This is a genomic window from Nocardia sp. NPDC050406, assembly GCF_044459025.1.
Classification (GTDB): domain Bacteria; phylum Actinomycetota; class Actinomycetes; order Mycobacteriales; family Mycobacteriaceae; genus Nocardia.
Genome location: NZ_JBITIM010000001.1, coordinates 1,558,397 through 1,787,625, shown reverse-complemented (window position 1 = coordinate 1,787,625; position 229,229 = coordinate 1,558,397). Strand labels below are relative to the sequence as shown.

The 229,229-nt window shown below is 68.0% G+C and carries 207 protein-coding genes and 4 pseudogenes (2 of these 211 running past the window's edge); 113 read left to right on the top strand and 98 right to left on the bottom strand.

Annotated features, from left to right (window positions below; all coding sequences use genetic code 11):
* The 9 genes from ACIBH2_RS08545 to ACIBH2_RS08505 all read left to right on the top strand — a co-directional run.
* Nucleotides 1–863, top strand: the 3' portion of a protein-coding gene (locus tag ACIBH2_RS08545) for a FecCD family ABC transporter permease (protein ID WP_397114882.1). Its footprint begins 202 nt before the window's first position; only the last 863 of its 1,065 coding nucleotides appear in the window; its start codon lies beyond the left edge, outside the window; the stop codon is at nt 861–863.
* Between the two features lie 42 nt (nt 864–905).
* The gene (locus tag ACIBH2_RS08540; protein WP_397114880.1) at nt 906–1,853 is read left to right on the top strand and encodes an NADP-dependent oxidoreductase; all 948 of its coding nucleotides are present in this window, start codon (nt 906–908) and stop codon (nt 1,851–1,853) included.
* 108 nt (nt 1,854–1,961) lie between these two features.
* Nucleotides 1,962–3,116, top strand: a complete 1,155-nt coding sequence (locus ACIBH2_RS08535) for a sugar ABC transporter substrate-binding protein (protein ID WP_397114878.1) — start codon at nt 1,962–1,964, stop codon at nt 3,114–3,116.
* A gap of 5 nt (nt 3,117–3,121) precedes the next feature.
* Entirely contained in the window at nt 3,122–3,895 is a 774-nt protein-coding gene (locus tag ACIBH2_RS08530; RefSeq protein ID WP_397114876.1) for an ATP-binding cassette domain-containing protein, read from the top strand.
* A gap of 26 nt (nt 3,896–3,921) precedes the next feature.
* Complete coding sequence (locus ACIBH2_RS08525; RefSeq protein WP_397114874.1) at nt 3,922–5,343, top strand: sugar ABC transporter permease; 1,422 nt, start codon at nt 3,922–3,924, stop codon at nt 5,341–5,343.
* 11 nt (nt 5,344–5,354) lie between these two features.
* Nucleotides 5,355–6,524: an ROK family protein gene (locus ACIBH2_RS08520; RefSeq protein WP_397114872.1), complete on the top strand. Its 1,170-nt coding sequence runs from the start codon at nt 5,355–5,357 to the stop codon at nt 6,522–6,524.
* A 47-nt stretch (nt 6,525–6,571) separates the two neighbouring features.
* The gene (locus tag ACIBH2_RS08515) at nt 6,572–7,282 is read left to right on the top strand and encodes a PIG-L deacetylase family protein (RefSeq protein WP_397114870.1); all 711 of its coding nucleotides are present in this window, start codon (nt 6,572–6,574) and stop codon (nt 7,280–7,282) included.
* Nucleotides 7,283–7,390: 108 nt separating this feature from the next.
* Complete coding sequence (locus ACIBH2_RS08510) at nt 7,391–8,557, top strand: glycosyltransferase (protein WP_397114868.1); 1,167 nt, start codon at nt 7,391–7,393, stop codon at nt 8,555–8,557.
* A gap of 154 nt (nt 8,558–8,711) precedes the next feature.
* Nucleotides 8,712–8,903: a DUF3046 domain-containing protein gene (locus tag ACIBH2_RS08505; protein ID WP_397114866.1), complete on the top strand. Its 192-nt coding sequence runs from the start codon at nt 8,712–8,714 to the stop codon at nt 8,901–8,903.
* Nucleotides 8,904–8,922: 19 nt separating this feature from the next.
* Here the strand turns inward: ACIBH2_RS08505 and ACIBH2_RS08500 are convergent, their stop codons facing one another.
* The gene (locus ACIBH2_RS08500) at nt 8,923–9,456 is read right to left on the bottom strand and encodes a CGNR zinc finger domain-containing protein (protein WP_397114864.1); all 534 of its coding nucleotides are present in this window, start codon (nt 9,454–9,456) and stop codon (nt 8,923–8,925) included.
* 149 nt (nt 9,457–9,605) lie between these two features.
* Here ACIBH2_RS08500 and ACIBH2_RS08495 point away from each other — a divergent pair, with 149 nt between their 5' ends.
* The 7 genes from ACIBH2_RS08495 to ACIBH2_RS08465 all read left to right on the top strand — a co-directional run bounded on the left by ACIBH2_RS08495 (nt 9,606) and on the right by ACIBH2_RS08465 (nt 16,678).
* Nucleotides 9,606–10,067, top strand: coding sequence for a VOC family protein (locus ACIBH2_RS08495; protein WP_397116902.1), 462 nt, complete (start codon nt 9,606–9,608; stop codon nt 10,065–10,067).
* 70 nt (nt 10,068–10,137) lie between these two features.
* Entirely contained in the window at nt 10,138–11,025 is an 888-nt protein-coding gene (locus tag ACIBH2_RS08490) for a pyridoxamine 5'-phosphate oxidase family protein (RefSeq protein WP_397114862.1), read from the top strand.
* A gap of 12 nt (nt 11,026–11,037) precedes the next feature.
* Nucleotides 11,038–11,490, top strand: coding sequence for a nuclear transport factor 2 family protein (locus ACIBH2_RS08485; RefSeq protein WP_397114860.1), 453 nt, complete (start codon nt 11,038–11,040; stop codon nt 11,488–11,490).
* A 78-nt stretch (nt 11,491–11,568) separates the two neighbouring features.
* Nucleotides 11,569–12,591 (top strand): Lrp/AsnC family transcriptional regulator, encoded by a 1,023-nt coding sequence (locus tag ACIBH2_RS08480; protein ID WP_397114858.1) that lies wholly within the window; start codon nt 11,569–11,571, stop codon nt 12,589–12,591.
* A gap of 158 nt (nt 12,592–12,749) precedes the next feature.
* Entirely contained in the window at nt 12,750–13,787 is a 1,038-nt protein-coding gene (gene recA / locus ACIBH2_RS08475; RefSeq protein ID WP_397114856.1) for a recombinase RecA, read from the top strand.
* A gap of 424 nt (nt 13,788–14,211) precedes the next feature.
* Nucleotides 14,212–14,838, top strand: coding sequence for a recombination regulator RecX (gene recX, locus ACIBH2_RS08470; RefSeq protein WP_397114854.1), 627 nt, complete (start codon nt 14,212–14,214; stop codon nt 14,836–14,838).
* A 253-nt stretch (nt 14,839–15,091) separates the two neighbouring features.
* Nucleotides 15,092–16,678 carry a DUF222 domain-containing protein gene (locus ACIBH2_RS08465; RefSeq protein WP_397114852.1) on the top strand — a complete coding sequence of 529 codons (1,587 nt, stop codon included), beginning with the start codon at nt 15,092–15,094 and terminating at the stop codon, nt 16,676–16,678.
* A gap of 957 nt (nt 16,679–17,635) precedes the next feature.
* Here the strand turns inward: ACIBH2_RS08465 and ACIBH2_RS08460 are convergent.
* Nucleotides 17,636–18,352: a helix-turn-helix transcriptional regulator gene (locus ACIBH2_RS08460; RefSeq protein ID WP_397114850.1), complete on the bottom strand. Its 717-nt coding sequence runs from the start codon at nt 18,350–18,352 to the stop codon at nt 17,636–17,638.
* A 121-nt stretch (nt 18,353–18,473) separates the two neighbouring features.
* Between ACIBH2_RS08460 and ACIBH2_RS08455 the strand changes: the two genes are divergently transcribed.
* A complete protein-coding gene (locus ACIBH2_RS08455) occupies nt 18,474–19,691 on the top strand; it encodes a cytochrome P450 (protein ID WP_397114848.1) in 1,218 nt (405 codons plus the stop codon).
* 49 nt (nt 19,692–19,740) lie between these two features.
* Here ACIBH2_RS08455 and ACIBH2_RS08450 read toward each other — a convergent pair whose 3' ends face one another.
* The 4 genes from ACIBH2_RS08450 to ACIBH2_RS08435 form a co-directional block, all read right to left on the bottom strand.
* A complete protein-coding gene (locus ACIBH2_RS08450; protein ID WP_397114846.1) occupies nt 19,741–20,631 on the bottom strand; it encodes an amino acid ABC transporter permease in 891 nt (296 codons plus the stop codon).
* Nucleotides 20,628–21,308 (bottom strand): amino acid ABC transporter permease, encoded by a 681-nt coding sequence (locus ACIBH2_RS08445; protein ID WP_397114844.1) that lies wholly within the window; start codon nt 21,306–21,308, stop codon nt 20,628–20,630. The genes ACIBH2_RS08450 and ACIBH2_RS08445 overlap by 4 nt, the downstream gene beginning before the upstream one ends.
* A 78-nt stretch (nt 21,309–21,386) precedes the next feature.
* Complete coding sequence (locus ACIBH2_RS08440; RefSeq protein WP_397114842.1) at nt 21,387–22,220, bottom strand: glutamate ABC transporter substrate-binding protein; 834 nt, start codon at nt 22,218–22,220, stop codon at nt 21,387–21,389.
* A gap of 32 nt (nt 22,221–22,252) precedes the next feature.
* Entirely contained in the window at nt 22,253–22,981 is a 729-nt protein-coding gene (locus ACIBH2_RS08435) for an amino acid ABC transporter ATP-binding protein (RefSeq protein ID WP_397116900.1), read from the bottom strand.
* Between the two features lie 200 nt (nt 22,982–23,181).
* Here ACIBH2_RS08435 and miaB point away from each other — a divergent pair, with 200 nt between their 5' ends.
* Nucleotides 23,182–24,708: a tRNA (N6-isopentenyl adenosine(37)-C2)-methylthiotransferase MiaB gene (gene miaB / locus ACIBH2_RS08430; RefSeq protein ID WP_397116898.1), complete on the top strand. Its 1,527-nt coding sequence runs from the start codon at nt 23,182–23,184 to the stop codon at nt 24,706–24,708.
* Nucleotides 24,709–24,788: 80 nt separating this feature from the next.
* Nucleotides 24,789–25,376, top strand: a complete 588-nt coding sequence (locus ACIBH2_RS08425; RefSeq protein ID WP_397114840.1) for a hypothetical protein — start codon at nt 24,789–24,791, stop codon at nt 25,374–25,376.
* Nucleotides 25,377–25,383: 7 nt separating this feature from the next.
* Here ACIBH2_RS08425 and ACIBH2_RS08420 read toward each other — a convergent pair whose 3' ends face one another.
* Together ACIBH2_RS08420 and ACIBH2_RS08415 are read right to left on the bottom strand one after the other, a co-directional pair.
* Entirely contained in the window at nt 25,384–25,728 is a 345-nt protein-coding gene (locus ACIBH2_RS08420; protein WP_397114838.1) for a hypothetical protein, read from the bottom strand.
* A 5-nt stretch (nt 25,729–25,733) separates the two neighbouring features.
* A complete protein-coding gene (locus ACIBH2_RS08415) occupies nt 25,734–27,107 on the bottom strand; it encodes a DUF349 domain-containing protein (RefSeq protein ID WP_397114836.1) in 1,374 nt (457 codons plus the stop codon).
* 175 nt (nt 27,108–27,282) lie between these two features.
* Here ACIBH2_RS08415 and ACIBH2_RS08410 point away from each other — a divergent pair, with 175 nt between their 5' ends.
* The 7 genes from ACIBH2_RS08410 (at nt 27,283) to ACIBH2_RS08380 (ending at nt 34,483) form a co-directional block, all read left to right on the top strand.
* Nucleotides 27,283–28,032: a hypothetical protein gene (locus ACIBH2_RS08410; protein ID WP_397114834.1), complete on the top strand. Its 750-nt coding sequence runs from the start codon at nt 27,283–27,285 to the stop codon at nt 28,030–28,032.
* Entirely contained in the window at nt 28,029–28,949 is a 921-nt protein-coding gene (miaA, locus tag ACIBH2_RS08405; protein ID WP_397114832.1) for a tRNA (adenosine(37)-N6)-dimethylallyltransferase MiaA, read from the top strand. The genes ACIBH2_RS08410 and miaA overlap by 4 nt, the downstream gene beginning before the upstream one ends.
* The gene (locus ACIBH2_RS08400) at nt 28,946–29,755 is read left to right on the top strand and encodes a TrmH family RNA methyltransferase (protein ID WP_397114830.1); all 810 of its coding nucleotides are present in this window, start codon (nt 28,946–28,948) and stop codon (nt 29,753–29,755) included. Before miaA ends, ACIBH2_RS08400 begins: the two co-directional genes overlap by 4 nt.
* Nucleotides 29,756–29,760: 5 nt before the next feature.
* Nucleotides 29,761–30,663: a diaminopimelate epimerase gene (gene dapF / locus ACIBH2_RS08395; protein WP_397114828.1), complete on the top strand. Its 903-nt coding sequence runs from the start codon at nt 29,761–29,763 to the stop codon at nt 30,661–30,663.
* Nucleotides 30,664–30,726: 63 nt separating this feature from the next.
* On the top strand, nt 30,727–32,202 hold the full coding sequence (gene hflX, locus ACIBH2_RS08390; protein WP_397114826.1) for a GTPase HflX: 1,476 nt from the start codon (nt 30,727–30,729) through the stop codon (nt 32,200–32,202).
* Between the two features lie 119 nt (nt 32,203–32,321).
* Complete coding sequence (locus ACIBH2_RS08385) at nt 32,322–33,182, top strand: lysophospholipid acyltransferase family protein (protein ID WP_397114824.1); 861 nt, start codon at nt 32,322–32,324, stop codon at nt 33,180–33,182.
* A 155-nt stretch (nt 33,183–33,337) separates the two neighbouring features.
* A complete protein-coding gene (locus ACIBH2_RS08380) occupies nt 33,338–34,483 on the top strand; it encodes an acyl-CoA dehydrogenase family protein (protein ID WP_397114822.1) in 1,146 nt (381 codons plus the stop codon).
* Nucleotides 34,484–34,700: 217 nt separating this feature from the next.
* Here the strand turns inward: ACIBH2_RS08380 and ACIBH2_RS08375 are convergent, their stop codons facing one another.
* The 4 genes from ACIBH2_RS08375 to ACIBH2_RS08360 form a co-directional block, all read right to left on the bottom strand.
* Nucleotides 34,701–35,603: an aminoglycoside phosphotransferase family protein gene (locus ACIBH2_RS08375; protein WP_397114820.1), complete on the bottom strand. Its 903-nt coding sequence runs from the start codon at nt 35,601–35,603 to the stop codon at nt 34,701–34,703.
* 9 nt (nt 35,604–35,612) lie between these two features.
* Nucleotides 35,613–37,175 carry a flavin-containing monooxygenase gene (locus ACIBH2_RS08370; RefSeq protein WP_397114818.1) on the bottom strand — a complete coding sequence of 521 codons (1,563 nt, stop codon included), beginning with the start codon at nt 37,173–37,175 and terminating at the stop codon, nt 35,613–35,615.
* Between the two features lie 91 nt (nt 37,176–37,266).
* Nucleotides 37,267–37,893: a TetR/AcrR family transcriptional regulator gene (locus tag ACIBH2_RS08365; RefSeq protein WP_397114816.1), complete on the bottom strand. Its 627-nt coding sequence runs from the start codon at nt 37,891–37,893 to the stop codon at nt 37,267–37,269.
* A gap of 24 nt (nt 37,894–37,917) precedes the next feature.
* A complete protein-coding gene (locus ACIBH2_RS08360) occupies nt 37,918–38,571 on the bottom strand; it encodes a TetR/AcrR family transcriptional regulator (protein ID WP_397114814.1) in 654 nt (217 codons plus the stop codon).
* Between the two features lie 149 nt (nt 38,572–38,720).
* On the opposite strand from ACIBH2_RS08360, the gene ACIBH2_RS08355 reads away from it, so the two are divergent.
* Together ACIBH2_RS08355 and ACIBH2_RS08350 are read left to right on the top strand one after the other, a co-directional pair.
* A complete protein-coding gene (locus ACIBH2_RS08355) occupies nt 38,721–39,743 on the top strand; it encodes an alpha/beta hydrolase (RefSeq protein WP_397114812.1) in 1,023 nt (340 codons plus the stop codon).
* A complete protein-coding gene (locus ACIBH2_RS08350; protein ID WP_397114810.1) occupies nt 39,725–40,312 on the top strand; it encodes an SRPBCC family protein in 588 nt (195 codons plus the stop codon). Before ACIBH2_RS08355 ends, ACIBH2_RS08350 begins: the two co-directional genes overlap by 19 nt.
* A 1-nt stretch (nt 40,313) precedes the next feature.
* Here ACIBH2_RS08350 and ACIBH2_RS08345 read toward each other — a convergent pair whose 3' ends face one another.
* Nucleotides 40,314–42,020 carry an alkaline phosphatase D family protein gene (locus tag ACIBH2_RS08345; RefSeq protein ID WP_397114808.1) on the bottom strand — a complete coding sequence of 569 codons (1,707 nt, stop codon included), beginning with the start codon at nt 42,018–42,020 and terminating at the stop codon, nt 40,314–40,316.
* Nucleotides 42,021–42,190: 170 nt separating this feature from the next.
* The gene (locus ACIBH2_RS08340; protein WP_397114806.1) at nt 42,191–42,436 is read right to left on the bottom strand and encodes a CsbD family protein; all 246 of its coding nucleotides are present in this window, start codon (nt 42,434–42,436) and stop codon (nt 42,191–42,193) included.
* Nucleotides 42,437–42,548: 112 nt separating this feature from the next.
* Between ACIBH2_RS08340 and ACIBH2_RS08335 the strand changes: the two genes are divergently transcribed.
* The 3 genes from ACIBH2_RS08335 to ACIBH2_RS08325 all read left to right on the top strand — a co-directional run bounded on the left by ACIBH2_RS08335 (nt 42,549) and on the right by ACIBH2_RS08325 (nt 46,054).
* Nucleotides 42,549–43,244 (top strand): PAS and ANTAR domain-containing protein, encoded by a 696-nt coding sequence (locus ACIBH2_RS08335; RefSeq protein ID WP_397114804.1) that lies wholly within the window; start codon nt 42,549–42,551, stop codon nt 43,242–43,244.
* A gap of 96 nt (nt 43,245–43,340) precedes the next feature.
* Nucleotides 43,341–44,081, top strand: a complete 741-nt coding sequence (locus tag ACIBH2_RS08330; RefSeq protein WP_397114802.1) for a VOC family protein — start codon at nt 43,341–43,343, stop codon at nt 44,079–44,081.
* 173 nt (nt 44,082–44,254) lie between these two features.
* A complete protein-coding gene (locus ACIBH2_RS08325) occupies nt 44,255–46,054 on the top strand; it encodes an AMP-dependent synthetase/ligase (RefSeq protein ID WP_397114800.1) in 1,800 nt (599 codons plus the stop codon).
* On the opposite strand, the gene ACIBH2_RS08320 is transcribed toward ACIBH2_RS08325, so the two are convergent.
* Nucleotides 46,045–47,256 carry a PucR family transcriptional regulator gene (locus tag ACIBH2_RS08320; RefSeq protein WP_397114798.1) on the bottom strand — a complete coding sequence of 404 codons (1,212 nt, stop codon included), beginning with the start codon at nt 47,254–47,256 and terminating at the stop codon, nt 46,045–46,047. The two genes, ACIBH2_RS08325 and ACIBH2_RS08320, sit on opposite strands and share 10 nt — an antisense overlap.
* Before the next feature lie 245 nt (nt 47,257–47,501).
* Between ACIBH2_RS08320 and ACIBH2_RS08315 the strand changes: the two genes are divergently transcribed.
* Nucleotides 47,502–49,166: a PHA/PHB synthase family protein gene (locus ACIBH2_RS08315; protein WP_397116896.1), complete on the top strand. Its 1,665-nt coding sequence runs from the start codon at nt 47,502–47,504 to the stop codon at nt 49,164–49,166.
* A gap of 9 nt (nt 49,167–49,175) precedes the next feature.
* On the opposite strand, the gene ACIBH2_RS08310 is transcribed toward ACIBH2_RS08315, so the two are convergent.
* The gene (locus ACIBH2_RS08310) at nt 49,176–50,696 is read right to left on the bottom strand and encodes a hypothetical protein (protein WP_397114796.1); all 1,521 of its coding nucleotides are present in this window, start codon (nt 50,694–50,696) and stop codon (nt 49,176–49,178) included.
* 281 nt (nt 50,697–50,977) lie between these two features.
* On the opposite strand from ACIBH2_RS08310, the gene ACIBH2_RS08305 reads away from it, so the two are divergent.
* The 5 genes from ACIBH2_RS08305 (at nt 50,978) to ACIBH2_RS08285 (ending at nt 55,625) form a co-directional block, all read left to right on the top strand.
* The gene (locus tag ACIBH2_RS08305; RefSeq protein WP_397114794.1) at nt 50,978–52,741 is read left to right on the top strand and encodes a hypothetical protein; all 1,764 of its coding nucleotides are present in this window, start codon (nt 50,978–50,980) and stop codon (nt 52,739–52,741) included.
* Between the two features lie 8 nt (nt 52,742–52,749).
* Nucleotides 52,750–53,673: an alpha/beta fold hydrolase gene (locus ACIBH2_RS08300; protein WP_397114792.1), complete on the top strand. Its 924-nt coding sequence runs from the start codon at nt 52,750–52,752 to the stop codon at nt 53,671–53,673.
* Nucleotides 53,674–53,712: 39 nt separating this feature from the next.
* On the top strand, nt 53,713–54,528 hold the full coding sequence (locus ACIBH2_RS08295; protein WP_397114790.1) for an NAD(P)H-binding protein: 816 nt from the start codon (nt 53,713–53,715) through the stop codon (nt 54,526–54,528).
* A 130-nt stretch (nt 54,529–54,658) separates the two neighbouring features.
* Nucleotides 54,659–54,997 (top strand): nitroreductase/quinone reductase family protein, encoded by a 339-nt coding sequence (locus ACIBH2_RS08290; protein WP_397116894.1) that lies wholly within the window; start codon nt 54,659–54,661, stop codon nt 54,995–54,997.
* An 85-nt stretch (nt 54,998–55,082) separates the two neighbouring features.
* Nucleotides 55,083–55,625 carry a hypothetical protein gene (locus ACIBH2_RS08285; protein ID WP_397114788.1) on the top strand — a complete coding sequence of 181 codons (543 nt, stop codon included), beginning with the start codon at nt 55,083–55,085 and terminating at the stop codon, nt 55,623–55,625.
* 3 nt (nt 55,626–55,628) lie between these two features.
* Here ACIBH2_RS08285 and ACIBH2_RS08280 read toward each other — a convergent pair whose 3' ends face one another.
* Complete coding sequence (locus ACIBH2_RS08280) at nt 55,629–56,642, bottom strand: NADP-dependent oxidoreductase (RefSeq protein WP_397114786.1); 1,014 nt, start codon at nt 56,640–56,642, stop codon at nt 55,629–55,631.
* Nucleotides 56,643–56,664: 22 nt separating this feature from the next.
* A complete protein-coding gene (locus ACIBH2_RS08275) occupies nt 56,665–57,000 on the bottom strand; it encodes a cupin domain-containing protein (RefSeq protein WP_397114784.1) in 336 nt (111 codons plus the stop codon).
* A gap of 72 nt (nt 57,001–57,072) precedes the next feature.
* Here ACIBH2_RS08275 and ACIBH2_RS08270 point away from each other — a divergent pair, with 72 nt between their 5' ends.
* A complete protein-coding gene (locus tag ACIBH2_RS08270) occupies nt 57,073–58,005 on the top strand; it encodes a GlxA family transcriptional regulator (protein WP_397114782.1) in 933 nt (310 codons plus the stop codon).
* Here the strand turns inward: ACIBH2_RS08270 and ACIBH2_RS08265 are convergent.
* From ACIBH2_RS08265 to ACIBH2_RS08240, 6 genes are read right to left on the bottom strand one after another with little or no spacing between them, the layout of a single operon-like run.
* Nucleotides 58,002–59,222: a cytochrome P450 gene (locus ACIBH2_RS08265; protein WP_397114780.1), complete on the bottom strand. Its 1,221-nt coding sequence runs from the start codon at nt 59,220–59,222 to the stop codon at nt 58,002–58,004. The two genes, ACIBH2_RS08270 and ACIBH2_RS08265, sit on opposite strands and share 4 nt — an antisense overlap.
* A complete protein-coding gene (locus tag ACIBH2_RS08260; RefSeq protein ID WP_397114778.1) occupies nt 59,219–60,478 on the bottom strand; it encodes a cytochrome P450 in 1,260 nt (419 codons plus the stop codon). The genes ACIBH2_RS08265 and ACIBH2_RS08260 overlap by 4 nt, the downstream gene beginning before the upstream one ends.
* The gene (locus ACIBH2_RS08255) at nt 60,475–61,107 is read right to left on the bottom strand and encodes a GTP-binding protein (RefSeq protein ID WP_397114776.1); all 633 of its coding nucleotides are present in this window, start codon (nt 61,105–61,107) and stop codon (nt 60,475–60,477) included. Before ACIBH2_RS08255 ends, ACIBH2_RS08260 begins: the two co-directional genes overlap by 4 nt.
* Nucleotides 61,088–61,462: a DUF742 domain-containing protein gene (locus tag ACIBH2_RS08250; RefSeq protein ID WP_397114774.1), complete on the bottom strand. Its 375-nt coding sequence runs from the start codon at nt 61,460–61,462 to the stop codon at nt 61,088–61,090. Before ACIBH2_RS08250 ends, ACIBH2_RS08255 begins: the two co-directional genes overlap by 20 nt.
* Nucleotides 61,459–61,893 (bottom strand): roadblock/LC7 domain-containing protein, encoded by a 435-nt coding sequence (locus ACIBH2_RS08245; protein WP_397114772.1) that lies wholly within the window; start codon nt 61,891–61,893, stop codon nt 61,459–61,461. Before ACIBH2_RS08245 ends, ACIBH2_RS08250 begins: the two co-directional genes overlap by 4 nt.
* Nucleotides 61,890–63,245 carry an ATP-binding protein gene (locus ACIBH2_RS08240; protein ID WP_397114770.1) on the bottom strand — a complete coding sequence of 452 codons (1,356 nt, stop codon included), beginning with the start codon at nt 63,243–63,245 and terminating at the stop codon, nt 61,890–61,892. The genes ACIBH2_RS08245 and ACIBH2_RS08240 overlap by 4 nt, the downstream gene beginning before the upstream one ends.
* Before the next feature lie 246 nt (nt 63,246–63,491).
* On the opposite strand from ACIBH2_RS08240, the gene ACIBH2_RS08235 reads away from it, so the two are divergent.
* The gene (locus ACIBH2_RS08235) at nt 63,492–63,782 is read left to right on the top strand and encodes a WhiB family transcriptional regulator (RefSeq protein WP_397114768.1); all 291 of its coding nucleotides are present in this window, start codon (nt 63,492–63,494) and stop codon (nt 63,780–63,782) included.
* Nucleotides 63,783–63,790: 8 nt separating this feature from the next.
* On the opposite strand, the gene ACIBH2_RS08230 is transcribed toward ACIBH2_RS08235, so the two are convergent.
* Nucleotides 63,791–65,551: an alpha/beta hydrolase gene (locus tag ACIBH2_RS08230; protein WP_397114766.1), complete on the bottom strand. Its 1,761-nt coding sequence runs from the start codon at nt 65,549–65,551 to the stop codon at nt 63,791–63,793.
* A 350-nt stretch (nt 65,552–65,901) separates the two neighbouring features.
* Between ACIBH2_RS08230 and ACIBH2_RS08225 the strand changes: the two genes are divergently transcribed.
* Nucleotides 65,902–67,320, top strand: coding sequence for an ABC1 kinase family protein (locus ACIBH2_RS08225; RefSeq protein WP_397114764.1), 1,419 nt, complete (start codon nt 65,902–65,904; stop codon nt 67,318–67,320).
* Here ACIBH2_RS08225 and ACIBH2_RS08220 read toward each other — a convergent pair.
* Nucleotides 67,314–68,564 (bottom strand): KasA/KasB family beta-ketoacyl-ACP synthase, encoded by a 1,251-nt coding sequence (locus ACIBH2_RS08220; protein WP_397116892.1) that lies wholly within the window; start codon nt 68,562–68,564, stop codon nt 67,314–67,316. The two genes, ACIBH2_RS08225 and ACIBH2_RS08220, sit on opposite strands and share 7 nt — an antisense overlap.
* A 217-nt stretch (nt 68,565–68,781) precedes the next feature.
* On the opposite strand from ACIBH2_RS08220, the gene ACIBH2_RS08215 reads away from it, so the two are divergent.
* The gene (locus ACIBH2_RS08215) at nt 68,782–69,729 is read left to right on the top strand and encodes an oxidoreductase (protein ID WP_397116890.1); all 948 of its coding nucleotides are present in this window, start codon (nt 68,782–68,784) and stop codon (nt 69,727–69,729) included.
* On the opposite strand, the gene ACIBH2_RS08210 is transcribed toward ACIBH2_RS08215, so the two are convergent.
* The gene (locus ACIBH2_RS08210; protein ID WP_397114762.1) at nt 69,715–70,500 is read right to left on the bottom strand and encodes an SGNH/GDSL hydrolase family protein; all 786 of its coding nucleotides are present in this window, start codon (nt 70,498–70,500) and stop codon (nt 69,715–69,717) included. The genes ACIBH2_RS08215 and ACIBH2_RS08210 overlap by 15 nt on opposite strands.
* Before the next feature lie 124 nt (nt 70,501–70,624).
* Between ACIBH2_RS08210 and ACIBH2_RS08205 the strand changes: the two genes are divergently transcribed.
* From ACIBH2_RS08205 to ACIBH2_RS08175, 7 genes and pseudogenes are all read left to right on the top strand, one after another.
* A complete protein-coding gene (locus ACIBH2_RS08205) occupies nt 70,625–71,560 on the top strand; it encodes an acyl-ACP desaturase (protein ID WP_397116888.1) in 936 nt (311 codons plus the stop codon).
* Nucleotides 71,561–71,710: 150 nt separating this feature from the next.
* Nucleotides 71,711–72,406 (top strand): annotated as a pseudogene (locus tag ACIBH2_RS08200) (isopenicillin N synthase family dioxygenase); the annotation flags it as partial.
* Nucleotides 72,407–72,510: 104 nt separating this feature from the next.
* Nucleotides 72,511–72,819 carry a hypothetical protein gene (locus ACIBH2_RS08195; RefSeq protein WP_397114760.1) on the top strand — a complete coding sequence of 103 codons (309 nt, stop codon included), beginning with the start codon at nt 72,511–72,513 and terminating at the stop codon, nt 72,817–72,819.
* A gap of 99 nt (nt 72,820–72,918) precedes the next feature.
* Nucleotides 72,919–74,592, top strand: a complete 1,674-nt coding sequence (locus ACIBH2_RS08190) for an alpha/beta hydrolase (RefSeq protein WP_397114758.1) — start codon at nt 72,919–72,921, stop codon at nt 74,590–74,592.
* A 231-nt stretch (nt 74,593–74,823) separates the two neighbouring features.
* A complete protein-coding gene (locus tag ACIBH2_RS08185) occupies nt 74,824–75,393 on the top strand; it encodes a hypothetical protein (protein WP_397114756.1) in 570 nt (189 codons plus the stop codon).
* Between the two features lie 81 nt (nt 75,394–75,474).
* Nucleotides 75,475–75,942: a DUF2231 domain-containing protein gene (locus tag ACIBH2_RS08180; protein ID WP_397114754.1), complete on the top strand. Its 468-nt coding sequence runs from the start codon at nt 75,475–75,477 to the stop codon at nt 75,940–75,942.
* Nucleotides 75,943–76,037: 95 nt separating this feature from the next.
* Nucleotides 76,038–76,943: a zinc-binding alcohol dehydrogenase family protein gene (locus ACIBH2_RS08175; protein WP_397114752.1), complete on the top strand. Its 906-nt coding sequence runs from the start codon at nt 76,038–76,040 to the stop codon at nt 76,941–76,943.
* A 94-nt stretch (nt 76,944–77,037) separates the two neighbouring features.
* Here the strand turns inward: ACIBH2_RS08175 and lexA are convergent, their stop codons facing one another.
* Nucleotides 77,038–77,760, bottom strand: a complete 723-nt coding sequence (lexA, locus tag ACIBH2_RS08170) for a transcriptional repressor LexA (RefSeq protein ID WP_397116886.1) — start codon at nt 77,758–77,760, stop codon at nt 77,038–77,040.
* 249 nt (nt 77,761–78,009) lie between these two features.
* Between lexA and ACIBH2_RS08165 the strand changes: the two genes are divergently transcribed.
* The 3 genes from ACIBH2_RS08165 to nrdR all read left to right on the top strand — a co-directional run bounded on the left by ACIBH2_RS08165 (nt 78,010) and on the right by nrdR (nt 80,454).
* Entirely contained in the window at nt 78,010–78,420 is a 411-nt protein-coding gene (locus ACIBH2_RS08165) for a hypothetical protein (RefSeq protein WP_397114750.1), read from the top strand.
* Nucleotides 78,421–78,618: 198 nt separating this feature from the next.
* Complete coding sequence (locus ACIBH2_RS08160; RefSeq protein WP_397114748.1) at nt 78,619–79,893, top strand: hypothetical protein; 1,275 nt, start codon at nt 78,619–78,621, stop codon at nt 79,891–79,893.
* Nucleotides 79,894–79,977: 84 nt separating this feature from the next.
* Nucleotides 79,978–80,454 carry a transcriptional regulator NrdR gene (nrdR, locus tag ACIBH2_RS08155; protein ID WP_397114746.1) on the top strand — a complete coding sequence of 159 codons (477 nt, stop codon included), beginning with the start codon at nt 79,978–79,980 and terminating at the stop codon, nt 80,452–80,454.
* A 65-nt stretch (nt 80,455–80,519) separates the two neighbouring features.
* On the opposite strand, the gene hrpA is transcribed toward nrdR, so the two are convergent.
* Nucleotides 80,520–84,524 (bottom strand): ATP-dependent RNA helicase HrpA, encoded by a 4,005-nt coding sequence (hrpA, locus tag ACIBH2_RS08150; RefSeq protein WP_397114744.1) that lies wholly within the window; start codon nt 84,522–84,524, stop codon nt 80,520–80,522.
* Between the two features lie 138 nt (nt 84,525–84,662).
* Between hrpA and ACIBH2_RS08145 the strand changes: the two genes are divergently transcribed.
* Nucleotides 84,663–85,340: a Pr6Pr family membrane protein gene (locus ACIBH2_RS08145; protein WP_397114742.1), complete on the top strand. Its 678-nt coding sequence runs from the start codon at nt 84,663–84,665 to the stop codon at nt 85,338–85,340.
* A 50-nt stretch (nt 85,341–85,390) separates the two neighbouring features.
* Here the strand turns inward: ACIBH2_RS08145 and ACIBH2_RS08140 are convergent.
* Nucleotides 85,391–85,867 (bottom strand): annotated as a pseudogene (locus ACIBH2_RS08140) (HAD family hydrolase); the annotation flags it as partial.
* A gap of 8 nt (nt 85,868–85,875) precedes the next feature.
* Nucleotides 85,876–86,334: a GNAT family N-acetyltransferase gene (locus ACIBH2_RS08135; protein WP_397114740.1), complete on the bottom strand. Its 459-nt coding sequence runs from the start codon at nt 86,332–86,334 to the stop codon at nt 85,876–85,878.
* A 99-nt stretch (nt 86,335–86,433) separates the two neighbouring features.
* On the opposite strand from ACIBH2_RS08135, the gene ACIBH2_RS08130 reads away from it, so the two are divergent.
* On the top strand, nt 86,434–86,706 hold the full coding sequence (locus ACIBH2_RS08130; protein ID WP_397114738.1) for a hypothetical protein: 273 nt from the start codon (nt 86,434–86,436) through the stop codon (nt 86,704–86,706).
* Nucleotides 86,707–86,725: 19 nt separating this feature from the next.
* Nucleotides 86,726–88,552 carry a glutamine--fructose-6-phosphate transaminase (isomerizing) gene (glmS, locus tag ACIBH2_RS08125; RefSeq protein ID WP_397114736.1) on the top strand — a complete coding sequence of 609 codons (1,827 nt, stop codon included), beginning with the start codon at nt 86,726–86,728 and terminating at the stop codon, nt 88,550–88,552.
* Between the two features lie 21 nt (nt 88,553–88,573).
* Here glmS and ACIBH2_RS08120 read toward each other — a convergent pair whose 3' ends face one another.
* A complete protein-coding gene (locus ACIBH2_RS08120) occupies nt 88,574–90,085 on the bottom strand; it encodes a PucR family transcriptional regulator (RefSeq protein ID WP_397114734.1) in 1,512 nt (503 codons plus the stop codon).
* Between the two features lie 163 nt (nt 90,086–90,248).
* Here ACIBH2_RS08120 and uraD (ACIBH2_RS08115) point away from each other — a divergent pair, with 163 nt between their 5' ends.
* The 5 genes from uraD (ACIBH2_RS08115) (at nt 90,249) to ACIBH2_RS08095 (ending at nt 94,993) form a co-directional block, all read left to right on the top strand.
* Entirely contained in the window at nt 90,249–90,770 is a 522-nt protein-coding gene (gene uraD / locus ACIBH2_RS08115; protein WP_397114732.1) for a 2-oxo-4-hydroxy-4-carboxy-5-ureidoimidazoline decarboxylase, read from the top strand.
* The gene (gene uraH / locus ACIBH2_RS08110) at nt 90,767–91,066 is read left to right on the top strand and encodes a hydroxyisourate hydrolase (protein WP_397114730.1); all 300 of its coding nucleotides are present in this window, start codon (nt 90,767–90,769) and stop codon (nt 91,064–91,066) included. The genes uraD (ACIBH2_RS08115) and uraH (ACIBH2_RS08110) overlap by 4 nt, the downstream gene beginning before the upstream one ends.
* Nucleotides 91,067–91,070: 4 nt before the next feature.
* A complete protein-coding gene (gene pucL / locus ACIBH2_RS08105) occupies nt 91,071–91,946 on the top strand; it encodes a factor-independent urate hydroxylase (RefSeq protein ID WP_397114728.1) in 876 nt (291 codons plus the stop codon).
* Nucleotides 91,947–91,962: 16 nt separating this feature from the next.
* On the top strand, nt 91,963–93,321 hold the full coding sequence (locus ACIBH2_RS08100; RefSeq protein ID WP_397114726.1) for an 8-oxoguanine deaminase: 1,359 nt from the start codon (nt 91,963–91,965) through the stop codon (nt 93,319–93,321).
* 232 nt (nt 93,322–93,553) lie between these two features.
* Nucleotides 93,554–94,993, top strand: coding sequence for an NCS2 family permease (locus ACIBH2_RS08095; protein WP_397114724.1), 1,440 nt, complete (start codon nt 93,554–93,556; stop codon nt 94,991–94,993).
* 76 nt (nt 94,994–95,069) lie between these two features.
* On the opposite strand, the gene ACIBH2_RS08090 is transcribed toward ACIBH2_RS08095, so the two are convergent.
* Nucleotides 95,070–95,834 carry an IclR family transcriptional regulator gene (locus ACIBH2_RS08090; protein WP_397114722.1) on the bottom strand — a complete coding sequence of 255 codons (765 nt, stop codon included), beginning with the start codon at nt 95,832–95,834 and terminating at the stop codon, nt 95,070–95,072.
* Between the two features lie 79 nt (nt 95,835–95,913).
* Here ACIBH2_RS08090 and ACIBH2_RS08085 point away from each other — a divergent pair, with 79 nt between their 5' ends.
* The 12 genes from ACIBH2_RS08085 (at nt 95,914) to alc (ending at nt 106,092) form a co-directional block, all read left to right on the top strand.
* Nucleotides 95,914–96,156 (top strand): thiamine-binding protein, encoded by a 243-nt coding sequence (locus ACIBH2_RS08085; protein ID WP_397114720.1) that lies wholly within the window; start codon nt 95,914–95,916, stop codon nt 96,154–96,156.
* Nucleotides 96,149–96,538 (top strand): helix-turn-helix domain-containing protein, encoded by a 390-nt coding sequence (locus ACIBH2_RS08080; RefSeq protein ID WP_397114718.1) that lies wholly within the window; start codon nt 96,149–96,151, stop codon nt 96,536–96,538. The genes ACIBH2_RS08085 and ACIBH2_RS08080 overlap by 8 nt, the downstream gene beginning before the upstream one ends.
* 190 nt (nt 96,539–96,728) lie before the next feature.
* Nucleotides 96,729–97,229 (top strand): 2-oxo-4-hydroxy-4-carboxy-5-ureidoimidazoline decarboxylase, encoded by a 501-nt coding sequence (uraD, locus tag ACIBH2_RS08075; RefSeq protein WP_397114716.1) that lies wholly within the window; start codon nt 96,729–96,731, stop codon nt 97,227–97,229.
* The gene (uraH, locus tag ACIBH2_RS08070; protein ID WP_397114714.1) at nt 97,226–97,564 is read left to right on the top strand and encodes a hydroxyisourate hydrolase; all 339 of its coding nucleotides are present in this window, start codon (nt 97,226–97,228) and stop codon (nt 97,562–97,564) included. The genes uraD (ACIBH2_RS08075) and uraH (ACIBH2_RS08070) overlap by 4 nt, the downstream gene beginning before the upstream one ends.
* A gap of 5 nt (nt 97,565–97,569) precedes the next feature.
* A complete protein-coding gene (gene pucL / locus ACIBH2_RS08065) occupies nt 97,570–98,475 on the top strand; it encodes a factor-independent urate hydroxylase (RefSeq protein ID WP_397114712.1) in 906 nt (301 codons plus the stop codon).
* A gap of 10 nt (nt 98,476–98,485) precedes the next feature.
* Nucleotides 98,486–99,892, top strand: a complete 1,407-nt coding sequence (locus tag ACIBH2_RS08060) for a nucleobase:cation symporter-2 family protein (protein ID WP_397114710.1) — start codon at nt 98,486–98,488, stop codon at nt 99,890–99,892.
* 131 nt (nt 99,893–100,023) lie between these two features.
* Nucleotides 100,024–100,404, top strand: coding sequence for a gamma-glutamylcyclotransferase (locus tag ACIBH2_RS08055; RefSeq protein WP_397114708.1), 381 nt, complete (start codon nt 100,024–100,026; stop codon nt 100,402–100,404).
* Nucleotides 100,401–101,198 carry a hydroxypyruvate isomerase family protein gene (locus tag ACIBH2_RS08050; protein ID WP_397114706.1) on the top strand — a complete coding sequence of 266 codons (798 nt, stop codon included), beginning with the start codon at nt 100,401–100,403 and terminating at the stop codon, nt 101,196–101,198. The genes ACIBH2_RS08055 and ACIBH2_RS08050 overlap by 4 nt, the downstream gene beginning before the upstream one ends.
* The gene (locus tag ACIBH2_RS08045; protein WP_397114704.1) at nt 101,195–102,070 is read left to right on the top strand and encodes an NAD(P)-dependent oxidoreductase; all 876 of its coding nucleotides are present in this window, start codon (nt 101,195–101,197) and stop codon (nt 102,068–102,070) included. Before ACIBH2_RS08050 ends, ACIBH2_RS08045 begins: the two co-directional genes overlap by 4 nt.
* Nucleotide 102,071: 1 nt before the next feature.
* On the top strand, nt 102,072–103,871 hold the full coding sequence (gcl, locus tag ACIBH2_RS08040; RefSeq protein ID WP_397114702.1) for a glyoxylate carboligase: 1,800 nt from the start codon (nt 102,072–102,074) through the stop codon (nt 103,869–103,871).
* 17 nt (nt 103,872–103,888) lie between these two features.
* Nucleotides 103,889–105,046, top strand: a complete 1,158-nt coding sequence (locus ACIBH2_RS08035) for a glycerate kinase (protein ID WP_397114700.1) — start codon at nt 103,889–103,891, stop codon at nt 105,044–105,046.
* A gap of 8 nt (nt 105,047–105,054) precedes the next feature.
* A complete protein-coding gene (gene alc, locus ACIBH2_RS08030) occupies nt 105,055–106,092 on the top strand; it encodes an allantoicase (RefSeq protein WP_397114698.1) in 1,038 nt (345 codons plus the stop codon).
* Here alc and ACIBH2_RS08025 read toward each other — a convergent pair.
* Nucleotides 106,083–106,634, bottom strand: coding sequence for a hypothetical protein (locus ACIBH2_RS08025; protein WP_397114696.1), 552 nt, complete (start codon nt 106,632–106,634; stop codon nt 106,083–106,085). The two genes, alc and ACIBH2_RS08025, sit on opposite strands and share 10 nt — an antisense overlap.
* Before the next feature lie 102 nt (nt 106,635–106,736).
* On the opposite strand from ACIBH2_RS08025, the gene ACIBH2_RS08020 reads away from it, so the two are divergent.
* The 4 genes from ACIBH2_RS08020 to ACIBH2_RS08005 all read left to right on the top strand — a co-directional run bounded on the left by ACIBH2_RS08020 (nt 106,737) and on the right by ACIBH2_RS08005 (nt 112,150).
* Nucleotides 106,737–107,795: an AAA family ATPase gene (locus tag ACIBH2_RS08020; protein ID WP_397114694.1), complete on the top strand. Its 1,059-nt coding sequence runs from the start codon at nt 106,737–106,739 to the stop codon at nt 107,793–107,795.
* Nucleotides 107,796–107,905: 110 nt separating this feature from the next.
* Nucleotides 107,906–109,627: a hypothetical protein gene (locus ACIBH2_RS08015; protein WP_397114692.1), complete on the top strand. Its 1,722-nt coding sequence runs from the start codon at nt 107,906–107,908 to the stop codon at nt 109,625–109,627.
* A 208-nt stretch (nt 109,628–109,835) separates the two neighbouring features.
* The gene (locus ACIBH2_RS08010) at nt 109,836–111,260 is read left to right on the top strand and encodes a DUF222 domain-containing protein (RefSeq protein WP_397114690.1); all 1,425 of its coding nucleotides are present in this window, start codon (nt 109,836–109,838) and stop codon (nt 111,258–111,260) included.
* A 296-nt stretch (nt 111,261–111,556) separates the two neighbouring features.
* Entirely contained in the window at nt 111,557–112,150 is a 594-nt protein-coding gene (locus ACIBH2_RS08005; protein WP_397114688.1) for a DUF5134 domain-containing protein, read from the top strand.
* 36 nt (nt 112,151–112,186) lie between these two features.
* Here the strand turns inward: ACIBH2_RS08005 and ACIBH2_RS08000 are convergent, their stop codons facing one another.
* Nucleotides 112,187–113,197 (bottom strand): Gfo/Idh/MocA family oxidoreductase, encoded by a 1,011-nt coding sequence (locus ACIBH2_RS08000; protein WP_397114686.1) that lies wholly within the window; start codon nt 113,195–113,197, stop codon nt 112,187–112,189.
* A gap of 14 nt (nt 113,198–113,211) precedes the next feature.
* A complete protein-coding gene (locus ACIBH2_RS07995) occupies nt 113,212–114,216 on the bottom strand; it encodes a LacI family DNA-binding transcriptional regulator (RefSeq protein WP_397114684.1) in 1,005 nt (334 codons plus the stop codon).
* A 256-nt stretch (nt 114,217–114,472) separates the two neighbouring features.
* Between ACIBH2_RS07995 and ACIBH2_RS07990 the strand changes: the two genes are divergently transcribed.
* From ACIBH2_RS07990 to ACIBH2_RS07950, 9 genes are all read left to right on the top strand, one after another.
* The gene (locus tag ACIBH2_RS07990; protein WP_397114682.1) at nt 114,473–115,375 is read left to right on the top strand and encodes a TIM barrel protein; all 903 of its coding nucleotides are present in this window, start codon (nt 114,473–114,475) and stop codon (nt 115,373–115,375) included.
* 18 nt (nt 115,376–115,393) lie between these two features.
* Complete coding sequence (locus ACIBH2_RS07985; RefSeq protein WP_397114680.1) at nt 115,394–116,389, top strand: sugar ABC transporter substrate-binding protein; 996 nt, start codon at nt 115,394–115,396, stop codon at nt 116,387–116,389.
* A gap of 22 nt (nt 116,390–116,411) precedes the next feature.
* Nucleotides 116,412–117,464 (top strand): ABC transporter permease, encoded by a 1,053-nt coding sequence (locus tag ACIBH2_RS07980; RefSeq protein WP_397114678.1) that lies wholly within the window; start codon nt 116,412–116,414, stop codon nt 117,462–117,464.
* Nucleotides 117,461–118,246, top strand: coding sequence for an ATP-binding cassette domain-containing protein (locus ACIBH2_RS07975; RefSeq protein ID WP_397114675.1), 786 nt, complete (start codon nt 117,461–117,463; stop codon nt 118,244–118,246). The genes ACIBH2_RS07980 and ACIBH2_RS07975 overlap by 4 nt, the downstream gene beginning before the upstream one ends.
* Nucleotides 118,243–119,181, top strand: coding sequence for a 5-dehydro-2-deoxygluconokinase (gene iolC, locus ACIBH2_RS07970; protein WP_397114673.1), 939 nt, complete (start codon nt 118,243–118,245; stop codon nt 119,179–119,181). Before ACIBH2_RS07975 ends, iolC begins: the two co-directional genes overlap by 4 nt.
* Nucleotides 119,172–120,065 carry an aldolase gene (locus tag ACIBH2_RS07965; RefSeq protein WP_397114671.1) on the top strand — a complete coding sequence of 298 codons (894 nt, stop codon included), beginning with the start codon at nt 119,172–119,174 and terminating at the stop codon, nt 120,063–120,065. Before iolC ends, ACIBH2_RS07965 begins: the two co-directional genes overlap by 10 nt.
* A complete protein-coding gene (iolB, locus tag ACIBH2_RS07960; RefSeq protein ID WP_397114669.1) occupies nt 120,062–120,952 on the top strand; it encodes a 5-deoxy-glucuronate isomerase in 891 nt (296 codons plus the stop codon). The genes ACIBH2_RS07965 and iolB overlap by 4 nt, the downstream gene beginning before the upstream one ends.
* Before the next feature lie 10 nt (nt 120,953–120,962).
* Nucleotides 120,963–122,807, top strand: a complete 1,845-nt coding sequence (iolD, locus tag ACIBH2_RS07955; protein ID WP_397114667.1) for a 3D-(3,5/4)-trihydroxycyclohexane-1,2-dione acylhydrolase (decyclizing) — start codon at nt 120,963–120,965, stop codon at nt 122,805–122,807.
* A gap of 144 nt (nt 122,808–122,951) precedes the next feature.
* Nucleotides 122,952–124,148, top strand: coding sequence for an aspartate aminotransferase family protein (locus tag ACIBH2_RS07950; protein ID WP_397116884.1), 1,197 nt, complete (start codon nt 122,952–122,954; stop codon nt 124,146–124,148).
* A 48-nt stretch (nt 124,149–124,196) separates the two neighbouring features.
* On the opposite strand, the gene ACIBH2_RS07945 is transcribed toward ACIBH2_RS07950, so the two are convergent.
* The 4 genes from ACIBH2_RS07945 to ACIBH2_RS07930 form a co-directional block, all read right to left on the bottom strand.
* A complete protein-coding gene (locus tag ACIBH2_RS07945) occupies nt 124,197–125,717 on the bottom strand; it encodes an MFS transporter (RefSeq protein ID WP_397114665.1) in 1,521 nt (506 codons plus the stop codon).
* Between the two features lie 117 nt (nt 125,718–125,834).
* The gene (locus ACIBH2_RS07940; protein ID WP_397114662.1) at nt 125,835–126,527 is read right to left on the bottom strand and encodes a PhzF family phenazine biosynthesis protein; all 693 of its coding nucleotides are present in this window, start codon (nt 126,525–126,527) and stop codon (nt 125,835–125,837) included.
* Between the two features lie 122 nt (nt 126,528–126,649).
* Nucleotides 126,650–127,189, bottom strand: coding sequence for a carboxymuconolactone decarboxylase family protein (locus ACIBH2_RS07935; protein ID WP_397114660.1), 540 nt, complete (start codon nt 127,187–127,189; stop codon nt 126,650–126,652).
* A 46-nt stretch (nt 127,190–127,235) separates the two neighbouring features.
* The gene (locus ACIBH2_RS07930; RefSeq protein WP_369633971.1) at nt 127,236–127,823 is read right to left on the bottom strand and encodes a peroxiredoxin; all 588 of its coding nucleotides are present in this window, start codon (nt 127,821–127,823) and stop codon (nt 127,236–127,238) included.
* A 108-nt stretch (nt 127,824–127,931) separates the two neighbouring features.
* Here ACIBH2_RS07930 and ACIBH2_RS07925 point away from each other — a divergent pair, with 108 nt between their 5' ends.
* From ACIBH2_RS07925 to ACIBH2_RS07910, 4 genes are all read left to right on the top strand, one after another.
* Complete coding sequence (locus ACIBH2_RS07925; protein WP_397114657.1) at nt 127,932–128,840, top strand: hydrogen peroxide-inducible genes activator; 909 nt, start codon at nt 127,932–127,934, stop codon at nt 128,838–128,840.
* Between the two features lie 58 nt (nt 128,841–128,898).
* Entirely contained in the window at nt 128,899–129,690 is a 792-nt protein-coding gene (locus tag ACIBH2_RS07920) for an MBL fold metallo-hydrolase (RefSeq protein ID WP_397114655.1), read from the top strand.
* On the top strand, nt 129,687–130,130 hold the full coding sequence (locus ACIBH2_RS07915; protein WP_397114653.1) for a gamma-glutamylcyclotransferase family protein: 444 nt from the start codon (nt 129,687–129,689) through the stop codon (nt 130,128–130,130). Before ACIBH2_RS07920 ends, ACIBH2_RS07915 begins: the two co-directional genes overlap by 4 nt.
* Nucleotides 130,131–130,193: 63 nt before the next feature.
* Nucleotides 130,194–131,774 carry an acyl-CoA synthetase gene (locus tag ACIBH2_RS07910; RefSeq protein ID WP_397114650.1) on the top strand — a complete coding sequence of 527 codons (1,581 nt, stop codon included), beginning with the start codon at nt 130,194–130,196 and terminating at the stop codon, nt 131,772–131,774.
* Here ACIBH2_RS07910 and ACIBH2_RS07905 read toward each other — a convergent pair whose 3' ends face one another.
* The 20 genes from ACIBH2_RS07905 to ACIBH2_RS07810 form a co-directional block, all read right to left on the bottom strand.
* Nucleotides 131,775–132,212, bottom strand: coding sequence for an RpiB/LacA/LacB family sugar-phosphate isomerase (locus ACIBH2_RS07905; protein WP_397114648.1), 438 nt, complete (start codon nt 132,210–132,212; stop codon nt 131,775–131,777).
* A 29-nt stretch (nt 132,213–132,241) separates the two neighbouring features.
* Nucleotides 132,242–134,380, bottom strand: a complete 2,139-nt coding sequence (locus ACIBH2_RS07900; RefSeq protein WP_397114646.1) for a hypothetical protein — start codon at nt 134,378–134,380, stop codon at nt 132,242–132,244.
* A 2-nt stretch (nt 134,381–134,382) separates the two neighbouring features.
* Entirely contained in the window at nt 134,383–135,507 is a 1,125-nt protein-coding gene (locus tag ACIBH2_RS07895; RefSeq protein WP_397114644.1) for a VWA domain-containing protein, read from the bottom strand.
* Nucleotides 135,500–137,857, bottom strand: a complete 2,358-nt coding sequence (locus ACIBH2_RS07890; protein WP_397114642.1) for a DUF5682 family protein — start codon at nt 137,855–137,857, stop codon at nt 135,500–135,502. Before ACIBH2_RS07890 ends, ACIBH2_RS07895 begins: the two co-directional genes overlap by 8 nt.
* Before the next feature lie 5 nt (nt 137,858–137,862).
* A complete protein-coding gene (locus tag ACIBH2_RS07885; RefSeq protein ID WP_397116882.1) occupies nt 137,863–138,927 on the bottom strand; it encodes an AAA family ATPase in 1,065 nt (354 codons plus the stop codon).
* Between the two features lie 117 nt (nt 138,928–139,044).
* Nucleotides 139,045–140,988, bottom strand: coding sequence for an acetate--CoA ligase (acs, locus tag ACIBH2_RS07880; protein WP_397114640.1), 1,944 nt, complete (start codon nt 140,986–140,988; stop codon nt 139,045–139,047).
* A 48-nt stretch (nt 140,989–141,036) separates the two neighbouring features.
* Nucleotides 141,037–142,665 carry a cation acetate symporter gene (locus ACIBH2_RS07875; RefSeq protein WP_397114638.1) on the bottom strand — a complete coding sequence of 543 codons (1,629 nt, stop codon included), beginning with the start codon at nt 142,663–142,665 and terminating at the stop codon, nt 141,037–141,039.
* Nucleotides 142,662–143,021 carry a DUF485 domain-containing protein gene (locus ACIBH2_RS07870; RefSeq protein WP_397114636.1) on the bottom strand — a complete coding sequence of 120 codons (360 nt, stop codon included), beginning with the start codon at nt 143,019–143,021 and terminating at the stop codon, nt 142,662–142,664. Before ACIBH2_RS07870 ends, ACIBH2_RS07875 begins: the two co-directional genes overlap by 4 nt.
* 192 nt (nt 143,022–143,213) lie before the next feature.
* Nucleotides 143,214–144,974, bottom strand: a complete 1,761-nt coding sequence (locus ACIBH2_RS07865; protein WP_397114634.1) for a cation acetate symporter — start codon at nt 144,972–144,974, stop codon at nt 143,214–143,216.
* A complete protein-coding gene (locus tag ACIBH2_RS07860) occupies nt 144,974–145,339 on the bottom strand; it encodes a hypothetical protein (RefSeq protein WP_397114632.1) in 366 nt (121 codons plus the stop codon). Before ACIBH2_RS07860 ends, ACIBH2_RS07865 begins: the two co-directional genes overlap by 1 nt.
* Entirely contained in the window at nt 145,336–146,130 is a 795-nt protein-coding gene (locus ACIBH2_RS07855) for a LytR/AlgR family response regulator transcription factor (RefSeq protein WP_397114630.1), read from the bottom strand. The genes ACIBH2_RS07860 and ACIBH2_RS07855 overlap by 4 nt, the downstream gene beginning before the upstream one ends.
* A 61-nt stretch (nt 146,131–146,191) precedes the next feature.
* Nucleotides 146,192–147,382: a sensor histidine kinase gene (locus tag ACIBH2_RS07850; RefSeq protein WP_397114628.1), complete on the bottom strand. Its 1,191-nt coding sequence runs from the start codon at nt 147,380–147,382 to the stop codon at nt 146,192–146,194.
* Between the two features lie 57 nt (nt 147,383–147,439).
* On the bottom strand, nt 147,440–150,694 hold the full coding sequence (locus tag ACIBH2_RS07845) for a DUF4132 domain-containing protein (protein ID WP_397114626.1): 3,255 nt from the start codon (nt 150,692–150,694) through the stop codon (nt 147,440–147,442).
* 18 nt (nt 150,695–150,712) lie between these two features.
* Complete coding sequence (locus ACIBH2_RS07840; RefSeq protein ID WP_397114624.1) at nt 150,713–154,021, bottom strand: DUF4132 domain-containing protein; 3,309 nt, start codon at nt 154,019–154,021, stop codon at nt 150,713–150,715.
* A gap of 36 nt (nt 154,022–154,057) precedes the next feature.
* A complete protein-coding gene (locus tag ACIBH2_RS07835) occupies nt 154,058–157,258 on the bottom strand; it encodes a DUF4132 domain-containing protein (RefSeq protein ID WP_397114622.1) in 3,201 nt (1,066 codons plus the stop codon).
* 303 nt (nt 157,259–157,561) lie between these two features.
* Nucleotides 157,562–158,545: an aldo/keto reductase gene (locus ACIBH2_RS07830; RefSeq protein WP_397114620.1), complete on the bottom strand. Its 984-nt coding sequence runs from the start codon at nt 158,543–158,545 to the stop codon at nt 157,562–157,564.
* Between the two features lie 353 nt (nt 158,546–158,898).
* A complete protein-coding gene (gene speD, locus ACIBH2_RS07825; RefSeq protein WP_397114618.1) occupies nt 158,899–160,116 on the bottom strand; it encodes an adenosylmethionine decarboxylase in 1,218 nt (405 codons plus the stop codon).
* 8 nt (nt 160,117–160,124) lie between these two features.
* Nucleotides 160,125–161,237, bottom strand: coding sequence for a type III PLP-dependent enzyme (locus ACIBH2_RS07820; protein ID WP_397116880.1), 1,113 nt, complete (start codon nt 161,235–161,237; stop codon nt 160,125–160,127).
* A gap of 251 nt (nt 161,238–161,488) precedes the next feature.
* Entirely contained in the window at nt 161,489–163,996 is a 2,508-nt protein-coding gene (locus ACIBH2_RS07815; RefSeq protein WP_397114616.1) for a DEAD/DEAH box helicase, read from the bottom strand.
* Between the two features lie 26 nt (nt 163,997–164,022).
* Nucleotides 164,023–164,970 (bottom strand): proteasome assembly chaperone family protein, encoded by a 948-nt coding sequence (locus ACIBH2_RS07810; RefSeq protein ID WP_397114614.1) that lies wholly within the window; start codon nt 164,968–164,970, stop codon nt 164,023–164,025.
* A 259-nt stretch (nt 164,971–165,229) separates the two neighbouring features.
* Between ACIBH2_RS07810 and ACIBH2_RS07805 the strand changes: the two genes are divergently transcribed.
* Nucleotides 165,230–165,952, top strand: coding sequence for a sensor domain-containing protein (locus tag ACIBH2_RS07805; protein ID WP_397114612.1), 723 nt, complete (start codon nt 165,230–165,232; stop codon nt 165,950–165,952).
* 51 nt (nt 165,953–166,003) lie between these two features.
* Here ACIBH2_RS07805 and ACIBH2_RS07800 read toward each other — a convergent pair whose 3' ends face one another.
* A complete protein-coding gene (locus tag ACIBH2_RS07800) occupies nt 166,004–166,426 on the bottom strand; it encodes a hypothetical protein (RefSeq protein ID WP_397114610.1) in 423 nt (140 codons plus the stop codon).
* Between the two features lie 481 nt (nt 166,427–166,907).
* Here ACIBH2_RS07800 and ACIBH2_RS07795 point away from each other — a divergent pair, with 481 nt between their 5' ends.
* Nucleotides 166,908–168,134 (top strand): DUF4192 domain-containing protein, encoded by a 1,227-nt coding sequence (locus ACIBH2_RS07795; RefSeq protein WP_397114608.1) that lies wholly within the window; start codon nt 166,908–166,910, stop codon nt 168,132–168,134.
* Nucleotides 168,135–168,223: 89 nt separating this feature from the next.
* Here the strand turns inward: ACIBH2_RS07795 and galE are convergent, their stop codons facing one another.
* Both galE and ACIBH2_RS07785 read right to left on the bottom strand, forming a co-directional pair.
* Entirely contained in the window at nt 168,224–169,204 is a 981-nt protein-coding gene (gene galE / locus ACIBH2_RS07790; RefSeq protein WP_397114606.1) for a UDP-glucose 4-epimerase GalE, read from the bottom strand.
* 3 nt (nt 169,205–169,207) lie between these two features.
* Nucleotides 169,208–169,894 (bottom strand): iron dependent repressor, metal binding and dimerization domain protein, encoded by a 687-nt coding sequence (locus ACIBH2_RS07785; RefSeq protein WP_397114604.1) that lies wholly within the window; start codon nt 169,892–169,894, stop codon nt 169,208–169,210.
* 206 nt (nt 169,895–170,100) lie between these two features.
* On the opposite strand from ACIBH2_RS07785, the gene ACIBH2_RS07780 reads away from it, so the two are divergent.
* From ACIBH2_RS07780 to ppc, 3 genes are all read left to right on the top strand, one after another.
* Nucleotides 170,101–171,339 (top strand): acetoin utilization protein AcuC, encoded by a 1,239-nt coding sequence (locus ACIBH2_RS07780; RefSeq protein WP_397114602.1) that lies wholly within the window; start codon nt 170,101–170,103, stop codon nt 171,337–171,339.
* Nucleotides 171,332–174,106 (top strand): GNAT family N-acetyltransferase, encoded by a 2,775-nt coding sequence (locus ACIBH2_RS07775; RefSeq protein ID WP_397114600.1) that lies wholly within the window; start codon nt 171,332–171,334, stop codon nt 174,104–174,106. Before ACIBH2_RS07780 ends, ACIBH2_RS07775 begins: the two co-directional genes overlap by 8 nt.
* A 124-nt stretch (nt 174,107–174,230) precedes the next feature.
* Complete coding sequence (gene ppc / locus ACIBH2_RS07770; protein ID WP_397114598.1) at nt 174,231–176,993, top strand: phosphoenolpyruvate carboxylase; 2,763 nt, start codon at nt 174,231–174,233, stop codon at nt 176,991–176,993.
* 29 nt (nt 176,994–177,022) lie between these two features.
* Here the strand turns inward: ppc and ACIBH2_RS07765 are convergent, their stop codons facing one another.
* A complete protein-coding gene (locus ACIBH2_RS07765) occupies nt 177,023–179,932 on the bottom strand; it encodes a hypothetical protein (RefSeq protein ID WP_397114596.1) in 2,910 nt (969 codons plus the stop codon).
* Between the two features lie 160 nt (nt 179,933–180,092).
* Here ACIBH2_RS07765 and ACIBH2_RS07760 point away from each other — a divergent pair, with 160 nt between their 5' ends.
* On the top strand, nt 180,093–180,443 hold the full coding sequence (locus ACIBH2_RS07760) for an ArsR/SmtB family transcription factor (RefSeq protein ID WP_397116878.1): 351 nt from the start codon (nt 180,093–180,095) through the stop codon (nt 180,441–180,443).
* On the top strand, nt 180,440–180,883 hold the full coding sequence (locus ACIBH2_RS07755) for an SRPBCC domain-containing protein (protein ID WP_397114594.1): 444 nt from the start codon (nt 180,440–180,442) through the stop codon (nt 180,881–180,883). The genes ACIBH2_RS07760 and ACIBH2_RS07755 overlap by 4 nt, the downstream gene beginning before the upstream one ends.
* 17 nt (nt 180,884–180,900) lie before the next feature.
* On the opposite strand, the gene ACIBH2_RS07750 is transcribed toward ACIBH2_RS07755, so the two are convergent.
* From ACIBH2_RS07750 to ACIBH2_RS07735, 4 genes are all read right to left on the bottom strand, one after another.
* Nucleotides 180,901–181,554, bottom strand: coding sequence for a TetR/AcrR family transcriptional regulator (locus ACIBH2_RS07750; RefSeq protein WP_397114592.1), 654 nt, complete (start codon nt 181,552–181,554; stop codon nt 180,901–180,903).
* Nucleotides 181,555–181,591: 37 nt separating this feature from the next.
* A complete protein-coding gene (locus ACIBH2_RS07745) occupies nt 181,592–182,293 on the bottom strand; it encodes a hypothetical protein (protein WP_397114590.1) in 702 nt (233 codons plus the stop codon).
* A 301-nt stretch (nt 182,294–182,594) separates the two neighbouring features.
* The gene (locus ACIBH2_RS07740; RefSeq protein ID WP_397114588.1) at nt 182,595–183,563 is read right to left on the bottom strand and encodes a sigma-70 family RNA polymerase sigma factor; all 969 of its coding nucleotides are present in this window, start codon (nt 183,561–183,563) and stop codon (nt 182,595–182,597) included.
* A 384-nt stretch (nt 183,564–183,947) separates the two neighbouring features.
* Complete coding sequence (locus tag ACIBH2_RS07735; protein WP_397114586.1) at nt 183,948–185,465, bottom strand: methyltransferase; 1,518 nt, start codon at nt 185,463–185,465, stop codon at nt 183,948–183,950.
* A gap of 112 nt (nt 185,466–185,577) precedes the next feature.
* On the opposite strand from ACIBH2_RS07735, the gene ACIBH2_RS07730 reads away from it, so the two are divergent.
* Nucleotides 185,578–185,856, top strand: coding sequence for a hypothetical protein (locus ACIBH2_RS07730; protein ID WP_397114584.1), 279 nt, complete (start codon nt 185,578–185,580; stop codon nt 185,854–185,856).
* A 1-nt stretch (nt 185,857) separates the two neighbouring features.
* Here the strand turns inward: ACIBH2_RS07730 and ACIBH2_RS07725 are convergent, their stop codons facing one another.
* Nucleotides 185,858–186,583 carry a VOC family protein gene (locus tag ACIBH2_RS07725; RefSeq protein ID WP_397114582.1) on the bottom strand — a complete coding sequence of 242 codons (726 nt, stop codon included), beginning with the start codon at nt 186,581–186,583 and terminating at the stop codon, nt 185,858–185,860.
* A 14-nt stretch (nt 186,584–186,597) separates the two neighbouring features.
* A complete protein-coding gene (locus tag ACIBH2_RS07720) occupies nt 186,598–187,578 on the bottom strand; it encodes a GlxA family transcriptional regulator (protein WP_397114580.1) in 981 nt (326 codons plus the stop codon).
* Between the two features lie 99 nt (nt 187,579–187,677).
* Between ACIBH2_RS07720 and ACIBH2_RS07715 the strand changes: the two genes are divergently transcribed.
* Complete coding sequence (locus tag ACIBH2_RS07715; protein WP_397116876.1) at nt 187,678–188,985, top strand: MFS transporter; 1,308 nt, start codon at nt 187,678–187,680, stop codon at nt 188,983–188,985.
* Here ACIBH2_RS07715 and ACIBH2_RS07710 read toward each other — a convergent pair.
* On the bottom strand, nt 188,956–189,306 hold the full coding sequence (locus tag ACIBH2_RS07710) for a DUF3099 domain-containing protein (RefSeq protein ID WP_397114578.1): 351 nt from the start codon (nt 189,304–189,306) through the stop codon (nt 188,956–188,958). The genes ACIBH2_RS07715 and ACIBH2_RS07710 overlap by 30 nt on opposite strands.
* A 157-nt stretch (nt 189,307–189,463) precedes the next feature.
* Here ACIBH2_RS07710 and ACIBH2_RS07705 point away from each other — a divergent pair, with 157 nt between their 5' ends.
* The gene (locus ACIBH2_RS07705) at nt 189,464–189,706 is read left to right on the top strand and encodes a DUF3039 domain-containing protein (RefSeq protein WP_397116874.1); all 243 of its coding nucleotides are present in this window, start codon (nt 189,464–189,466) and stop codon (nt 189,704–189,706) included.
* Nucleotides 189,707–189,742: 36 nt separating this feature from the next.
* Here ACIBH2_RS07705 and ACIBH2_RS07700 read toward each other — a convergent pair whose 3' ends face one another.
* Nucleotides 189,743–191,059, bottom strand: a complete 1,317-nt coding sequence (locus ACIBH2_RS07700; RefSeq protein ID WP_397114576.1) for a hypothetical protein — start codon at nt 191,057–191,059, stop codon at nt 189,743–189,745.
* Nucleotides 191,060–191,092: 33 nt separating this feature from the next.
* A complete protein-coding gene (locus ACIBH2_RS07695) occupies nt 191,093–191,350 on the bottom strand; it encodes a helix-turn-helix domain-containing protein (protein ID WP_397114574.1) in 258 nt (85 codons plus the stop codon).
* A gap of 747 nt (nt 191,351–192,097) precedes the next feature.
* On the opposite strand from ACIBH2_RS07695, the gene ACIBH2_RS07690 reads away from it, so the two are divergent.
* Entirely contained in the window at nt 192,098–192,814 is a 717-nt protein-coding gene (locus ACIBH2_RS07690; RefSeq protein WP_397114572.1) for an alpha/beta fold hydrolase, read from the top strand.
* 150 nt (nt 192,815–192,964) lie between these two features.
* On the opposite strand, the pseudogene ACIBH2_RS07685 reads toward ACIBH2_RS07690, so the two are convergent.
* Together ACIBH2_RS07685 and ACIBH2_RS07680 are read right to left on the bottom strand one after the other, a co-directional pair.
* Nucleotides 192,965–193,303 (bottom strand): annotated as a pseudogene (locus ACIBH2_RS07685) (hypothetical protein); the annotation flags it as partial.
* 265 nt (nt 193,304–193,568) lie between these two features.
* Entirely contained in the window at nt 193,569–193,781 is a 213-nt protein-coding gene (locus ACIBH2_RS07680; protein WP_397114570.1) for a hypothetical protein, read from the bottom strand.
* A gap of 180 nt (nt 193,782–193,961) precedes the next feature.
* Here ACIBH2_RS07680 and ACIBH2_RS07675 point away from each other — a divergent pair, with 180 nt between their 5' ends.
* Complete coding sequence (locus tag ACIBH2_RS07675) at nt 193,962–194,609, top strand: FadR/GntR family transcriptional regulator (protein ID WP_397114568.1); 648 nt, start codon at nt 193,962–193,964, stop codon at nt 194,607–194,609.
* A 99-nt stretch (nt 194,610–194,708) separates the two neighbouring features.
* Nucleotides 194,709–195,341 carry a TetR/AcrR family transcriptional regulator gene (locus ACIBH2_RS07670; protein WP_397114566.1) on the top strand — a complete coding sequence of 211 codons (633 nt, stop codon included), beginning with the start codon at nt 194,709–194,711 and terminating at the stop codon, nt 195,339–195,341.
* Nucleotides 195,342–195,348: 7 nt separating this feature from the next.
* Here ACIBH2_RS07670 and ACIBH2_RS07665 read toward each other — a convergent pair whose 3' ends face one another.
* The 13 genes from ACIBH2_RS07665 to ACIBH2_RS07605 all read right to left on the bottom strand — a co-directional run bounded on the left by ACIBH2_RS07665 (nt 195,349) and on the right by ACIBH2_RS07605 (nt 206,963).
* Entirely contained in the window at nt 195,349–195,987 is a 639-nt protein-coding gene (locus ACIBH2_RS07665; protein WP_397114564.1) for a TetR/AcrR family transcriptional regulator, read from the bottom strand.
* An 89-nt stretch (nt 195,988–196,076) separates the two neighbouring features.
* The gene (locus ACIBH2_RS07660) at nt 196,077–196,955 is read right to left on the bottom strand and encodes a hypothetical protein (RefSeq protein WP_397114562.1); all 879 of its coding nucleotides are present in this window, start codon (nt 196,953–196,955) and stop codon (nt 196,077–196,079) included.
* Nucleotides 196,956–196,962: 7 nt separating this feature from the next.
* Complete coding sequence (locus tag ACIBH2_RS07655; protein ID WP_397114560.1) at nt 196,963–197,175, bottom strand: hypothetical protein; 213 nt, start codon at nt 197,173–197,175, stop codon at nt 196,963–196,965.
* A gap of 44 nt (nt 197,176–197,219) precedes the next feature.
* Nucleotides 197,220–197,813, bottom strand: a complete 594-nt coding sequence (locus ACIBH2_RS07650; RefSeq protein WP_397114558.1) for a hypothetical protein — start codon at nt 197,811–197,813, stop codon at nt 197,220–197,222.
* A gap of 24 nt (nt 197,814–197,837) precedes the next feature.
* Nucleotides 197,838–198,809: an MlaD family protein gene (locus ACIBH2_RS07645; protein WP_397114556.1), complete on the bottom strand. Its 972-nt coding sequence runs from the start codon at nt 198,807–198,809 to the stop codon at nt 197,838–197,840.
* On the bottom strand, nt 198,806–199,864 hold the full coding sequence (locus ACIBH2_RS07640; RefSeq protein ID WP_397114554.1) for an MlaD family protein: 1,059 nt from the start codon (nt 199,862–199,864) through the stop codon (nt 198,806–198,808). Before ACIBH2_RS07640 ends, ACIBH2_RS07645 begins: the two co-directional genes overlap by 4 nt.
* A complete protein-coding gene (locus tag ACIBH2_RS07635) occupies nt 199,861–200,961 on the bottom strand; it encodes an MlaD family protein (RefSeq protein ID WP_397114552.1) in 1,101 nt (366 codons plus the stop codon). Before ACIBH2_RS07635 ends, ACIBH2_RS07640 begins: the two co-directional genes overlap by 4 nt.
* Nucleotides 200,962–200,965: 4 nt before the next feature.
* Nucleotides 200,966–201,997 carry an MlaD family protein gene (locus ACIBH2_RS07630; RefSeq protein ID WP_397114550.1) on the bottom strand — a complete coding sequence of 344 codons (1,032 nt, stop codon included), beginning with the start codon at nt 201,995–201,997 and terminating at the stop codon, nt 200,966–200,968.
* Nucleotides 201,985–203,004: an MCE family protein gene (locus tag ACIBH2_RS07625; protein WP_397114548.1), complete on the bottom strand. Its 1,020-nt coding sequence runs from the start codon at nt 203,002–203,004 to the stop codon at nt 201,985–201,987. The genes ACIBH2_RS07630 and ACIBH2_RS07625 overlap by 13 nt, the downstream gene beginning before the upstream one ends.
* Nucleotides 203,001–204,026, bottom strand: coding sequence for an MlaD family protein (locus tag ACIBH2_RS07620; protein ID WP_397114546.1), 1,026 nt, complete (start codon nt 204,024–204,026; stop codon nt 203,001–203,003). Before ACIBH2_RS07620 ends, ACIBH2_RS07625 begins: the two co-directional genes overlap by 4 nt.
* A 29-nt stretch (nt 204,027–204,055) precedes the next feature.
* Nucleotides 204,056–204,922, bottom strand: a complete 867-nt coding sequence (locus ACIBH2_RS07615; protein WP_397114544.1) for an MlaE family ABC transporter permease — start codon at nt 204,920–204,922, stop codon at nt 204,056–204,058.
* Complete coding sequence (locus tag ACIBH2_RS07610; RefSeq protein WP_397114542.1) at nt 204,922–205,773, bottom strand: MlaE family ABC transporter permease; 852 nt, start codon at nt 205,771–205,773, stop codon at nt 204,922–204,924. The genes ACIBH2_RS07615 and ACIBH2_RS07610 overlap by 1 nt, the downstream gene beginning before the upstream one ends.
* Entirely contained in the window at nt 205,770–206,963 is a 1,194-nt protein-coding gene (locus tag ACIBH2_RS07605; protein ID WP_397114540.1) for a saccharopine dehydrogenase NADP-binding domain-containing protein, read from the bottom strand. The genes ACIBH2_RS07610 and ACIBH2_RS07605 overlap by 4 nt, the downstream gene beginning before the upstream one ends.
* A gap of 334 nt (nt 206,964–207,297) precedes the next feature.
* Here ACIBH2_RS07605 and ACIBH2_RS07600 point away from each other — a divergent pair, with 334 nt between their 5' ends.
* From ACIBH2_RS07600 to ACIBH2_RS07570, 7 genes are all read left to right on the top strand, one after another.
* The gene (locus ACIBH2_RS07600; RefSeq protein WP_397114538.1) at nt 207,298–207,927 is read left to right on the top strand and encodes a TetR/AcrR family transcriptional regulator; all 630 of its coding nucleotides are present in this window, start codon (nt 207,298–207,300) and stop codon (nt 207,925–207,927) included.
* A 174-nt stretch (nt 207,928–208,101) separates the two neighbouring features.
* Nucleotides 208,102–208,959, top strand: coding sequence for an SDR family NAD(P)-dependent oxidoreductase (locus ACIBH2_RS07595; protein WP_397114536.1), 858 nt, complete (start codon nt 208,102–208,104; stop codon nt 208,957–208,959).
* Nucleotides 208,956–209,819, top strand: coding sequence for an SDR family NAD(P)-dependent oxidoreductase (locus ACIBH2_RS07590; RefSeq protein WP_397114534.1), 864 nt, complete (start codon nt 208,956–208,958; stop codon nt 209,817–209,819). Before ACIBH2_RS07595 ends, ACIBH2_RS07590 begins: the two co-directional genes overlap by 4 nt.
* Nucleotides 209,820–209,830: 11 nt before the next feature.
* A complete protein-coding gene (locus ACIBH2_RS07585; RefSeq protein ID WP_397114532.1) occupies nt 209,831–211,360 on the top strand; it encodes a flavin-containing monooxygenase in 1,530 nt (509 codons plus the stop codon).
* Nucleotides 211,357–212,892 carry a flavin-containing monooxygenase gene (locus ACIBH2_RS07580; RefSeq protein ID WP_397114530.1) on the top strand — a complete coding sequence of 512 codons (1,536 nt, stop codon included), beginning with the start codon at nt 211,357–211,359 and terminating at the stop codon, nt 212,890–212,892. Before ACIBH2_RS07585 ends, ACIBH2_RS07580 begins: the two co-directional genes overlap by 4 nt.
* Nucleotides 212,889–213,947 (top strand): alpha/beta hydrolase, encoded by a 1,059-nt coding sequence (locus ACIBH2_RS07575; protein WP_397114528.1) that lies wholly within the window; start codon nt 212,889–212,891, stop codon nt 213,945–213,947. Before ACIBH2_RS07580 ends, ACIBH2_RS07575 begins: the two co-directional genes overlap by 4 nt.
* Before the next feature lie 41 nt (nt 213,948–213,988).
* Complete coding sequence (locus ACIBH2_RS07570) at nt 213,989–214,720, top strand: DJ-1/PfpI family protein (RefSeq protein ID WP_397114526.1); 732 nt, start codon at nt 213,989–213,991, stop codon at nt 214,718–214,720.
* Between the two features lie 44 nt (nt 214,721–214,764).
* Here the strand turns inward: ACIBH2_RS07570 and ACIBH2_RS07565 are convergent, their stop codons facing one another.
* Together ACIBH2_RS07565 and ACIBH2_RS07560 are read right to left on the bottom strand one after the other, a co-directional pair.
* Entirely contained in the window at nt 214,765–215,397 is a 633-nt protein-coding gene (locus tag ACIBH2_RS07565) for a maleylpyruvate isomerase family mycothiol-dependent enzyme (protein WP_397114524.1), read from the bottom strand.
* 10 nt (nt 215,398–215,407) lie between these two features.
* Nucleotides 215,408–216,148: a TetR/AcrR family transcriptional regulator gene (locus ACIBH2_RS07560; RefSeq protein ID WP_397114522.1), complete on the bottom strand. Its 741-nt coding sequence runs from the start codon at nt 216,146–216,148 to the stop codon at nt 215,408–215,410.
* A gap of 198 nt (nt 216,149–216,346) precedes the next feature.
* Here ACIBH2_RS07560 and ACIBH2_RS07555 point away from each other — a divergent pair, with 198 nt between their 5' ends.
* Entirely contained in the window at nt 216,347–217,192 is an 846-nt protein-coding gene (locus tag ACIBH2_RS07555) for an alkylmercury lyase family protein (protein ID WP_397114519.1), read from the top strand.
* A 222-nt stretch (nt 217,193–217,414) separates the two neighbouring features.
* On the opposite strand, the gene ACIBH2_RS07550 is transcribed toward ACIBH2_RS07555, so the two are convergent.
* From ACIBH2_RS07550 to ACIBH2_RS07535, 4 genes and pseudogenes are all read right to left on the bottom strand, one after another.
* Entirely contained in the window at nt 217,415–218,101 is a 687-nt protein-coding gene (locus tag ACIBH2_RS07550) for a TetR/AcrR family transcriptional regulator (RefSeq protein WP_397114517.1), read from the bottom strand.
* A gap of 141 nt (nt 218,102–218,242) precedes the next feature.
* Nucleotides 218,243–218,554: pseudogene (gene fdxA / locus ACIBH2_RS07545) on the bottom strand (ferredoxin); the annotation flags it as partial.
* A gap of 14 nt (nt 218,555–218,568) precedes the next feature.
* Nucleotides 218,569–219,663, bottom strand: a complete 1,095-nt coding sequence (locus ACIBH2_RS07540) for an oxygenase MpaB family protein (RefSeq protein WP_397114515.1) — start codon at nt 219,661–219,663, stop codon at nt 218,569–218,571.
* A 546-nt stretch (nt 219,664–220,209) separates the two neighbouring features.
* Entirely contained in the window at nt 220,210–220,530 is a 321-nt protein-coding gene (locus ACIBH2_RS07535) for a hypothetical protein (protein WP_397114513.1), read from the bottom strand.
* Between the two features lie 426 nt (nt 220,531–220,956).
* Here ACIBH2_RS07535 and ACIBH2_RS07530 point away from each other — a divergent pair, with 426 nt between their 5' ends.
* Both ACIBH2_RS07530 and ACIBH2_RS07525 read left to right on the top strand, forming a co-directional pair.
* On the top strand, nt 220,957–221,649 hold the full coding sequence (locus ACIBH2_RS07530; protein ID WP_397114511.1) for a class I SAM-dependent DNA methyltransferase: 693 nt from the start codon (nt 220,957–220,959) through the stop codon (nt 221,647–221,649).
* A gap of 36 nt (nt 221,650–221,685) precedes the next feature.
* Nucleotides 221,686–222,819 (top strand): FAD-binding protein, encoded by a 1,134-nt coding sequence (locus tag ACIBH2_RS07525; protein ID WP_397114509.1) that lies wholly within the window; start codon nt 221,686–221,688, stop codon nt 222,817–222,819.
* Nucleotides 222,820–222,936: 117 nt separating this feature from the next.
* Here the strand turns inward: ACIBH2_RS07525 and ACIBH2_RS07520 are convergent, their stop codons facing one another.
* Nucleotides 222,937–223,419, bottom strand: coding sequence for a hypothetical protein (locus ACIBH2_RS07520; protein ID WP_397114507.1), 483 nt, complete (start codon nt 223,417–223,419; stop codon nt 222,937–222,939).
* A gap of 346 nt (nt 223,420–223,765) precedes the next feature.
* Between ACIBH2_RS07520 and ACIBH2_RS07515 the strand changes: the two genes are divergently transcribed.
* Nucleotides 223,766–223,960 (top strand): lipopolysaccharide assembly LapA domain-containing protein, encoded by a 195-nt coding sequence (locus ACIBH2_RS07515; protein ID WP_397114505.1) that lies wholly within the window; start codon nt 223,766–223,768, stop codon nt 223,958–223,960.
* Nucleotides 223,961–223,975: 15 nt separating this feature from the next.
* Here ACIBH2_RS07515 and ACIBH2_RS07510 read toward each other — a convergent pair whose 3' ends face one another.
* The 3 genes from ACIBH2_RS07510 to rph form a co-directional block, all read right to left on the bottom strand.
* Nucleotides 223,976–224,698, bottom strand: coding sequence for an alpha-ketoglutarate-dependent dioxygenase AlkB (locus tag ACIBH2_RS07510; protein WP_397114503.1), 723 nt, complete (start codon nt 224,696–224,698; stop codon nt 223,976–223,978).
* A gap of 28 nt (nt 224,699–224,726) precedes the next feature.
* Nucleotides 224,727–225,341: a hypothetical protein gene (locus tag ACIBH2_RS07505; RefSeq protein WP_397114501.1), complete on the bottom strand. Its 615-nt coding sequence runs from the start codon at nt 225,339–225,341 to the stop codon at nt 224,727–224,729.
* 429 nt (nt 225,342–225,770) lie between these two features.
* Nucleotides 225,771–228,386 (bottom strand): rifamycin-inactivating phosphotransferase, encoded by a 2,616-nt coding sequence (gene rph, locus ACIBH2_RS07500; RefSeq protein WP_397114499.1) that lies wholly within the window; start codon nt 228,384–228,386, stop codon nt 225,771–225,773.
* Nucleotides 228,387–228,579: 193 nt separating this feature from the next.
* Here rph and ACIBH2_RS07495 point away from each other — a divergent pair, with 193 nt between their 5' ends.
* On the top strand, nt 228,580–229,229 hold the beginning of the coding sequence (locus ACIBH2_RS07495) for an alpha-L-fucosidase (RefSeq protein ID WP_397114497.1). The gene runs 880 nt beyond the window's last position; only the first 650 of its 1,530 coding nucleotides appear in the window; its start codon is at nt 228,580–228,582; its stop codon lies off the right edge, out of view.

Genomic DNA, 229,229 nt, shown 5'->3' with positions numbered 1-229,229 from the left:
GAACCCGCCTGGTGGTCATGGAATTTCGACTCCCGCGCGCGGTGCTCGGCATGGTCGTCGGCGCGGCGCTAGGCCTGTCCGGCGCGATCGTGCAGGCGGTATCCCGAAATCCGTTGGCCTCACCGGACATTCTCGGTATCACCGCCGGGGCGGGCGTCGTCGCCGTGGCCGCCGCGACCGGCGTCACCGGCATCGGCCTGCTCACCGGGCTGATCGGGACGAACGCCGCCGCCATCGCGGGCGGACTGCTCACCGGGTTGGGCGTCTACCTGCTGGCCTCGCGTCGCGGCGTGGACGGCTACCGCCTCATCCTGATCGGCATCGCCGTGACGATCTTCCTGCGCGCCATCAGCGAATGGCTCATCGCACACGCGGATGTGCGCCACGCCGCCGCGGCGCAGACCTGGTTGAGCGGTTCCCTGGACGGCCGCGACTGGACCGATGCCACGGCGGCCGCCGCGGGGCTGTTCGTCTGCGCCGCGGCGCTGTTCCCGGTCGTGCGCACCCTCGGCCCCCTGCAATTGGGCGACGACTGCGCGGTCGGCGTCGGCGCCCCGCTGGGCCGCGACCGCGCCGCGTTGTTGATCATCGCGGTCCTGCTGGCCGGGGTGGCCGTGGCCGCCGCCGGACCCATTCCCTTCATCGCCTTCGCCGGTCCCCAGATCGCCATGCGCCTGTGTCGCGCGCCCAGCCCGCCGCTGCTCGCCTCGGCGCTCACCGGATCGGCCCTGCTCCTGGGGTCGGATTGGGTGGCGCGCACCCTGTGGACCACGGAGTTGCCCGTCGGCGTCGTCACCGCGCTGTTCGGCGGCCCGCTGCTGATCGCGCTGGTGTTGCGTCGCGGTCGGCGCACCACCCGCTGACCCCGGGGGAATCCAATGCGCCACCGGTATGTTGACCGCGCTATGGCAACCGCAATTATCGCCACCGCATACGGTGGACCCGAGGTCCTGACCGCCGTCGAGGTCGAGGTGCCCGCACCAGGCCCCGGCGAAGTCACCATCGAGGTGCGTGCCGCGGCGGTGAACCCCTTCGACTACAAGCGCTACGACGGCACCTTCGGCACCGACCCGAAGCTGCTGCCGCTGCGCATGGGCGGCGAGCTCTCCGGCGTGGTGACGGCGGTGGGATCCGATGCGGTCGGACCCGCTGGCCCGATTCGCGTGGGTGACGAGGTGCTGACGCGGGTGGACGGCGGCGCGTACGCCACCGCGCTCAATGCCCGCGCCGCGCGGGTCATCCCCAAACCCGTCGAGGTCAGTTGGGAGATCGCGGCCAGCATTCAATCGGTCGGCGCCACCGCCGTGCACACGCTGGCGGCCACCGGTGTCGGCTCGGGGGATACCGTCCTGATTCACGGTGCGGCCGGAAGCGTCGGTTCGATCGCGGCACAACTGGCCGTGGCCCGAGGCGCGCGCGTCATCGGCACCGCCGCACCGTCGCGCCATGAGCGTTTGCGCTCCTACGGCGTCGAGCCGGTCGCCTACGGGCCGGGGTTGGTCGATCGCGTACGGGCCTTGGCTCCCAACGGAATCGACGCCGCCATCGACACGGTCGGCACCGACGAAGCCGTGGACGTCTCGCTCGAGCTGGTCGCCGACCGCCCGCGGATCGCCACCATCGTCGCCTTCGGCCGCAGTGCGCAGGCCGGTATCAAGGCGCTCGGCGGCGGGCCCGGCGCGGACCCCGGCACCGAAATCCGGGCCAACGCGTGGCGCGAGCTGCTGGAGCTGCTCAGCGCCCGCAAGCTCGATGTCGTCATCGCCGCGACCTACCCGCTCACCGAGGCCGCCGCCGCTCATCGCTTCGTCATGGAAGGCCACGCGGGCGGAAAGGTGATCCTGCTGCCCTGATTCGGGCAATTCCCCATCGGGCGTGACCTCGTTCGCATATGTTGTTGCCCACAACATTTGGTCGTGGGCGGCCACACCCCAGTGACCGCCGCTCGAAAGGTCACCCCGATGAGGACGAAAAACCGTCTCCTGCCAAGCAATTCCCGCCGTCGCCCGCTGTATGCCGCCTGCGCCCTAGCCATGTCGGGCCTGCTCGCCCTGACCGCGTGCGGCTCCAATACCACCGACCACGACGACCACACGACCTCGCCGGGCGGGGGTGGCGGCAATGGCACGGTCGGCGTGATCCTGCCCGAGACCGCCACCTCGGCCCGCTGGGAATCCTTCGACAAGCCCATGCTCGAAAAGGCCCTGCGCGCCGAGGGTTTCGACGCCGATGTGCAGAACGCCCAGGGCGATGTGCAGAAGTTCAGCACCCTCGCCGACGGCATGATCGCCCAGGGCGTGAAGGTGCTCGTCATCGCCGCCATCAACAGCGAGGTCGGCAGTGCGGTGGCCGCCAAGGCCAAGCGGGCGGGTATCCCGACCATCGACTACGACCGGCTCAGCCTCGGTGGATCCTCGGACTACTACGTCTCTTTCGACAATGTGCGAGTCGGTGAACTGCAAGGCCAGGCGCTCGCCGACGCCTTGAAGGACAAGCCGGGCGCGCAGGTGATCGAAATCGAGGGAGCCCCTACCGACAACAACGCGACGCTGTTCCACCAGGGCCAGACGAATATCCTGAAGCCCCTTTATGATTCGGGCGCGCTGAAGCTGGTGCACAGCCAGGCCATCGACGGCTGGGACAACCAGAAGGGCGGCACCGTCTTCGAACAGCTGCTCACCGGCAATGGCGGCAAGGTCGACGGCGTGGTCGCCGCCAACGACGGTCTCGCGGGCGCGGTCATCACCGTGCTCAAGAAGAACGGCCTCAATGGTCGCGTCCCGGTCACCGGCCAGGACGCCACCGCCGAAGGGCTCAAGTCGATTCTGCGCGGCGACCAGTACATGACGGTGTTCAAGCCCATCCAGGACGAGGCCACTGCCGCCGCGAAACTCGCTGCCGCCCTGGCGAAGGGCGACACCGCCGCCGCGGATGCGTTGGCGCAGGGCGTGAGTCAGGACCCCAAGGGCAAGCGGGACGTGAAATCCGTGCTGCTGACCCCGAACACGATTACCAAGGCACAGGTCAAACAGGTGATCGACGCGGGGTACATCAAGGCCGCCGACGTCTGTGGCGGTGACCTGAAGGCCGTCTGCACCGAACTCGGCCTCGGCTGATCTCCATGAGTGAGCAGTTGCTCGACATCACCGGGCTGAACAAGAGTTTCGGCCCGGTGCATGTACTGCACGATGTGGATCTCACCGTCCCGGCCGGATCGGTCACCGCCCTTGTCGGCGACAATGGCGCGGGAAAATCCACGCTGGTGAAATGCATTGCTGGAATCCATGCCGCCGACTCCGGCACGGTGCGGTTCAAGGGCGAACCGGTCCGGTTGCACGGACCGAAAGACGCTGCCGCCCTGGGCATCGAGGTGGTGTACCAGGATCTCGCCCTGGCCGACAACCTCGATATCGTCGCCAATATGTTCCTCGGCCGCGAACGCGGCCGCCCGTGGCTCATGGACGAGGCGAGTATGGAGGAGGCGGCGCGCCGCACCCTCGCCTCGCTGGGGGTGCGCACCGTGCAGTCGGTGCGCGCACCGGTCGCGGCGCTGTCGGGCGGGCAGCGCCAGACCGTCGCCATCGCGAAAGCCGTGCTGTGGAACAGCAATCTGGTGCTGCTCGACGAACCGACCGCCGCCCTCGGCGTGGCCCAGACCCGCCAGGTGCTCGACCTGGTGCGCAGGCTCGCCGAACAGGGGTTGGGTGTCGTGCTCATCAGCCACAACCTGGCCGACGTCTTCGAGGTGGCCGACCGTATCGCGGTGCTGTACCTGGGCCGGATGGCGGCGCAGGTGCGCACCGCCGATGTCACCCACAGCCAGGTGGTGGAGCTCATCACCGCGGGCCGCTCCGGTGACCTCGGCCTGGCGCGACCGGAAGCCGCCGTCCTGTGAAAGACCGTGCTGTGAAAGACCGTGCCGTGAAAGACACCGAGATGACCCACGCCGCCGAACCGGGCACCGCCGCGGACTTCGGGATAGACACCACCACCATGAGCACCCGGGAAGCGGTGCGCGACTATGTGATCCGCGTGCGCTCCGGCGAAATCGGTTCACTGCCAGCCATCTTGGGACTCATCGCGCTGGTGGTGCTGTTCTCGGTGCTGTCGGATGTATTCCTCTCGCTCAACAATATGGCCAATCTGCTGGCCCAGGGCGCGGGCCAGACCATCATCGCCATCGGCATCGTCTACGTGCTGCTCATCGGCGAGATCGACCTCTCGGCCGGTACCGCCTCCGGCGTCGCGGGCGCGGTGCTGGCCATGCACTACGTGGAGAACGGAAACCTGCTGTCGGGCATGGGATCCACCGTCTTCGTGGTCTTCGTGGCGCTGCTGCTGGTGGCGGCGCTGCTGGCCGCGCTGTTGCGGATCTGGCCCGGTGTGGCCATGTCGCTGCTCGGCGTCGCCATCGCCACCATCGGCTTCGAGGCGAATCCGTGGATCGAGATGCTGCTCGCGGTCTGTGTGGGCACCGCCATCGGGTGTATCACCGGATTCCTCATCGCCAAGATCGGTATGCCGTCCTTCGTGGTGACATTGGCGCTGTTCCTGGCCTGGCAGGGCGTGATCCTCCAACTCATCGGTGAGGGCGGGGTACTCGGCATCAGCTCCTCGCACGTGCTCGACCAGGTCGCCAACGGCAATCTGTCGACCGTGGGCAGCTGGGTATTGTTCGTGGTGGCCGCCGGAGGGTACGCCGCGGTCACCTTGGGCGGACATGTGCTGCGGCGCAGGCGTGGACTGGTGACCCGGCCGACACCGCTCGTGCTCGCGAAAGTCCTGGCGCTCATCGGATTCGCGGCCGTGGTGACGGTACTGCTCACCGTGAACCGGTCGCCGAGCGATCTCATCGAGATCTCCGGCGTGCCGTACGTGGTGCCGATCGTCTTGGCGCTGTTGGTCATCGGCACCTACGTCCTCAACCGCACCACCTACGGCCGCCACATCTACGCGGTCGGCGGCAACCGGGAGGCGGCGCGCCGCGCCGGTATCGACGTAACCCGTTTGCGGGCCAGCACTTTCGTCATCTGCTCGTCCTGTGCGGCCATCGGCGCGATCGTCTACTCGTCCAAGGTCGGCTCGGTCGATCCGCAGGCGGGCGGGCTCAATACGCTGCTGTTCGCGGTCGGCGCGGCGGTGATCGGCGGCACCTCCCTCTTCGGCGGCAAGGGCCGCGTCGCCGACGCGGTCGTGGGTGGCGCGGTACTGGCCGTGGTGTCCAATGGTCTCGGTCTGCTGCGGCAGCCCGCGGCCGTGGTCTCCATCGTCACCGGCCTGGTGCTGCTGCTCGCCGCCACCGTCGACGCCCTCTCGCGACGGCGTGGTGCGGTGGCCGAATAGGCTTTGCTGCCATGACCGTCGCCCGCCCGGACGAGGTGCGCCGCTACAACCGGTCCAGTCTGCTGCGGCTGCTGCATACCGGCGGACCGGCGACCCGGGCGGCCCTCGCCACCGATCTCGGACTCAACCGGTCCACCATCAAAATGCTGGTGGACGGACTCGCCGAGGCCGGACTGGTGGAGGAGCGGGTACCGCGCCAGGCCGTCGCGCCCGGGCGCGGTGCGGGCCGCCCGTCGCTGCTCGTACTGCCGCGCCCGCAGGCGGCGGTGGTGCTGGCGGTGGACGTGCAGGTCGAGCGCGCGGTCATCGCGCTGGTCGGACTGGGCGGCCAGATCCTCGGGCGCAACAGCTGGAATCTGTATGGACGACAACGGGATCCGGCCGAACTCATCACCCACGTCGCCGAATCGGCGCATCTGCTCGCCGAGGATCTCGGGGTGCGCGCCGTCGCCGCGGGCATCTCGGTGCCGGGGGTGGTGCGCCGCGGTGACGGACACGTGCACGCCGCCGCCAACCTGCACTGGACCGAGGTGGCGTTGGGGCGGCGCATGAGCGGCGTACTCGGTGTCCCCGTGGCGGTCGCCAACGACGCCGAACTCGGGGCGCTCGCCGAACACGTGCGCGGTGCGGGGCGCGATTCCGGCGACGCCGTGTTCGTCTCCGCGGATGTCGGTGTCGGCGGCGGACTCGTCGCGCAGGGCAGACTGCTGCGCGGAGCCGCCGGATACCTCGGTGAGATCGGGCATATGACGGTGCGCCCCGATGGCCGCGCCTGCCACTGCGGCAACGAGGGGTGCTGGGAGACCGAGGTGGGCCAGGCGGCGCTGTGCCGGGCGCTCGGCCTGCCCGAGCACAGCCAACGCGGCACCATTGTCGCGGAACTGCGTGCCTTGGAACGGGATTCGGATCCGCTCCAGCGGCTGGGGGAGTACTCCGACTGGCTGGCACTCGGTCTGGTGAACGTGGTCAATGTGCTCGGCCCGGAACTCGTCGTTCTCGGCGACCTGTTCACGGCGCTGCCCGACGCGGTGGTGGCGGAGCTGGGGGAGCGGGTGCGTCGCCGCAGTATCGTGAGCCGGGCGCTCGGCGGTGTTCGCATCGAGAAGTCCACGCTCGGAGCGGATTTGAAGCTGTTGGGCGCGGCGGAGGCGGCCTTCGAGGGCATTCTCGGGGCGCTGTGAGACGGCGAACGGGACTGCGTCCGGCGTGGATCCTGTTGAATGGCGCTATGGAGCAGCTACCCGAGGAATGGGAGCGCGGCATCGTCATCGTCGCGCACCCCGATGACATCGAATACGGCGCTGCCGCCGCCGTCGCCCGGTGGACCAGGCAGGGCAAGGACATTCGCTACGTGCTCGTCACCAGCGGCGAGGCCGGAATCGCCGGACTGCCGCCCGCGGAATCCGGGCCGCTGCGCGAAGCCGAGGAGATCGCCGCCGCCAAGGCCGTGGGCGTGAGCGAGGTGGAGTTCCTGGGCTATCCGGATGGACGCGTGGAGGAATCGCTCGCGCTGCGCCGTGATCTGGCCGCCGCCATTCGCCGTCACCGGCCGGAGATGGTGGTGCTGTTCAACTTCAGCGACACCTGGGGACCCGGGTACGCCAACAGCGCCGACCATCGCGCGGTCGGACGGGCCGGACTCGACGCCATCTCGGATGCGGGCAACGAGTGGATTCACCCCGAACTCGCCGATCTGCCCATCTGGTCGCCGAAGTGGGCGGCGGTCATGGGCCGCACCGCCACCCACACCGTGGATGTCACCGACACCATCGACCCGGCCATCGAATCGCTGGTCGCGCACCGCCGCTACCTGGAGGCGCTGAGCCCCGAACCGGTCATCGACCAGGCCCGGGCGATCGTCGACATGTCCACCGGACCGATCGAGGGCTTCCCGGCCGCGCGCGCCACGGGTTTCGAGCTGTACTACTTCAGCGCCTGACCCCACCCCGCGATACCGCCACGGCACTATGCGCATTCGAACATGTGAATCGTGTGTGCCCACCCCGGCGGGGATGTGGCGGTCTCGCGTGTGTGGCAGGCTGGGCGCGTGCGAGTAGCGGTGGTGGCCGGACCGGATCCGGGGCATGCGTTCCCGGCGATCGCATTGTGTCTGCGGTTCCTCGCGGCGGGGGACGAGCCGACCCTGTTCACCGGACCCCGGTGGTTCGACGCGGCCCTGGAGGCCGGGATCGGGGTGCGGCGGCTGCGCGGGCTCGCGCCGCGTGCTGAGGACGACGATGACGATGCCGGACGCCGGATTCACGAACGGGCGGCGCATATTTCGACCGAGATCCTGCCGGATCTGGGGGCGATGCTGCCCGAACTCGTGGTGTCGGATGTGCTCACCGCCGGTGGGGGTATGGCGGCGGAGCGGCTGAAGGTGCCGTGGGTGGAGCTGTCGCCGCATCCGCTGTACCTGCCGTCGAAAGGCTTGCCGCCCATCGGAAGTGGGCTCGCCCCGGGCGAGGGGCTCGGCGGGCGGGCGCGCGATGCGGTACTGCGCGGCCTGACCGCGCGGGCGATCCGCCAGGGCGAGGAGCAGCGGGAGCGGGCGCGCGCGGGTGTCGGTCTGCCGCCGCGCGATCCGGGACCGGCGGCGCGGCTCATCGCCACCCTGCCCGCGCTGGAGGTGCCGAGGCCGGACTGGCCCGACAATGCGCATCTGGTCGGCCCGCTGCTGTGGGAGCCCACGAAGCACGTGCTCGACCTGCCGCCCGGTGATGATCCGCTCGTCATGGTCGCGCCGTCGACCGCCCATACGGGTGTGACCGGTATGGCCGAGACGGTGCTGGAGGCGCTCGACGGCGCCGGTGTGCGCGTGGCCATTTCCATGCTCGACACCCCGCCCGCGAACCTGCCGCCCTGGGCCACCGCGGGTTTGGGCCGCCAGGATGAAATCCTGCGCCACGCTTCGGTTGTGGTCGGCGGTGGCGGCCACGGGCTGCTGGCCAAATCGCTGCTCGCCGGGGTGCCGATCGTCACGGTGCCCGGCGGCGGCGATCAGTGGGAGCTCGCCAATCGTGCCGCCCGCCAAGGCAGTTCGGTGCTGGTGCGTCCGCTGGCCGCCGAGGCCGTCCGCGCCGCGGTGCGGCAGGTTCTCGACGAACCGGCGTTCATCGACGCCGCCCGCAAGGCCGCGGCCGATGCGAGCGTGGTGTCGGACCCGGTGCGGGTGTGCCACGACGTTGTCGCCGCCGCCCGCGCGCACCCATGACGGTGGGAAAGCTCGTCTCCGCTTGGAGCGGAGGTCGGCCCGCAATACCGGACGACCCGAGCGCTCGGGAAGGCGCGGGTCCGAGCACGCGGTAGCGGTGCCCACCACAGGGCGCGGCCGCGTGGTCGATGACCGCAGGCGTACCCTCGTGGCCGTGCGGTTGACGGAGTTCCAGGAGCTGTTGTACACCGAGTTCGGTACGGCGCGCGGTGACGCGCTGTTGAACGATCACGTTCTGCCCGCCTATGGGCGCACGGGCGCGCAGGCGATCGAGGCGGGGGTCGATCCGCGCGAGGTGTGGCGGGCGCTGTGCGCCGAATTCGATGTGCCCAAGGCGCGTTGGTAGTCGCGCATGGCCGCAGGCGTCAGTCGCCCGCGGTGTCCCCGCTCTTCTTGGCGTAGTGCCGGGTGGCCTTGGCGCGGTTGCCGCAGGTCGCCATGGAGTGCCAGCGCCGTGCGCCGTTCTTCGAGGTGTCGTAGAACCACAGCACGCAGTGCGGGTGCGCGCACTGTTTGATGCGTTCGGGGGCGGCCAGGAGCCCGAGCAGATTGTCGGCGGCAAGCCAGCCCGGTAGCCATTCCCGGTGCGCCACCTCGACCTCGTCGGCCGGACCGTCGGTGGTGAGCGCGCGCCGGATGCGGCCGTGGTCGAGCACCGTGTTGAGATCGTCGACCGATTCCTCGCGCACCGCCCGCAGAATCGCCTCGCGCGCTTCGACCACGGCCCGGCGGGTCGCCTCGTCGGCGGCGCAGCGGGCGGTGAGGTCGTTGTCGGCCAGCCATTGCCGCAGACCCGGCACGTCGGTGAGCAGGTCCACCAGGCCGTCCGCACCCATCCAACGGGTGTTGAGCAGGTCCAATGCGAGCGGCTCGCCGAGGTGCGGGCGTGGATCGGGCATGTCTGAGGTTAACCAGCTCCCTGTGGGTATCGGCTGAAGCACCGTCATTCTAACCACTCAAATTTCTGTTGGGGGTTGACAGTGGGTTCGCACTGCTCTTATGTTCTAACCGTCAAAACAGACAAAGACAGTTAGATCTTCCCGGAGGAATCATGACGACGGCCGCACCCCAGCTCGCCACCGGCCACATCGGCCTGAACGTCACCGACCTGACCCGTTCGGTGGACTTCTATCGCCGTGCGTTCGGCTTCGAACAGCTGGGCGCCAGCACCGAGGGCGAGCAGCGCTTCGCCTTCCTCGGCGCGGAGGGCAAGCTCGTGCTCACGCTGTGGCAGCAGAGCGACGGCGAGTTCTCCGCCAAAACCCCCGGCCTGCATCACCTTTCGTTCCAGGTCGACTCCATCGACCAGGTGCGTTCGGTGGAGACGACACTGAAGGACCTGAACGTGACCTTCGCCCACGACGGTGTGGTGGCTCACGGCGAGGGCGCGTCCTCGGGCGGCATCTTCTTCGCCGATCCGGATGGGATTCGCCTCGAGGTGTACGCGCCCAGCGGCGCGGACTCCGCGCCCGCGCCGAGCGGTTCCGCACCGACCTGCGGATTCTTCTGAGCCGCAGCGCGTTTCACCGATAGACGGCCCGCGACCTGGAGCGCGGGCCGCGTGCCCCACGGAGGATCCGATGACCGTCAGCTACCACCCCGGTGAACTGGCCGTGCAGGAGCGCATGGGTCAGGCCGATATCGCCCAGCATGTCGGACGCATGATCCGCGCCGACATTCCGCACACCGCGGCCGCCTTCCTCGCCGAACAGCCGATGGTCGTCCTCGCCGCGGCCGACGACGCGGGGCGACTGTGGGCGAGCCAGCTGGTCGGCCCGGCCGGTTTCGCCCGCGCCACCGGCGAACGCGACATCGTGGTGGACGCGCTGCCGCCACCCGGTGATCCGCTCGCGGAGGCCCTGCGGTCGCCGCGACGCCTCGGGATGATCGCCCTACAGCCGCAGCGGCGACGCCGCATGCGCGTCAACGGCCTTGCCGAGCCGACGGATACGGGGCTTCGCATCACTACCGAGCAGGTGTACTCCAACTGCCCCAAGTACATCACCAAGCGCGGTATCGACGAGTGGCGCGGCGGCGCACCGGGTTCCGTGCGGCGCTCGACGGAACTCGACACCGCGCAACAGGAGTTCGTCTCGGCCGCGGACGCCTTCTTCATCGCCTCCGCCGACCGTGACGGCAATGCCGATGCCTCCCATCGCGGCGGCAATCCCGGTTTCCTCCAGGTGCTTTCCCCGACGCGCCTGCGGTGGCCAGACTATCGCGGCAACTCCATGTTCATGACCCTGGGCAATATCGCCGCCGAACCACGCTGCGGCCTGCTGATCCCGGACTGGCGCACCGGCTCCACGCTGCAACTGACCGGAACCGCCGAAATCACCTGGGACGACACCACATTCACGCCGGGAGCGCAGGCATCGATCGACTTCACCATCACCGAGGTGGTCGATATCGCCAACGCCAGCCCGCTGCGCTGGGGCGCGTCCGAACTATCCCCCGTCAATCCCTGAAAGGACCCTCTCATGCGTCCCCCACTACCCCCCTTCGACCTGGAATCGGCCAAGGCCAAGGTCCGCGCCGCCGAAAACGCCTGGAACACCCGCGATCCCGAGAAGGTCGCCCAGGCCTACACCGAGGACTCGGTGTGGCGCAATCGCGATGAGTTCATGACCGGCCGCGCCGAAATCGTGGACTTCCTGAAACGCAAGTGGGCCACCGAGAACGGGTACGCCCTGCGCAAGGAACTCTGGGATTTCCGCGAGAACCGCATAGCCGTCCGCTTCCAGTACGAATGGCACGACGAGAACAACCAGTGGTACCGCAGCTACGGCAACGAACTGTGGGAATTCTCCCCGGAGGGCCTGATGTCGCGCCGCGAGGCCAGCATCAACGACACCCCGATCGAGGAGGCCGAGCGCCGCATCTTCGGACCGCGTGGGCCGGAGGACGACTCGTGGGAGCTGCCGATCCGGTAGTGGCACGAGCGGCGGAATCCGATACGGAAAGCCGGATGGAGCCTCCAGATTCGAGGGGATTCGCGTTAGATTCCTCCTGTGCTGGATGCTCTACCGGAGGAATCCTCCATTCTCGATACGCTCGACAAGCAGATCGTGCACGCGCTCACCGTCGACGCTCGTATCCCGTTCGCCAAGCTCGGCGCGATACTCGATGTCTCCGAGCAGACCGTGGCTCGGCGCTATCGGTCGCTGCGTGAGCGTGGGATGGTGCACGTCTCCGGGCAGGTCAACAGTGTGCCGCTCGGGCATGCGCGGTTCGTGCTGCGCATTCGCTCCACGCCGGAGGGGGCGGTGCGGCTGGCGGAATCGCTTGCGCGGCAGCCCGATTTGAGTTGGGTGTCGTTGCTGTCGACGGGGTCGGAGGTGATGTGCATCAGCCGTCCTCGGACCGTCGAGCGGCGGGATGCGTTGCTGCTGCGGGTGATTCCGCGCGCCCGACAGGTCACCGGTCTGGTCGCGCACGAGGTGATGCATCGGTTCGAGCTCGACGAGGAGTGGCCGCGGTGGAGTCGGCTGTTCGACGAGGAGCAGTTGCGGGAGTTGGGGACTCGGCGGTCCTGGCAGGACATGGCGGGGCCGGATACGCCGCCCGAGCTCTCACCCGCCGATGAGACCATGCTGGCGATACTGGCGCGGGACGGGCGCGCGCCCTATGCCCAGATCGCCGCCGAAACCGGTTGGACGCCAACGCGTGTGGCACGACGGATGGCGGAACTGGTGGTGTCGGGGGTGCTGTACTTCGATCTCGACTTCGCGCTGTCGCGCATGGGATACACCACGCGGGCCGCGCTGTGGTTGCGCGTTCGGCCCGCCGATCTGGATGCGGTGGGGCGGGCCATCGCGACGCATTCGGAGGTCGCCTTCGTCGCGGCCACCACGGGGCCGACCAATCTGGTGGTCGCGCTGACCTGTCGCGATACCGCGCACCTGTACGCCTATCTCACCGAGCGGTTGGGGGCGCTGGAAGGGATCACCGATGTGGAGGTGACGACGGGGCTGCGGGTGTTCAAGCAGGCGCAGACGCTGTTGGGTGGTGATCGGATCACGCCGACGTGGTGAGCGGGGCGGTTGCCGGATCGATTCTGCGTGTCGGTGGGCGTGTCGATTGCATCGAACAGGTGTTCGTCTAAGCTGGCGGCGGAACTTGTCGGTGCCGCCCTCTAACGTGGGCGCCAACCACAGATTGAGACTCACCCATCGAGAAGGGGACCACGACGATGGCACCACAGGCTTTTGATCGCGACAAGGCGCTCGAACTGGCATTGGCTCAGGTCGAGAAGAGCTTCGGCAAGGGCGCGGTCATGCGTCTGGGCGAGGAGGCGCGCCAGCCCATTTCGGTGATTCCGACCGGGTCGATCGCGCTGGATGTCGCGCTCGGGCTCGGCGGTCTGCCGCGTGGCCGCATTGTCGAGATCTACGGTCCGGAATCCTCGGGTAAGACCACGGTGGCGCTGCACGCGGTGGCCAATGCGCAGGCCCTCGGTGGTGTGGCCGCGTTCATCGACGCCGAGCACGCACTGGATCCCGATTACGCGCGCAAGCTCGGTGTCGACACCGACGCGCTGCTGGTCTCGCAGCCCGATACCGGTGAGCAGGCGCTGGAGATCGCCGACATGCTGGTGCGTTCGGGCGCCATCGACATCGTCGTCATCGACTCGGTGGCCGCGCTGGTACCGCGCGCCGAGATCGAGGGCGAGATGGGTGACAGCCACGTCGGTCTGCAGGCCCGCCTCATGAGCCAGGCGCTGCGCAAGATGACCTCGGCGCTGAACAACTCCGGCACCACCGCCATCTTCATCAACCAGCTGCGCGAGAAGATCGGCGTCATGTTCGGCTCGCCCGAGACCACCACCGGCGGTAAGGCGCTCAAGTTCTACGCGTCGGTGCGCCTGGACGTGCGCCGCATCGAAACCCTCAAGGACGGCTCCGACGCGGTCGGCAACCGCACCCGCGTGAAGGTCGTCAAGAACAAGGTCAGCCCGCCGTTCAAGCAGGCCGAGTTCGACATCCTCTACGGCCACGGCATCTCCAAGGAGGGCTCGCTCATCGATATGGGTGTCGAGCACGGCTTCGTCCGCAAGTCCGGCTCCTGGTACACCTACGAGGGCGACCAGCTCGGCCAGGGCAAGGAGAACGCCCGCAAGTTCCTGCTGGAGAACACCGACGTGCGCGACGAGATCGAGAAGAAGATCAAGGAGAAGCTCGGCATCGGCGCCGACGTCACCGCCGGTGACGAGGCTCCGGCCGACTTCTGACCCGAATCGTTCGATGACAGAACGGGATTCCCCCGACCCCCGGCCTGCCCGGCCGGGGGTGGGTGACACCCGCCTGGAGGCGATCGAACGGCTGCGACGGCAGCTGGACAAGATGGCCGCGCAGGGGCGCGGCAGTGGCTCTGGGGCGTTCGACACCGCGCCGTACGGCGGGGCGGAGTTCGCGCGGGAGGCGTCGGCGGGGACCGGGCGTGCGGGGAGCACGGCGGGGAAGCGACGGTCGGGGCGGGGGCGGCGGCGGGAGGAAGCGCCGCTCGCCCCTGCCGGGGTGGACGCTTCCGAAGCGGGGGAAGATCTCGAGGCGGGGGAGCGGTTCGAGGCTGTGTTGGCTGATCGCCGTTTGCGGGCTGAGGCTCTTCGGGGGCAAGAGGATTCGGGCTCGGGGGAGCTCGGTGGGGCGGACGGCGTGGACGGTTCCGATGGTGTTGCTTCCGCTGATGTTGCTTCCGACGACGGCGGGACCCCTGCTGAAGTCGGTGAGTCGGGGCGGCGGGGGCGGCGGCGTTCTGGACGGGGTGGTGGAACGGCCGGGGAGGGGTTGCCCGGGGGAGGGACCGTGGCGCAGGCCAAAGATGTTTGCTTGCGACTATTGGGGGATCGTGCGCGCAGCCGGGCAGAGTTGGCGGATCGGCTTGCGGCCAAAGGGTTTTCGGCTGAGGTAGCCAATCGTGCTCTTGATCGGCTCACCGAGGTCGGGTTGATCGATGACGCGGCATTCGCGGAGGAGTGGGTGCGGTCGCGGCATACGTTCTCTGGGAAGGGGAAGAGGGCGCTGGCGCTGGAGCTTCGGCGCAAGGGGGTGTCGGAGGAGGATGCGGAACCGGCGCTGGAGGGGATCAGTGCTGAGGATGAGAGGGAGCGGGCGGCGGAGTTGGTGCGGAGGAAGTTGCGGACGTTGCCTCGGGGGTTGGAGCGGGAGAAGGTTGTTCGGAGGTTGGTGGGGATGTTGGCTCGGAGGGGGTATGGGCAGGGGGTTGCGTTTTCTGTGGTCAAGGGGGAGTTGGAGGGGTTTGAGTTCTTGGAGATGGATTAAATGTAGGAGGGGAGGGCTACCTTATGTTGGGGATGGGTTGTGGTTTGGGCGGTCGTTTGGTTGAACGATATTAAGTGGGGTTGCGTTGTGGGGCTTTCCTGACTTTAGCTGACGCGACATTGGGTGCCGTTGGCCTGCGATTCCAGCCTGCGGACTGCACTAATGCTGTTTTAGAGATTAGAAGAATTTGAAGATACCGATATCAGAAATAATTCCTGCACTGGGACAACGCATTTCGCGATAGAATCGATGCATGACTTCGGGTGGGGAAATCAACGAGAACGGCGCGGTCGCCACATTGGCGAACCTCGACGTCCTTCTCGATTCCCTGCTCGACAACTCTGTGACTTCTTTGTCCGATGACGAGTTCATCGACCACATGCGTGAATTCGAGTGCTTCGCGCGCAAAGTCGCTGTGATGCAACATCGCTTCGCGCAAGTGGTCGCCGACCGTGGGTTGGCGCAGCGCTATGGGTTCAGTCCCACCGCCGGAGTGCGCAGCTTTCTTGTGGAGACGTTGAACCTGTCCAAGGGCGACGCCGCCGCGCGCGCCAACGCCGCCGAGCACCTCGACGACCGCCGGTTCAGCCCCAACGGCTACCTGCCACCGGCACTGCCGCTCACCGCGGCCGCGCAAGCCGCGGGCGAGGTCTCAGCCGACCACGTTCGGGTGATCATCTCGGTCATGGACCGCATCCCCGCCAGCGTCGAACAGCAGTCGCGGACCGAGGCGGAAGAACGGCTGGTCGAGTCGGCACGCGTGTGCACTCCCGATGGGTTGAAGAAGGTCGGCGCGCGAATCCTGGCCTTCCTGGATCCGGACGGGAAGTTGACGTCGGACCGGGATCGGGCGCGGATGCGCTCGCTTGTGCGCAGCACCCAACGCATCGACGGCATGATCGAATTCAAGGGCCTGCTCAACCCCGAGGCCACCGCGTTCCTCGACACCATGCTCGCGAAGTGGGCGCGCCCAGGGATGTGCAATCCGGACGATCCCGAGAGCCCGATGGTCGCCGATCCCGATGGGGACGACCGCAGCCTCGTCGAGGCGGCTGCCGCGCGCGACACGCGCAGCCAAGCCCAGCGCAACCACGACGCGCTGTTGGCCTACTTGAAGCACGGTGGCCCGGAAACGCTTGGCAAGCACCGTGGTATCCCCGTGAGTGTCGTGCTGACCATGACCGTCGAGGACGTCGAGAAGGCATCCGGGTGCGCCACGACCGCCACCGGCGGGACGGTGCCGATGAAGACCGCCCTCGAAATGGCCGAAGGCTCGATCCCGACGCTGATGGTCTTCGACCACACCCAGAACAAGCCCCTGCACCTCGCACCCGGCGTTCGGTTGGCCAACAAGTGGCAGCGCCTCGCGCGCATCGCGACCGATCGCGGCTGCACCCGTCCCGGGTGTTCGGCCCCGGCGACGATGTGCCAGATGCACCATGTCCTCGGCTTCGCCCAAGGCGGGTTGACCCACATCGAAAACCTGACCTTGGCGTGCGATCAATGCCACGCCAGAATCACCGGCACCACCTCAGGATGGGAAACCGAAGTCCTCGACCAGAACTCGGACCATCCCGGCAGAGTCGGGTGGCGAGCCCCCGCCCACGTAGACCCGACCGGTCTACTCGAAGTCAACCACGTGCATCATCCCGACGAGGTCCTGTATCAGGCCGACGTCCGCATAGAAGCACGCCACCTCCGCGAAACCCGCGCCACCGCACATGGTTTTACCGCGCCCGCCCCTCGAGGCATCACCCAGAGCAGCGCACCCACCGCATCAGAACCACCACCGGGCACAACGTCGAGCAGCGAACCCGCCGCCTCCCAACCCCCGTGGTGAGCGTCCCCAAGGAGGGACAACCTCGCACCAGACCCCGGGAATCGCCCTGGGATAACCCCGTCGCCCCATAACCCCCGTGGGTTGTGTCGGAAGGCAACCCGCTGCGGCCGAGCCCCCGGGACGACCCATCGCCCCCCGAGCCCCCGGGCCTTGTGTCGGACAACCAATCCCACTGCTCCGACCCTCGGAACTTGTGCCGGGGGTAAAGCCACGACTCCTAAGCGCCCGGAAGTTCTGCCGGGACTAATCCCATCGCACCCAATACCCAAGTGTTGTGTGCCAGGTAATTCCACCGCGTTCGAGCCTTGAACTGTTGCTCGAGCGCCTAACCGGCACTGGATTGCCGTCCGGGACAACACACGGAGGTTCAGGCACTGGGCCTCGGGTGTTGTGCCGGGTGGCAAGTGGCCGCGCCCGAGCCCCTCGTGGATTGTGCCCGAAGGCAAGCCACCGCGCCCAAGCCTCCGGGAGTCGTCCCGGAAGACGACCCACCGCGCCCAAGTTTCCGGGAGTCGTCCCGGAAGGCGACCCACCGCGGCCGAGCCCTCTGGGTTGTGCAGGAGGGCAACCCGCCGTGCCCGAGCCCCCGGGTGTTGTGCCGGGAGGTAATCCCACTGCGCTCGCGCCTCGGGAGCTGTACCGGGAGGAAAACTTTCCTCACTTGAACCACCTGGGTGGCACATCCCGGCGGAGGCCCCGCCGCGCCACAACTCCGGGTGTATCTTTCAGTGAATTGTCTCTAAAACAGCATTAGTGCAGTCCGACGGCTGGAATCGCAGGTTAACGGCTCCCAGGTCGCGTCAGCTAAAGTCAGGAAAGGCAGGCGACGTAACCACATTAATGTCGTTCAAAGCATTTGTCGCCGAGGGCATTTGCCTGGTCCTGAGAGGTGGATGCACACACTCCTACAATTAATCCACTTCGAGTACTCAAACGCACAGGCCGTGCGAATTGGGGTCAGGAGCGGGGTGAGAGGGGGAGGTCGGTTATGGAGGAGACGTCGATGAGTTTTCCGTTGCTCATGGGGATGGCGGAGAGGTCGATGTCGCGGTGGGGTGCGGGGGTGGGGAGGACTTCGGGGGTGTGGATTCGGTCGAGGCGGAATCCTCGGACGCCGGAGCGCAATTGGCACCAGGCGTAGAGGTACCAGTGTTCTCCGGCGAGTAGGGCGAGGGGCTCGACGGTGCGGGCGGTGGTGTCGCCGTTGCGGTCTGTGTAGTCCATGCGTAGGAGGCGGTGCATTACCAGGGCCTCGAGGACTTCCGGGGGTACCGGTGGGACTTCCTGGCGGAGCAACCGCACTCGGTCGGTGAGTTCTGTTGCCGTTGTTCGATCGTTCTCGGGCAAGACCGCGAGCACCTTGTGTACCGCCGCGCGGGCCGAGCGTTCGAAAGGTGTGCCGCGCAGCATGGGGAGCGCCATGATCAGGGCTGTCGCCTCGGTTGGGGTCAGGGACACCGGGGCCAGGGTGCTGCCGCGCGCCAAGGCGTATCCGCCGTTCGGGCCTGTCATCGCCACGACCGGCAATCCGGACTGCTGCAACGCCGCGATATCGCGCACGATGGTCCGGGTGGTCACGTCCAGCCGCGCCGCCAGTTGGCGCGCGGTCCGGGGGCGCGGGCTGTACGCGCGGAGTTCCTCGGCGAGCGCGTAGAGCCGCTCGGTCTTCGTCACGCCCGGCATTCTCACCCAACCCACCGACAAGTTCGGCCGCCAACTGCGAAAACGGCGGTCCTCCAGCGCTTTCGGTAGCGTTGTCGCCACAGCGGGTCCCGGGGTGGTGGAGGAGGACGGCATGGGCGAGATCACGGAACCGATCAAGATGGTGGGGGAGGACTTCTATGCCGACCCACACGTCTATTACGACCGCTGGCGCGCCCACGGCCCGGTGCATCGCATTCGCTTCCCGGGCGGCGCGCCCTCCTGGGTGATCATCGGGCACGCGGAAGGCCGGGCGGCGTTGGCCGACCCGAGGCTGCGCAAGGGCTCCGACGCCCTCTACGACCTGTTCCGACAGAAGAACACTCGCACCCTGACCGACGCCAACGCCCAAGCGCTCGCCACCCACATGCTCAACACCGATCCACCCGCGCACACCCGCCTGCGCAAACTCGTCAACAAGGCCTTCCTGCCCCGCCGCGTCGCCACCCTGCGCCCCCGCATCGAGCAGATCACCGCCGCCCTGCTCGACGATATGGCCGCTCACGACGAGGTCGACCTCATGGCGGTCTTCGCAAACCCCTTGCCCGTCACCGTGATCTGCGAACTACTGGGCGTCCCGGTCGACGAGCGCGACGACTTCCAAGCCTGGACGCGAATCCTGGTGAGCTCCGGCGGCACCATGGACGAACGCGCGGCGGCGACGCGCGGCATGACCGAGTACCTGCGAAAGCTGATGGTGGACAAGCGGATCCACCCGGGCGAGGATCTGCTCTCCGAACTCGTCCAACCCGGCCCGGACGGCGACCGCCTCGACGAACAGGAACTCGTCGCCATGGCCTTCCTGCTCTTGGTCGCCGGGCACGAGACCACGGTCAATCTCATCGGCAACGGCACACACGCCCTGCTGCGCAACAGATCCCAATGGGACGCCCTGCGCGCCGACCCGGACGCCGTCCCAGCGGCGGTGGAGGAGTTCCTGCGCTACGACGGCCCGGTCGGCTGGGCCACCATCCGCTACACCCACGAACCCGTCACCATCGGCGGAACCGATATCCCCGCAGGCGAATTCGTCTATATCGCACTCGCCGCCGCCAACCGTGACCCGGCCCGCTACCACGGCGGCGACCGACTCGACGTCACCGCCAATTCCGCCGGACATCTGGCCTTCGGCCACGGCATCCACTTCTGCGTCGGCGCACCTCTCGCCCGCCTGGAGGCCGATATCGCCTTCCGGTCGCTGCTGCGACGCTTCCCGGATCTCGCACTGGCCGACGCCGCTTTCACCCCGCACTGGCAGCACAGCCTGCTCATTCGCGGGATGTCCGCGCTGCCGGTGCGCCCCCGAGGATGAACGAAGGGCGGCGGCGACCAGGAGTCGCCACCGCCCTTCGAAGCGCGAATTACGCCTTGCCGGAAGTGATATCCATGCCGGGCACATTGAGCGAGGTATCCGCGCCCACCACGGTCCGGCTGCCCCGCTTGCGCGTGCGCAGCCATCGCTCCAGCCGCGTCGCGACCCAGGTGAGCGTGTAGTTGAGCACGATCATGATGGCCGCGACCACCAGCAGCGACTGGAAGGTGTTCTGCTCGGCCGCACCCAACTGCGCACCGGAGCGAACCACTTCGAGGAAGGTGATCTGGTAGCCGAGCGCCGAATCCTTCAGCGCCACCACCATTTGCGATACCAGGGCGGGCAGCATGGCCGTCACCGCCTGCGGCAGCAGGATGAAGGTCATCACCTGCGTCTTGCGCATACCGAGCGCCACGGCGGCCTCGGTCTGCCCCTTCGGCAGCGACTTGATGCCCGACCGCACGATCTCGGCCACGACCGAGCCGTTGTAGACGGTCAGCGCGGTCACCACGGCCGCCAGCGCCAGCTGCTCATTGGGGAACAGGTTGTATTGGGAGTACACGGCGAACAGGAAGATCATCAGGATCAGCACCGGGATGGCGCGGGCGATCTCCACGATGGTGCCCGCCACGATCCGAATGGACCGGTGGTCGGAGAGCCGCAGGATGCCGAACAGCATGCCGAGCACCAAGGCGAACACGATCGACATCGCGGCCGCCGTGAGTGTGCCCTTCAGGCCCTCGAACAGATAGGTCGTCCAGATCTGCGATTCCAGGAAGGGCTTCCACTTCTCGGCCGCCCACTGTCCCTTCTCGTCCAGCGCCTTGAAGACGAGCCACCCGGCGACCAGGATCGCCGCGGCGACCACTACCGAGTAGATCCAGTTGCGCACCCGCGCCTTGGGGCCGGGCGCGTCGTAGAGAACGGAGATCGCGCTCATCGGGCCACCTCGAATCGCTTGGCCAGCCAGCCGAAGAACAGGCCGGTGGGCAGAGTCAGAATCACGAATCCGGCCGCGAAGATCGCACCGATGGCCAGCGTGGCGGCATTGGTCTCGATCATCTCCGCCATGAGCAGCGCGGCCTCACCGACACCGATCGCGGAGGCGATGGTCGTGTTCTTGGTCAAGGCGATGAGCACGCTGCCCAGCGGTGCGATGACCGCGCGGAAAGCCTGCGGCAGCACCACCATTCGCAGATTCTGCAAGAACGTGAACCCGAGCGAGCGCCCCGCCTCGGACTGCCCGAGCGGCACCGTATTGATGCCCGAGCGCAGCGACTCGCACACGAAAGCGGCGGTGTAGACGCTCAATGCGAGGACGGCGAAGCGGAAGTTGTTCTCCGCCAGGTCGTTCGGCCCCTCACCGGCGAGCTTGATGCCGAGCTGCGAGTACAGGCCCAGCGAGCAGAACACCATGATCAGTGTGAGCGGGGTGTTGCGGAAGATGGTCACGTACGCGGTGCCCACCCACCGTGCGATCGGCACGGGGGCCACCCGCATACCGGCGACGATGGTGCCCAGGATGAGGGCCCCGATTCCGGAGAGGACGGTCAGTTTGATGGTCACCCAGAACGCGTCGAGCAGTCGGTCCTGATAGTCCGAGATCAAATCGAACACGGCAGACGCAACCCTTTCGATCGAAGTGCGTTGCGCGCCGGGCGGAATCGCTTCCGCCCGGCGCGCACGTCAATCAGCTCAGTACCGGTCCACCTGCGGCGGAGCGGGCACCTTGTATCCGGTGCTGCCGAAGTTCTTCTCCAGTGCCGCAGCCCAGGCCCCGCTGGAGAGCATGGACTCGATCGCGTCGTTGATCTTGTTGCGCGATTCGGTGTCACCCTTCTTCACGCCGATGCCGTACTTCTCGATGGTGAACGGGTCGCCGACCACCTTCAGCGCGCCCGGGTTCTGCGCCGCGAAACCGCGCAGAATGATGTCGTCGGTGGTGAGCGCGTCCACCGCACCGGCCTTCAGCGCCTCCACGCACAGCGAGTAGGTGTCGTACTCCTGCAACTGCACTGACTGCGCGTACTTGTCCTTCACGTTCTGCGCGGGGGTCGAGCCCTTGACCGAGCACAGCTTCTTGCCGCCGTTGAGCGACTCCGCGCCGGTGATATCGGTGTTGTCCGAACGCACCAGCAGCGACTGGCCGGTCACGTAGTACGGCCCGGCGAAATCGACCTTCTCCTTGCGCTTGTCGGTAATCGAGTACGTGCCGACGATGTAGTCGACCTGCCCGTTCTCGATGAGCGTTTCGCGCTGACCGGACGGCGCTTCCTTGAACGTGATGTTCTCCGGCTTCACGCCCAGCTGCTCGGCCACGTAGGTGGCGACATCGACGTCGAAGCCGCTGAACGAGCCGTCCTTGTTGCGCAGGCTCAGACCCGGCTGGTCGTACTTGATGCCGATGGTGAGCTTGCCGTCGGCGGCGTTCTGGCTGGCGGTCTTGTCGCTGCCGCCGCCGCATCCGCTGGCGACGACCGCGAGCGCGATCACCCCGGCGGCGAGCCGGAGCGTCTTCTTGAGCCTCATCGAAACCTTCTCTCTGGTGAATACGGGTGGCGTCAGTGACTGAGGATCTTGCCGAGGAAGTCCTTGGCGCGTTCGGATTTCGGTGCCGTGAAGAACGAGTCGGGGTCGGTGTCCTCGACGATCTGGCCGCCGTCCATGAACAGCACGCGATTGCCCGCGCGGCGCGCGAAGCCCATCTCGTGGGTGACCACGACCATGGTCATCCCGTCCTTGGCGAGCTGGACCATGACCTCGAGCACCTCCGACACCATCTCCGGGTCGAGTGCGGAGGTGGGCTCGTCGAAGAGCATGACCTTCGGATCCATGGCCAGCGCGCGGGCGATGGCCACACGCTGCTGCTGGCCGCCGGAGAGCTGCGCCGGATACTTGTCGGCCTGATTGGCGATGCCGACGCGCTCGAGCAGCTCCATGGCGCGAGCGCGGGCCTTGGCCTTGTCGAGCCCGCGCACCTTCACCGGCGCGAGCATGACGTTGTCGAGGATGGTCTTGTGCGCGAACAGGTTGAAGCTCTGGAACACCATGCCCACATCGGCGCGGAGCCTGGCCAGGGCCTTGCCTTCGGCGGGCAGTTGCACGCCATCGATCGCGATGGTGCCGGAGTCGATGGTCTCGAGCCGATTGATGGTGCGGCACAGCGTCGACTTGCCGGAGCCCGAAGGCCCCACCACGATGACGACCTGCCCTTTCGGGACCTCGAGATTGATGTCCTGCAATACGTGCAGGGCACCGAAGTGCTTGTCCACCGAGCGCATCGAGATCATCGGCGCGTCTTTGGTGAGGGACGGGACGGCGTCGGTCATGACCAGTGACCTTAGAGGGCCAGTGCCCGAAATGCTCGTCTTTGGTCCTCGCAGCCCGACTGCGCCCCGACTCGACACCGGGCCGTAACCTCCGAAGCCGCAGCCTTTACCCTGGACAGGTGAATTCGTTGGCACAGGTTTCGGCACGTGACTCGGTGGAACTGGACGCCGCGCGCACCTACGAGGTGCGCACCTACGGCTGCCAGATGAATGTGCACGATTCCGAACGCCTCTCGGGCCTGCTCGAGGACGCGGGCTACCGCAAGGCCGCCCCGGGCGACACCGCTGACCTGGTGGTCTTCAATACCTGCGCGGTGCGCGAGAACGCCGATAACAAGCTCTACGGCACCCTCGGCCACCTCGCGCCCATCAAGGCCGAGCGGCCCGGCATGCAGATCGCCGTCGGCGGCTGCCTCGCCCAGAAGGACCGCGACACCGTCGTGAAGAAGGCCCCCTGGGTGGATGTGGTGTTCGGCACGCACAACATCGGCTCGCTGCCGGTGCTGTTGGAGCGCGCCCGCCACAACGAAGCGGCGCAGGTCGAGATCATCGAGTCGCTGGAGGCGTTCCCTTCCACGCTGCCCGCCAAGCGCGAATCGGCTTACGCGGGCTGGGTGTCGATCTCGGTGGGCTGCAACAACACCTGCACCTTCTGCATCGTGCCGTCGCTGCGCGGCAAGGAGGTGGACCGCCGACCCGGTGACGTGCTCGCCGAGGTGCAGGTGCTGGTCGACCAGGGTGTGCTCGAGGTGACACTGCTGGGCCAGAACGTGAACGCCTACGGCGTCTCCTTCGCCGACCCGACCGAACAGCGCGACCGCGGCGCGTTCGCGAAGCTGCTGCGCGCCTGCGGCTCCATCGAGGGCCTCGAGCGCGTGCGCTTCACTTCCCCGCATCCGGCCGAGTTCACCGATGACGTCATCGAGGCGATGGCGCAGACCCCGAATGTCTGCCCGCAGCTGCACATGCCGTTGCAGTCCGGCTCCGACCGGGTGCTCAAGGCCATGAAGCGCTCGTACCGCAAGACCAAGTTCCTGGGCATCATCGAGAAGGTCCGCGCCGCGATGCCGCACGCGGCCATCACCACCGACATCATCGTGGGCTTCCCCGGCGAGACCGAGGAGGACTTCCAGGAGACCCTGGATGTGGTGCGCCAGGCCCGGTTCACCAGCGCCTACACCTTCCAGTACTCCATCCGCCCCGGTACGCCCGCCGCGGAGATGCCCGATCAGCTGCCCAAGGAAGTGGTGCAGGAGCGCTACATGCGGCTCATCGCACTGCAGGAGCAGATCTCGCTCGAGGCGAATCAGGCGCTGATCGGCACCGAGGTGGAGTTGCTGGTCGCCGAGAGCAGCGCGGGCAAGAAGAACGCCGCCACCGCGCGCATGAGCGGGCGGGCGCGTGACGGTCGGCTGGTGCACTTCCGGCCCCCGGCCGACCCGGCCCCGGGTACCGAGATCCGTCCGGGCGATCTGATCACCGTCGACATCACCGGTGCCGCGCCGCATCACCTCATCGCCGACAGCGAGGTGCGCGATCATCGCCGCACCCGCGCGGGCGACGCCAGCGAGCGCGGCATCACGCCCAAGACCGCGCCCATCGGCGTGGGTCTGGGACTGCCGCGGATCGGCGCGCCCGCCCCGGAACCCGTTGTCTCCGGCTGCGACTCGGGCTGCGCGGTGTCATGACCGAGCGCCCCGGCGGGGACGAACACCCCGAAGACCAAGCGTCACAGGACAATTCAGCCCCGGAGCCGAACGAGGAGACGATGAAGTCAGCGCCGCAGGACCGCCAGGATTTCGAACAGTTCCGTTCCGAGCTCGAAGCGGTCGAACGCAAGATCGCCGGTGAGATCGATCCGGGCGTGCGCGCCATGGTCGTGGCCGGTGCCGTCTTCGTGCTGCTGCTCTCGCTGGTGCTCCCGCACGCCGGTGACGCCCGCGGCTTCGACGTGCTGCTCTACGACGCCGCCGCCCAGAACGAGCACATCGGCCTGCCGTCGCGGCTGTTCGAGTGGTTCGTGGTGGTCTTCGGCATCGGTTTCTCGCTGGCCGCGCTGGTGACCCGGCGCTGGGCGCTGGCGTGGATCGCGGTCGCGGGTACGGCCGTCTCGTGCGTATTCGGCGTGTTCTCCATCTGGCACCGCCAGACCCCGGGGCTGGGCAACTACCAGGGTGCGGGTCCGGGCATCGGCCTGATTCTGGCGACCATCGCCGCCATCGTGCTCACCTTCCACTGGGTGCGCGTGGTGTGGAGTCGCACCGTCCTGCACCTGGAGGCCGAGGAGCAGCGCCGTCAGGCCGCCGCGCAGGCCGAGGAGAAGGACCGCAAGTGGCTCACCGGCGACGACAAGTGAGCCGTCGCTAGCCGGTGAGCATCAGGACGGCGTAGAAGCAGGGAATGATGCCCCCTCCGGCCAGGAACCACAGTTTGGCCGGAGTCCAGCCCTCGCGGCGCATGCCGATCGTGGTGCTGGCGGCGACGAGTAGCCAGATCACCGCGGCGACAAACGGACCGATCACGACCGCGAAGAACGACACCACCTGTACCAAGGCGACGACGCACACGATCGTCAACACGATTCCGCTGAAGACTCCAAGGACCAACGCCCCGCTGTTTCTCAGCCAGGTCGGAGTCTTCGCCGATCCGCCTGCCGTCGGCCACCACCCGACTTCGAGGGTCTCGTCCTCGAAGTCGGTCTCGATCACGCCGCTCAGCGCTGGCTGACCGCACCTTCGGCCGCTTCGGCCCATTCCCGCCATTGTTTCGCCTGTTCCAGTGCTTTTTCCGCGTCGCGGGTCTTGCCCGCGGCCTGGGCCTTCGCGGCCTGTTCCTCGAATTGCGCCACCCGCTCGCGGAACTGGGCCGCCCGCGCCATGGCCTCCGGGTCGGTGCGCCGCCACTGCGCGTCCACCGCTTCGCGCACCCGCTTCTCGATGGCGCGCAGGCGGCCCTCGAGTTCGTGAATGCGTTCGCGCGGCACCTTGCCGATGGCGTCCCACTTCTCCTGGAGTTCCCGCAGCGCCGCGCGGGCCGCATCGAGTCCGTTCTCCGGATCGATGTGCTCGTAGTGTTTCAGCAGCTCTTCCTTGGCCGCCGCATTGTGCTCGAACTCCGCATCGCGTTCGGAGGCTGCCGAATTGCGTGCGGCGAAGAACACGTCCTGGGCGGCCTTGAACCGCCGCCACAACTGCTCATCGGCCTCGCGCGGCGCGCGTCCGGCGGCCTTCCACTCGGTGAGCAGATCGCGGAAGACCGCGGCCGTACCCGCCCAGTCGGTGGAGGTCGACAGCTCCTCGGCCCGCACGCACAGCTCTTCCTTGCGGGTCTTGGCGGCGGCGCGTTCCCGGTCGAGTTCGGCGAAGTGCGCGCCGCGGCGGCGGTTGAACGCCTCGCGGGCCTTGGAGAAGCGCCGCCACAGCGCGTCGTCGACCTTGCGGTCCACGCCGCGAATGGTCTTCCACTCGTCGAGGATCTCGCGCAGCCGATCGCCCGCGGCCTTCCACTGGGTGGATTCGGCGGCGATCTGCTCGGCCTCGGCGGCCAGGGCTTCCTTGCGCTCGGTGTGCTCGTGCCGGGTGCGTTCCTTCTCCTCCTTGGCGTGCGCGGCCGCCTCGTCGGAGTGTTCGATAATGGCCCGCAGGCGCTTGGCCAGACCCTCGATATCGCCGATGACCGACGCGGTCGGCAACGTTTCGGCAAGCGCGGCGGCATCGGCCTTGATCTTGCGGGCGTCGGCTCCGGCGGCGAGCCGCTCTTCCAGGAGCACCACGTCGGTGGCGAGGTTGTCGAAGCGGCGACCGAAGTGCGCCAGCCCCTCGGCGGCGTCACCGGCCTGCCAGGAGCCGACAATGCGTTCACCGCCCTCGGGGGTCTTCACCCAGGCGGTTCCGTCCTCGTCGACGCGCCCCCATTTGCTGGGATCGCTGACGGTGGGCACCACCACCGCGTGCGGGTGGGCGTGGGTCTGGCCGGGCGCGGGCTTGACGGCGTGGGGCTTGGGTCGCTTGGCAGCGGCCGCGCCAGGCTGAGGCGTCGGGGTCGACTCCGGGTGGGTAGCTTTCTCGTTTCCGCTGTTGTCGGTCATTGCTCCTCGTCCCTGCCGCGCGTCACGGCTGCCTGGTTACGCCCTGGTCATCCCACTAGCTTGACCCCATTCAACCAGGCCGGGTAGCGAAATGCTGCGTTTGCGGGCCGCGTCACCGCGCGGCGGTCCGGACGGGGTGGGGCTGGTGTGGCGGGTTAGCGCTACGGTTGACGGCGTGTTCCATGTTGCGGCCCTGGTCCCCTCGCCACCCGTGCTGGTGCCCGAATTGGGCGGTGCCGCGGGTGTGGCGGAGGGTGCCGAGGTGACGGCGCTGCGCGCGGCCGTCCTGGGGGTCGGTAGGGACCTCGCGCGGCGGGCGTCGCGGTGGGTCGTCGTCGGTGTTTCCGATACCGACCGGCATGTCGGCTCGGAGGCCGTGGGCACCTTCCGAGGCTTCGGAGTCGACGTGCGCGTTGGCCTCTCGGCCGCCGCCCTGGCCAACGACACCGCGGCCGATCCGAGTCTGCCGCTGCCGGTGCTGATCGGTGCCTGGCTCCGCGGACAGGTGGCGACCGAGACCGAGGCGCGGGCGCATCTGCTGGCGGCCGACACGCCCGCCGCGAGCGCCGCCGAATTCGGTGCGGCACTGCGCGAGAAGCTCGACGCGGAGGCCGAACCCTACGGCGTCCTGGTCGTGGGCGACGGTGCGGCAACCCTCACCACCGCCTCGCCGCGGTACTTCGACGAACGCGCCGAAGCGGTCCAGGCCGAGATCGACCGGGCGCTGACGGCGGGGGACCGGAAGGCCCTGGCGGCCTTGGATTCCGAGCTGTGCGCCGAACTCCACGTGGCGGGACGCCCGGCCTTCCAGGCGCTGGCCGGGCTGTTCACCGCCGATGCACCGCACATCGAAACCAGCTATGCCGCAGCTCCTTTCGGCGTCGGCTACCACGTCGGACTATGGCTGCCCGAGGACGCGCGGTGATCCGTCCGATCGCCGTGGTCGGCCCCACCGCCACCGGAAAGTCGGATCTGGCACTGGATCTGGCGCAGCGGCTGGACGGCGAGATCGTCAATATCGACGCCATGCAGCTGTACCGCGGCATGGATATCGGCACCGCGAAGCTGCCGCCCGACCAGCGGCGCGGCATCCCGCACCATCAACTCGACGTCCTCGAGGTCACCGAATACGCCACCGTCGCCGCCTACCAGACCGCCGCCCGCGCCGATGTGGAGGCGATCATGGCGCGCGGGCACACCCCGATCATCGTGGGCGGCTCCATGATGTATGTGCAAGCGCTGCTGGATGATTGGGATTTCCCGGCCACCGACCCGCAGGTGCGCGCGAAGTGGGAGGCCCTGCTCGCCGACGAAGGGCTGGTGGCCTTGCACGAGGCGCTGAAGGCGGCCGACCCGGTGGCGGCCGCGACCATTCTCCCCACCGACGGCCGTCGTATGGTGCGCGCCCTCGAGGTGGTGGAGCTGACCGGCCAGCCCTTCGCCGCCTCCCAGCCGACCATCGGTGAGCCGCGCTGGGGCGCCACCATTGTCGGCGTCGACCGCGACACCGCCGAACTCGACGCCCGCATCGAGCTGCGCACCGCGACCATGTTCGCCACCGGGCTGGTCGACGAGGTGGTCGGACTGCTCGATCGCGGTCTGCGCGAAGGGGTTACCGCCCGCCGCGCCATCGGCTACGCACAAGTCCTCGCGTACCTGGACAACGAATACGACCTGAACCATGCACAGGAGCGCACCCTCATCGGCACCCGGCGCTATGTTCGACGACAGCGCTCGTGGTTCCGCCGAGATCCCCGGGTGCACTGGGTGGACGGCGCGGATCCGCGGTTGGCGGTGACGACGCTGGCCCTCCTCGAGGAAGAGGAACGAATCCGCAAGTGACGCAGCGCAACGCCTCGGTACAGGTCTGGCAGGGCTACCTGAACAACCGCACCAAACGCACCCGCGACGGCCGATTCCTCGTCCACGGGAAACGCGCCATCGCCCGCGCCCTCGAATCCGCTTGGCCCCTGGAGACTCTCGTCTACCGGCTGGGTGCGCCGGAACCCTCCGAGTGGGCGCGCAAGGTGCTCGACACCAGCGGGGTGCCCAGCGTCGGGCTGGTGCCCGAGCTCATGGCCGAACTCGCCGAACCCTCCGAAGCGGTGCCGGAACTGGTCGCCATCGCGGTGTCGCGGCAGACCGAACTCGCGGACTTCGCCCCCGGCAGCCCCGAGGAACCGCCCGTGGTCGTGGTCATCGACCGTCCCTCCTCGGCGCTGCGCCTGGGCGCGCTGGTGCGTTCGGCCGCCGCCTTCGGTGCGGCCGGTGTCATCGTGACCGGTTCCGGCGCGGATCATTTCGACCCGCAGGCCGTGCGCGCCTCCGACGGCGCGCTGTTCGCCCTGCCGGTCTTCCGCGTCCCCGGCGCCAGCCAGGTGAGCGCGTTTCGGGACACCCTGGAGGCGCGCGGCTGCGACCCCCGTATCGTCGGCGGTGACGATCGCGGTGGGATGGCGCTCGACGAGCTGGATTTCGGCGGCGCGACCATCCTGGTGCTCGGTGACGAGACGGAGAGCCTCGGCGCGGGCTGGGCGTCGGTGTGCGACGAGCTGGTGCGGATTCCGACCGACGGCTCGCTCGGCGCACCGTCGGCCGCGGCGGTGGCCCTGTACGAAATTTCCCGGCAACGCCGGATGTTGCGGTGAGGACTATGACGAGCGAGAACGCTGATATCGAATTCAGCAAAGGCCATGGCACGCAGAACGATTTCGTCGTCCTGCCCGATCCGGACGCCTGGCTGGAGTTGACCGAGGCGCGGGTCGAGGCGCTGTGCGACCGTCAGCGCGGCCTCGGCGCGGACGGTGTGCTGCGGGTGGTGCGCGCGGGTGCGCTCGTCGACACCGGTGTCCTCGCCGACCTGCCCGAAGGCGTCGCCGCCGAGGACTGGTTCATGGACTACCGCAATGCCGACGGCTCCATCGCCGAGATGTGCGGAAATGGCGTGCGCGTGTTCGCCCACTACCTCGTCGCCACCGGCCTGGAGCAGCGCACGGAATTCGTGGTCGGCAGCCGCGCCGGTGCCCGTCCGGTCGTCGTCCACCACGCGGACGCCGTACACGGTGAGGTGACCGTGGCCATGGGTCGCGTGCGCCGCCTCGGGCAGTCCAGCGCCACGCTCGACGGCCGGGAATTCACCGGTCTCGGCATCGACGTCGGCAATCCGCATCTGGCGTGTGTCGATCCGACCCTGACCGTCGCCTCGCTCGCGGAGCTCGACCTGACCAGGCCCCCGACCTTCGACCGTGACTTCTTCCCGCACGGGGTGAATGTCGAGATCCTCACGCCGCTGCACGACGGTGCCGTAGATATGCGCGTGTACGAACGCGGCGTAGGCGAGACCCGGTCCTGCGGGACGGGGACCGTCGCGACCGCCGCCGCGGCGCTGATCCGTGACGGCGTGGACCTCGATACCGAGGTCGGCGAGGTGCGCGTGCGCATTCCGGGCGGCGAGGTCACCGTCGTCATCGACCACGGGTCCGCGACCCTGCGCGGCCCCTCGGTGCTGCTCGCGACCGGCCGGATCTCGGCCAAGTGGTGGCAGGACCTCGGCTGACGAATCGCGGCCGGGAAATAACCGAATGCGCCTTCTCGTTCCTTCGTGGGACCATGGAGGCGTATGAGTAAACAAGAAACCTACGAGTTCACTCCGGCCGAGGAGTTCGACGACAACCGCGACGGCGACAACGGTCGCAACGGTTGGACCGCCGATCCGACGGTCGGTGAATTGCAACTCGATGAACGCAGCGCCCTGCGCCGCGTCGCCGGTCTGTCGACCGAGCTCACCGATATCACCGAGGTCGAGTACCGCCAGCTGCGCCTCGAGCGCGTCGTGCTGGTCGGCGTCTGGACCGAGGGCACGGCCGCGCAGGCCGATTCCAGCATGACCGAGCTGGCCGCGCTGGCCGAGACCGCCGGTTCCGAGGTGCTCGAGGCGCTCATTCAGCGCCGCGACAAGCCGGACCCGGCCACCTACATCGGCTCCGGCAAGGCCGAGGAGCTGCGCTCGGTGGTGCTCGAGACCGGCGCGGACACGGTGATCTGCGACGGTGAGCTGACCCCCGCGCAGCTGACCGCGCTGGAGAAGGTCGTCAAGGTCAAGGTGATCGACCGAACCGCGCTGATTCTCGACATCTTCGCCCAGCACGCCACCTCGCGCGAGGGCAAGGCGCAGGTCTCGCTCGCGCAGATGGAGTACATGCTGCCGCGGCTGCGCGGTTGGGGTGAGTCCATGTCCCGGCAGGCCGGTGGTCGCGCGGGCAGCAATGGCGGTGTGGGTCTGCGTGGTCCCGGTGAGACCAAGATCGAAACCGACCGTCGCCGCATTCGCGAGCGAATGGCCAAGCTGCGCCGCGAGATTCGCGACATGAAGACCGCGCGCGATACCAAGCGGGCGCGTCGTACCGAGAGCGGGATTCCGCAGGTCGCCATTGTCGGCTACACCAATGCAGGCAAATCCAGTCTGATGAACGCGCTCACCGGCGCGGGACTGCTGGTGCAGGACGCGCTGTTCGCGACGTTGGATCCGACCACCCGTCGGGCCGCGCTCGAGGACGGCCGCGAGGTCGTGTTCACCGATACCGTCGGCTTCGTGCGCCATCTGCCGACGCAGCTGGTCGAGGCCTTCCGCTCCACCCTCGAAGAGGTGACCGGCGCGGATCTGCTGCTGCACGTGGTGGATGGCTCCGACCCGCTGCCCGATCAGCAGATCAAGGCGGTGCGCGAGGTCATCACCGAGGTGCTGCGCGAGACCGACAGCCCGGCTCCGGAAGAGCTGTTGGTGGTCAACAAGATCGACGCGCTCGATCCGATGGAGCTGACCCAGCTGCGCGGTGCGCTGCCCAAGGCGGTGTTCGTCTCCGCGCGCACGGGTGCGGGGCTCGAGGAGCTGCGCGACCGGCTCGGCGAGATTCTCGGCGGACTGGATGTGGAAGTCACTGTGCTGCTGCCGTATTCGCGTGGCGATCTGCTCTCGCGGATTCACGCCGACGGCCGCATTCTGACCTCCGAACACGTGGAAGCGGGTACGCAGGTGCGCGCCCGGGTGCCGCGTGCGCTGGCGGCGGTGCTCACCGAATACGCGCACGTCGGGTGAGCTGAGTCACGTTTCGGGGTAGGTACCCCACAGTCGGTGCCCTGCAGTGGTTTTCGTTACCATGGCGTAATCGAATTTCTTGCAGGGAGGGAACATTCGTGTCCGGAAACGTCACGTATTTGTCCGATAAGAACGATCGACCGGCGCTCACCGACGGCGCGCCGCTGCACGTCCGGCTCTCCGATACCGACCGGCGCATCCTGGATGTTCTCGGGGTGCCCGGTCGCACCTGGTTCAGTCCGCGATTCCACGGCCTCGAGAAGTTGCCGACCGAGGGGCCGGTACTGCTGGTCGGCAACCACACCCTGGCGGGTGGACTCGACGCGCCCATGTTGGCGCACGAGATCCTGCGCCGCACCGGACGGCTGGCGCGGGGGCTGGCCGAGAACGTCCTCATCGACGTGCCGGGGCTGCGGGATGCGTTGCAGCGCTTCGGCATCGTGCGCGGGAATCGACACAATTGCACGACGCTGCTGCGGCAGGGCGAGATCGTGGCCGTCTTTCCCGGCGGGGGCCGGGAAGCCATGAGCGGCAAACAGCGCAAGTACGTGCTGGATTGGCGGGGCCGCACCGGATTCGCGCGCATGGCCATCGAGACGGGCGCACCCATCGTGCCCATGGCCATGATCGGCGGCGACGATGTGTACGACGTGGTCTTCGACGGCGCGCATCCGGCCATGCGCCCGGTGCGGAATCTGGTGGAGGCGTTGGGGTTGCGCGCCAGCCTCACGCCGCCGCTGATTCGCGGGCTCGGCCCGACGCTGCTGCCCAAGCCGGAGCGGTTCTACTTCTCGCTCGGCGATCCCATCGACACCAGTGCGTGGGCCGAGGCCTCCGATCCCGAAGAGGCGGCCAGCGAATTGCGCGATGTGGTGCGCAAGGCCCTCGAAGAGGAGCTGAAATTCCTGCTCAGCCAGCGTGACCAGGACCGTGGGCGCAGCCTGTTCGGCCGCGCGATGCAGGCGCTCGAACGCGTATAGGTTTACCGGGGTTCCGATCGGTCCGAGCGCGCATTCTCCCCTGAGTATCGCAGTTCGGACCGGTTTTCCGGGGTCAGAAGTGAACCGCCATTCGACTTCCGTGTACCGTATGGGGCACAGGCATCGTTGCCGCTGTGGTCACTATGGAGGTTGGCGTGGAGCGCACCCTTTTCGAACCCGAACACGACTTGTTCCGGGAGTCCTTCCGCAAGTTTCTGGATCAGCACGTCGCCCCGTACCACGAGCAGTGGGAGGAGGCGGGCATCGTCGATCGCGCGGTCTGGCTGGAGGCCGGTAAGCAGGGCTTCCTCGGAATGGCCGTGCCCGAGGAGTTCGGCGGCGGCGGAGTGAAGGACTTCCGCTACAACTCCATCGTGACCGAGGAGGTCACCAAGGCCATGTACTCGGGCCTGGGCTTCTCGCTGCACAACGACGTCATCGCGCCGTACCTGCTGGAGCTGTCCAATGACGAGCAGAAGGCGCGCTGGCTGCCGGGCTTCTGCTCCGGCGAGATCATCACCGCCATCGCCATGACCGAGCCCGGCACCGGTTCGGATCTGCAGGGCATCAAGACCCGCGCGGTCAAGGACGGCGACGACTGGATCCTCAACGGCTCCAAGACCTTCATCACCAACGGCATCAACGCCGATATCGTGATCGTGGTCGCCCAGACCGATCCCGAGAAGGGCGCGATGGGCTTCTCGCTGCTGGTGGTCGAGCGCGATATGCCCGGCTTCAGCCGCGGCCGCAATCTCGACAAGATCGGCCTCAAGGCCCAGGACACCGCCGAACTGTCCTTCGACAACGTGCGCGTCCCCGGCAAGAACCTGCTCGGCACCGAGGGCATGGGCTTCATCCACCTCATGCAGAACCTCCCGCAGGAGCGCATGTCCATCGCCGTCATGGCCGCCGCCGCCATGGAAGGCTGCCTCGACCTCACCTGCCAGTACGTCCGCGACCGCAAGGCCTTCGGCAAACCCATTGGCGCCCAGCAGAACACCCGCTTCGTCCTCGCCGAACTGGCCACCAAGACCACCGCCGTCCGCGTCTTCGTCGACCACTGCATCACCCTGCTCAACCAGGAGAAGCTCTCGGTCGAAGACGCCGCCAAGGCCAAGTGGTGGAGCACCGAGGAACAGGTCGACCTCATCACCAAGTGCCTGCAACTCCACGGCGGCTACGGCTACATGCGCGAATACCCCATCGCCAAGGCCTACATGGACGCCCGCGTCCAAACCATCTACGGCGGCACCACCGAAATCATGAAGGAGATCATCGGCCGCAGCCTGAAACTGGCCTGAGCTCAGCCGGTTTCGCTATTCTCGAGGCGGCCACCGTGCCGCCTCGAGATCACCTGTGTGCCAGCCGTTTACAGGGCATGACAGCGAAGAACTCGAACAAGAGCGGGCGCTGCTCTGCTCGCCGCAGCGGGCGGGTTCATCGCTGGTTGTCTGCGAGCCTGGCGTCGCTGATCTCGCGAACCGAACAGCCGGGTGGCCTCGGGCGTGGTGAACCAGGTCAGAGGAGTGCTTCGGCAAGGTGATCGGTGGCGTGGATCAGCCATTCGGGATCGTTGTGGCGGCGTCCCCACATCGCTTCGCGGACTGCTCCGAACTGGAGCCAGCGGCGGGTTCGTTCGATGTCGAGTTGGGCTGCGTCGCAATAGATATCGAGCAGTCGACGTAGTCCTCGCCGCATGTCCGCGGATCGGAGCAGGTCCGCGAAGCGAGGACTGCGAATGACGTTGAGTGCCTCATGGGCTGGGTCGCCGACGTAGACCTTCGGGTCGACCGCGAGCCAGGGTTCCCTATCCGAGGCCAGGATGTTGGCATCGTGGAGGTCGCCGTGCACGAGAGTGTCGGGTTGCTCGGGTCCGAGTTCGCGCAGCGTGGCCAGGGCGGTATCCATCACCGCGGTGGGGAGAGGGTGCCCGAATATCGCTGCGGTGGAAAGAATCTTGCGCTCCCACTCCGCGGTTCGGTCGGACAGTTTGGGGAGTTCCGGGGGCGCGGCGACGGAGAGCCGGTGGGAGAGTCGGCCTTGGATCACCAGGGCTTGTTCTGGATTGGTGATGGTGGCGAGAGTGCGCTGGGACGTGCGTTCGAGCAGCATCGCGAAATGCTCGTCGGCGCGGGCGAACAGGTGCGTCGCGCCTTGGCCTTGCCAGGCTGTGTAGCCATCCGGTTCGTGGCTGTTGCCGGGGTGTGGGAACGATACCTTGATGACCGAGGGTGGCAGGTCGCGGTGGTGCACCGGCACCACGATTCCGACCTGTCCGTGCATCACTGGGCCGACCGGGGTGCAGGACCAGCGCTGTAGCAACTCGTCTATCAGCAGGGGAAGTTGCGCGATCCAGGCGCGTCCGCGCCGTCCTTCGTCTCGTGCCTTGGCTTCTGCGAAGGCCGCCGGGATCTCGATCATGAAGCCACCCTAGGAAGCGGCGAGGGGCTCGGCGTGTGGCGGTGCGGCGGTGCGGTAGGCGTAGTGGTCGAGGTCGAAATGCCTTGCTCGCCACCATGCTTCGAACATGGTCGAGGGGCGCAGTAGGGGTGCGTCGCCGTGGCGGTCGAAGTAGTAGCTGTGGGATGTCGTGCAGTTGTTGGCGAAGAAGACGGTGTCGCGCATTCGGCGCAGGACGTCGCGGAAGTACGCGTCGTGGTGTTCGCGGCGGATTTCGGCGCTGATCGCGCCGCGCCGCTGGGTCTCTGTGATGACCCGAATGGCGTGTGTGACTTGGTATTCGATCATGAAGAGCCAGGATGTGCCGATGACCGAGTATGGGCCGAAGGTGTGGAACAGGTTTGGGAAACCCGGCACCGTGGTTCCCTCGTAGGCCTGGAGGCGGTGTTGCTCCCAGAAGGTGCCCAGGTCCTTGCCGTCTCGTCCGACGGTCGGCACCCTCGGCATGTTCTCCGCCTCGGTCACCAGGAAGCCGGTGGCGCACACGATGAGGTCGACCTCGCGGTGTCGCCCGTCGGCGGTGCGGATTCCGGTGGTCGTCACCGACTCGATCGGCGCGGTCACCAGTTCGACGTCGCCGCGGCCGAACGCGCGTAGGTAGTCGTTGGACATGGTCGGTCGTTTGCAGCCGAAACCGTATGTGGGGGTGAGGCTGTCGCGCAGTTGGGGATCGGGTACCTGTCGTCGCAGATAGAGTCGGCCGAGCGTCTCCACCAGCCGGGTCAATGGCCGCAGTTGCCGGTTGTACACCGCTCCCAGCGTCATGAGCACCTCGGCGGCCGCCGAGATCAGCAGGTACATCGCGGTGTGCAGACCGGGGACGCGGTCCAGCGCCCAGCGCAGCGGCCGCGGGATCGCGAGATCGGCCTTGGGCATCACCCAGATCGGTGTGCGCTGGTACACCGACGTGCGCGCCGCGTGCTCGGCGAGCCAGGGCACGATCTGCACCGCGCTCGCGCCGGTGCCGATGATGGCGACGTGCTTCCCGGCCACCTCCAGATCACTGGGCCACCGCGCGGAGTGCACGACCGGGCCGCCGAAGGCGGCGAGCCCGGCGATATCGGGCAGTTTCGGTTCGGTGAGCCCGCCCAGCGCGGTGATCACGTATCGGGCGGTGAGGGTTCCGCGTGAGGTCCGCACCCGCCACCACTGCCTGTCCTCGTCGTAGTCGAGACCGAGGACGGTGGTGGCGAACCGGCAGCGTGGCCGGAGCCGGTACGTGTCGGCGATGTGGTCGACGTAGCGTCGAATCTCCTCGCCGGGGGCGAACACCCGCGTCCACTCGGGGTACATCTCGAACGAGAACTGGTACGCGAGCGACGGAACATCAACGGCGACATTGGGATAGACATTGTCGCGCCAGGTCCCGCCGAGACGCTGCGAGCCTTCGACAATGACGAAGTCGTCGATCCCCGCCCGGGTGAGCATGGCTCCCGCACCGAGCCCGCCGAGCCCTCCGCCCAGTACGGCGACCTCGTGATCGGGGTTGGTGGACGAGTGGTGGCGGTCGGCGAGCGGGACTGATGCGGTCATGAGCACTCCTACTTACGGCACTGTCATATTGAACCGTAAGGGCCGCGCTCGAGCCGGTCAATATCGGATTCGGCGTCGACGCGGCGAGCCGTCAGCGTGACCAGGAACGGGTCACGCGCGCGGCCAGCGAGGACACCGTCGCGGTCAGCCGCTCGGGTGGAAAGCGCGCCGGATCGTCGAGGACGAGGTGGGCGGCGGCCTCGGCACCGGCGATGAGCGACAGGGCCAGCATCTCCGAGTCGGTGTCGGGGCCACCGAACGGCGCGGGCAGCGAACGCACCGCGAAACGCACCTGCTCGAGCACCATTCGGCGGACCGCGTCGATATCGTCGCGCACCTGCGCGGGCGCGCCCAAGGACGGGGTGAGGATCAGCCGCCAGGTGCGCGGTGATCGCACCACGGATTCGAGGTATTCGCGCAGGAAGGCGCTGAGCAGGCGTTCCGGGTCGTCGGCGGCCGCGGCGGCCGCGACCCCGCGCACCACCAGTTCGACGGCCTTCTGGTGTTCGCGCGCCACCAGGTCGGCGAGCAGCTGTTCGTGATCGCGGTAGTACTCGTAGAGCGCCGGTCGCGTCACGCCCAGGGCGCGCGCGATGGATTGCATGGTGCAGCCGGGGTAGCCGTGCGCGACCACCAGGTCCAACGCGGTGTCGAGAATCTGCTCGCGCCGCTGCCGCGCCGTGGCGCGGGCGCGAATTCCCTTGTCGTTCGGGCGCATTCCCATCCTTTCCGGCTCCGGTACTCAGTCGCCGGGGTCGGCCAGCGTTGGCCCGGCGGAGCGGATGGTGGCCGTGTAGAAGTCCACGACACGCTGTGGCGGATAGCGGTCGGGATCGGCGAGGACCAGGCGACTGGCCATTTCGGCGAAACCGATCACCAGATGCGAGGCGACCTCGATATCGAGGTCCGCGGGTGCCCGGCCGGAGGCGGCGAGTTCGGTCTGCAGCGCCGCGAGCCGGGTGCGCACGATCTCGCGGCGGGCGGCGATCCAGTGCCGCACCGGCTCGGGCAGGCCGACGGCGGCGGAGAGGGCCAGCCGCCAGGTATCGGGGTGGCGCACCACCAGCGCGAGGAAGTCGCCGATAATGCGGTCGAGATCGTAATCGCCTGCGTTGTCGGCGATTCCGACCGGAAACACCGTATCGATCTGACTGGTGATGCGACCGTCCTCGCGCTCCAGCAGCGCCTCGACGAGACCGTCCACGCTGGGGAAACAGTCGTAGAAGACGGGGCGCGTGATGCCCGCTCGACGCGTGACGGCCGCGACGGTCACCGACTGGAATCCGCTGTCGGCGATCAGGCGCAACGCGACATCCATCAGCTGCTCCCGGCGCTGCGGAATGGACAGCCGCGGCGCGTACCGCCGTTTGGTCTGAGCGTTCCGCCCGGTCGTCACGGCCACCTCTCCGTCGGGTCCGTGCTCTCCGTTCGGACTGTTGGTTGCTGCCTCGGATGACCGTATCACCTGGGGGTTTCGCATCCGCGCGGCCGCACCCGGGGGAGCAGGGCCTTGTTATGCTTACGCCACTGTCATATTGTCGAGTCGTGACGTCGATCGAGCCGCTCAGGACATCGGATCGTCGCCCGCGCTTGGTGGTGGAGGAGTTCGGTCCGGCAAGTCGGCGGACCCGGGTCGTGACCGCCGTGGCCCGACCATTCATTCGCACCGGACTCGAGGTGGCCTCGATCGCGGCGCGTCCGTGGAATGTGCGCGCAGCGAGCTGGACCGACTACGTGGGTGGTCGATATCGGCCCACTCCCGGAGTACTGCGACGCCCGGTGCGGCTCGCCGATCTCGACCTCGAGTGGGTATGGCCGTCGTCGGTACCCGCGCCGGAGTCCGCGCCCGCCGCGGTGCTGTACTTCCATGGCGGTGCGTTCGTCGCGGGCGGCTTGCGTACCTTCCGCGGCGTCGGGGCGCGAATCTCGGCCGCGACCGGCTGGCCGGTGTGCACTGTCGGGTACCGGATGCTGCCGACACCGGTGACCGCCATCGTCGAGGACGGCGTTCGGGCCTACCGGTATCTGCTGTCGCGGGGCTTCGACCCGAGACATATCGTCTGCGTGGGGGATTCCAGCGGCGGCTATCTCGCGTTCGCGGTGCCCTTGGCGGCTCGGGAGGCGGGATTGCCGCTGCCGGGCGGCATTATCGCGGCCTCGCCGTGGACGGACTTCGACTGTGCGGCCAAATTCCGCTCACCCCACGGGCGCACGGATGTGTTCTTCTCCGCCGCGGCCATCGACCGCCTGGTGCGGCGGCTCCTCGTCGACGAAGACGGGGCCCGCCCGTTGTCGCCGGTCGACGCCGCGCTGACGGGTCTGCCGCCGGTGCTGATCCAGGCGAGTACCTCGGAGCTGTTGCGCTGCGACGCCGAACTCATGGCGCAGCGGCTCGCCGACGCGAAAGTCTCGTGCCGCCTGCAACTCTGGGACCGCCAGCCGCACGGGTTTCCCGTCTTCGGTGCGCTGCCGGAGTCGCGGGCGGCGATCGCCGAGATGGCCCGATTCCTCCACGATCTGACCGAACCCATGGAAACGCAGGAGAATTCATGTCCGGAAAGCTCATGACCGCCGCGGTGTCCGCGCTGGCGGGGGCGGCCGTGGCCGCGCTGTACACGTCCACACGGCGGGCACCGCGTGCGGCGTCTCGATTCGCGCTCGAGCCGGTACCCGGCGAGCGGTCCGGCGACTATCTCGCCAACGCCCCCGCCGCCATCACCGTGCACGCGGAAATCCCAGCCTCACCCGAGACGGTCTTCGCCGCGCTCGTGGACGAATCCTGCTTCTCCTGGCTGCCGGGCGTTTCCGGCTTCCACTACGAGTGCGCGCACCGCGGCGTGGGCACCACGCGCGTGCTGCTCAACCCGGCGATGACGGTACGGGAGGAGTTCACCGTCTACGAGGAGGGCGCACGCCTCGACTACACGTTCACGGGCAGCTCTCTCCCGATGTTGAAGTCCGCCGTCGAATCCTACGAACTCCAGCCCCTCGCGGCCGCGAGCACACTGCTCACGGTCCGGGTGGGCATGACGCCACGACTGGCGGCCCCCGGATTCGTTGCCCGACCGCTACTTCGGGCATTCACCGAGCAGGCGGTGCGCGGACTGTCCCGCTCGGTCTCGGCTCCGGTGCGGTGAATCAGCGAGCTTCGGCCCGTAACCCCGTGTCCGACAGGGACGCCGCGGGCAGTTCGAACGAGGCTCCCTGTCGGACAGCGGCTTTCGGGTCGGCGACGTCTGTGACGTAGAACCACTCCATCCGCGCCCGGTCGTGCACGAGGTCCAGAACGCCGTAGCCGTGCGAATCGAGTTCCACATGGCGCAGATGGGGATTGGCCGACTTCAGGGCCTCTTCCACGGCGACGGATACCGTGCGATACGGGGCGGGCAGCGTGTCGCCGACGCCTCTGGCGGTGATCGACGGCACCACGAACTCGACCCCGGCCCGGCCGCCGTCCGGGTACCGCGCGAGGTCCACGGGCAGCTCGGCCACCCAGGAACTGTGGATATCGCCGGTCAGAAAGAGAATATCGGTGATCGAATTGTCGTGAATGGTGTCGAGCAGGCGGCGGCGATCGGCCGCGTAACCGTCCCACTGGTCGGTCAGGGCGGGGACGCCCGCCTCCGGCATCCCGATGACCTCGTGCAGCGCGGCGGCCACGTCGGGATTCAGCGGCGGCAGCACCAGCGGCATGATCATGACGGGATTGCCCACGAGTTTCCACCGGGTCGGCGCGGATGCGAGACCCGCTGTGAGCCAGTCCATCTGGGCTTTGCCGGTAATGGACCGAGTGGGATCGTCGACGCCGCCCCATCCGATGGCGGGCGTCGCCTGTCGACTGCGGTAACTGCGCAGGTCGAGCATCGACAGTTCGGCCAGTGTCCCGAATCGCAGGCGGCGGTAGAGCCTCGCGTCGGGCCCGGATCCATTGGCGCGCACCGGCATCCACTCCAGGTACGCGCGCTGGGCGGCAGCACGGCGGGCCTGCCAGTCGCCGGACACGAACGGCAACCGCAATCCAGCCCCGCCGGACCAGGCATTGTCGGCGATCTCGTGATCGTCCCAGATGCAGATGAAGGGGTAGCGCCCGTGCAGCTCGACCAGGTCCGGATCGGTCTTGTACTGGGCGTGTCTGACGCGGTAGTCGGCCAGGGCGACGATCTCGTGCGCGGGTTCGTGCCAACGCACCGACCCGCCCCGGCCGCCGTAGAGGCCCCGCGCGTACTCGTAGAGGTAATCCCCGAGATGCACGATCGCGTCGAGATCGGCATGTGCCGCGAGGTGCCGGTACGCGCTGAAGAACCCCGCCTCCCAGTTCGCGCAGGACACGACTCCGAATCTCAGTCGGTCGACCTCGGCGGAATCGGCGGGCGCGGTGCGCGTTCGCCCGACGGCGGAAATCTGCCCGAGCGCACGGAAACGGTAGAAGTAGTCGCGATGGGGTTCCAGCCCACCGGCATCGACCTTCACGGTGTGATCGGCACCGGCGGAAGCGATTTCGGTCCCGCAGGCCCGCACCTGAGCGAAGTTCTCGTCGAGCGCGATCTCCCAGTCGACCGAGACCGGCTCACCGAGGCCGGATCCCGGCGCGGCTTGGTCCGAGGGCGTGACCCGGGTCCACAGGACGACCGCGGTCGGGAGCGGATCGCCGGAAGCCACGCCGTGCCGGAAAACCCTGGAGTCGGCGTAGGCCGGGCGAGCCAACCACCCCGTCGCGGCCCCCGCGGCGACAACCCCGCCCGCGAGCACCGCCCGCCGCCCACAGGCGACATCCACGGCCTGCGCCGTAGTCGACCGCCCGACCTTCGCGAGTGACAGAGCCTCATTGGACACCAGACGCGGCATGGATCTCCCCTATTCGAGAAGATCACGCTATTACGGACGCCCATCGGATGCCCAGGCGTGCAACAGATTTGGCGAGTCATGCGGTCCGGTCGATGCGGGGGTTCCGCAAGCCGGGCGGGCCCGCACCCCGAGGTGCGGGCCCGCCCGTATGTGGTGACGAGAAGCTCGGGTCAGGTGTCCTGTTGGTGGGCGCGCTGGCGCTGCTCGTCCAATGTGGCTTCGGCCCTGGCCTTCTCGGCTTCGGCTTCGTGTTGCGCGGCCTCCCGCTGGGCGGCGGCCTTGTCCTGCTGGGCGCGGCCCTCGTCGGCGAGATCGCGGTCACCGGCGAGGCTGCCGACCGCCTCCTTGACGCGGCCCTTCACGCCTTCGGCGATGCCCTCGGCCGCTTCGCGTGGTGCGTTGTTCTTGTCGGACACGATTCCTCCTCGAACTCCAGCGGGCCCCCTGAACGGGCCCCCTCATCGCACGTACCCGGGTAATCCGGAGCCAAACAAGATCCCTGGGGCGTCGAGGGCGGATACTGGCCCGATGAGTCCGAATCACATGCCCATCGCCGAACCGGCTGGCGTTATCGATCGAGTGCTCGCGTCGGAGTCGTGCGGAGGGGTCGGCTCGTTCCGGTTCTGGTTCGCCGATCACCGCTGGGAGTGGTCCGACGAGGTCGCGCGGATTTTCGGGTATGAGCCGGGGGAGGTCGAGCCGACCACCGAGCTGCTGTTGTCGCATCGGCATCCCGAGGAGGACGACACCATGGCGACCAGCGTCGCGGCCGCTCTCGAGGCCGGTGAACCGATCTGTGGGCATCATCGGATAATCGCCGCCGACGGTGCGGAACGCGCGGTCATGGCGGTCGGTGACCAGCTGACCGACGACGACGGGGCGATCGTCGGTGTGTGCGGCTACTTCTTGGACATCACCGAGAACCTGGAGGACACTCGCGACGAGGTGATCACGGAGCTGCTCCCCGGAATCATCGAGTCGCGCACCGCCATCGAACAGGCCAAGGGCGGTTTGAGCGTCATCTACGGCATCTCGACCGAACAGGCCTACCGGGTATTGAAGTGGCGCTCCCAGGAAACCAATACGAAGGTGCGGGACCTGGCGGCGCAGCTCGTGCGGGACTTCCGTGACATTCGCGGTCAGACCCCCGCCCTGCGCAACAATGTCGACCGACTCGTCTTGACGGTGCACGAGCGCGTGCGACGCGACCGCGCGTCTGATTGACTGACGGGTGCTCGAGCTTTCGGTGTTACCCGAGTGATCGACCGGTCGGCGACGGCCGGTGTCCGCGGCGTGAACCCCACTGCGAAGGAGCCTGCGATGTTCGGATTGCCGTCCTGGTTCGACGTCACCACCTCGGACCCGGCGAAAACCATCGGGTTCTACAACCAGATGTTCGACTGGACCGCTGCACCAGCCGGAGTCAGGGACTTCGGGAAGTACATCCTCTTCCACCAGGACGGTCGGCCGGTCGCCGGACTGGTCGAACGAGCCTCCGACACCCCGCAGCCGAACGGGTGGCTGACCTACCTGTCGGTCGAGGATCTCGACGTGACCATCGACGGCGCGCGGTCCAACGGCGGCAGCCTGCAACGCCCCGGCGTGGCCGTGCCCGGTGTCGGTGAGTTGGCCGTGCTCACCGATCCGGTGGATTCCTCGATCGGCCTCGTGCGCGCCGAAGCCGGACTCGAGCGGGCCTCCGGTGTGGGCACGCCGGTCTGGACCGAGATCGAGACCGTCGATTGGCCCGTCACCTTCGACTTCATGACCAAGACCTTCGCGCTGCGCACCGAAACCCAGTCGGACACACCGGGTTCGAGGTTCGCCACCATGCACGACGAAGAGCATCCGCGCGGTGGCATCTTCGAACTGGGATCCGATGTCCGGCATTCGCGCTGGGAGGTCGCCTTCCTGGTGCCCGATGCCCAACAGGGCGTCGACCGCGCGGTCGAGCTGGGCGCCAGCATTGTGCGCCCGGTCTACGACGTGCCGGTCGGCACGGGGTTCGGCGCTCGTCTCGCCGACCCGTCCGGCGCGCATTTCAACCTCATCGCGTTCTGACCCCGGGCTGTGCGCCGATCGGCGCGATTGGCGCACAGCACAATCGGCGGGCGTGGTCCCGGGTCGCGGGCACATTGTGACCTCGGCCTCTCCTCGCGACCATGGTGATCCGGTCGCGGCAGGGTGCCCGATCGCCGGACGGCGGCGTCCGGCCATATCGGAGGAGAGTGCGAATGGGGACTACAGCGGTCGCGCGGCGGGAGTACGAGGTCGCGGCGTCGTACACCATTGCCGAGGGTGCGGCATTGGGCGATATCGTCGACGGGCTCGCCCGGACCGCGCCGCAGTTCGTCGCCTTTCAGATTCCGGAGGCCGGGGGCTGGGCGGATATCACCGCCGCGCGATTCGCCGAACAGGTACGGGCCGTGGCCAAGGGACTCATCGCGAGCGGGGTGGGCGTGGGGGACCGGGTGGCGCTCATGTCCGCCACTCGCTACGAGTGGAGCCTGCTGGACTACGCCATCTGGATGGCGGGCGCGTGCACGGTCGCCATCTACGATTCGTCCTCGGCCGAGCAGGCGCGCTGGATTCTGGAGGATTCGGGGGCGACGCTGCTGATCGTGGAGCACGAGCGGCATGCGCGCACCGTCGCCGATATCGACACCGCGCACCTGCGCGAGACGCTGCGGATCGACGCAGCCGCCGTGGACACGCTTGTCGTGCGCGGCAAACAGGTGCACGACAACGAGCTGACGGCGCGCCGTCGGGAGGTCCGCGCCGACTCACCCGCCACGCTCATCTATACCTCGGGCACCACCGGACGACCCAAGGGCGTCGTGCTGACGCACGGTAATCTGTTGGCGGAGGCCACATCCGGGCGCATCGCACTGGCGGGCCTGCTCTGTGAAGGGCAGCGCACGCTGATGTTCCTGCCGCTGGCGCACGTCTTCGCCCGCGCCATCTCGGTGGGTGCGCTGGCGGCCAAGGTGACCGTCGCGCACACCTCGGACTGGAGTACGCTCACCGACCAATTCGCCTCCTACCGGCCGACTTTCATCCTCGCGGTGCCGCGCGTCTTCGAAAAGGTCTACAACGCCGCCGAACAGCGGGCACGCGACAGCGGGAAGGGCCGGATCTTCGAGTTGGCCGCCGAGACGGCCATCGCCTGGAGCAAAGCGGTGCAGACCGGTGGGGCCAGCCTGCCGTTGCGGCTGCGACACGCGCTGTTCGACCGGCTGGTGTACGCGAAACTTCGTGCGGCACTGGGTGGCCGGTGCGTCGGCGCGGTCTCCGGCGGTGGACCCCTGGGCGCGCGGCTCGGCCACTTCTTCCATGGCATCGGCCTGCCCGTGTACGAGGGCTACGGGCTCACCGAGACCAGCGCGGCGATCACGCTCAACAACGAGTCCGGGCTGCGCATCGGTTCGGTGGGGCGTCCGCTCGAGGGCCATGCGGTGCGCATCGCCGAGGACGGCGAACTGCTGCTGAAGGGTCCGGTCGTCTTCGACGGATACTGGAACAATCCGGCCGCCACCGCCGAATCCTTCGACGGCGAGTGGTTCCGTACCGGCGATCTCGGCGCGATCGACGAGGACGGCTATGTCACCATCACCGGCCGCAAGAAGGAGATCCTGGTGACCGCCGCGGGGAAGAACGTCTCGCCCGCACCGCTCGAGGACACCCTGCGCGCCCATCCGCTCATCGGACAGTGCATGGTCGTCGGTGACGGCAAACCGTTCATCGGCGTGCTCATCACCCTGGATCGCGACGCGCTGCCCGGATGGCGGCAGCGTCACGGCGTCGACGCCGCCGACCTCGAGGAACTGACCCGCCACCCAGCCCTGGTCGCCGAGATCGACGCCGCGGTCGCCGCCGTCAATGCCCTGGTGTCCAAGGCCGAGGCCATCAAGAAGGTCCGCGTCCTCGCCGCCGAGTGGACCCAGGAAGGCGGCGAGCTGACGCCGAAGATGTCGCTGAAACGCGCTGTGGTGCTGGAGAAGTACGCCGCCGACGTGGCGGCCATCTACGCCTGAGCCCGCGCCGGAGCGCCGAGAATGCGATAGGCCTGCAGCGCCAGTTGCATCTCGGTGGCCGCCCGCGGCGAGGTGAGTCGGCGACCGGTGAGCTCCGCGATTCGGTTCACCCGGAACCGCACGGTATTGCGATGGCAGTACAGCGCCGCCGCGACCGCCGACACCTCGCCGTCGTGGGCGAACCACATGCGCGCGGTGTCGAGCAGCGTGTCGCGGTCGTGCGCGGGCAGCGCCAGCACCGGCGCGAGCACCGAATCCACCAGTGCCGCCGCCACTTCCGGTGAACCCGCCAACAGCATCGGCAACAGCGCGTCCCGGTGGCGCAGCACCTCCTGCGAACCGGGTCGCGTTGCCGCGCAGGCCAGTTCGGCTTGTCGTAGCGCGGCGGGTGAATCGGTCAATGCGGTGTAGGGCGAGCTGATGCCGACGCGCCCCAGGGCACGTTCGGCGAGTGTGGCGCGCAAGCGGTCGTCGGTGAAACGCGGTGTGAGCGCGATGATTCCGGCATAGCTGTCCACGCGGACCCGCCAGGCCGAGGCCACCCCGAGCATGGCGAGCGACTTGCCCACCCCCGGCACCGCCTTCGCCCCGGCGGCATCGGTTATCGCCACCACCACGACGAATTCACCGCTGGGCGGCAGGCCGAGGGTGCGGGCGCACTCCCACATGCGCGCACCGTCGGCGTGCCCGGTCAGCAGGGCGTCCAACGCGGCGTCGTGGGCGCGGGCATCGCTGCGCAGCTGTTCGGCCATCGCGTCCTGGTAGCCGGTGGTGAGCGCCTGCGAATACTCGTCCACCAGCTTCCAGACATCCGAGGCCGCGTCCAGGAGTTCCCGTCCGGCGGCCGCGTCGTTCTCGGTCATGGCCAGCAGTTCGTTCCACACCACCCCGGTGCCTATCCGGTAGGCGCGCAGCACCGCGGGCAGCGGGACGCCGTCCTCGGCCCGGCGGTAGCCGGTGGCGCGGGGCATGGCGGTGCCGAGTCCGCCGGGGTATCCGGCCAGATAGCGCAGGATGGCCTCGAGGTTCTCCTGATTGCTGCGCCGCAGTTCCGCACCGTCGACCAGGTGTTGGCTGCCGTAGGCGGGTTCGGCCCGCTCGATCTCCGCGGCCACCCCGGCCACCACGTCGTCGATGCGCTCCAGCAGGGTGGCGCAGGCCCGGGCGACGAAGCCGTCCGGCGGGTACCTCGGTGTATCCATGGCCGTTGATGGTACCCGCGCCCGTTGTCCTCGTGCACAGCGTCCAGGGCGACATATCGTCCACGACCGCCCGCGACAGGGGAATTATGTGAACTCTGGTCGCCCCTATTGTGCATCGGAACATTTCATAGCCATTCGCGGTGTCGCTGTGGCCATTGTTACCCCACGCCCGCCGCCGCAGACTATGGGCCGGGACAAGGGGGTTCCGAGATATTCGGTGGGTTCCTGTGGAGGGCGAAGTGAACATGACGGCGGGCGGCGCGCTCGACGCGCTGCTGATCGAGCCGGTCCCCGGCATCGGGCAGCGTTTCCTACCCGACGGGTCGACGGCGAAGTACCTGCTCGGCCTGGCGGCCAAACCGGAGGCGACGGCGCGGCAGTTGCGCCAGTACCTGGCCGAACTCGGTGACATCGTGGCCGGAGAATCGCGGGTCGAACCCGATCCGCGCGATCGCCGCTTCGCCGACCAGGCGTGGCGCACCAATCCGCTGCTGCGCCGAATTCTCCAGGCGCACTTGGTGACCCGCGAGACCTCGATGGCGCTCATCGATCTGGCCGAGCTGGACTGGCGCGACGAGACCCGGGTCCGGTTCCTGATCGGCAACCTCCTCGACGCCCTCGCGCCGTCGAATGTGCCACTGGTGAACCCGGTGTCGGCGCGGGTGGCGCTCGATTACGGCGGATTGAGCCTGGTGCAGGGGGCGCTCAACTTCGTCGACGATATGAAGTCCGCGCCGCGGCTGCCGACCATGGTCGACGCCGAGGGTTTCGCGCTCGGCACGACCCTGGCCGCCACCCCGGGCGCGGTGGTGTATCGCAGCGAGGTCTTCGAGCTGCTGCAATACCATCCGGTCACCGAAAAGGTCCACGCCACACCGCTTCTGATCGTGCCGCCGACCATCAACAAGTACTACATCACCGATCTCGCGCCCGAGCGCAGCATGGTCGAGTACCTGGTGGCGGCGGGACAGCAGCCGTTCGTCATGTCCTGGCGCAATCCCGACGCCGAGCACGCCGACTGGGGGCTGGGCACCTACGTGCGAGCCGTGTTCGAGGCGATGGACGCCGTCGAGCGCATCACCGGAGCCGACCAGGTGCTGCTGGGGGGCGCCTGTTCGGGCGGAATGCTCGCGTCGTGCGCGGCGGCGCTGCTGGCGCACCGCGGGGAACTCGATCGCCTGGCGGGCTTCTCGCTCATGGTGACCGTGCTGGACAATGCCCGCGCCGGTGAGCCCGCCGCCTTCGCCAACCGGCCGGTCGCCGAGGCCGCCAAGGCCATGTCGCGCCGGGTCGGCTACCTCGACGGCAGGTACCTGGCCGAGGGTTTCGCCTGGCTGCGGCCCAACGATCTGATCTGGTCGTTCTGGGTCAACAACTACCTGTGCGGCGGCAAACCGCCGAAATTCGATGTCCTCTACTGGAATTCGGATGTGACCCGGATGCCCGCGCGCCTGCACGCCGATTTCATCGACGTCGGCATGCACAATGCCCTCGCGCGCCCCGGCGGGCTGACCATCGACGGCGAACCGGTCGACGTGAGCGCCATCGACACGGATTCGTATGTGCTGGCGGCTATTTCGGACCACATCACGCCGTGGCAGAACTGCTACCGCAGTGTCGGTCTGCTCGGTGGCGACAGCCGCTTCGTTCTCTCGCGCAGCGGTCATATCGCGGCGCTGGTCAATCCACCCGGGAACCCGAAGTCGAAATACCAGGTCAATCCCGAGAATCCGACGGATACCGAGGAGTGGCTGGCGGGGGCCGAGACGTACGGCGGCAGCTGGTGGCCGGATTGGCTGGCCTGGCTGGCCGAGCGGGCCGGGCCGATGGTGCCCGCACCGCGCGGCCTCGGCGGCGGCGGGTTGGCGCCCTTGGCCGCCGCGCCCGGGACCTACGTGCACGCCCGCTAGCCGACGCGCTCACGCCGTGCGCCGGGCGGGCAGGTGGGCGGCGAGGAAATCGGCGACCGATTCGACCACCACATCGGGCTGTCGCGCGCTGAGCACATCCTGATGGGAGTAGCCGGGGGCCTCGATCTCCTGGGGTCGTGGCCCCCGACGGCGACGAATCGGCGTCCAGAGCCCGCTCGCCACCGTGAGGGCCGGAACGCTGTCCATCCACTCGCGGTGGCGCGCCGCGGGCAGCGCGCCGAACATCCCGAGCACCGCCTCCACCGGCAGCAGCCGCGACTCGTAGCCGTTGATATAGCTGAATTCGCCGTTGCCCCAGGCGAGGACGGTGTCATCGAAGCTGCTGATGGATTCGCCGCCGTCCACCCAGCCGGTCAGCACGCCGGGATCGGCGGGCATGGCCAGCGGCCGCTCCGACAGCGTGGCCGCGAACAGCTCACCCGCCAACGGTATGCGGGCGAGCCCGGTGAGCGCCGCGCGTTTGCCCCGCGGCGGCCCGGTGTAGCCGCCCATATCGTTGGACAGCGTCGTGGCCTGAGCGACGCGGCCGAACAAGGTGCCGAACAGCGCCGCATTGGTGAGCCGCCACCGGCGCGGCCCGCCGCGCGGATACAACAGCCGAAACAGCCCGTCCACCAGCAGTGTGCGCGGCACCTCCGGTAGCAGAGTGCTCTCCGCCTCCGGTTCGAACCGGGCGGCGAGGGCCGCGATCCCGGTGAGCACGGCGATATCGCCGAGGCGCAGTGCGCCCCAGTTGTTGGAGGCGGGCAACAGTCCGGTTCGCATGGCCGCCGCCGCGGCGGGCAGGACGCGCCGCGCGGCCTCGGCGGCCGGACGTGCGTGCCCGGCCAGGTCGAGCGGGTCGACCGCGATGGGCCCGTCGAGGCCGATCACCCCCGCGACCTCGCGGTACCCGGGTCCGGTCGGAAAATCCCACTGGCAGTACAGGTTCGCCAACGGTCCGCCCAGGGAGTGCCCGCCGAGGAACAACCGCCGCGCCCGGTCGGCCGGGTCGGGGATTTCCCGCGCATGCACGAAATGCCAATCGCTGACGGCTTGTTCGACCCCGTAGCGAGTGAGGAAGCCCTGACGGCGCGCGGGCAGCCAGCCGGGAAAGGTCCGTCCGTCGAGTGAGCGCCCGCGATAGTAGTAGTCCACCGCCACGCGATGGTCTCCCCGGGCGAGCGCCGCGCGCATCCCGGTCGCGTCGGCCAGCCGCTGACTGCGCCGCGCCATCGCCCACACCTCGCACCGCAACCCTCGATGTCCCAGCGCGGCCACGATATTGCGCGCCACCGGATCGAAACTCGAAGGCCCCCCGGTATTTCCAGGTTGCAGCGACAACACCAGATCCGGCGTCACCGGTCGCGAGTCACCCTCGTGCCGGTGGTAGCGCAGATAGGTCAGCGCATCGTATTCCGCTGGCGCGCCGCGTGCCCCGCACGGATGTCGCCAGGTGACGGAGCTGACGTCGACGTCACCGACCCGATACCGAAACTCCTCGGTTCGCTGCGAAAACGACTGGGGCATCGATGCCTCCACTGCGCACGGTCGTCCAGGGTGCATTTCATTGTGCACGATGTGGCACCGGATGGTCTCGGATGCGATCGGGTCGCAACCGAGCCGTGTCCCGCGCATGTCCACCGGCACAGCCCGACATGGGGCCGCCTGTGCGCGGGCACATTGATGCATGGCACAGTGCCGCAGAGACTGTGACCCAGTGCATAAACGCGCCGGAAGCGGCGCGGAGTTCGACCGAGGGGGCGAATGTGTGGTTCCGGTCCGCGCGTGGGCGGGGATGGCTTGTCGCGGTGCTGGCGTCGGCCGCGGTCGCGGGGTCGGCGGTGGCCGTCACGGCGCGGGCCGAGCCCACGACCGGGCGGCTCGAGGCGGTGGTGGATACGCCCACCGACGCCTCCGGGGTCATCACGTCGTATGTGACCGTGGACGCGCCGCTGCCAGCATCGGCGGGCCCACGTCCGGCGGCCTGTGACCGGATCGGGTATCTGCGATTTCGGCACCAGGACGGCCCGGAGCGGTCGGCCGACGCCGACGCCATCGTCACCGCGCAGCCGGGGTTCTACGCCGGGGCGGCCAGCCTCGCCATCGGGGCGCGGCAGGTGGTGGCGAAGGCCGCCGAACAGGGACGCCACATCGAGTACTGGGCGATCAGCCGCAGATCCAACTGCCTGGTCGACAACACCGGACTGGAAGCCGCCGAACGCACCGGCGACGCCGGTATCGCACTGGACTACTACTTCAACGGAAAACCCGTGGGCGGCAAGGTGTTCGAGGGCTTCCTCGATTGGAGCCGACTCGGCTTCCTGCGGTCGATCGACCAGGTGCGGACGATCGACGATTGGCGGCGGCTCGTCACCGAGGAGGTCCCGGACCCCGCGAGCGGTCCGCCGGTGTTCTGCGGCGGGCACTCCTACGGCGGACTGGTCACCGGCCTGCTGTCGGGGTGGGATTTCGACGGCAACGCGGCGACGACCGCCGACTCGGGGGCCGCGCTGTGCGGCGGCGGGGTGTTCGCCCTCGATACGCTGGTCACCACGGATCCGGCTGGGCTGGCGCACAATCCGGTGCTGGGTTCGCTGGCCGGTGCGGCGGGCGCGGTCGCGAATGTCGCGGCGGGCGCACTCGTACAGGCGGGCGTCGCACCCGATACCGACACCCTGCTCGGCGCCACACCCATGGTCTTCACCCTGGTGACCGTGGCCGCCCTCGCGGCGTATTTCGCCCCGAACGACGAATCGGACCTGCTGCGCCGACTGCCGCACAACCCGCAGTTGGACGCCAATCTCCAACTGTTCCTGGGCCGTTCGCTCCTCGATCCCGCGGTCCGCGACTTCCGATACACCAATGCCGCGCTGTTCGGGGCGTTGATGGACAAGAACTCCCAGTTCATCGCTGGCTTCCAGACCGGCGTCGGCAGCTTCGACGGCTGCCCGGTCGGCGATCGCTCCTTCCCGGTGCCGCAGGGCATCGCCGATATTCCGGTGATCGGTCCGGTGCTCGACCGCGCCGCCGGACCGAGCGGCGTCAAGGTCGGCCCGCTCGATCCGACCGTCCTGTGCGGCTGGCGCGACTACCGGCAGGAGCCGCAGCCCCGAGCCGACGGAACACCGTACGGGACAAGGGAGTCCAATGTCACCGACCTGCGCGAGCTGGCGCTGACCATGTTCGACACCCCGGCGACCATGTTCGAGCCGTATTTCCCGACCATGCTGCAACTCGACAACACCTCGTTCACGCAGGCCCACACCAGATTCGGCAAATTCGCCAACCTGCTCTGGCCCGACGCCTCCCGCCAGCTGCCGCACCTCACCGTCCTCGGCTCCGAGGGTCTCATCGAAGAGCCGCTGCGCCTGGCCAGCCCACTGTTCGCGCTCATGAATTCCGCCGTGCCCCTGCGCCCCGATGACACCGTCCGCGCCCCGTACTACCGGCACGCCGACATGGTGTCGGCGGCGGCCGAACAGAACAACGGCGCGCCGGAGACCGTGAGCGCCGCCCTCGCCGATTTCGTCGTGCGTTCCGCGCCCGCCAACGGAAACCGTGACGGTGGCTAAGGTTTGGTATGGCCTCCCGTCGCTCGTTCCTAGCCCTCGCCGCCGTGGTCTCCGGAGGGCTGGTGGCGGGCTGTAGCTCGGACCCGGCACCGGCGGGCACGGAGATCGAATCGCTGCGCATCCCCACCTCGGTCGGTACCTTCGACGCTCTTGCCGCCGGACCGACCGACGGCCGAAAAGTACTGCTGCTGCACGGGTTCCCCGAGTCCGCCACCGAATGGACACATCAGCTGACCGCGCTCGGGCAGCTCGGCTACCGCGCGGTCGCCGTCGACCAGCGCGGCTACTCGCCCGACGTACGGCCGACGGCGGTGGGGGAGTACGCCTTCGACCTCTTGGCCGACGATGTCGCGCGCATCGCCGATGCCCTGGACTGGCCCCGATTCGACCTCGTCGGCCACGATTTCGGCGCCGCGGTGTCGTGGATAGTCGCGGCCCGCTACCGCGATCGGGTGCGGACTCTGAGCGCGTTCTCGGTGCCGCACCTCGGCGCGTTCGGCCGGGGACTGCGCGAGGATCCGGAGCAACAGCGTGCCTCGACATACATGGCGATGCTTCGAGAGCCGGAGCAGGCCGAGCGGCGACTGCTCGCCGACGACGCCCGGATGATGCGCGAGGTCTACGAGGGCGTGCCGCGGGCGCATGTCGACGAGTACGTTCGGCGGCTGTCCGAGCCGGGTGCGCTGACGGCCGCGCTGAACTGGTATCGCGCCAACGACTTTCAAGGCTACGACCAGAAAATCGAGGTGCCGACGCTCTACGTGTGGGGCAGTGGCGACGGCGCCGTCGCGGCGTCGACGGTACGCGGCACGGCCGAATGGGTCACCGGCCCTTACCGATTCGAGGAGCTCCCCGAGGTCGGCCATTTCGCCCCGGAGGCACAGCCCGATCGCACGACGGCACTGCTGCACGCGCATTTCCAGGCGAATTGATACAGGCGCCGCGGAAAATCCCTTGGCAGCATGGACCGCATGCAGACCATCCTGGTAACCGGAGCCACCGCGAATATCGGCCGCAAGGTGGTCGACCACCTGATCGCCCAGGGAGCGGCGAACATTCGCGCGCTCACCACCGATCCGCGCAAGGCGGCACTGCCGGAGGGCGTCGAGGTGGTGCAGGGCTACCTGCGACGACCCGAGACCCTGCCCGCGGCCTTCGCGGGCGTGGAGCGCATGTACCTGGCCCCCACACCCGACACCGTCGACGAGGTGCTCACCCTCGCCCGCGCGGCCGGGATTCGCCATATCGTCGACCTCTCCGGCGAACCGGAGAGCTGGTGGGGCACCGTATGCAAGGCGGTCGAGGGCAGCGGTCTGGAATGGACACACCTGTGGCCCGCCGACTTCATGGAGAACACCCTGGTGTGGTCACGCCAGATTCGCGAGACCGGTGCGGTGCGCGAGCCCCGGCCCGAGGCCGCGACGGCACCCATCGCCATGGACGATATCGCCGCCGTCGCCGCGGTCGCACTGCTGAACGACGACCATGTGGGCCGCGCCCACGCGCTGGCGGGGCCGCAGATGCTCAGCCGCGCCGAACTCGTCCGCCAGCTCGGCGCGGCACTCGGCCGCGAGATCGCCTTCCTCGAATCCTCGCGCGAGGACACCATCGCGGCGCTGACGCCCGCCATGGGCGACACCGCGACCTGGTACGTCGACAACGTGCTCTACGGCTTCGACCCCGAGCCCGGCGATCTGCCCCTCACCAGCGTCCCCGACATCACCGGCCGCCCCGCCACCACCTTCGCCCGGTGGGCCGCCGACAATGCCGCGCGCTTCACCGCGTGAGCCGTTCGCGCCGGATGGAGCCCGCGATTGCCCAGCCGTTGCCATTCCGCACAAGTCGTGATTTCCCGGGAGAACCGTAGGCTGACAAGCGGATCGGGTGATCGAGATCGGGAGGACGATCGTGAGTTTCTTGGGAACGGCCGTGCGCGGCTTCAACGGCGCGGTCGCGAGGTTGACCGAAGCGCCGGTGGTCGGCTCGCTGGTGGGGCGCGGGTTCGTGGTCATCACCTACGTCGGGCGCAAATCCGGGCGGACCTTCAGCACGCCGGTGAACTATTGGCGGTCCGGGAACGCCATCATGATCGGTGTCGCCATGCCGGACAAGAAGACCTGGTGGCGGAATTTTCTGGGCGAGGGCGCGCCCATCTCGCTGCGTCTGCGCGGTGTCGACCGCCCCGGCCACGCGGTCGCGCGCCGCGATGAGCGCGGCCGGGTGACGGTGCGGGTCACCCTGGCCGAGACGAACTGAACGGGGCGATTGCCGTGCGATTGCTGGAAGGGTGGTAGCGAACTAGCATTGCCAGTGGGTCGGGGCCGACCTACTGGAGGCAGCAATGCTCAGGTCTGTGGTTCTCCTCGGCGCGGCGGCGGCACTGCTGCTCAGCCCGTCGATCATGCCCGCCGCCCACGCGGACACCGACTACGGCGGCGGCTGTGTACTGTTCACCGGCAATCGCGCGGCGACCGTCGATTCGCTGCGATTCCGTTGCGACGCAACGCAACAGGACGCCATCTTCCGCGAGGCCGAGCGTGGCCGAGTGCCGGTGGGCGTGCGGCCCGGCTGGGTGGTCCGCCCGCCGGATATGCAGGCGTGGGCACCGGCGCTGTGGATCGGCAAGACCTTCTACACCGGCCCGGACGGCGGGTACCTCATGAACCGGCTGACCGGCGCGGGAATCGAGGGCATACCCGCCGATGTCTACACCGGTCCCGCCATTCTGGATGGACGGCCGACGTGGGTCCTGGACTATCGGCCGTCCCCCGTGCCGCAGGTCTACGACGAGATTCGCGAGATCACGCCGGGAGTGTGGTTCGGATACTCCTGGTGGCGCGAGGGCGGCGGCGCGAATCTCATGCTGACCTTCGTGCTGGCCTGATCGTCAGTCGGCGACCTTGATCACCAGCTTGCCCAGATTCTTGCCGGTGAGCAGGCCGCGAAACGCCTCGACGGTGTGGTCGAGTCCGTCGACCACATCTTCGAGGTAGGCGACCCGGCCCGCGTCGATCCAACCCGCCATATCGGCCTGGAACCGGTCGAACTGGTCCAGGAATTCGGTCTGGATGAAGCCGCGCAGGGTCAGGCTCTTGCGCAGAATGAGGCCCATGAGCAGACCCATGCGGTCGGGGCCGGGCGGGAGTTCGCTGTCGTTGTACTGGGAGACCAAGCCGCACACCGGGATTCGCGCGAACTTGTTGAGCCGCGGCAACACCGCGTCGAGCACCGCGCCGCCGACGTTCTCGAAGTACACGTCGATGCCGTCGGGGGTGGCCGCCGCGAGCTGTTCGGCGAAATCCGGTGCGCGGTGGTCGATCGCGGCATCGAAGCCGAAGTGCTCGCGCAGCAGTTCGACCTTGCGCGGGCCGCCCGCGATGCCCACCGCGCGGGCTCCATTGATCTTGGCGATCTGACCGACCGTCGCGCCCACCGGGCCGGTGGCGGCCGCGACCACCACGGTCTCACCGGCTTTGGGCTGCCCGATGGTGAGCAGTCCCGAGTACGCGGTGAACCCGGGCATGCCGAGCACCCCGAGTGCGGTGGTGAGCGGGGCGGCCGCGGGATCGAGCTTGCGCAGATGCCGCACCCGCTCCACCGAATGTGTCTGCCACCCACCGTATCCGAGCACGATATCCCCGGAACTCAATGCGGGATCGGTGGATTCGAGCACCCGCGACACGGTCGCACCCACCATCGTCGCGCCGACTTCCACCGGCGGCGCGTACGACGGCGCATCGCTCATGCGCCCGCGCATGTACGGATCGAGCGAGAGATACAGCGTCTGGAGCAAGGCCGAGCCGGGCGGCGGCGACTCCAACTCCACGGTCTCGGTGCGGAAGTTCTCGTCGGCGGGCGTTCCGGTGGGACGCGATGCCAAGACAATCCGAGTGGTCTTCATTCCGCCACGGTAGCGCGGACGGCTAACCCTCCGGGTAGAAGATGAACAGCGTGCAGCCCGTCGCGGTCGTGGGCACGTGCCAGGACCCGGCCGGGGCATGCAGGAAGGTTCCGGCCGGATAGTCGCGCGCGCCGTCGTTGAACACGCCCGCGACCACGTAGACCTCCTCCGGCCCGGGTTCGTGGATATCGCGGTGCGGCCAGGCGCTGCCCGGATCCATCTCCAGCACATGGGCGCTCGCACCGGAGGATCCCGTCCACAGCGGTCGGACGCGGATACCCGGAAACAGTTCGCGGACAGGGGCTTCGGCGACGGCGACGGCGGTGTAGCCCTCCTGGGCCAGGATTTCTGCGTGCATGTTCTTCACCATGCCGTCGGGCAACCGGCCCTCGACAGTGTCGGTCGTGACATCAAGGGGTACATTCTTGCCATGCATCGCACGGTCGCTCTCGTCCGTCCGGTGCAGTCGACCTTCGAACTCGGCTGTGCCGTCGAGGTATTCGGTACCCCGCGACCCGGGGTGCCGCGGTACTACGACTTCGAGGTGTGCGCGGAGACGCCCGGCCCGGTGCCGACCACCGCCGGGTACGCGATCACGGTGTCGCGAGACCTGTCGGCGCTCGCCTGCGCCGACACCGTCATCATTCCGGGCTGGTCGCCCGTGGAAGCGCCGCTCTCGCCCGGGATACGACGCGCGCTGCTCGAGTCACACGAGCGCGGCGCGCGACTCGTCACGATCTGCTCCGGGGTCTTCGCGCTGGCCCGCACCGGTCTGCTCGACGGTCGCTCGGCCACCACGCACTGGGCCCGCGCCGCGCAGCTGGCGCGTGAGTTTCCGCGCGTGCGGGTGGAGCCGGACCGGCTCTACGTGGACCACGGCGATATCGCGACCAGCGCCGGAGCGGGCGCGGGCATCGACCTGTGCCTGCATCTGGTGCGCAAGGATCACGGCGCGGCGCATGCCGCGCTCATCGCCCGGCACATGGTGCTGCCGCCTCACCGCGAGGGCGGTCAAACGCAGTACGCGCCGACCGCGCCCACCCAGGACGCCCTGGACGGACTGCTCGCCTGGGCCGACGCGCGCCTCGAGACGCCGCTGTCGGTGGCGGATCTCGCCGCGCGGCTGAATGTCTCGCCGCGCACCCTGGCCCGGCGCTTCGCCGATCAGCTCGGCACCAGTCCGGGCGCGTGGCTGTTGTCGCGGCGCGTCGACCGGGCCCGCACGCTGCTGGAGGAGACGGACCTGCCCGTCGAGGCGATCGCGACCCGCGTCGGTCTCGCCTCGGCGGTCAATCTGCGCCGCCGCTTCCGCGCCCAGGTCGGCACCACCCCGGGCGCGTACCGCCGCGCGTTTCGGTACTAGCGCACCGTCACCGGGAAGGCCGCCAGGTCGTTCTGGGTGAGCACCGGCAGATTGGTGATCTCCTCGACCGGGACCGCCAGGCGCAGGTCCGGGAAGCGTTCGAACAGCGCCGGGAGGGCGATGGCAGCCTCCAGTCGCGCCAGCGCCGCGCCGGGGCAGATGTGCGGGCCGTAGCCGAAGGAGATATTGCGGTGCGCGGTCGGCCGGGTGATATCGAATTCGTCGGCGTCCGCGCCGTGCAGGGTGGTGTCACGGCCGATGGCGCGATAGGACATGACCACGCCCTCACCCTTCTCGATGACGGTGTCGCCGACGGTGATGTCCTCGGTGGCGAACCGCATGAGCAGATGGATGACCGGGCCGTCCCAGCGCAGCGTCTCCTCGATGGCGTCGCGCCATTCGTAGTCGCCGCCGCGGATCTTGTCGAGCTGTTCGGGGCGGGTGAGCAGCGCGCGCACGGCGGAGAGAATCAGACTCACCGTGGTTTCGTGGCCCGCGGCGACCAGCGCCTTGAGATTGCCGACCACCTCTTCCTCGGTGAGCGGTTCCCCGCCCTCGTCGGCCTGGATGAGCGCGCTGGTGAGATCGTCGGTGGGGTGTGCGGTCTTGTCCCGCACCATTTTCTCGTAGTAGACGTCCAGATCGGCGAGTACGCGCAGGCGCTCGTCGTGCGGCGTCAGCATCGAGAAGAACTTCTTGTAGGACTCCAGCAGCATGGGATGGTCGGCGTCGTCCACGCCCATGAGTTCGCTGACCACGCGCATGGGCAGCGGGTAGGCGAAGATCTGCTTGAGATCCACCACCGCGCCGTCGCCCCCGGCCGCCTCGAGGTCGTCGAGCAGTTCGGTGACGAAGCGTTCGATGGTGGGCCGCAAGGCCTCCAGACGGCGCGGGGTCAGCGCCTGGGTGGTCTTGATGCGCAGCCGCCGGTGCTCGGCGCCGTCGACGGTGAACATGGAGCGGCCCGCGTCGATCATGCCGATCAGCGGCCACTGCCGGGTCACCACGCCGGACTGCCACAGGCCCCAGGCGTCGATATCCTTCACCAGCCGCGGATCGACCAGCAGTTGCCGGGCGACGCTGTGCTGGGTGACGGTCCAGGCGGGCACACCGAGCAGTTCGATGCGCGTCAGCGGTCCGGCCGCGCGCAGCCGGTCGGTCTCTCCGGCGAGATCGCCGACCATGGGATCGATGGCGATGGGGCATTGTGCGGTCACTGGGTACCTCCGACGGGCCGAACTGGGGTGAAACGAACAGGGAGAGAGACCATTCCGCGCAGGAACGGCGACGGTCGGCGCACCAGATTCTGCTGCGGTACCGCCAGGTCCACATCGGGTAGGCGATCCAGCAGCACCTCGATGCCGGTGCGCGCGATCACCTCCGCGATCTGCTGCGCGGGATAGGGACAGCGGTATTCGCCGTGGCTGAACGAGAAATGCGCGCTGTTGCCCAGGTGCACCGACTCCGAACCATCGGAGAAGCGTTGCCGCACATGCGGATCGGCATTGGCCGCGCCCAGCCCCAACAGCAGCAGATCGCCCGCGTGAATCGTCTTGTCCGCCAAGCGGGTGTCGTGCGCGGCCCAGCGCCCGGCGAGGATCTGGGTGGGGGTGTCCTCCCACAGCGCCTCGTTCATGGCCTGGCCGACACTGCTGCGCCCGCCGCCGAAGGCCGCCGCGAAACGGTCGTCGGTGAGCATGAGCCGCAGCGAATTCACCAGCCAGTCGGCGGTGGTGAGGTGTCCGGCCGCCAGAATGGCCTGCAGGTCGAGGGTGTACTCCTCGGCGGTGAACGGTTCGGGGCAGGCCAGCATGGTGGAGACCAGGTCGTCGCCGGGACGCATCTGCTTGATGCTCACCAGCCGCGCCATGGCCGCCGCGAACTGCTGGTACGCGGTCTGCGCCTCGGCCCCGCTGTCGGCCATGACCTTCATGGTCCGCGCCAGTTCCAGGGCTTCGTCGTCGGGGAAGCCCATGATGCGCGCCAGCGCCAGCACCGGCAGGGGGTCGGCGAAGGCGGAGACCAGATCCGCCGTGCCGCGCCCGCAGAAGCCGTCGATGAGCCGATCCGCCAATTCCTCACAGGTGCTGCGCAGTTCGAACGGATTCACCGACTCCAGGGCCGGTTCCACCATATCCACGTGCCGTCGGTGCTCGGCTCCGGCGGTGAAGTAGATCGAGGGCATGGGCTGGCCCACCATCGGCAGCAGCGGCCAGTCCGGTGGGATGTTCGGCCACTGGTTCCACAGCGCCACATTGCGCGGGAACAGCTCCGGATCGCTGGTCACCTGGTGCAATTCGCGATAGCCGATGACCAGCCACGCCGGAATGCCGCCGGGCAGTTCGACGGCCACCACCGGCCCGTGGTCGCGCCGCATCTCCGCGTACAGCTGGAAGGGGTCGGTGTCGAAGCGCGGACCGCTCAGCGGCACAACGGATTCGGCGTGCGGCGCCGGACAGCCGGACGAGGTCATGACGCGGTCTCCGGGGTGAGTTCGGAATGCCGAGCGGCCTCGGCGTAGAGGTGCTCGACGAGCGCGATGAGCACGCGCTTGCTGGATTCGCGGGAGCGCGCGTCGCAATTCACCAGGGGCACGGCGGCATCCAGGTCGAGGGCGTCGCGGACATCGCCGGGCATGTACGGATGTCCGCCGAAGTCGTTGCACGCCACCACGAACGGCGTGCCCTGGTGTTCCAGGCGGTCGATGGCGTACCAGCAGTCCTCGATGCGGCGCGGATCGACCAGCACGATCGCCCCGAGCGCTCCGGTGAACAGCCGATCCCACAGGAACCAGAACCGTTCCTGGCCGGGCGCGCCGAACAGGTACAGCACATGTTCGGCGTCGATGCTGATGCGCCCGAAGTCGAAGGCCACGGTGGTGGTCGATTTGCCCGGGACGGCGCGGGGGTCGTCGATGCCGACACCCATATCGGTCATGGTGGCCTCGGTGTCGAGCGGCCGGATCTCGCTGACCGATCGCACCAGGGTGGTCTTGCCGACGCCGAAGCCGCCGACGATGACGATCTTCAGCCCCTGGCTGGCGGAGGCGGGCAGGGGCGCGTCGGCGCGGGTGGGCCGGGTGTCAAAGTTTGCGGAGTCCAACGAGTACCTTCTCGAGGGTGGAGGCATCCGCCACCGACGACCACAGCGCTCCGGGTGGGGCGCTGGCGGCGGTGCGGGGATGGCGCACGGTGATCTTTCCCGCGTGCAGCAGGTCCGACAGCAGGATGGTGGCGATACCGACCGGGATGCGCAGCTCCGCCGCGATCTCCACCACGGCGGTGGGCGCGGTGCACAGGCGCAGGATGGCCGCGTGTTCGGATTGCATGCCCGGACTCGGATCGCATTCGCTCACCACCAGGGTCACCAGGTCGAAGGCGTCGGAATCGGGTCGGGTCCGGCCCCCGGTGAGGGTGTAGAGCCGATCGGGGCTGTCGTCGCGGCCTGGTCTGCTCACGGCACGCTCGTTCCCCCACGGGGACCGGCCTCGACGCGGCGCGGCGGCGCCGAAAGGTGTTCGCCCAGTTGCTCGACCAGCTCCGTCATATTGTGGCCGACCAGTCCGGCATCGGCGTCCTCGGCGGCGACCACCGCGATATGCGCGCCCATTCCGGCCTCCACGATGAACAGGATGCCGCCGTAGAACTCGGTCATGGATTGGCGCACACCGCTTCTGCCGTCCCCGAATTCGACCGACGCGCCGTGCGAGAGGCTCTGGATGCCAGCGGCGATGGCGGCCAGCTGATCGGCCTTGTCGATGGACAGTTCCGGGGTGTGGCAGATCTTGAGCCCGTCGCTGGAGAGCAGCAGGGCGTGCCGGGCGCGCGGGGTGCGGGCGAGCAGCTGTTCCAGCAGCCAACCCAGTTGTGCGGGCGCTGTCGTTGTCATAGATCGTTCTCCACGGCAGGGGAAGGGGTTGCGGCACCGGCGTTGTCGCGCCCGGTGACCGCGCGCTGGAAAGCGCCCAGCGCGGAGGGTCTGGCGGGTGCGGCGGGTGCCGCCTCGGTCGGTGGGGTGGACAGGCCGTCGGGGTGCACCGCGGCCAGCGTGCTGCCTCGGCGTCGTTTGGGTAGTACCGCGTCGGTGGAAACCGGTGTGATCACCGGTGATTCGCCGGTGCTCGGGGCCCGCTCGGTGTCCGCGGGCCGATCGGCGATGGCGGCCGCGATGGTGGACAGTCCGCGGGTGGTGGGCTCGACCCGCGCGGTGAGGTCGCGCGGCACCACCACGACCACGGCGGTACCGCCGATGGCGGAGGGGCGATACGACACCGTGAGTCCGTGCTTGCGCGCCAGATGCCCCACCACCGCCAGGCCGAGGCGGGTACCGGTGAGCGAGGACAGATCCGCGCGCGACTCGTGGTCGCCCGCGACCGCGGATTCAGCGCGGCGCAAGGCGGATTCGCTCATGACCAGGCCGCTGTCCTCGATGGTGATCACCACGCCCGCGGGCACCTCGGCGGCGTAGACGTGCACCTCCGTGGTGGGCGGGGAGAAATTGCAGGCATTGTCGAGCAGTTCGGCCAGGGCGTGCATGACGCCCTCGGCGGCATGGCCGGAGACGGCGATATCGGCGATGGCGCGCAGGCGAATTCGCTGATAGCCCGCCACGCGACCCATGGCGCCGCGCAGAATCGATTCCATGGCAATGGGTTTGGCCCAGCGCCGCCCCGATCGCGCACCGCTGAGCACGGCGATGCTGTCGGCAAGGCGTCCGGCCTGGGCGGTGCGGTGATCGAGGTGCAGCAGATCGGCGAGCATGGCCGGATCGGCGTGCCGATGCTCCATCTCCCGCAGTTCGGCCAGCATGCTGGTGGTCATGGCCTGCATGCGTCCGGCCGCACCGGCGAAGGCGGCCATGGCGGCGGCGCGGCGGGTATCGGCGGCCTTGGCCTCGGCGCTGTAGTGCGCCACCGCCTCGCCGACGCTGTCGATCCGCGCGGCGGCGTCGGCGGCGGACGCGTCGAGAATGTGGCGGAGGCGTTCGGCCTCGGCGCGCAGCCGTGTCGCCTCCACGCGGTAGTGGAAGGCGGCGGTTACGCTGGCGCACAGGATGATCGCCGCTCCCAGCACACCGAGGGTTATCGGCCCGCGCAGGTCGGTGGGTGCGAACAGCGCCGCCGCCACCCCCGCCCCGGTGCTGAGTATCGCGCAGACCAGAAGTGCCGTATACGGCTGGCGTGACCCCCGAGGGGCGGGTACGGGGTGCCCGCCGTCCGGAGGTGTTGATGAATCTGACAAATCCCGCACTTCCGCACTCGCGCGTCCCGCCCCGGCAGACCATCCCAAACAATATGGCCGACAAGCGGTTTCGAAGGTCGCGAGGATTGTAGCCCCGGGATTGTCTGGCCGCCACTCCAGTCTCACTGAGTGACGCCCATTTTTGTCGCTACTTCTCGGCTATCGAACTCGACCACAAGAGTTTCGCAAGAAACCCCTGGGAAGATCGTCGGTCAGCAAGGGAAGTGCGCGACGAGGGAGGATGGAATGGCAATCCGACAGCTAGCGATATGGCCGCGGGTCGAGGCCCAGGATCCGGCGTGGCGTGAGCTCGCGCTGTGCTCACAGACCGATCCGGACGTGTTCTTCCCGGAGAAGGGCGGCTCCACCCGCGAGGCCAAAATGGTCTGCGGGCGTTGCGAAGTCCGCTGGGAATGCCTGGAGTACGCCCTCGCCCACGACGAGCGCTTCGGCATCTGGGGCGGACTGTCGGAGCGGGAACGGCGCAAGCGCAAGGACGAGTACCGCCAGCACGGGCAGCTGCGCCGCGCGGGATAGCCCGCGCGTCACTTGTGCGCGTACTCCCAATCGATGTCCTCGTCGAGGGCGACCCGAACGCGCTGCGCGAGTTCCGGTGTCCAGTCGGCGGGTTGGGCCACCGCGTTCCAGCCGTCCAGCACGAGCGTGCCGTATTTGTGGCCGTGTCCGGCCGGAACCTTCTGGGCGTTCGCGAGATCGGCGCTGATCTGCCAGAACGTGACTATGGGCCACCAGCGTATGGAGCGCGACACATCCGGTCCGCGCCGTTCGGCGAGCCAGTCGGGCCGTTCGAACAGCAGATCCGGCGACCACCACACGATCGGATCCGACGCGTGCTGCAAGTACACGATGCGCGGATCCAGCCACTGGCCGTTGGGCACCTCGAGATCGTCGGCGGCCCCCGCGAAGCGCACCACGAGCCCGTCGGCGTAGATGGGCAGAATCTCGGGCGTCCCGGGATCGCGCCGCTGTTCCAAGGCGCTCCAGATGCGATTGGAATTGGGCGGACCGACCCACAGCACCCCGTCGACCAGGGTGCGAATGTCGTCCAGTCCGGTGAACGCGCCCTCGGAACCCTGTGAGCCCAGGCTCTCCCCGTAGACCAGCAGTTTCGGCCGCGACTCCGGCGGCAGGGTCGCCCAGCGCGCGTGCACGGCGTGGACGAGCAGCCGCCCCGCCTCGGTGGCCTTGGCCTTGTCGGACAGGAACGACAGCACGCTGGGCAGATACGAGTACTGCGTCGCCGCGATGGCGGTGTCGCCGCCGTACATGTACTCGATGGCTTCGGCGGTGGTCGAATCCACCCAGCCGGTACCGGTGGTGGTGACCACGACCAGCGCCTCGCGTTCGAAGGCGCGCGTGCGATCCAGTTCCCGCACAACCAGATCGGCCACCTCCTCGGGAGTGGGCGCGGATTCCAATCCGGCGTACACCCGAATCGGCTCGCGCGCGGGCCTGCCGGTGACCTCGGTGATGCGCTGCGCACTGGGCACATACGACACGAACCAGCGGCCCTCCGAACCGAGGGTGTCCCAGGGCGCGAAGGATTCGGGGCTACCCGAGCGCTCCGGGAGCGTGGGCTGTCGCGCGGCCGCGGAGGTGTGGCCATTGCGCAGGCTGAAGGCCGAATTCGCCACGGAGAAGAACGCTTTCACCAGCACGCCCTGGAACAGCAGGACCGCGACCACGGTGACCAGGACGACCGCGCCGGGCACCGCGACCACCCGGGGAATCCGCAGCTCGATATTGAGCGCGCGCACGGTGCGCCGAAAAGCCCAGCGCACCACGCGATACAGCCCGATGACGAGGGCGACGGTGGCGAAGCCGAGCAGTTCGGTCCGCAGATAGCCCGAGGTGGTGGTCGGCTCCATGCCCATGAGCACCTGGAGATCGCGCTGCCAGCGGGCCGAGCGCGCCAGAATGAAGGCCGCCCCGATCACCACGGTCAGTATGGTCGCGACCTTCAGCAGATCCTGCACGCGCCGCGGCGGGTTCATGATCGCCGAGGCGCGCCAGCTCGCGGGCAGGCGCGGGCGCAGCCACCTGCGGTAGGCCCATGCGAGCAGGCAGCCCACCCCGTAGCCGATGGCGGCGCTGATTCCGCTGACCAGACCCTGGAACAACCAGGTGCGCGGCAGCAGCGACGGCGATACCGACCACGCGAAGAAAATGGCGGCGACGATCACGCCCGGATAGTTCGGATGGATGGCGCGCTCGGCGCGCAGCAGCAGCGCCAGCACACGCGCCGCGATGGTGGGCTGCCTGGTCGACTCCTGCGCCTCCGTCATTCCCGCAGTGTTACCCGCAGTTCGCTGACGGGCCCGGCAGCGACACGGATGAGAGCCGGATCACCCATTGCAGCGGCTGTGCAATATGCCATTCCGCTATCGCCAAATGTTTGCTGTCTGGCTACTTTTGAAGGGTTCGAGTAGTCCAGCGATAAAGGAAAGTCATGCCGATCATCGATCTCGGTTCCGCCGCTTTGAATCTCGCCAACGTCGTCACCAACATCGCGGCGAATATCACCTATGTCCTGCAGGCCTGGGGTCTCGCCTGAGCTGAGGCGGCAACTTCTTTCACCGGCCCCTGAGGGGTGTGCCACACTACAGACCGCGGTAACAGTGGGGTGGTGTGGTCCATGGTGAACAGTGAGCAGCGTTCCGGACGGGTGATTCCGTTCCGGAATCGAGCCGGGCGCGACGAGGCGGCGCTACCGACCGGGCGCTTCACCCGCGATTCTCGTTTGGCGGCCGTTCCGGTCGCCTACGCCGGTCGTCGCGCCGCCGGTCTCGGCAAACGGATGCTGGGGAAATCCGTCGCCGAAATCGATCGCGATATCCAGGTGCGCACGGCCCAGCACTTGGTCGAGGTATTGGGGGAGCTGCGTGGTTGCGCGGCGAAACTCGGACAGATCGCCTCGGTCTTCCGGATGGCCATCCCTTTCGTTCCGCTGGAATTCGGTGAGGTAGCCGGAGAGGCGCTGAGCCGCCTACAAACCTCCGCGCCGCCCATGATGCCCGCCCTGGTGCATCAGGTGCTGGCCGAGAATCTCGGACCCGACTGGCGGTCCCACTTCCAGCATTTCGACGACCGCCCGGCCGCGTCCGCGTCCCTCGGACAGGTGCATCGGGCGACCTGGCACGACGGCCGCGAGGTGGCCGTGAAGCTGTTGTATCCCGGCGCGCGCGAGGCGGTGGACTCCGACCTGCGTCTGCTGCGCGGCGTCTCCGGCGTGATCGGCGCGATCATGCCCGGCGCCGATGTGACGGCCGTGGTGGACACCGTCTGCGCGCTGGTCGGCGATGAACTGGACTATCACCACGAGGCCGCCCAACAGCAGGCGGCCGCCGACGCCTTCGCCGACGATCCGGAGTTCGTGGTGCCCTCGGTGGTCGCGCACCACGACGGCGTGCTGGTGAGCGAGTGGATCGACGGGGTCCCGGTCACCCGCCTCGTCGCCGGGGCCCGCCCCGAGGAGCGCAGCCGCGTGGGGCTGCTCATCTTCCGATTCCTGGAGGCCGCCTATCAGCGGGCCGGACTCATGTACAGCGATGTGCATCCGGGCAACTTCCTGGTGCTGCCCGACGGCCGTCTCGCGGTGGTGGATTTCGGTGCGTGCGAAGGGTATCCGCCGCATCTGCGCCGGGTCGTGGCCGAGGTCGGCGACGCGCTCTACAACGGCACGCCCGCCGAACTGGAGGCCGCGCTGCGCACCCACGGATTCGTGCTGCCCGGTCAGGAGTTCGATGCGCGGGAGCTGCTGCGCATCGCCGCGCCGTTCCGGGAAGTATTGCTGGACCCGGACTTTCGCATGTCCTCGGAGTGGCTGCGCGCCCAGGTCGACGTCATCGCCGAACTGCGACTGTCCAATATCTTCCGGCGCATGACCCTGCCGCCCGAACTCACCGCGCTCGCCCGCAAGGTGGGTACCACCATCGGCACGCTGTGTCTGCTCGGCACCGACGGGCTGGGGTCGGAATTCCTGTACTGGTGGCCGGAGTTGATCGATGTGGTGCGCCGCTACGAGGAGCGCGCGGCCAGCGGCGGCGGTCAGTAGCGGCCGAACAGGACGGCCGCATTGTGGCCGCCGAAGCCGAACGAATTGTTCATGGCGAACTCGATATTCGGGTAGCGCGGTTTCGCGGACACGATATCCAAGGCGATTTCGGGATCCTGGTTGTCGAGATTGAGGGTCGGGGGAATCACCTGATCGCGCAGGGTGAGCACCGAGATGATGGCCTCCAGCGCGCCGACCGCACCGACCGAATGTCCCAGCGCGGACTTGGGCGCGTAGACCGACGGGTGGGTGCCGATGGCGGCCGTGATTCCCTTGGCCTCGGCCAGATCTCCCATGGTGGTGCCGGTGGCGTGCGCGTTGACGTGATCGACCTCCTGCGCGGTCACCCCGGCGGTCTCGATGGCGCGGCGCATGGCGCGGGCGCAGCCGGTGCCCTCCGGATCGGGGGCGACGAGGTGGTAGCCGTCGGCGGTCAGCCCCGCGCCGAGTAGTCGCGCGAGCGGTTTCGCACCGCGCGCCAGGGCGTGCTCCTCGGATTCGACGATCAGCAGGGCCGCGGCCTCACCGAAGACGAAGCCGTCGCGGTCGCGGTCGAAGGGGCGTGAGGCGGCCTCGGGCTCGTCGATCCGCGAACTCAGCGCTCGCGCCATCGAAAACCCGGCAATGGCAACGGGATTGATATAGCCCTCCACACCACCGGCGACGACCATATCGGCCTCGCCGAGAATGATGGAGCGCCACGCGTGCACCAGCGCCTCGCAGCCGGAGGCGCAGGCCGATACCGGCGTCACGAGACTGGCACGCGCGCCGATTTCGAGACCGACCACTCCGGAGACGCCGTTGGGCATGCTCATCGGCACCGCGAACGGCGACACCTTGCGATAGCCGTGGTCGCGCATGGCGTCGTTGGCGGCCACGATGGTGTCCGCGCCGCCCAGGCCGGTGCCGATGCACACGCCCAGCCGGTCCTTGTCCACCTCCGGCGCTCCGGCGTTGTCCCACAGGCGTTTTCCCATGACATAGGACATCTGCTGCACGTAGCACATGCGCCGCTTGCGGACCCGGTCCAACTCCTCGGTCGGGTCGGCGACGAGTTTGCCGCCGATGGCATTGGGCAGTTCGTGTTTCGTGATGTCGGGGTCGGTGAGGGTTCTGATACCGCTCGCACCGGAGAGCAGCCCCTGCCAGGTGCCCTCGGTATCGGGCGCGAGGGAGGTGGTCATCTCCACCGCCGTCACCACGACATTGCGGAAACCGCCCGTGCGAGTGGAGAAGCTTTCCAGCGTGTGCACTCTGGTCTCGTCCTAACGTGGGGGACCAATTGTCAAGCGCGACAACGAAGTTGTGCGCCAGCGCCAGGGTAGCCCGAAAGTCGAGGGCCAGCAGGGTGGTTCGAACTCGAAGATCGCGGCGCACCTGCGCCCTGTCGCATCGTAACACCATTCGCTAGGCTGTCTCAGACAATCGAATGTAGGAGGGGCAGTGTCGACCGTTCCCGTGATTCCCCGCCGCTGGACCGCCGCGGACATTCCCGATCAGCGTGGCAAGACCGCGGTGGTGACCGGCGCGAACAGCGGCTTGGGGCTGCGCACCGCCGAGGCCCTGGCCGCCAAGGGCGCGCATGTGCTGCTGGCCTGCCGCAACGAGATCAAGGCCGCTGCGGCGCTGGAGACCGTCGCCGCCGCGGCCACCGGGCCCAAACCCGAAGTGCTGCCATTGGATCTGGCCGATCTGACCGCCATCCGGCGCGCCGGTGATCACGTCGACGTGAGTGTGGGCCAGGTCGACGTGCTGGTCAACAACGCGGGAGTGATGGCGCTACCGCGACATTCGCGGACCGCCGACGGCTTCGACGCGCAGTTCGGGACGAATCATTTGGGCCACTTCGCCTTTACGGCCGCTGTCCTGCCCGCGTTACTGCGCGCGCCCACGCCTCGGGTGGTGACGGTCTCGTCGGTGGCGGCGTGGGGCGGGGTGATCAACTGGCTGGACCCGAACTGGCGGCAGGTGTATCTGCGCTGGCTCGCCTACAGCCAGTCCAAGCTGGCGAACCTGCTGTTCACCGCCGAGCTGAACCGGCGCGCCCGGCAGGCGGGAACCGAACTCGTCGCGGTGGCGGCACATCCGGGACTGTCCGCGACGCACCTCTACGATCTCGGTGGCGAGCGTGGCGCACTCGCGACACTGGCGGGGTTGCAGCAGAAGGCGCTCGTCGCGCTGGCTCAACCCGATCGAATGGGCGCGCTGCCGCAGCTCTACGCCGCCACCATGCCGGACGTACCGGGCAACACCTACCTCGGGCCGGGCTTCGAGTTCGCGGGCTATCCGCGTCGCACGCTGCGAAATCCGCTGGCCTACAGCCGTACCCAGGCGCGGGCACTGTGGCGGTTGAGCGAGCGGCTCACCGGGGTGCGCTACGAGTGGCCGCAGCGGTCATCGATCGGGTAGGGCGGCGGCGATCGCCGTGGCCAGGTAGGCCTGACCGGCGACATTGGCGTGCAAGGGCACCGTCCTGGTGTCGGGGGACGGGCCGTTGACCCAATTGGCGCCGGGTGGTTGGCACATATCGTGTCCGGTCGCGGCGAAGACGTCGACGAAACGCGCCTCGTGCGCGTCGGCGGTGGCGCGCAGCGTATCCGTCAGGCGCTGCTGGCCGCCCTGGTCGAAGAATCCGTGACAGCCGCCGCCGGGCGGGAAATAGCGCAGGTAGGCGGTGAGCACCACGGTGGCCCGCGGTGCGCGCCGATGGATCTCGTCGAGGACGGCACCGACGCGCTGGCGGATGAGTTCGCGCTGGGCGTCGCTGATGACATTGACGTTGATGGTGCCGATATCGTTCGCGCCCAGAGTGACGGTCACCAGATCGGTGTCGGCGGTGAGCGCATCGAATTGCGGGGGATTCGCCGTACCGCCGCGGCCGGTCTGCGGGGTCGTCATGTGCTCGGTTCTGGCGCTGCTGCACGACATATCGGCGAACTCGGCGACCTTCAGCATGTGGGCGAGAACCGACGGGTAATTATCGGCGGCACGGCTACAGAAACGCGGGCTGCCGGGTTGTAGCCGGTCCACCGAACCGACCGCCGCCGACGAATCACCCAGCGCCACATACCGTTCGAACAGCGGCGCGGAGCGCACCGGAGCCGCCGCGACGGTCGTCGCCGCCGCGGCCGCGATGAGCACCGCCAGGACCGGCAGGCGGTGCGGTCGACTTGTCCGCATCGTCCCTCTTTCGCCGATTTACCCAGGGTAACCGCCGGTCGGGACACGCCACCTCGATCGTCGTACCCGAGTACGCTCGCGATGGACGAGCTCGCAGACAGGAATCACCACCGTGGCGAAATCCATGACGCCCCTGCAATTGTTGAGAGAACTCGAACCGGTAGCGGAACAGAATCTGAACCGGCACCTGTCCATGGCCAAGGAGTGGCATCCACACGACTACGTGCCCTGGGACGAGGGGCGAAATTTCGCCGAGATGGACGGAATCGACTGGGAGCCCGGGCAATCCAGGCTCAGCCCGTTGGCCAAGGCCGCCATGGTGGTCAATTTGCTCACCGAGGACAATCTGCCCTCCTATCACCGCCTCATCTCCGAATCGTTCTCCCGCGACCGCGCCTGGGGCGAATGGGTGAATCGGTGGACCGCCGAGGAGAACCGGCACGGCATCGTCATGCGCGACTATCTGGTGGTGACCCGGGGAGTCGACCCCGTGGCGCTGGAACAGGCACGCATGGTGGTGATGACCCAGGGCGTCGACAATCCCACCAATACCGGCGACAACGGCCTGCTGCACGGCGTGGCGTATGTGACCTTCCAGGAATTGGCGACGCGGGTCTCGCACCGCAACACCGGAAAGGTGTGCCAGGATCCCGTCGCCGACCGCATGTTGCAGCGGGTCGCCGCCGACGAGAACCTGCACATGGTCTTCTACCGCAATATCTGCGGCGCGGCGCTGGACCTCGTGCCCGACGACGCGCTCGACGCCATCACCGAGATCATTCGGAAATTCAAGATGCCCGGCGCGGGTATGCCGAACTTCCGGCGCAACAGCGTGCTCATCGCCAAACACGGCATCTACGATCTGCGCCAGCATCTCGAAGAAGTCGTGCAGCCGGTGCTGCGCAAGTGGAATATCTTCGAGCGCAACGACTTCGGTCCACGGGGCGAGCGGATTCGCGAGGAGCTCGGGGCATTTCTGGAGAAGATGGGCAAGGATGTGGTGCGGTTCGAGGAGCAGCGCGATCGCGCCCTGGCGCGTGAGGCCGCGCGGCGCGCGTAGCGGTGCCCTACCGTTGATCTCGACGGATTTCCCACCGCGAGGAGTGCCCATGAGCGTGTCGGAGAACAAGCCGTTCGAGGTTCCCGCCATCGATATCGGACCGTATGTGACGGGCGGGTCGGAGGCGGAGCGGGCGCGGGTCGCTCGTGAGCGCGCTCGTTCACCGGACTCGCACTCTCCGAGGACGATTACGGTCGCAATGTGTGGCCCGACGTCGCGGATTTCGAGGCGCGCGTCGAGGCGTACTACGCACACGCCGGGCGGGTGGCGCGGACGCTGACACGGATCTTCGCCGACGCGCTGGGATTGGCCCCGGACTTCTTCGCCCACCTCACCGACCACTCGGTGGATGTGCTGCGTATGAACAACTACGCGCTGCCCGACGGCACCGACACCGGGGTGCGGGAGCTGACCGGTATGAGCGAGCACACCGACTACGGCCTGGTCACCGTGCTGTGGGCCGATCAGGTCGCGGGACTCCAGGTGCTCGGCAAGGACGGCGTCTGGCACGATGTCGCCCCCGCCGACGGCGCGCTGCTGGTGAACCTCGGCGACCTCACCGCGCGACTCACCAACGACCGCTGGATGTCCACCCTGCACCGTGTGAAACCGCCCATCGTGGACGGCGCCATCCGCCGCCGCCGCTCGGCCGCCTTCTTCCACGACGGCAATATCGACGCCGTCATCGCCACCCTGCCCGACCACATCGACGCCGACGGTATGGCCTACGAACCAATCCTCGTGCGCGACCACATCCAGGCCAAACTCGCCGGATCCCGCCAGGGCCGCATCAATACCAATGCCGCCCGCGAGGCCGCCCGCGTCCGCGCCGCCGCACAACCCTGAATCGCCCGCCCTGTGGATAGCCACAAGTTTGTCCACAGCCCCGAATCTCACCCTGCACAGCACCCTTGCCGCTGCTACATTCGCTGGCAGACAAGGGGGTTTCCATGGGGGACACACTGCGCGCCGACCTCGACGCACTGCGGGTCATGGCCGCTGGCCTGCGCGCCGAATCCGACGCCATCAGCGCCATCGACCCGATAGACCTGATCGCCAAAGCCGCCCGCGCCATGTCGAATTCAGCGATAGGCGTCGCGGCGGCCGGTGTCAACCCACCCCTACGCACAGCGGTACACGACATGGCCGAACAGTTGCGCACCATGGCCGACACCGCCGAACACAGCGCCACCACCTACGAGGCCGCCAACCGCGCCTTCACCGATCAACTCGACGAATACCTACACGGCACACCGTGATTCGGGTCCGGCGTAGCCGCCCGGGCGCTGTCCTTCCGAGCACGGAAGCGGGGTAGGGAGGCGGCCCAGCCGCGGCCGCGTGGTAGCGAGGGAGGGCTGGTGCGCGCGACCGTATCGCAGGTTCGTGGATGGGAGCCTGCTGTCGCCGCCGCGGTGAGTGATGGGTTGGTCGCCGCGAATCTGGCCTTCGATACCGCCATGCGGCGAGCGGGCCGGTGTGTGGATGCGGCGCTGGAGGATTGGCGCGGGGACGCCGCGGCCGCCGCCGCTCTGCGCGCGTTGGACTCTCAGCTGGCGGGGAATCATGTCAGTGCGGTCGTGCTCGATATCGCGGACGCGTTCGCCGATGCCGGGAATCTCGATGAGGTGCGGTCGGCCGTGGTCGCTGTCGAGCGAGAGGCCCGCGCGCACGGGTGCGTGGTCGCCGACGACGGCAGAATTACGGCGCCCGAGGCCGATACGGGCTATCGCGCACTGGATCTCGCGCTGCAAGCCTGCTTCGACGCCAAGGCCGTCGAACTGCAAGCGCGCATGATCCCGCTCCTCGACACCGCCGGGGAGATCGACCGCACCGTGGCCGCGCAACTCGCCGAGGCCGCGGCTGCCCTCGCCGCGCTGGACCTGAATCCGCACGGCGCGGCCCTCGACCCCCGTGTGCGAGCCGTGCTCGACGGCACCGCCTTCCTGCCTGACGACCCATTCGTCATGCACGAACTCTGGGAGTCGCTTGCCCCGGCCGACCGCGACGCGTTGTTCGCCTACGACCCGACGCTCGGCGCGCGCGACGGAATCCCCGCCGTGTCCAAGGATTTCTACAACCGACGGCATCTCGACCACCTGCGTGTCACGGCGCGGGCCGAGTACGCGGCTCTCCAAGCCGCGCACCCGGATTGGGCCGACGGGTCGGGGCTGCCCGATACGCCCGAACAATGGCGGCAGGCCCGCGCATGGGAATCGGCCCGTGCCGAGATCGCCACGCGCCTCGCTGGCTACGACGCGGTCGCCGACCGACTCGCCGGTGGCGGGCCGACTCGGTTCCTCTACGGCATCGATGATCAAGGCCGCGGCGCGGTGGCGCTCGGCAATCCGGACTCCGCCCGCGATATCGCCACCTTCGTCCCGGGCGTGGCGGCCTCGCTGACGACCCTCGGTCAGGGTGTCGACCGGTCGCGCGCCCTGCTCGACGCGGCCGACCGCGCCGAGGAATCGGCCCGCACCTCGGTGATCGCCTGGTACGGCTACCACGCGCCGCCCGATCTGCCCGCCGCGGTGAGCTCGGACCGGGCCACCGACGCGGCCCCGGCGCTGGACCGCTTCCAGGACGGCTTGCGGGCCAGCCACACCGGGCCGCCGTCGCACAACACCCTCGTGGGCCACAGTTACGGCTCGACCGTGATCGGCGTCGCGCTCTCCGACGGTGGGTCCGTGGCGGCGGATGATGTGATCTTCGTCGGAAGTCCGGGGGTGGAGGCCGATCATGTGGGGGAGTTGCGGCTCGAGGGGGTGCCGGTCGCCGAGAACCGCGATCACGTCTTCGCGACCGCCGACCCGGCCGATCCGATCCCGATCGTCGGCGGGCTCGCGCACGGGGTGTCACCGACCGAACGTGTGTTCGGCGCAACGGTTTTCGAATCGGCATCGGGTCTGGGCGTCCCGCTGCCGCCGCCGTTCTCGATGCTGTCGAACCCCCGCGCGCACAGCGCGTATTGGGACCTGGACAACCCCGGCTTGGCCACCCAGGGCGAGATCATCGCAGGCCAGTACCCCCGCTGATCTCGTATTAAACGTTCACTGGATGATTGCTCTCGGTACTTTTCGGACGATTGACCGTGTTATGGTGCGTGTGATCCGGGGCACAGCGCCCATGCCGGACATTCGGCGCGGAATCTGATGAGGGTGTAGTTGGAAGGTTCGACGATGGTTATCACCGCTGGCGAGATTCCTGCGCAAGCGGATTCGTGTGGTGCTGTACGCGTCGACGTGATCGGTTCGGGCAGGACGTAGATGCGTAGCGACAGCATTCGACGCAAGTTCAAGCTTCACGAGGATCAGCGGCGGGCGAGTGAACTCCCGCGACTGCTCCAGGGGCTCGAGGTGCAGGGCTTCGTCCGCGCCGACGAGCTGCCCCAGCAGCTGCTCGACACCCTCGCGAATTTCGCGACCGCCACCGCGGCCCCGCATCAGCGCATCTACGCCGGAACCGCCAAACCCCGCATCGACGAATGGCACGGCGACCTGCTGCGCCGCGCGGGCATTCGGGACCGGTTCTTCCTGCGCACCGGACTCGAGTACTTCCCCTGGGCCGACTGCCGTGTCACCGACGAGCAGTGGCTCGACACCGTGCGGTCCGTCCTCGGCCAGAATCTGGCGTTCATCGCCTACGACCGCGGCTCGGCCGCGCTCACCCTGCCGGTGGGTCATGAGCTGCTCGGCTACCTGGCCGTACCGGTGCAGGGCCCCGGCGATGTGCCGACGGCCGCTCTCACCGCGACCGAGCCGGACGACTCCGACAATGCCGACCATGCCACCGAACTGCTGACTCGGATCGACCCGAACGCGCCGCTGTCCAGTTAGGCCGTGTCCGCCTGACACCCGAACCGTCCCCGCCCGGGCTACGTTATCCCGGTATCCGCGCGACGGAATCGAGGTGCCGCCATGTCGACCATCAACGGCTTACCCGCACACGCACTCCTGGTGCACGCCTTGCTCGTACTCGTGCCCCTGGCCGCGGCACTGCTCGTCGTCTCGGCGCTGTGGGCCGCCGCCCGGCGGCGACTGGTCTGGCTCACCGCCGCCCTCGCCGTGGCGGTCGTGGCGCTCACGCCGCTCACCACGGAGGCCGGAGAGTGGTTGCGCGGCAAGGTCGGCTCCACACCGGCCATCGAGGAGCATGTCGAACTCGGCGGCTCCACCCTGTATTTCGTGATCCCGCTGCTCGTGGTGGCGCTGATCCTGCTGCTCTGGCACTGGCAGGAGCAACGTGGCGCTGCCGTCGGCAAGGGTGCCGTGAGCGTCTTCATCGTGCTGGCGGTCCTCGCCGGGGTGGCGGCGAGTGTGCAGATCTACCGGGTCGGGGAGTCGGGTACGCGTGCGGTGTGGGGAGGTATCACCTCGGTCGAGTGAGCATCCTGCGATGAGGACGGCTCGAAATTTATGTTTGACACAAAAATAGTGTCAGGATAGGTTCGGGTCGTTGTCCCGTCGAAAGGAGTGCGCGCATGCGCAAGATTCGCTTCGTCCCCGCCGCCGAGACCATCGAGGTCGAGCGGCCGCGACCGGAAGCGGGCCAACTACTGATCCGCACCGAACTCTCCGGCGTCGGCATCGGCCTGGTGCGCATGATCGACGGCGGCAAGGGCGCCGATCCGGGCGGCGAGATCATCGGTGAGGTGGTCGAGGTCGGGCCGGATGTCGCGCCGAGCTGGCTCGGCAGACGCGTCGGCGGTGTCGTCTTCGCGGGGCTCTTCGCCGAATACGCGCTGGCCGCACCGCAATTGGTGACCGAGGTACCGGACTCCGTCCCCGCCGCCGATGCCCTCGGGTTGGTGCGCGGCGGCTTGGTGGCCCTGGGCGCGCTGCGGGCCGGTCGGTTCGCGCCGGGGGAGTCCGTACTCGTCACCGGGGCCGCCAGCGGCGTCGGACACCTGGCGGTCCAACTCGCCAAAGCCGATGGCGCACGGCGGGTGATCGCGGCGGCGAGCACTGCCGACAAGGCCGAATTCCTGCGCGAGTGCGGTGCCGACGAGGTGGTCGACTATGTCGGTGACTGGGGTGAGCCGGTGGATGTGGTGCTCGACGGCATCGGCGGCAAACTGGCAGCGCGCGGCGTCGCGGCGCTCGGACCGCACGGTCGGCTCGTCGCCTTCAGCGCGGGCGGCGGCACGGTCGAATTGAGCGCTCTGCTGGCCGATCTCAAGACCGTCACCGGTTTCTCGATGGGATTGCTCGGCCGGACGCAGCCGGAGCTGATCGACGGCTACCGCCGGGAACTGTTCGAGCTGTACGCCGCCGGGCGATTGCGCCCGCACTGCACGGTAGTGCCCGTGGAGCAGGTCGGGGAGGCCGTCGACCTCGTGGTCACGCGCCGCAATCTCGGCCGCGTCGCCGTCTCCTTCGCGGCCTAGCGCTCGCGGACGGGGCAAACCTGGACAGAGAAAAACCGCCGTGGCCCGGCACCCGGTCTGCGGGCGGCTGCCCGGCCACGGCGGTTCAGCACGGCTAGATCTTGCGGATCACCGTGACAACCTTGCCCAGAATCTGCGCGTCATTACCCGGAATGGGCTCGAACAGCGGGTTGTGCGGCATCAGCCACACCTGGGATCCCGTGCGCTTGAACGTCTTCACGGTGGCCTCACCGTCGATCATGGCCGCCACGATATCGCCGTTGTCGGCCACATTCTGCTGGCGGACGACCACCCAGTCGCCATCGCAGATGGCCGCGTCGACCATGGACTGACCGACCACCTTGAGCAGGAACAGCGAACCCTCGCCGACCAGTTCGCGGGGTAGCGGGAACACATCCTCCACCGCCTGCTCGGCCAGGATCGGACCACCGGCGGCGATGCGGCCGAGGACGGGTACGTAGGTCGGGGTCGGGTGCTCGCCGCTGTCCGGGGTCTCGGAGCTGATCGGGCGCAGCTGGGTCACGCCCGCGGCGCGCACGGCCGTCTCGTCCAGACCTCGAACATCCACGGCGCGCGGGCGATTCGGATCGCGGCGCAGATAGCCCTTGCGCTCGAGGGCGCGCAGCTGGTGCGCCACCGAGGACGTCGAGGTGAGGCCCACCGCATCGCCGATCTCGCGAATGCTGGGCGGATAGCCGCGGTCGCTCACCGAGGTCCGGATGACCTCCAGTACCTTGCGCTGGCGGACCGTGAGATCGGTCCCGCCGCCGGACGATTCGGTGCTGCCCTCGCCGACCGGTCCGTTGTCACCGTCCACGCCGCCGTGTTCGCTCACCGCCGTCGTCCTCCGTTCCCTGCTGTGTCTCACCGGAATTCGTAGCAACCGGAATTCGTGGTTCGACTCTAGACCGCGCGCGGCCCTGGATCAAACATCTGTTCGACGCATGTCTCGGAAATGCTTGGGTTTGTCGGTGGGGCGTGGTAGAAATTCGAACATCAGTTCTTCGAACACATGATCGAACCAGTCCGGTACATCAAGCATAAGCCCACCTTGGAGGTTTGTTCGATGCGCACTGTGGTCAGCGAATTCGATTCCCTCGGTAGCGATCTCGGCTTCGACACCATCCCGCGCGCCATTCGCGCGCACTTCGCCCCCGCGCGTGTCGGCGCGCCCGCGAACCGACCGGTCCTGGATCGGCGGCCGTGCGAGGCGCGCCCGCGCTCGGGCTCGGTCTCCTACGGTCGCGTGCGGACGCGCCGGGGCCACGTCGTGGTCCGCACCGAATCCGAGTCGCTGCCCGGTCGCCGTTCGCTGAGCCGCGTGCAGCGCGCCCAGGCCGGTCTCGCGGTCCTCGCCATCACGGCCCTGGTCACCGCGCTCGCGGTGACCGGCCTCATTGCCCTGGCCCAGCTGCGTGCCGGTGAATTCGGTTCGCAGACCGTGCCTTCCGAGATCGCGCCCGCGGTCCCGCGCTAGCCCTCCGCGCTTCCGCGGCGACTGGGGAAGGCCGCCGCGGAAGTGGTTCGACCCCGGTCGGTCCGACCGGCCATGCGGTGTGGCCGAAATTGTTGATCGAAAACTGCAACGCGTTGCTACTTTCCTCGGGATGTGACAGAGGCAACACGACGTCGATCCGGCTGGATCGGCGGCAATCAGCAGGGGATTTCGCGATCGATGACACGCCGCACCAGAACACGCCGGACTCGCGCCACCGTCCGCACCCTCGGACTGCTGACCTGCCTGGCGGTGGGCTTCGTCTCGGTCCCCGGCACGCTGTCGGCGCTGCCCGCGGCGCACGCCGAATCGGCTTATGCCGCATACCTGGATCTGCCGTCGGTCAACGGTGACGGCGTCGGTGGTGGCGGTCTGCATCCGGCGCTGCCGCTCGATCCGGAGCCGTTGCGCGCCGCGCTCGATCAGGCGCGTGCGGCCGGTATCGCGCCCCATCGCTACGCCACACTCCTGCACCAGTACTGGCTGGCGGTGGCGACCCGCAATGCCGATATCGATCTGGCGGGGTGGGATCCGCAGCGCGGAGTGGCCGCCAACAGCCGCACCTTCACCCAGGTGTATGTGAACTATCTGCGGCTCAACAACCAGCACCCGGACTTCTACTGGGTGGGCCTGGCCGGTCTGGCGGGCGGTTCCTTCGCCTCCGGATTCTTCGATATGGGCGATGTGAGCGCCATTGTCAGTGTCCCCGGCGTTCACCAACTCGGCAGCGCCGTCGCCGATCTGCTGCGCGGCACGCCGCCGGAACTGCTGGACGCGCTGCCCTCGGATATTCGGACCCTCGGTGCCGAGGGTGCCCGACTGACCGCCGAGGACCTGGTCTGGTACCAGACGCGGCTGCTCATCATGCAGAAGCACATCTTCCTCGACCAGGTGCCCATGCACGAGGCGTACGCCGCCGAGGGTTTGGCCGGTGTGGAGGAGATGTACCAGGCCGGGGTGCTCGACGAGAACGCCATTCTGGCCTGGCGGGGTCTCGACTCCGGCACCCCCGAGGGATTGGCCGACGCGACGGTGCGCATGACCGACCGCGAACAGAACCAGATCATCGCCGACCAATGGGATGTCACCTCGGGCGGCCGCGGCGCCATGGGTCGGGTCATGACCTATGTCAGCACCATTGCGGGGAAGGCCGCCGTCCCGGGCGTGCGCGCACCGGGCGTCTTCGCGCCCACCACCCTCACCGTGGCGGCCGGTGGCCGCACGCTCTCGCTGCGCACCCCGCTGCCCGACTTCAACTGGGCCGACCGCGCGACCCGCTGGCACTACATCACCCATGACCTGCTGCCCAGCTACCTCGCCATGGTGGCGAATCCGGCGGTCGCGAGACCTGTTCTGGCCGAACCGTTCTCGGACAAGCTGGTACACGGGAGACTGGTGATGCGACTGCCGGATCTGCTGGCGGACGTGTCCTCGCAATGGCAGCTCACCGCGTGATGACCAGGCCGGGCGCGCAATAGGCGCGTGTGGCCGGGTATCCTCGGGATTGCTGAGGACCCGAACGCCGACGAAGGATCCCGGATGCATTGCCCGTACTGCCGACACCCGGATTCGCGGGTGGTCGACTCGCGTGAGGCCGAGGAAGGCACCGCCATCAGAAGGCGGCGTGCCTGCCCGGAGTGTGGGCGACGCTTCAGCACGGTCGAGACCGCGATTCTGTCGGTGGTCAAGCGCAGCGGCGTGAGCGAACCGTTCAGCCGCGAGAAGGTGATCCGCGGTGTCCGCCGCGCCTGCCAGGGCCGCGAGGTCGACGACGACGCCCTCAACCTGCTCGCCCAGCAGGTCGAGGACGCGGTGCGCGCCAAGGGCGCGCCCGAGGTCCCGAGCCACGAGGTCGGCCTGGCCATTCTGGGCCCGCTGCGCGATCTCGACGAGGTCGCCTACCTCCGCTTCGCCTCGGTCTACCGATCCTTCAGCTCCGCCGAGGATTTCGAACGCGAGATCGCCGAGCTACGCAAACACCGCGAAGAGACCGCGGTCGCCGCCGCGCAGAACTGACCCCCCTGACGAGCACCCGCCGCATGGCTGGGCCGATCAACGACCCGACCCTGAGGGGCCGTCGTTCACCGGCGCGGCGGCGGAGCCTTTCGCACGGTGTCGATGGCCTTCTCGATGCGCTTGGCGGACACCGGGTATGGGGTCCCTAGCTGCTGGGCGAAGAGGCTGACGCGCAATTCCTCGATCATCCACCAGATTTCGGTGACATCGCGGCCGGTCTTGCGGGACTCGGGGAGCGCGGCGAGCAGCCGGTCGTAGGCGGCGTGCACGCGGTCGAGTTCGGCCATGGCTTGGCGGTCGCGGTTCGCGGCGGCGGGCAAGGCCTCCAGACGAATCCGCGCCGCCTCCAGGTAGCGCGGCAGTTCGCGCAGTCGGGCGCTGCCCCATTCGGAGACGAAGCCCGGGAAAACGAGGTCGTCGAGCTGATGCGTGACATCGTCGACGGCCTCGCGGTCGCGGGTGTCGGCGAGAGCCGAGCGCACGCGGTGCGCTTCGGCGAGTACCGGCACCACCAGACGCACTGTGCGCGCGACGGTTTCGGTGAACTTCGGCCGCACCTTCTCCACCAGCGCCTGGAACTGTTCCGGACTGCGCACCGGTCCGCCGTTCGCGGCGATGAGCTCGTCGGCGGCACTGGCGCGGCAGTCCTCCAACAGCGCGTCCAGTGATCCGTATGGATTCTGGCTCAGCGCAAGGCGATCCGTCGGTGGCAGTCCCGCGGTGACGGTGCGCGGCGAGGTCGGAATCGCGGAGAGCAGCAATGCCCGGGTGCCCGCGCGCATGGCGGCGGCCTGTTCCCCGGGTGAGCTGAGCACGCGCACGGCGACGCCCTGCTGCTCGGGCACCAGCGCCGGGTACCCGGTGATCGTCTGCCCGCCGACCTGCCGCTTGACCGCCTGCGGCAGCGTGCCGAGCGATTCCGAGGTCCACACCGTGGCGGGCGCGCGTTCGGCGGCGGTATTGGCCCGCGCCACCGACTTCGACACCTGGTCGGCGAGTGTGGTTTTCAGCTCCGCCAGACTCTTGCTGCGCGCGACGATCTCGCCCGCCGGATTGGTGGCGGCGAAGGTCATGCGCAAATGGTCGGGCAGACCGGCCGGGTCGAGATCCCCGGGGGAGATGGTGATCGACCCCAGCTGCGACAGCTCCCGCGCCAGCCCGGTACGCAGCGGTTCGGCGCGCGGGGTGAGCCGCTCCAGGGCCGCCTTCGCGAAGTCCGGTGCGGGAACGACCATGCGCCGCAGCGTTTTCGGCAGCGTCTTGATGAGCGCGACCGCGAGCTCCTCGCGCATGCCGGGCACCAGCCAGTCGAAGCCGACGGCCCGCACATGCGCCAGCTGCGCGACCGGAATATGCGCGGTCACACCGTCATCGGCCTGGCCCGGCTCGAACTGGTAGGTGAGCGGGAAGGTCAGCTCACCTTGCCGCCAACTGTCCGGGTAGGCGGTCGGATCCAGCAGCGCCGCGTCCTCGTTGACAATGGTGGAGGCGGTGAAGTCGAGCAGATCCGGATTCTTGCGCTGCTCCTTCTTCCACCAGCTGTCGAAGTGCCGCACCGACACCACATCGGCCGGTACGCGTTCGTCGTAGAAGCCGAACAGCACCTCGTCGTCGACGAGAATGTCGCGACGGCGGGCGCGGTGCTCGAGGTCGGCGACATCCTCCAGCAGATCCCGATTGCGTTGGAAGAAGGCGTGTTTGGTCTGCCACTCGCCCTGCACGAGGGCATGGCGAATGAACAGCTCGCGGGAAAGCTGCGCGTCGATACGCCCGAAGTCCACCCGCCGCTGCGTCACCAGCGGTACGCCGTAGAGCGTGACCCGCTCGTAGGCCATGGCTGCCCCGCGCTTACTCGACCAATGCGGTTCGGAGTAGGTGCGTTTCACCAAATCCCCGGCCAGCCGCTCGGCCCACTCCGGTTCGATCCGCGCGGCCATGCGCCCCCACAGCCGCGAGGTCTCCACCAGTTCGGCCGCCATGACCCAGCGCGGCGGCTTCTTGGCCAGCGACGACCCCGGGAAGATCATGAACTTGGCATTGCGCGCGCCGAGGAACTCGCGCGACTCCGCTTCGCGCACACCGAGATGCGACAGCATGCCCGCGAGCAGCGCCTGATGGATGGCCGTGGTGTCCCAGGGCAGCGCGTCGTCGGCGGTGGCCGGGGCGGCGGTGCGCTCCTCCACCGTCCAGCCCAGCCCGCGGGTGATGGTGCGCAGCTGCCCGTGCAGGTCCTGCCATTCCCGAATGCGCAGGTAGTGCAGGAACTCGTCGCGGCACATGCGCCGGAACTGGTTGGACGACAACGCCTTGCGCTGCTCGCCCAGGTAATCCCACAGCCGCAGGTAGGCCAGGAAGTCCGACCCCTCCACGGTGAACCGCGCGTGTTTGGTGTCGGCGGCCTGCTGGTGGTCGACGGGTCGTTCGCGCACATCCTGAATCGACAGCGCGGCAACGATTTTCAGTACCTCGGCGAGGGTGCCGTTGCGATTGGCCTCCACTAGCATGCGCGCCATGCGCGGATCCACCGGCAGTTGCGCCATTTCGCGGCCGATGGGGGTGAGTACCAGCCCGGCGTCGGGAATCCCCGGACGCTTGGCCGATTCCTCCTCGGAGCGCCGCCCCAGCGCGCCCAACTCCTCGAGCAGCGCGATGCCGTCGCGAATGGCCCGTGCGTCCGGGGCCTCCACGAACGGAAACCCTTCGATATCACCGAGTCCCAGCGCCGTCATCTGGAGAATGACCGCCGCCAGATTGGTGCGCAGGATCTCCGGTTCGGTGAAGGTGGGCCGCGACTCGAAATCGTCCTCGGAGTAGAGCCGAATGGCGATACCGTCGGCCACACGGCCACAGCGCCCCGACCGCTGTCGCGCCGAGGCCTGCGAAATCGGTTCGATGGGCAGCCGCTGCACCTTGGTGCGCATGGAGTACCGCGAAATACGCGCGGTGCCAGGGTCGATCACGTACCGGATACCAGGCACCGTCAGCGAGGTCTCGGCCACATTGGTGGCCAGCACCACCCGGCGACCGGTGTGCGCGCTGAACACCTTGTGCTGTTCGGCCGCCGAGAGCCGCGCGTAGAGCGGCAGGATCTCGGTGCGCGCGAGCTTCAGGTCGCGCAGCGAGTCGGCGGTATCGCGGATCTCGCGCTCACCGGAGAGGAAGACCAGAATGTCCCCGTCGCCCTCGCGCTGTAGCTCCCGCACCGCGTCGGCGATGGCGTCGGTGGGGTCGCGGTCGACGATCTCGGTGTCCTCGTCGTCCGCGTCGTCGGAGGTGAGCGGAACCTCCAGCGACAGTGGCCGATACCGGATCTCCACCGGATACGACCGCCCCGACACCTCGACAATCGGTGCGGGCGTGCCCTTCTCGTCGCTGAAGTGCCGCGCGAACAGCTCCGGGTCGATGGTCGCCGAAGTGATGATGATCTTCAGATCGGGCCGCTTCGGCAGCAGCTGCTTCAAATACCCCAGCAGGAAGTCGATATTGAGGCTGCGTTCGTGCGCCTCGTCGATGATGATCGTGTCGTAGCGTCGCAGCAGCCGGTCGCGCTGGATCTCGGCCAGCAGAATGCCGTCGGTCATGAGCTTGACCAGCGTGCGATCCGACGCCTGATCGGTGAAGCGGACCGTATAGCCCACCACATCGCCGAGTTCGGTCCCGAGCTCCTCGGCAATGCGCTCGGCCACCGTGCGTGCCGCCAGTCGCCGCGGCTGGGTGTGTCCGATGGTCCCGCGAATCCCGCGCCCGAGTTCCAGGCAGATCTTCGGCAGCTGGGTCGTCTTGCCCGAACCGGTCTCACCGGCCACGATCACGACCTGGTGTTCGGCAATGGCCTTGGCGATATCGTCGCGGCGCGCGGAGACCGGCAGCTGCTCCGGATAGCGGATGGTCGGCACCGCGGTGCGGCGGGTGGCGACGCGCGCGGCGGCGGCGTCGATCTCGGCTTCGAGTGCGGTGAGGTCTCCGCCGCGGACCTTGTCGAGCCGCCGACGCAATCGGTATTCGTCGCGGATCGAGAGATCTGCCAGGCGGGAACGAAGCTCGCGGGAGGTGGCGGCGGTCCTGGTCATTGCATCGACCAGCGTAGCGAAGTCTTTGCCTGGTTTGCCCGTCGGCGGTGGCAGAGGGCGCCGTCACAGCTTGCTCGGCAATAGCCACCCCGGCGAATCAACGCCGTCGCGGGCCCGTCGTATGCGACGATCTTGATCATGATCGCCAGATCAGGAACACCGCTGTGGATTCGGTTGGCGCGGATTGCGTTCGGAGTGCTCGGCGTCGTCGCGCTGGCCTGGATACCGGTGCGCAATATCGATGTGGCCACCTTCTCGGCCGCGAACTACTGGAGCTACTTCACCATCCAGTCCAATGTGCTCGGCGTGCTGGTGCTGCTGATCGGCGGCCTGCGCGACCCGCGATCACATCGCTGGCAGCTGTTTCGCGGCGCGGCCACGCTCTATCTGGTGATCACCGGGATCATCTACGCGGTCCTGCTCGCCGATATCGACGTCATGCTGTCGGACCAGTGGATCAATACCGTCCAGCACCGCGTCCTGCCCATCGTGCTCTTCGTGGACTGGCTCCTGGTCGCCGGGCGACTCGCCGTCAGCGGCCGACTGGTCGGCCTGTGGCTCGTCTATCCCATTGTCTACGGCGTCTATTCGCTCGTGCGCGGCCCGATCGTGGACTGGTACCCCTACCCGTTCCTGGATCCGCGCGGTCAGGGCTACGTCTCGCTGGCACTCGGCCTGGCGATTCTGGTCGTGGTCTTCGCGCTGCTGGCGGTCGCGGTCGCGGCGGTGGACGGACTGCTCGGCGGCTGGATCGGCGCGTCACGCCAGAAGGACGGGAATTCGGTCAGCTCCGACAACACCTCGTCGGCCCCGTAATCCCGCAGCGCCCGCGCGCTGAACCCACCCGTGGCCACGCCCAGGCTGAAGGCGTGCGCGGCCCGCGCGGCATCCACGTCGCCGGGATGATCACCCACGTACACCTCGGCCCCGTGCTCGCGCAGCGCGATGCCCTTCTCGGCGGCCCACAGCCCGCCGCGCACCACATCGACGGGCAGCTCCAGGAATTCCACCGTCGCCACCGTGTCACGGTGATTCTTGGCCGATACCACCATGGTTCGCCCGCCGCTGGCACGAACTGCCTCGATGGCCTCCCGCGCCCCGGGCATGGCCTTGCTGGCCGGAACCGCGATCTCCGGGTACAGCTCCCGATACCGCGTCACCATGGCCGCCACCTCGTCGGCAGGGAACCAGTTCGCCAGCTCCATCTCGAGGGGCGGGCCGAGCCGCGAGGTCACCAGGTCGATGTCGATGGCGACCCCGGTCTCGGCGGCGAGCCGGGCATAACAGGCCCCGATGCCCGCGCGAGTATCGGCCAGGGTCATATCGAGATCGAAGCCCACCATCACGGTCATCAGCGTAGGGACCGGGTCATGAAGACGCTGTCGCCGTCCTCGGTGTAGTGCGCGAACGGGCCGCAGAGCTCGAAGCCGTGCCGCTCGTAGAGGCGGACGGCGGGCAGGTAGAACGCACCGGCCCCGGTCTCGAGGCTCAGCCGTTCGTAACCGCGCGCCACCGCCTCGTTGATGATGTGGCGCAACAGCAGACCGGCTACGCCTCGGCCCCGGAACGCGTCGACCGTGCGCATGGATTTGATCTCGCCGTGCGTGGTGTCGAGCTCCTTCAGCGCGCCGCAGCCCGCCAGCTCCGTACCGTCCCAGACCGACCAGAAGGTGATCTCGGGCATGCGCAGCCCGTCCAGGTCGAGGGCATGCATGCTGCACGCGGGGGAGCTGGCGATCATCTCGGCCAGATGGGCCTCGAGCAGGGCGATCACCGGGGGACCGGTGAGGTCGTCGACAACGATGCGCATGCGGCCAGGCTAGCGGGGTACCGCTGTCGCATGAATTCGTGCCCGAAATCGGGCAGGAAAGTTGTGGCAATCGGTCTCCGAGTGTCTAGGGTGGTCGGCGTGCCCGCAACCGATCCGTCTCGCGACCTGGTTCGCCATGTCGTCGGGTCCACCGGCTTGCCGGTCGCGGTCGCGGCCCGCGTGGTCGCCGATGTCATCGCCTACTTCGGTGAGACCACCGAGGAGTACGTGCGTCGTCGCCATGCCGAGCTGCGCGGGCGCGGACGCAAGAACGCGGAGATCTGGGCGGAGATCGCCGACGAACTGGCCACGCGGCCGGTGCGGGCGGGCGAGCTGACCGAGCGCCAGCTGCGGCGCATGGTCTACGGCTGAACACGAAACGGGAGAGCGTATGTGCGGAATCGTCGGCTATGTCGGCCACAGGGCGGCGACACCGATCATCCTGGAGGGCCTGCGGCGGCTGGAGTACCGCGGCTACGACTCGGCGGGTATCGCCGTGCTCAACCGGGGTCGGATGAAGATCACCAAGGCCGCCGTGCGCGTCGACGAACTGCGCGATCTGGTCGGTGACGGCGGTCCGGGCACCATCGGCATCGGCCACACCCGCTGGGCCACCCACGGGGAGCCGTCGGAGGCCAACGCGCACCCGCACGTCGACGCCGCCAAGCGGATCGCGGTGGTGCACAACGGCATTCTCGAGAACGCCGACGCGCTGCGCGCCAAACTCGGCAGCGCCGGGGTGGCCTTCGTCTCCGAGACCGACACCGAATGCCTCGCGCACCTGATCGCCGCGGCCCTCGACGGCGGCGCGGCCACCCTCGAGGACGCGGTGCGCGCCGCGCTCACCGAGGTGGAGGGCGCGTACGGCCTGGTCGTGCTGGACCAGCGCCACCCGCAGGAACTCGTGGTCGCGCGCAATGGCAGTCCCATCGTGCTCGGCATCGGCGAGGGCGAGATGTTCGTCGCCTCCGATGTCGCCGCGCTGGTGCGCCACACCCAACGCGTGGTCTTCCTCGACGACGGTGAACTGGCCACCCTCACCGCCGACGATTTCCACACCAGCACCCTGCAAGCGCAGCGCACCGCCAAGACGCCCACCACCGTCGAACTCGACGACGCCGACTTCCGCCTCGGCGGCCACGAAGACTTCATGCACAAGGAGATGAGCGAACAGCCCGACGCCATTCGGCGCGCGCTGCTGGGCCGTCTCGACGAGCGTTTCGCCACCTCGCGGCTGGACGGCCTACGCCTGGATCCCCGTGAGCTGCGGGCGATTCGGCGGGTGAAGTTCCTCGGCTGCGGGTCGGCGTACTACGCGGGCCAGCTCGGCGCGAGCTTGGTCGAGGAACTGTCCCGGCTGCCCGCCGATGCCGAACCGGCCTCGGAGTTCCGCTACCGCAATCCGGTGGTCGAGCGCGACACCTTGTATGTGGCGGTCAGCCAATCCGGGGAAACCGCCGACACTTTGGCCGCGGTGCAGGAGCTCAAGCGCAAGGGTGGCCAGGTGATCGGCGTCGTCAACGGCGTCGGCAGCGCCATTGCCCGCGAATGCGGTCGCGGCGTCTTCCTGCATGCCGGGCCGGAGGTCTCGGTGGCCTCCACCAAGGCCGTCACCAATATGAGCGTCTGCTTCGCACTGCTCGCCACCCTGCTGGGCCGGGTCCGCGATCTCGGCGTCGCCGACGGCGCCCGCGTCGTCTCGGCGCTGTCCGCGCTGCCCGACCGGGTCGCCGAGGTGCTCGCCATGGACGCGGAGATCGCCGCCGTGGCACGGCAATTCAAGGATGCCCGCCGCATGTTCTTCATCGGCCGGGTGCGCTGCTGGCCGGTGGCGCGCGAGGGTGCGCAGAAGCTCAAGGAGATCTCCTACATTCACGCCGAGGCGTACCAGGCCTCCGAGCTCAAGCACGGCCCGCTCGCCCTGATCGACCCCGAAATGCCCTCGGTGGTCCTGGTTCCCGACGACGAACTGCTGTCGAAGAACATCGCCACCATCGAACAGATCAAGGCCCGCGGCGGCCCGGTCATCGCGGTCACCAATGCCGAACTCCCGGAAGGCTTGGCGGACGCGGTGATTCGCGCACCCCACACCACCCGCGAGCTCGACCCCATCCTGCTCACGGTGCCGCTGCAGCTGTTCGCCTACCACCTGGCACGCGAGCTGGGCCGCGATATCGACAAGCCGCGCAATCTCGCGAAAAGCGTGACGGTGGAATAGGTTTCGCCAGCACGGCGCTCGTCAGCGCAACGCCAACGCCAGGAAGAAGTCCACTCGATCCTCGAGCCGGGACAGATCGCGCCCGGTGAGCTCCTCGATGCGCTGAATGCGGTAGCGCAGCGTATTGACGTGCACGTGCAGGATCTCCGAACAGCGCGCCCAGGAGCCGGACAGCTCCAGGAACGTCTCCAGGGTGCGCACCAGGTCGGCGCGATTGTCCTTGTCGTAGTTGCTCAATGGATCCAGCAGCCGCACCCGGAACATGCGCCGCACCTCGTCGGGCACGCTGGCCAACAGCAGCATGTGGGTGGCCAGCTCGTCGTGGCGCACGATACTGGTCGGCTGCAACCGTTCGGCGGCCATGCGGCGGGCATAGCGCGCCTCCTCGACCGCGCCGCGCAGCCCCTCGCCGTCGACCGCGCCGCTGATGCCCACCGACAGTCGACTGCCCTGAAGGCCGGGCTCCAAGCCCTCGACGGCACGGTGGATGCGGTCGTCGAGCGAGGATTTCTCGTCCCCGAGCGGAATGAGGAAGATGGCCTCGCCGTCGACCACACCGGCGGCAGGGCTTCGGTCGTACAGGATTTCGCGCAACAAAGAGCGCAATTCCCGCGGTCGGACGGCACCGGAGTCGGCGGTCGCGGCCACCGCGAGATACCGGTCGGCCAGGGCCAGCCCGGTGAGTTCGAGGCGCGAGACGATCTCGGCGGGCTTGCCGTCGGAGACGATGAGCTCGATCAGCTCCTGCGCCAAACGCCCCTCGGCGCTCTGCCGATCGTCCTGGCGGGCGCGCTCCAGTGAGACCACCGCCGCGAGTTCGCCGACCAGCGTGCGGCGCTCCTCGGGCCAGTCCCGGAAGTCGCCCGCGAACACCAGACACCAATCCGCTACCCGCGAGGTGCCGTCGGGATCGACCGCGAACAGTGAATACCGCGTGTCCTCGACGGCCAGCACGTGCGGTAGTCGGCGGGCGGCGAGAAAGGCCGAGCGCAGCACCGACGGCGGCTGCGCGGCCGGACCCGCCACCACCCGCCCGGTCGACGACATCACCCAGCACGGCATGCCGAGCGTGCGTTCCACCAGCTCCAGCACCGAATCCAGACCGTCACCGGAGACCAGTCGGCGGTGCTGGTCCAGGATCGCGGCCAGATCCGCCGCCCGCCCGGTCGAGAGTTTGCGGTTCACATGCTCGGTCACCGTGGCGAACGCGATCTGCTCCGGCACCCGGAACAGCGGAATGCGATGGCGCTGGCACGCCTCGAGCACATCGGCGGGCGGCTCGCCGAACAGCGCGTCACCGGCGGCCAGCCCGGCCACCTTGGCCCGGGCCAGCGCGCCGACGAAGGCCTCGCTGTCGGCGGGTTCGAGCCGCCATTGCAGGCCCGTGAGCACGAGTTCGCCGCCCGAGAGGTAGCGACTCGGGTCCAGCATGTCGGTGGTGACCACCCACCGCACGAATCGGTCGAGCTCGTCTTCTCCGGTGACGAGCTCGAGACCCAGTTCGGTCATGGCGAGCAGGGAGCGCAAACGCATGATTGCCGAGGCTAACAGCCGGTGACCATCGGGTTACCGAACTTGGATGTATCTACAAATCACCCGGTGTGAACTGGGCCACAGGTTCGGAGATCTCGTCCCTGCCGCTCACGCCGCACGGCGGCTGTACTTACCGACAGCAAGCGAAAAGGATGGAGGTCGGATGTCGAGTCGGCTGGAATGGCTCGGGTCGCTGCCCCTCGAAGAAGCCGAGGAGCAGTTGTTCACCTGCTGTGCGTCACGACAGTGGGCGCGCAAGATGGTGGCGAACCGGCCCTACGCCCAGGAGGCGAGCCTGGTCGAGGCCGCGGCGGCGGGGATCGCGGAACTCGCCTGGAGCGAGGTTCTGGAGGCGCTGTCGGCGCATCCGCGCATCGGCGAGCGTGAGGCCGCCCGCACCGCGGCGCTCTCGGCACAGGAGGCCGAGTGGTCGCGGCAGGAACAGTCCGGCGCGGCCACCCCGGACGCCGAGGTCCAGGCCGCGCTGGTCGCGGGCAACCTCGCCTACGAGGAGCGCTTCGGTCACGTCTTCCTGATTCGCGCCACCGGCCGCGGCGCCGACGAGGTGCTCGCCGCCCTGCATCGGCGGCTGCGCAACAGCGTCGAGGACGAGCAGGCCGTGGTGCGCGCCGAACTGACCGAGATCGCCGTCCTTCGAATCCGAAAGCTGTTGGGGCTGTTATGAGTCTGTCGACCCATGTGCTGAACGCGGCGACCGGCCGCCCGGCCGAGGGCATCCCGGTGCGGCTGGAGAGCGCCGACGGCCGCCTGCTGGCCGACGCCCGCACCGATGCCGACGGACGCGTCAAGGACCTGCCCGCCCCCGAATCCGGGCCGCACCGCCTGGTCTTCCACACCGGCGACATCAGCCCCTTCTACCCCTCGGTCACGATCGCGTTCGTGGTCGCCGACCCGGCCGAGCACTATCACGTGCCGCTGTTGCTCAGTCCCTATTCCTTCTCCACCTATCGAGGTAGCTGAAACCATGTCGACCATCAAGCTCGGGCCCAACCGATACGGCAAGGCGGAGAACCGCGTCGTCCGTGTCACCAAGAACGGGACCAAACATGAGATCCGCGATCTCAATGTGAGCTCGGCGCTCTCCGGTGACATGGAAGCCGTCCACTACACCGGCGACAACTCCACGGTGCTGCCCACCGACACCCAGAAGAACACGGTCTACGCCTTCGCCAAGAAGTACGGCATCGCCTCCCCGGAGGAGTTCGGCCTGCTGCTGGCGCGCCACTACGTGGACTCCCAGCCCACCATCCACCACGCGCGGATCGAGTTGGAGGAGTACACCTGGGAGCGCAATGTGGTGGGGCTCAACGCCCATCCGCATTCGTTCGTGCGCTCGGGCCGCGAAACCCGCACCGCCGTGGTGCATTACGACGGCGACCGCGCCTGGGTGGTGAGCGGCCTGAAGGATCTGGTGGTGCTGAACTCCACCAACTCGGAGTTCCACGGCTTCCTGAAGGACGAGTACACCACCCTGCGCGAGACCCGCGACCGCATTCTGGCCACCGAGGTCACCGCGCAGTGGCGGCACTCCGGCGACTCCGTCGAATGGGACAAGTCCTACGAGGTCGTGAAGCGTTGCCTGCTCCAGGCTTTCGCCGATACCTACAGCCTCTCGCTGCAGCAGACGCTCTACGAGATGGGCGAGCGGGTGCTCGAGACCTGCCCGGATATCGTCGAGGTGAAGCTCGCCCTGCCGAACAAGCACCACTTCGAGGTGGACCTGTCGCCGTTCGGCATGGTCAACGACAACGAGGTCTTCTTCGCGGCGGATCGGCCCTACGGGCTGATCGAGGGCACCGTGGTGCGCTCGGTCCCTTCCGCCGGTCCGGCCTGGGATTGAGAACGGTAGCGACACAATGGATTTCCCGCCTGCGCTCATTATCGAAAACGCCTACATCGCCCCGGTGGTGGGCGAGGAGATCCCCCACGGCCACCTCGTAGTCGAGAACGGCCGGATCACGAGCCTCGGCGCCGGACCGGCGCCGACGGTGGTGGGCGCGCAACGCCTCTCCGCCACCGGCTGCCTGGTGACCCCGGGCCTGGTGAACACCCACCACCATCTCTTCCAATGGGCGACCCAGGGCCTGTTTCAGGATTCGACGCTGTTCGAATGGCTGACCGGCCTGTACCGGACCTGGGGGCGCATGGACGCCGATGTCGTCTACGGCGCTGCCACCGCGGGATTGGGCTGGCTGGCGCTGACCGGCTGCACCACCTCCAGCGACCACCACTACCTGTTCCCGAAGGGGCGCGGCGATCTGTTCGAGGCCGAGATCCGCGCGGCGTCGGAGGTGGGCCTGCGTTTCCATCCGTGCCGGGGTTCCATGGACCGCGGTCAGTCCGACGGCGGTCTGCCGCCGGACGAGGTGGTGGAGAGCCGCGACGACATCCTCGCGCACACCGCCGAGGTCATCGACAAGTACCACGACCCGGCCTTCGACTCCATGCTGCGCGTGGCCGTCGCCCCCTGCTCGCCGTTCTCGGTGACCGAGGGGCTGATGGTCGACGCCGCCGCGCTGGCGCGCAGCAAGGGCGTGCGCCTGCACACCCACCTCGCCGAAACCCTGGACGAGGAGGAGCACTGCCGCGAGCAGATGGGTTGTACGCCGGTCGAATACATGCAGCGGCTGGGCTGGCTCGGCGATGATGTGTGGTTCGCCCACGCGGTGCACCTGCACGACGCCGATATCCGCCGTTTCGCCGACACCGGCACCGGGTCGGCGCACTGCCCGACCTCCAACGCCCGGCTGGGCGCGGGTATCGCTCGGGTCAGCGAACTGCTGGCCGCGGGTGCGCCCGTCGGCCTCGGCGTGGACGGCGCGGCGTCGAGCGAATTGACCTCGCTCGCGGGCGAAATGCGCCAGGCCATGCTGTTCCAGCGCGCCGTGCACGGCCCGACCGCACTCACCGCCCGCCAAGCCCTGGCCATGGGCACCCTGGGCGGTGCGCGAAACCTGGGGCGGCACAACGAGATCGGCTCCCTCGAACCCGGCAAGCTCGCCGATATCGCCATCTGGCGCGTCGACGGCTTCCGCGCCGCGGTCGAGGATCCGGTGTGCGCCTTGGTCTTCGGCCCCACCCCGCCACTGGCGCGGCTGCTCGTCGGCGGTCGCACGGTGGTCGAGAACGACGAATTGCGCACCTTGCCGCACGACATGGTCGGACAGGCCGGTGTGCTGGCCCGGAAACGGTTGTTGCGTCAGGAGTCCCGATGAATGGACTCGGCCCGGCAGTTATGGAGGAAAGCACAGCTCGACAGCTCGACCCGTAGTACCCCGGATACCGGCTCGACCGGTGTGCACCATCCGGAGCAGTTGATCAACAGGGGCAGACCGCCGGTCTTCGACAAGGCACCGCCACGGTAGGGACCCCACAACCTGCAACCGAATCCGCGATCCGACCAACCAGGTCGGAGCGCTGGTCGGCTACGCCCCGAGGAGGGCAGCCATGACCCAGATCCAAGATCCGTCCGCGACAACGACTGTCGGACGATCCTCGCCACTGGACCGCTTCTTCAAGCTCAGTGCGCGCAAGACCACGGTATCGCGTGAAATCCGTGGCGGCATCACCACTTTCGTGGCGATGGCCTACGTTATCCTGCTGGTCCCGCTGATTCTCGGCGGTGTGACCGATATCAACGGCGACAAGCTCGACATCGCCCAACTCACCACCGCCACCGCGCTCGCGGCCGGGCTGTCCACGATCCTCATGGGTCTGGTGGGCAATGTCCCGCTCGCCCTGGCCGCCGGTCTCGGTCTGGTGCCGGTGGTCGCCTATCAGGCGGCTCCGCACATGACCTGGGCGCAGGCCATGGGCCTGGTGGTGCTCATGGGCGCGGTGATCGTGGTCCTGGCCGCGACCGGCCTGCGCACCCTGATCATCAACGCGATTCCCTTGGCGCTCAAGAACGCCATCGGTGTCGGCATCGGCATGTTCATCGCCATGATCGGTCTGGTCTCCTCCGGCGTGGTCGGCCACGGCGCGGCGGGTGGACCTCCGGTCACCCTCGGCACCGACGGCCACCTGACCGGTTGGCCCGTGGTCGTTTTCGGGCTCGGATTGGTGCTCATGCTCGGGCTCTACGCCCGCAAGGTGCCCGGCGCGATCCTGATCAGCATCGCCATCGCGACGGTGGTGGCCATCATCATCAACGCCATCGCCACCATCGATCCCAAGGCGTGGGGCACGGTCGTTCCCGAAGCGCCCGAATCCCTGTTCGCCGCACCGGATTTCGGTCTGATGTTCAATATGGACCTGTTCGGCGGCTTCGCGAAGGCCGGTGCGCTGACCGCCAGCGTGGTGCTGTTCACCCTGGTGCTGACGGGCTTCTTCGACGCCATGGGCACGGTCTTCGGGGTCTGCGACGAGGCCGGACTGCTCGACGAGAAGGGCACCATGCCCGGCTTCGGCAAGATCCTGACCGTCGACGGTGTCGCCCAGATCATCGGCGGGGCCAGCGGCGGCGCGGGCAGCACGGTGTACGTGGAATCCGCGACGGGCGTCGGTGAGGGCGCTCGTACCGGACTCACGAGCGTGGTCACCGGTGGCCTGTTCTGCGCGGCGATCTTCTTCACCCCGCTCGCGGCCGTGGTGCCCATGCAGGCCGCCGCGCCCGCGCTGGTCCTGGTCGGCGCGCTCATGATGACCCAGGCGCGCAAGATCGACTGGAGCGATGTCGAGGTCGCCATTCCCGCCTTCGTGACCATCGTGCTCATGCCCTTCACCTACTCCATCACCAATGGCGTGGGCGCGGGTCTGATCGCGTACGTGGTCGTGAAGGCCGCCCGCGGCAAGTTCGGTGAGATTCACGGACTGGTCTGGGTGGTGAGTGCCATCTTCGCGGCGTACTTCGGTATCTCCGCCATCGAATTGGTACTCGGCGGCTAGGACGCCGCGGCGAGACACCGCTCGCACTCGAGGTCGAGTTGCCGGACTCCCTCGAGCGCGGGCGGTGCGTTCGCGTTCAGCGCAGGTCGGCCGAGAGCGCCGTGCCCACCCGCGTGAGCAGCGGCACCGCCCGCTCGATCAGCTCATCGGTCATGCGGCCCGCCGGTCCCGACACCGAAATGGCAAGTCGCGCCGGAGCTTCGGGCACCGCCACCGCGACGCAGCGCACCCCCACCTCCTGCTCGCCCTCGTCGATCGCGTACCCGGCCGCGGCGGTGAGTTCCAGCTGTCGGGTGAATTCCCGAGGGTCGGTGATGGTGTGGTCGGTGTAGCGCTGCATTCCGGTGCGCTGCAACAGCTCCCGCACCCGCTCGGGCGGCATATCGGCCAGAATCGCCTTGCCCACCGCCGTGCAGTGCGGCAGCACCCGCCGCCCCACCTCGGTGAACATGCGCATGGAGTGGCGCGAGGGCACCTGGGCGACGTAGACGATCCGATCCCCGTCCAGCATGGCCATATTCGCCGATTCGCCCAGTTCGTCCACCAGCCGCGCCAGATGCGGGCGCGCCTGGGTGCTGAGCATGCGCGCCGAGCTCTCGCCCAGCTTGATGAGCTTGGGCCCCAAGACGTATTGCCGCGAGGGATCCTGATGCAGATAACCCAGATCGACAAGTGTGCGCACCAGTCGGTGAATGGTGGGTAGCGGCAGCCCGGATGCCTCGGCCAGCTGCGACAGCCCCATCATGCCGCCGTGGTCGGCCATGGTCTCCAGAATTCCGAAGGCTCGTTCCACGGACTGGACGCCGCCGGACCGTCCATTGGTTGTGCTCGCCGCTGTCACTGACCCACCTTGTCGAAGTTTCCGTATGGCGGAAGTTTACCGGTGCGTCGCGGAAACTCCGGACGGTAGCCTGAGCCCCATGCGGCTGCGCGCGGAATTCACCACCGAACCCTTCCACGGCGAGGGCGCCCCGCCCCCGCATGCCACCGAGACCATGAAGGTGCTCGAAAAGGCCGGTCTCGTCTGTGATTTCGGCCCGCTGGGCACCTCGGTGTCGGGGACCGAGGCGGCGCTGCTGCCCGCGCTGCAGGAAGTGCTGGCCGCGGCCTTCGCGCACGGTGCGTCGCGGGTGACCTTGCAGGTAGAGCGCGACGATGACTGAACGCACGCCGCTGGATGTCGGACATCCGGTGCTGGTGACCCTCGCGCCGCTGTTGGAGCGGGTGGGTGCGCGGCTGGTGCCGCCGGGGGAGTGTTCGCCCGAGGATGTCCCGCTGGTGTGGGAGGGCGCGACGCTGGCCGCGGTCCGGTTGCCCGGGACGGAGGTCGAACCGGATCTGGGCATCGACCGTCTGCTGAGCGAGGTGGCCGCCGAATTCGGCGGTGCGCTGGACGCTTTGCCGCGCGCCGACAAGCAGCGCGCGGTCCGATTGCTCGAGGAGCGCGGGGCGTTCAGCTACCGCAAATCGGCCGAGAAGGTGGCCGAGGCGCTCGGCGTCACGCGCTTCACCGTCTACAACTACCTCAACCGCACGCGTTCCTGACCCTCAGCCGCTCGACCCTCTCCGAATCCCGCTGCCGTGCAGCGGGATTCGTCGTTTCACCGGCGGTTCGCCGTCCATCGCGCAGACTGTCCCTCAACGAAATTCAACAAACTGTTGACGCCACGGCGTGACCCGTGCCACTATTTCGATACACGGAATATTACTTCCGCAATGCGAGAAAGTGCAGTTTATGGTCACTGTCGAAGAGTTCAACAGGATGGAGACCGGCTGGCTCCGGCCCGCCTTGCTCGACTGCTGTGATGCGCCCGAATGGGTGGACGCCCTGCTGAATTCGCGGCCCTACCCGGATCTCGAGAGCCTGTTCGCCACCGCCGACCGGCTGGCGGGCGCGCTCACCCCCGAGGCGATCGAGCAGGCCCTGGCGGCGCATCCGCGCATCGGCGAGCGGGCGGCCGGAGCGAGTCGGGGCGCGGCGTGGTCGCGGGCGGAGCAGTCCGCCATCGCCGACGATGTGGAGACCGCCGCGGCGCTGCACTCGGCGAATCGCCTCTACGAGAAGCGATTCGGTCGCGTGTTCCTGATCTGCGCGACCGGCCTGTCGAGCCGGGAGGTGCTGGCGGCGCTGCTGCTGCGGCTCGGCAACGACGAGCAGACCGAGGCGGCCGTGGTCGCCATGGAGCTGCGCAAGATCGCGCTGCTGCGCCTGCGCAAGGTGGTGGTGGACGCATGAGCGCCCTCACCACCCACGTCCTCGACACCGCGCTCGGCCAGCCCGCCGCCGGGGTCCCGGTGCGGCTGGAGTGGCTCGGCGAGCCCGCCGCGACACCGGTCGTGCTGGCCGAGGCGGTCACCGACGCCGACGGCCGCATTCGCGAACTCGGCCCCGATCGCCTCGAATCCGGGCGCTACCGGCTCGTTTTCGAAGTCGCCGCCTACGCGGCCGCGACCGGGCAGCGCTACTTCCTGTCCGCCGTGGACATCAGCTTCACACCCACCGGCAACGCGCACCACCACGTGCCGCTGCTGCTCAGCCCATTCGGCTGTTCCGCCTATCGAGGGAGTTAGTCATCATGGCCATCCAGCTCGGACAGAATCAGTACGGGAAGGCCGAGAGTCGGGTGGTGCGGGTCTATCGCGACACCGACCGGCACACCATCCGCGATCTCAATGTCTCCTCGGCGCTGCGCGGCCGGTTCGAGGACGCCCACATCACCGGCGATCAGCGCGACGTGCTGCCCACCGACACCCAGAAGAACACCGCCTTCGCCTTCGCCAAGGAGAAGGGCATCGGCGCGATCGAGGAGTTCGGCCTGACCCTGGCCGACCATTTCATCTCGCGCTGCCCCGGGGCGGACGGCGCGCGGGTCGCCATCGAGGAGTACGCCTGGGATCGGATTCCGGTCGACGGTGAGGGCCACGATCATTCGTTCGTCCAGGCCGGGGGCGGCGTGCGCACCACGGTGATCAATATGGACGGCTACGGCGCGGACCGGCGCACCCATGTGGTCTCCGGCATCAAGGATCTGGTGCTGTTCAAGTCCACCGGTTCGGAGTTCTCCGGCTTCTTCGAGGACAAGTACACGACCCTGCAGCCCACCAAGGACCGCATCATGGCGACCTCGCTGGTCGCCCGGTGGCGCTACGACCGCACCGATGTGGACTGGGACAAGTCCTATGCCGCCATTCGCGCCACCCTGCTGCGGCAGTTCGCCGTGGTGCACTCGCTGGCCCTGCAGCAGACGCTCTACAGCATGGGCCGCGCGGTGCTCGAGCAGTACCGCGAGGTCGCCGAGATCAAGTTCTCCGCCCCGAACAAACATCACTTCCTGGTCGACCTGAGCCCCTTCCACGTCGACAACCCCGGCGAGGTGTTCATCGCCGCCGACCGGCCCTACGGCCTCATCGAGGCCAGCGTGCACCGTGACGACGCGACCCCGGCGGGCGACGCCTGGCTCGGCGTTCCCGGATTTTGTTGAGGAGAAGTCCGTGTTACGTGCGAAACTTCAAGGCAGGCAGCGTAATCCGGGTCCCGAGGACGAGCGGTACCCGGCCGGGAAGACCCTCGCCTACGGGCTCCAGCACATTCTGACCATGTACGGCGGCGTCATCGCGCCACCGCTCATCGTGGGCGGCGCGGCCGGACTCTCGGCCACCGATATGGCGCTGCTGGTCACCGCGGGCCTGTTCGTGTCCGGTGCGGCGACCATGCTGCAGACTCTCGGCATCGGGCCGGTCGGCTCCAGATTGCCCATCGTGCAAGGTATTTCGTTCGCCACGGTCTCCACCATGGTGACGATCGCGCAGTCCGACGGGTTGCGCTCGGTGTACGGCGCGATCATCGTGGCCGGACTCATCGGCCTGGTGCTCTCGTCGTTCTTCGCCAAACTGGTGCGGCTGTTCCCGGCGGTGGTCACCGGCACCATCATCACGGTGATCGGCCTGTCGCTCATGCCGGTGGCGTTCAAATGGGCGCTGGGCAACGATCCGAAGGCCGAGGGGTACGGGTCGATGGGCAATATCGGCCTGGCGGGGCTCACACTGTTGGTGATCCTGGTGATCAGCCGCGTGTTCCAGGGCGCGATCTCGCGACTGTCCATCCTGATCGGACTCGTTGTCGGCACCGTCGTCGCGGCGGTCGTGGGGAAGGCCGACTTCTCCGCGGTGGGGGAGACGAAGCTGTTCGCGCTGCCGTCCATCCTGCCCTTCGGCTCACCCACCTTCGAGATCGGCGCGATCGTCTCCATGACCATCGTCATGTTGGTGATCATGACCGAGACCGTCGCCGACATCATCACCATCGGCGAGGTCATCGGCAGCGATATCGACACCGGCCGGGTCGCCGACGGCCTGCGCGCCGATATGGCCTCCTCGGCCATCGCGCCGCTGTTCGGATCGTTCCCGTGCAGCGCCTTCGCGCAGAACATCGGGCTGGTCGCGCTCACCGGCATCAAGAGCCGCTTCGTGGTGGCCACCGGTGGATTGGTGCTACTGCTCCTGGGTTTGGTCCCGGTGTTCGGCGCGGTGGTCGCCGGTATTCCCTATCCGGTACTCGGCGGCGCGGGCGTGGTGCTGTTCGGAACCGTTGCGGCGAGCGGGATTCGGACGCTGGCGCGAGTGCAGTACCACGACAACCTCAATATGGTGATCGTGGCCGTGGCGCTCGCCGCGGGCCTGATTCCCATTGCCGCACCGACCTTCTGGGATGCCTTCCCGGAATGGCTCGGCACCATCATGCACTCCGGAATCAGCGCCACCGCAATTGTCGCGATTCTGCTCAACCTGGTGTTCAACGAGATCACCATCGGCAATCGCTCCGGCGCATCGGTCTTCGCCGCCGCGGACGATGCCAGCGATGGACTCGGCGACCGACTCGACGACGACATTCGCGACTGATCACCCGCCCCGCTGGACGAATCTACGAAAACGAAACCCGTTCGCCGCGAATGTTTGGTGCTGATCGGCGCTATCGCCGAACGTGTGACCCCCGACATACTTTCCGCTATCGGGGGAGGAAGGAATTTTCGATGCCTCTCATTTTCCTGAACGGCGGAGCCATGCGCGGCGGACCGCTCAACCATCTGCTCGCGGGTGCGCCGTTCGCGGGCGAGGTGAAGACGACACCGCAGTACCGGTTCTATTCGGTCGGCGATCGTTTCCCGGGCCTGCACCCCGTCCCCGACGGCGGCGCGACCATCGCCGGTGAGCTGTTCGACGTGCCCGAAGAGGTATTGCGGACCAGCCTGCTCCCGGCCGAGCCACCGGAGTTGGAGCTCGGCGTCATCGAGCTCGAGGACGGCCGGTCGGTGTTCTCCATGGTGCTGCGCCGCCCGCCCGTCTCCTACCCCCAGCTGATCGACATCACCGAATACGGCAGCTGGACGACCTATCGCGAAGGACAACGATGAAGTACACAGCCGGGGGAGGACTCCGGAAATACGACGTCAACTGCTCGATTCTCTTCACCGATCTGCCATTGTTGGAACGGCCCGCGGCGGCCAAGGCGGCGGGATTCGACGGTGTGGAATTCTGGTGGCCTTTCGGCGAGAATCCCACCCCCGGTGACAAAGAGGTCGACGCCTTTGTCGGCGCTATCGCCGATGCCGGAGTGGAATTGGTCGGCCTGAATTTCATCGACCTCATTCCGGCCGGACGCGGACTGGTCTCGGTACCCGGCGAGGAGCACCGATTCCGCGACAATATCGATGTCGCGGTGGGAATCGCCGAGCGCACCGGCTGCAAGGCGCTCAATGCCCTGTACGGCAACCGGATTCCGGGCGCCGACCCGGAGAAGCAGGACGCGCTGGCGCTGGAGAACCTCGGCCTCGCCGCCCGCGCCGCGCGGAAGATCGGTGCGACCGTCCTGCTCGAAGCACTGAATTCCTATGAGTCGCAGGCGTATCCGATCGTCTCCGCCGAACACGCGGTACGGATCATCGAGCAGGTCCGCGAACCCAATGTGCGGTTCCTGTGCGACCTCTACCACCTCGCCCGCATGGGTGAGAACCTCACCGCCGTCATCGACACCTGGGCCCGCTACATCGGGCACGTGCAGATCGCCGACAGCCCCGGCCGCGGCCGACCGGGCACCGGAGTCCTGAACTTCGAGGAGCTGTTCGCCGCGCTCGACGCGAGCGGTTACGACGGCTGGATCGGCCTGGAATACAAAGACCCCGAACTGGATTGGGAGTGGATCAAGTGAGCAAGATCGGTTTCGTTGGACTGGGCATCATGGGTGGCCCGATGGCCGGTCATCTGGTGAAGGCCGGACACGAGGTCACCGTCTACGACCTCAATCCCGAGTCGGTGGACCGGCTCACCACCCTGGGCGCGACCGGTGGCGGCGATATCGCCGAGACGGTGCGCGACAAGGACATCGTCATCACCATGCTGCCGCAGGACGAGCATGTGGAGGCGGTCTTCACCGAGGTGCTCGAGCACGCCGCGTCGGGCACGCTGTACATCGACTTCTCCACCATCACCCCGCGCACCGCGGAGTGGACCCACACCGAGGGCGCCAAGAAGGGCCTGCGGGTGCTCGACGCCCCCGTCAGCGGCGGTGAGCCCGGGGCGATCGAGGGCGTGCTGTCGATCATGGTCGGCGGCTCCGAAGCCGACTTCGACGCCGCCAAGCCCATTTTCGAGGCGGTCGGCAAATCCTTCACCCTGGTCGGTCCCAATGGCGCGGGCCAGGTCGTGAAGGCCGCCAACCAGCTCGTGGTGGGCGGCACCTACGCCCTGGTGGCCGAGGCCATCCTGCTCATGGAGAACCTGGGCGCGAACGCCGTCGCCGGTCTGGACGCCCTCGCCGGTGGCCTGGCGGGCAGCACCATTCTGGAGCGCAAGCGCAAGTCCATGCTGGAGCGCAACTTCAAGCCCGGCTTCCGTATCGACCTGCACCACAAGGACATGGGCATCATCCTGGCGGCCGCCCGCCAGGCCGAGCTGCCGATTCCGTTCGGCGGGCTGGTCGCCCAGCACATCGCCGCCGCCCGCGCCATGGGCCACGGTTCGCTGGACCACTCCGCACTGTTGCTGGTCGCCGAGGCGCTGGCTGGAAAGCGAGCAGACTGATATGCCACGCATGCGGACCGTCGACGCGGCCGTCCTGATCCTCGAAAAAGAAGGGGCGACACAGGCTTTCGGTCTGCCCGGAGCCGCCATCAACCCCTTCTACAGCGCCATGCGCGCCCACGGCGGCATCCGGCACGTGCTCGCGCGCCATGTCGAAGCCGCCTCGCACATGGCCGAGGGCTACACCCGCGCCCAGCCCGGCAATATCGGTATCTGCGTCGGCACCTCGGGTCCGGCGGGCACCGATATGATCACCGGATTGTATTCGGCCAGTGCGGATTCCATTCCGATCCTGTGCATCACCGGGCAGGCCCCGGTGGCGAAGCTGCACAAGGAGGATTTCCAGGCGGTCGACATCTCCTCGATCGCCGCGCCGGTCGCCAAGTGGGCGGTGACGGTGCTCGAGCCCGCGCAGGTGCCGGGCAGCTTCCAGAAGGCGTTCGAGCTCATGCGCTCCGGGCGTCCCGGCCCGGTGCTCATCGATCTGCCGATCGACGTGCAGCTCGCCGAGATCGAATTCGATATCGACACCTACGAGCCGTCGGTCGTGCACCGTCCCGCCGCCACCCGGGCGCAGGCGGAGAAGGCGCTCACCATGCTCGCCGCCGCCGAGCGGCCGCTCATCGTGGCGGGCGGCGGCATCGTGAACGCCGACGCGGCGGAGCTGCTCGTCGAATTTGCCGAGCTGACCGGCATTCCCGTGGTGCCGACGCTCATGGGTTGGGGCACCATCGCCGACGATCACCCACTGCACGCGGGCATGGTCGGCCTGCAGACCTCGCACCGCTACGGCAACGCGACGCTGCTGGAGTCGGATTTCGTGCTGGGTATCGGCAACCGGTGGGCCAACCGGCACACCGGCGGCGTCGAAACCTACACCAAGGGACGCACTTTCGTGCACGTCGACATCGAGCCGACCCAGATCGGTCGGGTGTTCGCACCCGACTTCGGGATCGTCTCCGATGCCGGTGCGGCACTGCGGGTGTTCCTCGAGGTGGCCCTGGACATGGCCCGCGACGGTCGGCTGCCCGACCGCTCCGGCTGGGCGGCGCAGGTGCGCGAGCGCAAGCGAACCCTGTTGCGCAAGACGCACTTCGACTCGGTGCCGATCAAGCCGCAGCGGGTGTACCAGGAGATGAACCGGGCCTTCGGCAACGACGTCCGCTACGTCACCACCATCGGCCTGTCGCAGATCCAGGCGGCGCAGCTGCTGCACGTGTACAAGCCTCGGCACTGGATCAACGCCGGACAGGCCGGGCCGCTGGGCTGGACGCTGCCCGCCGCGCTCGGCGTGGCCACCGCGGTGCCGGACGAGACCGTGGTCGCGCTCTCGGGCGATTACGACTTCCAGTTCCTCATCGAGGAATTGGCGGTCGGCGCGCAGTTCAACATCCCCTACATCCACGTGGTCGTGAACAACTCGTATCTGGGCCTGATCCGCCAGGCGCAGCGCCAGTTCGACATGGACTACTACGTGCAGCTGTCCTTCGACAACATCAACAGCCCCGAGGTCGGCGGCTACGGTGTCGACCACCTGAAGGTGGCGGAGGGCTTGGGCTGCAAGGCGATTCGGGTGACCGAGCCCGACCGTATCGGCGACGCGCTCGAATCGGCCAAGAAGCTCATGGCCGAACACCGGGTGCCGGTGCTGGTCGAGGTCATCCTCGAACGCGTCACCAATGTGTCCATGGGCCTAGAGATCGACAACATCAACGAATTCGAGGAGCTGGCCGCCTCGGTCGACGACGCGCCGACCTCCATCGCCGCCCTGGAGTACGAATCGAGCGGGAGCGCAGTGTGATTCAACCGCGCGGTGGGGTGAGGAAGGGATGGCAGGAGGGCCACGTCCTGGTGGCCCCCGACAAGTTCAAGGGGTCGCTCACCGCCCCCGAGGTCGCCGCGCACATCGCGGCCGGGCTCCGGCGCGCACGCCCGGACACCCCGGTCGTGACCGCGCCGGTGGCCGACGGCGGTGACGGCACTGTGGACGCCATGGTGGCGGCCGGATTCGCGCGTCTGCAGACGGGCGTGACCGGGCCGGTCGGAGAATCAGTGGCCGCCTCGTTCGCGATGAGGGGCGAGACGGCCGTGGTGGAGCTCGCCGAGGCCTCCGGGCTGCGGCGGCTTCCCGACCGGCCCGATGCCACCACCGCTCTCACCGCCACCAGCGCGGGCACCGGCGAACTCATGCGCACCGCGGCCATGCGCGGAGCCAAGCGCATCGTGCTCGGGCTGGGCGGCAGCGCGTGCACCGACGGCGGGGCAGGCATGCTCACCGCCCTCGGCGCACGACTGCTCGACGAGGACGGGCGGCCCATTCCGCCGGGCGGGGTCGGGCTGCTGCGCCTGGCCCGCATCGAGACCGACGAGATGCTCCGGATTCCGGTGGTCGTCGCCTCCGATGTGGACAATCCGCTGCTCGGTGAGCGCGGTGCCGCGGAGGTCTACGGGCCGCAGAAGGGTGCGGGCCCGAATGAAGTCGCCCAGCTGAAGGCCGGTCTGGCTCGGCTGGCCGAAATCGTCCGTCGCGAGATTGGCGTCGACGCGGCGGATCGCCCGGGTGCGGGCGCGGCGGGCGGCGTGGGTTTCACGGCCCTCGCCGTCCTGTCCGCGACCATTCGCCCCGGCATCGAGATCATGCTCGAGGAACTGGATTTCGACGCGCTGCTCGCGGGCGCGCGGCTGGTGATCACCGGTGAGGGGTCCCTCGACCGGCAGACCCTGCACGGCAAGGCCCCGATGGGGGTGGCGCGGGCGGCCGCCCGCGCCGAAGTGCCTGTCGTGGCGGTGGCCGGACAGCGGCAGTTGACCCGAGACGTCTTGCGCCGCTTCGGTTTCGAGGACGCTTACGCGCTGACCGATATCGAGCCGGATCCGGAGGTCTGTATGGCCCAGGGCGGTGCGTTGCTGGAGCAGCTCTGCGCGCGGATCGCCGATGCCCACCTGGGGTCGTCGCTCATTCGAAACAATCAGTAGGAGAACGCATGTCGGACTTCACCAGCCTTCCGGACCTGGCGCTGCGCAGCTATCGCGCCGGTGTCGTCGCCGCCAGTGACGAATCCTTCGAGGAGCGCGAGAACCTCATCCAGCCCTGGGAGCCGCGCTTCTCGGCGGAGACGTTCGGTCCGAAGGGTCAGGAGTACGACGGGTGGGAGACTCGCCGCCGTCGCAGCCCCGGCCACGATTGGGCGGTGATCCGGCTGGGGATGCCCGGCATCGTGCGCGGCGTGGTCATCGACACCGCCTGGTTCAAGGGCAACTACCCGCCCTACGCCTCGGTGGAGGCCTGCCGGTTCTCCGGGTATCCCTCGGCGGCGCAGTTGAATTCGACGGCCGAGTGGGTCGAGATCGTGCCCCGCACCGCGCTCAGCGGCGACACCAAACACGAGTTCCCGGTCTCCGACGAGCGCATCTTCACCCACGTGCGGCTCAACATCCACCCCGACGGCGGGGTGGCCCGCCTGCGCGTGCACGGCGAGGTGGTGCCGGATCCGGACCTGCTCACCGGGCTCACCGTCGACCTGGCCGCGCTGGAGAACGGTGCCCGGGCGCTGGCCTGTTCGGACCTGTTCTACTCGGCGGCCGACAATATGCTCGCCCCCGGCCTGGCCCGCAATCAGGCCGAAGGTTGGGAGACCGCGCGCCGTCGCGACGACGGCAACGACTGGGCGATCATTCGGCTAGCGGCACAGGGCATTCCGGAGTTGGTCGAAATCGACACCACGAACCTGCTGTACAACTCCCCGGGCGAGGTGCGGGTGCTCGGCATCGACCATGCGGGCGAGGAGCCGCTGCCATCGCCGGAGGATCCGGCGTGGTTCGAGGTGCTCTCCCGGACCTCGGTGCAGCCGGACACACCGCACCGAATTCGGTTGAGCGCCACGGCGAAACGCGCCACCACCCACATCCGCCTCGACATCTACCCCGATGGCGGTATCGCCCGACTTCGGCTCCTGGGGACGCTCACCCCCACGGGGACGCAGGCGGTCACCGACCGCTGGTTCGGCGGCCGTCAGCGGTGAGGGTTGGTTCCGCCGTCGGGCCAGTGCACGGTCGGGGCCGACGGCGGAACCGGTGTAATCGGTTGGGGCGCAGGGGTGTAGTCGGAATTGGGCCACGGTTTCGGTCCGGTGTGACCCGGCGGCCAGGTCGGAGCGGGCTGCCCGGGGTAGGGGGCCATCGGGGGCGGGGCCTGTCGCTGGTCGAGCGCACGCCAGAACTGCGGCAGCACGATCAGCGAATGCACCACTCCGGCCAACCACAGGACGAACAGACACGCCGCACCGAAGTTGTTGAACATCTCCTGTGTCGCGGTGCGTTGTGCCGCGCCGCTGTCGATCTCGCTCTTGGTGGGTCCGGACACGATGATCAGCGTGATCAGCAGCACGGCCCCCGCGAAATGCGCGAACGCGCTCATCAGCCAGACTCGGTGCCGCGTGCGAATTCCGATGTACAGAAACCCCATCCACGTGGTGAACCCGAAGCAGAGCAGACTGGGCAGTACCCACAGGCTGTGTAGGACGCGCCAACCCCAATCGCGCGGCAAGGGCCGCCCCGTCGTCATGTACGGGATTATCCACCCGATATCGCGACACCGAAATTCGCTGGCCGGTACACGCCGACGCTTCTAGCCTGGAAGTCCGTACAACGGACGAAAGGACCATGCTTGGAAGCGACAGTGACGGTGACCCCGGATCAGTTGCCGGAGTTGCTGCTGCACGTCGCGGTGGTGCGTCCGGTGTTCCTGTGGGGGGCTCCCGGTATTGGAAAAAGCTCGCTGGTAAGGGCTTTCGCGGAATCGCTGGGGCTGGAGTGCGTCACGCTGTTGGGGACGCAGCTCGCGCCGGAGGATCTCATCGGGGTTCCGCAGATCGTCGACGACCGCAGCCGATTCGCGCCGCCGGAGATGATCGCGCGGCCCGAACCGTATTGCCTGTTCCTGGACGAGCTGAATGCCGCGCCCGCCGAGGTGCAGAAGTCGTTCTACTCGCTGATTCTGGATCGACGCATCGGGGCGTACGAACTGCCCGCCGGGTCGGTGGTGATCGGTGCCGGAAACCGCGCGACCGACAATGCGCTGGCGCGTCCGATGGCCTCGGCGTTGGTCAACCGCATGGTGCACCTGCATCTGCGCGCCGATGTGGACGACTGGCTGAAGTGGGCCGCGCACAACGGGATTCACCCGTGGGTGGTGGAGTACATCATGCAGCGCCCGGATCACCTGTGGTCGCAACCGCCGAAGACCGAACAGCCGTTCTCCACGCCGCGCGGCTGGCACATGCTCTCCGACGCGTTGCACTCCTACGGTGAGGACGTCGCCGACGAGATGCTGTGGATTCTGGCGTCGGGAACCCTGACGCCCGCGCACGCCTCGGCGTTCCGCGCGTACGTGAAAACCGTTCGGCACGCCTACGACCTGGAGGCGGTGATCAAGGGCGACGCGTCGTGGCCGCGCGATCCCGCCGAGCGCGACCTGCTGTACTTCCTGTCGGAGACATTCCGAGCGCGGCTGCTCAAGGAGCTGCCGGTGAGCAAGGAGCACGCGTCCGGTGGCGTGAAACGCTTTGCCCTGCGGGCGAAGACGATGCTCGCGGAGTTGGCGGAGATCTCGGTCGAGTGCGCGCAGCTGGTGATAGCCGCCGACGACGAGGGCGCGCCGCTGCTGCCCTCGTGGTGGTTGGTGGAGGTCACCCGCGATCTGCCGCGCCTCGCCGCTCGGCGGTGAGGATGACGCATCGATCGACGCGCAGGAAGCGCCGGAACCAGACGGACCCGTGGCAACAAGCCGTCCAGTCCGGATGGGGGCAGGCGAGCGGACATCCGATCTTCCGCGGTGTGCGGCCCGTGCTGTTGGAAGGCAACGACCGACTGCCGCCGGGTCTGTGGGCCTTCGTCTCGGACCGCTACGTGACCTACAACCCGAAGGTTCGGGCGTCGGCGCAGGAGTGGGCGTGGGTCTTCGCGCATTGTCTGCTGCACGCCGGGTTCGGCCACCTCGATCCGAGTGCGGCGCCGCCAAGAACGGTGCAGGACAACATCTTCGACACCGGAGGGCTCATCACGCCGCACTATCCGCACGCGGCGTATCGCGCGGCATGCTGTGCCTTCGTGGACAAGTACCTGCTGACACTCAAGATCGGCAGCCCGCCGCTGGACCTGCCACCGCCGCCGGGCGGGTCCGACGAACACGCCCTCACCGAGCGCTGGCTGTCCGACGGTGTGCCGGAGGCCTACCAACAGGGCGAATTCCCCGACTTCTTCATCAGCACGGCCGAAACGGCACGAGACTCCAACCTGCCAGCCGCTTTCGCCGCCGGTATCGCGGCGGCCGCCCGCGACGCGTTGGACGAGGCCGGGAAAGATGTCACCGCGGGCAAGCGCACCGACATGCGGGTGTGGGACCGAGCCCTGAACTGGTTCGTGTCCTCCTACCCCCTGCTGGGTGCGTTGGCGGCCGGGATGACCATCGTCGCCGACCCCGATATCGCGCGCGGCTGGGACATTTCGATCGCCGCCGTGAACGCCGAAGCCGCCGAGATCTACATCAATCCGTACGCCCGACTCGGCAGCGAGGAGTGGAAATTCGTTCTCGCGCACGAAATGCTCCACGCCGCACTGCGACACGGGGAGCGCGCGGGGTGGCGTGACCACTACCTGTTCAATGTCGCGGCCGATTACGTCATCAACGGCTGGCTCATAGAAATGGGAGTCGGGGAGATGCCGGAAGGGCTCCTCTACGATCCGGAGCTGAAAGGCTGGTCGGCAGAACAGGTCTACGACCGCATCGCCGGAGATATGCGTCGCCTCCGCAAGATCGCGACCCTGCGCGGAAAAGGCAAGGGCGACATCTTCGGAGAGCCCATACCGCACAACCACAATCCTGGCCGGTATATGGACCTGGACGAGTACTACCGCAATGCGCTGTCAACCGGACTGGCGTACCACGTGTCTTCCGGGCGGGGACTGCTGCCCGCCGGACTGGAAGAGGAAATCCGAGCCCTCGATCAGCCGCCGCTGCCGTGGGATGCGCAGTTGGCGGAATGGTTCGACGAATTCGTTCCGGCGGTGGAGAAGCGGCGTAGTTATGCTCGCGCTTCTCGTCGGCAGGCTTCGACGCCGGACATTCCGCGTCCCGCGTGGGTGCGGCCGGATGAGCAGGTGCGGTTGCCGACGTTCGGGGTGGTGCTCGATACGTCGGGGTCGATGTCCAAGGAGTTGATGGGAAAGGGGTTGGGGGCCATCGCTTCCTACGCTCTTGCTCGGGATGTGCCTTATGCGCGGGTGGTGTTCTGTGATGCGGTGGCGCATGATGCCGGGTATCTGCCGGTGGAGCAGATTGCGGGGAGGGTTCGGGTTCGGGGGCGTGGGGGGACTGTGTTGCAGCCGGGGATTCGGTTGTTGGAGAAGGCGGATGATTTTCCGGTGGATGGGCCGATATTGATTGTTACCGATGGGGAGTGTGATGTTGTGCGGGTTCGGAGGGAGCATGCTTATCTTGTTCCGGCGGGGCGAGGGCTGCCGTTTCGGCCGCAGGGGCCTGTGTTTCGGATGCGGTAAAGATTAAAAGCATGAAGTGTGGTTGCGTCGCCTGCCTTTCCTGACTTGAGCTAACGCGACTTGGGAGCCTCGCCTTCGGCTTCCAGCGATTGGGACTGCACTAATGCTGTTTTAGGGAAACAAGAAATAAACGAAAACAGACTTTTGAGAATTCCATAACCGGACAAAAGCCGGTCTGTCGCAACCAATTTCGCGATAGAATTCATGCATGATACGGGGCGGGGTACAGCGAGCACACGACGCGGTCGATTCCTTCGTCGCCGTGGTCGACGATTTGGCGGAGTCGTCGTTGATTCCGCTGTCGGACGACGAGTTCGTCGAATCGATGTTGCGGATCGAAACAGCGATGCGGAAACTCGCCTACTTTGGTCACCGCCTGGTCATGGGGGCGTCGGATCGTGGCCTGCCGCGCGTGCCGGGGCGTTCCGCTTTGCACAAGTATCTCGTGGAGACCCTGAATCTGTCGAAGGCCGAGGCGTGGCGGCGTATTCAAGCCACCGAGAACCTGGTGCCGTTTCTGGGTGCGAGCGGGGCACGGCACGAGCCGTTGTTGCCGCACACCGCCGAAGCGCAAGCCGCGGGCGCGATCTCTCCGGATCATGTGCGCACGATCATCGCGACGATGAACCGCGTACCCGCCAGCGTCGCGGCCGCGGACCGCGAGCTGGCCGAACAGGAACTCGCCGCGCACGCGCGCGAGGTGACCCCGCACGGGATGCGCAGGCTCGGTGAGGCGATCCTCGCCCATCTCGATCCCGACGGGAAACTCACCAGCGACGCCGACCGGCAGCGCCGTCGCGCCATCACCCTCACCAGCCAAGGCGTCGATGGCATGTCCGATGGCACCATGACCCTCACACCGGCACTGCGGGCGTTGATGGACGTGATGCTTGCCAAGTGGGCACGCCCCGGCATGTGCAACCCGGCCGATCCCGAAAGCCCGTCCGCCACTACCGGTCCCGTCGATCCCGACGTCGTGAAGGCGGCTGCCGCGCGTGATACACGCACGGCCGCGCAGCGCAATCACGACGCGTTCGAGGCGTTCCTGCGCGCGGGTGGCCCGGAGAATCTCGGTGTGCATCGCGGCATCCCGGTCCAAGTGGTGCTGACCATGAGCGTGCAGGACGTCGAGAACGCCGCCGGGTACGCGACGACCGCCACCGGTGGCAGCGTCCCGCTGGGTGAGGCGCTGCGCATGGCCCAAGGCGCACACCCGGTCTTGATGATCTTCGACCACCGCCGCAGCATGCCTCTGCACCTCGGAGTCGGCCCCCGTCTCGGCAATCGGTGGCAACGCTTGGCACGCACCGCGATCGAACGCGGCTGCACCCGCCCGCGCTGCGACGCCCCCGCGACGATGTGCCAAATGCATCATGTCCTCGGCTACGCGCAGCGCGGCCCGACCGATATCGAGAATCTCACCCTGGCATGCGACCGCTGCCATGGGTTGATCACCGGCACCGATGCCGGATGGGAAACCCAAGTCCTCGGCGAGGATTCGGAGTTCCCGGGCCGCGTGGCGTGGCGCGCCCCTGCCCACATCGACCCCGCACGGCGGTGGCGAGTGAACCGAGCCCACCACGGCGAAGCCCGCTATGTGGCGAAGCGGCGTGCCCCGCACACCGGCCAATGATCCCGGCGAGTGACTCGTTCTTGTTCTTGAATCTTGTTTCTCTAAAACAGCATTAGTGCAGTCCCAAAGGCTGGAAGCCGAGGTCGAGGCTCCCAAGTCGCGTTAGCTCAAGTCAGGAAAGTCACCCGACGCAACCACACTGAATCTTTAACTCTTATACAAGCCACCCAGTAGCCAACGAAGCACCCTATTGGCCACGCTCCAAAACCGCACATACACCAAGCACCCTCCAAGACCCCACCCCAAGTGCGAGCATGGAGGAACCAAGTCGCCCCACCCGAAGCAAAGGCGGCCACATGACCCAATTCGTAGAGCAACACCACGCCCTACGCTGGCTGGCAATCACAGCCTTCATCCTGGCCTCCACCATCGTCGCAACCCGCCTAGCCGCCCACAAACCCCTCCGAGCCGACCAACAATCGGACGCCGCACACCTCATGATGTGCCTGGTCATGCTGTCCATGCTGGTCTTCCCCGCAGGAGTGGACGGCAGAGCCATCACGAGCGTCCTCACCGCCATGACGACGGTCTACGCGCTGCTCCTGATCGGCCGAATCCTCCAGTGGCGCAACCCCGAACACGCCACCGTTCCAGGCGAGGGCGTCACCGCGTTCGCCTATCACGTGCTGGCCGCCGCGGCCATGTTGTATGCCATGAGCGGCCACACCGGCGACCACTCGCACAGCGGCGGCCCCGCGACCGGACCCACGCTCATCCTTGCCGCGCTCTTCGCGATCGACGCGATAGCGATGGCCCTCCCGCCAGCGAGAAGGGCCGTGCGGCATATCTTTCCGCACCCCGTGGGCGGGATCGGAACCGTCGCGGTCGTGCCGCATGTGGTGATGGATCTCGGCACGGCCTACATGCTCGTCGCGGCCGTGGCGGGTTGAGTCAGCCCAGGTCGAGGTCTCGGGTGCGGCCGGGCATCAGCGTCTGATCTCGGTCATGGTGACCGGGCGCTGCTCGCAGCGGGACAGTTCGCAGGCCTCGGCGATGTAGAAGGCCTCCAGGGCCTCGCTGGGCGGGCACGGATTGTCGAGGGCGCCGTTGACCACGTCCACGAAGGCCGCCAGCTCCTCGGTGTACGCGCGGCGGAATCGGTCCATGAATCCGGGGTACGCGGCGAGCGGCGAGGCCGGGTAGCCCGGTTCCACCGAATGCAGGGGCGCGCGATCGTCGAGGCCGACGATGGCATTGCCGGTCGACCCGAGCAGCTCCAGCCGCACGTCGTAGCCCGCGCCGTTGTATCGGGTCAGGGAGACGGTCGCCAATGCGCCGTCGTCGAGCCGCAGCACCACGGCCGCGGTGTCCACGTCACCGGCGTCGGCGAAGAATCGGTCGCCGCGGTTCGCGCCGATCGCGTACACCTCGGTCACTTCCCGCCCGGTCACCCACCGGATGATGTCGAAATCGTGCACGCCGCAATCCCGGAACAGACCTCCCGAGCGTGGAATGTATTCGGCCGGTGGGGGACTCGGGTCGAGGGTGGTGGCGCGCAAAGTGTGCAACCAGCCGAGATCGCCGGAGGTGACGGCATTGCGCGCGGCACGGTATCCGGCGTCGAAGCGGCGTTGGAATCCGATCTGCACCGGCACCGGCGAACCCGTCAGATGCTCGATCACCGCCAGCGTTCCGGCGATATCGGCGGCGATGGGCTTCTCGCAGAACGCCGGAAGCCCCCGATCCACCGCGGCGCGAATCAACTCCGGATGCGAGTCGGTGGCCGTGGTGATGACCAGCCCCGCGATATCGGCGGCCAGCAGGCTCTCGATATCGGGAACGAACTCGACCCCGAGTTTGCGCGCCGCCTCCCGGGCCCGCTCGGAGTCGGCGTCGGCGACCACCACCGATTCGACGCCGGGCAGCGCCTTCAGGGTTTCGGCGTGCGACGTGCCGATGCGGCCGGTTCCGGCCAGTCCCACTCGAATGGGTGTCATGGTTCTCCTGGTTGTCAGGTGCGGGGTGCGGTCGTCGTGGCGCGGACGACCAGAGCGGGTTCGACGCGGGTGCGCAGCGGGTCGGTGCGACCGTCGCGCAATCGTTCGGTGAGCGCGTCGACAGCCAATCGGCCTATGCGCGTACGAGGTTGGTCGATGGTGGTGAGCGCGACGTGGCGCAACGCCGCCAGCGCGGTGTTGTCGTAGCCGACCACCGAGACGTCGTCGGGCACCGAGAGTCCGGCTTCGTCCAACGCCGAGATGGCTCCGAAGGCGTTGAAATCGTTGCCGCAGACCAACGCCGTGGGAAAGGTGCTGGGGGAGAAGACCTTCAGCAGTTTGCGTACCGCCGCCGCCCCGGCCGCGTCGGTGTGCTCACTGGGAATCACCATCGGTTCCAGCCCGTGCCGCTCCATGGCGGCCGTGTACCCCTTGCGGCGCGGCGCGGCGGCGAAGGCGGCCCCGCCGTCGAAGTGCACGATCCGCCGATGCCCCAGCGACACAAGGTGATCCACGGCCAGGGCGGCACCGGTCTCCCCATCGTCGTTGACGGTGTCCACCCCGGCGCTGCTCGAGGTCCGTGAGACCAGCACGACCGGGCACCGTCCCGCAGCGTCGCGGATCGCTGCGGCCGGAAGGACCGGCGAGAGCAGGATGATGCCCCCGGGCCGAAACGACAGCAGACTCTCCAACGCCGCGCGTTCCCGCGCCGCGCTGCGCCGCCCGGTATTGAGAATCAACTCCAACCCGGCTTCCTGTGCGGCCGCGTCCATCCCCTCGACCACCTCGGCGAAGAAGGAATTACGCAGGTCCGACACCATCACGCCAACCAGGTTCGAGGTGCGGCTGGCAAGGGATCGGGCGAGGAAATGCGGTTGGTAGCCAAGCTCTTTCGCGGCCTCGAGCACCGCGCGTCGGCGGTGTTCGCTCACCTTGGGGGAATCGCGCATGACCAGTGAGACCAAGGCGCGGGAGACGCCCGCCCGAGCGGCGACGTCCTCCATCGTCGGTCTCGTCATGGTGCCTCCGTGTCAGTTCGACGCTGTGTGTCGCAGGTTACCGAGGTGTCGCGCGGCAAGCAATAGAGCGCTCTAATCGGACATTTTCGAGACGCTCGAGTCACCCGTTCGCCCAGTAAAAGACGCTATTTCAAGGCATTTCGTGATCATTTGGCCCGCTGAGGGTTCTTGACACGCCAGTGATCCAGATTACATAGTTGGAGCGCTCCAACGCGTCGAGCATCCGACGCGACGACTACGAGGTCGAGGAAGTTCCATGACCGATCCGATGCACCCGCTGCGTATCGCCGCCGCACCGATCTCCTGGGGAGTCTGCGAGGTGCCCGGCTGGGGGCACGTGCTCGATACGCGGACCGTCTTCTCCGCGATGGCCGCACTCGGCATCACCGCCACCGAATTCGGACCACCCGGTTATCTGCCCGCCGAACCCGAGGACGTGCGCACGGCACTCGCGGAGCACGGCCTGACGGCCATCGGCGGATTTCTCGCCCTCCCGCTGCACCGCGAGCCCGATCAGGTGCTCGCGCTCGCCCGCGAGACCGCCGCCCGGTACGCGGCGGCCGGGGCCGAGGTGCTGATTCTCGCGGCCGCCACCGGCCTGGACGGCTACGACACCCGCCCCGAACTCACCGACGCGCAGTGGCGCACCCTGGTCGAGTCGGCCTCGCGGATAGCCGCCGCGGCCGCCGAGTACGGCCTGCGCACCACCCTGCACCCGCACGTCGGCACCCACGTGGAGACCGAGCCCGAGGTCGAACGCTTCCTCGCCGACTCCGAACTCCGGCTCTGCCTCGATACCGGACATCTGCTCATCGGTGGTACCGATCCGGTCCGGCTGGCCCAGCGCCACGCCGACCGCATCGGGCACGTCCACCTCAAGGATGTCCGCCGCGACCTCGCCGACCAGGTGCGCTCCGGCGCAGTGGAATACAGCGAGGCGGTACGCCGGGGCCTCTATGTCTCGCTCGGCACCGGCGATGTCGATATCGACACGCTGGTGCGCCACCTCCACCAGGCCGGATACCGGGGCTGGTATGTGATCGAGCAGGACACGGCACTGCGGCCCGGCGATTCCGCGAGGACGCCGACCCGCGAGGCCGAACACAGCTTGCGGCATCTGGCGGCCATCGGCTCCGCGCTCACCGCCGCACGGATATAGGTGGAAGTGAGGACGACGATGTCTCGAGTGATCAGACCGCGCCGAGGCCGGTGGCGGTGGCTGCCGCTGGCGACCGTCGCGGTCGCGGTGCTGGCCGCCTGCACCGGCCCCGGCGCGGACACCACCGGCACCACCCGCGCACCCGTGGAGGTGGGCACCCTCGAATCGGTCGCCTTCGTGACCCACGGTTCCCCCGGTGACGCCTTCTGGAACGTCGTGAAGAACGGCGCGGAGGTGGCGGGCGAAAAGCTCGGTGTCCGAGTGGAATACAACTCTTCCGGCGATCCCGGACAGCAGGCCAAGCTCATCGACAACGCGGTGGCGCAGCGCGTGGGCGGCCTCGTGGTCTCCATGGCGAACCCGGATTCGCTGAAGGAATCCGTGGAACGCGCTGTGGCGGCGGGTATTCCGGTGGTGACCATCAACTCCGGTGAGTCCGAGAGCGCGAAGTACGGCGCCATCGGCCATGTCGGGCAGAGCGAACGCCTCGCCGGTGAGGCAGCGGGCTCCCGGCTGAAGGAGGCCGGAAAGTCCAAGATGCTCTGCGTCATTCACGAGGCGGGCAATATCGGCGCGAACGACCGCTGCGCCGGTGCCACCCAGGGCTTCGGCAATGCCACCACCCTCCAGGTCGACATCAACAACCCCACCGACGCACAGGCCCGTATTCGCGGCGCGCTGGAGGCCGACCGCGCCATCGACGCCGTGCTCACCCTGAATTCGCAGATCGCGGCGCGCGCCGTGGACGCGGCACGGGAGTCGCGCTCACCGGCCGCCGTCGCCACCTTCGACCTGAATTCCGATGTGGTGGAGGCGATCAAGGCGGGCAGCCTGCTCTTCGCCGTCGACCAGCAGCAGTATTTGCAGGGCTATCTGCCGGTGGTCATGTTGCAGCTGTACAAGTCGAATCTCGACACCGTCGGCGGCGGTAAGCCGGTGCAGACGGGTCCGGCCTTCGTGGACAAGAACAATGTCGACGCCGTCGGCGGCCTCGTCGCCCAGGGCACGCGGTGAGCACAGGTCAGGAGAGCAGGAAATGACTGTTGTGACAAAGGATCCCGTGAGCCCCGAGAGTCAGTCGGAGCATCAGCCCACGCTGATGCAGCGGCTCATCGTGCGGCCGGAGCTCGGCGCCGGGCTGGGCGCGCTGGTGGTGTTCGTCTTCTTCTCGGCGATCACCGATGAGTTCCTCAGCCCGGCCGGGGTGGCCAACTGGCTCGACGACGCCTCCACCCTCGGCATCATGGCCATCGCGGTGGCGCTGCTCATGATCGGCGGCGAGTTCGACCTCTCCGCCGGTGTGATGACGGCCTCCACGGCCCTGGTCACCGCCTTGCTGGCGGTGGAGTTGGGCTGGAACGTGTGGTTCGCACTCGGCGCGTCGCTGATCTTCGCGTTGGCGGTGGGCGCGCTCAACGGCTGGGTGGTCATGCGCACCGGCCTGCCGAGCTTCATCGTCACCCTGGGCACGTTCCTGGCGCTACAGGGCTTGAATCTCGGTGTGACGCGGTGGGTTACGGGCACCGTGCAGGTGTCGGGTATGCGCAGCGCGGACGGCTACGAGTCCGCCGGGTGGGTGTTCGCCGCCACCACCGATATCGGTGACGCGCACATTCAGGCGTCGGTGCTGTGGTGGATCGTGCTCACCGCGCTGGCCGCGATCCTGTTGATGCGCACCAAGTTCGGCAACTGGGTCTTCGCGGTCGGCGGTTCGCTGCCCAGCGCCCGCGCCGTGGGTGTGCCCGCGGTCCGCACCAAGATCCTGCTGTTCATGGGCACCGCCTTCGCCGCCTGGGTGGTGGGCGCGTGCAATCTGCTGCGGTTCACCAGCGTGCAGGCGAATCAGGGTGTGGGACTGGAGTTTCAGTACATCATCGCCGCGGTCGTGGGCGGCTGCCTGCTGACCGGCGGCTTCGGCTCGGTGGTCGGCGCGGCCATCGGCGCGCTCATCTTCGGCATGGCCCGCCAGGGCATCGTCTACGCCAATTGGAACAGCGACTGGTTCATGCTCTTCCTCGGCATCCTGCTGCTGGCGGCCGTGCTGGTCAACAACGCGTTCAAGAAGCAGGCGGAAAGGGTACGCCGATGACCACCCCACTGATCGAAGCCGTCGATATCGGCAAGAGCTACGGCGGAGTCGTGGCGTTGCGGGACGTGTCCACCGTGGTGCGGGCCGGGGAGGTCACCTGCGTCCTAGGTGACAATGGCGCGGGCAAGTCCACGCTCATCAAGATCCTGGCCGGAGTGCATCAGCACGACACCGGGGAACTGCTGGTCGAGGGCGAGTCGGTCCGATTCGCGTCTCCGCGTGAGGCTTTGGATCGCGGTATCGCCACCGTGTACCAGGATCTGGCGGTGGTCCCGCTGATGAGCGTCTGGCGCAATTTCGTACTCGGCTCCGAACCCACTCGGAGCCTGGGCCCGATTCGTCTGCTGGACCGTGGAAACGCGCGCGAGATCACCCGAAAAGCCCTGGACGACATGGGTATCGAGATTCGCGACCTGGAGCAGCCGGTGGGCACCCTCTCCGGCGGTCAGCGTCAATGCGTCGCGATCGCCCGCGCCGTGCACTACGGCGCGAAGGTCCTGATTCTCGACGAACCCACCGCGGCGCTCGGCGTGAAGCAGGCGGGCATCGTCCTGAAATACGTTGTCCAGGCCCGCGATCGCGGCCTCGGCGTCGTGCTCATCACCCACAACCCGCATCACGCCTTCCCGGTGGGCGATCGGTTCCTGCTGCTCAAGCGTGGCACGGTGCTCGGCTCCTACGAGAAGAACCAGATCGACCTGTCGGAGCTGACCCGGCAGATGGCCGGTGGCGCGGAACTCGAAGCGCTGCAACACGAATTGGCGCGGGTGGTGTCGGAGTGACCGACGTGGAGGTGCTGACCGTCGGACGGGTCGGGGTGGACCTGTACCCGGAGCAGAGCGGTGTGCCGCTGGCCGAAGTGCGGACCTTCGCGAAGTCCCTCGGCGGAACGGCCACCAATGTGGCGGTGGCGGCCGCGCGGCTGGGTCGGCGGGCGGCGGTGCTCACGAAGGTGGGCCCGGACGGTTTCGGCGGCTATGTGCGAACGGCGTTGGAGGGCTTCGGGGTTTCGGCGCGGTACGTATCCACCGCACCGGATCTGCTGACGCCCGTGGTGTTCTGCGAACTGAACCCGCCCGCCGATCCGCCCCTGCTGTTCTACCGCCTGCCGGTCGCACCGGACCTGACTCTCACCTCCGACGAGATCCCCTGGGACGTCGTGGATTCCGTGCCGCTGCTCTGGGTGACGGGTACCGGCGTGAGCGTCGAACCCAGCCGCTCGACCCACCGCGAGCTGCTGCTGCGCCGTGGACGCCGCGGTCACACCGTCCTCGATCTCGACTACCGGCCCATGTTCTGGCCCGACGAGCGGACCGCCCACGCCGAGATCGACTGGCTGCTCGACCACGTGAACGTGGTGGTGGGCAATAGAACCGAGGCGCGCGTCGCGGTCGGCACCGACGACCCCGACCAGGCCGCCGACCGTCTGCTCGCGCGCGGCGTCCGGCTCGCGGTCATCAAACGCGGCGCCGACGGCGTCCTGGTGGCCACCGCCGAGGAACGCTCCACGGTGCCGCCGTGCCGGGTCGAGGTGGTCTGCGGTCTCGGCGCGGGCGACGGCTTCGGCGGCGCGCTCGCGCACGGCCTGCTGTCCGGCTGGGAGCCGCATCGGCTGGCGACCTACGCCAATGCCGCCGGGGCGCTGGTGGCCTCGCGGCTGGCCTGCGCCGACGCCATGCCCACCGCCGCCGAGATCGAGGAGCTGCTGTGCACCTGACCGACGAGCGCTGGCAGGAACTGCTGCGGGTGCGCGCCACCGAACCCGACGCGGTGGCCCGCGCCTACGCCAACCGGCGTCGCCGCCCGAGGCTGCTCTCCGAGCGCGGCAGCCTGTTCCTGGTGGCGGCGGACCATCCGGCGCGCGGAGCCATCGGGGTGGGCCCGGACCGCACCGCCATGGCGGACCGGCGCACCCTGCTGGAGCGCCTGCTCATCGCCCTGGAGAATCCGGCCGTGGACGGGGTGCTGGGCTCACCCGATATCGTCGAGGAGCTGTTGCTGCTCGATGCCCTGCACGACAAGGTCGTGGTCGGCTCCATGAATCGCGGCGGACTGGCCGGAGCGGACTGGGAGATCGACGACCGCTTCACCGGCTACGATGCCGAATCCCTCGTGAAATTCGGGCTCGACGGCGGGAAAATGCTGCTGCGCCTGGTGGATTCGGACTGGGGCACCGCACCGACCCTGCACGCCTGCGCCCGCGCCGTCTCGGCCCTGGCCGCGCACGGACTGATGGCCATGGTGGAACCGCTGCCGTATCAACGCGACGCCGCCGGGGCGCTGGTCATGTGCAAGGACGCGGCCTCGCTGCAACGCGCCGTGACGGTGGCGGCGGGACTCGGCATCACCTCGGCCTACACCTGGCTGAAGATTCCCGCGCCCGAGGATGTTTCGGTACTGGAGGCCACCACGCTGCCGGTGGTCGTGCTGGGCGGCATCCCCTCGGGCGACCCGGCCGCCGACCTGGCCTCCTGGGGCACCGCGCTGCGCCACGAGGTGGTGCGCGGCCTGGTGGTCGGCCGCAGTCTGCTCTACCCGCCCGACGGTGATGTGGCCGCCGCCGTGGACGCGGCAGCCAGCACCTTGGAGGCCGCGCGATGACCGCACTGCACCATCCCGCCGGAACCCTCACGGAGGCAGGCGATCCCGTCTTGCTCAGCCCCGAACGAGCCGGATGGAACTACACCGGGCTGCGGGTGCTCCGGCTGGCCGCGGGTGAATCGCGCGTGCTGCACTCCATGAGCTGCGAGGCATTCGTACTGCCGCTGGCGGGGTCGTGCGTCATCCGTGTCGACGGCCTCACCTTCGAACTGGAAGGCCGCGACTCGGTCTTCACCAGGGTCACCGACTTCGCCTACATTCCCCGCGACGCCGACTTCGAGATCACCACGGCCACCGGTCTGGAAGTCGCCCTGCCCATGGCCCGCTGCACCCGCCGTCTGACCCCGAAATACGGTCCCGCCGAGGAGGTTCCGGTCGAGGTGCGCGGCGCGGGCCAGGCCACCCGTCAGGTCACCAACTTCGGGACTCCCGGCGTCTGGGACCACGCGGACAAACTCAATGCCTGCGAACTCATCACCCCCGACGGCAATTGGTCGTCCTATCCACCGCACAAACACGACGAGGCCAGCGACTGCGAGGTCGTGAACGAGGAGATCTATTACTTCAGAATCGCGGGAAGGGATGGAATCACTCCCGCCCCAGAAGGTTTCGGCATGCACCGCACCTACACCGCCGATGGCGGCCTGGACGAGAACGTCGCCGTCCGCGACGGCGACGTCTTCCTGGTGCCGCACGGCTATCACGGGCCCTGCATCGCCGCGCCCGGATACCCCATGTACTACCTGAACGTCCTGGCCGGTCCGGCCCCGGAACGCTCCATGGCCTTCTGCGACGATCCCGCGCACTCCTGGGTGCGGGATCGGTGGCAGCACGAGGCAACCGATCCGAGGTGCCCGGTCACCGACCACAAGGGTCGAATCGAATGAGGTTGTAGGCATGAGACTCACCACCGCGCAGGCCCTGGTCGCCTGGCTGATCGCACAGCATTCGGAAACTCTCGACGGGCGCGAAGTGCCCATGTTCCCAGCAGTTTTCGCCATCTTCGGGCACGGAAACGTGCTCGGCCTGGGTACCGCCCTCGAGGAACGCCGCGATGTCATGCCGGTGTGGCGCGGACACACCGAACAGGGCATGGCGCTGGCCGCGGTCGGGCTCGCCAAGGCCACCCACCGGCGACAGGTCGGCGTCGCCACCTCCTCGATCGGACCGGGCGCGCTGAATATGGTGACCGCCGCCGGTGTCGCCCACGCCAATCGGCTGCCGCTGCTGCTCCTGCCCGGCGACACCTTCACCAGCCGCGCCCCCGACCCGGTGCTGCAGCAGGTGGAGCACTTCGGCGATCCCACGATCACCGCCAACGACGCCTTCCGGGCGGTGAGCCGCTACTTCGACCGCATCACCCGGCCCGAACAACTGCTGGCCACCCTCCCGCAGGTGGCGCGGGTGCTCACCGATCCGGCGGAGACGGGGCCGGTCACGCTGGCGCTGCCGCAGGACGTGCAGGTCGAGACCTTCGACTTCCCGGAAACGCTGTTCGAACCCGTGGTGCATCGGGTGCGGCGGGCCCGCGCCGACCGGCAGAGCCTGGCCGAGGCGTCGGCGGCGCTGCGGCGCGCCCGGCGGCCGCTCATGATCCTGGGCGGCGGCGTCCGATATTCCGGAGCCGCGCCGCGCGCACTGGAATTCGCTGAGCGGCACGGTATTCCGGTCACCGAGACCACCGCCGGACGCACCCTGGTGCCACACGACAACCCGCTCTACGCCGGACCGCTCGGCGTCACCGGCGCCGCCTCCGCCAATGCCATGGCCGCCGAGGCCGACCTGGTGCTGGCCATCGGCACCCGCCTGCAGGACTTCACCACCGCCTCGTGGACCGTCTTCGACCCCGCGGTCCGGCTCATCCACATCAATGCCGCCCGCTTCGACGCGGTGAAGCACGGCGCCCTGGACGTGGTCGGCGACGCCGACGCCACCCTCGCCGATCTCGGCGACCATATGACCGGGTGGCGCGTCGACTCCGGCTGGACCGCCCGCGCCGCCGCCGTGCGCTCCGAATGGGATACCCATATCGACAAACTGCGCGCCCCCACCCAGGGCCCGCCCACCTACGCCCAGATCGTCGGTGTCGTGAACGAACTCAGCACACCCAGCGACTACGTCATGACCGCCTCGGGCGGGCTGCCCGGCGAACTCGTCGGCGGCTGGCGTGCCACCGGCGGCGAACCCACCATGGATGTCGAGTACGGCTTCTCCTGTATGGGATACGAACTCGCGGGCGCGTGGGGCGCGGCCATGACCCACACCCGCGGCCTGGTCACCACCATGCTCGGCGACGGCTCCTACCTCATGCTCAATTCCGAGCTCTTCTCCGCGGCCTTCGCCGGACACCCCATGGTCGCCGTGGTCTGCGAGAACGACGGCTACGCCGTCATCGCCCGCCTGCAAGAGGGCCAGGGCGGCGAACCGTACAACAACTTCTACGCGCACTGCCGCACCAACCACCCCCGCCCGCCTCGCGTCGACTTCGCCGCCCACGCCCACGCCCTCGGCTGCCTGGTCTTCCCGGCCCGTGACCTGGCGCAATTCCGCATCGCCTACGGTCGCGCCCGCGCCGCCGCCACGGCCGAACACCATCCCGCCGTCGTGGTCATCCGCACCCAACCCTCGTCCTGGACCGAAGCCGGGGCGTTCTGGGAAGTCGGTGTCCCCGAACACCTCCCGGGCCGCGCCGACCACGACGAGGCCAAACCCCGCCAGCTCCGCTACACCCGACCCACCTGAGCGCCCCGCCCGACCGCCATACCGGTTCCGGCATGACCTCACTCGACAGCTACCGTTGTCGTGAAGTGAAATGCGTCGTTCGCGAATGCGGGCGGGTGGTCGAGGGAGGTGCTTGTGGGTTCGCTGTGGCACGGCTTCGCTGATATGGGTGCGGTCGAGCGTGACGGGGCGTTCGTGGTGGCGCGCGGTGACGGCGCGTATATCTGGGACGAGGCGGGCAACCGGTACCTCGACGCCACGGCCGGACTGTGGTTCACCAATGTCGGGCACGGGCGGCGCGAGATCGCCGACGCCGTGGCCGCGCAGCTCGGTGATATCGCGCACTACTCCAACTTCGGCGACCTGGCCTCCCCGGTGCTGCGGGAGCTCGCCGAGCGGCTGGCCGGTATCGCGCCGGTGCCGGGCAGCAAGATCTTCTTCACCTCCGGCGGCTCCGACGGTATCGACACCGCCGCCAAGATGGCCCGGCGCTACTGGCACGAGCAGGGGAAGCCGGAGAAGAACATCATCGTCGGCCGCCAGAAGGCCTACCACGGCATGCACGTCGCGGGCACCGCGCTCGCGGGTATCCCGGTGAACCGCGAGGGCTACGGCGAACTCATGGCCGACGCCCGCACCATCGCCTGGGACGATCCGGCCGCGCTCACCGCCCTCATCGCCGAACTCGGCGCGGATCGCATCGCCGCGTTCTTCGCCGAACCGATCATCGGCGCGGGCGGGGTGTACCTGCCGCCGGAGGGCTACCTCACCGAGGTGCGCCGCATCTGCCGCGAGAACGACATTCTGTTCGCGGCCGACGAGGTGGTCACCGGATTCGGCCGCATCGGCGGATCCTGGTTCGCCTCTTCGCGTTTCGACCTCCAGCCCGATCTGATGACCACCGCCAAGGGGTTGACCTCCGGCTACCTGCCCATGGGCGCGGTCTTCGTGGCCCCGCGCGTGGCCGAGCCGTTCTTCGCGGGCGGCACCTGGTTCCGGCACGGCTACACCTACGGCGGGCACGCGGCCTCGGCCGCGGCGGCCATGGCCAACCTCGACATCATCGAGCGCGAACACCTCCTCGACGCGTCCAAGAACCTGGAAGCGCTGCTGCACGAGTATTTCTCGCCGCTCGCCTCGCATGCCAAGGTGGCCGAGGTGCGCAGTGGTCTGGGCGCGGTGGCGGCGGTGCAGCTCGCCGATCCGGCCGAGGCCCTCGGCATGGTGAAAACCCTGCGGGCGCACGGTGTTTCGACCCGCGCCGCCGGACAGGGCGCGCTACAGATCTCGCCGAGTTTCGTCATCACCGAACAGCAGGTCGCCGAGATGGCGGCGGCGTTCGGTCGCGCGCTCGACGCGTAAGCAACACGACGACAATGCCCGGGGCCGAAGTGGCCCCGGGCATTGTCGCTATTCGTGCCCGCCGAGCTCGCCCGCGGGAATGTGGCGCAGCCGGATCACCGAGACGACCGCCAGCACCGCCGCCGCGACCGTCACGATCCCGGCGGTCAGGTGCACGCCGTGCAGGAACGCCTCCCGCGCCGCCTCGAGCACGGCCGCACCCGCGCGCTCCGGGAGCGAATCGGCCACCGCGACGGCCGCGCCGAGAGTGTCGCGGATCGATTCGGTGGCCTCCGGCGGCAATCCGCCCGGCAGATCCGCCAGATCACCGCGATAGATGGCGACGCTCATACTCCCGAGAATCGAAATGCCCAGCGCGCCACCCAATTCGGCACCGGTCTCGGAGAGTCCGGAGGCCGCACCGGCCTGCTCCGGGGGAGCGGAGCCGACGATCAGTTCGGTGGTGATGCCGAATACGGGCGCCAAGCCGAGCGAAATCAGCAGCGAGGCGACCACCGCCAGCGCCGGTCCATCGTGCAGCGACACCCGCGTCAGCATGGCCAACCCGATCGCCGCCACGGCCATTCCGCCGCCGATCATGTAGGCGGGCCGCACGATACGCACAATGCGCGGTGCCAGCTGCGAGCCGACAATGAAGCCGAGGCCCGAGGGAGCCATGGCGATTCCGGCCCGCAAGGGCGACATTCCCAGCACCAGCTGGAAGTACTGCCCGATGAACAGGAAGTACCCGAACGCGACGAAGACACCGATCACGTTGACCGTCAAGGCTGTTCGGAACTCACCGAGCCGGAACAGCCGCAGATCGAGCATCGGATCGGGTCGCGACAGCTGCCGCCGCACGAACAGCACACCGGTGACGACACCGACGGCCAGCGCGATGAGGGCGGTCGCGCCGATCCCATCCTGCGCGATCTGCTTCATCCCGAAGACCAGCGCGATCATCGTGAGCATCGACTGGCCCGCACCGATCAGATCCAACCGCCCGGCCTCGGGATCCCGGAACTCCGGCAACACCTTCGGCCCGAGCACCAGCAGCAACACCATCACCGGCACCGCCAGCAGGAACACCGACCCCCACCAGAAGTGTTCCAGCAGAACGCCACCCAACAGCGGCCCGATCGCGCCACCGGCGGAGAACGCGCCCACCCACACGCCCACCGCCACCGACCGCTGCCGCGCGTCGCGGAACATATTGAAGATCAACGAGAGTGTGGACGGCGCGAGCGTGGCCCCGGCGATACCGAGCAGCGCCCGGCACAGAATCAGCGTCTCGGCGGTCGGCGCGAACGCCGCGATCACGGAGACCAGCCCGAAGGCGGCAGCCCCGATCAACAGGATGCGCCGCCGACCGATCCGGTCACCGAGTGTCCCCATGGTGATGAGCAGCCCCGCCACCATGAACTGCGACGAGGTCGGGTGCAGCACCGCACTGATCTGCGGCACCGCCAGATGCAGCACGGTCAGATCCATGGCATAGACCAGGCAGGCCAGCGCCAGCACACCCAGCCCGATCCATTCGCGGCGTCCCGCGCGACGCTCGGCGAGAGGCCCGCGCGACGATGAACTCACAGCTGTTTCCACGGCGGAGACGTCCTTCGCTTGGGAGTGTGGGACTGCCGATTCGGACGGCGTGATCCCTACACTCTCACCGGCCACCGACAACATCGGCAACCGATTTTTCGCGAATCAGACGACTACCGGGTGGTCTGCCACCGTCCGTCCGCCGAGGCGCACCCAGCCGTCGGAATCCCATTCGGTGAACATCTGCGAGCCCGCGCCCTGGGTGATGTTGATGCTGCGGCGCAGCAGGGTGGTGAGGGCGATGGCGGCCGCGCCGGTGGCCTCGTCCTCGGCGATTCCCATGGCGGGGGCGAACATTCGGGCGCGCACCGCGCCCCGGGGTTCATCGGTCCAGGCCCACACGTAATGCGAGCCGGAGGCGAAGTCGGCGGGATCGAGGGTGGCCATCTCCTCGGCGCTGGCGAACTGGTGGAACTCGAATTTCGGAGCCCATTCCGCGCGGGCGCGCACCCAGGTGAGGCCGTCGGTGGCGGCCACCTCGACCGGACCGGCCGGGACCTCGAGCACGGAGACCGGCGTGCGCCGGGCATTGAGCCACCAGCCGGTGCCGACGGTCGGATGCCCCGCGAAGGGCAGCTCCACCGCGGGCGTGTAGATGCGCATGCGAGCGCGGTCCTCGATCGGGTCCTCCACGACCACGGTCTCCGCGTACCCGGCACGGGCGGCCAACGCCTGGTGGTCGACGTCGATCACGTCCCCGGCGCGGGCGATACCGAGCGGATTGCCGAATCGACCGGTCGCGTCGGTGAATACCCGAACCACTTCGATCTGCGTGCCATCGCTCTCCGGAACGGTCATGGCTTCAGGCTACGACGTCACCGCGTGGGCACGGGGAGGCAGGTGTGGAGCATGTCCGGATCCGGCCATGCGAAAGGCCGCGTAACCGAAGTGGTTACGCGGCCTTTCGTGACCGAGCAGTCCTAGACCGACGCGGTAGCCAGCGCCTCGGTGGAGGCCACCGCCTGGCCCACGCCCGCCACGATGGCGGCCACCCGCAGCGATTCGAAGATCACCTCGCGGGAGACGCCCGCCTCGCGCAGGGTGTTCTCGTGCGCCTCCAGGCAGTGCGCGCAGCCGTTGATCGACGACACCGCGAAGGACCACAGCTCGAAATCGGCCTTGTCGACGCCCGGGCTGCCGATGATCTGCATGCGCAGACCGGCCCGCAGATCGTCGTAGCGGCCGCCCAGGAACGCCTTGCCTCGGTAGAACACATTGTTCATACCCATGATGGACGCGGCGCCGAGGGCGGCGTTGTACGCCTCCGCCGACAGGGTGTCGGCGGCCTCCTCCGCGATCTCACGCAGCGTGGTGGCCGAACGGGTGGCGGCCGCCGACGCGAGCAGGGTGCCCCACAGCTGCTGCTCGGTCAGCACGGTGGTGCGCGCGATCGAGGACAGGTTGAGCTTGAGGTCCTTGGCGTACTCGGGGAGCGAGTTCTTCAGGTTGTCGATGGTCACAGCGATGAAATCCTTTGTCGGACGGGAGCTTCGGACGAACCGCGAATCAGACCGACGCGGTCATGAGCTCGCCCGCCTTGATGGTGGGATCGCCCTTCTTCCAGTTGCAGGCGCACAGCTCGTCGGACTGCAGCGCGTCGAGCACCCGCAGCACCTCGTCGACATTGCGGCCCACCGAACCGGCGGTGACCGAGACGAACTGGATCTCGTTGTTCGGATCGATGATGAAGGTGGCGCGGTCGGCGACGCCGTCGGCATTGAGAACGCCGGTGGCGGTGGCCAGTTCACGCTTCAGGTCGCTCAGCATGGGGAACGGGAGGGTCTTGAGATCCTCGTGCTGGGCGCGCCACTGGAAGTGCACGAACTCGTTGTCGACCGAAGCGCCCAGCACCTGCGCGTCGCGGTCGGCGAACTCGTCGTTCAGCTTGCCGAAGGCGGCGATCTCGGTCGGGCACACGAAGGTGAAGTCCTTCGGCCAGAAGAAGACGATGCGCCACTTGCCCGCGTAGTCGTCGCTCGAGATCTGGGTGAAGTAGTCGTCGGGCTGCTGAGCGTTCACCTTCGAGAGATCACCGCCGATGACAGCCGTCAGGTTGTAGGCGGGGAACTGGTCGCCGATGGTCAGCAGGGCCATGCTTTGCTCCTCTGGGTAGTCGAATCGATCGTGTCGTGACTGCTGCGAACGATCTTGCCCAAACCCCAGTAAAAGGTAAAGGTGATCGGTCGCACTACACTGATAGGCGTGACTGATCAAACTTATCAGCCGACCCTGTCACAGCTGCGTGCGTTCGTGGCAATCGCCGAGTATCGCCATTTCGGGACCGCAGCTAATCGGCTGAGCGTGAGCCAGCCCACGTTATCGCAGGCCCTGGCATCATTGGAAAACGGACTGGGACTTCAGCTAATCGAGCGCAGCACCCGACGCGTACTGGTCACCCCGGCGGGAAAACGGTTGCTACCCCAGGCCATGGCGACCCTGGAGGCCGCGGATCGTTTCGTGGCCTCGGCGGCCGGATCCGGGCTGGGCGGCACGTTGCGCATGGGCATCATTCCCACGGTCGCGCCGTACGTGCTGCCCACCCTGCTGCCGGAGCTGAAGCGGCAGCTGCCGTCGCTGGTGCCGCATGTGATCGAGGACCAGACCGCACGGCTGTTGGACGGCCTGCGCTCGGGCGTGCTGGATGTGGCGCTGCTCGCCCTGCCGACCGAGGCCACCGGCTTGGTCGAGATTCCCGTCTACACCGAGGAATTCGTGCTGGTGCTGCCGCGCGGGCACGCCCTCGCCGGTCGCACCGACCTGCGGCCCGCCGATATGGACACGCTGCCGCTGCTGCTGCTCGACGAGGGTCACTGTCTACGGGACCAGACACTGGATCTGTGCCGCTCCCACGACGCGCATCCGAGCACGGTGGGCGATACCCGCGCCGCCTCCCTGGCCACCGTGGTGCAGTGTGTGGCGGGCGATCTCGGCGTCACCCTGATTCCGGAGATGGCGGTGGCGGCCGAAACCGCCCGTGGCACTTTGGAAATCGCGCGTTTCGCCGCGCCCGCGCCCGGGCGGACCATCGGTTTGGCGTTCCGGGCCTCCACCGCGCGCACCGAGGACTATCAGATTCTGGCCGATGTGATCCGCGCGCAGCAGCCTCGGTGACCGACCGGTTCGAGTGTTCCGATTGACCCGATACGTACCGTCTGGGACTCTCGGGCACGTGCGGATTCATCATCTCGATTGCGGGACCATGTCCATGGGTATGGTCGATCACTGTCTGCTCATAGAAACCAAACGAGACGGCCTGGTTCTCGTCGATACGGGGTACGGGCTGGACTGTGTGCGGCGGCCGGGTCAGATGATCGGTCCCGCCCGCTTCATGCTGGGTGTGCGGCTGCGCGAGGAGATGACGGCGGTACGTCAGATCCAGCGGCTCGGCTACGACCCGCGCGACGTGCGCCACATCATTCTCACGCACCTGGATCTCGATCACGCCGGGGGACTGTCGGACTTCCCCGAGGCGACCGTCCACGTGCACGGCCCCGAGTTCCGCGCCGCGACCGCCGGGCGGGCGATGGGTGAGCGGATGCGCTACCGCGCGGCGCAGTGGGGGCACGGACCCAAGTGGATGGTGAACGAGATCGAGGGCGGGGAGGACTGGTTCGGGTTCCGCGCGGTGCGGGATCTGCCCGGGCTGCCGCCGGAGATTCTGGTGGTGCCGCTGCACGGCCACACCCGAGGACATGCCGGGGTGGCGGTGGACTCCGGGCGTGGCTGGCTGTTGCACGCCGGTGACGCTTTCTTCCTGGGCAGCACCATCGACCCGGTGAATCCGAATACGCCTCTGATGTGGAAGGCGTATCAGATGGGTGCGATCGTGCGGGACGCGTATCGCGAGAACCAGAGGCGGCTGCGGGATTTGAAGCGCGATCACGGGCACGAGATCACCATTGTGAATTCGCACGACCCGGCACTGTTCACGCCGTACGCCAGCTTTCCCGCGCTTCGATGACGGCGCTGTCGGGGCGGCGGCTGCCGGAGCCGAGTGATCCGCTGTTCGTGTACGGCACCCTGCGTTTCGCCGAGGTGTTGGTCGAATTGATCGGCCGCACACCGCGGCTGGACGCGGCGTGGGTGGCGGATTGGCGGGCGGCCGCGCTGCCGGACCGGGTGTATCCCGGGCTGGTGCGCGCGGTCGGGACGGTGACGCACGGGGCGATGCTGAGCGGGCTCACCGCCGAGGAGTGGCGGGTCCTGGACGCTTTCGAGGACGACGAGTACGAGTTGCGCCCGGTCTTCGCGCACGCGGGCGAGCGAGACCTGCCCGCGTGGACCTATGTGTGGACGGCGGAGGTGGCGGCCCGCGACTGGTCCGCCGAGGAATTCGCCGTCGACCATCTGCCCTACTACGCGGGCCGCTGCGGCCGGTGGCGGCGGGATCTGGCGGTCTGAGCCGGGTCCTGGTCAGCGGGACTCTATGGCGCGGGACACATTCCGGTGGTAAACCGTGATCGCATGGACACCACAGGCATTGTCGCCGGGGCACGCGGGCAGGCGCTCGGAGATCTGTTGCGGCGCAGCGCGGCCCGGCTGCCGGACAAGACCGCACTGGTGTGGCGGGAGCGCCGGGAGAGCTTCGCCGAACTCGACGCGGCGGTGAATCGGGTGGCGCACAGTCTGTCCGAGCGCGGTGTGGGGCGGGGCGACCGCGTCGCGGTGTATTCGCACAACTGCCGCGAATTCGTGCTCGTGTACTTCGCACTGGCGCGGCTGGGCGCGATCTCGGTGCCGATCAACTTCATGCTGACGGCGGACGAGGTGGCCTACATTCTGGAGCATTCCGGGGCCGTCGGGGTGATCGCCGAGGACGCGCTGGCCGCGGAGGCCGAGGCGGCGGTGAAACAGTTGAGCGGCAGCGAGATTCGGCTGTTCGGCTGGATCGGCGCGAATGGCCTTCCGGTAGCGTCGGGGTGGGAGGACGTCTCGGTATGGGAGGCGCACGCGGATTCCTCCGCGTCGAATGTGCTTGTGGGCGACGATGATCCGATTCAGCTCATGTACACCTCCGGTACCGAATCCCGGCCCAAGGGCGCGATCATGACCAGTCGCGGTCTGATCGCCCAGTACGTGAGCACGATCGTCGACGGCCGCATGACCGCCGACGATATCGAGGTGCACGCCCTGCCGCTCTACCATTGCGCGCAGCTGCACTGCTTCCTGACACCGGACATCTACCTGGGGGCCACCAGTATTCTGCTGCCCGGCCCGGATCCGGCAACGGTGTTGCGCACCATCGAATCCGAGCGCGCCACCAAGCTCTTCTGCCCGCCCACCGTGTGGGTCTCGCTGCTGCGCCACCCCGACTTCGACGGCTACGACCTGTCGTCGCTGCGCAAGGGCTACTACGGGGCCAGCATCATGCCGGTGGAGGTGCTGCACGAACTGGCCGAACGCCTGCCCGGCGTACAGCTGGCCAATTTCTATGGGCAAACTGAATTGGCCCCGCTGGCAACGGTTCTCGCACCCGAGGATCAGCTCACCAAGCCGGGTTCGGCGGGCCGCCCGGCCTTGAACGTGGAGACCCTGGTCGTGGACGACGACGGCGTCCCCGTCGCGCCGGGTGTCGTCGGCGAGATCGTGCACCGCTCGCCACAGGCCATGCTCGGCTACTGGAACGACCCGGACAAGACCGCGGAGGCCTTCCGCGACGGCTGGTTCCACAGCGGCGACCTGGGCGTCATGGATGCCGACGGATATCTCAGCGTGGTGGACCGCAAGAAGGACATGATCAAGACCGGCGGCGAGAACGTGGCCAGCCGGGAGGTCGAGGAGATCCTCTACCAGCATCCCGACGTCTCCGAGGCGGCCGTGGTCGGCATTCCGCACCCGCACTGGATCGAGGCCGTCACCGCCATTGTCGTCCCCCGCGCCGGAACCCAGCCGACCCCGGAATCGATTGTCGCCCACTGCAAGCAGCACCTCGCGGGCTACAAGATCCCGAAGTTCGTCACCTTCACCGACGCCCTGCCCAAGAACCCCAGCGGCAAGATCCTGAAACGCGAATTGCGTTCCAGCTACACCCATCTGGCGGGTTGATCACCCGATCGCGTCCACATGCGCGATATTCGCCCGATCGCCGGGGTCCGTACTGGGTGCCCCGGCGAACCAGGCGTCGAGAATCTCGCGCAGCTGCGCCTGTGAGGTGAGCCGCAGGCTCAGGGCGAGCACATTCGCGTCGTTCCATTTGCGGGCGCCCTCGGCGGTGTAGGCGTCCACGCACAGCGCCGCCCGTACGCCGGGCACCTTGTTGGCCGCGATCGACGCCCCGGTTCCGGTCCAACAGCACACCACCGCCTGCTCGGCCCGCCCGGCGGCCACATCCCGCGCCGCCGCCTCGCTGGCCCACGCCCAGTCCTCGCGCGCACCGGGCTCGAGCGCCCCGTGCACGGTCACCTCGTGCCCGCGCTCGCGCAGCTCCGTGACCACCGCCGAGGCCACTCCGACATTCTCATCCGCCGCCACCGAGATTCGCATGCTGCCTCCGTCCTGATCCCAGTCTCGCATCACAGTTGTTCGGCGGTGACCAGCAGACGCAGGTGGGCGTCGACCCACCGGTCGAGGGCGGGGGCGTCGCCGAGGGATTCGAGGGCGGTGGCGGCCGCGACCAGGCCCAGACGGCGCAGGGTGGCGGCGGATTCCTTCGCGCGGGTGGACCAGGTGGGCGGGAGGTGGCGGGTGCCGCGGTGCGGGACCTCCGAGGAGAGGGCGAGGGCTTCGTTCAGGGCCGTGGTGAGCGGGTTCGACGCGGGGGCGATCGTTCCCGACGAGGCCGGTATATCCGTGGCGGCGAAGCAGGGGACCACGACGGTCGCGTCGGTGACCACGGCGGTGGGGGTGAGGGTGAGGCGGCCGTGGTGGCGTTCCAGGGCCCCGGCGATGTAGCGGACGGGGCCGGAGTCGCCGGACAGGGCCTGGGTCAGGGCATCGAGCGCGCCGGGGGCGTGCGGCGTGTGGGTGTAGGTGATCGTGGCGGTGCCGGTGGACGCCCGCAGGGTGGCTTCGAGGCGTTGTTCGCCTGGGAGGTAACGGATTTCGTCGACGGAGGTCACCGCGACGGCGCGCAGGGATTCCCCGTGCACCCGGGGGCGAATGAACGACGGGGGCAGCGCCGCCAAGCGGGCGGCTTCGGCGTCGAGGTCGGTGACGAGCAGTTCGGTGGGGAGTTTCTCCCAGTCGCCCGACGACGGGAGGACCGAGGTCTTGGCGACCCGGCTGTTGGCCAGGCGCACGGTGCGGTTCGCTGAGCGGACCGCCGATTCGGTGACCACATTGCCCGCGGCGAGATCGGCGAGGCGCGCGCCGCTGGTGCGTCGGGCCCCGAGCGCGGCGGCGGTCGGGGCCTCGATGTCCTCCGGCACGGCGGTCGTGTGCCGCAAGGTGAGGACGATGCGGGCATCGGGGTGCGCGAGAAAGACCTCCACCGTGCGGGATTCGTCGTCGCCGTGAATGCGGGCGCCCAGGCCGGTGAGGCGCAGATGCTTCAACGGCGTGCTGGCGGCCTCCTCGGTGCCGAGCACGGGCACCCAGTCCCGGGCGCTGGCGCGGTGGCGGGCGACGAGTTCGGTGATGAGGGCGGCGGTGTGGAGGGGGTCGTGGCGGGCACTGCGGTCGCGGTAGGCGGCGAGTTGGTCGAGCAGGTCGGTGAGGGCGTCGTGCGGCCAGCGCGCACCGGCCGCGTCGAGGGCGCGGTGGGTGGCGGTGAAGATCTCGGGCAGTGTCGGGCCGCCGTGTGCCACACCGTCTTTCAGTAGATCAGTGAGCGGATGGTGGACGCTGGCGGCGGCGGTGACGGCCGCCGAACCGTCGGCGGCATCGCCCACGGTCACCTCGAGTTCTGCCGCCTCGGGCTCGAGTTCATCGGCGACCCGGAAGGCCCAGACCGCCAGCGCGATGGCATCGGTGCGGGCACCCCGCGCGGCATCCGCCCGCGCGTACTCGAGCTCCTTCGGCACGAGGAAACGCACTGTCACGGCGGACAATTCGACCGAAGGCACCGGATCGCGCCCGGTCGCGCGGCGGACCTTGGCGCGGTAGCCGGTGCGGCGGGCACGGCGGGCGGCACTGATGGCCCGTGCGCCCAGCAGGTCGCGCAGCTGTTCGTCGCTGAATTCGGCGGGGGACCACGGTGCTTGATGCGACAGCGCGGCCGGGACCCCATCGGCGCTCCTGGTTTCGCCGCCATTCCCTGCTTTGCCGCTGCCCTCGGAGTCGCCGTGGCTCTCGGAACCGCCGCCGATCGCGTCCGAATTCGACGTTGTGGGGGCGGCGGGATGCCCCGCGGAATCGGTCGCGGCGTCAGCTGCCACCGAGCCTTCCGTCCCCGTGGCCGAGCCCGTCGGTGCCGCAGTGGGTTCCACTGCCGCACCGGCACTTTCACGCAGGGCACGATAAGCCAGCACGGCCATGACGCGGTGGCGGCATATCGCCGCGGCGGCACAGGTACACGGTGACTTCTCGAGGATCACGCCGGGTGGCAATGTCGTGCGGATGCCGTCGGCGAAGACGACCTCCACCGTGCCGTCCTCGGCCTCGGTGAGATCCGGTGGGGCGGCGGCGTTCTCCTTGACGGCGCGTTTGAGGATCCCTCGGTTGGCGAGCGAGACGAGCGAATCGTCGGTGAGGGCGAGCAGGTCGGTACGCATCTCTATCCGATCGTTTCCGCGATGAAGGCGGCCAGTTCACCCGGCGTCATGGCACCCATGTGGACGCCCACGTCGGCGAGGCGCTGGCCCATTTCGCGGTCGTAGGCCGGATCGGCCTGCTCGTCGAGGGCGGCGAGGCCGAGGACGGTGGTGCCCTCGGCGACCAGCGCGGCGGCGGTGCGCACCAGCCACGCTTCGTTGCCGCCCTCGTAGAAGTCGCTGATGAGCGCCACGATGGCGCGGCGCGGATTCTCCACCAGCTGCGCACCGTAGGCCAGGGCTCGCGCGATATCGGTACCGCCGCCGAGCTGCACCTTCATCAGCAGTTCGACCGGGTCGTCGACCTCGCGGGTGAGATCGACGACGGCGGTGTCGAAGGCGATGAGATGGGTTTTGATACCCGGCAGACCCCACAGGCACGCCGCGGTCACGGCCGAGTGAATCACCGAATCGGTCATCGACCCGGACTGGTCCACCAGCAGAATGACCTGCCAATTGTCCATGTGTCGGCGGGTTCGGGCGCGGAAGTGCGCGGTCTCCACGTAGAGCTTGCGCTCCGAGGGCCGATAGTGGGCGAGGTTGGTGCGCACCGTCTTCGCGAAATCGAAGTCGGCCGCCCGCGCGACCCGGCTGGGTCGCCGCGACCGGGTGCCGTGAAAGGTGGTGCGCACCTCCGCGGCGAGCTTCTCCATGAGCTCGCGCACCACCTGTTCGACAATGCGCCGCGCCATGCGCAGCACTTCCGGGTTCATCAGATGCTTGGTGCGCAGCACCGCGCCGAGCAGATCGGTATTGGGCTCGAGGCGCTCCAACACCCCGGGGTCGGTGAGTACCTCGTGTAATCCGTAGCGCTGCACCGCATCCCGTTCCAACCGCTCGATGGTGGCCTTGGGGAACAGGCGATGGATGTCGTCGAGCCAGTCGACGGCCCGCACGATGGAGGGTTCGGTGCCCGCGCTGCGCCGGATTCCGCGCTGGTCGAGGTCCTCGTCGCGGTCGTAGAGCCACGCCAGCGCCGCGTCCTGTCCGGCGGACGCGCCACTGAGCGCGGCACCGGCCAACAGTCCGTTTCCGGCCTCGCCCAGGATGAGACGCCAGCGCTCCAGCGTCGGGTCCAGCTCAGTCATGGCTTCCCCCAGAGTGATTCGTGATCAGCCCGTGCGCGTCGAGCAGTTCGTCCACGCGTTGTTCGACGGCGCGGGCGTGCGCGAGCAGTTCGGCGTTCGCGGGCAGCCGCAGCAGTGCCGACCCGGATCCGTTCAGCCCGCGCAGGTCGAGCAGCCGGGCGCCGATGCGGGCGCGTTCGCGGGGCGGGAACCAGCTGAAGGCGACCCGCAGTGCGGGCAGTGCGGCGAGGAATTCGGTCGGGTCGAATTCGCCGATGAGTTCGTCGAGGACGCCGAGAACCGGTGTGGCGGTGTCCAAGAGCTGTTCGCGGGCGAGCGCGAACAGTCCGGTGAGGAAGTCGCCGAGCAGCTCGGGATTGCCGACCAACCGGATGGCGCGGGCGAGGTCGAGGCTGTCGTCGGGGGCGAGTGCGGCCACCATGCCGAGTGCGGCCCCGCGCAGCGCGGGCGGCCGATCGGCGGCGGCGCTGCGCTGGCAGACGCCCACCAGGTCGGCCCGTTCCACGCTCAATACCGATTCGGCGTGCAGGGCGGCGTCGCGGACGGCGCCGAGTGCGTGCAGCAGTCCGGGGTCGGCGGGTGCGGGTCCGCCGCGCAGACCTTCCACCAGCCACAGCAGCCGCACCACGGCGGCGTCGATGAGCGCGGCGAGGGTCGGCGACTGCGCCGTACCGAAGAGCCGGTCGTGTCGCCACAGGCTCAGCGTCACGTGCAACAGCTGGCCGAGACCGGCGGTGTCACCGGCGGATTCGACCAGGCCCCGGATACTGTCCACCACGCGGCCGGTCAGTTCGGAGAGCCCGCACAGGGTGGCGTCGAACAGCACCTGCGCGAGCTGGCCGGTCTCCGAGCCCGCCGCGAGGAAGCGCTCACCCAGTCGCGCTCCGGCGGCCTCGGCGCAGGTCGCGCCCAGCGAGCCCGCTTCGATGAGCGCGGGCAGCCGCAGCTGCGACACCGTAATCGTCCAGGACTCACCGGTTTCCGGTCGCTGTCCGATCGTCGGTCCCGCCACCCGCTCGTAGCCGGGTATGGCGAGGACACGCAGCCGGTGCAGGACCCGACTCGCGGCAAGTCCTCGCTCCGAGCCGAGATCGAGGTCGACGCGCCCGTGCTCGGGGATACCGCAGCGCTCCAGTTCGCGCGTGGCGTCGTGGACCAGCGGCGGATGCGGTGTCGTCGTGTGCAGTCGCCCGACCCGGTCGCCGGAGAGCGCGGCCACCATCTCCACCACCACCGGATCGGTGCCGGGGCGCAGCTGCCCGCGTCCCGTCCACGGCAGTGGGCTGTCCAGGGCCTCGTTGACGAGCGCCCCGGCCAGTCCATCGAGAACATCGGTGCGCGACGGTGATTCGTGCCCGCGCAATCGGCTCAGACCGGCGGTCAGGGTGTGCGCGCCGATGAGCGAGGCGGTGGAGACCGGCTGGCCGCGTTTGCGCAGCCGCCGCACGACCGCGCGCGTGATGCTCTCCGCCGCGGCCTGCGCGCCGCCCTCCCAGAGTTGTTGGTAGTAGGCGGGTGACGGCATTCCGGACTGGTATCCGTCGAAGGCGTCCAACCTCCGGAAGCTGTAGGGCACCAGGAAACTTCCGCCCTTGCCATCACCCGGAAAGGGCGGCACCGGCGGCCAGTCCGGCCTGCTGGCCGAGGATCCGGCGTCGAGGTGTTCACGCAGCCGCCGCATCAGCGCGGGACGGTGGAATCCACCGGTCACCACAACGATATGCGCTGTGTCACTGCTCGTTTCGCCGTTGAGCCGGTCGACAGCGGCGTGCACCCACCGCGCCATGTACTCCTCACGCGCGACATCACCCTCGGACGCGTCCTCGTCACCGCGCACCAGATCGAAGTACGCCGCGAGCCGCTCATCGAGCCCGGTGTCCGCGCCGATTTCGAAGAGGTGGTCCCACAGCGCGTCGATATTGTCGACGGCGAAGTCCCGGCACAGCCGTTCCACCGCGCGCTCGTAGCGGCGTTCGGCGTCGGCGTAGCGGTTCTCGGTGCCCGCGAACGCGCGGTCCCACGCGGGCAGGTCGATGAACCGCACGTCCGCCCCCGCAGCGCGGCCCTCGGTGAGCGCGACCCACTCCGGCGAGTAGTCGCACATCGGGGCCCAGGACATGTGCCGGGTGAATTCGTCACGGTAACTGGTGAATACGGCAATGGGCAGTTCGTGCCCGAGCAGCAGTTCGTCGAGTCGGTCGTTCATATCGACCGGTCCCTCGACGAGCACCTGCGCCGGTCGCAGCGCCCTGATGTGCTCGCGCACCAGTCGGGCGCAGGCCGGGCTGTGGTGGCGCACCCCGAGGAAGGTGACCCGCACCCGTCCCGCCGCTATCGCTTCCCCTCCCACCGGCGTCAGCCCGGCAGCTGGAAACGCGCGTCGTGCAGGGCCTTCCAGGCGCTGCCGCGTTTGCGCGGGGCCTGCTGTTCCAGATACCGCCGCAACCGCGCCAGATCGTCCGGATCGTCCTTGGCGGCCGTGCCCGCCAGACAGTGCACGATATCGGCGGCATTGCCGGTCTCGCCGCGCAGATACCACCCGCGCAATCCGACCGCGTGCGCCACCGACACCGCCTCCGCGGTACTCATCACCGCCGACATCCGATCCAGTGCCTTCCCGGAATCGGTTGCCCCGGACCGCAGTTCCCGGAAGGCGGTGACCAGAACCTCCAGCACGTCGCGCGGCGGGGCCTGGGGGACGCCCGAACGCGCCAGCAGCGCTTCCGCCTCGGACTGCACCAGCGCCAGCTCGGCCTCGAAATCGGTGATGGGAAAGACGGTTTCGAAATTGAAGCGCCGCTTGAGCGCCGCACTCATGTCGTTGACGCCGCGGTCGCGGGTATTGGCGGTGGCGATGACATTGAATCCCTCAGTGGCATAGGCCATCTCACCGAGTTCGGGCACCGCCAGCACCCGGTCCGACAGCAGCGACAGAATCGAGTCCTGCACCTCGAGCGGGCAGCGCGTGATCTCCTCGAACCGCACGATCTTGCCCTCGCGCATACCGCGCAACATCGGCGCGGGGACGATGGACCGCTCCGACGGCCCCTCGGAGACCAACAGCGCGTAATTCCAGCCGTAGCGAATCTGATCCTCGGTGGTGGCCGCACCACCCTGAATCGTCAGCGTCGAATCACCCGAGATGGCCGCGGAAAGCAACTCCGACAGCAGCGATTTCGCGGTACCCGGCTCCCCGGTCAGCAACAACCCGCGCGTGGTGGCCAAACTGACCAGCGACCGATCGACGAGGGAGGCATCCCCGACGAACTTCCGCGCGATCCCGAGCGCCGGATCGCCGACAATGAACCGCTTGGCGGCATCCACACTGAGAAACCATCCCGGCGGCCGCGGCGCGTCGTCGCGCTCACGCAGTCGAGCCAGATCATCGGCCCAGCGAAGTTCCGCGGGCGGGCGCTGCATATGTTCGGTCGCACTCGAGGTCACGGCTCGCACAGTAATCGTGCGCGCTGACAAGTTCATTCGGGGGAGATCGGCTGGCCCAGCCCCCTCATCGTGGCCGGGCCAGCCGATCCGCGATCACCGGCGGGCGATCGCTTCGAACACGGTCGGGTCCACCAGGGTGGAGGTATCGCCCAGTTCACGGCCTTCGGCGACGTCGCGCAGGAGACGGCGCATGATCTTGCCCGAGCGGGTCTTCGGCAGTTCGGGCACGACATGAATGTCGCGGGGCCGGGCAATGGGGGAGATCGCGCGGGAGACCTCGGCTTTGAGTTCGGCGACCAGGGCGTCCCCGGTGTCGGTGGCCTCGCCGGTGAGGATGACGAAGGCCACGATGCCCTGGCCGGTGGTGGCGTCGGTCGCGCCGACGACGGCGGCTTCGGCCACGCTCGCGTGGCCGACGAGCGCGGATTCGACTTCGGCGGTGGAGATTCGGTGGCCGGAGACATTCATGACATCGTCGACGCGGCCGAGGACCCACAGGTCACCGTCGGTGTCGAGTTTCGCGCCGTCACCGGCGAAATACCAGCCCTTGTCGGCGTAGCGCGCCCAGTAGGTTTCCCGGTAGCGCTGCGGATCGCCCCAGATGCCACGCAGCATGGACGGCCACGGCTTGTCGAGCACGAGGTAGCCATTGGCCTCGGTCTCGCCGAGTTCCACCGGATTGCCCTCTTCATCAACGACTTTCGCCGAAATGCCGGGCAGCGGGCGCATGGCCGCACCGGGCTTGGCGGCGGTGACGCCGGGCAGCGGGGAGATCATGATCGCGCCGGTCTCGGTCTGCCACCAGGTGTCCACGATGGGAGTCCGGTTGCCGCCGATGACCTCTCGGTACCAGCGCCAGGCTTCGGGGTTGATCGGTTCGCCGACCGAGCCGAGCAGCCGCAGCGAGGACAGGTTGTGGGCTTCGGGAATCTCCTTGCCCCACTTCATGAATGTGCGCACCAGCGTCGGCGCGGTGTAGTAGATCGAGACGCCGTACTTCTCGATGATCTCGAAGTGCCGGTGCTCGTTCGGGAAGTTCGGCGTGCCCTCGTACACGACCTGTGTAGCCCGATTGGCCAAGGGGCCGTACACGATGTACGAATGCCCGGTCACCCAACCGATATCGGCGGTGCACCAGTACACGTCGGTGCCCGGCTTGTGATCGAACACGTAGTGATGGGTGTACGCCGCCTGCGTCAGGTACCCACCACTGGTGTGCAGAATCCCCTTCGGCTTCCCCGTGGTGCCCGAGGTGTAGAGGATGAACAGCGGATGCTCGGCATCGAACGGCCGCGCCTCGTGCTCCGGCGACGCCGCCGACACCGTCTCGTCCCACCACAGGTCACGTCCCTCGGTCCACGGCACCTCGATGCCGGTGCGCCGCACCACGAGTACGTGATCCACGGTCTTCGCGCCACCGTCGGCGGCCAGGGCCTCGTCCACGGCCGCCTTGAGCGGGGCCGCGGTGCCGCGCCGCCACTGTCCGTCGGTGGTGATGACCAGGCGCGCCTCGGCGTCGTCCACCCGCTGGCGCAGCGCGGTCGGCGAGAACCCCGCGAACACCACCGAATGCGGCAATCCCAGTCGCGCGCACGCCAGCATGGCCACGATCGCCTCGGGCACCATCGGCATGTAGATGGCGACGCGACTCCCGGCCACGAGTCCGAGCGCGGTCAGGGCGTTCGCCGCCCGGGACACCTCGGCGAGCAGTTCGCCGTAGGTGATGTCCCGCGAATCCCCGGGCTCGCCCTCCCAGTGAATGGCGACCTGATCGCCGTATCCGGCGTGCACGTGCCGGTCCACGCAGTTGTAGGCGACATTGAGCTTGCCGTCCACGAACCAGCGCGCCATCGACGCGTCGTCCCCATCCAGCACCCGGCTGAACGGCTGATCCCAATGCAACCGCCCCGCCTGCTCGGCCCAGAAGGCGAGCCGATCGGCCTCGGCGCGATCGTAGAGCGATTCATTGGCATTGGCCGTCGCCGCGAACTCCGCACTGGGCGGGTAGGTATCGGAATGGGTGACAACGCTGGACAACTGGATACTCCTCGAGAGAATTCGACAGGGCGAGACCGGGTTTCGGCCTCAGTGCACGACGGCCTTCTCCGCGCCGACGCCGGTGAGCGAGCGCACCTCCATCTCGGCGGCCTTGACCGGATCCTCGCGGTCCCGGCCCACATAGGTGCCGACCACGCCGAGCACGAAGGCCAACGGAATGGAGACGATGCCCGGATTCGACAGCGGGAACCAGTCGAAGTCCATGTCCTTCAACATGGAGGTCGACGTGCCCGAGACCGCCGGGGAGAACACGATCAGCACGATGGTCGAGATGAGACCGCCGTACATGCTGAACAGCGCGCCGGTGGTGTTGAACCGCTTCCAGAACAGCGAGTACAGAATCGTCGGCAGATTCGCCGCGGCCGCCACCGCGAAGGCCAAGGCCACCAGGAAGGCGATGTTCTGGCCATTGGCCAGAATGCCGAGGCCGATGGCGAGCACACCGATGACGATCGCCGTAATCCGCGATACCCGAACCTGTTTCGACTCGTCCACCTTGCCGCGCTTGATGACCCCCGCGTAGATGTCGTGTGCGAAGGACGCCGACGCGGTGATGGTCAGACCGGCCACCACCGCGAGAATGGTGGCGAAGGCGACCGCGGAGATGATGCCGAGCAGCACCACGCCGCCGAGTTCGAAGGCCAGCAGCGGGGCCGCGGAGTTCTGTCCACCGGCCGCGGCGAGAATCTTGTCCGGGCCGACAATGGCCGCCGCGCCATAGCCCAGCACCAGCGTGAACAGGTAGAACGCGCCGATCAGGCCGATGGCCCACACCACCGAGCGCCGCGCTTCCTTGGCGGTCGGGACGGTGTAGAAGCGCATGAGCACATGCGGCAGACCGGCGGTGCCGAGCACCAATGCCAGACCCAGGGACAGGAAGTTCAGTTTGGACATATCGCTACCGCCGTACTGCGCGCCGGGCGCGAGCACATCGCGGGAGGCGACGCCCTTGGTGGTGGCCTCGGACACCTTCTCCTGCGCGGAGCCCAGGATCTCGGAGAGGTTGAAGCCGAACTTGGCGAACACCATGACGGTCATGAGGCCCGCGCCCGCGATGAGCAGCACGGCCTTGATGATCTGCACCCAGGTGGTGCCCTTCATACCGCCCACCAGCACGTAGACGATCATGAGCACGCCGACCACGGCGATGACGACCGCCTGCCCGGACTTGGACGAGATATCCAGCAGCAGCGCCACCAGACCGCCCGCACCGGCCATCTGCGCCAACAGGTAGAACAGCGACACCGTCAGCGTGGACAGCGCGGCGGCGGTGCGCACCGGGCCCTGCTTGAGCCGGAAGCTCAACACGTCGGCCATGGTGAATTTGCCGGTGTTCCTGAGCATTTCGGCCACCAGCAGCAGCGCGACCAGCCAGGCCACCAGGAAGCCGATGGAGTAGAGGAAGCCGTCGTAGCCGTAGACCGCGATGGCACCGGCGATACCGAGGAAGCTCGCCGCCGACAGGTAGTCACCGGCGATGGCGATACCGTTCTGCGGGCCGGAGAAGCCGCGGCCGCCGGTGAAATAGTCGGCGGCGGTGGCGGTATTGCGGCTGGCGCGCACGACCACGACCATGGTCACGACCACGAACAGCGCGAAGATGCCGATATTGGCGGCGGGATTGCCGACGGTCGAAGCGGCGTAGTAACTCGTCACGCCTGGCCTCCCTCGAGCTGGTTGCGAATGGCCGCGGCGCGCGGATCGAGTTCACGATTGGCGAACCGCACATACAGGCCGGTGATCAGGAAGGTCGACACGAACTGGCCCAGACCCAGCAGCAGACCGACATTGATATTGCCGATGACCTTGGTGGCCATGAAGTCGTGCGCGTAGGCACCGAGCAGCACGTAGATCAGGTACCAGGTGAGGAACAGCGCGGCCATGGGGAAGACGAAGCGCCGCAAGCGGTGTCGCAGCTCCTGGAATTCCGGGCTGGCCTGCGCGGCGACGAATTCCTCGGCGGTGGGCACATGGCGTGCCCGCGCGCCGTCGTCGAGTTCGGTACTGCTCATGGAGAGTCCTAGCGTGTGATGTGGCTTACTGCGGAGCACGGTAGCGACTGGTCCATGACGAAAACATGATGTGGCGTGGGTCACTCGGTGAAGCCGCGCGATCGTGCGGTGAGCGGTCGCTGCCGCGCGGTGAGCGGTCGGGCCCTCAGGCGTGCGGTACTGCGGAAACGATCATGCCGACCGCGGTGACAATCATGCCGAACGCAGCCCGCGCTCCCGATCCGAGCCCATGCCGAGGCGTTCGGGAGCGTGCATGCGGACGAAGACGCGCCGCACCTCGCGCGCGGTGAGACCGCGAGAGAGCTTGCTGCCCACGATCATCGCGGCGAAGGCGAGCGGAACGCTCACGGCCGCCGGATAACCCAGAATCGCGGCGGGCCAGCCACCCGCGACGGTATCGCCGATACCGCCCAGAATGGAGACCGCCGTCGCGCCGCCCGCGGTGAGCCCGCCGACGATCAGACCCGCCGCCGCACCGGTGGCGGTGAGCCCACGCCACCAGATGCCGAGCACCAGCAGCGGGCACAGCGTCGAGGCGGCAACCGAGAACGCCAGGCCCACCGTGCGGGAGACGTCCAGGGTTGCCACGGTGAACGAGAGCGCGAGCGGCACCGCACCGGCGACCAGTGCGGCATAGCGGAAATCGCGAATCCGGCCGCGCAGTACATCGGTGCTGAGCACCCCCGCGATGCTCACCAGCAGACCGGAGGAGGTGGACAGGAAGGCGGCGACCGCGCCCGCGGCGGCCAAGGCGGCCAACAGTTTTCCCGGCAGCCCGGCGAGTACGGCATTGGGCAGCAGCAGCACCGCGGCATCGGAGGTGCCGGTGATGAGCAGCTGCGGAACGTAGAGTCGGGCCAGCGCGCCGAGCAGCACCGGGAAGGCGTAGAACAGGCCGACCAGACCGATGACCGCGAGAGCCGTCGCGCGGGCCGCTCGGCCGTCCGGATTGGTGTAGAAGCGCACCAGCACGTGCGGTAATCCCATGGCCCCCAGGAACAACGCGATGATCAGCGAGTACACCGCGTACAGCGGATGCGGGCCGCCGAAGCCGTGGCCGGGCGTCAGCCAGTCCGCACCGTCGGCGGGTGCGCCCGTGACCACCGGGACCGCCGCACCGGCGTCGAGGATCAGCGTGGTGTTCGCGCCGAAGGTATGGTCGCCCGGGGTGAGGACGACCGGCCCGTCGGAGGCTCTGCCGTCGACCGTGCCCGAGACCGAGATCCGTTGCGGCGCATCGCCCGCCAGCTCCACGCGCACCTCGGTGGTGACATCCACGGTGGTGCGTTCGGCGACGGTCGGCGGTGCGGGCGAACCCACTTCGCGTTCGTCGGCGAGGAAGTGGCCCAGCAGCACCAGGGCGGGCAGCGCCAGCGCGGTGAGCTTGAGCCAGTACTGGAAGGCCTGCACGAAGGTGATGGAGCGCATGCCGCCCGCCGTGACGTTCGCGATCACGATGAGCCCGACCGCGACCGCGCCGACCCAGTCGGGCACCCCGAGCAGAATCCGCAAAGTCAGTCCCGCGCCCTGGAATTGGGGAATCAGGTACAGCGCGCAGACCAGGACGACGACCACGGCGGCCAGCCGCCGCATGCGGATCGAACCGAGCCGGAACTCCGCGAAATCGGGCACCGTGTAGGCCCCGGAGCGGCGCAGCGGGGCGGCCACGAACAGCAGCAGTCCCAGATATCCGGCCGTGAAGCCGACCGGATACCACAGGGCATCGGCCCCGAACTTGGCGATGAGCCCGGCGACGCCGAGAAACGATGCGGCGGAGAGGTATTCGCCGGAGATGGCGGCGGCATTGAGTCGCGCCCCGACCCCGCGCGAGGCCACCAGAAAATCGGAGGTGGTGCGTGCCACCCGCACGCCGTGCACGCCGATGGCGACCGTGGCCACCGCCACCAGCAGCAGCGCCGCCAGGGTGAGGCCGGGTGCGGCGGTGGGGTCCATCAGTCCTCGGCCAAGTCGGTGAAGTCCTGGTCGTTGCGGTCGGCCAGGCGCAGATACAGGCGGCCCGCACCGTAGAGCAGCGGCGTGGACAGCACCCCGAGCAACAGCCAGGGCAGCCGAATGCCCAGCACCACCACCGAACCCGGCGCGCCCAGCGCGAACAGCACCGGCAGCGCGCCCAGTACCGCCACCACGATCAGCCCGATGCGCACCGCGAGTCCGAACTGGGCGCGAATGAGCCCGTCGATCATGGCGGCCCCGATCTCGGTCTGCTCGGCCACCTCCACCCGGGTGCGCACCATGCGCGCGCCGCGCCGCTCGGCCAGCACCACGCGCTGCCGGGTGGGGCGGTGCGGGCCGGTCATCGCGTCGTCCTGTTGCGCGGGCCGATGAGGCGCTGCTTCAGATCGCGCACCTGGCGGCGGCTCACGGGCAGGTCGACGGCGGGGGAGGCGCCCTCGGCGCGCAGGCACACCATGGTGCCGCTGCCCACGGTGCGCAGCCCCGTCACCATGCGCAGGGCGATCAGATAGGAGCGGTGAATGCGCACGAAACCGGCGTCGCGCCAGCGGGATTCGAGCTCCGACAAGGGGATGCGGACGAGATGGGAACCGGCCGCCGTATGTAGTCGCGCGTAGTCGCCCTCGGCCTCCACCCAGCTGACGGCCGACCGCTCGACCAGGGTCGTGACGCCGCCGAGCTCCACCGGCAACACCTCGTCCGGACCCGGGGCGGCCGCCTTCTCGGCGCGGGCGACGGCGATGCGGCGCACCGCCTCGGCCAGTCGGCCCTCGCGCAGCGGCTTGAGCAGGTAGTCGGTCGCGCCGATATCGAAGGCGGCGACGGCGCGGTCGTCGTGCGCGGTCACGAACACCACCGCGGGCGGATCGGCGAAGGCGGTCAGGATTCCGGCCAGCTCCATACCGTCGAGGCCGGGCATGTTGATATCGAGGAACACCGCGTCCACGGTGTGCGCCCGCAGCAGCCGCAACGCCGTGGTGGCATCCCCGGCCCGATGGATCTCGCCGACGTCGGGCTGCGCGCGCAGCAGGAACACCAACTCGTCGAGAGCCGGTTGTTCGTCGTCGACGGCCAGTACGCGCAGTGCGCCGGGGCCGCTGTCGGTGGTCGTCACAATCGCGTCATCGTAGGCCACCGGTGCCACACCTCGGGCGAAGCTCACAATTCTGGCACCGCGAAGAGGTGGTCGGTGAGTGTCAGGCGCGAATTCCCGCACGGAATTTGGGCACGCGCATGCTGACCTTGGTGCCCGCGCCGGGTCCGGTCTCCACGACCAAGCCGTAGTCGTTGCCGAAGGCGGCGCGCAGGCGGTCGTCCACATTGGCCAGTCCGATGTGCGCGGCCTCGGGTCCGCCGGTGCCTCGGCCGGTGTCGATCGCGTCGAGGGCTCCCGAGCGCAGCAGTTCCGGGTCCATGCCGACGCCGTCGTCCTCGACGCTGATGACGCAGTCGGTGCCCTCGTCGAGGGCGACGATGCTGACCGTGCCGCCGCCGGGGCGCGGGGCGATGCCGTGGCGGACGGCGTTCTCCACGAGGGGTTGCAGCGCGAGGAAGGGCAGCACCACGCTCAGCACCTCGGGCGCGATCTGGAGGCGCACCTGGAGGGCGTCGCCGAAGCGGGCGCGTTCGAGGGCGAGGTAGCGGTCGATATTGCTCAATTCGTCGGACAGCACGGTGAATTCCCCGGCGCTGCGGAAGGAGTAGCGGGTGAAGTCGGCGAATTCGAGGATGAGTTCGCGGGCGCGGGCGGGGTCGGTGCGTACGAACGAGGCGATGGTGTTGAGCGCGTTGTAGATGAAGTGCGGGCTGATCTGGGCGCGCAGGGCCCGCACCTCGGCGCGGTCGAGGCGGGCGCGGGAGGCGTCGAGTTCGGCGAGTTCGAGTTGGCCGGAGACATACCGTGCCACTTCGGCGAGCGCGCCGAGCATGCCCGGTTCGGGCTGTCCGGTCACCACGATTCCCAGTACGCCGACCGCGCCGGTGCTGTCGATGAGCAGGGGTTGGGCGATGAGTATGCGGCGCGAGTTCTCGCCGGTCTCGGTGTCGAGTACCCGCCGTTCACCCTCGACGGCACGCCGTGCCGCCTCGGTGAGGTGGGCGGCGAGGTCGTCGTGTTCGCCGTCCCAGGCCAGCAGTGCGCCCTCGGGATCGGTGATGCCGAGCCCCTCGGAACCGGTCAGTATGCGCAGATGCGGCGCGGCTTCGGCCGCGGACTCCTCGGTGAGTCCGCGCCGCAGTGGGTGCGCGGCGAGCGAGGCGGTGTGCAGCGTGGTGTGGACGGCGCGTTCGGCCTGGGTGGTGACCGTGCGCCGGGTGCGCGGCCACGCCAGGATCGATCCGGCGATCAGGACCGCCGCGACGATCACCGCCACCGCTGTGCCCGTCACCGGCCATACCTCGGCTCACCCATGTGGCCGATTATGGCTGTCGGTCGCGGGTGGGCCTCAGTGCGACTCTCCGTTCAGCCAGGCGATGTCGCGCAGGATCTCCGACACGGTGATCGCGTCGAGCTCGGCGAAGTTGGCTTCGCCCCGGCCGGATCGGGTCCTGCGGAGCCGGACGCCGAAGGTCTGCTCCGCGCTCGGATCGTAGGCCGCCAAGCCGGGACTCGTCGAGATCCGCAGGAAACGGCCGTGCGGCAGCGGCTTCTCGAATTCATAGATGTAGCCGCCGTCCCCGGTCTCCGGCGGTAGCCAGCCGCGGGCGGCCAGACCGAGGAAGCGCGGGCCCTCCACTTTCTCTCCGGCACAGAGAATCTCGGTGGCGGACAGCAATTCTTCCGGGACGGTGTAGGTTTCTCGGGCGATCTGCGGGAACGGTTGCAGCAGTTCGTAATCGGAGAAGATTTCCCCCCATGCCTCGATCTCGTCCGCGAACTGGAGGGGGTGGGCCACGCCGAGTACCGCGTCGTCGGCGAGGGGGAACGTCTCGTCGCGGCTGTCGGCCGAGGTGCGGTCCTCGGCGATACGGAAAGTGCCCGTGAGGGTGTCGTTGTCGTAGACGCCCCACACCAGGCGTCGGGTCACATGCCAGCGCAGCGGATGCGCGATGAACAGGGTGCGCAGTTCGTGCCCAGTGAAGCGGCGCTGCGCGACCATAGCGCGTTCCAGGCGGCGAATCTGATCGACCGCGACCGCCCGGGCGTTCTTCTTCAGTGCGCGAAAGGTCTTGTGCGCCTGTTCGGCTCGTTCCGTGTCGTCTTTTGCCCCCGGCTTCGGCAGCGACTTCACCGCAGCGCCCTCAGCGGTGGTGATGGTCGGTCGCAGCTGGTCGTCGAAGCTCGCCACGAACCGGCGCGGCCCGAAATCCAGGGTCGTGGTCCCGTCCGGGCCCAGCCCGAGATCCGGGACGAGGCGGTCGGCGAGCTGATCGGCGGTGAGCGCCAACCGATCCGCCACCGCCTCGATGCGCTCCTGCGCGCCCTCGCGCACCCGCTTGGTCTTGACCTTCTCGCCGATGTACTTCAACGCCAGCAGTGCGGCATCGGAGCCGATCGCCACGAAGGCGTCCAGCGCGCTCACCGAGCGTGGATCGGAACGGTGGGCGCGCACATGGTCGAGGAGCGCGGCGACCGTCTCGTCATCGCCGAACGAGCCCAGGGCCTCGTATACCCAGGAGTGCCGGGTGGGCGCTCCAGCCCGCTGCCACTGCGCGAACAGCTCCCAGGCCAGATCGGCGAGGGTGGCGGCATCGCAGAGCGGATACACCTGCGCCACCCCGGCATAGGGTTCGCCGGGGTCGGCCAGCATGAGCATGGTGAGCAGATTCTCGACGGCCTCGGCCGAGAGCGGTTCACCGGCGGCGGTGCGCACGGTGGGGAGTGCGGCGAGATTCACCCAGGCCGGAATGGCTGGCATGCGGGTGGGCAGGACGGTGAGCGGATCGGCGTCCAGGACCTCTTCGACCGCCTGTTCGGCGAGTGCGCCGTATTTCGCGGCGACGGCGCGTATTTCGTCGCCGTGGCCGAGACCGTCGAGCAGGCGCAATACTCGGCAGGCGAGACGGCGGTTCGTGGCGACGGAGCCGACGGCGCGGGGAATGAGCACCCGTGCCGTGAACCCGGCATGGCGTCGTAGATATCGAAGCGCGGCCGGACGCATCGTGCGTCGGTCCAGCCTCGCTATCGCCAGGTCCACCAATTCCGTTGCCGCGTACGGGAGTATCGCGGTCTCCGCATCGCGCGGGTTGTCGCGCGCCGCGGCCAGCACCAGCGGGTAGACGGCGACCTCGAACGCGGCCACGGCCGCGCGCAGTTCATCGGTGCGGCCGAAGAGCGAGCGCAGACGCGTGGTGCGCAGGAGCGGCAGCGCGCGTTCGGGTCCCATGACCACGAGCGCACCCAGTTCGTGGCCGCTCAATGACCAGTCGGCCGGGCGGCGCAGGACCTGCTCGACCTCGTGGTATTGGTCGGCGCGCACCAGACTTCGCCATTCCTCGCGCTCACCGGGCAGCCACGAGCAGTACACCTCGGTGGGCGGGACCAAGCCCGCCGCTACGGTGGGTTTGCCACGCGCGCGGTTCCGCCAGGGGGGATCGCGCAGAATCGCCGGTGCCGCCTCGGGATCGACGGCCGCGGCGGCTACGCGCCCCAACTCGGTCGCGATGAAATCGGCCGTGGCGGCGGGCAGTGCGGCCACCGACTCCCGTGCCAACTCGGCGTATCCGTGCAGATGTTCGCGGAGCACATCGGAGTGCGCGGTCGGGTCGAGCAGGCGCAGCGCCCGCCGCGGAAAGCGTTGCGCCGCTTGCCGTAGCGCGTTCATGGCGGGCGGCAGACCGGAGCGTGCGGTGAGCGCGCCGAAGGCGGCATCGGTCGGGATCACCGCCAGTGCGTCGGCGATCGCGATCCGCAACGGCTGCGTCATCTCCCAGTGGTCGAACCAGTCGGCGAGCACCTCGACGACCGCGAAGCCGACACCGTCGACCACCGTGATGGCCGTGGGCGGCACCGCGATCGCCGCACCTTCGGCCGGGGTCCACACGCTGTTGAAACCCTGATTCAGCCACCGCAGCTGCTCGACCTCGGTGGCGGCGTCCACGAGCAGGCGGCGGTGCGCGCGGGCGTCGGCCGCGATGGCCTCCGCGATATCCGCGGCCACCCAGTCGCGCTGGGACGGCAACAGGTAGGAGGTCACCACCCGCTCATGCCGTCCCCGTGCCCGATACTCCTCGAAAACCGCCAGTACCGACCGCAATTCGGCCGCCGCGCACGCCGCCAGCCGATTGCGCAGCAACCCCAGCACGTGTCGAAGGTTGCCCGGCTCGCTGTGTGAGTGCCAGCTCGCGGCCGCCGGGAACAGGGGCCCCGTCACAGCCCGCAGCATGGTCTCCGCCGCGAAGCCGAGGCCGCGCGTGCTCGTCCAATGGTCCAGCAGCGCGGCCGCGTCGTCGAGCGCGTGCCGCCGTTGCGCGGCCGTCAGGTGGTAGGGCAGTTCCGTGCGCGTGGTCAACAGGGCCGCGGCGACCTCCACTGGGAGGTCGGCGATCTCGCCCGGCCGCTCGGGCAGCGCCCGACCGCGCGGGTCTCGCTCGCCGAGCCGCAGCATCGCGAGCCCGTAGTGCTGTGCGCAGGCCCTGGCCCGCGCCGCCACCGCCTCGATATCGATCTCGACGGGTGGCGGCGTCAGCAGTCCATCTCGTCTGTACAGCAGGTGTTTTCGCTGTTTGACGGTGGGCTCGAACATATCGTCGGCGTGCACCGGAGAAACTCCCCTTCGTCAGGCGGTGAGGATATCGAGGTCCCGCAGCAGCTCCGACGCCGCGATCGGGTCCAGGTCGGCGAGGCTGTACCGGGTACGGCGGCTGGGCCAGACATTGTGCTGGCCGGGCGGGACGATGTGGACGCTGAGCTTCTGGTCGCCCAGATCGAAGGCCATGTCCGCCGCGATGCCGGGTTCGAGATCGACTACGGCGGTATGGGTTTCGGTGAGCGACCGGTGGATCTCCTCGATGACACCGCCGTCCATGGGCGCGCCCCGCACCCAGCCGTGGCGGGCCATGCCCAGCACCTTGCCGACGGAGACGACCCGCCCTTGATAGTGATCCAGCGCGGCGGCACGGGATTGCTCGGTGAGCACGTGGATTTCACGTTGCAGCTGCGGAAACGGTTGCAGGATTTCGTAATCGGCGAAGACCTCGGACCACGATGCCAGGGACTCGGCGAGGTGCAGGGGGTGGGCGATACCGATAAGCGCGTCGTCGGCGAGGGTGACGGTGTTGTCGTCGGCATCGGCGAGGGTGCGATCCTCCGCTACCCGGAAGGACCCGGTCACCGTGCCGTCCGGCGCGAACGACGCCCACACCAGGCGGCGGCTGACGTGCCAGAGCAGGGGATGGTCGATGAACAGCTGCCGGTGGACTTCGGGAGTCCAGCGGCGGCCCCGGACCATGGCGCGCTCCAAGCGTTGGATCTGATTCGCCGCAATGGCTTTCACATCCTTCTTCAGATTCGAGAACGTCTTGAAGGCGGCCGGAGCGAGTTCCGGGTCGTCTGTGGCACCGGGCTTCGGCAGGGATCTGCGCGGAGTGCCGTCGGCGTCGGAGACGGTGGGCCGCAACTGTTCGTCGAAACCGATGAGGAAGGCCCGCGGACCGTAATCCAATGTCAGAGTGCCGCTGTCATCGAGTCCGTAGCTGGGTACGAGCCGGTCCGCGAGCTCCTCGGCGGTCATACCGGATTCCTCGGCCAACTGCTGGATCTTCTCCTGCGCTTTGGTCCTGATGCCCTTGAACTTCACCTTCTCGGCAATGCCGTTGAGCAGCATGAGCGACACCTCGCCGCCGATCGCGGCGAGCACGTCCAGGCCGGAAACCGCTCGGGCATGGGCGTTCTCGCCCGGCCACGCGCGAATGAGCGGGGCCAGGCGGCGGGCGGTGTCGTCATTGCCGAGCAGACCCTGGGCGTGCATCACCCAGTCGTCATCGGAGGGATAACCCGCCAGACCCCACATCTCGAACAGATCCCACGAGAAATCCGCGAGTGACCGCGGGGTCGCGATGTCAGCGATCCGCGCGACTCCCGCGTAGTCGGCGGCGGGGCCGCACATGGCCAGCATGGTGCAGACGGTGGCCATCGCGGACGGCGGAAGGGCGCGACCGCCGAGTACGTTGTCGCGCAACCTGATCGGCGACAGCACGGCGGGAACGAGCCACGAGGGCAGCGAGGGAATGGTCTTGGGCAGCAGTTCGAGGGGGTCGGTGCGCAGTTGTGCCTCGATCGCCGCGTGGACGTGGTCGCCCAGTGCGGTGGCGGCCGCGAGCAGTGCCGCGCGATGATCTCGCCCATCCAGGGAGCGCAGGACTCGCCACGCCTGGTCGCGCTGCTTACCGGGTTTGTCGAGTGCCGCCGCGAACAGATCCGGTGCGGCGCTGTCGACATGGCGTTCGAACCACGCCAGCGCCGTCGCCCGCCCGCGACGGGTATCGAGCAGTCGGGTCATGAAGGTGGTGATCGCGGTACCGGTGACGGGCAGCAGCAACGGTGCCATGGCGATCGCATCGGTCTGCACCACAGCGAATATCACCTCCGCCGCGGTATCCCCGAACCGTCCCAGGATCCGTCGCAGCGTGTCGTCGGAATTCCAGTAGCCGTAGGCGGGCAACCGGGGCACGAGCGGGGCGACCAGCGCTTCGGGACCGAAGGCGAGAACCTCGAGGATGCCGTACGTATGGTTGTCGGTGTCTTCGAGGATCCGGGCCACCTCCGCTTCCCAGCCGCCATGTGGAACCTCGTGCGGCACAGGGATATTCGCCCACTCGTCGCGTTCCCCGGGCAGCCACGAGACGGTGAGCGGGCGCGCGGTCGCGACATCACGCAACACAGTCGGCGTCATCGGGGGCAGGTCGCGCTCCCACGGTGGAGTACGGAGGAGTTCGGGCAGCTCTGCCATCGGGGCGAGGTCGACCGGTGTCTTCGCGCCAGCCGGTGCCGCGATCTCCTCGTCGGCGAGCTCCGGATACACCCGGGCGAGTAGAGACGACAACCCCGAGGTTCGGGTATCCGGCGGCCGCTGGGCGAGCAACCGCGCCGCTCGGCGCGGGAAGCGGTACATGGCCTCGAGCAGTGCTATGCGCACACCGGGCCGGTCGGCGCGGTCGACGAGTACGTCGAGCGCCTGATCGGTGGGCAGATGTGCGAGCAGATCCGCCATCATGCGCTGATCGTCGAGGGTCATACCCGAAGCGTCGAGCAGAGCGGTCAGGAGCTCGGTCGCGGCGGCGCCTGTCTCGACGACCGCCCGGAGGATCTCGGCACGACCGGTCAGGTGCCAGATGTGACGCGGGCGGGGCACCTGCTCCAGTTGTTCGGAAGTGGTCACCGACCCCGCGATGAGGATCTCCGCGGTCCCCCAGCTGTACCGTTGCCAGAGGAGTCGAATATCGCGCGATACCCAATCCTGTTCGGTGGGAAGCAGATACGCCGTCGCGGCGCACACGGCCAGACCCGCCGGATCTTTGCGGCAGCGGCCGAGCCGCTGCCCGGCGGCTCGGTAATCGGAGTCGCTCGCCGCCGCCAAGTGAGCGCGCATGCGCGGCAGATGTTCGACCCCGGGATGGGCGAACGGGTGCGGACGCTCCGGACGGGTCGCGGTACAGGTCGATTCCTTGCCGGAGTATCCGATCGAGAGCCCGGCGAGCACGGCGACGGCCTCGGCCGCGGCGACCACACCGTGCGCGTCGACCCACGCGTCGACCAGCTTGCCGGTCAGATTGGGCTTGGACGCATACGCTTCGGCGGTGCCCGCGGCCAATGCCCCGGCGACGGCGATACCGAGGGCGGTCGCGTCCTCCGGGGTCTCGATGGCGACGCGCGCGGCCTCGGCCAGATCGCGGTAACCCGCCGCGCCGGTGGCCTCCACCGCGCGGCCGACACGGTCGTCCGCCAGCCACTTGCGGTACAGCGCAACGGCTTTCGGGTCGATCTTCGGAGCCTTCACCGGCCCCCGCCCCCGGAACGGTGTCGCCTTCGCCAGCCATTCGTCCGGAATCACCCAGGCGTCCTCGTCGGTACGCCGCAGGTCGTTCATGTCGTTCTCCCCAGTTGGTATAGAAAGGTGCCCGGATCAGGCGGTGAGCAGGTGCAGTTCGCGCAGCAGCTCGGAGGCGGTGAGCGCATCCAGATCGCCGAAGCGTGGCGTGGTCGCGCTGCCGTCCCAGCGGCTCTCGTTGCCGGACTGCGTCAGGTGCACGGTGATCTTCTGCTCATCCCATTCGAGCGCGGCACCGGCGATGATGCCCGGATCGAGACCGATGACGGCGGAACGGTTCTCGCCCAATGGCCGGAACATCTCGCAGGAGACCCCACCGTCGAGGACGTCACCGCGTTCCCAGCCGAACCTGCTCAACCCCAACAGCTTTCCGGTGGGCACGATGGCATCTTGCCAACGCTCCAGAGTCGAGGCGGCGCGTTCCGCCTCGGTGCAGGTGTAGATCTCACGTTGCAGCTGCGGGAACGGTTGCAGGATCTCGTAATCGGCGAACACCTCACCCCACGCGGCGCACGTCTCGCCCAGGTGCAGCGGATGCGCGATACCCACGATCGCGTCGTCGGCGACGGCGGCGGGATTGTCGTCGGCGTCGGCGTGACTGCGGTCCTCGGCGATTCGGAACGAGCCGGTGACGCTGCCGTCCGCGGCGAAGGTGGCCCACACCAGACGGCGGGTCAGGTGCCACAGCAGGGGATGGTCGACGAACAGCCGCCGATGTTCCTCGGCGGTCCACCGGCGGCCCCGCACCATCGCCTGCTCGAAGCGCCGAACCTGGTCGGCGGCAGCGGATTTCACATCCTTCTTCAGCGCCGTGAACGACTTGTAGGCGGCCGGTGCCAACTCCTGGTCATCCTTGGCCCCCGGCTTCGGCAGCGATTTGCGCAGCGTGCTCGCCCGCCAGGCGTCGCCCTCGCGGACGGCGTCGGACACGGTGGGCTTCAGCTGTTCGTCGAAGCCGATGACGAATCCGCGTGCGCCGTAATCCAGTACCAGCGTGCCGTTGGCATCCAGCCCGAAATCGGGGACCAGACGGTCGGCGAGCTGCTCCGGGGTCAGATCCAGGCTCTCGGCGACCTCGGCGATCTTCTCCCGCGCCTTGTTCTTCAATCCGGCGAACCGCACCTTCTCGGCAATGCCGTGCAGCTGCATGAGCGCCACATCCGTGCCGATGGCGGTCAGCACCTCCAGGCCGGTCACCGCCCGTGCGTGCGCCGACTGCCCCGGCCAGACTCGGATGTGCGCGCCGAGCCGACGCGCGGTCTCGTCATCGCCGAGCAACCCCAGCGCGTACAGGACCCACCCGTCCTTGGACGGATAGTCGGCCATCTTCCACACTTCGAAGACGCCCCAGACGAATTCGGCGAGCGATTCGCGATCGGCGACCTGGGCGAGTTGCTCGACCCCGGCATAGTCGCCGTTGGGACCGCACATGGCCAGCATGGTGCACACGTCCCGGGCCGAGGCCGCCGACAGCACGGCATCGCTGTCGCGCAGGCGGATCGGCGGAAGCAGTTCGGGCACAAGCCAGTTCGGTGTCGTCGGAATACGCGCGGGCAGTTGCAGCAGCGGATCGCTGTCGAGGAGGTCGGTGATCGCGGCGGCCGCGCGCTCGTCGAGGCTCGTCACCGCCGCCTCGATCGCCGCGCGGTGCCCGCGCGCGGCGAGCGTCCGCAGCGCCGTTTCGGCCAGTCGGCGATCCTTGCCCGCCTTGGCCAGCGCCGCCGCGAACACATCGGGCAGCGCCGTCTCGAGATGCCGGGCGAACCACTCCATCGCGACCCACCGGGTCTTCTTCCCGTCCAGCCAGCGAATCATGGACTGCGTCACCACCGTTCCGGTGACCGGGGCCAGGACCTGCGCGAGCTGGGTGGGATGCTGTTGCGCCGCCCGCACCACATAGCGCAGCGCGTCGTCGCCGAATCGTGCCAGTACCCGGCGCAGCGCGTCCTCGGCATCCCAGAGCCGACCGGGCGTGGCCGTCGCCAGATGCGGGCGTACGAATTCCTCCGGTGCGAGGGCGAACAGGGACGGCAGTTCGTAGCTGTACATGTCCTCGCGCTGCACGGCCGACGCGATGGCCTCCCGCCAGTGCGTCTTGTACCCGCCCCAGACCCACACGTCGGACTCCGCCCACGCCTCCTGCTCGCCCGGCGCCCAGACCAGCCGGTTTGCCTGCGGCGGCACCAGATCCGGGATCACCACGGCCTTCGACTTCCCGCGTTCGCGCCGCCACGGCGGAGTGCGCAACACCTCCGGCAGCTCCGCCTCGGTCGCAGCGCGCCCGCTCGCCGACGGCAGCACCCGGGCGTCATCGGGCAGTTCGGCAATCAACTCCGGATGCGCGACCGCCACGGAGCGCAGCAGGTAGCGCGCCATGGCCGAGCGCGCCGAGGAGGCCCGCAGCATGCGCACCGCGCGGCGCGGAAACCGTTGTGCGGCAATGCTCAACGCCTGCGGGAAGTAGCGCTGGTCGACCCGGGAGGCCAAGGCCGCGAAGGCCGCGTCGGAGGGCAGGTGCGCGAGCATGGTCGCCAGCCTGCTCACCGCCTCGCCTCCGTTGTCGCGTTGACGCAGGATCGTCTCCAGCGCCCCGTAGCAGTCGGGTCCGAGCCGGATGGCGGCGGTGTAGAGCAGGCTGGCGCCGTGGTCGTAGGTGAACTGATGTCCGCCCAGCGCGCCGACGAGTCGCTCCAGCTCCTCGGCGTCGGTGACCGACGCGGCCAGCAGGGCGTAGTGGCTGCGGTAGAAGTCGTGCGGGCTGATGGTCGCGAGATCCTCGGTCGCCCAGCCGGGTTCGGTCGATATCAAGAAGGAGGTCGCGATCCGAACGGATACGTCGGCCTCCGCCGTGCGCAGCTCGCGCAGGCGTGCCACCACCGCCGCGTACTCCTGCTCCGGGAGCTCGGCGAGGATCGTGCGCACCCGAATCAGCCCGAGCGAGAACTCGCCGAGATTGATTTCGCCCGGTGCGTAACGCCGGAGGGTGAAGTTGTAGTGCCCCGCGGTGTACTCCACGTCGGCGCGCAGTGCCGAGCGCAGCGCGGCCGCTTCGGCCGCGAAGACGATGCCATGGTCGCGCACCCACGCGTCCACGGTGGCGGCGGCGTGGGTATAGGCGTGGTGGTGGTAGGCGTTGCCCGCCACGGCATCCAGCGCACAGGTCGATACGGCCGCGCCCAGCGGCCCACCTGTCAGTGGATCGTCCACGGCGGCACGCCCCGCCGTCGCCAAGTCGTCGGCACCGGCCGCGGCCGTCCGCCGCAGCGTCGACAACACCCGATTACGGTGGGTGGCAAGCAATTCCAGCTGCTCCTCGACAGCGGTGTCACTGAGTGAAACCGGCTGTCGTGGGCCGAGTCCGCGCGTCGGAACAGCTGCACGCCACCACTGTTGCGGCACCTCCCAACGGTCTTCGTCGGTAGCGTCGGCAGCGAGAACAGTTGTGGCGTCGAGCATGATCCCCCGAATCGTGGAGCGTCGTTTCGCAGGGAATGTAGCGCTACCGTCCGACAAGCCTTGGGGCGCACCGCGCCAACGGCTCGGGCGCCCCGGCCACGAGGGTGCCCGAGCCGTACGCCGCTACTTCCCGGCGGCGCGGGCGATCTCCTCCGGATAGCGCGCTCCGGCGAACGCCTCGGTCGGCGCGGCGGCCTCGATGCGGGCCAGATCCGCCGGGGTCAGAGCGATATCGGTGGCCGCCACGTTCTGCTCGAGGTAGCTGCGGCGCTTGGTGCCCGGAATCGGCACCACGTCCGCGCCCCGGCTCTGCACCCACGCCAACGCGAGTTGCCCTGCGGTGACGCCCTTTTCGTCGGCCAGTTCGCGCAGCGCGGCGACGATGGCGAGATTGCGGTCGAGATTGCCGTCGGCGAAACGGGGGAGACGGCGGCGGAAGTCGTCGGCGGGCAGATCCTCGGTCGAGGTGATCGCCCCGGTGAGGAACCCGCGACCCAGCGGGGAGAAGGGCACGATGCCGATCCCCAACTCCCGGCAGACGGGCACGATCTCGGCCTCGATATCGCGGGTCCACAGCGACCATTCACTCTGTAGCGCCGTCACCGGATGCACCGCGTGCGCGGCCCGAATGGTGGCCGCCGACGCCTCGGAGATGCCGAGGTAGCGCACCTTGCCCGCCGCGACGAGCTCCGCGAGCGCGCCCCAGGTCTCCTCGATGGGCACAGTCGGGTCCACCCGGTGCTGGTAGTACAGGTCGATGTGGTCGACGCCGAGCCGTGTCAGCGACTCGTCGGCACACTGCTTGACGTACGCGGCATCACCGCGCGCGCTCATCGACCCGTCCTCGCCCCAGACGATGCCGAACTTGGTGGCCAGCACCACCTCGTCGCGACGGCCCGCGATGGCGCGACCGACGAGCCGCTCATTGGTCTGCGGCCCATAGATGTTCGCCGTGTCCAGCAGCGTGACACCCAGATCCAAGGCCCGGTGGATGGTCGCGATCGACTCGTCGTCGTTGTCGCGCACGCCGTAGGCCTGGCTCATGCCCATACAGCCGAGCCCTTGCGCGCCGACGGTCAGTGCGCCGAGTGTGCGGGTCGCGATCATGCGGGACTCCTTCGTGGTAACGCCGGGATTCGGTAGTGAGCGGGGCTCACGATCACCGACGGTACGACCTGGAGCGCACTCCAAGTCAAACCCGACCCGGCGCGGATCTCAGCCGTCGCCTCCGCCGCCGCCCGAATAGCCGGTCGGCGGACCTCCGCCACCGGCGATGGCGGCGACGGCGAGCAACAGCAATACCAGGGCGACGACCCCCCAAATCCACTCCATGACGGAACGCTACTGCGCTCGACCCGGGCTCGGCGCGCCCCCGAATCTCTCGACGGGAGAACTCGGGGCACGAAATGCCAAGCGCCCCGCACGAATTGCTCGTGCGGGGCGCTTGGTACAGCGTGTCGTCAGCCGACGGTCGCGCCGACGCGCAGGGCGTGCGGCTCGATCGCGCCGCGCACGATGGCCCGCTCGTCGATGGTCTCCGCCTTGTAGGGCAGGGTCGACAACGTGCTGGTCATCTTGGCGACCGGATCCTCGATCGCCTTCGGCGTGCCGAAGATGAAGGTCCACTCGTGCTCGTCGCTGACGTACGGGACGACGGTCTCGAACAGATTGTGGAACCGGGTCCACGAACGCTTCAGCGTCTCGTTGCGCCACATGGTCTGACAGCCCGCCTGTGCCGCGAGCACGCCGCCCTCGGCCAGAATCGCCTTGCAGCGGTTGAGGAAATCGTCCTCGTACAGCCGGTTGTGCTGCGCGTCCTCGACCCGCTCGTCGGGCAGGTCGATACAGATCATGTCGTAGCGCACTCCGTCGGCCTCGGCCTTGGCCAGGAAGTCCCAGCCGTCGGCGTAGTGCATCTTGATCGGGCCGGTCTGGGCCACCGCCTCGGCCAGATCCGCCTGGGTGTAGCCGTAGGGCAGGTGCTCGGCGCACAGCTCGACCTCGAGCTGATCGATATCGACGTGGTCGACCAGCGACGCGCCCGCCGCCACCGACATCTGCGAGGCGACGCCCTCACCGGAGCCGATGATGAGCACCTTGTCCAGCTTCTCCGCCAGCGCGTACCCCGGGACCAGCATGGCCTCGTGGTAGGTGAGCTGCGAGAACTCCGTCGACTGCCGGTCCTCGTCGGAGAACAGGCTGATGCCCTGCTCGGTCTTGGCGATGATCATGTGCTGGTACGGGGTGTTCGTGTCCACGATCACCTCGGACATGTTCCACACCCGGGTCAGGCCCTCGCCGACCGGCTCGTGGATCCGGCGCGAGCTGTGCCCGCGCTGGATGACCTCCATGTTGACCGACCCCGGCGACAGCTCTTCCTTCAGCAGCTCGACGGCCTTGGTCGCGCCGGAACCGATACTGCCGCAAGTGAATACGTCGACGAAGATATCGCCGGATTCCGGGTAGGTGTGAATGGAGGCGTGCGACTCGCTCAGCAGCGCGAGGATGGTGACACCCTGCGGCTGGAACTGCTTGTGCACCACATCGCAAATGGTCACCCCCGCGGCGACCAACGATTTTCGGAGCGCACTCTCGAGTCGTTCGAGGTCGTCGCAGAGCTGCGGGTCGACACCACCGAACTCGGCCAGCACATGCCAGCCGGTGAATTCTGCCGTCATAAGCGAACTCACTCTCGCTCAGCGCCGATGACATGAACAGTCAAAGGCGGAAAACCGTTGAAGGACACCGACGAATAGCTCGCCGTATAAGCGCCGGTATCGAGGATCCGAACGGGATCACCGGCTCGCAACGTGGTCGGAAGGAGGACACGCGTGCGTTGATAGAGTACATCGTCGCCGTCACAGGTCGGACCGGCCACCACCGCCTCGTCCGCCGGATCACCATCCCGGTCGGTTTCGATGCGGTACGCGATGTACTCGTTCTCGGTCTCGGCCATTCCGTTGTAGCGGCCGATATCGAGGTATACCCAGCGCCGCCCGTCCGGCGCCTGGCGAACATTCACCACTTCGGCGTGGATCACACCGGTGCTGCCCACCAGGGCGCGACCGGGTTCCACCACCAGCGTGGTGTGTTCCGGGAAGTGCTGGGCGAACGCCTCGGCGATGACAGCGCCCAGTTCAGATACCGTCGGTGCGGCATCGACGTACGAAATCGGAAGTCCGCCACCGATATTCAGCGACGGCACCGGAATATCCTTGACGGCCAACGCTTCCGCGATGGCACCGGCCTGCTCGATGCCGATACGCCAGGCGATCGGATCGGTCTGCTGCGAGCCCACGTGGAAGTACGGGCCCGCCACCGTCAAACCGAGATCGCGCGCCCGCACCAGCAGCCGGGCGGCCTCACCGGGATCGCAGCCGAATTTGGTGCCGAACGGCGTCTGCGACTGCGGCGCGGACGACAGGAAGCGGCACTCCACCTCCGAACCGGGAGCGTGCTCGGCGATCCGCGCCAGATCGCCCTCGGTATCGAAGGCGTATCGGCGCACCCCCGCCGCGTAGGCGGCGGCGATATGCGCGGATTTCTTGATCGGATTCCCATAGCACAACACGGCCGGGTCGACGCCCTGCGCCAGACACAGCTCGATTTCGCCGACACTGGCGACGTCGAATTCAGCGCCCTCGTGTCTGAGCAGCCGGATGATCTCCGGTACGGGGCTCGCCTTGACGGCGAAGCGGATGCGCGCCGCGGGTAGCGCGGCCTGCAGGGCGCGGTAGTTCGCGCGAACCTTGTCCAGATCAATGACGAGACAGGGCGATTCGGGCGTGTTTGAATCGATCAATCTAAGGGAACTCTCCGTGGTTTCAGGCTGCGAGGCGCATTTAGGCAACAGTGCGCGAGAATAGCAGCGGTAGCCCTCGGGAAACGAACTGGCTCCTCCGCCTCCCCGGAACTTCAGCGCCCGGCCGAGTGCCGTTGACCTTGGCAACGCGTGCCGACGGTTGGGAGCCAACCCAATTCTGGTCGTCCCCGACGAGTTACCCGCACCACACGAAATCAGTTGTCGCTTTCGGCACCAGCCACAAGTCATCACCCTGCCGAGACGGTGACCTCGTCGAATACCACTTCACCGGCCGCGTCGGACTCGGCCAGATCCACCACGGCCTCGAGGGCCCAGCCGTGGTCTCCGGCCGGGTCGTCGAGGACCTGGCGGACATGCCAGAAGCCGGGCCGTTGCTCGATCTGGAAGAGCTTGGGTCCGCGCGCGTTCGGGCCGATGCCGATCTCGGTGTACTCGGCGAAGTAGGGCTCGAGTTCGGTTTCCCAGTCCAAGCCGTCGCCGAGGTCGTCCAGGGCGTCCCAGCGCCGCAGCGCGGCCATCTCCACGCGCCGGAACATGGCATTGCGCACCAGGACGCGGAAGGAGCGCTCGTTGGCGGAGATCGGGCGCGGCGTCTCCGCGCCGAAGGCGACCTCCTCGGTATCGGTCTCCGCGCCCGGATTGGTGAGCTGCTCCCATTCGTCCAGCAGGCTGGAATCGACCTGGCGCACCAATTCGCCGAGCCATTCGGTGATGTCGTCGAGCTCCTCGGTGCGCGCCTGTTCGGGCACGGTGCGGCGCAGCGCGCGGTAGGCGTCGGCGAGGTAGCGCAGCACCACGCCCTCGGAGCGGGCCAGCTCGTAGTTGGAGACCAGTTCGGCGAAGGTGAGCGAGCGTTCGATCATCTCCCGCACCACCGATTTGGGGGAGGGCTCGAACTCCGAGACCCACGGATGCCCGCCCTTGTAGGTCTCGAAGGCGGGTTCGATGAGATCGGCCAGGGGTTTGGGCCAGGTGACCTCTTCGAGGAGTTCCATGCGCTCCTCGTATTCGATGCCGTCGGCCTTCATCTCCGCCACCGCCTCGCCGCGCGCCTTGTGCTGCTGGGCCATGAGCAGCTGCCGGGGATCCTCGAGGGTCGCCTCGATGAGGGAGATGACGTCGACGGTGTAGGTGGGGGAGTCCTTGTCGAGCAGTTCGAAGGCGGCCAGCGCGAAGGGCGAGAGCGGCTGGTCGAGGGCGAAGTCGCGCTGCAGGTCCACGGTGAGGCGGGCGCGGCGGCCGAATTCGTCGGGCTCGTCGAGCTGCTGCACCACCCCGGCGTCACGCAGCGCGCGGTAGAGGCGAATCGCGCGCAGGATGTGTTTGCGCTGCGCCGGGCGCGGCTCGTGATTCTCCTCGAGCAGATGGCGCATGGCGTCGAAGCAATTGCCCTTGCGCGCTATCACATTCAGCAGCATGGAGTTGGTGACGGTGAAGCGCGAGACCATGGGTTCGGGCGTCGCGGCGCAGAGCCGGTCGAAGGTCTCCTGCGACCAGGACACGAAACCCTCTGGCGGCTTGCGCTTCTGGACCTTCTTGAGCTTCTTGGGATCGTCCCCGGCCTTGGCGATCAGGCGCGCGTTCTCCACCTCGTGTTCGGGGGCCTGCACCACCACGGTGCCCATGGTGTCGTATCCGGCGCGGCCCGCACGGCCCGCGATCTGGTGGAACTCACGGGCATTCAGTCGCCGCGTGCGCACACCGTCGTATTTGGTGAGCCCGGTGAGCAGCACGGTGCGAATGGGCACATTGATGCCGACGCCGAGAGTGTCTGTGCCGCAGACCACTTTGAGCAGTCCGTCCTGTGCCAGCTTCTCCACCAGCCGCCGGTACTTGGGCAGCATGCCCGCGTGGTGCACGCCGATACCGTGACGAATGAAGCGCGACAGGGTTTTTCCGAAGCCGGTGGCGAAGCGGAAGTCGCCGAGGCTGGCGGCGATGGCGTCCTTGTCGGCCTTGGAGGCGAAGTTCACGCTCATCAGCGCCTGCGCGCGCTCGATGGCCGCGGCCTGGGTGAAGTGCACGACGTACACCGGGGCGAGGCTGGTGGTGACCAGGTCTTCCAGGGTTTCGGTGATCGGCGTGCGCACATACGAGAAGCTCAGCGGCACCGGCCGTTCCGAGCCGGAGACGATGGCGGTGTCGCGGCCGGTGCGGCGCTTCAGGTCCTGGGCGAAGAAGTCGACCTCGCCGAGAGTGGCCGACATGAGCAGGAATTGGACGTCGGGCAGTTCGATGAGCGGCACCTGCCACGCCCACCCGCGATCGGGATCGGAGTAGTAGTGGAACTCGTCCATGATGACCTGGCCCACATTCGCCGCCGCGCCTTCGCGCAACGCCAGATTGGCCAGGATCTCCGCGGTCGCGCAGATGATCGGCGCGTCCGGGTTCACCGCCGCGTCCCCGGTGACCATGCCGACCTTGTCCGCGCCGAACACCTCGCACAGCGCGAAGAACTTCTCGCTGACCAGGGCCTTGATCGGCGCGGTGTAATAGCTGCGCTGCCCGCGATTGAGCGCCGCGAAGTGCGCGCCGATGGCCACCATGGACTTACCCGAACCGGTCGGGGTGGCGAGGATGACGTTCGCGCCGGTGAACAGCTCCAGCAGCGCTTCCTCCTGCGCCGGGTACAGCGTCAGCCCCTGGTCGAGGGTCCACTCAGCGAAGGTTTCGTACAGCCAATCCGGGTCCACATCGGGTACGGCGCGGTCGGGAACCAGTTCGGATAGCTGCACCCGATCAACGTTACTGTGCGGGCTGGCTAGCGCTGATCGCCACCGTCCGCGTCGTCGCCGAAGCCGGACTGCTCGGCCAGGAAGCGTTCGAACTCCGCGCCCAATTCCTCACCGGTGGGCAGATCGTTCTCGCTGGCGAGCAGGCTGGACTGCCGTTCCTGCGCGGTGACGAAGCTGTCGTACTGGCGCTCGAGGGCCTCGACCACCGTCTCCACCTCGGAATTGCCGGAGATGTGCTCGTTGACCTGCTCGCGGACGCGCGCTGCCTGTTCGGTCAGCGCCGCGAGGGGCAGGTGCAGGCCCGCGTTCTCGGCGACGCTCTCCAACAGGGTCTGCGCGGCCTCCGGGTAGGCGGTCTGGGTCAGGTAGTGCGGCACGTGCACCGAGAAGCCGATGGACTCGTGGCCGTGCTGGGCCATCCGGTACTCCAGCAGTGAGGACGCACTGGCCGGAACCTGCAGTTCACCGGGCCACCGCTGGTGGTCACCGATGAGGTCGCGGTCGCTGGCGTGTGCGGTCATGCCGAGCGGGCGGGTGTGCGGAATCGCCATGGGGATGGCGCTCAGCCCGATGGTGCGGCGCACGCCGAGCTGTTCGGAGAGCAGGCGCACCGCGGTGACGAACTTCTCCCAGCGCAGGTCCGGTTCCAGCCCGGCCAGCAGCAGGAACGGGGTGCCCTGGGTGTCCTTGACCGCCCACAGGTTCAATTCCGGCTCGGTGTAGTCCGAGAAGTGGTCGGTCTTGAACATCATGAGCGGCCGCCGCGAGCGGTAGTCGAGCAGTTCGTCCATATCGAACGAGGCGACGAGCTCGGCCTCCAGGCTCTCGCGCAGATGCGTGGTGGCCAGCCGGACGGCGTGACCGGCGTCGGTGAAACCCTCCAGTCCGTGCACCAACACCGGACCCGCGCCGTCAGCGGAGGACAACTGCGGCGCGGGGAACTCCAACTCGTACATGCTCGACTCGTAGTCCATCGCGTTCTCCTTCTTCCTGCATGGTCTCCCACCGGCGTGGTCCGGCGGAACTCGGCGGCACGCCTGCCGCGGTTCGATCGCCTGACGGGCGGTACTGGGACCACACACATTGTCCCTCATGCCGTCGCGTGCACGCGCCCCCTGGGGTAGTGCCCGCTACCCCGCGTGCAACACGCCCGACCGGGAGGTCCATTCCCGCCGGGTCGGGTGTGCGGCGTGGCATCCCGGATGAACAGCGGAAATTCGGCATAGTGGACGGGTGACCGTGCCGGATTCGCCGGGGCGGCGGCGGCTTCCCAGGCCGCGCCGCGCGCCCGCAGTTCTCGGAATCGCCGTCCTGGGCGGTGTGCTCGCCGCCTGCTCGACGACGGTGTCCGGACAACCGCAGGCCTCGCAGATTCCCCAGCCCGTCGCCACGGGGGACAACTCGGAACTGGCTCGGCTGCTGCCGAATCCGTCGCAATTCCCGTCGCCGTATCTGGCGATCACCCTGCCGCCGGAGACGGCCGGACAGGCGGCGCGCGATCTCGACGGGATTCTGCCGGGGGCGCAGGTCGATCCGGGGGACTGCATGCCTACGCCGCCGGTGTCGGATCCGGCGGTGAGCGTCGGGACCGACGACAGCACGCGGGCCACGCTCACGGTGGAGTTGGTGCGCACCGATCAGACGCTGTCGGCGGTGGAACAGCAGGCGCAGCGGTGCGGTTCGGTGCGGGTGACGCAGAGCGGTACCACCGCGACCGTCACCACCGAGGTGCTGCCGCCGCCTCCGTTGGATGCCGACGAGACGGTGGCGCTGCGGCGCACGGTGCGCTCGGAGACGGGTGGGCCGGGGCTCACGCGGACCATGCAGACCCTGCTCGGTCAGGTCGGCGATGTGCGAATCAATGTGACGTACATGTCTTTCGGGGATGACAAACCCGATGGGGAGGCCCTGGATTCACTGTTCACCACGGCGGTGAGCAAGGTGCGCAAGGGCTGAGTGCGCGGGGGGAGCGGGCCCTGCCCGGCCCGGCTCCCGGTCGGCGGTGGCTCAGCCCGCCGAACCGCTCGGCAGCAGTCCGCCGAAGGATCCGGTACCGCCGGGACTCTTGATATCCCAGGTGAGAACGCCCGAGGAGGTGCCCTGCCTGGCGGTGATGTGGTAGCTGCCGTATTCGCTGGGGTTCCAGACCACTTCGGCGCTGCCGCGATGGGAGTCCCACGGATCCTGTTCCGGCCAGGCGTATCCCACGACCTGCCCGTTCACCATGACGGCCACCTCGTCGAGGCGATTGTCGCCGATGGTGCGCACCCGAATGACGCAGCCGCCGGAGGTGTCGCAGGTCTCCCCGGAGATTCGGGCGTCCACGCGAATGTTCTCCACATCCGCCGAGGCGGTCGGGGCGAGCAGCACCGGCAGGGCGGCGGCGGTCGCCACGGCGACCGCGAGGCCGCCGAAACTACTTGTCTTCATTGCTGATTCGAACTTCCTTCCGACACCGTTCGGTGGTGTCGAGCGGGACTGTAACAGCAGCGTGGCGGCCGTTCGGGTGAAATGAAACGCTGCGCATTCAGATTGTTGCGCGCGGTGGGACACAGGATTCGGTCTCCCGGACGGTAGCAGGCCGCACCGACACATCGACGTCGGTCGCGCGGACGGAAGGCCCTGCTGTCCACAACCTTCCGCGTACTCCACAGACTTGCGAAAAGCCCAGGTCGGTCCGGCGGCCACGAGGAGGCGGCGGCGCACTCTCGATGCCATGACGACGCCAGCCGAACACTTCGCCACCCACCGCATCACCGGACCCGACGTCGCTCGCTGCGGTCGATGTGAACCCCTGCCACTCCTCAGGACTTGTTCGTCGAGTCGGGATTCGATGCGGGATGGGGAGCCTCCTGATGCGGGGAAGCCACCTGACGACCGTGCGGAAGCGTCACCTGAGCCTGCGACGCGCGTGGGGCGAGAGCGGGCCGATACCGCGGTCGAATCGGCTGCGCCGCCGTGGGATTCGGTAAGTGTCGAGGCGTGCCATGTGGGGCGGCCCGGGGAGTTCATCGCGGCGGTGCCCGCCATGCTGGGATTCACGCCCGTGCGGTCGCTGGTGGTGGCGGTGCTGCGGCCGGAGCCGGGACGGGTGGATACGGCCGCCGTGGATGTGGTGGCGCGGGTGGATTTCGAGAGTCCGGGGCGGGGAGAGACCGAGCATATGGTGGAGCGGGTGGCCGCAATCTGCGTGCGGCGCAGCGCCGTCGCGGTGTTGGCATTGATCGTGGACGATCGGGCCACCGCGCCGACCGTCGAGCATCCGGGGGTGCGCGCACGTCGGCATCGGCTGTTGATCGGCGCGCTGGAGCGGCGGTTGGCGGCGGACGGCGTGCCGCTGGCGGGTGCGTGGGTCACCGCCGCGATTGCTCCCGAGCTGCCGTGGTGGAGTCTGCTCGGGCCGAAAGAGCAGGGGGTACAACCCGATCCGGCGGCCTCGTTGGTCACCGTGGGGCATGTGCTCGAGGGCAGGCCCGTGCGTGGGTCGCGGGCCGAACTCGCCGCCGTGGTGGCGGTGGATGCGGCGGCGCGGTGCGCGGTGGAGCAGGTTTTCGACGCCGCGGTGGCGGGTGCCGCGCACCGGCTCGCGGCGGCTGTCAGCGGGGGCGATCCGCAGTCCTACGGCCGTGCCGCGCTGCGCAGGGTGCTGGCCCAGATCGCGCACGTCGAATCCGGGGCCGATCTGGCGGCGGAGGAACTCGCGGAACTGGCCGTGGCGCTGCGGGATTCGACCGTGCGCGACGCCATGTACGCCCTCGCCCCCGGTGATCACGCGCGGGCGGCCGAGACCCTCTGGGTACGCATGACCCGCTGCCTGCCCGACCCCGACCGCGCCGAGGCGGCCGCGCTCCTGGGTTACTGCGCCTACGTACGCGGTGACGGCACGCTCGCGGGCGTCGCCCTGCAAGCCGCGCTGCTCTCCGATCCGGGCCACACCATGGCCCGGCTGCTGGACACGGCGCTGCAATCGGGTATGGCCCCGGAACGCCTGTGCTGCCTGGCCACATCGGGTTACGAGGCGGCCAAGGACCTCGGCGTCGACCTCGATGTACCTGGCGGCGGGTTCGACACCGGTGCGGCGGGCGGCGGAGGCGGCCCCGGTGCGTGCCGCTGCGATCCAGAGGCGGAGCAATCATGAGCCCTCGTCCACGTCAGGGCCGGAAACGCGGTGCGCCCCAACATCTCAGCGATATGCCGGAATGTCGGGGCGCGCGACGACGGGCGCGGTCAGCGGGCGCTGTGCGCGCGGTCGCCCAGCAACTGGATGAATTCCCAGGCGTCGGCGACGATTTCGTCGAGATCGGTGTGCTGTGGCTGCCAGCCCAGCTCGGCGACGGCGCGGTCGCTGGAGGCGATGAGGACCGCCGGGTCACCGGCGCGGCGCGGGGCGTCCACCGAGCGAATGGGCAGGCCGGTGACGCGCTCGCACGCCGAGATCACCTGGCGCACCGAGAAACCGGTGCCGCTGCCGAGATTGAAGATGCGGTGCTTACCCGGCTGCGACTGGGCCAGCGCCAACAGATGCGCCTGCGCCAGATCGCGAATGTGGATGTAGTCGCGCACCGCGGTGCCGTCGACGGTCGGGTAATCGGTGCCGAAGACCGAGATCGACTCGCGATGACCCAACGCGGTTTGCAGCACGAGGGGGATGAGATGGGTCTCCACCACGCGGTTCTCGCCGAGTCCGGCGTACGCGCCCGCCACATTGAAGTAGCGCAGCGAGGTCGCCGCCAACCCGTGCGCCACCGCGTACGAGGTAATGGCGTAGTCGATGGAAAGCTTCGACGCGCCATAGGGATTGGTGGGCCTGGTGGGCGCGTCCTCCACGATCGGCACCTGCTCCGGCTCGCCGTACACGGCGGCCGTGGAGGAGAACACCAGCCGCGGCGTCCCCGCCGCGCGCATGGCCTCCAGCAGGGCGAGGGTCTTCACCACATTGCCGTGCCAGTACTTCTCCGGCTGCTGCACCGACTCGCCGACCAGCGACTGCGCCGCGAAATGCAGCACGCCGTCGAAGTTCTCGGCCGCGATCAGCTCGGTACCGACGGTGGCGATATCGCCCTCGACGAATTTGGCCCCGGTGGGCACGCCGTCGGCATTGCCCGTCGAGACATCGTCCACCACGACCACCTCGTGGCCGTCCTCCACCAACACCTGCGCGCAGACGCCACCGACGTAGCCCGCGCCACCCGTCACCAGAAGTTTCACGCCTCAGACCAGCTTCACCTGGACGGCGTGCGCCATCTCGTCGGAGAGCTCGAAGCCCTCGTGCCCGGGCACCTGGATGATCACCGCGCCCGGCTTGGTCTCCACCGTCACGCGCGCGTCGGGCACCACGCCCGCCTCACGCAGCTGGTTGATGATCTCCGGATCGGTCTGGATGTGCTCGGAGAGCCGTCGCACGACCACCGCCACCGACTGGCCCGACGGCAGATCCGAGAGCCGGACGAGCCGCTCCTCGCCACCGGCGGAGGCCACCACGCCCAGCTCGTCCAGACCCGGGATCGGGTTGCCGTACGGCGAGGTCGTCGGGTGGTTGAGCACCTCGACGAGACGCCGCTCCACCTCCTCGCTCATGACGTGCTCCCAGCGGCACGCCTCGGCGTGCACGTTCTGCCAGTCCAGCCCGATGATGTCCACCAGCAGCCGCTCGGCGAGACGGTGCTTGCGCATCACCGCCACGGCCATGGCACGACCCTTGTCGGTCAGTTCCAGGTGCCGGTCGCCCGCGACGGTCAACAGCCCGTCGCGTTCCATACGCGCCACGGTCTGGCTCACCGTGGGACCACTCTGTTCGAGGCGCTCGGCAATGCGAGCGCGCAGGGGCGTGACGCCCTCCTCCTCGAGGTCGTAGATGGTACGGAGGTACATCTCCGTGGTGTCGACCAGATCCTTCACCTGTTTAACCCCTTACGTCGTGCACGAATTCTACCCATGCGCGGCGACTGCACCGGGCGACAGCTTATTTCGCGAACGCAGTGTGAACACCCAGGGCGCGCTGCGTGTTCCCCACGGGTTTTCCGGGTCACACGGCGCGCCCGCGCATGGTCACGGCCGCGGTGTCTCCAGCCTACGAAGCGCGGCGACGCATTAGCGTGGCAGGTATGCCTGGCCGACCGCACAGCGACGGGACCGTCGTATGGACCGATCGCTTTCTCGAGTACAAGTGGACGCCGGAGCATCCCATGCGGCCAGTGCGACTGCGCTTCACCATGGCGCTGGCCGAGAGCCTCGGGCTGTTCGAGGGTGTCGAGACCATCACGCCCGAGGCGGCGGCCGAGGGCGATCTGCTGCGCATTCACACCCACGACTACATCGAGGCGGTCAAGCACGCCGAACAGCCGCCGGGGGAGCCGCCGCTCGCACCGCCCTACGGGCTGGGATCGCCCGACAATCCGGTCTTCCCGCACATGCACGAAGCGGCCTCGATCATTGTCGGCGGCACCCTCGCGGCGGCCCGCGAGATCGCCGCGGGGCGCACCCGGCGCGCGGTGAGCATCGGCGGCGGCATGCACCACGCCATGCCGAATTCGGCGGCCGGGTTCTGCGTGTACAACGATGCGGCGGTGGCCATCTCGTGGCTGCTGGACAACGGCTTCGACCGCATCGCCTACCTCGACGTGGACGTACACCACGGTGACGGCGTGCAACGAGCGTTCTACGGCGATCCGCGGGTCTTGACGCTCTCGATCCACCAGCATCCGGCGACGCTGTGGCCCAATACCGGATGGGCCGAGGAGACCGGGACGGGCGACGCCGAGGGCACCGCGCTCAACCTGGGGATCATGCCGGGTACACGGGATGCGCTGTGGCTGCGCGGTTTCCACGCGGTGGCTCCGGGTGCGCTGGCCGCGTTCCGGCCGCAGATCGTGGTGAGCCAGTGCGGCGTCGACACCCACCGGGAGGACCCGCTGGCGGATCTCGAGCTGTCCGTGGACGGTCAGCGCGCCGCCTTCCTGGCCATGCGCGAGCTGGCCGACCGCTATGCCGAGGGCCGGTGGCTGGCCATCGGCGGCGGCGGATACGGGCTCATCCGGGTGGTGCCGCGCGCCTGGACGCACCTGCTCGCCGCCGCCCTCGACCGCGATATCGACCCGTCCACCCCGATCCCGCCGGAGTGGACCGCCCTGGCCGTCGACTACGCCCCCAATATCGCCCCGCCCGCGACCATGGGCGACGGCGCGGACGTGACCTTCGAGCCGTGGGACGGCCCCGGCGGCGGCCGCGAAACCGGCGACGACCGCGTCGATCGCGCCCGCCGCGCCCTCGACATATCCGTATTGGCAACGCGCCGAGCGACTTTCGGCCTGCTCGGCCTGGATCCGGAGGATCCCCGTGACTGACCCCACCGACCCCGCGCCCCCGCTGCCGGACGGCCCCGCCGCGCCCGACCCCGCCGACGGCGCGGTCGAATCCGCACCGCCCCCGCTCGTGCCGGACACCCCCAGCACGCCCGCGACCCCGCCGCCTCCGCCGCAGCACTGGTTCGCCGACGTGCTCGCCTCCGACGGCGGGGTGGTGCGGCTGCGGCCGATCACGCCCGACGACGCGGAGGCGATGCAGGAGTTCCACAATCGCCTGTCGGACCGGACCCGCTATCTGCGCTACTTCGGGCCGTATCCGCGCATGACGCCGAAGGACCTGTACCGGACCACGCATGTGGATTACCACGACCGGGTCGGCCTGGTGATCGAGCTCGGCGACGACATCATCGCGGTGGGTCGCTACGAGTTCCTGTCCGAGCGCGGGCTGCCACGCGCCGCCGAGGTGGCGTTCGTGGTCGCCGACGGGCATCAGGGACGCGGGCTCGGGTCGATTCTTTTGGAGCACTTGGCCGGTGCGGCGGCGGAGAACGATATCGAGACCTTCGTGGCCGAGGTGCTCGCCGAGAACAACGCCATGGTGCAGGTCTTCCGCGACGCCGGATATCAGGTGCAGCGCAGCCGCGACGGCTCGGTGCTGCACCTGGAATTCGCCATCGACCCCTCCGAAGCGCTGCTGTCGGTGCGGGATTCACGCGAACGCGCCTCGGAGGCCCGCAGTGTGGGAAATCTGCTCTCGCCCAAGTCGATCGCCGTGATCGGCGCGACGCCCTCCACCGGCCGGGTCGGCGGTGCGGTCTTCGCCAACCTGCTCTCGGGCACCTTCCAGGGCCCGGTGTTCCCGGTCAACCGCACCCGCGCCGCCGTGCGCGGCGTGCGGGCGTATCCGACCGTGCGCGATATCCCCGACGAGGTCGATCTCGCCGTCGTCGCCGTCCCCGCCACCGAGATCGGTTCGGTGCTCGACGACTGTATGGCCAAGGGCGTCAAGGGACTCGTGGTGCTCACCGCCGGATTCTCCGAGACCGGACCGCGCGGGTACGCCGCCGAACGCGATCTCGTCGCCGCCGCGCGCACCCACGGCATGCGCGTGGTCGGCCCGAGCGCGCTCGGTATCGCCAATACCGATCCGAGCGTCACCCTCAACGCCACGCTCGCGCCGGTGCTGCCCGGTCGCGGCCGCATCGGCTTCTTCTGCCAGTCCGGACCGCTGGGCGGGGCCATTCTCGCGGAGGCCGCGGCACGGCAATTGGGTCTGTCCACCTTCGTCTCCGCCGGTAACCGCGCCGACGTCTCCGGCAACGACCTGCTCCAGTACTGGGACAACGACGCCGACACCGATGTGGTGCTGCTGTATCTGGAGACCTTCGGCAATCCGCGCAAATTCTCTCGCATCGCCCGCCGGGTGGCGCGCACCAAACCCATCGTGGCCGTGAGCAGTGGCCGCAATGCCATGCGCGAGGAGGGGGAACGCGATCTCGACCGCTCGCTGGTGCGCAATCTCTTCGCCCAGGCGGGCATCGTCCAGGTCGACTCCATCGCCGAGCTCTTCGACTGCGCCATGCTGCTCGCCTACCAGCCGCTGCCCGCCGGGCCGCGCCTCGCGGTGATCGGCAACAGCGCCGCGCTGGAGTGGCTCGCCGTCGACGCCGCCCGCGGTGAGGGCCTCGACGTTGCCGAGCCCGTCGATCTCGGGCCGCAGGCCAGCCCGGCGGACTACCTCACCGCCGTGGCCGCCGCCGTCTCCGATACGGCGGTCGACGCGGTCATCGTCATCTTCTCCCCGCCGGTCGCCACCGGTGTCGCGGCCTATGCCGAAGCCATTCGCTCCGGAGCCCAATCCGATACGGAGACACCGGTTCTCACGACCTTCGTCGCCGATCAGGGCATGCCCAATCTGCTCGCCACGCGCGGCGTCGGCGGCTCCCTGGAACGCGGCTCGATTCCGTCCTATCCGGATCCCGAACGCGCGGCGCGCGCCCTCGCCCGGGTACGGCGCTACGCCGACTGGCGCACCCGCCCGGTCTCGCCGGTCGCGCGGCCCTCCGGAGTGGACACCGCACGCGCCCGCGAACTCGTCGCCGAATGGATGGGCGACGGCACCGGACGCTGGCTCACCGACCTGCAGGCGGTGGAGCTGCTCGGCTGCTACGGGATCGGCATCGTCGAATTCCGCGAGGTGCTCGACGCCGACGCGGCCGTCGCGGCCGCCGAGGAGCTCGGCTACCCGGTCGCGGCCAAAGCCACCGGTGAGCTGTGGCGCAACCGCCCGGACCTCACCGGCGTACGCCTGGACCTGTGGCGCGCAGACGCCGTGCGGCGCGGCTACACCGACCTGGCCGAGATCTCCGGCAATCCGGTCGTGCACATCCAGCGCATGGCCACCAAGGGCGTCGGCTGTATGTTCCGCGTCCAGGACGACCCGTCCTTCGGTTCGGTCATCAGCTTCGGCCTCTCCGGCACCATCATCGACCTGCTCGGCGACCGCGTGTACCGGGCGCTGCCGCTCACCGAGGCCGAATCGGCGGAGCTCATCGACGCCCCGCGCGCCGCACCCCTGCTCTCCGGCAGCGTCAACGGCCGCGATATCGGCAAACCGGTCGACCGCGCCGCGCTCGCCGAGATCGCACAACGCATTTCGGCGCTCTGCGACGACCTACCCGAGGTTCGGGAGCTCCAGTGCGAGCCGATTCTGGTCTCACCGGACGGTGCGGCGGTCCTGTACGGCCGGGTGCGCATCGGGCCGGAGCCGAGCCGGTTCGATATCGGGCCGCGCCGATTGGCGTGAAATCCGCCGGGCGCTTCGGAACGCGCCCCGACCTCGGGAAATGAGTCCTACCGGTCGGCTCGGAAGGTAGCGGGAGGTGTGCCCGCCCGCACCTTCGGGGCCGACAGCGGGCAGAATTCATGCCATGCGGGAAGATCGGATCGAAACTGCCACCGCGCCGCTGCGCGACGACATCCGGTTCCTCGGCGGGATCCTCGGCGAGACCATTCGCGATCACGAGGGCCCGGAGGTGTTCGACCTCATCGAACGGGTCCGCGTGGAGGCGTTCAAGGTCAGACGCTCGGAGGTGGACCGCAGCGCCGTCGCCGACATGCTGCGCGATGTGGACATTCGCACCGCGTTGCCGCTGATTCGGGCGTTCAGCCACTTCCTGCTGCTCGCCAATCTGGCCGAGGACCTGCAGCGTGACCGCCGCCGAGCGGTGCATCTGGCGGCGGGGGAGCCGCCGCAGGACTCCAGCCTCGCCGCCACCTACGGCAAACTCGACGCCGCGCGTCCGGACGGCGAGGTGGCGGCCGAGCTGTTGCGCGACGCGCTGGTCTCGCCGGTTATCACCGCGCATCCGACCGAGACGCGCCGCCGCACCGTTTTCGACGTCCAGGCCCGGATCACCGAGCTCATGCGGCGTCGGCAGCGCTACGCCGAGACCGAACCCGAGTACGCCGCCATCGAGACCGATCTGCGCCGCCAGGTGCTGCTGCTGTGGCGCACCGCGCTGATTCGCCTGGCGCGCTTGCGTATTCAGGACGAGATCGAGGTCGGCCTGCGCTACTACGACCTCACGCTGTTCGACGTGATCCCGCGCATCAATGCCGAGGTGCGCCGGGCGCTGCGGGCCCGCTGGCCGGATGAGGAGCTGCTGACCCGGCCGATGCTGCGTCCCGGCTCCTGGATCGGCGGCGACCGCGACGGCAATCCGAATGTCACCGCCGAGGTGGTGCACCGCGCCACCCACCGCGCGGGCGAGGTGGCGTTCGGCAATTACCTGACCGCGCTGGTGGATCTGGAGAAGTCGCTGTCGCAGTCGGCGCGGCTGGTGCCGGTGACGCCCGAACTCGCCGCGCTGACCGACGAATCCTTCGACGATTCCCCGCAGCGCGCCGACGAACCCTACCGCCGCGCGCTGCGCGGCATTCGCGCCCGGCTCAGCGCGACCGCGCGCCGCTCGCTCGGCGAAATCCCCGCCGATGGAATCGATGTCGACGCGCGCCCGTACAGCGGTGCGCCGGAGTTCCTGGCGGAGCTGTGTGTGGTGGACGCCGCCATGCGCGCCTCCGGGGACGGCCTGCTCGCCGACGACCGCCTCGCGGCCTTGCGAGATGCCGTGGAGACCTTCGGTTTTCACCTCCAGGGTCTGGATATGCGGCAGAACTCCGAGGTGCACGAGCAGGTGGTCGCCGAGCTGTTCGCCTGGGCCGGAGTGCATTCCGACTACGCCGCGCTCGACGAGGCGCAGCGGGTGGAGCTGCTCGCCGCCGAATTGACCACGCGCCGACCGCTCGTCGGCCCCAATGCCCGCCTCAGCGACCTGGCGGCCAAGGAACTCGCGGTGGTGCGCGCGGCCAAGACCGCCCTGGACGACCTCGGCCCCGATACCGTCCCGAACTACATCATCTCCATGTGCACCTCGGTCAGCGATATGCTCGAAGCCGCGTTGCTGTTGAAGGAAGCGGGCATTCTCGACCCGGGCGACGCCGACACGCCGCCGTCGAGCCCGGTGGGTGTGGTGCCGCTGTTCGAAACCATCGACGATCTGCGCCACGGGGCCGATATCCTCTCCGCCGCACTGGAAGTCCCCGCCTATCAGAACCTGGTCGCCGCGCGCGGTATGCGCCAGGAGGTCATGCTCGGCTACTCCGACTCCAACAAGGACGGCGGCTACCTCGCCGCCAACTGGGCGCTGTACCGGGCCGAACTCGATCTGGTGGAGGTGGCCCGCAAGACCGGAATTCGCTTGCGGCTCTTCCACGGTCGCGGCGGCACGGTGGGTCGCGGCGGCGGCCGCAGCTACGACGCCATTCTCGCCCAGCCCGCCGGGGCCGTGCGCGGGTCGCTGCGCCTCACCGAACAGGGCGAGGTCATCTCCACCAAGTACGCCGACCCCAATACCGCCTACCGCAATCTCGAATCCCTCGTAGCGGGCACGCTGGAATCCACGCTGCTCGATGTGGAGGGACTCGGCGAGGACGCGGAACCGGCCTACGAGATGCTCGACGAGGTGGCCGAGCTGGCGCGCCAGGCGTACGCGCGCCTGGTCCACGAAACCCCGGGCTTCGTCGAGTATTTCCGCGCCTCTACCCCCATCGCGGAGGTCGCGGATCTGAACCTGGGCAGCCGTCCCGCGTCCCGCAAGCCCACCAACTCGGTCTCCGACCTGCGCGCCATCCCGTGGGTCATGGCGTGGAGCCAATCGCGCGTCATGCTCCCCGGCTGGTACGGCACCGGTTCGGCCTTCGAACAGTGGATCGGCGACGACCCCGCCCGCCTGGCCACCCTCACCGACCTGTACCGCCGCTGGCCGTTCTTCCGAACCGTCCTGTCCAACCTCGCCCAGGTAATGGCCAAGGCCGACATGGATATCGCCGCCACCTACGCCGAACTCGTCCCCGACGAAACCCTGCGCGCCACCGTCTACGGCATGATCCGCGACGAGTACACCCGCACCGTCGCCATGCACGCCGCCATCACCGGCAGCGACGAACTCCTCGCCGACAACAAGGCCCTCGCCGAATCCATCCGCAACCGCTTCCCCTACCTCGAACCCCTCAACCAAATGCAGGTGGAGCTGCTCCGTCGCCGACGTGCGGGCGACGACTCCGAACTCGTGGAACGCGGAATCCTGCTCACCATGAACGGATTGGCCACCGCACTGCGCAACTCCGGTTAGTGGCGCGGTCCGAGCCGTTCGGTCGCCGCCTACCGCTGCGTGTTCGTCGTCGCCGGGCCCGGATGAGCGCCCGCCGCGGGCTGTTCGGCGGCGCGCCGCCAGAGCGCGGGCCAGCCTCCCGCCGACAGCCACTCCGCGGGGGCGAGGAGGCCGGTGTCGGCGACCTGGCCCCAGAAGAGTTCGGGTTCGAAGCCGATTTCGGCGGCGGCGGGCCAGGCGCGCTGCCAGGGACCGGCCGGATCGCTCAGTGACGACACCGGGAAGCCGGGCACGGTGGTCTCGCGAGGGCGGGTAATCGCCACTGTCGCAGTGTATTTCGGGGAGGCGCAGGTGACGGCCAGGATCAGTGGGCAGAGCAGGTCGGTACGCGGGTCGCGGACCAGTGCGCGGGACAGTGCTGGATCGCCGTCCAGCGCCAGGCGGGCGAGGGTGCGGCGCAGGCGCAGGGCGACGACATCCATGGAGCGAGACGGGGCGAGGTCTGGGTCCTTCACCAGCAGGCGCAGGGATTTCGACGCGATCGGGGCGTCCTCGACGAGCTGGCGCAGGCGCGGATAGCGTTCCCGGACAGCGGGAGTCAGCGCCTCGACGGCCGCCGCCATCGGGCGGGCCGCAGTGGCGGACCAGAGCTCGGGCAGGGTGACCCGGCGCGCCGCCAGCGCTTCGACGCAGAGCCGCGTGAGCTCCTCGGCGGTGGCGCGGCGCAGGGCGGTCAACACTCGCGGGTCACGGACTCTCAGCGCGGAGTTCGTGCTCGAGTCCGCCTCGCCGCCAGCCGCCAGCGCGGTGAGGGCCGCCAGCGCGGAGTCCATGTGGGAGAACGATTCTCGGCTGAGTTCCCGCAGCCGGGGGCCGATATCGCGCAGCACGGAGCGGGTGGGTCCGCGGTGGACCGGCGGGGCCGGGGGCTCGGTGGGCTCGTGGTTGTCCGCGCTGTCCGGAGCGGGCCATTGCCAGGAGTGCACGTAGTGTCGAAACGCCTTGGCCAGTGCGGGATCCGGGTCGGCATTGAACCGTGCGCGTATCTCGTTGACTCGCCATCCGACAGTCGTCGCCCGCAGTTCGGCATTGACGAGCAACGTACCGTCGACGTCGCGCAGGGCGACCAGTACGCTGCGGCCCTCGCATGCCGCGTTCTGATACCACGGCGCGGCAATACAATTGCCCATGTAATCCGACCACTGCGCCAACTGTCGTGCGGTGCGGGCGATTTCGATCCGAGCCGTCGTGTCGGGCAAGCGTGACCCGTCCGTGGCGAGAATCGTTTCGGGCACCTGGAATTCGCTCGTCAGCGCCTCGGCGACCGCTCCGCTCGTCATGAGCGCCGCGCACAGCTCCGCCCAGGAGCGGCAGCGGGCGGGGGCCTGCGCGCCCAAGGACAGCAATTGCGCCGTTCCGGCCACCGCGAGCGGAATCGAATCCGGTTGCGGTGTCAGCGGATCCGGTGCGGGCGGGGACTGATCCGGATCGAAGTGAATGGTCTGCCAGGTGTGCCGGATCTCGGCGTGGGGGAGCCCACGCACCTGCGCGATGGCATCGGCCAGATCGGCGTACCACAGCAGGTCCGACGCGTCCTCCTCCGCCGCCGGGTCCTCTTCGCGCCGCGCCGCTAGGCTGCCCAAACCGTGGCCGCGCACCACCGGCTGCTGCTGCCAGGTCTCGGGCGGGCGCACCGCGGTGTACCCGGCCGCACTCCGCCACCCGCGCAGTGATGGGAAATCCCACCGCGGCGGCAAGAACTCGCCCGGCAGTGCCTTGCACAGCAGCGTGTGGGTGGCCTCGTGCACCACGAGCGCATAGGGCAGTGCCGTCGCGAGGCGTTCGCGAACGGCCTGTTCGAAACGCGCGTCACGCGGATGCTGGTGGCGGGTGCGCATATCCAGTTCGCGAATGTGCACGATAGGCCGGGCGGGCAGGGCGAGGAGACCATCGACCGGGCGCTGCGCCGCCTGCACCGCGCTCTTCTTGACCATCGACGAGGCGGCCGCGACCCGGGTCCGCATGCGTGCGAGACCGCCCTCGACGCCGTACTCCTCGACCGCCATGGCCAGACGCAGCAGGACCGTCGCCGCGACCGCGTCCTCGATGACCTTCAGCACCGCGTACTGCCAGAAGTTCGGCCATTTGGGCACGAAGCGCGCCAGCTCGGTGACGGTCGGCTGCTGATAGCCGTGCCATGCGCGCACATGCTCGGTCGCGAGGTCGTCGTCATGGCGACGGTAGCGCTCGCGCAAGCCCTCCAGCACAGTCAGATCCTGGCGCGCCAGCAAGCGCCGCTGTCGCTGGAGCGTCGTACCACGAGCGCACACCTGCTCCCACACATCGAGCACCAGGTCCAAACGCCGTCGCCCCGAATACCTTTCGAGTACGTGGCGCAGATTCGCCGCCAGCTCCGACGGCGCACCCGAGGGGACCGGGTCGACCCCCTCGGGCGCCCGCAGCGCGAGCACCCGCTCCAACTGCTCGGGTCCGAGCAGATCCGCGGCCGCCGACGCCAGATGTACGGCCGCCCAACGGTTCTCCCGCATGGCGGCCTCCGCCGCCGCACCGACGGGTTTCGTGGCCGTCACCCCGAACAACGCCACCAATGTGGCCGCGCGGTCACCGAGCCGCTCGGCGCCCTCCACCCCGAGTACCCGCAGGGCCGCCAAGACCGCGTCGCGCCGGTCCCCGCTCGCGCCGGGCAGTCGCGCCGAGGTGAATCCGTCCCCCACATCGACACCGGCACCGGCGATTACGACCCCACCGGCCTCGATCAACGCGCTCAACTCGGCGCGGGCGGCCCCGACCCTTTCGTCACTCGCATCCGGTGGCCCCAACACCACCGCGGCCCCGTCCGGGAGTTCCCGGTCCCGCGCGTCCACCACCTGCCCGTCCGCGAGCAGCCACGCCCGCCGATCACGCTCGGCGACCACCCCCCAGGCCAGTCGTACGGCCACTCCACGCTCCTGTCCCTCACGCTCGGATCCCGCCCCCGGAACCACCTCGCCGCCGACCCTAGGGGCCGCCCAGGCCCCCGACAACTTCATTTCCGCCGTTCAGAACACCGGGTTGACAGGTAGGAAATTTCCTACCTATTCTCGCCCTGTGCCGCACCGCATGAAATCCAGCAGCACCGATCGGGTGTTCGCCGCCCTGGCCAACCCCACTCGGCGCGACATTCTGGACCTGCTCCTGGCCGGGGAGCAGACCGTCCAGGCCATTGCCGAGCGCTTCGACATGGCTCGGCCCAGCGTCTCCGAACATCTCAAGGTGCTGCGCGACAGCGGCCTGGTGGACGAGGAGAAACGCGGCCGCCACCGCTACTACCGCGTGCGGCCGCAACCGCTGCACGAGCTACAGGACTGGCTCGAACCCTTCGAGCGCTTCTGGCGTGCCCGACTGCGCGACCTCGGCACCGTCCTGGACGCCCTACCCGACGACATCGACGAAACGGAGCCCGCACCATGACCGAGGACCTCACCACCATCGAGATCGACCAGTTCTACCCGCACTCGCCCGCGAAGGTCTGGCGCGCCCTCACCGAACCCGAGCTCATGGCCCAATGGCTCATGCCCACAACGGATTTCGAGCCGACCGTCGGCCATCGTTTCCGCATGCGCGCCCGCCCGGTCGAGGCCACCAACTTCTCCGGTGAGATCGCCTGCGAGGTACTCGAACTCGTCGAGGCCAAACGTCTGCGCATCAGCTGGGACGACGCCCATGCCGCCACGCCCACCGGCTGGGTCGTCACCTGGGATCTACGCCCCGAGGGCACCGGCACTCGAATGATCTTCACGCACAGCGGATTCGACCCCGACGACGCCAATGCGCAACTCTCGCGCACGATCATGCGCGGCGGCTGGCCCGGTATCGTGCGCCGACTCGGCGAAGTGGTCGACGCCGCCTGACCCTCGCGGGTCGGCCGTCACCCGCGGTGCGCCCCGACCATCCGCAGGGCGAGCGCGGCGTGATCCTCGCCGATCCGCTCGGGAGCCCGACGGTAGTCGGGGGTGTACCAGCGGGCGGTGTCCACGCACAGCGACAGCACGGCGATCGTGGTCGCGCCCGGATCGGCGATATCGAAGCCCGCCTCGGCTCCCTCGACGAGCAGGCCGCGCATCATCCGGTAGATCTCCCGCTGGATATCGGTGACGTCGCCGCGATGCTCGGGGGTCAGATCGGTGAGATGGTGCAGCACCACCCGCACGCTGGCGCTGTGCACGGCATGCCAGGTGGTCAGATCGCGCACCGTCGCGAACAGGCGCTCGGCGGGGGAGCCCGGTCCGGTGCTCGCGGCCTTCGCCACATCGCGCGTCAGCCCCAGCGAGGCCACCGAAATCTGATGCAGGACCGCTTCTTTGGAAGGGAAGTGCACATAGAGCGCGGCCGGGCTGAGCCCCGCGCGCGCGGCGATATCGCGGGTACTGGTGGCGTGGAAGCCCCGCTCGGCGAAGGCGTCGATGGCCGCGCGGAAGATCCGCCGCTGCCCCTCGGGAAACCGTCGGCAGGTGAGCTCCAGCGCGTCCATCGTGGTCGTGGACGCTCCGACTTCGGCCGACGGTATTTCCCTATCGCTCATCGCATCAGTGTCGCGCACTGGAAGCGGTACGGCCGCATCACTTCCGCGGGAACGGGGAATTGATGGTGGTGAAGTACTGCACGGCCGCGCCCAGCGCCACCGGCCCGGTGACGAAGAGCTGACCGGCGATGGTGCCCAGGGCGGCCATGGCCGCGGCACCGGCCAGGCAGCCCACGGCGGCCGCGGGCAGGAACGAGAACAGTCCGCCGATGATGCCGGTGGCGATGGTCGCGCCGGTCCCGGCGGCGACGCCGCCCAGTACGCACCCCAGCGCGCCGCCGCCCAGACCGCCGACCACGGTGCCGAGCGCGGCGCCCATGGTGATGGTGGAGGTCAGCCGCGACCAGGCGGCCTGCTCGCGCTCGTACGGCGTCTTCCAGGGCGCGGAGTCCTCGAAGGGCAGCGCGACCGGCTGATAGACCGCATGGGCGAGGTCGAACCGCGGCGTCAGGGTCGCGGTGCGGCCGGAGATGTCGGCGGTGACGGGGAAGACGAAATCGTCCACCCGGAAGGACAATTCGGTTCCCGCCAGGACGGTGCCGTCCGCGGCCTCGATGGTGAAGACGCCATTGTCGGCGGTCAGCGAACCGGCGTCGGTGGAGATCACCGCGGCGTTCTCGGTGAGGTGTCCGGTGTAGTTCACGGCCTCGGTGGTCTGCGCCGGTGCCGCGTTCGCGGTGGCGCTGCCGATGACCGCGGCTCCGATCAGCAGGGCGGAGGTCGCGGTGATCTTCTTCATCTTGGTCGTACTCCCGAGCTCTTACCTGACCAATTGTCTGTTCAACGCCCCAGAAACCAGGCGCTCAGTATGGTTCAGGTCACAAATGATGCTAAGCGGGCGCTTAGTTCGCCACACGTTAACCATCCGGCCGGGTGTGGTCAAGCTCTCATTTGCGGGAGGTTCACCCCGTATGTGATCCACGCCGCTCAAGACATGAAAAATGCCGGTCGGTCCATGCTGCCCCGAGGGGTTGTGGGCAGCAGGAACCGACCGGCGTCGGTGTCGGACCCGCTTCTCGCGTGGGTCCGGACGGTTGTGGCTAGCTGGCGTAGGCGCGGAGGCGGTCGGCGCGCTCGCCCTTGCGGAGCTTGGACATGACCTCGCGCTCGATCTGGCGCACCCGCTCGCGGGAGAGGCCGAAGAGCTTGCCGATCTGGTCGAGGGTGCGGGGCTGGCCGTCGTCGAGGCCGTAGCGCAGGCGGATGACCTGCTGTTCGCGCTCGTCGAGGGTGGCCAGAACGGTACGCACGTCCCGATGCAGGAGTCCGGCGATGACGGCGCTCTCGGCCGAGGTGGCCTCGGAGTCCTCGATGAAATCGCCCAGCGGGGCCTCTTCGTCATTGCCGACCGGCATATCCAGGGATACCGGATCGCGGCTGTGGTCGAGCAGATCGGCGATCTTCTCCACCGGAATGCCCGATTCCCGGGCCAATTCGGCGTCGGTGGCCTCGCGGCCGAGCTGCTGATGCAGTTCGCGCTTGATGCGGGCCAACTTGTTGACCTGCTCGACGAGGTGCACGGGGAGCCGGATGGTGCGGCTCTGATCGGCCATACCGCGGGTGATGGCCTGACGAATCCACCAGGTGGCGTAGGTCGAGAACTTGAAGCCCTTGGTGTAGTCGAACTTCTCCATGGCGCGAATCAGACCCAGATTGCCTTCCTGGATCAGATCCAGCAGCGGCATACCGCGGCCGGTGTAGCGCTTGGCGAGTGACACCACGAGGCGCAGATTCGCCTCGAGCAGGTGCTGGCGCGCGGCCCGGCCCTCGCGGACCAGCAGGGCCAGATCCTTCTTCTTGGTGGCCGACAGCCGTTTGCTGGTCTCCAGCAAATGCTGAGCGTAGAGGCCCGCCTCGATGCGCTTGGCCAGCTCGACCTCGTCGGCCGCGGTGAGCAGCGCCGTCTTGCCGATCCCGTTCAGGTACACGCGTACCAGGTCGGCGGCGGGGCTCGTGGCGTCGAGGTCCTGTTCGCTGGTGCGCACGTCAGTGGTGGCGGGGCTTGTCATGACTTGCCTCCTGTCGGTGGTGTCTCGCTCCGTTCAACGGACCCGACTCTCGGAAAGTTCCCCGCCTCAGCTCCGATAAACCGCATCTGAGCTGCGGTTTCATCACGCTTCGGCTGAGAAGTTCCTGAGAAGGGTCCGCCCGGGGAACGGGGGCCGATCCTCGGCCGCGCCGATATCCGGGTGGTTGCCGCAACCGGAGCCCAACATCCGCATACCCCAAGTGAATACGTGTATTCGGGGGTGAACGGTTCGAATGGGTCACGGTGGTTTCGCAGGAGCAGGTCAACCGTTGGATACAACGGCGGGCCGCCGCGACACATTCCCGTGGAATGGTGCGACGACCCGCTGTGACGTGCGCGTTCGCCGGAGTGGAGGTGAGTCCGATTACACCGGTCGGATGAGCCCGTGCCGGACCAGACCGAGCACCACGGTCAGCGCCGCGGCCTCGAAGTCGGGCGTGGCGGCCTCGCCGGTCGCACCGAAGGAGAGCAGTTCGACGAGTTCGCGCAGCGGCAGCCCATCGGGGCGCATACCGGCCAGCAGCGCCGCGATGGTGTCGTCGATCTCGTGCTGCCAACGCGGGCCGTCGCCGCGGTGCAGGCGGGCGACGCGCTGTTCCCAGCCTTCGGCGCCGGGCAGGTAGACCCGTTCCAGTGCGGTGGCCGAGGCCACTTCGAAGCGCGACGACCACGCGATATCGGTATCGGCGGCCACGGCGCGCAGCCAGGCGGAGCGTTCGAAGTACAGGGTCGCCTCGGCCCCGAGTGGATCGTCGAAGCCGTGGGTGAGGTCTTCGGCGAGCAGTTCGGTCGGCCCGTCGATGGCGCGCAGGTACACGAATCCGAAGCCGATGCCCTCGACTCGGGCGGCGTCGAAGGCGTCGAGCCAGCGTTCGGCGCGGGCCTGCGCGTCCGGGTCGCGCGGATCGAGTCCGGCGTCGCGCAGCCAGGTGCCGACATAGAGGGCGGGGTCGGCGATATCGCGCTGCACGATCCAGGCGTCGACACCGTGGTCGGGCAGCCAGCGCGACACGCGACCGCGCCAGTCCTCGCCGTCGATGTGCACCCAGGAGGCGAGCATGGCGGCGGTGCCGCCGGGGTTCAGCAGCTCCGGCGCGCCGGAGATGACGAGTTCACTCGCGCCGTCGAGGGCCAGGCCGGAGTCGCGGTAGGTGTGCTCGACGTGGGCGGGGCCGACCACGAACGGGGGATTGGCGACCACCTGGTCGAAGCGGCGTCCGGCGACGGGTTCGAACCAAGAGCCTTCCAGGAGTTCGAGATTCAACTCGTTGAGCGCCGCGTTGGCCTCGGCCAGCCACAGTGCGCGGCGGTTGACGTCGGTGCCGGTGACGGTGCCGCCGTAGGCCGCGGCGTGCACGGCCTGGATGCCGCAGCCGGTGCCGAGATCGAGCACGGAGCCGACCGGTCGGGTCGGAGTGGCGCGCAGCAGCGACAGCGAGGCGTGGCCGACGCCGAGGACGTGATCGGCGTCGAGGGTGCGCCGCCGCATGGAGTCGTCGAGATCGGAGAGGATCCAGCGGGTGCCGTCGCCGAGGTCGAGCGGGCGCAGGTCGAGGGCCGCGCGCACCTCGCCGCCCGCGCGGGCGAGCAGGCCCGCCGCCACCGCGCGGTCGATATCGAGCGGGCGCAGCGCGGCGGCGACCTCGTCCTCGGGCATCGGATCACCGAGCAGCAGCAGTCGAATCAGAACGCCGAGTTCCCCGGCCGCGCGGGCGGCCCGGCGCACCGGCACCGGCTCGGAGCGGCCGAGCGCGGTGTGCGCGTCCTCGCCGATCGCTTCGAGTAGCGTGTCGGCGTCGTAGCCGACGCGGGTGAGGGCGGCGCGCAGGTCGGGGGCGAGTGCGGCGAGCAGGGACGAGGTGGTCGTCTGATTCGTCGGCATGACAGGGAACTCTGCCACCGCGACCCTCCGACCGGTGTCAGCGCCCCCGGGGCCTTCCCGTGTCACGATGAGACCGGCCGGTGCGCGGAGAACCGACACGGAGGGAGCCGCGGTGACCGCTGACGATCAACCCCCGGAGGAGTCCGGCGCGCGACGCCCCGCCCGACGCGGCTTCTTCGCCGTGGGCACGCCGTCGCGCTGGGAGCTGGTGATTCTGGCCCTGCTGACGGTGGTGGCCGCGCCGTCCGTGGCGGATCTGATCCACGGCCGGTGTCAGCACCTGACCTTCGCGGGGGTGCTGTGCTGGGTGTTGGCGATCGGCATCATGGTGCTGTGGGTGGTGAATCTGTACGCCCTGGTGCGTGAGCGCGTGCGGCGAAATCGGCGCTGACTCACTCGGGTTCGCGGCCGGTGAGGCAGTAGGGCTGGTCGGCGGGATCGGCCATGACGATCCAGTGCGCGCCCCGGCTCACCTGGCGCGCGCCCAGCGACTCGTGCCACCGGGCGACGGCGTCGATATCGGAACAGGCCAGGTCGACATGCGCGGAGGTGGGGCGGTCCTCGTCGAGACGTTGCAGCAGGATCTTGACGGGCAGCGGCTGTTCGGGATTGATGCGCGCGAACTCCGGAAGCGTGCCGGGCCGATGCGTCCACCCGGTGAGTTCGGTCCAGAAGCGGGTCTCCGCGTCGTAATCCGTCGCGCCGATATCGATGCACACCTGATCGAGTCGGCTCTGGCTGCCGTCGGGGCCGGTGACGAGGGGCGGGAACTCGATCTCGGCGCGATCGGCCGGGGTGAGGCAGAACGTCATGCCGTGCGGGGACTTCAAGACGATGTAGTCGGGGTGCTCGAGCACCAGGGTGGCCCCCAGTTCCTGGGCGCGTTTGGCCGCCGCGCCGACATCGTCGACGTCGAGATCGAGGTGTACGCGCGAATCATCGGCCACCGCTTGCATTTTCACGCTGGGCCTGCCGGATTCCGGTAGCAGCGTGACGAATTCGGAGTTCTCGCCGCGGGTGGGAGAGAGGCTGGTGGCGGTGACGGTGGTCCAGAAGCGGGCGTTCTCGTCGAAGCGGTCGGCGGGACGGTCCAAGAAGATCCAGAGCCATCGAATCATCGTGCTGTCTCCTGTCATTCGCTGCCGACGCCGGTGCGCCGGAAGGTCTTGCGGTAGGCGATCGGTGCCACACCGAGTTCGGTGCGCATATGGTGGCGCAGCGAGGCGGCCGTGCCCATTCCGGCGCAGCGGGCCACCTCGTCCACCGGCAGGCTCGTCGTCTCGAGGAGATGGCGCGCATGCCGCAATCGTTGCTGGAGTACCCAGGTTCCCGGAGCCAGACCGGTCTCGGCCTTGAAACGTCGAGTGAAGGTGCGCACGCTCATGCGGGCGTGCTGGGCCAGGGTGGTGAGGTCGAGGTCGTCGTCGAGGCGGCGCAGCGCCCATTCGCGGGTGGGTGCGGTGCTGTCGGTGCCGGATTCGGGCACCTGCTGTTCGATGAACTGCGACTGGCCGCCTTCGCGCCACGGCGGGACCACACAGTAGCGGGCCGCGGTATTGGCGACCGCGCTGCCGTGGTCGGTGCGCAGCAGGTGTAGGCACAGGTCGATTCCGGCGGCGAGACCCGCTGCGGTGCAGACGTTTCCGTCCTCCACGAACAGGAGATTCTCGTCGAGGCGCACCGCGGGGTACAGCGCGCGAAAGGCGTCGGCGAAGGCCCAGTGCGTGGTGGCGCGGCGGCCGTCGAGCAGGCCCGCGGCGGCGAGGACGAAGGCGCCCGTGCAGATCGAGACGAGGCGGGCGTCCGGGCGGATGGACGCCAGCGCCGCGGCGAGCTCCGGTGGCAGGGTGCCGTGGCGGCGCGGGCCCGGGATCTGGGTGCCGGGCACGATCACGGTATCGGCGGCGGCGAGTGTTTCGGGGCCGTGCGCGGGCAGCACGGTGTAGCCGTTGGTGGCGCGCACACCCGCGCGGTCCAGTCCGCAGATCCGCACGTCGTAGAGCGGATTCTCGGCGGCGTCGCGGGCCGAACCGAGCACCATCGGCGGAATGGTCATATCGAATCCGACGACCGGTTCGAGGGCGAGTACCGCGACCAGGTGCGGGGTCGTCATGCGAATCCTCTCGAACGGATGGCGTGATATTTACGCATTGTGGCATTCAGGCCACTAGTTGTACACGCATATTTCCGGCACGCTCGGCCGGTGACCGATATCCGCCTGCCCGATCCCGGGCAATCAGCCCCTGCCGCAACGGCATTGCCGCGTGGTCCGCATCCGGCGTGGATCGTGGCGGCCGTCGCGTTCGTGACGCTCATCGGCGCGGCCGGATTCCGGTCGGTGCCCAGCGTGCTCATGAATCCGCTGCACGAGGAGTTCGGGTGGTCGCACGGCACCATCGGCGCGGCGGTCTCGGTGAATGTGCTGCTCTACGGGCTGATCTCGCCGTTCGCGGCCGCGCTCATGGACCGCTTCGGTATTCGGCGGGTGGTGGCGAGCGCGCTGGTGCTCATCGCGGCGGGCAGCGGGCTCACCGTGTTCATGACCCAGGCGTGGCAGCTCATGCTCACCTGGGGGTTGCTGGTGGGGATCGGGGTGGGCTCGATGTCCATGCCGTTCGTGGCGACCATCACCGGGCGCTGGTTCGTGCGCCAGCGCGGGCTGGTGACCGGCGTGCTCACCGCGGCCGGGGCGACCGGGCAGCTGGTGTTTCTGCCGTTGATCTCCGCGCTGGCGACCGAGCACGGGTGGCGGCTGCCCGCGGTGTTGGTGGCCGCCATCGCGTTGGCGGTGGTTCCCCTTGTGCTGCTGTTCATTCGGGACTTTCCCAGCGATATGGGCGTCACCGCCTACGGCGCGGGGCCGGGTGACGATACCGGGATGCGGACGCGGGCGACGGGTGGGGCCGCGCGGGCGCTGACCGTGCTGGCCACCGTGGCGCGCAAGCCCGTCTTCTGGCTGCTGGCAGGCGGTTTCGCGATCTGCGGCGCATCAACCAATGGTTTGATCGGCACGCATTTCGTCAGTGCCGCCCACGATCACGGAATGCCCGCGACCACGTCGGCCGGGCTGCTGGCGCTGGTCGGTGTGTTCGATGTCGCGGGCACCATCGCGTCGGGGTGGCTCACCGATCGGGTGGATTCGCGGTATCTGCTGGTGGGCTACTACTCGCTGCGCGGGCTGTCGCTGCTGATCCTGCCCATGCTCTTCGCGCCCGAGGTGGAGCCGAGTATGTGGGCGTTCATCATCTTCTACGGCCTGGACTGGATCGCCACGGTGCCGCCGACGGTCGCGCTGTGCCGCGAGCACTTCGGTGTGGACGGACCGGTCGCCTTCGGCTGGGTGTTCGCCTCACACCAGATCGGTGCGGCGGTGGCGGCCTCCGGTGCGGGCTTCATTCGCGATATTCAGGGCGATTACGACCTGGCGTGGCTCATCGCCGGTGGTCTGTGTGCCGTCGCGGCCATCATGTCCGCGTGCATTCGCCGCAGGTCACCCGTCGATGGAGCGGTGGTGGCCTGATTCCAGGGCGATCTGATTGCGGCGGCCGTCCCACCGGCTGGGTTCGTCCTTGCTGCGCGGCGGGCGGTCGTTGGCGACGAGAACCGCGACCCACGGCAGCGGAATCGACACACCGATGATCAGCAGCGAGATGACCCAGTTCTCCCACATGCTGTAGGCCACCGCAGCCAGGATCAGGCACGGAATACGGAAGGCCATCAAGATCGTGTACCGCCGCACGCGGTCGCGATGCTGCTGTTCCAGCGAGGTCTGCGCTTCGGTGATGAGCACCGGTTCGTCGGCCGCGCCCCGGAAGAACCCCTGGGTAGGCCGGGGCGGCATGGGTATCGACCCCGCTGGCCGGAACTCGAATTCGTGGCGAGATCCTTCGCCAGGCTGATCGGCTCCAGGATTTTCGCCGTCACGCTGCATGCCCCGAGTGTTCCACTCCGGCCTCTGGAATGCACACGCCGCTGCTAGCGAGATCGAAGCTGGCATTATTGAATGCGTGAGCGCAGACACCCTGGTACGTCCCGACGAGACCGTCGACGAGTCGACCGACAACGACCGCCCCAAGTTCTTCCACTACGTGAAGAAGGACAAGATCGCCGAGAGCGCCGTCATGGGCACCCACGTGGTGGCCCTCTGCGGCGAGGTCTTCCCGGTCACCAAGTCCGCCAAGCCCGGCTCCCCGGTCTGCCCGGACTGCAAACGCATCTACGAAATGATGAAGAAGGACTAGCTGTTTCCGCTGGTCAGTGGGCTATGGGCTGTTGAACTAGGCCGCAAAGTGCCAGTTTGGTGCCATTTTGAACGGGTTCAGCAATTCCAGAACGTCGGCGTTGTCCACTGCCACCATGCGGCGAATGCCCTGGTGGATGTAGTGGCGCTGAGCCATCGACTTGCCGCCGTCCATGTGCCCCAGCTGGGCACTGGCCCGTTCGTCGTCGCCGGTGATCATGGCGATGTGGGTGGCCACTGTGTCCCGTAGGTCCGACAGTCGGAAGGTGTCGAACTGACTACCGTTTCGCATGGCGTAAACCGCCATGCGAGCGTTGGTCACGCTGACCCATGACCCCGCGCTACTGCGCGGACCTTGAAGGACAGGCAGTTCTTCCGAAGCTGGGGATACCCGAAGCTTCTCGGTGGCGAGCACCTCCCTGAGCCAATCAGGCAGCACCACCCGGTACTCGTTGCCACTTTTACGCCGAGGGTTTCGGTACGGCCCAGAAGCGGACTTGCATCGAACGGTGGCGCCAACATAGAGCACCGACCGAATGACGCCGTCGAACTCTTCTTCCGTGATGTCGCACCATCGAACGGCCAGGCATTCGCCTGGCCGGATGCCGGTGCCGAGCAGCAGCAGATACAAGATGCGCAGGTAGCGGCTCTCACCTCGACCGTCGTCCAGCCAGGTGTCGATGCGCTGTAGGACACCGCGCTGCTCGTCAGGGCTGAGTGGCCGAGGTTCTGCGCGGTCGCCGGTCGGACGAGGCACGTACGGCATGGGGTTGGCGCGGGGGTCGATTCCCTTACCCAATACCGCGAGCTTGAAGGCGGTGCACAGCTGGCGATGCTGATGGTAAGCCGTGCTGTATGCACTGTCTGCAACTTCGTCCAGATAGTCGGCAATCCAAGCAGCGTCAGCCGCCTCGCTGATGCTGAGACTACCCATCTCGATATCGAGCTTGAAGGCGTTAGGATTTTTGCTGTGCTTCGGGCTTTTCGCCGGTGGATAAATATAGCACCGGTAATTGTTGTACGTTCCTTCGGACATCTTCCCCGCCGCCACTTTCGCCTTGTATTGGGCATCGAGCTCGGCGAAAACTTTGCTCATCTTGTCGGTAGGGGAGAACTGTGTTCGTCGACTTGTGCGCTTGCGTTTCGAGCCTTTGAGAACATTCTTCTTGAAATTCCGTTCCCACTCGTCAAGACACTCGCGGCGGGTTCGTCCGATGGCGCTAGTTTTGATGTATTCGCCGCTGTATGCGCGGTGGCGGATGCGTGTTAGTCTCCAGACGCCATCTGCTCCTTTTACTGGTATGAGTTTGTCTTTCGGGGGCATAGCGCCAGGCTCCAGCGCCACTTGGGTCATATCACCCCTCCTTCTTGTGTGGATGTCTACTGATCAGGCTGCATTTTTGTGATCTTCGAGAGGGGGTCGCAGGTCGCTGCCTCGATAGGGCAGCATTTGCTCCCACCTTTTTAATTCGCTCAGCTTGTAGCGTCGAAAACGGCCGATTTTCGCGAAGCGCGGGCCCTTTCCAAGTGAAGCCCAATTCGACAGCGTTTTCGGTGGTATCTTGAGCCTCTCGGCAACTTCCTCGGTGCTCATCCAGCAGTCAATTTGTTTGAGGTGAGTGGCATTCTGTTCGAGGTCGGACATGGTCGCATCCTTCGGTCGGGTGCATGATCGGTTGGGTACCGGTGCGGTACCACGGGATATTGACCCTCCGTTGCGTTCGTAGGGTCAAGTGCCTCGTCACGGAATGGGTTCTTCAACCTGGGCACCCTGTACTGGCGGCAAAGTTGAGAAAAATCCCCTTTTGGGTCAGTCACAGTTGTATATCTGATGCGTGGCGCTAGACGCCACCGCCGTAAGTGAGCGGTCAGTATTTGGCCCACCACAAGCGCCGAGATCGCTGCAGTGAAGACGATCGCCGGTGTCACACAGATGTCTGGCAACCGGGGCGAATGCAGACCTAATCCGGCACGAACGGTGCGCAGGTGAATACACCTCTGTTTGGCGTGATCCGCCGAAGTGGTGTTCGTGTACGGTTCGGTCTGTCAAACATGCTGAGCGATCAACATGGGCGATTACCCCAGAGTGAGCCCCGTACCGATACAGACCGGTGCGGGGCTCAATTGGATGTCGCGGTTCTGTGCCAGATGTTTGCCGACCAGCGCGGTGGTGCGCTGGCAACGTATGTAGAAAGTCCAGGGCGACGGCCACGTTGATCAGGTTCGAGGCGAAGGGGCGGGGGAGGAGTTCGTCGGCGCGGGACAAGCGGCGGACGATGGTGTTGCGGCAGCGTGAGCAGCGGTCCCGATGGCGAGCGGTTCGTCGAACTCGCCTCTGGAACGCGGATCTGCTTCCGCGTCGACGGCCCCGCACAGGGCAGGCCCAGCCTTGATGCTCATCGCTGGGCTCGGACTCGACCTCGAATCCTGGCCGAGCGCGATGGTCGCGCAGTTTGTCGAACGAGGCTTCCGCGTCATCCGGGCCGACAATCGCGACGCTGGCCGCTCCACCCTGGTCTCAGCGCCCGCGCCGAGCGTGCTGCGCCAGCTGCTGGCGAGACCCCGCGCCGACGCCTACAGCCTCGCGGATATGGCCGCCGATCACATCGGGGTCCTCGACCACCTGGAGGTGGATCGGGTGCACCTGCTCGGCATGTCGATGGGCGGCATGATCGCTCAGACGATAGCGGCCACCCAGCCCGGCCGGGTGGCCACACTGACCTCGCTGTTCTCCACCACCGGCAATTCTGCTGTGGGACAACCACGGTGGTCGACCAAATGGATTCTGGCCAAACCCGCGCCGCGCACCGTGCGACAGGCCGTCGAACGCCATCTCGAACTGTTCGGTCGTGTCGCCTCGACCACCTGCCCGCCGAACTGGGCCGCGGAGCGCGAGTGGGCGACCAAGGCTTGGTTTCGTGGACCTGGCAGGCAAGCCCACCAGGCCACCGCCCGCCAAATCGGTGCGATTCAGGCATCCGGTGATCGCACCGACGAACTGCGCCGTATCACCGCACCGACCCTCGTCATTCACGGCGGCAGCGATCGCCTCGTCCACCCAGCGGCGGAACGGCGACGGCGGCGGCCATCCCCGGCGCACGCCATGTGACGATCCCCGAGATGTGCCACCACATCGCACCGGCTGTCATCCCACAACTCGTCACGCTGACAAGCGATTTCGCGTATCGAGAGATCGGAACGGCGGATCTCGGGCGGATCTGAATGGTGTGCGCCGCCCGTGAGCCTTTCGGCGGGTCGCTCAGTGCTGGCAGAGCCATTCGGTGCCGTAGTGCCCGGCATTGCCACCTTCGAGATGGACCCAGTGTCCGTCGCCCTCGCACGCCGCGCCCTCGACCGGGTTGCCGTTCGGCGGCGGTGTGGGCGTGGTGGTTTCGACCGGCGGCGCGGTGGGCTCGGGTCCGGCACCGTGGTTGGGGTTGGTGCAGATGGTGCCCTCGCACGGCACCCAGGTGCCGTCGCCGTTCGGGTTCGGGATGGCGTTGGGGCCGACGTAGCTGCCGAGCGGGCAGCCGGGGTCCTGGTTCTTCGCGCAGTACTCGGCGCTCAGATTGTTGCCGGTGGAGCCGTCGGCTCCGCGCCGCTCGGTAGTGGCCGCTGCCGGTGCGGGCTGGGGCACGGTGGTGCTCGGCTGGTCGTGCGCGGCCGCGGTGCTGGTCGTGGCGGATACGGTCGTCTTCGCGACCGTGCTGGTGGTCGGGGCCGGTGTCGAATCGTCGTTCGAGCAGGCCGCGGCACCCAGGATCAGGGCCATACCGGCGAGAACTGTCAAAGAACGCTTCATTCGGTGCTCGCTTTCGTCTCCGTCGATCAGGCCTGGCAATACGAACTCGGCAAGGCGAGGATTACTTGCAGACCGCGTCGCTGATCGGCTGCAGGATCGGCAGCAGGGGGCTGGTCTTGCCTCCGGTGGCTTCCACGAGGAAGACCAGCGGGTAGGCGACGATGGTGCAGACCGGCGAGGGCGGCGGCGGTGTGGCGGCCGCTGTGCCGGTCGCGGCGACGGAGGCGGCGGCGAGCGCGCCGCCGACGATGGCGGTTCCCAGGAACTTACGCATGGTGTCGGTCCTTTTTGTTCGTCGTTAACTCTCAGGTTGCCAACGATCGGCTACTTGATCAGTAGACTCAAACATCAGACGTATGTCAAGCATGGGGATGTGCGCCCATTGCGCTGGTAGAAGCAGATGAAAGGTGGATCTACCTTGGCGGAACTGTCTAGGATCGCTCGGAACATCAGCTTGTCGAAGCGGGTTGCCACCGAGTTGCAAGATCGCATCTCGTCGGGAGAATGGCCGGTCGGAAGCAAGATTCCGGCTGAACCGGAACTGGTCGCGGCGCTCGGTGTGAGTCGCAGCACCCTGCGCGAGGCGGTGCGTTCCCTCGCGCAGGTCGGCATGCTCGAAACACGCCCCGGCGACGGCACCTATGTCCGCTCGGACAATGCCCTGCGCTACCCCCTGCTCGACCGCATCGCGCACGCGCAGGTACGCGATGTCCTCGAGATCCGCGCCATGTTCGAGGAGTACGCGGCCCGCTTGGCGGCGCAGCGCTGCACCCCGGCCGGAGCGGAGGATCTGCGCAGCAGACTGGCGGATATCGAAATGGCTGCCGCGCAAACGAATTCGATGCAGGAGCTACTTCCGGTCGGCCTCGCGCTGTTCCGCAGCCTGAGCGAGATCACCGGCAATCAACTCCTCACGGAGCTGTATCAGCATTTGGCCCCCGCGACACCGCGAGAGCTCATGACCTCGTTCAGTGACGAATACCTCGTGAGCTGGCAGCGGCAGCTCGCCGAACTGGTCGATGCCATCAGCGCCAATGATCCCGATCGTGCCGAACAGATCATGCGGCGCTTGCAGATCGAGGGCATCGACGAACTGACATGAACCGCGACCGTGTCCGCCCACCGGTGGCGGCATTCAGATTGCGGTGCAATATGGCATGAGATCATTGTGCGGACAGGTGTCGTTCCACAGGAAGGGATCATGCCGAAAGCGCTCGCCAGAGAAGAGTTGCAGGCGCGGACACGTGCGGATGTGCTCGCCGCCGCACAGGAGGTGTTCCTGTCCAATGGCTTCCACGCGACCTCCATCGCACAGATCGCCGCCGCGGCGGGCCGCACCCACGGCGCGATTTATGGACACTTCCCGAGCAAGGAGGCGCTGTGTCAGGAAGTGCTCCGACTGCACTATGAGCAATGGCTTGCCGATGTCACCGCCGCCGTCCTCGCGGTGACCGACATCGCGGCCAAACTCGCTGTCGTGGACGGTAAGTGGCGCGCCCTCAACACCGAGACCGCATGGGCGACCCTGGCGGTCGAGTTCGTATTCGCGTCACGCCAGGACCCGGTGCGAGCTGCGTCTATCACCGAGACCGCGACAGCCCTCCAGGCGGGAGTCCGCCTCCTGTTGATCAGCCAGGCGGCGGGCACGGATATCGACGTCGACCCGGATGTTGTCGATCGTGCCGCAGTCTCGCTGGTGGCGCTCGGTCTGGGTCTGGTGATCGCGGGGGTCCTCGGCACCGTGGACGCCGACTCCTCGGCGGCTACCGCGATGGAGAACACCCGAATGTGGTTGGCGCGCTGCGGAGTTCCCGAGGATCAGCTGGTCGGGTGAATACCGGTCACGGTGCCGCGGCGTCGGGTTGCACAATGCCGCTGAAGAAGAGCGCCACCGTGATCGTGCACTCGGTGAGAATCGCCTCGCGGTCCGTGGCGTTGGCGATGAGGGTGTTCGATGCGCACAGTAGCCGCAGCAGTAGCCGGGCGGTCGTGGCGAGCGGAATTCCGTCGCGCAGTTCGCCCCGGTCAGCCAGCGCGGTCAGCAGCTCGAGCAGGGGCGGCAGCACCAGCTCGTCATCGATAGCGACGTACTTCTGTTCGCCGAGGACTTCGGGGGCCTGCCGCAGCAGTTCGCGGTGTAGCGGGTCGGTGACCGACCGCTGGGCGAATTCATAGGCGCAGGCCAGCGCCGACTGTATCCCCTGCCCGGGTGCGCCAGCGCGAATCGTGGTGACAGCCTCGCGGATCAAGACCGCCGCGTCGCGCAGTCGATCCGCGAACAACTCGATGAACACGGCCTGCTTGTCGGCGAAGTGACGGTAGAACGCGCCCTTGCTGATCCGCGCGGCCGCAGTGATGTCCTCGATGCTGGTCTGGGCGTAGCCGCGGTCGACGAAGGCGGTACGTGCCGCCTCCAGCAGCGCCTCACGGGTCTGCGCCGTGTACATCTGTCGTCTGGTCGGCACGTTCGTCATGGTCATGGCTCTTATTCACCTTCGTCTCTACGTCTCGAAGCCTACCTAACGACCACTTGTTGATTGGAGGTTGCCGATTCGGCAAGCTCACCCCGTCAGGCGCGGACGCCCGAGGCCGACTGCTCGACGAAGGCGGGGTGCTGAGCGAGACGATTGATCGTCGCATCGTCGGCGTATTGACTGAGCTCGATGAGTTCGGGCATCGCCGCCTCGCGCTCGGCGAGCAGCACCAGATTGCCGAGGAGCCGGTCGTCACAGGCTTCGAAGAGCGAACGCGCCAGAGGTGCGGCCACCTTGGAGTCCAGCCGGGCGATCACCGACAGCGCCGCCAATGTCGCTGCGGGCGCGCCGGTGGCCGCCGCGCCGATGATGCGGTTGCGTCGCGCGGTCGGAATCACATCGAGAATCTCGCGCACGCGATCGGCGTCAGCGATGAGCGCCGCGGTGTGCAGCAGGCCCTCGTCGTCATCGATGCCCTGTACGAGGGCGCGGATCAGATCGTCGGTGCAGAACTCGAGGAAGTGGGCGGCGACGGCGAAGTGTCTGCGGCGCAGCAATTCCCGTGCTGCGGGAACCAGCGCTTCGGCGGGCACCCTCGGGGCGAGTGTCGGGATAACGCGCGGGTCGACGTAGACGGCGGCATCGGCCAGATAATCGGTCCGCATGCGGCTCAGGACACCCGCGATACGGTCGGGGTGATCGATCCCCAGGACGCCTGCGGCCCGGCCCGCGACCTCGGCCGGAATGGCCTTCTGCGCGACGCTGACCACCAGCGAGTCGGGCATCAGCGGTGCGAGTTTGCTGATCTTCGCGAACGTGGGTGCCAGGGCATCGAACAATTCGTCGGACAACCGCGAGGTGAGCGCCGCGAGCTGGGCGGGGGTCAGCCGCCGCAGCGACGCCAGCGATTCCGGTGGGGTGTCGAGCAATTGGGCCAGCAGGGCCAGGCGAGCGGTGGCGATCGAATCCGTCATGGCGGCTCTACTTTCCGAACAGGATCTTGCGGGCGGGAATGCGCATGAGTCGCGGCAACACGGTCAAGGCGTCGTCGATCGCGCGGTCCAGACTGCGCTGCTGGGTCAGTCGTGCCTGCCGCAGCAGGTCGGAGAGCTGGCGAGACTCCTCCGGCGTGAGCAGCGCGAGAACCTCCGCGGGTTCGCGCAGCTCGGACAGCAGCGGTTTACTGTCGGTCATGGTTTATTCCCTTGTCGCGGAATGAAAATGAGAGAGCTGGCGGGCTATTTCAACGGCAGCGCACCGTCGGAGCCACCGACGTCGGTGACCTGCCAGTCCGAGTTGGCATCGACGGTCACGGTGTAGGTGACCGTGGTGCGCGCGCCGTTGGGGTTCTGGCTGTTGGTGGAATTGACGTCGACGAACACATTCACCTTGTAGACGTCGTCGGAGCGTGAGACCACCGTGGAGCCGATCGGCGTCGCGGTCGAATTCCATTGCAGCGGAACGAGAATCTCTTCCAGCTTGGGAGCCGTCGCATCGAACTTCGTGGCCAGGGCGGGGGCGGCGTTGGTCTTGAGCCGTGCGACCCACCCGGTGATGTCGTCGAATTTCACGGTGGCCGAACCGACGGCGTACTCGGTGGCGACCTGCTCGGCGTGGCGGTCGGCCGCGGCGGCCTCGTCCCGGACGGACAGGTCCTGGCGCGCCGAGATCAGCATCCAGGACAGTGCGACGACGGCGACCGCCAGTACGGCGACGACGGTCGCGAAGGCCACGGTGCGGACATCGACCGAGATGGACCGTCGCGTCGAAGGGCGTTCCGGCGCAGTGGTTTCCGAGTCGCGGGTATCGGGTTCTTTCGTATCGATGGACATGGCGTCGACGACCTTTCGGGTGGGTTACTTGACGGTCAATTGCAGGCGCAGCGTGCCGTCGGGACTGGTGGCATGCAGGGCCTGGCTGATCAGTGCGCTCAGATCGAGCTGCGCGGCGGTGCCGGTCGCGGTGTCGGCCAACGGTTTCAGCAGCGGGAGCAGCGGTTTCAGCTCCGGGCCGACGGCGTCGAGCTTGTCGGAGAGCTGGTCGAGGAACGGGGTCAGGCCGACACGGGTCTCGTCGTCGATACGGAACCCCTCGGGCATGTTTCCGGCGCGGATCATGCCCGCCAAGGTGGTGGCGACCTCGGAGACCTTGGGCCCGAAGTCCTGCCAGGGCTGCGCGGCGTCACCCATGGCCGCGCCGATGGCACCGAGGCGCGTCGCGTGCGCTTGGAGATCGGTGAGCAGTTGGTGCAGGACGGCACTGCGGCTGAGCAGTGTCGCGGCGAGCAGATCGGTGGCGCGGGCGATGCCGGGGGTGAGGGTCTCGGTTCCGGCGAGCGCGGCGGAGAAGGTGTCCACGATCGACGCCAGCGCCGTCGGATCGACCTGGCGCAGCAGGTCCGTGGTCGCCGCGGCCACCTCGGGGACCGAGGCCGGAGCCTCGACGGCGGCGGCGTCGATGGTCTGCCCGTCGCGCAGGTAGGGGCCGTCGCCATTGGGCGGGCGAAAGTCCAGGTACGGTTCGCCGAGCGCGGACAGCGCTTCGATGCGGACGATGCTCGAGGTCGGAATCGGATACTCGGTGCGGATCGTCATATCGACCCGCACGTCGGTGGCGGTATGCGCCACCGAGGTCACCCGGCCGACCTCGATACCGGAAAGCAACACCTTGGAATCGGCGACGAGACCGGCGGAGTCGGGCACGTTCAGGGTGGCGGAGAGGGTGTCGGTGCCCCATCCCACCCGGACGACGCCGAACAGAAGATATGTGCCGCCCACCACGAGTAGGACGACAATACTGGCCAGGGAGGCCGCGGCGGTCGGCTTCATCGCACCATTCCGATCATGCGCAGCGCGTCCACCATGGCGTCGACCTGATTGTCTTGGCCGCCAGCGGATTCGGTGGTGACCGAGGTGATGTCGACCGCGGGGTTCGCGGCGAACGGAATCACCTTGTCGTGCAACAGGGCGACGAGCCGATTGAGGTTCGATGGCGCGTCGAGGTCCAAGGGGTTGGCGGCGAACAGCATGGGCACGAAGGCTTTCGCGGCACTGTCACCGGCCTGGATGAGCGGACCCAACCACACCAACGCATCGGCGATCACGCTGAGACTGCCGACGATGCCCAGGGTCTGCGCGAGCGAATTGGCATCGGCGGGAATCTCGGTCGCGCCGCGTTCACTGAGCAGCACCTCGAGTGCGTCCCGATTGTCGAGCACCGCCGAGAGATTGGCTTGCAGACCGTCGAGAAGCCGGTCGACACCGTCGAGATGAACACTGATGTCGTCCACATCGCGGCCGAGGGTCTCGGCGATGCGCGCGGTATCGGCCGGGTCGTCGGGCAGCGCGGCATTGGTCTGGTCGATGATCTGCTGAACCTGGTGCAGCGCACCGCCGCCCACGAAGGAGGAGAGCCCGAGCAGCAGATCCTCGACCTGGAGCGGCGGTTTGGTCTGGCCGACGGGGATGGTGGCGTCCGCGGCCAGCGGCGCACCGGATTCGGGCGGGCTTAGCGCGATGTAGATATCACCGAGGATGGTGGCCTGCCGCAGTTGCGCGGTGGTGGCGGCGGGCAGGCGCACATCCTCGGCGATATCGACGACGGCCTCGACATAGCCCGGGCTGTCGGCGGTCGGGTCGACAATGCGGACCGACCGCAGACTGCCGACCTTCGCCCCGTTCGCGACGACCTTGGCCTGCGCGGGCAGGTTCAACGCATTGGCGAACTGGATACGCAGCGGATAGGTCGGCCCGGACACCGCGGCTCCCGGGACCGGAAGTTTGGCGGGATCCAGGGCGCAGCCGGAGGCGGTGCTCACGGCGGCGGCCGTCAGCAGGGCGAATGCCTTGCGACGCAGGCCCGGACGAGTGTGCGGAGCAGTCATCGGGCACCGGCCAATCCGAGGACGAAGGGAACGAGATCGGTGCCCGACAGGCCATTGCTCGCATCGGGGCAGCGACCGGGCGTGGCGGCCTGGACGGCGGCGCACAGCGCGTCGGCCCGGTCCTGCGGCAACGCGACCCGCGGCGGCGACCAGGTGACACGGGCTGCGCCGGTGTCGGGGTCGACCAAGCGCTCGAAGGCCCCGGTGAATACCGGGAGCATCTCCAGAAGTTGTTGCAGGCCACCGATATTGGCCGCCAGCAGCTTGGTGTAGGGCACCAGTTCGTCGAGTCCGTTGAGGATGTCGCGCCCGTACTTCAGCGAGAGGTTGTTGAGCCAGGGGAGTAGGACCGTCAGCGATCGCACGATCTGCACCACGCCGTCCCAGATCTCGTTGACGAGGCTGATGCCCGGTGCCGCCTGGGTGACCATGGTCTCGATATCGGCCCAGTTGATCGCGACGCTGGCGGAGATGGCGGCGAAGGAGTCGATGAGGGCACCGATATTGCCGATGGCGGCATCGGGTTGCTTCAGCGCGGAGGCCAGATCCCGGATCACCTGGTTGAGCCGGGGCCCGGTCCCGGAGGTGGCCTCGGCGAAGGCCTGTACACCGTCCCGCAACCGATTCCGCTCGCCCGCCTCGCCCCCGCCGTTGAGCTGATCGGCCAAACCGGTGAAGGCATGCAGGGTTTCGCTGATGCTCTTCGGCGTGAACGTATTGGTGATGCAGGTGCCGAGCTGCCAGTCCGGTTTCGGTCCGATCTCCCCGAGCACCTCGAGCTCTCGATCGGCGACCAGGGTGTCCGACACACTGGTCGCCAGCACATCACCGCGCAGGCGATGATCGGCGTCGACGGTGAATTCGACACGAGCGCGGCCGTCGCGCGGTGTGACGGTGACGATCTCACCGACCGGCATGCCGAGCTTGGTGACGTGGTTGCCCGGGTACAGGCCGACCGCATCGGGCATATCGGCGCAGTAGGTGAGGGTGGGCCGGGTCGGGTCGGCGACCACGAGGTATCCGGCGATGGCGAGCAGCGTGACGAGCGCGACCCCGAACGCGGTGACGAACCCTTGCGAGGAGACCAGGCGTTTCACTGCCTCAGCACCCCCGTCCGGGGACCGGGATACAGAATTCGGGTGCGTCCGCGACGAGCGCGGACTGGTCGACGGTGACGCCGTCGGCGGGGGTGACCGCCGCGGTCAGGCGTTCGCGCAAGTCGGTGAATCCGTTCTGGACGGCCAGCAATCGGGCACCGATGTCCTTCAGCTGAGGCAGTGTTCGGTGCAGTGCGTCGACCATCGGTTCGAGGCGCTCACGCCACACCGGCTCCAACGCGGCGAGGCGGGCGAGCAGCTCACCCAGGACCCGAATCGTCTCCTCGATCTCGGCTTGTTTGCTCAAGCCCAGGGTTTCCAGCATGCCGACCTGGCGCACGAAGGTGCCCAGCAGCGACTTGTTGTCGGAGATATTGCGCAGGTATTCGGTGCTGACCGTGAGCGCGCGGGAGATATCGTCGTTCTGGCGCTCCAGTATCCCGACGAAGTCCAGCATGGCGGTTCCCATGCGCCGCAACGCCTCCGGGCTCGCGGTGAGCGAGTCCTGCATGGCGGCGAAGTTCTCGCGCAGGGTCGCGCCGTCGATCTTGTCGATCGGTGCCGCCGCGTCCTGGAGCGTGCGCACGAGGCTGTAGGGCAGCCGCACCCGGTCCATCGGGATGGTCGTAGAACCCAGAGGCTTGTCTCCAGCCGGATGCGCCGCGATATAGTGCCCGCCGACCGCGGTGAGCATGCGCACATCCAAAGTTGTTTGGTCGCCGAGGAATACGGAGCGGTCGATGGTGAATTCCATCCGCACCCGGTCCTCGCGCAGCTCCAGCCCCGACACGGTGCCCACGCGCACCCCGGCCACCCGGATCTCGTCCCCGGTTTGCACCGTGCGGGCCTCGGCGAGGTCGGCGGTGTAGGTGGCTTTCCCGAACGGCACGAAGTGCAGGACGGCGGCCGCGACCAGCATGGCGGCGACGGCCAGTGCGCCGTACAGACCCCAGCGCAGTTCGCGTCGCGCGATCCGGTCCGGGTGATGGGCGGGCTGGGCCTTGCGCTCGGACCGCCGTGAATTCAGTTGCGGCATACCGAGATCCTTTGTCCGCTGACGAGTACGGCGACCGGGGTCGGCAATTCGGCCGCGCCCTTGGAGCAGGTGAGATCCACCTGTCCGGCGGTCCCCGGTGCGGGGAGGAGATTGGCCAGGTTTTGCAGCAGGCCGGGCAATTTGCCCAGCACGTCGAGGGCCTGGTTCGGGTCGGGGAACAGTCGTCGCAGCGTGTTGTCCAGGGTGGGGTTGCTGTCCTCGGTGAATCCGAGGGTGGCGAGCAGACTGTTGAGCGGAGCCAGCGTCGAGGGCGAGACAGCGGCGAGTCGAATGAGACCGTCGAGCTTTTCGCGGAAGACGCTGAAGACGTCAGCGAGCCCGCGCAACAGCACCGTCAAATACGGTGAGCGCCCGCCGATCTGCTGGTCGATGCCCTGCAAATTGGCGACGATGGCCGACAGTACGGTCTGGCGGTCGCTGACGTATTGGCTCATGCGCTCGAACGCGTCCAGCGCCGGGCCGATGCCGTTGCCATCGCCCTGAATCACCGCCAGCGCCGATTCGCTGAACTTGTTGAGCGCCTCCGGGGAGAACTCGCGCAGCACCGGTTGCAGACCGTTGAACAGTGCGGTGATGTCGAAGGACGGGATGGTCTTGTCGAGGGTGACCAGCGTGCCCGGCGCGAGCGGTTCGCCGGGCTTATCGGGTTGGCGCAGATCGATATAGCGCTGCCCGGTCAGCGACTGATAGCGGATGGCGGGCACGGTGTCGGCGTAGAGCGGGCGGTCCCGGTCCACGGTGAACCGGACGACCGCGGTGGCCGCGGCGAGGTCGATCGCCTCGACCTTGCCGACCGGCACGCCGTACATGCGCACGTCGCTGCCGACGCGCAGGCCGCTGACATCGCTGAACTGGGCGCGATAGTCCTCGGTGTCGGTGCCGAGGGGACGGGTGATGGCCGTGACGATGACGATCAGCAGCACCACGATCACGGTGCCGAACAGCGCCAGCCGCCACAGCACCCCGGGCACGGTGGTCGGTTTCATCGAGGTCCCTCCGGGGCGGTCAATGCGGCGAAGGCCGACTGCCCGAGCAGCGGGACGCCGAGACCGGGCAGGCCACGCAGACCGATCGAGACCTGGAGTCGCGGTCCCTGTGGGGTATCGGCGAAGAGCCGGTCGAGGCGGCTCAGCAATTCGGTCAATTCGGCCTGGGAGCGTTGCGGCGCGGTGACGGTCGCGGCGATGGCGGCCAGTAGCGGCGCGGCGAGATCGGCGTAGCCGCCGAGTTGGGTGTGTGCGGTGTGGAGCGTGGACGCGATGCCGGGAAACAGCTCGTCGTTGATCATGGCGACGCCCGCGTCGTACCCGGGACGGTCGGTGACGAAGGGTTCGATCTCTAGGACGTTGTGTAGCAGTACGAAGGTCGATGACGCGAACTGCCCGGTGCCGTCGAGGAGTTGGGCGTACTGGTCGATCAGATAGGACGACGCGTACCTCTGGGTATCCGCGACGGTGCGGCCGAGGTCGATCATGGCCCGCAGGATCGGTGTGAACGCCCGCAGGTCGGCGCTGATTCGAGTGAGCATCGCGGTCAGCTCCGGCGTGAAGACCTTGTCGGAGGTTTCGGTGAGCGACCGCAACAGCGTCCCCATCGTGGCGTCGGCGGTGCGACCGGTCAGATCCAGGATCGAACCGTCCCGCAACGCCTGCCCGCCATTGCCCGAACGCAGTGCGACAGCGGTGATTCCGAACAGATTCCGTGCCGCGTACTCCAACTGCACGGTGTCGGTGAGCCCCGTGACCTGCGCGCGGTCGAGTTCCACGCTCACCAGCTGACGGCCGTTCGCGGCGGGGTCCACCGCGGTCACCCGGCCGACATCGACGCCATCGAAGATCACGTGCGTCCCGGCTGTGACGCCGTCGCCGACCTGGTCGGTGCGCAACTGCAGCCGCAGGCCGTCGGATCGGTCCTGCTGCCCGACGACGGTCACCGCGACACCGGTGCACACGGCCAGGACGACCGCGACGAGGCCGGTCAAGCGCGCACCGAGATGGCTGATGTTCACTCCGGGAAGACTGAATTGCGGCATCGCCCTCACCCCGTGAATTCGATCGCGGAGTTGACACCCCACAGCGCCATGGTGAGCACCATGTCGAGCACGATGATCGCGACGAAGCTGGCACGAACCGCCCGCCCGGACGCGACCCCGACGCCCTCCGGGCCGCCGGTGGCGAAGAACCCGTAGTAGCAGTGGATGAGAATGACCGCGACACCGAACACCAGAATCTTCAGCACTGCGGCGAAAACGTCGTAGCCGCTGGTGAATTGGAAGAAGTAGTGGTCGTAGACCCCACCGGCCTGCCCGTGCAGCAGCACCACCACCGCCGAGCACGAGAAGTACGACAAGATGAGCGCGATCAGGAAGGTCGGCACGATCGCGACCGCGCCGCCGATGATGCGGGTGGTGACCACGAATGGAATCGACCGCAGGCCAAGCGATTCCAGCGCGTCGATCTCCTCCGAGATGCGCATGGACCCGATCTCGGCGGTCATCCGGCAGCCCGCCTGGGCCGCGAACCCGATCGCGGCAACGATCGGCGCGAGTTCCCGCGTATTGGCGAACGCCGACACCACCCCGGTCACCGGGCCCAGCCCGATCAGATCCAGGACGGCGAAGGCCTGGATGCCGGTGGCCGCGCCCATCGCGATGCCGAGCACCACCAGCATGGGAACCGCACCGCCGCCGACGATGAAAGACCCACGGCCCCAAGTCATATCGGTGATGGTGCGCAGTGTCTCGCCCCGGTAGCGGCGCAGGGTCAGCGGTATCGCCGCCAGCGACTGACCGGTGAAGCGCAGGGCGAAGCCGAGGCTGTCGATCGGCGCGAAGACGCCGCCGCGTGCCGCGACCAGGCGCGATGCCCAGCGGGTGCCCTTCGGGCGGTAAGGAGCGACTGTCATCATGCCACCTGGACCGGCAGGAACATGGTGACCACCTGGGTGATCACCAGATTGACCACGATGATCCCCGCGACCGACAGCACCACCGCGGCATTGACTCCGTCGGCGACACCCCTCGGGCCGCCTCCGGCTTCCAATCCGCGCTGGCACGCCACGATCACCACGATGAAACCGAACAGCAGGGCCTTGGCCAGCGAGATCCAGATATCGGTGAGCGAGGTGAACGCCCCGAAGGTCGCCCAGTAACTGCCCGGCGTAACGCCCTGCGCGCCAATGGCCACCACATACCCGGCCAGCACCCCGACGAAGATGATCAACACGTTGAGCAGCGGTGCCACCAGCAGCATCGCCACCGCGCGCGGAATGACCAATCGATGCACCGGGCTGATCCCCATCACCCGAAGCGCATCGATTTCGTCGCGAATGGTCCGCGCGCCCAGATCCGCGGCGATCGCCGACGCACCCGCACCGCCGAGCAGCAGTCCGGTGGCGATCGGCGCGCCCTGCTGGATCACCCCGAGTCCACCGGCCGCGCCGATCAGCGAATCGGCACCGAGCTGATGGATCAGATTGCCTACCTGGATCGAGACGACCACGCCGAACGGAACCGCCATCAGGACGGCGGGCACCGCGGTGACCGTGATCAGATACCAAGTCTGCGTGAGGGTTTCACGCCACTGGAAACGCCCGGAGACCACGTCTGTCACCGCACCGCGCGCGGTCTCGGCGGCCAGCATGACCACGCGCCCGAACGTGCGCAGGCTCGAGCGCGCCGTGCCGGACAGGTTCGCCGCAGCCAGGCGGGCGATCTCTTTCCCGTCGTTCGGAGGTGACAGCCGTGCCCGGGTCATCGTGGTGAGCCCTTCGAGTTCTCGGCCGCCCGGATCGGCGGGGTGAGCTGCCGGAGACCGGCACGCTCGGTGAACCCGCGCAGCACCGCGCTTCCGAACGCGGCCAGTGGCCCGTGTACGCCACTGACCTCGGGCGGTCGGGCGGTGAGCGACGTGGCGGCGACCGCCAGCAGGCGGGCGGTGAACTCGTAAGGCTCCGGCCCCTCTACCACAGCCGTGGCCGACGTCGTACCGTCGGCGTCGATCGCATTGGCGGCCACGAGGGTGCGGCCGGGGAGCGACGGCATGGTGCCCTGCCACGGCAGGTGTTCGGCGAGCCATTTCGTCGCCGACACCGCCGCCCGCGAGCGCAGCGCGGCCCCGCCGACCGCGGTGATTCGCTGAATGGCGGGCGTGGCGGCACCGAACCAACCGAGTCCGACGTCAACGCGCTCGAGGTTGCCGTACACATCGGGCAGCCCGAAATGTTCGGACCCTCCGATGGTCATCGCCGTGCGTTCGGTCCCGTCGATCACGAACCGCAGCAGGCGCTCTCCGCTGGCGGCAGTCCGCAGGCCGTACGAATCGCCGGGGGCCTTGCGGAACGCGAACGACGGCTCGGCCACGACACCGGTCAGTGACGCCCTGGTCCCGGGGGTGGTCAGGTCCACCAACTGTCGCAGCGTCGGAATCCGGTCGCGTCCCGGTGTGCCGGGGAGACCGGGCGCGAGAAAGTACCCGATCTCCACCGCGACCGCGGCCGGTCCCGCGCTGTCCAGCGCTGCCGCCGCCGCGATGTGTCCAGGGACGAAGTCGTAGCCGAACGCGGGAATCATCACCGCGCCGTTCTCGGTGGCAACCGGCCCCAGCGTGCGAAACATCCACTCGATGAACGGCGGCTCACCGGTCGAATCCAGATAGATCGCACCGGCTTTCGCCGCCGACCGGGCGACCTCCCGACCGAGCCGCTGGAAAGGCCCGACCGTCGAGATGACCACATCGTCACTGCGCACCAGATCATCGAGGGCACCCGGAACCGAGACATCGGCCGCGACGACCTCACACTCCAGCGCCGACGCGCGAGCGCGCTCCCGCATGCGCTCCGGATTTCGGCCGACGAGCACGACATTGTCGGCACGCTCGTCGGCGAGGGCACCGAGAGTTCGGGAGCCGGTATAGCCGGTCGCTCCGAGCAAGTAAATCTGTGACACCGGTTCCTCCCGCAGTACTACGTCGATCGACACCCTGAACGGGCGGTAGTGGTCCACATCACCCTCGGTGTCTGTGGAGGAGATTAATGAATACAGGACACAAAGTAAACCTGGGTCATATAGTGTCCCTCATTCGATGTGAACCCGCCGGGCAGTTCGTCGGGGTGGGACGGCACCGAGCAGCGATTCATGTAGCAACAGTTGCTGGATAGTATTGCTATTTGAATGCGGACCGCAAGGCATCCTTGGTGGCGGCCGCATTCGGCCCGGCTCGTCGCGGTTAGAATCGGCGGCGACACAATCGATCGGCCGAAGTTCGAGGGGACGGTGCGTCATGGCGGGCGGACGTGCGCGGATGAGCCGCGCAGAGTCTCAGCAGCGCACCCGAGAGGAAGTGCTGAACGCGGCCGAGGACCTCTTCCTGACCTACGGCCTGCACGGCACCACGGTCGCCAAGATCGCCGCGGCAGCCGGTCGCACCCAAGGCGCGATCTATGCCAATTTCGACAGCAAGGAAAACCTCTGCGCAGAGGTGCTGTTGCGGTGCTACATGCGCACATTCACCGCGCTCCTCGGCAAGATGGCCGGATCGCCGGGTGCGCTGGATCGGCAGCTGGATTCGCTGGTCGATTGGTGGAAAGAGCTGATCGACGACGAGAGCACGATCGCGCTGGCGGCGGAGTACGCCCTGGCAATCCACAAGAATCCCGTCCAACTCGCTGTCTCGCAGGGGCATATCGAGATGGCGCGCAACATGCTCGGGGCGGCGTTGTTGACTTCTCTTCCATCCGGGGTGTCCGCCGCGCAGCGTGAGCTGGTGATGAACGCCCTGCTCTCGACCGGTGTCGGCGTGGCGCTGGGGCGCACGCTCGGCGTGGTCGACAGTCATGAGGCCGGTGAATTGCTGATTCGCACGGCCCGGCTGTGGCTGGCGGACCTCGCCACCGGCGACGCGACGGTCTGAGCTTTCGACTCATCCCATCTGAGTGGTTGGCGCAGTCCTCCCATGCTCGAATTTGGGATTGCGGCGCAATCTAAATTGTCTTACTCTCTGGTTCTACGAGGCATGTGGACCGACAAGGGAGTCGATCATGACCGATGAGCCCACCCAACCCCCGGTTCGATGGGGGTGCCGACCGTGTCGGTGACAGTGGTGACGGGAGCCGGGAGCGGCATTGGGCGGGCGACCGCCCTGCGCTTCGCACGCAGAGGCTCGACGGTGATCGTGGCCGATATCGATGAGCGGACCGGCAAGGAAACGGTCGAGCTGGTCGCCGGTGCCTGTGGCCGAGCGGTGTTCCGGCGGCTCGACGTCGCCGATGTCGCCGACTGGGAGAACTTCACCGACTGGGTCTGTGCCGAATACGGCGTCCCCGACGTCCTGGTCAACAATGCCGGGATCCTGATCGGTGGCGGGTTTCTGGAGCAGACGACCGCGGACTGGCGTCGGATGATCGCGATCAACATGATGAGCCCGCTGATCGGTTCGCGCCTGTTCGTCCAGAGGATGACCGAGGCCGCGGTGGCTGGACACATCGTCAATGTGTGCTCGGTCGGAGCCTTCCTGCCAACACCGGTCGGGCCGTCGTATGTCACCGCGAAGGCCGGAGCCTGGTTCGGCACTCAAGCCTTGCGAGCCGAATTCGGCAAGCAGGGCATCGGTGTCAGCGCGATCTGTCCCGGATTGATCCGCACCAATCTGGCCGCCAATGGCAGTCGCGGGGGAGGGGATGAGAAGGGCAGCGCGGACTGGGCCGCCAAGTTGGGCGGCGTGCACCAGTATTTGGGCCGTTCACCCGATCGGGTGGCCGCCGCGATCGAGCGTGCGGTGCGCTGGAATCTGTCCACCGTGCCGGTGGGACTCGAGGCGTGGCTGGGCTGGTACGCCTACCGGCTCTCTCCCTCGCTGGTCCGCGGCGTGACCGGGCTGCTGACGATGTCGCTCGCCGACACCCTCACCGACCGGGCACACAAGCTGCTGGGCGGTGTGCGATGAGGACCGTGATCGTGACCGGCGGCGCTGCCGGAATCGGGCGGGAAACCGCAAAGCTCTTCGCGCGCAAAGGGAACCGAGTCGTCATCGCCGATATCGACGAGATTGGCGCGCGCGGTGCGGCCGAGGAGATCGCCGAGGCGGGCGGCCTCGCGGTGGCTCGGCGGCTGGACGTCTCCAGCGAGGAGCAGTGGAACGATTTCGCCGAGTGGGTGTTCGCCGAGTTCGGTCCCGCGCACGTGCTGGTCAACAATGCCGGTGTCATGGACCTCGGCGGTTTCGTCGAGACGAACGCCGCACAGTGGCAGCGCGAGATCGACATCGACCTCATGAGCGTCATCTACGGCTCGAAAGTGTTCGCCCAGCAGATGATCGACCACGGGGTGCGCGGGCACATCGTCAATCTGTCCTCGATGGCGGCCTGCTTTCCCTCCCCGCTGGAGCCCGCCTATGGCGTGGCGAAATCGGCGGTACTGATGGCGAGTCAGGCGCTGCGGGTCGAGCTGCGTCGACACGGTATCGGTGTGACTGCCATCCTGCCCGGAGCGATTCGTACGGATCTGGTCGCCAACGGGCAGCGGTCCGGCCTCTCCGAGACTGACGCCGAGCGATGGCGGGCCGAGGCGGGTGGCATGCAGAAGTACGCCTTCGGTGGTCCGGACAAGGTTGCGCGGGTTATCGAGCGCGCGGTGCGCCACAACTGGGCCATCGTGCCGGTCAATGTCGAGGCGTGGGCGCTGTACGGCCTGTTCCGGTTGTCGCCCAGTCTGACTCGCGAGGTGCTCAGCCGGGTGTCGTTCGATCGTCTGGAAGCGCTGATCCCGACGGCGCGGTCGCTACTGGCCGGGGTGACGGGCAAATGAGGGAAACAGCAATGACATCCACCCCCGATGCCCCCGAATTCGACGTCGTGGTGATCGGCGCGGGCTTCGGCGGCATCAATGCCGGTGTGCAGCTGCGCAAGGCCGGAATCGAGAATTTCGTCATCGTCGACAAGTGGGACAAGGTCGGCGGCACCTGGAACGCCAATCACTATCCCGGTGTCGCGGTGGACATTCCGTCGTTCATCTATCAGTTCAGCTACCACCAGAAGGGCGACTGGTCGCGGTTGTTCGCACCCGGCCACGAGATCCAGTCCTATGCCGAGGAGGTCGTCGACGCCCACGGCCTGCGGTCGAAGCTGCGGTTGCGTACGGCGGTGACCGGCTGCCGGTTCGACGAGGCGACCGACGTGTGGCACGTGAGCACCGACTCCGGAGAGCTCACCGCGCGTTTCGTGATCGCGGGCGTCGGTGGCCTGGAAGTGCCGAACCTGCCCGATATCGCGGGCATCGACGGTTTCTCCGGCACCGTTCTGCACACCGCCGCCTGGGATCACAGTGTGGATCTACGCGGTAAGCGCGTCGGTGTGATCGGTACCGGAGCCAGTGCGCTGCAACTGATTCCGGAGATCGCGAAGACGGCCGCACAGTTGACGGTGTTCCAGCGCACCCCCATCTGGGTCGCACCCAAACCGGATTGGAAGGCGGGCCCGGTCACCAAGGCCGTCCTCGGCAGCCGGTTGCTGCGAAATCCACTGCGCGGCATCGGCATGGTCGGCGTCGAGATCGGCGTGGGCGCGGGAATGGTGCACGGGCGCGCGATGATGCCGCTGATTCGGGCGGCGGAGACCGCGTTGAAGCTGTGGATGCGCACCCAGATCAAGGATCCGCGCACGCGCCGCGAGCTCACCCCGAAGTATCTGCTCGGGTGCAAGCGCCCGTCGATGCACAACGAGTACTTCAAGACCTACAACCTGCCGCACGTGGATCTGGTCACCGATCCGATCGACAAGGTCACCGCCGATGCGGTGGTCACCGGCGACGGCACCGAACACGAGATCGATGTGCTGGTCTGCGCCACCGGATTCAAGGTGATGGCGAAGGGAGCCACACCGCCGTTCCCGGCGCTGGGACGCGACGGTCAGGATTTGAACGACTACTGGGAGCGCAACCGCTACCAGGCGTACCAGGGTGTCACGGTGCCCAGGTTCCCGAACATGTTCCTGGTCATCGGCCCCTATGCCTATGCGCCCGGCTCCTATCTGGTGCTCATCGAATCGACCGGCAAGCACGCGATCCGGGTGATCACCGAAGCCATGCGACGCGGGGCCACCCGTGCGGAGGTCCGGCAGGAACCGCATGACCGCTACTTCGAGGATATGCAGCGCCGTGTTGCCCGCACGCCCTTGGTCACCTCGGCCTGCCACGGCTCCAACACCTACTACCTCAACCACCACGGAGACCCGGCCGCTTACCGCCCGTCCAGCGGCGTGGAGATGCGCTGGGCGAACAAACATTTCCCGCTGTCGGACTACCGGTTCACCCGGACGGCGGCGCGGCTGATCGGAGGCGCGAGCGCATGAACAACCCACCGCAGTACGAGGTCGCCGTCATCGGAGCCGGTCCGGGCGGCATCGCCGCGGGCGTCAAGCTCCGCCAGGCCGGGATCGAGGATTTCGTCATTCTCGAGCGCTCCGACGAGGTGGGCGGCAGCTGGCACGAGAACCACTATCCGGGGTTGGGGGTGGACATCCCCGCAGTGGCCTACCAGTACTCGTTCGCGCGAAACGCGAAGTGGAGCAGGGTTTTTCCGCTGGGTGCGGAGGTGAAGGCATACCACATGGAGGTGGCGCGCCGATTCGATCTCTATCGGAACGTGCGCTTCGATACGAACGTCGAACGGGAGGTGTGGGACGACGAGGGCGGGTACTGGAAGCTGCACACCGGCGAGGGGCCGGTCGTCACGGCGCGCTTCCTGATCAGCGCGGTCGGCGCGTTCGTGCGGCCCAAGGCCGAGGTGGGGATCCCGGGGGTCGACTCGTTCGCGGGCAAGGTGCAGCGGCCGACCGACTGGGATCACGACTACGACATGGCGGGCAAGCGTGTTGGCATTATCGGCACCGGAGCCAGTGCGGTGCAGATCATCCCGTCCATCGCCCCGCACGTCGGCACGCTCACCGTCTTCCAGCGGACTCCGGTGTGGTCGATTCCCAAGCCGGACTTCAGGATTCCGCCCACGGCGCAGAAGGTGCTCGCCGTCCCCGGTGTCCAAGCCGCCTTGCACGGCGGGGCGCTGCTCGTGATCGACTCGGTCCTTCGCGGCGTGGTGAAGGGGCCAAATCGGACCGTGCACACGGTGATGGACCAGTTCGACGCCGTCTGTATCGCGGCCTACCGGCGCTATGTGAGCCGCGTGGTCCAGGATCCGGCGACGCGGGAGCGGCTCACACCAAACTTCGGGTTGTTCGCCAAGCGGCCGACCATGTCCAACGGATACCTGAAGGCCTACAACCGCGACAATGTCTCGTTGGTGACCGACTCCATCGAGACGATCACCCCGACCGGAGTGCGGACTCGCGACGGCGTGGAGCACGAGTTCGACGTACTGATCCTGGCCACCGGCTACGAGGTGTTCTCCGATCCGGAGACCTACCGGCCGGGAACAGTGGTGGGCCGCAACGGTTTCGACCTGGCGAAGTTCTACAACGAAGAGGGCTTGCAAGCCTACGAGAGCGTCTCGGTACACGGGCTGCCCAACCGTTGGACGCTGTGCGGACCCTACTCGTGGACGGGCTCGGGCTGGCACGCCTTCGTCGAGATGACCTCCGACCACGCGGTGCGCGCCATCACCGAGACGCGCGGCCGGGGTGCGGCGATCTGCGAAATCCGCAAGGAAGCCGCCGACGCGTATCACCGGCGCATCTACCATCAGGGTGAAACGCTGCGCTATTACCTGGCCGACCTCAATGGCCACGTCCCGACCTACTACCGAAACTCCCAGGGCGACACCACCTATGTTCGGCCGTCGGGGTTCTTCGAGGCCCGGCGCGGAAACCGAAAGTTCCCGCTCGACGACTACCTGTACACGACCGTGCCCGAAGGAGTACCGGCATGACCGCCACGATGGGTAGTCCCGGCCTCCCTGCGGCGAAACCCGGCGAGGTGAGCATCGAACTGGTCAACCGTGCCGACGTCATGGCGCGCGTCTCCCATGCGCTCGCGCGCGCCACCCTGCGGCCCGCACTCGACAAGGTGGCCGACCTGGCACAGCGCGGACCGCTGCGGGGCACGCCAGCCTTCCGGATCGCCAATGCCGTCGAGCTGGTCACGGTGGCTTTGCGCGCGCCCCGAGGCACCCGCCGACGCCCGCTACGCTTCCCCGATTTCCGAGCGGAATGGTTGTGGCACAAGGATATTGCCGCTCCAGAGGACACCGGGCAGGGCGTGATCCTGTACTTCCACGGCGGCGGTTTCGTGACCGGTGGCCTGCACAGCCATCGCCGACTCGCGGCGCGCATCGCCAACGCCAGCGGCGTACCGCTGTTGAACGTGGACTACCGCCAACTACCGAAGGCGCACATCACCGAGACGGTCGTGGACGCCCTCACCGCCTACCGGTATCTGCTCGAGCAGGGCTTCTCGCCCGAGCGGATCGTTTTCGCCGGGGACTCCGCGGGCGGCGGCCTGGCCTTCGCCGCCGCGCTTGCCGCGCGCGACGGCGGCCTGCCGGTGCCCGGCGGCATCGCGACTATCGCACCGTGGGCCGACCTGGATCCCGCCCTGCGCCACGCGCACCCCAACAATGCGAAAGACGCGCTGCTGTCAGCGTTTTCGCTCTCCATCCCGGCGCTGACCGGCTTTGCCCGCGACGGTGCTCTCGTCGCGGCCTGGTCTCCGGTGAACCACGACTTCTCCGGCATGCCACCGGTTTTCATCCAGGTGGGAGCGCAAGAAGTACTGCTGGCGGATGCCGAACTGTTGGTCCGGCGCTGCGCCGAGTCGGGGGTGCCGTGCACTCTGCAAATCTGGGACAAGGCGATTCACGTCTTTCACGCGGGTGCCGACATCCTGCCGGACGCACGTGCTGCCATTCGGCAGTTGGCGGAGTTCAATCGCGCCATCGTCGGCAACCACCCATTGCCTGTCCTCGGTCGAGACCACGCTGCTTGAGCTTCGGCCCACGACACGTGATATTCGGAGAGAAGGACAGAATGCAGATCGCCATTGTCGTGTATCCGGGGATGACCGCGTTGGACGTCATCGGCCCCTATGAGCTGCTGCATACGATCACCGGTGCTGAGCTGCGGTTCGTCTGGCATGAACCGGGGCCGATTGTTGCCGATAGCGGCGTTCTCGTGCTGGCGGCCACGCACTCGTTCGATGAGACGCCCAGTCCGGATCTGGTTTTGGTCGGTGGGTCGATGGCCTCCACAGTGCGGACCGCCGCAGATGAGCGCCTGCAGGCCTGGCTCCGTCAAGTGCATGCGACGTCGACGTGGACGGTGTCGGTCTGTAGTGGCTCGGTGCTGCTCGCCGCGGCCGGGCTGCTCGAGGGGCGGTCGGCGACGAGTCATTGGGCCGCGTTGCCATTGTTGCGAACCCACGGCGCGAAGCCGGTCGGTGACCAACGAATCGTGCGGGACGGGAAGATTGTCACCGCTGCCGGTGTGTCGGCGGGGTTGGACCTGGCGCTGTGGCTCTACGGCGAGATCGAGGGTCGCGACCGGGCGGAAGCGGCGCAGCTGTTGATCGAGTACGACCCACAGCCGCCGTTCGACAGCGGGCGCCTCAGCAAGGCCAGCGCGGCGACCAAGGCCCGTGCTGGCGCGCTCGCCAAGCGGTTGATCTCGCGTCAGGAGCTTACCGGGGAAGCGGTCGCCATCTCGAAGGTGTTGTGGACCAATATGATCGACCGCGTCCGGGGATTGCGGACGCGTCACTGACGCTCGACCGTGACCGGCGATCGTCCGTCGCGCCGTTCGCCGGTTCAGCCCTGGCGGTCCCGCAGTATCGCCACGCCGGGGCCATCGAGTTGTTCCAGCGCGGCGGCGCGTCCCGCGATCGCCATGATGATGGCTTCGCCGGGGCCGCGAACCTCCGGACCGTCGCCGTGGGTATAGGCGATGTCGGTGGCGACGAAGCGCAAACCGCGCATTCGCCGACCGGGGCGGATGAACGGGTCCGGGTGCCGCAGGACCATGGATAGCCGCTCGACGGGAATATCGCGCGGACGTCCGAGGGGGCGGCGGATGTCTTGGTGGTGGATCAGTAGGTCCGCCAATGCGATGGTGGGCGCGAAGGTGTACCCGACACCCCGGTCGATCGTCGATTCGAAGCGTTCCACCAACTGCGCGGTGCTCAGTGAGGAACCTCGCCGGATATAAAGTTCGTTGAATTTCGCCGTCGAACCACCAACGCGCACAGTCTCATACGCATAGTGCGCCAAAGAGGTCGTCTCGTTGAGCAAATGCGCGACGACATCGCGGATACGCCATCCAGCACATAGTGATTCGATCTCCCAGTCGGATTCGGACAGCGAGCCCAACAGGGTCGCGAGGTCGTGCCGTTCCTGGCTCAGCAGCATCCTGACATTGGCAATTGTCGTGGCCCGCTTGCTCATTGGTAGCTCCCTAAGCCTTGGCGTCCATTGGGCGAGTGCCCGTCGTCCGATCGAGCCGGTATCCCATGCCTCGCATGACCGTGGTGATGTGACTGTCATAGAGCGCGTCGACGTCGTTGATGAGATGGCGCAGACTGCCGAAGACCTCTGCGGCGATGAAGCCCAGTATCGACGCCCACGCATTGATGAGAACCCCCGGGATGGGCGTATCGGGCATCGCCTCATCGCCCATCAGCAGCGGCCCGGCGGAGAGGGCGGGTACATCCGTCGCGGCGGGATCGGCGACCTGCGCCGCGATGGCTGCGAGGTAGGCGCTGGCCAGGACATTCACCACCCGCCCGGACGCCGGACCGGTCTGGTCGGGCTCGGCCTGATACCCCGGGATCGGCGTGCCGTTGATGAGGGCGAACTCGCCGGGGTTCGCCAGCGCCCAGCCGCGTGCCGCCACGCAGATCGCGCGCCAGTGCCCGGCCGGATCCGCCTCGGCCGTCGGTTGGGCGGCGACCATGGCGTCGGCCATCGCGTCGTAGGCGTCCACGCACAGCGCGGTGATCAAAGCCGATTGGGAGTCGAAGTAGCGAAACAGTGCCGCCGGAGCCATGCGCATCTCCCGTGCGATGGCTCGCAATGACAGTCCCCCGGTTCCCGCTTCCGCCAACTGCGCGCGAGCCCGCAGTTTTATCTCCGCGGTTGTGGCGGCGCGGCGCTCGGCCCGCCTCGTCGGCGGCTGAGCGTCGGGCGGTGCGGCCATGAATCCTCCTGTTCCAGCTTCCTCGCGAGCACTGATAACTCAGTGATCGCCGATCACAGACACCGTACCCGGATAGACCCCAGGTGGGCGACCGTGACGAACGCTACGGCGGGTCGGTTGTTGACAATGCTGGCCTTCGAGGGAAGGTTTAGTGATCAACGATTGAAAAGTGATCAGTGATCACAACGGAGGAAAACCATGGCAGAACTCCCCACTCGAGCGCGGGATATCAGGTCCGCGATCATGGAGCAGGTAAGGAACAAAGGATCCGCACCGACACGGGCGGAACTGCGCGACCGATTCCAGTTGTCCGACGAGGAACTCGCCGCCGATCTGCGCGCTCTCGAGGGTGCCATCTGTGTGGCGTGCCAAGACGAGGAACACGCGGACAGCCCCGTATTCCAGGACGAACCCCTGTCCACTCCGCAGCCGCCGCTGGGCGAGCTCGTCTACGCGCGTCCGTTCGCGACCTTCGCCAACCACTACCGGGTCACCGTGGACGGGCAGCAGAGCTGGTTCGCCGAATGCGCGGTCGAGGCCTGCGCGATATCGGGCCAATTCCCAGGCTCGGACGTGGTGGTCGACTCGGTATGCAGACAGACAGGTCAGCCGGTGCGCTTGGTCGGACGTGACGGGGTTCTGCTGGACTACAGCCCGAAAACGTTACGTGTGCACCTGGGTTACCCCATGCGAGAAATGCCGCGCCGCGTCGTGGGGTGGTGTGACTTCAACAGCTTTTTCGCCTCCGAGGAGGCGGCCGAGCAGTGGCATCGTGAACACCCGACGATCAAAGGCGTGACCCGTTCACCAGAACAAATGTCGCGCCTCATCACCGAGCTTCTCGGCAAAGGTCGACTGGACTACGACTACCAGCCCGATTTTCCGCTACTGGTTATCGCCCGCAACCTGCGTCGCTTCGGACTCGTCGGTGTCCGGCGCGGCAGGTTGCCGCGTCCCGACACCTTTTGGCTCCCCACACTGGCGATGGTTCGTGATTGGCGGCGGCGCGGCCTCGGCTATTACTTCCGCTTCCACCTGCGCTGATCGATCCGATTCCAGGGGCCTGGGCAGGGCAGTGAACGCCCGGCTTCGACCTGACCCGAGGCGGGGAGTAGCAGGTAGCCGCCAGCGCCGCGTCGACGTCGGATCTTGCCCCAGTCACGCAGACGGGATACCAGCCTGAGTGTGCCCTCCGCGTTCGCGGTTCAGGTCGTGCCCCACAATGTGCCTGAATTGGTCAGCGCTGCTACGGCACATGCCGCAGAACTAGGTCGTGGAGCCATTCGGTGTGCACTCGTCACGGCTGACCCCAGCACGAACAAGTGCGATAACCGCGTCGATGTAGGCGGCCGGGATTCCGGCCGAGCTATCGTGTCGCGCGGCGCGGACGACACCCATGAGGATCGTGCCCATCACGGCTTGCCCGGTTTCAGAGGTGTCGAACTCTTCGCGAAGGACTCCGGCGGTGATTCCCTGTTCGAGGTAAGCGGCGACGAGCGTGGCACCCAGGTCGACCAGGCCATACCAGCGTTCGCTAGCGGCCTCGTCGATGGTATTCGCTTCCATGACAAGGAATTTCGCTAGACGCGGGCGGGCGGCGAAGGCCTCGCGGATACGGTGGCCGATGCCGCGGAGCTGGTTTTCGAAGTCGTCGACAGAGGTCGGTGCCGGGGCGGGACTCAGATCGCCGCCCAGAATGTCACCGAGAATCTGCTCAACGCCGTAATCGATGACCGGGTCCAGGATCTCGCGCTTGTTGTCGAAACCCTTGTAGTAGGTGCCGAAGCCCAAACCTGCCCGGCTGGTGATGTCCGAGATCGAGGTCGCGTGATACCCCTTGTCGAGAAACACTTCATAGGCGGCGTGCACGAGTTTGTCCCGGCGCGCTTGGATCTCGGCGGCGGTGGCGCGCGGCCGCCCGCGCTTGCGGGCGGGCGCGGCGTCTGTACTCACCCGGTGAGGATAGCGAAGCTGCATCGGAAGGCCCGTCGGCTCGATGATGGCGAGTGATTACCGGTTCCATTGCCGACGGGCCATGCGGGCCAGAGTCCGCCACACCGGCGGGGGAGGCTCGCGCCTCGGTATCGGCGTGGTCCGCGGAGCCACAGCGCAAACACACGCCGCATCCCGGGCGAGCACACCGACCTCGGCCGCACCGCCGGGTGATTCGAGATCGGCGAAGAACTCGATGTTGGCGGTGCTGTACTCGGCCCATCGCTCGGGCAGGTCCGGGGCGTAGAAGATCGCGTCCACCGGGCAGACCGGCTCGCACGCACTGCAATCGATGCATTCGTCCGGATGGATGTACAGCTTGCGCCCGCCCTCGTAGATGCAGTCCACGGGGCACTCCGCAACACATGCCTTGTCCATCACGTCCACGCACGGCTCCGCGATCACGTATGCCATGGCGAAATTCCGGTTCAGGCGCTGTGTGACTGGAGATACTCCGGCTTGCCGACCTGCAACGTGGTGTTGGTCGCCTGATCTCGCACGAACGGTGAGTGCTCGAGGTCCGAATGTTTGTTGCCGGGCCCATCCTGACGGACGAGCAGATGTGCGTTCGCACGGATCTCCGGAGCGGCCAGCGGCAGGTTCGGGTCGGCCTCGAACGCCTGACGCATCATGCCCCAGCCTTCGGGACTGACGATCTGCACAATGTCTCGCAGCGGCCCCCTACCTTGGACCTGAACGATCGCCCGCACGACGATCTCGGCCAGCCGCACGCTGAATTTCGAGGGGTGGAACCGTGCCATCTCCAGCAACTCCGGTGCCAGGTGCCGAGACATGGCGATGGATACCACCCGCAGCGCGGGACCCGCCACCGACATGACCCCCGGCGAGTTCCACGGCGTCCGAAGCAGGAAATCGATATCTCGAGTGCCCTTGAGCCCCAAGGCCATACGCGGCAGCCAGCCCAGCGCGATCTCGCGCAGACCCTCGAAGGTGGTCGGCACATCCTTCGGATCGACGCCCACCAATTGCGCGAAGGGCACATTCTCCGCAGCGAAACGGTCCTTCTCGGCCTTGCTCAGCGGTCGGCCGAACTGGGCGAAGGCATCGGCGATCGCCACGATCCCCAGCGCGTGTGTCCACAGCGCCATTTCCACACTCGTGCCGTCGTATTCGCGCATGGTGATCGGATCGAAGCCGTTGATGTGCGAATGCACCCGGTACAGGGTGCGACCGGCACGAATCGCGGATTCGGAGTCGCCGAACGCGGCCATTTGGAAGAACATGATCGAGCGGCGGGCGCGGGTGAGGGTATCGGACTGCATCACGCTGTGCGTCGAGACCGATTCAGCGACCTGGGGATCGAACAAGACCTCGATCGCGCCGCGGTAGATACCCAGGATGAAGGCCAGTGGAGTCTCCTCGGCCAACTCCCAGTTGAGCGTGCCCGGCCCGTAGAAGCCGTTGTCCGGACGCGGTGCCAGCCGCACCGCGTTCATCCGCTCTGTGTCCTTGACCAGGTACTGATCGAAATTCTTGCGAACCTCGGCCATGTTGATTGCCATCCCAGAACCCCTTCGTTCCCGCGGGCCGTCGCCACATTGCGACGCTTCCAGATTATCGTGACATCACTATCACGATAAGGCAATCATAAAATTATGCTGTCGCGACCTGCGGTCCTTGTCGCGTCGGTGGCTGTTCCTGCGAGGCGGAAGCTTGCAGATTGGTCGCGGTTTCGGCCGGATCGACGACTGCTCGACCGGCTGGGGAGACACAGTCCTCGCCGTCGGTGACGTGCAGGCCAGCTCGTGCCAGTCTCGAGAATGGGCGTCAGTCATCCAGCTGTTCGTTCATCGCATCCGCTCCCGCTGACAGTTGATGCCGCTGGTTTTCGCCACGGATGACAGATTTCGGCGGTCGCACGGCGGACCTCCCCAGGACCAGCTGCCTTACAGGCGGTCACCGCGGTGTAGGTGCGCAGGCGCAGCGCCGTCGTTGAGTGTCGGAACGCGATTGGGAGCGGCTCGGCTCGGCTTGTTCGGAAACTCGTCGCACAAGATTCCAGCAGTCACTCTCGTGCTCGCCATGCGCACACCGGGTCCGTTTGCCATTCAACGAGACCGGCTCTCGCCGATCAATGGCGGTCGTGTGTCGGGGGCGAAAACGCGAGCGAGGTCGAGCAGGGTCACCGGCTGTCCGCACAGGTGCCAACCACACTCGGTGGCGACGACGATCTCGATGTGACGGTCGGCGAACAGCACACAGTACTCGCACACCTGCCCCGGGGTGACATGCTCGGGGCCGCAGCGCAAGTCGTCGTGCAGCACCTGGGCGCCGATGACCTCGGCGGCGACCAGACGACCGTCGCGGTAGCGGATCCGAAACGGCCGGGGCGGATCGACCGTCAGATAGTCAGTCCAGCGCAGAGCCATCGCGAATGCCTCCTTCCCCTCAGTGCGGGCACCCACGAGACCGGATGCGCGCGGCGCGGCGGCTTGCTACTGCTAGTCGGACGATTTCGTGCCGTTCACCGCATTTCTTCGCGGCGTACCGGTCGGGGGTCTCTAGTCTGAGCGCGGACATTCCGAGCACGCGACTCGGTCGGTGCGCGGGCCCGCAGCTACGCATCCGGCTATCTCCATCCGTCGTCGTGTTCGGAGTGCCCGGGGGAGCCGCACGCCCAACGGGCCCCCGACCCGACGGTTCGAAGGCGAGCTATACCCTGGCCGAGTATTCGCGCACACCGCATAGCGCTAACCAGACTGGCCGACGGGGCACCAGGGACCGGGGCGTGAACCAGCGCAAAATCGAGCGGTGCCCGCGTGGGGTCCGGTCGGAGCGAGGGGTGAGCGTTGCGGATGGATGAGCAGGAGCCGGGATTGCGGTCGGGTCGTGACCGTGTGTCCGGCTCGAACGAAAGATCCTCGCAGGCGCAGGTTTTCGATCGTTTGGTACAGCGTTATGGATTAGCGTATTCGGACAGGCCCGAGCAGGTTCGCGCTGCTGTCTGGATCGCAGAGCGTTTGGGCGTCGGCGCACGGGTGCTGGACGTCGGCTGCGGAAATGGTGTTCCGACGGCCTGCCAGTTGGTCGATGCCGGGATTCAGGTTGTAGGCATTGATATTTCGCCCGCGATGATTTCCGCCGCTGCGACAGCGGTCCCCGAGGCCGCGCTGCATGTCTGTGATGTCTTGGAGTTCACCGGAACTGGATTCGACGGCGCGGTAGCGTTCTTCTCTTTGCTGATGCTGCCCCGCTCCGGTATCCGGCAGGCGCTCTCGGTCCTCTATGAGGCAATTGAGCCCGGAGGTTACCTGGTGATCAGTATGGTCGAGGCTGATCTCGACGACGCGACGGTCACCTTCCTGGACACCGATGTCCGAGTCAGTGGCTACCACCGCGACGATCTCTATCGGGTAGTGGAACAGGCTGGGTTCGCGGTTCTCGAAACGCGAGTTGTGCTCTACAGACCCGCCCCCACCCAGGCAGAACCTGAGACCCATCTATATGTCTATGCCCAACGCCCCCGGGTCGTTGAAGAACGGGCGTAGCGGAGACGACCAGGACGCTTTCTATAGAGTTTGGCTATGACGGAGGTGGGTCTGCACGGTGCGACGCGTGATTTCGGTGGCATTGTCAGCCGTAGTCCGTGCCGAGCCGTGCGACCGGCCTCCGCTGCCGAGGTCGCGGCACTCGTCCGGGACGCTTTGACGGGCGTGCGGGTGGACGTGCTCGCCCGTGGTTGCGGGCACTCGACCCGCGGTGAGTCGCTGACCGACGGCATCTCCGTGGACATGCGCGGCATGGCGCGTGTGCACGAGGTGAGCGAAGACCGCGTTGTCGTGGACGCGGGGGCGACCTGGCGAGAGGTGCTGGAGGCCACGCTGCCATGCGGTCGTGTGCCGCCGGTGCTGACCGACTATCTCGATTTGACTGTGGGCGGGACACTCTCGGCCGCCGGAATCGGCGGAGCTTCCCATATCCACGGAACTCAGGCCGCCAATGTCCTCGAACTCGAAGCCGTCACCGTCACAGGCGAAGTCGTCACCTGCACTCCGTACCACCGACGCGAACTATTCGATGCCCTCCGCTCGGGGATGGGCCGCCACGGCGTCATCACCAAGGCGACCTTGCGCTTGATCGCAGCACCGGCGAGTGTGCTCTCGTGCCGCGTACGGTATGCCTCGGCTGCGGAACTCATTGCCGCGCAGGGCGATATCGTTGCGGATCATATTTCGGGGCAGGCAAAGGGTTCCTCGTTCGAACTCAAAGCTGTTGTCTACGACGCGAGCCGCCCGCCCCTCGGACTATCACCCCTCGATGTCGAAGAGTTGGCGTTCGAAGACTTTGCCGATCGCATGCGCCCTGACGTGGAGAAGTTGATCGATCTGGGGGAGTGGGATCGCCCGCATCCGTGGGGGCAGGCCATCGTTCCCACCGCGCACGCCGTCGAGCTGATAGAGGCGACGCTAGCCGAGACCTCACCCGCCGACATCGGCCTCAGCGGTGTCGTCTTGATCAAGCGCTTTTCTCCTGGGCCGGTGCCGATGCTGCGTGCGCCTTCAGACGCGGTGCTGGTTGCGCTGCTGCGTACGGCCTCGCCTGGTTGCGCCACGACCGCTCAGATGGCAGCGGCCAATGAACAGCTCTACGACCGTGCTCGGGGCGTCGGCGGCGTCCCCTATCCGCCACAACCCGGTCCCTTCGCCAGGGGGGTCTAAAGAGGCCCGGGTCCAAATGCACACCACGCGAGTCGTCGTCCGCCGCGTCGCTTGTCCCCGACGAATGGCTGCGACTTCCAAGGCGCGTCGACGCAGCTGCTCAATTGCCCGGCAGCGTCAGCCCGCGCCCCCGCTGGCCGCGAGAATGCGGCTGGTGCGGGACGTCTGTAGCGCGGCATTGCCGACCGCGAAGAGCAGAGCCGTGGCGACGATGATCCAAGTCCAGGCCGGGTGCCAGTGACCGATCTCGACCAGCTCGTAGGTCTCCTTGATAGCGATCAGGGTCGCGCCCGCGGCGACGAACAACCAGCCCAGGGCGGTATTGGAGAAGGCCAGCATGCGCTCGATATCACTGGCGGACATGGTCTCCAATGCCAGCCGCTTGATTCGATCCCGCTCGCGATGATGTTTCCAATACGCCACCGGCGGCAACAACCACCACCACGGCGAAATGCGACGCGGACGCAGCCTTGGATCGGGCAGGTTGGCACGATCGGTAAGCCCTTGTTCACGCAGCTCGATGGTGGCCTGGTGCAGCGGTCCGGCAACCAGCAGCCATGCGCCCACAGCACCGAGCGCGGCAATGACCATGTTGTGCATCGGCGGTGTCCCTCCGGTCGGGTGTCGGGTCCCTGCTCCGGCCCCAGTTCAGCACCGCGCGGGAGAGCACCGGGTTCGACACGCGGGCGACCGTGCCGAAGCTTCCCATCGCATGGCCGCCGATGGTTTTGCTTGCGCTGGGTACTCGAAATCCATGACGAGCACACCGGAACCACCCCACACCCCGCCCCCCACCCGGTCGGCTCCGCCTTCCGCGCCGCCACCTCCAACCGGCAGGCCCGCCGCCCCGCCGCCGTCCGTACCGCCGCCCACCGAGAGCCGCCCTCGCACGCCGATCAAACACACCAAAACCGGCCGCATCTGGCTCGGCCTCGCCTCCGGTGCCTTGGTCCTGATCATCCTGCTGATCTTCATCCTGCAGAACATGCAACGAGTGGTGATCGCATTCCTGGGTTGGGAATTCGAATGGCCGCTCGGTGTCGCCCTGCTGTTCGCCGCGATAGCGGGCACGCTCCTGATGGCGTTCGCGGGCGGAGCCCGCATTTGGCAACTTCGTCGGCATGCCGCCCCGCCGCGTTGAGCGGGCGGAGTCGATTCAGGCGGGAGGTAGCAGGTCGCTGTCGCTGACGGTGTAAGTCAGTGGGGGATAGGTGAAGTCGGTTTCGTTGTTTTCGCGGCGACGTAGCTGGTAAAAGACGCGGCGTTGGTTGTCGTCGGCGGAGGTGAGGCGTGGGCCGTGGGGGAGGTGCGGTTGGCCGTCGTGGAAGTGGAGGAGGGTTTTCGAGGTGCGGAAGGTTATGCCGAGCCAGTGGTTTTCCGGTGGGCGGGTGGAGGTGTCGAGGATGATTTTGTGTTTGAAGCGGCGGTTGGCGGCTACGGAGAAGGCGATGATGCCGTTGTGGGGGAGCGGGATGTCGAATGTTTCGGGGGATTCCTTGGATTCGACGATCAGCTTTCGGGGTGGGGTGGTTGGGGGGTGTTGGTAGCAGGAGAAGAGGGCTATGAAGGAGTTGTCGGCCAGGTCGAGGGACTGGTCCGAATGGCTGCCCATGGTGGCGTAGGCGTTGGTGTAGCACTCGAGGAGGGCGCTGTTGAAGCCGACTGGGAGGCCTGCCAGCGCTTGAATGCGTTGTGCCAGGTCGCTGTGCACGGAGCGGAAGTGTTGCGGCGGGTTGGTGTATTGGGCGGTGGTGCGGACCAGGGGGACGCCGCCGGTGGCATCGGTTTTGGTGAGGATGGCGGCTCGACGGCCTTTTCCTACGTCTTCCCAGGCGGCTGAGGTGGAGAGCTTCGCGTAGAGGTCTTCTTCGGGAGGCAAAGCGTACGAGGCGATTTCGTCCGAGATGCTAGAGGCGGGGAGCAAGGTAGTCTCCCGCGTTCATGCTGAACAGGAATTGGTCGCCGTAGTCGATGAACGACGAGGTGCGGTTCTCCTCGGCGTACAGCTTGCGCAACTTGTCCATGCCCTCCTGGGTGGGCGGTTCCAGCGCCACCAACCCACCGGCTCTGTCCAGGAATGTCTGGCCGTTCTTGTGCACCGCTTCGGTATTCGAGCATCGCACCACGTATCCCATTCGGGTCGGCAGCAGTTCGGCGTCCAACATCGAGGGACGGATTTCGTGGGTGTAGAGGCGGTTGGTGGACAGCGGCATGAAGAAGACGGAGCCGGGATACAGCGTCAGGGTGAACTGCGCGGGCAGCCCGTTGCGCTCTTCGGCCGAATCCTTCAGGCGGAAGCGGAGTTTGGTCAACCCGCTGACACCGTTCACGCCGTAGTCGAAGGGGTCGTCGGCCAAGGGCCGCAGCTTGTCGAGCCCGTCATAGAACGTACAAAAGGCCATGATCCCATTGACGGGCATGTCCTTGGTCTTGTCCGCATGCGCCGAGATCTTGGCCTTGGACTGCTTCCGCTCATCCGTAGCCGCGGTGTTGTGATAGATCTGCGCGAGCACGTGATTCAACCGAGCATGTCCTCGAAAGATGGTGTCCGCCGCACGATTCAGCGCGTCGACAATGCTCGTGTCGGTAGCACGAAAACCCTCGGTCGGCCCGGACAGGTTGGTCGAACAGCGCAGCAGCCGAAACCGCAGCCCGTCCCCGCTCGACGTGACAGGCGTCAAATAGATACCGCTGCGACGGGCGGTCCCAGGTTTGGTGGACTCGGTCAATGACTGAAATTCGTGCTCCGCGCGGATCCGTTCGAAATGGTTGTCCCCGAGCTCGAAGAAACGGCGGTAATACACGCCGACGCCATGTACACGCACGGCAGCCCGGCCGAGGTCGACCGCCCCGGCCGTGCCGAAAACGCTTCTCGTGTCGTCGATCCGAGCTTCGGTTGTCTCCATCAAGCGGTACTCGTCATTCGCAGGTATCGGTGGCCTGTGGCCACCCTACTTCTCGAACTCCGCCGACAGGATTTCGACGTAGCCGTCGGTGCCGTTCACGCGGATGCGCTGCCCGTCGCGGATCAGGTCGGTGGCGTGTTCGACGCCGACGACGGCGGGGAGGCCGTATTCGCGGGCGATCACCGCGCCGTGGGTCATGAGGCCGCCTACTTCGGTGACCAATCCCTTGATGGTGACGAACAGCGGGGTCCAGCTCGGGTCGGTGTAGGCGGTGACGAGGATGTCGTCGGCGGTGAGATCGGCCTGGGCGATGTCGGTGAGGACTCGGGCGCGGCCTTCGACGGTGCCGACGGAGACGGGCATGCCGGGAAGTGCGTTCGGGGGCAGGTCTTCTCGGCGGTAGGTGCCGGTGAGGGCTTGGCCGTCGGAGGTGAGGACGCGCGGCGGGGTGAGAGTCTGGTAGGTGCGGAAGGCGGCCTTGCGTTCGTCGATGAGTTCGGCGCTCGCGTGCTGGGTGCGCACGACCTCGCGGAGCTCGTCGAAGGTGAGGTAGTAGATGTCTTCGGGATCGCGAATAACTTTGGCCCGCACCAGGTTCTCGGCCTCGCGCAGCAGGGCTTGCTTATAGATGTAGTAGCGGCTGACCATGCGGTACTTCGGATACTCGCGGTAGCCGGAGAAGGTGCGGACGCGGTCTATCATGCGCTCGGTCTCCTCGGCCTTACGCGCTCCATCCGGCAAGGCGCGCAAGCGTTCCAGGAGGTGCCCCTTCTGCCGTTCGGCCTCGCGCAGGCCCTGGTCGAAGCGCTGCCGACCCGCGCCGGGGCCGAAGTTCTCGACATTGCCGAGGATTGTCGGCACCAGCGTGGTGGGGTTTTCGCTCCAGCGTGGCCGGGTGATGTCGATCTCGCCGACACAGCGCATGCCGTACCTGTCGAGGAAGTCCTCGAGCGCGGCCCGCGCCTCGGCGCCGCCCGGGTACGTGGCCAGCTGGTCGAGGAAATCGCTTCCGGCCCCGGTCTTTTCGACCTGCCGCAGGTACGCCACCACCTCCTGATGCGGCCGGATCGCATCGGCCACGTCCAGCAGCGCCAACCCCATCTCCGAGGTCACGTTCCCGGGCACCGATTGGGTGAGCGCATCGGCGGCATTCTTCTCGCCGAGCCATTCGCGCATATGCTCGTTGAGCCACGCCGAGGCGTCCATCGCGGCATTGATCACCTGTAAACCGCGCGGCGTGAACAGGACTCGCTGCAACTCCCCGATATCGGCGTGAACGAAGTCGAGCAGTGCCGATCCGGAGTGAGCGTGAATATCGCGTTCCAGGGCGGCCAGGGAGGCTTCGCTCTCCGCGATCAGTTCGCGGACGATCTCGGGATCGGTCTCGATCGGCGTAGGTGCGGTGCGCGGCGGCATGGCGACCGAATCCTCGTGCGGGACTTGGCGAACGAACCCGCGCTCGATCACCGTCCGCAGCGCGTCCCCGATCAACGGATCGGAGGTGCCGAGCGCCTCGGCCAGCCCGATCCCGCCGGTCGGCGAGGACAGCGGCGCGGTGACATCCACGAACAACCGCCCGCCCGCGGTGCGCATGGGCGCTCGACTCGTCAACTGCCACAGCGAAATTCCCAAAGGCTTCATCGCATCGGTCATCATCTGCTGATGCCCGACCGAGACGTAGACGCGGTGCTCGTCGTCCGCGGCCTCGGGAATCGGGAACAGCGTGGTGATCGGCCGACTCTGCACAATGCGGAAGGTGTCCCCGTCGAGGCACCACTCGATGTCCTGCGGGTTGCCGAAATGCGCTTCGATCCGACGCCCCAGCCGCGCCAGCCGTAACGCCTCCTCCGTCGACAGCACCGGCTCGTCCCGATGCTCCTCGGCGATGTCGCGCACCCGGGTGCCGCCCTCCCGCGCCGCTTCGACGGCGAGCTTCTTGGTGGCGATCGCCGCGCCGATGACCTCGTCGCCGCGCACCCGGTAGACATCGGCGTTCACCAATCCGGAGACCAGCGCCTCACCGAGACCGAAACCCGCGTCGATGGAGACGACCGTGCGATCGGAGGTGACGGGATCGGCGGTGACCAGAATGCCCGAAGCGCGCGGGAACACCATCCGCTGCACCACGACCGCCATCCGAACCTGCTTGTGGCCGAACCCATTTCGCAGGCGATAGGTGACGGCACGCTCAGTGAACAGCGACGCCCAGCACTGGCTGACACTGTCGAGAATCGCCTGTGCACCGATGACATTCAGATAGCTGTCCTGCTGCCCCGCGAACGACGCGGTGGGCAGATCCTCCGCCGTCGCGCTGGAGCGGACCGCATACGCGTGCTCCACTCCCAGCCGGGCGTGCGCGCCGAGAATCTCCGCCGCCACGTCCTCCGGAATGGCGATCTCGGTCACCGCCCGCCGAAGCTCGGCACTCCACTCCCGAATCGCGTCCTGATCATCGGGCTGCAACCGCGACAGCCGCTCGAGCCTCTCCTCGACCGCCGACACACCCGCCACCGCCCGCGTGAACGCCGCCGTCGTCACACAGAACCCGTCCGGCACCTCGACGCCGTCGATCCGCGACAGCTCACCGAGGTTCGCGCCCTTGCCGCCGACCAGGTCGACCTGTGTCCGGTCGATCTCCCCGAAGCTCAGCACATCGGCCATCCGCTACTCCTCACCTGGTGGTTTCGGCTTTTCGCGAGCGATTATGGACCACGAATCGCGGGCTCATGAGGTCCCGGAATCATGTATAAAGTAGAAGGGGGAGGGGATCGGTCATCGACACCGCCGAAGATCGCCGTGTCGGGTATTTTCGGCTGGGCGACAAGTAATTTCGCGCTCAGCAGGGGAGTACGGTATGCGGATCGGTCGACGGACACTGCTACGTGGGGCGGCGCTGGGCGGGGCGTTCGCCGTGGGCGGCGCACACACCACGATCGCTACCGCGGCACCTGGCGGATACGTCGGCACCCGCGAATCGCTGGCGAGCCATCCGCTGCCGCAGTGGTGGCGCGACCGCAAATTCGGGATCTTCATCCACTGGGGCCCGTATGCGGTTCCGGCGTGGTCGGCGCTGCCCATGCCGCTGGCCGAATGGTATTGGCTGCTCCAGCAGGTGCCGGGCTCGCCGCAGTGGGAGCATCACCGGCAGACCTACGGACCCGAGGTGGTCTACGACGACTTCCTGTCCCGATTCCGGGCCGAGCGCTACGACCCCGACGCCTGGGCCGACCTGATACGCGATTCGGGCGCGGGCTACTTCGTGCTCACCGCCAAACACCACGACGGTTTCGCCCTGTTCCCCAGCCGTGTCACCAATCGCACCGCGACAGCGCTGGGCCCCGGCCGCGATCTGGTCGGCGAACTCGTCACCGCGGCCCGCCGTCGCGACCTCAAAGCCGGTCTGTACTACTCGATTCCGGAATTCTTCAATCCCGCACCCGGCGGCGACCTCGCCCGACAGCGCCTGTCGTCGATGCTGGACAGTATGCGCGGAGGCGCGTTCCA

Excerpts from the sequence above, each read along its gene's own strand:
- ACIBH2_RS07870 (WP_397114636.1), bottom strand. The coding sequence starts at position 143,021 with ATGAGCAGTACCGAACTCGACGACGGCGCGCGGGCACGCCATGTGCCC.
- ACIBH2_RS08540 (WP_397114880.1), top strand. The coding sequence starts at position 906 with ATGGCAACCGCAATTATCGCCACCGCATACGGTGGACCCGAGGTCCTG.
- ACIBH2_RS07580 (WP_397114530.1), top strand. The coding sequence starts at position 211,357 with ATGAACAACCCACCGCAGTACGAGGTCGCCGTCATCGGAGCCGGTCCG.
- ACIBH2_RS08370 (WP_397114818.1), bottom strand. The coding sequence starts at position 37,175 with ATGACCGCATCAGTCCCGCTCGCCGACCGCCACCACTCGTCCACCAAC.
- ACIBH2_RS07915 (WP_397114653.1), top strand. The coding sequence starts at position 129,687 with ATGACGGCGCTGTCGGGGCGGCGGCTGCCGGAGCCGAGTGATCCGCTG.
- ACIBH2_RS08500 (WP_397114864.1), bottom strand. The coding sequence starts at position 9,456 with ATGCCCGATCCACGCCCGCACCTCGGCGAGCCGCTCGCATTGGACCTG.
- ACIBH2_RS07895 (WP_397114644.1), bottom strand. The coding sequence starts at position 135,507 with ATGACTGAGCTGGACCCGACGCTGGAGCGCTGGCGTCTCATCCTGGGC.
- ACIBH2_RS08005 (WP_397114688.1), top strand. The coding sequence starts at position 111,557 with ATGACCCAATTCGTAGAGCAACACCACGCCCTACGCTGGCTGGCAATC.
- ACIBH2_RS08530 (WP_397114876.1), top strand. The coding sequence starts at position 3,122 with ATGAGTGAGCAGTTGCTCGACATCACCGGGCTGAACAAGAGTTTCGGC.
- ACIBH2_RS07810 (WP_397114614.1), bottom strand. The coding sequence starts at position 164,970 with ATGGACTACGAGTCGAGCATGTACGAGTTGGAGTTCCCCGCGCCGCAG.
- ACIBH2_RS07525 (WP_397114509.1), top strand. The coding sequence starts at position 221,686 with ATGACGGAGGTGGGTCTGCACGGTGCGACGCGTGATTTCGGTGGCATT.
- ACIBH2_RS08515 (WP_397114870.1), top strand. The coding sequence starts at position 6,572 with ATGGAGCAGCTACCCGAGGAATGGGAGCGCGGCATCGTCATCGTCGCG.
- ACIBH2_RS08520 (WP_397114872.1), top strand. The coding sequence starts at position 5,355 with ATGACCGTCGCCCGCCCGGACGAGGTGCGCCGCTACAACCGGTCCAGT.
- ACIBH2_RS07650 (WP_397114558.1), bottom strand. The coding sequence starts at position 197,813 with ATGTCCATCGATACGAAAGAACCCGATACCCGCGACTCGGAAACCACT.
- ACIBH2_RS08300 (WP_397114792.1), top strand. The coding sequence starts at position 52,750 with ATGGCCTCCCGTCGCTCGTTCCTAGCCCTCGCCGCCGTGGTCTCCGGA.
- ACIBH2_RS07590 (WP_397114534.1), top strand. The coding sequence starts at position 208,956 with ATGAGGACCGTGATCGTGACCGGCGGCGCTGCCGGAATCGGGCGGGAA.
- ACIBH2_RS08235 (WP_397114768.1), top strand. The coding sequence starts at position 63,492 with ATGGCAATCCGACAGCTAGCGATATGGCCGCGGGTCGAGGCCCAGGAT.
- ACIBH2_RS08535 (WP_397114878.1), top strand. The coding sequence starts at position 1,962 with ATGAGGACGAAAAACCGTCTCCTGCCAAGCAATTCCCGCCGTCGCCCG.
- ACIBH2_RS08325 (WP_397114800.1), top strand. The coding sequence starts at position 44,255 with ATGGGGACTACAGCGGTCGCGCGGCGGGAGTACGAGGTCGCGGCGTCG.
- ACIBH2_RS08455 (WP_397114848.1), top strand. The coding sequence starts at position 18,474 with ATGGGCGAGATCACGGAACCGATCAAGATGGTGGGGGAGGACTTCTAT.
- ACIBH2_RS07585 (WP_397114532.1), top strand. The coding sequence starts at position 209,831 with ATGACATCCACCCCCGATGCCCCCGAATTCGACGTCGTGGTGATCGGC.
- ACIBH2_RS07905 (WP_397114648.1), bottom strand. The coding sequence starts at position 132,212 with ATGCGAATCTCGGTGGCGGCGGATGAGAATGTCGGAGTGGCCTCGGCG.
- ACIBH2_RS07660 (WP_397114562.1), bottom strand. The coding sequence starts at position 196,955 with ATGACGGATTCGATCGCCACCGCTCGCCTGGCCCTGCTGGCCCAATTG.
- ACIBH2_RS08010 (WP_397114690.1), top strand. The coding sequence starts at position 109,836 with ATGATACGGGGCGGGGTACAGCGAGCACACGACGCGGTCGATTCCTTC.
- ACIBH2_RS07575 (WP_397114528.1), top strand. The coding sequence starts at position 212,889 with ATGACCGCCACGATGGGTAGTCCCGGCCTCCCTGCGGCGAAACCCGGC.
- glmS (WP_397114736.1), top strand. The coding sequence starts at position 86,726 with ATGTGCGGAATCGTCGGCTATGTCGGCCACAGGGCGGCGACACCGATC.
- ACIBH2_RS08225 (WP_397114764.1), top strand. The coding sequence starts at position 65,902 with ATGGTGAACAGTGAGCAGCGTTCCGGACGGGTGATTCCGTTCCGGAAT.
- ACIBH2_RS08120 (WP_397114734.1), bottom strand. The coding sequence starts at position 90,085 with ATGCGTTTGCGCTCCCTGCTCGCCATGACCGAACTGGGTCTCGAGCTC.
- ACIBH2_RS07940 (WP_397114662.1), bottom strand. The coding sequence starts at position 126,527 with ATGACCGTTCCGGAGAGCGATGGCACGCAGATCGAAGTGGTTCGGGTA.
- ACIBH2_RS08275 (WP_397114784.1), bottom strand. The coding sequence starts at position 57,000 with ATGCACGCAGAAATCCTGGCCCAGGAGGGCTACACCGCCGTCGCCGTC.
- ACIBH2_RS07830 (WP_397114620.1), bottom strand. The coding sequence starts at position 158,545 with ATGATCGCGACCCGCACACTCGGCGCACTGACCGTCGGCGCGCAAGGG.
- ACIBH2_RS08145 (WP_397114742.1), top strand. The coding sequence starts at position 84,663 with ATGATCGCCAGATCAGGAACACCGCTGTGGATTCGGTTGGCGCGGATT.
- ACIBH2_RS07800 (WP_397114610.1), bottom strand. The coding sequence starts at position 166,426 with ATGAAGACAAGTAGTTTCGGCGGCCTCGCGGTCGCCGTGGCGACCGCC.
- ACIBH2_RS07840 (WP_397114624.1), bottom strand. The coding sequence starts at position 154,021 with ATGAACGACCTGCGGCGTACCGACGAGGACGCCTGGGTGATTCCGGAC.
- uraH (WP_397114714.1), top strand. The coding sequence starts at position 97,226 with ATGAGCGCCCTCACCACCCACGTCCTCGACACCGCGCTCGGCCAGCCC.
- ACIBH2_RS08080 (WP_397114718.1), top strand. The coding sequence starts at position 96,149 with ATGACTGAACGCACGCCGCTGGATGTCGGACATCCGGTGCTGGTGACC.
- recA (WP_397114856.1), top strand. The coding sequence starts at position 12,750 with ATGGCACCACAGGCTTTTGATCGCGACAAGGCGCTCGAACTGGCATTG.
- ppc (WP_397114598.1), top strand. The coding sequence starts at position 174,231 with ATGCGGGAAGATCGGATCGAAACTGCCACCGCGCCGCTGCGCGACGAC.
- ACIBH2_RS08425 (WP_397114840.1), top strand. The coding sequence starts at position 24,789 with ATGAAGTCAGCGCCGCAGGACCGCCAGGATTTCGAACAGTTCCGTTCC.
- ACIBH2_RS08205 (WP_397116888.1), top strand. The coding sequence starts at position 70,625 with ATGACGCCCCTGCAATTGTTGAGAGAACTCGAACCGGTAGCGGAACAG.
- ACIBH2_RS08095 (WP_397114724.1), top strand. The coding sequence starts at position 93,554 with ATGACCCAGATCCAAGATCCGTCCGCGACAACGACTGTCGGACGATCC.
- ACIBH2_RS08245 (WP_397114772.1), bottom strand. The coding sequence starts at position 61,893 with ATGACAACGACAGCGCCCGCACAACTGGGTTGGCTGCTGGAACAGCTG.
- ACIBH2_RS08210 (WP_397114762.1), bottom strand. The coding sequence starts at position 70,500 with ATGCGGACAAGTCGACCGCACCGCCTGCCGGTCCTGGCGGTGCTCATC.
- gcl (WP_397114702.1), top strand. The coding sequence starts at position 102,072 with ATGCCACGCATGCGGACCGTCGACGCGGCCGTCCTGATCCTCGAAAAA.
- ACIBH2_RS08230 (WP_397114766.1), bottom strand. The coding sequence starts at position 65,551 with ATGACGGAGGCGCAGGAGTCGACCAGGCAGCCCACCATCGCGGCGCGT.
- ACIBH2_RS08280 (WP_397114786.1), bottom strand. The coding sequence starts at position 56,642 with ATGAAGACCACTCGGATTGTCTTGGCATCGCGTCCCACCGGAACGCCC.
- ACIBH2_RS08175 (WP_397114752.1), top strand. The coding sequence starts at position 76,038 with ATGCGCAAGATTCGCTTCGTCCCCGCCGCCGAGACCATCGAGGTCGAG.
- ACIBH2_RS08160 (WP_397114748.1), top strand. The coding sequence starts at position 78,619 with ATGACACGCCGCACCAGAACACGCCGGACTCGCGCCACCGTCCGCACC.
- ACIBH2_RS08025 (WP_397114696.1), bottom strand. The coding sequence starts at position 106,634 with ATGACGACGGGGCGGCCCTTGCCGCGCGATTGGGGTTGGCGCGTCCTA.
- ACIBH2_RS07655 (WP_397114560.1), bottom strand. The coding sequence starts at position 197,175 with ATGACCGACAGTAAACCGCTGCTGTCCGAGCTGCGCGAACCCGCGGAG.
- ACIBH2_RS07780 (WP_397114602.1), top strand. The coding sequence starts at position 170,101 with ATGCCTGGCCGACCGCACAGCGACGGGACCGTCGTATGGACCGATCGC.
- ACIBH2_RS07530 (WP_397114511.1), top strand. The coding sequence starts at position 220,957 with ATGGATGAGCAGGAGCCGGGATTGCGGTCGGGTCGTGACCGTGTGTCC.
- uraD (WP_397114716.1), top strand. The coding sequence starts at position 96,729 with ATGGTCACTGTCGAAGAGTTCAACAGGATGGAGACCGGCTGGCTCCGG.
- ACIBH2_RS07625 (WP_397114548.1), bottom strand. The coding sequence starts at position 203,004 with ATGAAACCGACCACCGTGCCCGGGGTGCTGTGGCGGCTGGCGCTGTTC.
- ACIBH2_RS08185 (WP_397114756.1), top strand. The coding sequence starts at position 74,824 with ATGCGTAGCGACAGCATTCGACGCAAGTTCAAGCTTCACGAGGATCAG.
- speD (WP_397114618.1), bottom strand. The coding sequence starts at position 160,116 with ATGACGGCAGAATTCACCGGCTGGCATGTGCTGGCCGAGTTCGGTGGT.
- ACIBH2_RS08295 (WP_397114790.1), top strand. The coding sequence starts at position 53,713 with ATGCAGACCATCCTGGTAACCGGAGCCACCGCGAATATCGGCCGCAAG.
- ACIBH2_RS07750 (WP_397114592.1), bottom strand. The coding sequence starts at position 181,554 with ATGAGCGATAGGGAAATACCGTCGGCCGAAGTCGGAGCGTCCACGACC.
- ACIBH2_RS08375 (WP_397114820.1), bottom strand. The coding sequence starts at position 35,603 with ATGATCGAGATCCCGGCGGCCTTCGCAGAAGCCAAGGCACGAGACGAA.
- ACIBH2_RS07745 (WP_397114590.1), bottom strand. The coding sequence starts at position 182,293 with ATGAAGAAGATCACCGCGACCTCCGCCCTGCTGATCGGAGCCGCGGTC.
- ACIBH2_RS08350 (WP_397114810.1), top strand. The coding sequence starts at position 39,725 with ATGTCCGGAAAGCTCATGACCGCCGCGGTGTCCGCGCTGGCGGGGGCG.
- dapF (WP_397114828.1), top strand. The coding sequence starts at position 29,761 with ATGACGAGCGAGAACGCTGATATCGAATTCAGCAAAGGCCATGGCACG.
- ACIBH2_RS08085 (WP_397114720.1), top strand. The coding sequence starts at position 95,914 with ATGCGGCTGCGCGCGGAATTCACCACCGAACCCTTCCACGGCGAGGGC.
- ACIBH2_RS08330 (WP_397114802.1), top strand. The coding sequence starts at position 43,341 with ATGTTCGGATTGCCGTCCTGGTTCGACGTCACCACCTCGGACCCGGCG.
- ACIBH2_RS07695 (WP_397114574.1), bottom strand. The coding sequence starts at position 191,350 with ATGTCCGACCTCGAACAGAATGCCACTCACCTCAAACAAATTGACTGC.
- ACIBH2_RS08310 (WP_397114796.1), bottom strand. The coding sequence starts at position 50,696 with ATGCCCCAGTCGTTTTCGCAGCGAACCGAGGAGTTTCGGTATCGGGTC.
- uraD (WP_397114732.1), top strand. The coding sequence starts at position 90,249 with ATGTCGAGTCGGCTGGAATGGCTCGGGTCGCTGCCCCTCGAAGAAGCC.
- ACIBH2_RS08485 (WP_397114860.1), top strand. The coding sequence starts at position 11,038 with ATGCGTCCCCCACTACCCCCCTTCGACCTGGAATCGGCCAAGGCCAAG.
- hrpA (WP_397114744.1), bottom strand. The coding sequence starts at position 84,524 with ATGACCAGGACCGCCGCCACCTCCCGCGAGCTTCGTTCCCGCCTGGCA.
- iolB (WP_397114669.1), top strand. The coding sequence starts at position 120,062 with ATGACCGCACTGCACCATCCCGCCGGAACCCTCACGGAGGCAGGCGAT.
- ACIBH2_RS07755 (WP_397114594.1), top strand. The coding sequence starts at position 180,440 with ATGACCGAGGACCTCACCACCATCGAGATCGACCAGTTCTACCCGCAC.
- ACIBH2_RS08135 (WP_397114740.1), bottom strand. The coding sequence starts at position 86,334 with ATGCGCATCGTTGTCGACGACCTCACCGGTCCCCCGGTGATCGCCCTG.
- ACIBH2_RS08270 (WP_397114782.1), top strand. The coding sequence starts at position 57,073 with ATGCATCGCACGGTCGCTCTCGTCCGTCCGGTGCAGTCGACCTTCGAA.
- ACIBH2_RS08000 (WP_397114686.1), bottom strand. The coding sequence starts at position 113,197 with ATGACACCCATTCGAGTGGGACTGGCCGGAACCGGCCGCATCGGCACG.
- ACIBH2_RS07760 (WP_397116878.1), top strand. The coding sequence starts at position 180,093 with ATGAAATCCAGCAGCACCGATCGGGTGTTCGCCGCCCTGGCCAACCCC.
- iolD (WP_397114667.1), top strand. The coding sequence starts at position 120,963 with ATGAGACTCACCACCGCGCAGGCCCTGGTCGCCTGGCTGATCGCACAG.
- ACIBH2_RS08260 (WP_397114778.1), bottom strand. The coding sequence starts at position 60,478 with ATGACCTCGTCCGGCTGTCCGGCGCCGCACGCCGAATCCGTTGTGCCG.
- hflX (WP_397114826.1), top strand. The coding sequence starts at position 30,727 with ATGAGTAAACAAGAAACCTACGAGTTCACTCCGGCCGAGGAGTTCGAC.
- nrdR (WP_397114746.1), top strand. The coding sequence starts at position 79,978 with ATGCATTGCCCGTACTGCCGACACCCGGATTCGCGGGTGGTCGACTCG.
- ACIBH2_RS08465 (WP_397114852.1), top strand. The coding sequence starts at position 15,092 with ATGACTTCGGGTGGGGAAATCAACGAGAACGGCGCGGTCGCCACATTG.
- ACIBH2_RS07860 (WP_397114632.1), bottom strand. The coding sequence starts at position 145,339 with ATGACCGGCCCGCACCGCCCCACCCGGCAGCGCGTGGTGCTGGCCGAG.
- ACIBH2_RS08440 (WP_397114842.1), bottom strand. The coding sequence starts at position 22,220 with ATGAGGCTCAAGAAGACGCTCCGGCTCGCCGCCGGGGTGATCGCGCTC.
- ACIBH2_RS07740 (WP_397114588.1), bottom strand. The coding sequence starts at position 183,563 with ATGACAAGCCCCGCCACCACTGACGTGCGCACCAGCGAACAGGACCTC.
- ACIBH2_RS08165 (WP_397114750.1), top strand. The coding sequence starts at position 78,010 with ATGCGCACTGTGGTCAGCGAATTCGATTCCCTCGGTAGCGATCTCGGC.
- ACIBH2_RS07680 (WP_397114570.1), bottom strand. The coding sequence starts at position 193,781 with ATGCGTAAGTTCCTGGGAACCGCCATCGTCGGCGGCGCGCTCGCCGCC.
- ACIBH2_RS07985 (WP_397114680.1), top strand. The coding sequence starts at position 115,394 with ATGTCTCGAGTGATCAGACCGCGCCGAGGCCGGTGGCGGTGGCTGCCG.
- ACIBH2_RS07885 (WP_397116882.1), bottom strand. The coding sequence starts at position 138,927 with ATGCAGCGCCCGCCCGCGGAACTTCGCTGGGCCGATGATCTGGCTCGA.
- ACIBH2_RS07900 (WP_397114646.1), bottom strand. The coding sequence starts at position 134,380 with ATGCGTACCGACCTGCTCGCCCTCACCGACGATTCGCTCGTCTCGCTC.
- ACIBH2_RS07640 (WP_397114554.1), bottom strand. The coding sequence starts at position 199,864 with ATGACTGCTCCGCACACTCGTCCGGGCCTGCGTCGCAAGGCATTCGCC.
- ACIBH2_RS07535 (WP_397114513.1), bottom strand. The coding sequence starts at position 220,530 with ATGGCTCTGCGCTGGACTGACTATCTGACGGTCGATCCGCCCCGGCCG.
- ACIBH2_RS08285 (WP_397114788.1), top strand. The coding sequence starts at position 55,083 with ATGCTCAGGTCTGTGGTTCTCCTCGGCGCGGCGGCGGCACTGCTGCTC.
- ACIBH2_RS07910 (WP_397114650.1), top strand. The coding sequence starts at position 130,194 with ATGGACACCACAGGCATTGTCGCCGGGGCACGCGGGCAGGCGCTCGGA.
- ACIBH2_RS07670 (WP_397114566.1), top strand. The coding sequence starts at position 194,709 with ATGCCGAAAGCGCTCGCCAGAGAAGAGTTGCAGGCGCGGACACGTGCG.
- ACIBH2_RS07645 (WP_397114556.1), bottom strand. The coding sequence starts at position 198,809 with ATGAAGCCGACCGCCGCGGCCTCCCTGGCCAGTATTGTCGTCCTACTC.
- ACIBH2_RS07540 (WP_397114515.1), bottom strand. The coding sequence starts at position 219,663 with ATGGCAATCAACATGGCCGAGGTTCGCAAGAATTTCGATCAGTACCTG.
- ACIBH2_RS07990 (WP_397114682.1), top strand. The coding sequence starts at position 114,473 with ATGACCGATCCGATGCACCCGCTGCGTATCGCCGCCGCACCGATCTCC.
- ACIBH2_RS07630 (WP_397114550.1), bottom strand. The coding sequence starts at position 201,997 with ATGCCGCAACTGAATTCACGGCGGTCCGAGCGCAAGGCCCAGCCCGCC.
- ACIBH2_RS07560 (WP_397114522.1), bottom strand. The coding sequence starts at position 216,148 with ATGGCCGCACCGCCCGACGCTCAGCCGCCGACGAGGCGGGCCGAGCGC.
- ACIBH2_RS07570 (WP_397114526.1), top strand. The coding sequence starts at position 213,989 with ATGCAGATCGCCATTGTCGTGTATCCGGGGATGACCGCGTTGGACGTC.
- rph (WP_397114499.1), bottom strand. The coding sequence starts at position 228,386 with ATGGCCGATGTGCTGAGCTTCGGGGAGATCGACCGGACACAGGTCGAC.
- ACIBH2_RS08490 (WP_397114862.1), top strand. The coding sequence starts at position 10,138 with ATGACCGTCAGCTACCACCCCGGTGAACTGGCCGTGCAGGAGCGCATG.
- ACIBH2_RS07980 (WP_397114678.1), top strand. The coding sequence starts at position 116,412 with ATGACTGTTGTGACAAAGGATCCCGTGAGCCCCGAGAGTCAGTCGGAG.
- ACIBH2_RS07720 (WP_397114580.1), bottom strand. The coding sequence starts at position 187,578 with ATGACGACCCCGCACCTGGTCGCGGTACTCGCCCTCGAACCGGTCGTC.
- ACIBH2_RS07710 (WP_397114578.1), bottom strand. The coding sequence starts at position 189,306 with ATGCCGCCCCGGCCTACCCAGGGGTTCTTCCGGGGCGCGGCCGACGAA.
- ACIBH2_RS07725 (WP_397114582.1), bottom strand. The coding sequence starts at position 186,583 with ATGATTCGATGGCTCTGGATCTTCTTGGACCGTCCCGCCGACCGCTTC.
- ACIBH2_RS08180 (WP_397114754.1), top strand. The coding sequence starts at position 75,475 with ATGTCGACCATCAACGGCTTACCCGCACACGCACTCCTGGTGCACGCC.
- ACIBH2_RS07600 (WP_397114538.1), top strand. The coding sequence starts at position 207,298 with ATGGCGGGCGGACGTGCGCGGATGAGCCGCGCAGAGTCTCAGCAGCGC.
- ACIBH2_RS07950 (WP_397116884.1), top strand. The coding sequence starts at position 122,952 with ATGGGTGCGGTCGAGCGTGACGGGGCGTTCGTGGTGGCGCGCGGTGAC.
- ACIBH2_RS07520 (WP_397114507.1), bottom strand. The coding sequence starts at position 223,419 with ATGCACAACATGGTCATTGCCGCGCTCGGTGCTGTGGGCGCATGGCTG.
- ACIBH2_RS08450 (WP_397114846.1), bottom strand. The coding sequence starts at position 20,631 with ATGAGCGCGATCTCCGTTCTCTACGACGCGCCCGGCCCCAAGGCGCGG.
- ACIBH2_RS07690 (WP_397114572.1), top strand. The coding sequence starts at position 192,098 with ATGCTCATCGCTGGGCTCGGACTCGACCTCGAATCCTGGCCGAGCGCG.
- ACIBH2_RS08415 (WP_397114836.1), bottom strand. The coding sequence starts at position 27,107 with ATGACCGACAACAGCGGAAACGAGAAAGCTACCCACCCGGAGTCGACC.
- pucL (WP_397114712.1), top strand. The coding sequence starts at position 97,570 with ATGGCCATCCAGCTCGGACAGAATCAGTACGGGAAGGCCGAGAGTCGG.
- ACIBH2_RS08100 (WP_397114726.1), top strand. The coding sequence starts at position 91,963 with ATGGATTTCCCGCCTGCGCTCATTATCGAAAACGCCTACATCGCCCCG.
- ACIBH2_RS07930 (WP_369633971.1), bottom strand. The coding sequence starts at position 127,823 with ATGGCCCTGCTGACCATCGGCGACCAGTTCCCCGCCTACAACCTGACG.
- ACIBH2_RS07700 (WP_397114576.1), bottom strand. The coding sequence starts at position 191,059 with ATGACCCAAGTGGCGCTGGAGCCTGGCGCTATGCCCCCGAAAGACAAA.
- ACIBH2_RS07995 (WP_397114684.1), bottom strand. The coding sequence starts at position 114,216 with ATGACGAGACCGACGATGGAGGACGTCGCCGCTCGGGCGGGCGTCTCC.
- ACIBH2_RS08195 (WP_397114760.1), top strand. The coding sequence starts at position 72,511 with ATGGGGGACACACTGCGCGCCGACCTCGACGCACTGCGGGTCATGGCC.
- pucL (WP_397114728.1), top strand. The coding sequence starts at position 91,071 with ATGTCGACCATCAAGCTCGGGCCCAACCGATACGGCAAGGCGGAGAAC.
- ACIBH2_RS08435 (WP_397116900.1), bottom strand. The coding sequence starts at position 22,981 with ATGATCTCGATGCGCTCGGTGGACAAGCACTTCGGTGCCCTGCACGTA.
- ACIBH2_RS08050 (WP_397114706.1), top strand. The coding sequence starts at position 100,401 with ATGAAGTACACAGCCGGGGGAGGACTCCGGAAATACGACGTCAACTGC.
- ACIBH2_RS07735 (WP_397114586.1), bottom strand. The coding sequence starts at position 185,465 with ATGCCGACGAATCAGACGACCACCTCGTCCCTGCTCGCCGCACTCGCC.
- ACIBH2_RS07555 (WP_397114519.1), top strand. The coding sequence starts at position 216,347 with ATGGCAGAACTCCCCACTCGAGCGCGGGATATCAGGTCCGCGATCATG.
- ACIBH2_RS07565 (WP_397114524.1), bottom strand. The coding sequence starts at position 215,397 with ATGAGCAAGCGGGCCACGACAATTGCCAATGTCAGGATGCTGCTGAGC.
- ACIBH2_RS07610 (WP_397114542.1), bottom strand. The coding sequence starts at position 205,773 with ATGACCCGGGCACGGCTGTCACCTCCGAACGACGGGAAAGAGATCGCC.
- ACIBH2_RS08320 (WP_397114798.1), bottom strand. The coding sequence starts at position 47,256 with ATGGATACACCGAGGTACCCGCCGGACGGCTTCGTCGCCCGGGCCTGC.
- ACIBH2_RS07665 (WP_397114564.1), bottom strand. The coding sequence starts at position 195,987 with ATGACCATGACGAACGTGCCGACCAGACGACAGATGTACACGGCGCAG.
- uraH (WP_397114730.1), top strand. The coding sequence starts at position 90,767 with ATGAGTCTGTCGACCCATGTGCTGAACGCGGCGACCGGCCGCCCGGCC.
- ACIBH2_RS08345 (WP_397114808.1), bottom strand. The coding sequence starts at position 42,020 with ATGCCGCGTCTGGTGTCCAATGAGGCTCTGTCACTCGCGAAGGTCGGG.
- ACIBH2_RS08335 (WP_397114804.1), top strand. The coding sequence starts at position 42,549 with ATGAGTCCGAATCACATGCCCATCGCCGAACCGGCTGGCGTTATCGAT.
- ACIBH2_RS07865 (WP_397114634.1), bottom strand. The coding sequence starts at position 144,974 with ATGGACCCCACCGCCGCACCCGGCCTCACCCTGGCGGCGCTGCTGCTG.
- ACIBH2_RS08365 (WP_397114816.1), bottom strand. The coding sequence starts at position 37,893 with ATGCGCCCGAACGACAAGGGAATTCGCGCCCGCGCCACGGCGCGGCAG.
- ACIBH2_RS08315 (WP_397116896.1), top strand. The coding sequence starts at position 47,502 with ATGACGGCGGGCGGCGCGCTCGACGCGCTGCTGATCGAGCCGGTCCCC.
- ACIBH2_RS08055 (WP_397114708.1), top strand. The coding sequence starts at position 100,024 with ATGCCTCTCATTTTCCTGAACGGCGGAGCCATGCGCGGCGGACCGCTC.
- ACIBH2_RS07975 (WP_397114675.1), top strand. The coding sequence starts at position 117,461 with ATGACCACCCCACTGATCGAAGCCGTCGATATCGGCAAGAGCTACGGC.
- ACIBH2_RS07615 (WP_397114544.1), bottom strand. The coding sequence starts at position 204,922 with ATGACAGTCGCTCCTTACCGCCCGAAGGGCACCCGCTGGGCATCGCGC.
- alc (WP_397114698.1), top strand. The coding sequence starts at position 105,055 with ATGTCGGACTTCACCAGCCTTCCGGACCTGGCGCTGCGCAGCTATCGC.